The organism is Methylomonas sp. EFPC3, from assembly GCF_029643245.1.
GTDB classification, from domain to species: Bacteria; Pseudomonadota; Gammaproteobacteria; order Methylococcales; family Methylomonadaceae; genus Methylomonas; species Methylomonas koyamae_B.
In genome coordinates this window covers 3,572,505-3,800,319 of sequence record NZ_CP116398.1, presented here as the reverse complement: position 1 = coordinate 3,800,319, position 227,815 = coordinate 3,572,505, and the positions used below count along the sequence as shown (strand labels likewise).

The following is a 227,815-nucleotide window of genomic DNA, read 5'->3' as shown; positions in this document are numbered from 1 at the left end:
TCTCTACATTTGATCGGCCGTTACAGCGGCGTCAGCGCCGAAAACGCCCCCTTGCACAAACTGGGCACCGAGCAATGGAGCAAGGCCAAGCAAAAAGCCATGGAGCGGGCCCGCGACGTGGCCGCGGAATTGCTGGACATACACGCCAAACGCGCCGCGCGCGGCGGCTTTGCCTTTAGCGTCGACAATAGCGACTACAACGCCTTTGCCGGCGGCTTCCCGTTCGAGGAAACTCCGGATCAGCTCAGCGCCATCGAAGCGATTTTGCAAGACATGGCTGCGCCGCAACCGATGGACCGCGTAGTATGCGGCGACGTCGGCTTCGGCAAGACCGAAGTGGCGATGCGTGCGGCCTTTGTGGCGGTGCAAAGCGGCAAACAGGTGGCGGTGCTGGTGCCGACCACCCTGCTGGCGCAGCAACACTATCAAAACTTCCGCGACCGCTTTGCCGACTGGCCGGTGCGCATTGAAGTCACCTCCCGTTTCGTCACCGCCAAACAGCAAGCCGCCATCGCCGACGATCTGGCCGAGGGCAAGGTCGACATCGTCATCGGCACCCATAAACTGCTGTCCAAGGATATGAAATACAAGGCCTTGGGCTTGGTGATCATCGACGAGGAACACCGCTTCGGCGTCACTCAAAAAGAGCATTTCAAAAAGCTGCGCAGCGAACTGGACTTGCTGACACTGACCGCAACGCCAATCCCGAGAACCTTGAACATGGCCATGGCCGGCCTGCGCGATATTTCCATCATCGCCACGCCGCCGCCGAACCGCCATGCGATCAAAACCTTCGTCAGCGAATGGATCGATTCCCAAGTCCAGGAAGCCTGCCAGCGCGAAATCAAACGCGGCGGCCAGGTATTTTTCCTGCACAACGACGTCAAGACCATGGACAAAATGATGCGCGAACTGGCCGAACTGGTGCCGGAAGCGCGGATTCAAATCGCCCACGGCCAAATGGCCGAGCGCGAGCTGGAGCAAATCATGCTGGATTTTTATCACCAGCGTTTTAATGTGCTAATCGCCACCACCATTATCGAAAGCGGCATCGACATTCCCAGCGCGAATACCATCGTCATCAACCGGGCCGACAAGCTGGGTCTGGCCCAGTTGCACCAGTTACGCGGCCGGGTTGGCCGGTCCCACCACCGCGCCTATTGCTACTGCATCGTGCCGCCGAAAACCCTGATGACCAAGGACGCGATCAAGCGTCTGGAGGCCTTCGAAACCTCCGGCGAACTGGGCGCCGGCTTCATGTTGTCCTCGCACGACATGGAAATCCGTGGCGCCGGCGAGTTGCTGGGCGACGAACAAAGCGGCCAGATTCAGGAAATCGGCTTTACCCTGTACGCCGAGTTGCTGGAGCGCGCCGTTAAAGCCCTCAAATCCGGCAAACAACCGGAGCTGGACGCGCCTTTGGACTATGGCCCGGAAGTCGATCTGCAAGTAGCAGCCTTGATTCCGGAAGACTATTTGCCGGACATCCACGCCCGCCTTGTTTTGTACAAACGCATCGCCAGCGCCGAAACCGAAGACGATTTGCGCAAGTTAAAAATCGAAATGATCGACCGCTTCGGCCTATTGCCGGATCAGGTCAAAGCCTTGTTCGCGGTCACCGAACTGAAACAACAAGCTGCGCATCTGGGCATCCGCAAAATTGAAGCCCACGCCACCGGCGGCCGCATCGTGTTTACCGCCACGCCGCAAATCGATACCGGCGAGTTGATCTTGATGATCCAAAGCCAGTCGCAGGTGTATAAATTCGACGGCGCGGATAAATTGAGGTTTACCCAGACCTTTAAGGATATGGAGGATAAGGTGGCGTTTTTGGAGAAGTTGTTGGCGAGGCTGGGGACAAAAGGTAGCTCCGCGTAACCTGAATAACCAACCTCATGCAAACCGCCGGAAAAACCGGCTAGCCGCAAACTGATGCTGCGTATACCACCCGAAATCCATACGGCAGCGTTATTAGCCGCTAAAGCGAAAGGCAAAAGCCTGAATCAGTGGGCGACGGAAGTGTTAATGAAGCGTCGCCTGTTTAATATCGTTCAATCTTAGGTTTGACGTGCAAAAAACGTACAGATTAAGCAAAAACTCCCCGTGTTTGCTTTTAGAGAGATCAGTATTGGAAGCACGTTCATTGCCTAGCCCGGAATATGGGAGTTAATATGAAAGGAAAAATCAACCAGTGGAATGATGAAAAAGGTTTTGGCTTTATCGTTTCCGACGATGACGCTACAAAGGTGTTTTTTCATATTTCCAGCCTCAAAACCAGTAGCAGACGTCCTCAGGTTGGCGACAGTGTCGTCTATGAATCAACTGTGGATGCCAAGCAGCGTTTGCAAGCAAAGGCGGTAGTGATAATCCAAGCCAGTACGCAACGAGAATCACAGCAAATTCAGGTAACCCCGCCGCAAAAAAATGCACTGGATTATTTTCTAATTCTGATCTTGTTGGGCTGTTTGGGAAAAATAAGCTGGGATTTTTATCAGACGCAACTATTGACTGAAACTATGGCCCCTTTTGCCATTGCAGCGGTTGTCGCCTTCTTAATTTTAAATCGACAAAAAACACCGAAAGAGAAACAGTTTAGTTGTGCGAGATGTAAGGCTGTTGCCAATTTCGATGCGCGGACTATTCAAGCCTGGAATAACGGATTTTTGAAGCTGTATTGCAATCCTTGTCACCAGCGTTGGCTGCGGGAAAATCCTACTCACCCAATTCGTAGCTATGGCGTGGGGCGAGGTAGCGGGTGCTTAGTGCTCTTATGTGTATTTTCCACGATGCCTGTTTTAGCAGCGGTAGCCGTGTATCTATGGATGACATGAACACGATCAAAACGCTATTTGCCCGATGTGTTTAACCCGCATAAGGCGGAACCGGTTTACCTGGCTCCGCCAAAGGCCATACGATGGATTCTGAACATCCTGACGTCTACCATATCCCTTTTATAGATTGGCGATTCCGCAGTGCAAAGCCACTAACAATTCAACAACTTACTTCTTGATAAAGTGGTAAATATCCCCAAACTTGCCCTTCAACGTCATCGTTTTATCGTCCTTTTCGACCAAGGAAAAAACGTCGAATTTGTCTGACCTACCCAATAGCGAAATTTTCAACTTGCCGTTTTCCACTTCGTAATTGACCGGCGCTTGGTCGTAATAAGTGCCGTCGCGCGGAATGTGGGTGATCGTGACCTTGCCGGCGTTGAACGCCCAAGTATCCTCCCGCTTGAGAGTATCCTGAGCGCTGGCCGATTTCTTGGTGTACTCCAGTTTCCAGCTACCCTGAATTTCGTCGCCGGATTGCAGCGGCACGTCGGCATAACTCTGGCCGGCCATCGCCAATAAAAGCACTGCCCAATATTTTTTCATGTCGCTCCCCCCGTTTTTGATAAACATAGAGCGTCAGGATTGTACGCTCAGTTTTCCGGAAAGTATCCTTATTCCTTTAGGGGTTTGGTTGAAGCACGCGGTCGCAAAAACCGGCTCGGCCGACGCACTGCCGCTGGCGCCGAAGCAGACGAAACTCAACCCCCTTATCTACCGATCCGAGTTAGTCGGATAGCTGTAAATGGCTTGACCATGGGCTTTATCGACATAGACCATGTCTATCTCGGCGATCGGCACCGAAGGCACCAACATAGGGTAACTGTGTATTCCGCGGTTATAGGCAGGATCGTCGTAAAGGACCTGCACGGCCGTAGATTTGATATGCCCGGAGCCTATTCCTCGGTCGCCGTGAGCCCACGCCGCGCCAGAAAACAAGCCTATTGTGATCGCCATTATTTTGATGATTTGTGTGATTTTCATGATTGTTCTCCCGGTAATACTAGAATCGCCGGTTTTGCTCGAAGCTGAGCTTTCCGGCCTGGAAACATTCTGAACAAGCTCTAGAAATAAATAAAATCGATAGTTTTTATATCGACGATAGTCTTTTTGAATAGCCTCCCCGTCATCTGCAACAACGGCAGAAAGACACTGGAAACCGGATTCGGTTCGGCCGGACGAAGCGGATTCCGTTAAAATCGCGAGTCTGTTGGCGAATATTCCCGAAAAACATCGAACATGCTGCGCTACGACCGATCCCGATACATTGCCCTGGGCCTGCCTTGTCTGATTAATACCGCACTTATGATTTACGGGTTGGAACTGAAATTGGGGGAATTCCCGGTGGGACTGGCCGAATGCGGCTATTGGCTGTTGGCAGCCGTATCGGGACTTTTCGGCGCCACAGCGATGATCAAACGCGCCCGCGACATCGGCTCGTCGGCGTGGGGGATATTATTGGGGTTTTTATTCGCTCCGCCGCTGATGTTGCTGATCGGGCTCGTGTTGTGCTTCGTCCCGAGCAATCCTGATGCAGATCGCCTGGAACCGGCTCCCGCCGCCGCAAGCGCTAAAATTTGGCTGCTGGGAAGCGGTTTGTTGCTGATACCGTGGTTAGCCGTGTTGGTACTACGCCAATGGCCGGGGTATTTCTGAACTTAGACTCGGATTGACGCCGCCACGCCACCCACAACCTTGTGGCGGCAATGGCGACAAACAGCTTATTTGCCCAGCACTTCGCCTCTGACACTTTCCACCAGGGCGGCCGCTTCGGCGATCAGTTCCGGCGGAACGTTCAATTCGGTCATCGTCGCGCCCAGATGCTCCATGACGGCATCATAGTGCGAGTCATTCAATCCCATTTTTACCAGCCGGGCGTGACCGTCGCGCAAGGAACGGCCGGCGTAATTGTTGGGTCCGCCGAATGCCACCGTCATAAAGGCCTTCAAATGTTCGACCTGTTTTGGCATGTCGGTCTTATCGAAAAAACGGTTGATGCGGTAATCGTCCAACACTTTTCCGTAAAACAGATCAACTGCGGCATTGACTGCTGCCTCGCCGCCGATTCTTTCGTACAAAGATGGCCCTTGCACTTCGTTTGCTTCGCTCATGGTTACCCCTCCTCAATTTTATGATTGTTATCGAGGCCGGAGCTAACTCGGCAAGCCTTTGATTTTGCCTGGGTTACCGACCTCGGCGCGGATGATAACCCAGGATAGTTTCGCCTCCAAACTATTTTGCCGCCCTTAAAGACCGGACTAATCGTAAGTTATTGAATCTTTTCGAGACCGCCCAAGTAAGGTCGCAGGGCTTCCGGCACGGTGATCGAGCCGTCGGCATTCTGATAGTTTTCCATCACCGCAATCAGGGCGCGTCCGGCGGCCAGACCGGAACCGTTTAGCGTGTGTACCAACTCCGGCTTGCCGGTTTCCGGATTACGCCAGCGGGCTTGCAGGCGGCGGGCCTGGAAGTCCTTGAAATTGCTGCAAGACGAAATCTCCCGGTATTTTTGCTGACCGGGCAACCAAACTTCCAAATCGTAGGTTTTGGATGATGAGAAACCGGTATCGCCGGCGCAGAGCAATACTTTACGGTAGGGCAGATTCAATTTTTGCAGGATTTTTTCGGCGTGGGCGGTCAGTTCCTCATGGGCCTGAGCCGATTGTTCCGGCGTGGTGATTTGCACCAACTCCACTTTCTCGAACTGGTGCTGGCGGATCATGCCGCGCACGTCGCTGCCGTAAGCACCGGCTTCGCTGCGGAAACAGGGCGAATGACAGACGAATTTCAGCGGCATCTGCTTGGCGTCGACGATGACGTCGCGGACGATATTGGTGACCGGCACTTCGGCGGTCGGAATCAGGTAAAAGGTCGGATCGTTTTTGACGGTAAACAGGTCGGCTTCGAACTTCGGCAGCTGGCCGGTGCCGCGCAAACTGTCGGCATTAGCCATGAACGGTACATACGTTTCCTGGTAGCCGTGTTCGTTGACGTGGGTATCCAGCATCAGTTGAATGATGGCGCGTTGCAAGGTGGCCAGTTTGCCGGCCAACACGACGAAGCGGGCGCTGGCGATTTTGGCGCCCAATTCGAAATTCATACCCAACGGCTCGCCCAGATCGACATGGTCCTTAGGCGCGAAATCGAATTGGCGCGGCTCGCCCCAACGGCTGATCTCGACATTATCGGCATCGCTTTTGCCGGCCGGAACCGATTCGTCCAGGATGTTGGGAATACCTTCCAGCATGACATTCAGTTGATTCTGAATGTCGTTCAATTCCGACTCGGCAGCCTTGAGTTGATCGCCCAAATCGGCCACTTGGTCTAGCAAAGGTTGAATATCCTCGCCCTTCGCTTTGGCCTGGCCGATAGCTTTGGAACGGGTATTGCGTTCGTTTTGCAAATCCTGAGTTCTGACCTGTACGTCCTTGCGCCGGTCTTCCAAAGCTTGATAAGCCTGAGTATCGAATTGAAAACCGCGGCGTTGCAATTGCTGCACGACCAGGTCCAGGTCGCTTCTAAACAAACGGGGATCTAACATGGTTACAGCTTTCCTGAATTAATGATGAGAAAAAACGGCGGTTATACCTGCTTGCCCAGCCACAAGCCGAACCACAATGCGCCGCCGCAGAACACAAGGTTGCCGAGAAATACCGTTAGCATGGCGTCGATATGCGATTCGAACGAATGTCCGCTTTCCAGCAGATACAAAATCAAATACAAACCGGACAGAGTCAGGAATACGCCGATCAGCAGCGTTACCAAAATAGCCCGGTGTTCGATGGAAATTTCGAGCTTATGCAGCAATATCGTGGCGACGATACCGATCAGGAAGGCGCCGATGCCGTTCACCACAGTCAGCGCGTAGGGATAAGGCCAATCGCCGATGCGCACGGCACCCTGGCCGTAGAAAAATAAGCCCTTACCCAACGACAGGCCGGCCCAGACCGCCAGCAGGCAACCGATGACGCTGACGGCGATATTCAATCCGGCCTTGCCGATTTGGCCTTGCTCGAGCAAGTGGAAGGTTTCCAACGAAAAACTGGAAAACGTGGTTAACCCGCCCATCACGCCGGCCAAAATCGCCGTGCGGTATTCCAGTGCAATGGCCAAGCGTTGCAGAATCAAAGCTTCCGACATTAAGCCGATCAGAAACGACCCGATCAGATTGACCGTAAGCGTGCCGTAGGGAAATCCGCGGCCGAGCCACAGGTAAACGCCGCTGGACGCCAGATAACGCAACAAGGAACCGATGGCGCCGCCCAACGCGACGGCAAATAGTTGCAGCATCAGAACTTGAAGAAGGTTTCCCGGTAGTAACGCAGTTCATCGATCGACTCGATGATGTCCTCAAGCGCCTTGTGCGAAGCCTGCTTATTGAATCCGTCCTTGATCTGCGGCGCCCAACGCGCGGCCAGTTCCTTAACAGTGGAAACGTCCAGATTCCGGTAGTGGAAAAACGCCTCCAGCTTGGGCATGTAACGGTACAAAAACCGCCGGTCCTGGCAAATGCTGTTGCCGCACATCGGCGAGGTTCTGGCCGGCAGCCATTGCTGCAGGAAGTCCAGCGTACGTCGCTCGGCTTCGGCGGCGTCGATATCGGAATTCTGGACCCGCTGGATCAAACCGGACTGGCCGTGGTGCTGCTGGTTCCATTCGTCCATCGCCGCCAGCGTCGCATCGGACTGGTGCACCGCCATGACCGGGCCTTCGGCCAGGACATTCAGATTCTTGTCGGTGACCACGGTGGCGATTTCAATGATCAAATCGTTATCGGGATCCAAGCCGGTCATTTCCAAATCGATCCAGATCAGATTGTCCTTATCTTGAGTCATTGCGTTTCTATGTTATTAATAATGTTGCGGCGGATTGTAGCATTAGCTAATCTGTACCGCTAATTGTTAACCCCACCCCAATTGGCTTGATGAACACGTTTACCGGCATATTTTTAGCAGCTTTCGTCCTTTCCTACGGCACCCAATTCTGGCTTGCCAGACGCCAAAAACACCACGTCTTGCAACACCGGGACCAAGTTCCCGCAGCGTTCCAGGATCGTGTAACCCTAGCCGCCCATCAAAAAGCCGCCGACTACACCATTGAAAAGGGCAAGTTGCACGATGTCGACAGCGTGGTCGGCATGGTATTTCTGCTGGCCTTGACCCTGGGCGGTGGCATCAGCCTGGTGTTCGACTTCTGGTCCACCTTCGAACTGTCGCCGCTGGCCGCCGATTTGGCGGCGATGGCCAGCATCTTTTTACTGATGACGGTGGTCGAGATCCCGTTCAGTTTGTACCAAACCTTCGTCATCGAAGAAAAATTCGGTTTCAACAAAAACACCATTGCGCAATTCGCCAAAGACCAACTATTGTCCCTTGGCCTGACGCTGATTATCGGCCTGCCGATCCTGGCGCTGATCCTCTGGGTCATGGACAGCATCGGCAGCCTCTGGTGGCTGTATGCCTGGGCGATTCTGATGAGTTTTTCGTTGTTGATGAGCTGGCTGTTTCCGACCCTGATCGCGCCGCTGTTCAATAAATTCGAACCGATGCAGGAAGGCTCGTTAAAGCAAAGGATTCAAGGCTTGCTGGAACGTTGCGGCTTCAGCAGTAACGGCATTTTCATCATGGACGGTTCGCGCCGTTCCGGTCACGGCAATGCCTATTTCACCGGCTTGGGCAACAACAAGCGCATCGTCTTTTTCGATACCTTGGTCAATTCGCTGGACGAAGAAGAGTTGGAGGCGGTTTTGGCGCACGAACTGGGCCATTTCAAATGCAAGCACACCATCAAAATGTTGGCGGCCTCGTCGGTCATGACACTGGTCAGTTTTGCGGTGTTGGGCTGGCTGATTACCCAGGATTGGTTCTTCGACGGCTTGGGCGTCAGTACCCATTCCAACGCCGCGGCCTTGTTATTGTTCATGCTGGTGTCGCCGGTATTCACCACCTTCATGCAGCCGATCAGCGCCTACTTCCAGCGCAAGTTCGAATTCGAAGCCGACGATTTCGCCACCCGCAACGCCCAAGGTAAAAAGATGATCAGTGGCTTGGTCAAGCTTTACGAAGAGAATGCCAGCACCTTGACGCCCGATCCACTGTACTCGGCTTTTCATTACAGCCATCCACCGGCTGCGATCCGCATCGCCCACATCGAAGAAAAAATGCAGTCCGCTTGATGACCGAGCTGCAGCAAGGCTTGGTCGTTTCCCACCTCGGCAAGGGTATCGCCGTCGAGGTCGGGGAACAGACCGTGTTGTGCCAGACCCTGCGCAAACTGGACACCGTCGTCGTCGGCGACCAAGTCCTGCTGTCCTTATCCGGCCCGGAACAAGGCCGCATCGAGCAAATCCTGCCGCGCCGCTCGGTATTGCAACGCCCCAGCCGCGGCGACCAGGTTCGACCGGTGGCCGCCAATCTGGATACCATTTTTGTGGTATTTGCCGCCGAACCCGAGTGCGATTTCTTGTTGTTGGACCAATATCTGGCTATCTGTGAAAACTGCAATATCGACGCCGCACTGGTCTTCAACAAGGTCGACATTCCCTGTAGTGCGCCGATTCTGGAAGAGCTGAAAATTTATGAGGCGTTGAGCTACCGGCTGCATCGGGTCAGTGCCAAACAGCAATCCGGGCTTGACGAACTGAAACAGGTATTGCGCGGCCAAACTGCAATGTTCGCCGGCCAATCCGGCGTCGGCAAATCCTCCCTGACCAACGCTTTAATACCGGATAGAACGCTGCGGACCAATAGCGTGTCGGCAACGACGCGCCACGGCCGCCACACCACGACCGCGGCTACTTTGTACCATCTGCCCGCCGGCGGCGATTTGATCGACAGCCCAGGCGTTGCCATCTTCGGTTTGGCCGGCTTGTCAGAAGCGCAGCTGGCCTGGGGTTACCGGGAATTCCAGCCCTACATTGGTCAATGCAAATTCAACGATTGTCGCCATGCCGGCGACAAAGACTGTGCCGTCAGGGCCTCGGTCGAATCCGGCGCAATATCCGCCACCCGCTACCAGCGTTATTTGAAATTGCGGGAAAAAATGCCGCCAGGAAACCGCAGTTAACCCTGTTCGAAACCGAATGACCTCGATTAGCCTGGCGGCCAATGCATCGGCCGGCCGGCCAGCAGGTGCAGGTGCAGGTGAAACACGGTCTGGCCGCCGTCGGCGTTGCAATTAAATACGGTCCGATAGCCGCTGTCGGCGTAACCAAGGTCTTTGGCGATCTGCGCGGCGGTTTGCAGCAAGTGGCCGCCCAGTCCGGCATCGTCCAGTTCGTTTAGCGTGGCGATGTGCCGCTTCGGAATGACCAGCACGTGCAGCGGCGCCTGCGGGTGCAAGTCGCGAAACGCCAGAACTCGATCGTCTTCGAAAACCACATCCGGCTTGATTTCGCCGGCCACCATTTTGCAAAACAAACAATCGCTCATAGTCGCTCCTTAAAGTTCGCGCCGGCCGTTGAACGCGTGCGCCAAAGTACCGCTGTCGATAAACTCCAGTTCGCCGCCCATCGGGACGCCGTGAGCGATGCGGGTAGCCCGCACGCCGAATTTGGCGGCGACGTCGGCAATGAAATGGGCGGTAGCCTGGCCTTCCACCGTAGAATTGGTCGCCAGAATGATTTCCTTGATCTGGCCGGACGCCATACGCTGTTCGAGCAGATCGAAACCGAGCTGGTCCGGGCCAATTCCGTCCAGCGGCGACAGGCGGCCGTGCAACACGAAATATTTACCCTTGAACGTGGTCGCCTGATCCACCACCCAAACGTCGGCCGGGCTCTCGACCACGCATAAGGTTTCGGCGTCGCGTAGCGGGTTGGCGCAGACTTCGCACAACTCGGCTTCGGTCAAGGTCCGGCACTCGCGGCAATGGCCGATTTGCTTGATCGCCCGTTCCAGAATCTGGCCGAGTTGCAAACCGCCTTCGCGGTTACGCTGCAACAAATGGAAAGCCATCCGTTGCGCCGATTTGGGCCCGACGCCGGGTAAGCAACACAGGCTTTGGATCAACTCTTTCAGCAAGCCCTGGTTCTGCATGTTTTAAAACGGCATTTGGAAACCGGGCGGAATCGGAATCCCGGCCGTGACGTCGGCCATTTTCTCTTTCTTCATTTTGCCGACCTTGTGCACCGCGTCGTTGATCGCCGCAGCCACCAGATCTTCCAGCATGTCTTTATCGTCGCCGACCAGGGACGGATCGATGCTGACTTTACGGACCTCGCGCTTACCGGTCATGATGATCGTCACCAAGCCGCCGCCGGATTCGCCCTGAACTTCCATGGCTTCCAATTCTTCCTGGGCCTTTTTCAAATTTTCCTGCATTTTTTGGGCTTGCTGCATGATGCCCGCGAGTGCGTTTTTCATTTCCGTCTCCAACCTATCAATTCAGAGGTTCGATGCTGCCAGGCACAATTCTGGCGCCGAACGTTTCTTTTAAAGCCTGCACGTTAGGGTCGGCATTGATCGTATCGACCGCCGCCTGCTGCCGGTCTTCCCGGGCTTTTTGCATTTCCAGAGCCGGCGTCATCTGCGTTGCCGCCTGCTGGCTGATAACCAATTTCAACGGTTTACCGTAATAATTTTGCAACGCCAAGCGCAGATTGTCCTCGGCTCTGCTGCCGACTTGATGAAACCGTGGATCCAGCAATAAACGGCAACTGCTGTCGTCGATGCTGTCCAGCACGCAATTATTGGCTAACTCGCGGGTGCGGCCATTCAGGTTCAGCGCGGCGATAATATCGCGCCAGCTGCTGCCGGGCTCTGCGGCCGGAACCGGTTTCGGCGATGCCGGGGCTGTCTCCGCGACCGGCTCGGCGACTGCTTCGACTACCGGCGCCGACCTTGCAACCGAAGATTCGGCGCTGGCCGCCGTTTTCGGCGCGACCGGAGCTTGAACTGGCGCGGCCGTTACCGGCGTCGGCTTTTCCATCGCCGCCGGGCGAAAAGCCAGCATTCGCAATAGCGTCATTTCGAAACCGCTGCGCGGATCAGGCGCCAACACTAAGTCGCGTTGGCCGGTCAAGCCGATCTGATAGTACAACTGCACGTCCGCCGGGGTTAACCGGTTCGCCAGTTCGTCCAGCAACTGCTTGTCGAATTCGTGGTCGACGAAGCCGGGCACTTGTTGCAATACGGCAACGCGATGCAATACCCGCAACATTTGCTGCAAAATCTCGGCGAAGTCCGGCGTCAGTTGCGCCACGTCGGCGACCTTGGCCAACACTTGGCGGGCGTCGCCGGCTGCCAAGGCCAATAGAATGTCGTCGACCGGCTGCTGGGCGACGGCACCGAGCATGCCCAGCACAGCCTCGCCGGTTACCGTACCGCTACCGTAGACGATGGCCTGGTCCAGCAGGCTCAAGGCGTCGCGCAAACTGCCGTCGGCCGCTCGCGCCAGCATTTTCAGAGCCTGGGCTTCGAATCCAATATTTTCCTCGCCGAGGATGAATTGCATCTGCCGGTCGATTTGCTCCGGGGTTAGCCGTTTCAAGTTGAACTGCAGGCAGCGCGATAACACGGTGATCGGAATCTTGTGCGGATCGGTGGTCGCCAGCAGAAACTTGACGTGCGGCGGCGGCTCTTCCAGCGTTTTCAGCAACGCATTGAAGCTGTGTCCGGACAGCATGTGCACTTCGTCGATCAGATAGACCTTGTAGCGGCCCTGGTTCGGCGCGTATTGGGCGTTATCCAGCAGATCGCGGGTATCTTCGACCTTGGTACGGGAAGCGGCATCGACTTCGACCAAGTCCATAAACCGGCCTTGTTCAAAAGCCTGACAGACTGGGCAAGCGCCGCAAGGATTGAAGTTTTGCAGATTTTCGCAGTTGATCGCTTTGGCGAGGATTCTGGCGACCGTGGTTTTGCCGACGCCGCGGGTGCCGGTAAACAGATAGGCATGATGCAAGCGCTGATGTTGCAACGCATGAATCAGAGACTGGCTGACGTGCTCCTGGCCGACGAGCTGAGTGAAGTTGCTGGGACGCCATTTTCTGGCAAGAACCTGATAAGCCATTAGCAACGGAAGCGGCAGGAGATTGGGCGGCTACTGCGCCAGCCGCATCCCGGCACACGAATCCGCTGCTACCGTTGCTTCCTTCCGGACCTGGCGGGGTTTACAGCGTATCGTTGCGAGAGGACCGACACAGTAACCATAAAAACATCAGCGACTGGCTGAAGAGCTGGCTATTATCCTTAAATCGCCGCGATTAGGCAAGCGGCGAAACATAAACTTTGTCCTTAGTGAAGACCGCCAATGTTCAGAGCAGTAGCAATGCTGTGACCGAATGCGGCGCCGAAACGGCCGGCCAAGCGATCGATCAAGCGTTCGTGCGGCGTGAAATTGACCGTGTCCTCAGTGCCGAATTGCTCGCGCACGACCGAATCGATGCTGCCGAAGCCGTCCGCCAAACCCAATTTCACGCCTTCCTGCCCGGACCATACCAATCCGGAAAACATTTCCGGACTCTCTTTTAAGCGCTCACCGCGTCCGGCTCTGACTGCCTCGATAAACTGCTGGTGGACTTGGTTCAACAGGGATTGCATGTGCTTGCTTTCCTGCGCATTCACCGGCGAGAACGGATCGAGCATGGCTTTATGCTCCCCCGCAGTCAATAAGCGCCGCTCCACACCCAATTTCTCCAACACATTACTGAAACCAAAACCATTCATCACGACACCGATTGAGCCGATCAAGCTGGATTGGTTGACATAAATCTTGTCGCTGGCGGAAGCAATGTAATACCCGCCCGACGCGCAGATATCGCCAACCACGGAGTAAATCGGCAATTGCGGATGCTGGGCTTTCAAACGCCTGATTTCGTCATAGACGTAAGCCGATTGCACGGCGCTGCCGCCCGGCGAATTGATATTCAGAATGATGCCTTTGGTATTTTTATCCTTTGCCGCATCGCGCAGGCCTTCGATGATGGTATCGGCCGCCGCACCTTCGCCCTCGGCGATCTGGCCCAACACGTCGACGATCGCCACGTGCTGCGCCGACCCGGTCTCAACCTCTTGTTTCAGTTGCGGGTACAAAGCCACACCCATCGCCACCGACAAATAGGCGAAAGTCAGCAATTTGAAGAAAATACCCCAGCGCCGCGCCGCTTTCTGCTCGGCAATTGCGGCGAACGCCAGCTTCTCGAGTACCGCCTTTTCCCAGCCGGGAGCGTTCTGGTCTGAATTGTCGGGATGCTGTTGATTCGTATCCACCGTGACCTCCTAAAGTAATTCAAGCAAATCCGTCGGGTAATCCAGACAAACCAGCGGATTGTATTGCCGCAGTGTTTCTCTGGAGTGAGCACCGCATGTGACGGCCGCCGCCGCGACACCGGCATTCAGCGCCATTTGCATGTCGTGCGCGGAATCGCCGACCAGCAAGGCCCGCTGTTTGTCGATTCCAAGCTCCGCCAAAATTTCGGTCACCATCAACGGGTCGGGCTTCGAGGCGGTCTGGTCCGAGCTGCGGGTAGTGCAAAACAAATCCGCTACGCCGGTGCCGCGCATGGATTGATCCAGGCCGGCGCGTTTCTTGCCGGTAGCCACCGCCAAGCGCAAGCCATCGGTACGCAGGCGTTGCAACATGTTCGCAACGCCCGGAAACAAATCCGCCGGACCGATCTGCCGCGAGAAAAACGCCTCGCTGTAAACAGCGGCCAACCGTTGCCTTGTTTCGGCATCCGCATCGGGAAACAATTGCAGAGTCGCGTTATCGATGCTTAAACCGATAATATCCTTGATGGCCGGCGCCGACGGCACGTCGCAGCCGCAAGTCTCAGCCGCCTGTTGAATGCAGCGGACTATCCAGTCCACCGAATCCATCAATGTCCCGTCCCAATCGAAAATGATTAAATCAAAGCGGTTTTTCATGTTCGATCAATTGCTGCAAATCGCTGGGCAGCGGCGCAAAGAAATGTAAAGGTTTACCGGTCAGAGGATGGGCAAACTGCAGTTGTTCGGCATGTAAAAACAGCCGTTTGTAGCCGCGTTTTTTAAACATTTTGTTAGTCTCGTCTTCCCCGTAGCGGTCGTCGGCGACTATCGGATGCCCCAACCACGCCGCATGCACCCGAATCTGGTGGGTGCGGCCGGTCTTCGGCGCTGCATGCACCAGCGTGGCATCCTGGTATTGCTTCAGCCGGGTGAACAACGTTTCCGCAGCCTTACCCGCTTGGCTAACAACCACCATTCGCTCGCCGCCTTGGGCGACATTCTTCAACAACGGCACGTCTACTACCTGCTTTTTGCGCTGAAATTGCCCGACCAGCAAAGCCAGATAGGTCTTCTGAATGCCGTCGCCGCGAAAAAGTTCATGCAACACCTTTAGCACCGAGCGCTTCTTCGCGATCAACAAGCAGCCGGAAGTCTCCTTATCCAGCCGATGCACCAGCTCCAGAAACTTCTGCTGCGGCCGAATTTGGCGCAACCCCTCGATCACGCCGGAACTGACGCCGCTGCCGCCGTGTACGGCAAATCCGGCCGGCTTGTTCAGTACGATAAAGCCGTCGTCTTCGTAGAGAATGTGGTTTTCCAGGCTGAACTTCAAGGTGGGCTGGACGATGACTTCGTCTTTTTTGTCCGCAACCCTGACTGGGGGGATGCGCACGATGTCGCCAATCTGCAGTTTATAACTGACGTCGGTACGACCCTTGTTGACCCGTACTTCGCCCTTTCTGACCATCCGGTAAATTCGGGTTTTCGGTACGCCTTTGAGATAAAAGATCAGAAAATTATCGAGCCGTTGTTCGTTGTTCGCCTCGGTGATTTCCAGCCATTGGACTTGCGGGTTAGTCGGGTCTGATGCACTACTCATGCGGCAAATGATAGCAACATATGCACGAGCCATGTTTAAAATTGCTGGTCCGAATAAACATTGCTATATTAGGCTGGTTTATCTTTGGATAGACTTTAATTATAAAAATTTAAAACCATGGTTTTAGCGCTGTTCCGCCGCGCCAGACTTATAAAGAATTTTCTCGGGTTTTGTCGCTCAACCCATGATGAGCGAGCTGCATCCTTTGCGTAGAGTTCGGTACAACAGACCTCCCACTTTTCAAGCGCCACGCTCGGCATTGCCGACACCCACTGCGACAATAACTACAAGATATTGCAGTTTTCAGTCAGTCCGGCCGCTCAACTAAAAGTCATATTGGGAAACACGCCGCCTTTATCCGCGACAACCAAACCTGTTCACGCTCTAGTTAGGATACACAGAACAATAAGGATAATTAAATGAAAAGAATGCTTATCAACGCCACGCAGCCCGAAGAGCTGCGGGTGGCATTGGTAGATGGCCAGAAACTTTACGATTTCGACATCGAAGTTCCATCGAAAGAACAAAAAAAATCCAATATTTACAAAGGCATCATCACCCGGGTAGAACCCAGTCTCGAAGCCGCCTTCGTCAACTACGGCGCCGAAAAACACGGCTTTCTGCCGTTCAAGGAAATCGCCCCGGAATACCGCACCGGCGACGGTCAGGAAGGTAAAAGCTCCAGCAAAAGCAATATCCGCGAAGGCCAGGAAATCGTCGTTCAAATCGAAAAAGAAGAACGCGGCAACAAAGGCGCGGCGCTAACGACCTACATCAGTCTGGCCGGCACCTATCTGGTGCTGATGCCGAACAACCCCAAAGCCGGCGGCATCTCCCGCCGCATCGAAGGCGAAAACCGCAGCGAATTGCGCGAAACCATGGCCGCGCTGGAAATCCCGGACAGCATGGGCCTGATCATCCGCACCGCCGGTTCCGACAAAAACGTCGAAGAATTGCAGTGGGATTTGAACTACCTGATGCAACTATGGGAGGCGATAGACCGCTCCAGCCAGGAACAAACGGCACCATTCCTGATTTTCCAGGAAAGCAACGTCATCATCCGCGCGCTACGCGATCATTTGCGCGGCGACATCGACGAAATCCTGATCGACCAGGAAGGCGCCTACAAGCTGGTGCATAACTTCCTGAAACAAGTGATGCCGCACAACCTGCACAAGGCCAAACTGTACCAGGATAGCGTGCCGCTATTCAGCCGCTACCAGATCGAAACCCAGATCGAGATGGCCTACAAACGCGAAGTTTCACTGCCATCCGGCGGCTCGATCGTCATCGACCACACCGAAGCGTTGACCTCGATCGACATCAACTCGGCCCGCGCCACCAAAGGCAGCGACATCGAAGAAACCGCGCTCAATACCAACCTGGAAGCCGCCGACGAAATCGCCCGCCAACTGCGTTTGCGCGACTTGGGCGGCCTGTTCGTGATCGACTTCATCGACATGATGTCCAACAAAAACCAGCGCGAGGTGGAAAACCGGCTGCGCGACGCGCTGAAAATCGACCGCGCCCGCATCCAGACCGGCCGCATCTCCCGCTTCGGCTTGATGGAAATGTCGCGCCAACGCTTGCGGCCGTCTTTGGGCGACTCGACCCAGTTGACCTGCCCCCGCTGCAAAGGCCAAGGCACGATCCGTAACGTCGAATCGGTCACGCTGGCCGTACTGCGCTTGATCGAAGAAGAAGCGATGAAAAAAGGCACCGAGCGTGTCATCGCTCACTTGCCGATCGATTGCGCCACCTTCCTGCTCAACGAAAAACGCGCCTCGATTCAGGAAATCGAGTCCCGGCTGCAAGTCGGCATCATCGTGTTGCCGAGCAAACACCTGGAAACGCCGGCTTACGACATCGAGCGCATCAAAGCCACCGGCGACAGCGAAGAGAAGGCCAGCCATTTGCAGATCAAGGAAGAAGACATCACGGTTCCGGAGTTCGCCAAACAACTGGGTCCGAAAACCGAAAAAGCCGCAATCAAGGAATTTCTGCCTGACTCACCGGCCCCGGTTCAAAGTAAGAAAACTTCGGCCAGCCTGATCCAGCGTTTCTGGCAACGCCTGATCGGCGCCGGTAAAACCGTCGAAAACGCCGAAGCCGCCGAAAAAAGTGGTGAAGATAAAGCCAAACCCGGCCGCAACAATCGCCGCGACCGTGGTGAGCGCGGCGAACGTGGCGCCGGCCGCAACAACAATCGCCGTAACGGCAATCGCCGCCCGGCTCCAGCGGCAACAGCCGGCCAGGACACCGTCGCAAACCTAAGCGACGAAGCCAGACCGGCAGCGACCGGCGAGCTAGACTCGGGACTAGACAACGCTGCGAAAAAAGCCTCAGGCACGCCGGATCGGGAGCGCAGCCGCCGCAGCCGTAGTCGCCGCCGAGGACCGCGCAACGGCGCCGAAAAACGTAGCGAGCCGAATGGTATCGGCGCAAACGGCGAGCAACACACCGCCGAATCCGCTCCACCCGCGCCTGCCGACCGCGGAGAATTCCGCAACCCAAGCCGTAGCGCCGACAGCGACCATGCGGAACGGAGTCCGCGCCCGGCAGAAACCCCGCGCGATTACGAACCTGTCCGCACCGCGGCCGAAGACTGATGTCTAGGCGGGCGCCGTCGAACACGGCGCCCGCCTAGCCGAGGCTCAATCGATATAACGCCGCAACAAATCCTGGTACGCCTCAATGCGGCGGTCACGCAAAAACGGCCAAATCCGCCTAACATCTTCGCTACGCCACACATCAATCTCGGCAAACAACAACAAATCCTGTTTATCGTCGGCGCTGGCCAGGATTTCGCCCTGAGGGCCGGCGATAAAACTGTTTCCCCAAAACTGGATGCCTTGCGCCTGGTCCGGCGCCGCTTCGAAGCCGATACGGTTACAGGAAATCAGCGGCAGACCGTTGGCGACGGCATGCCCGCGCTGCACGGTCACCCAGGCATCGCGCTGGCGCGTTTGCTCGCCTGCGTCGTCGCTCGGATCCCAACCGATGGCGGTCGGATAAATCAGCACTTCGGCTCCGGCCAATGCCATTAGCCGCGCCGCCTCCGGGTACCACTGGTCCCAGCAGATCAATACCCCCAGTTTACCGATCGAGGTTTCAATCGGCCGAAAGCCGAGATCGCCCGGCGTAAAATAAAATTTCTCGTAAAACCCCGGATCGTCCGGAATATGCATCTTGCGGAACGTCCCGGCGATGCTCCCGTCTTTGTCGAACACCACGGCCGTATTGTGGTAGAGCCCCGGCGCCCGCCTTTCGAAGATCGTCGATACGATCACGACTTTATTGTCGGCCGCGACTTGCGCCAGCACCTCGCAGGTCGGCCCCGGCACCGGCTGCGCCAAGTCGAAGCAGGCAGTGTCTTCGCTTTGGCAAAAATAATGGTCCAGATGCAGCTCGGGCAGCACGACCAAATCGGCATTGCGCTTGGCAGCCGCTTCGATCTGATTAATGGAATAGGCCAGATTGGTTTCCCGGCCGCGATTGCACGGTTGCTGGACCGCACAAGCGGTAATGGTTCTTTTCATACTTATAACTGTTAACGATAGTCTGACGGCGCGAAAATCCGCGCCGGAAGGAGCTGAAGGAATGGAATGTTAAAAATTCAGTTTGACGACGGCCGGCACCTGCATGCTGGCGCAATGCAAGCTGCCGTATTGGTGCACCAGCGCTCGGCAAGGCACGGGGACAATTTCGCGCTCCGGGAAGCAAGCCGCCAAACGTTCCACTGCCACGGCATCGTTGGCATCGTCGTAGACCGGCACCAGCAGCGCACCGTTGATAATCAGAAAATTGGCGTAGTTGGCCGGCAAACGCTGTCCATGTTCGTCGAAGATCGGCTTCGGCAGCGGCAACGCCACCAGTTTATAAGCCGCGCCAGCCTCAGTGCGGAAAGCCTGTAACTGGGCCTCCATATTTTTCAAGCCGGCATAATGCGGATCTTCGCTATCCTCGCAAGCGGTATAGGCGATGGTATCGACACTGCAAAACCGCGCCAGCGTATCGATATGGGCATCGGTATCGTCGCCGGCCAGATTGCTTTGCTCGACCCACAGCACCCGCTTCGCCCCCAGATAATTCTGCAACTGGCCGGTAATCGCTTCCGCTGACAGGCCGGGGTTACGGTTCGGGTTGAACAAGCAGTTCTTGGTGCTCATCAAGGTGCCTTGGCCGTCGGATTCGATGCTGCCGCCTTCCAACACCAAATCCAGCGTCGCGGTCGGATGCCCCTTGAAAATCGGATGGGCGAACAATGCCAGATTCAGCGCATCGTCGGCGGCGTGCGGATATTTGTTGCCCCAACCGTTGAAACGGAAATTCAGCATCTGCACCGCGGCTTTCGGATGCTGCCACTCCAGGGTCAGAAATACCGTATCGCGCAGCCAGATGTCGTTGTAATCGGCTTGAACGTAATGAATCTGAGGATTGTGCGGCAGTTGCGTCTGAATATGTTGTTGATGTTCGCCGTCCTTACAGATCACCACCAACGGCTGAAACCGGCTGATCGCGGTAGCGGCGGCATGGTAGCAATCCTCGACCGCGGACAAATTGCTGAAATCGCCGCTGTGGTGCGGCCAGGCGATGATAACCGCCGCTTGTGGTTCCCATTCGGCTGGAAAGCGAATCATGAAGTACTCCCGGATAAATGACTGAAAAAACGGCGCATTGTACCAACAGGCGGCGCTGAAGACTTGTCCGGCATACGTTTATTCGCGCCGAGAGGGCTGACGCCGGCAACGGGAAACGGCAATAACCGGTGCAGCCCGGCAAGCAGCCGGCGATAACTCGCAGAAAACTAAGCCCTAAGCCTTGCTTTTTGAAAATTACCGCCATACTTAAACCGCCCCTGGCCCTTTACCAAGACCTTACAGGCAGCAACCCTTTGCCTTGACGACACCGACGCTCATTTGCCGCTAGCCACGTTAACCCGCCGCCCACCATGAAACCGCACCGACTACCGTTTCCCTGCCCGTTTGCACCGGCAATGTCCGGTTCGCGTAACATTTTTTTCGGCTTGGCCTTGAGCCTGAGTTGCGTCGCAGCGGCCGACGAGCCGCCGCCAACGCTGGAGGAGTTATCGATCAATGACCTGATGCAAATGGAAGTGTCGTCGGCCTCCCGCAAGACCCAAACCGTGTCGGACACGGCCGCCGCCGCATTTGTCATCAGCCAGGACGACATTCGCCGCTCGGGCGCGACCTCGATCCCCGATGCGTTGCGACTGGCACCCGGCATCGAAGTTGCACAAATCAACGCCAGCGTCTGGTCGGTGACCGCGCGCGGTTTCAACGGCCGCTATGCCAATAAACTGCTGGTATTGATGGACGGCCGCTCGGTTTACACCCCGCTGTTCTCCGGCGTGTTCTGGGACTTGCAGGACACAATGATGGAAGACATCGAGCGCATCGAAGTCATCCGCGGCCCCGGCGCCGTCATGTGGGGTGCCAACGCGGTGAACGGCGTGATCAACATCATCACCAAAAAAGCCAAGGATACCCAAGGCAACCTGTTTGTGGCCGGCGGCGGCAACCAGGAAACCGGATTCGCCGGCTACCGTCACGGCGGTCGGGTCGGCGACGACGGCAACTACCGGGTCTACGCCAGAACCTTCGAACGCAATACGTTCGTCAGCAACACCGGCGAACGCCTGCATGACGACTGGCGCTCGGTGCAGGGCGGTTTCCGGATCGACAACCGCATCTCCAACGACAATCGCTATACCGTACAAGGCGACGTCTACCGCAAGAATGTCGGCAATACGGTGCCGGCGCAAACGGTCGCTCCGCCGTTCAATTCGCCATTCAATACCGACGACCATGCCGAAGGCGCCAATTTGTTGGCGCGCTGGGAAGGCAATCTCAGCGACGGTTCCGAGTTTATGCTGCAAGGCTATTACGACCGGGTCAATTTCAGCGCGGCAGCCCTGTCCGACAGTCAGGACATGTTCGACATCGACTTTCAGCATCGCCTGCATCCGAATCCCGATCACGACTTGATGTGGGGCGCCAGCTACCGTTTCATTCACAGTGCAACCAACGGCAGCGCGGCAATCGCGTTCAACCCGACCAGCCTGGGCTACCACAACGGCAGCGCCTTCGTGCAGGACGACATCACGCTGATCGACGACACCTTACGCTTGACCTTGGGTACCAAACTGGAAGAAAGCCACTTCGGCAACACCCAGGTGCAACCCAACGCCCGACTGATGTGGACGCCAGACCCGAAACACTCGGTGTGGGCCTCGGTATCCAGGGCCGCGCGCACGCCGTCGCGCGGAGAGGCGCAGGCCAATATCGCCTTGGGGGGAATACCGACCGGCCTACCCGCACCTTTCGATCAGATTCAGATTATCGGCCGCCCCAATTCCGACTTACGAGCCGAGAAAGTGTTTAGCGCCGAAATCGGCTACCGGGCGCAATGGTCCGAGCATTTTTCCACCGATATCGCCGCTTTCAGCAACCACTATACCGACCTGATCATGTTCCGCCAGGGAACGTTGGACTTTGCCACGCTAACCCAGCCCTTGATCTGGTACAACAACAGCCGCGAAGTCACCACCCGCGGCATCGAAATCGCCAGCGAATGGCAAGCCCTGGACTGGATGCGCTTTACCGGCAATTACAGCCACCTGAAAATAGAGCGCCCCTACGACAGCAACAATCCGGATATCGCCGGCCTTAGCCCGCGTCACCGCGGCTCGCTACGCTGGCAAATGGACTTGCCGGAAAGAATCAAACTGGACCTGACCTTGCGTTATGTCGGCAAACTGGCCGCCCTCAGTCAGGAAGTACCCGCCTACACCACCTTCGACGCCCGTTTGGCTTACGAACCCATTGCCGGCCTGGAACTGGCATTCGTCGCCCAAAACCTGTTTTCGCCCAGACATCCCGAATTCCAAGATTCGGCCGCCATTTCGCTACCCGGCGCGGCGGCGGAAGTGCCGCGTTCGCTGTACGGCAAACTCAGTTGGCGTTTTTAATTTCTTTCCATTTGCGAGCGGTTAACATGCGAGACTTCTTAAAAAAATACTTACCCTGGATCATCGCCGGCATTGTGTTGCTGGTCGGCTGGCTGTTGCCGAACTGGCTACCCTGGCTATTGTTGGCTCTAACGCTGGCAGCCTGGTTATTCTTGCCGCGTCGCGGCCTGATCGGCCCGGTCGAACTACCGGCCGACGACGCGTTCTTACCGACCGAGCAGGTGCAATGGTGGTACTGGACCGGACATTTGCTCACCGACGACGGCCGCCGCTTCGGCTTCGAAGTGGTGTTTTTTTCTTTCGACAGTCTGGTAATTTTTCGCGACCAACTGGTACAGGCTGCGGTGACCGACATCGACGGCCAAAAATTCAGTTTCGAAGAATTCGTCGAATTTCATTTACCCCAACGCACGCCGAACGGTTTTAACCTGACCTCCGGCAAAGACGACAAAGTCACGGCAGTCGGCGGCGGCGGCAACGACCGCTTGCATGCCGAGGTCGACGGCTATGTCCTGGATCTGGAATTGAAATCGACCCAAGAACCGGCCTTGCATTACGGCGGCGATGCCCACCCCTACCGGTTCGGCGGCTACACCTACTACTATTCGCGGCCGAAAATGGCCACGACCGGCACCATCAGCTTCGGCGGTCAGACCTTTAAGGTCAGCGGCAACAGCTGGTTCGACCGCCAGTACGGAGAGCTCTACCAAGCCATTCAACAAGGTTGGCAATGGTTCGCGATTGAGCTCGACGACAACCGGCAAATCATGTTGTTCGATTTCAAAGGCAACGACAGCTCGGTGGAAAAATCCGGCTCGATCACCGACGCCGAAGGCCGCACGGTAACCCTGGCCGCCCACGAGTTCGAAGTGACGGTGCTGGGCGAATGGACCAGCCCTCATACCGGCTGTACGTATCCGTCCGGCTGGTCTGTGGAAGTACGCGGCGAGAAATTCACGGTGGAACCCCAAGTCAAAGATCAGGAATTGCGGGCGCAACACAAACTGTGGATCGGACCGATCTACTGGGAAGGCAGCTGCAGCGTGGCCGGAGCCAGCGCCGGCCAGGCCTACGTGGAATTGAACGGCTTTTGCCGCTGCCCGAGCAAAGGTCTGTTATAGACTGCGGCGCACAGCGGCGCCTAGTGCGCCGCGGAGTGGCGCGCCCGCCGATGCGCTCAGTAGCCACCGAGCGTAAAAGTCGAACCGCGTTTGGGGGCCTGGGGCATAATTTAACCGGCAACGCCGACAACCGCAGCCCAAGCCCGGATGCGCTTTGACCGAGTCAAGCCCGCCGCCAAACGATCCGCGTCTCACCACACGACCTATGACGACAACCGCCCCAGACGTAACATTAACCACGGCTGCAGCCCAATTGCGCGGCCGGGCATTGTCGCGTCCGTCGTTCGGCTCCAGCGTTGCGGCCTCAGCCTGGGTGGCACGATTGCTAAACCTTACCGGCTGCAGCCGCTCGCATCGGCCCAGTTTACTATCCATCCTGTGTTTGCTGGTACTGCTGGCGACCAGCGCTGGGCAAGCGCTGGCCGCCGAAGCGCTGTCCGAAGCCCAAATCAAAGCGGCGTACCTGTACAACTTCGCCAAATTCGTGGAATGGCCGGCAACCGGGGCGCCGGCTGGCGCCGAGATCAACCTGTGCGTGATCGGCAACAATGTGCTGGAAGGGGCCGTACAAGCTCTGGACGGGCGCAAAGCCGGCGAACGCGGTTTGAAAGTCAGCCAGCGCAACCACACCGACGCCTCCTTCGCCGACTGCCAGTTGCTGTATATCGGCAGTTCCGAGCAACCGCGGGTGGTACCGATTCTAAAAAACTTGGGTAACGCGCCGGTGCTGACACTATCCGACATCGGCGATTTTGCCGAAAAAGGCGGCGCCATCGCCCTGCTGTTCCGCGACAACAAGGTCGTGTTCGAAGTGAATCTGGAATCGATCCGCAACGCCGGCCTGCGGCTTCCCGGCCAACTGTTGAACATCGCCACCCATGTCTACGGGAGATAGAACGATGCGCGTTTTACCCGACTTCCCGAATTGGTCTTTACGCCGCAAACTGCTGACCATCATCATGCTGAGCTGTACGGTGTGTCTGCTGGTGAGCTTATCGGCGGTGGCGATCAGTTCCGCTATCAACCGTTACCGCAGCGCATTACAGGATATTTCCGGTCTGGCCGACGTGTTAGCGGAAAACGGCCAGGCCGCACTGGTATTCTCGGAACGCAACGAAGCCGCCCGCTTGCTCAATTCGCTGCAAGAGCACTCGGAAATCGCCGCCGCCTGGATGGTCGCCGCCGACGGTTCGGTACTGGCCGCCTGGAATCGCAGCGGTTCGCCGACCGCGCCGCCGCGCGATTCCCGCTCTCCGGCGCGGGAACTGCGCACCGATTTCTGGCGCCGTAGCGCCGAGCTGTACACGCCGGTGATCCGCAACACCGAATACATCGGCTATGTCCTGATGCAAGCCGATTTTACCGGCCACTGGAACAGCCAGCTCGCCGATCTCGGCACCGGCCTGGGTGCCGCAGCCCTGGCCTTGGTGGTGGTATCCCTGCTGGCCCTGCGCTTGCAGCGCATCATCTCCGGCCCGGTCGAAGAGTTGGCGGCCACCGCGCGTCTGATTGCCCACGAACAGAACTACACGCTGCGCGTACCGCAACGCCACCGCGACGAAATCGGCGAATTGGTCAAGGCCTTCAACACCATGCTGGAAGAAATTCAACGCCGCGACCAAACCCTGACCGGACACCGCGACCGCCTGGAACACGAAGTGGCGCAACGCACCGCCGAGCTGCTGCAAGCCAAGGAACAAGCGGAGGCGGCTTCCCGCTCCAAAGGCCTGTTCCTGGCCAACATGAGCCATGAAATCCGCACGCCGATGAACGCAATCATCGGCTTGTCGGATTTGGCCTTGAACAGCAACCCGCCGAGCAAGCTGCGCGATTATTTGCGCAAAATCCATACCTCTTCCCTGGCACTGCTGGCACTGACCAACGACATCCTGGACTACTCGAAAATCGAAGCCGGCCGCATGGAATTGGTGGTCGAAACCTTCAACTTGGAAGAAGCGCTGGAAAACGTGCTGAATTTGTTCATCGTCCGCGCCGAAGAAAAACAACTGGAAGTGGTGCTGGAAATCGACCCGACAATCCCACTGATGCTGGACGGCGACTCCTTGCGCCTGAGCCAAATCCTGAACAATCTGGTGGGCAACGCCGTCAAGTTCACCCAACGCGGCGAAATCCACATCAAAGTCGTCCTGCTCGCCAAACAAAACGGTATTGCCCATCTGCTGTTTTCGGTGCGGGACACCGGTATCGGCATGACCGCGGCACAAGTCGCCAATCTGTTCCAGGCCTTCACCCAAGCCGACGGCTCGATCACCCGCCGCTTCGGCGGCACCGGCCTGGGCCTGACCATCAGCAAACGCCTGCTGGAAATGATGGGCGGCGACTTGCGCGTCGAAAGCGAAATCGGCAAGGGCAGCCTGTTCGAATTCGGCTTGCGCTTGCCGTTCTCGGCCGAGAAGCAAAGCCGGCAACAACAGGAACAATTGGCAGGCATGCGGGTACTGGTGGTCGACGATCTGGATATCTCTCGCCAAATGCTGCGCGACATTCTGCAAAACTGGGGCTTCGAAGTCACCGAAGCCGCCAACGGCAGCGAGGCCCTGGCGCAGCTCGGTCAGGCCAACCAATCCGGCAAGGACTTCGAACTGGTATTGCTGGACTGGAAAATGCCGGGACTGGACGGCATACAAGTCACCCGGGCGATCAGAGACATGGTGCGGCAATCGAAAATCCGCCACGCGCCGGTGGTGATCATGGTCACCGCCTTCAGCCGCGAAGGCCTGCTGCACGCAGCCGGCGATACCCCACCCGACGATGTGCTGCTGAAACCGGTATTGCCGTCGATGTTGCTGGATTCGGTCACCCGCTTGCAGGGCGGCAAAACCGCCGCCGAACCGAACCGGCCGCAACTGGCGGAAATGGCGGCATCGATTCGCGGCGCGCGCATCCTGTTGGTGGAAGATAACGAGATCAACCAGATGGTAACCTGCGAATACCTGACCAACGCCGGCCTCAACGTCACCGTCGCGAACAACGGCCGCGAAGGCCTCGACGCGATGCGTCGCGAACGCTTCGACGCCGTATTGATGGACCTGCAAATGCCGGAAATGAGCGGCATCGAAGCGACGCGGCTGATCCGCGCCGAAAAGACCCGCGACGAATTGCCCATAATCGCCATGACCGCCGCGGTGCAGGAGCCCGAGCGCAGCGATTGTTACGCCGCCGGCATGAACGACCATGTCGGCAAACCGGTACTGCCGCAAACGCTGATCGCGGCCTTGCTGCGCTGCATCCGGCCACAGGCCTTGCTGCCGCAAGGCGGTTCGACCGCAGGCTTCGCCTTGACCACCCGGCGCACTGATTTGCCGGGTTTCGATTGGGATTACATCGCTGCCGCCATCGCCGACAGCCAAAAACTGAAATCGCTGCTGCAGCGTTTTGCCGAAAAATTCACCGATGCCGACGTCAAATTACGCCGCCATTTGTTGGCCGGCGAATTGTTGCCCGGCGCCCAATGGCTGCATTACCTGAAAGGAGCCGCCGGAGCGGTCGGCGCCACGGAATTGAGCAGCATCGCCGGCCGGCTGGAATCGGACTTGCAACAAGGCATTTGGTCGCCGGCGGATTTGGAAGCATTGAGCCAAAAGCTGGCGAAGACCCTGCATACCATCGCCGCCTACACGAATCCGGCAACCGAAAGCGGCGAAGAGGGCCGGGCCGATTGGCCGGCTGCCGGCCGGTTGGCCGCGCAGTTGGCGACACTGTTGGACGGTAACGACTATATTCCGCGAGAGACAACCGAACAGTTGCGCGAAACCGTGGCCGGAGCAGAGGCCTTGAGGCTGGTGCAATTGATCGAAAAAAACATCGGCGACATCAACTACAGCCAGGCGCGGGAGATCCTGCGCGAGCTGGAGACCACCATCAAACGTTACCTGCCGGAAGCCGCCCATGAATAACGACCGCCTGAAACCGCTGATATTGATCGTCGACGACACCCCCACCAACATTCAAGTGCTGGCGGAAAACCTGATCAAGGACTACCGGATAAAAGTCGCCGCCAGCGGTGCCGCGGCACTGGCGGCGATCGCCGCGCAAGGCGCGCCGGATTTGATCCTGCTGGACGTGATGATGCCGGAAATGGACGGCTACGAAGTCTGCCGCCACTTGAAAGCCAATCCGCAAACCAGCTCGATTCCGGTCATCTTCGTTACCGCGCTGAACGACGTCAGCGACGAAGAACGCGGCCTGAATCTAGGCGCATTGGATTACATCACCAAACCGTTCTACCTGCCGGTGGTCAAGGCTCGCATCCGCAACCACATCCGTTTGAAACAGGCCACGGACATGCTGGAAGCGATGGCCTGGATCGACGCCTTAACCGGCATTCCCAACCGGCGCCGCTTCGACCAAACCCTGGACAACGAGTGGAAGCGCGCGCAGCGCAACCAAACCCCGCTGGCGGCGATATTGATCGACATCGATTATTTCAAAGCTTACAACGACCACCACGGCCACGGCGCCGGCGACGACTGTCTGAAACAAGTTGCCGGCCATTTGGCGGCGGCGGTAAGCCGGCCCGGCGATTTGGTTGCCCGTTACGGCGGCGAGGAGTTCGTCATCCTGCTGCCCGAAACCGACACCGCAGGCGCCCTGCAAATCGCCGAAGAGCTGCGCATCCATCTCGCGGACCAACGCATCCCGCACCGAAACTCCCCGGTCTCGGACTCGATCACGGTCAGCCTCGGGGCTGCAGCCGTTATCCCGCAACCGGGCCAAGTGCCGACGTTGCTGGTCGACGCCGCCGACCAGCGCCTATACCAAGCCAAAGACGCCGGCCGCAACTGCGCCCGCTAAGCCTTCCCCGCCGCGACGGAATTTGCATTGGCATTTCCGCTGTGGTAGAAAATTTTTCGCAAACGGTTAAGTGCCGGCTTGCGTTTAAGGTTCGAGCGGTCGAAATTCCGATAACCGCGCGAACCCATCTCAGCGTCAATAACTACTACAACACCGAGGAGACCGAGAATGAAAAAATCCCTAGTAACCTTCACCGCTGCCATTACCGTGGCTCTGCTGCCATCCCTGTCGTCCGCAGGCGACGCCGACACCTGCAAAGGCTGCCATAACGGCTCGGTAGCCCCCAGCGTCGACACCCTGAAAGGCAAATTCAAAACCGTCGACGAGTTGGTGGCCGGCGCCAAAGCCTCCAAAAACGACATGATGAAACCGATGCAGGCCGACACGGCCAAATTAAAAGCGGCCGCCGCCGAAATCCTGAAATAAGCGAAAGCCGCCAACCCACGGTTCCGCAAACCAGTAGACGGGGTTGCGGATTCTCCCCGCCGCCGCAAAAACCCACTGCGGCGGCGTACCGACCCCTTACAAGCCCCTCACTGCCGGCATCCAGCCTGCCCTCAGACCTGGTTCAGACCACCCGCACACCATTCACTCCCGGTCTTTAGCACCCTCAAAAACAAGGCCATCGTAACGCTCCACCCGGCGTAATCGCGCCGACCGATTCCACCCAAACGGCATCCGCCGACCGCTTTCCGGTGCCGCGCCTGTCTCGCCAGCCCCCGCCTCCCCTCCGTGCGGAGGGCGAAACCGCACCGGGGATCCGGTATGTTTTTCGGCGTGCCGACATTGCCCCGGTAACGGGCTTGCGGCGCCAACAATGCGTATTACTCCACAATCAAAACGAGCACATACTATGAAAAACATCTCGCTAACCCAATGGCTGGGCTTCGCCGCCGCAGCCTCGATGCTGGCATTCGCCTCCCTGCCGGCGCAATCCGACGAAACCTGCGCCTCGCCGTATATGGCGAAAATCACCGGCCAGGAGGATTTCGTTTATGTTTGGACATTGGGCGCCGAAGGCATCGGCGACGAACAGGACAAGCTGGTCACCGTCGACGTCAATCCAAAATCCAAGCGCTACGGCAAAGTGGTAGCCAGCGTCTCGGTCGGCGGCCGCAACGAAGCCCATCATTCCGACTTTACCGACGACCGCCGCTACCTGTGGGCCGGAGGCTTGGATACCAACAAGATTTTCATCTTCGACGTCGCCAACAATCCCGCCAAACCCAAACTGGTCAAAGTCATCAGAAACTTTGTCGCCAAAAGCGGCGGCGTGGTCGGACCGCACAGCTTTTACGCCGTACCCGGCCGCATGCTGGTAACCGGCCTGTCCAACAACAAGGACCACGGCGGCCGCACCGCGGTGGTGGAATACAGCAATGCCGGACGCTATATCACCACCCACTGGATGCCGACCGACGGCAACCTGCGCGGCGCCGTCAAAACCGGCCAGTACGCGGACGGCTACAACTACGACTTGCGCGCCCTGCCCCGCAAAAATCTGATGCTGACATCCTCGTTCACCGGCTGGTCGAATTACATGATGGATTTCGGCAAGATGCTGGCCGACCCGGAAGCGATGAAGCGCTTCGGCAATACCGTCGTGCAATGGGATTTGCATAGCCGCAAACCGAAGAAAATATTCGACGTCCCCGGCGCCCCGTTGGAAATCCGTTGCGCCTGGCGCCCGGACCACGACTACTGCTTCACCGCCTCGGCGCTGACATCCAAGCTGTGGCTGATCCATGCCGACGCCAACGACGAATGGCAAGCCAAAGACGTCGCCGATATCGGCCAGCCGGCCGAGGTCCCGTTGCCGGTCGACATTTCCATTTCCAGCGACGACAAATACCTGTGGGCCACCACATTCATGGACGGGAAGGTCCGCCTGTTCGACATCGGCGACGCCCACAACCCGCAACAGGTCTTCGAACAAACCATAGGCTCTCAGGTGAACATGGTGTCGTCCAGCTGGGACGGCAAGCGCTTGTATTTCACCTCGTCGCTACTGGCAAACTGGGACAAGAAAGGGCCGGACAACGAGCAATACTTCAAAGCTTACGCCTGGGACGGCAAACAATTGACCGAGCGCTTTGCGATCGATTTCTATCAGGAAAAACTGGGGCGCGCCCACCAAATGCGCTTCGGTGCATACGCCTTGTACGGCAAGTGGCCGAAGTAGCCGGTTCCGCCAAACCGAGTCGAGCAGACTGGCGAACAGTCGTTTCCGGTTCGAAAATGTTAATTAGAAATTCCTAATCTTCCCCGCCGCGCGGTAAGATGTTCGCCCGAATCGGTCCGGGCGAACCTGCCGCCGGCCCCGTTATTTTCGGTTTCGGCGCCGATGCGCCACCTACTTCCGCGAGCCCGTGCCATGAGACTTTTCTGCTTTTTTCTGTTGTGGTCGATTCTGGCCAGCCCGGCTATCGCCGCCAACGACACCGCGCCGTTAGCGCCGGGACACTCCGCCTTGCCTTACCGCCCGGCCGCAGCGGGCAGTTACCGCTTACCGCCGATCGGCCCGGCCGCGGACGGCGAAGTCTTGTCCACTGCCGATAAAGCGCTGCGCCTGCACGATTTGATGGGCGACAAACTGGTCGTGCTCAGCTTCGTCTATGCCGCCTGCAGCGACGTCAACGGCTGTCCGCTGGCGACCCAGGTTCTGCACAAGATCGGCCGACAACTGCAAAAGCAACCGGAGCTGGCCAAAAACCTGCGGCTGCTGACGCTCAGCTTCAATCCGCTGGACACGCCGGAGACGATGCGCCATTACGGCGCGGCATTCCATCCCGGCGAGTTCGATTGGCAGTTTCTGACCACTCGCGATGACGCGGCGTTGCAGCCGATCCTGGACGGTTACCAGCAGAGCGTACAAAAAATTTACGACGACCAGGGCCGCTTCACCGGCACTTTTTCCCATTTGCTGCGGGTTTACCTGATCGACCGCAATAAAAACATCCGTAACATCTACAGCGTCGATTTTCTGCATGCCGACACCCTGATCAACGACATCAAAACCCTGCTGGCCGGAGACAGCGAAGCGGCCGAGCCGCCATCGGCCAGCGATGCGCAGTTGCTCCGCCCCGGCGACGACAAACAAGGCTACCAACAAACCGATTACCGAACCCGCTCCCTGGCCTTGACGCAACGTAAAGGCCAAGCGGCCCGGTTGATCGAATTTGCGCGCAAGCCGCCGCTGGGTCTGCCCAAACTGCCGCAGCCGGCGGACAACCCGCTGACGCCGGCCAAAATCGCCTTGGGCCGCAAACTGTTCTACGACCGCAGGCTGTCGCTGAACGATACCTTTTCCTGCGCCATGTGCCACATCCCGGAACAAGGGTTCAGCAACAACGAAATGGCGACCGCCGTCGGGATAGAAGGTCGCAGCGTGCGTCGTAACAGCCCGACTCTGTACAACGTGGCCTATGCCGGCTTGTTGTTCCACGACGGCCGCGAAAACAGCCTGGAACAGCAGGCCTGGGGCCCGCTGCTGGCGCATAATGAAATGGCGAATCCGTCCATCGGCTACGTCATCGATAAAATCAAAACAGACGCCGCCTACCGCACCCTGTTCGCCAAAGCCTTCGGCAAGGGCCCGACCATGGAAACCGTAGGCCAGGCGCTGGCCAGCTATCAACGCACCTTAAACGCCGCCGACTCGCCATTCGACCGCTGGTATTTCGGCAAACAGGCCAAGGCCATGCCTGACGAGGCCAAACGCGGTTTCGAGCTGTTCACCGGCAAAGCCGGTTGCAGCGCCTGCCATCGCATCGCCCCCGAATACGCGCTGTTTACCGACCAACGCCGCCATAACACCGGGATCGGCTACGCCGAAGCGATGCAAAAAACCCCGGAGAAACAACGCATCCAAGTCGCTCCCGGCACCTTCGTCGAGGTCGCCAGCGCCAACCTGCAAGGTGTGGCCGGCGAGAAAGCCAGCGACCTGGGCTATTACGAAATCAGCCAGAATCCGGCAGACCGTTGGTCTTACAAAACGCCGACCCTGCGCAACATCGCGTTGAGCGCGCCGTATATGCATAACGGCTCGCTGGCGAGCTTGGCGGACGTGGTCCGTTTCTACAACAACGGCGGCACGCCGAACGAGAATCTATCGCCGCTGATCAAGCCGCTAGGCCTGACGGAGAAGGAAATCGCCGACTTGGTTGCGTTTTTACAGGCGTTGACCGGCAGCAACGTCGAAACCCTGGTGTCCGACGCCTTTGCCGCACCGGTGGGAGACCAACAATAAGCCGACCGATTGCTGAACTTACAGCCTCGGATATTGCCGTCGAACTCCGGCATAGAGCGCACATCCCTGAGTTTCAGCTAATTGTCAACATTCAAGGTGATGGATTGCCTAAGGCGAATCCACCTTACGGGTTGCATTTCAGAAATCAAGGAAATCAAAAATTGAGAAATCGATATCTGGAAATTCAAGCCACGACAGGTCAATGTCAAACCACGATGAATCGGTAGAGGTGCTCACCGAAGACAGCATTTCAGCCTTCATCGCGGCATAGTTACAGCTTTCTCCGAGAGATTGATGGTAGGAATCAAAGTCGGAGTGGCTATTGAAAACAGCATGAGACCAACAACAAAAATCCAGCCCAATCCCTTGTCGCTGGTTTGCTTCCTTTACTTCTCGTACCGAATAGTACTTTTTCTTTCCATAATTTTTTACGAGATCATCGCCGACCAACTTGACCTGTCTGGCTCGGTCAATTGGTGTTAGGGGGCAAGCGCACATTTTTTTCTCCCATGATACCCACTCTTGAATTGAGCCTAGCCACAAAACGGCTTTGGCATGATGAATTGTCTGTCTGCATCTCAAATCTCCGCACGGCAGTGGGCGTAGGCTGGGTTGAATGATAATGAAACCCAGCTTATAACGGAAATGCTGATGCGTAGATACATTCGTAGTCATTTAAAAGGCAGCGCATATTTCTTTACCGTCAATCTTGCGCAAAGACACCAAAATGATTTACTGATTAGGTATATCAACGAATTACGCAATGCGTGTCGCTATACCAAGCAGCGTCATCCCACGTTTATTGAAGCTATGGTGGTACTGCCGGAACATTTGCATTGCATTTGGCGCTTACCCGAAGGTGACGACGATTATCCGATGCGTTGGCGCTTGCTTAAATCACATTTTTCCAGACAGATTCAAAAGAACGAATTCGTTTCCGACAGTCGATTACGGAAAAACGAACGTGGGGTATGGCAACGGCGATATTGGGAGCACCAAATCCGGGATGAAACGGATTATCAGCGACATTTGGATTATATTCATTACAATCCGGTGAAACATGGTTATGTCGATAAAGCAGTGGATTGGCGTGATTCTTCCATCCAACGCTGGATTAAATTAGGGGTTTACACCGAAATTTGGGCTGCTCTGCCGGACTTAATCGAACAAAACAGGGAATGATCGCTGGGTTTCACGTTGTTCAACCCAGCCTACGGCCCTTTTGAGGGGAAGGTAAAGAGAAATTAAGAAGTTCCTTTATAAAATTCAATATTGCCAAAATTAATATTAATATTAATTTCCATAGAATCCAACTCATTTAATATAAGATAATAATCTGTCTTAAGATCAAAATAGACTTTTGGGTCTCTGAGTTTTTCGCATACATTCCAAACATCATCTAGATCAAAGGGTATGTCGCTTGCCAAACGCCTGGGGGTATTAGATGGAGTAAAATGGGGATTTGGAAAACCTTTATGAACAAGTAGGTGGCGTATTTTTGAAAAAATCAATACTCGCTTCTTTCCCTCATTGCTCAGAGCAAAGCTTGAGAATAATAAATTTAAAAGCTCGCTATATGGCTTGTCAAAGACCGTGTGATCTTTTTCATTAAAGTAAATCAGCTCTTTGATTTTATAATATATGCTCTCCGATGAAATATATAGCCATGCAAAGTAGTTTGGGCATTCGGTTAAAATATTGTCGCACTCTCTTCTTGCTTCAACTTGATGTTCAAAGTACGAGATATAACCAGAGAGATGGTGAATATTTCCAGTAACGGCTAAGGTGTCTTGCAAATTAACAGTCATTTTGTTGTTAAATGAAATTTAATAAAACTCAATAGTTTGGCATGGTATTCTTCGGTCTCTGTCATAAAGTCGGGTAGCATCTTCCAAGACTTTAATACAATGTCGGCTAGATCATGTCTTGCGCAGAATTCAATTATAAAATCAAGCCAGCACTCATCTAAGAAGACAAAAAATTCTGACTCAAAATCTTCAGATGCATACCCCACACTTGTATCTGAACAGTAACGCTCCCAGCCTTCTCTAATAGCATCTAAAAAATCAACTCCTGGATTCAATCGTAGGCTAATCTCAGCTTCATTGCACCAATTTGTTTCAGTCAGAATTCTTTTTGCGCACAATTTTGGGTCTGTAAATCTGGTTTCAGCCTTGTCATATTTTGGGTTAAAATACTCATATAAATCATCGAAGCGCCCAAATTCTTCAGGAAGCTCGCATATGTGAATTTCTTTGATTATAGAGATACTGTTGTTGTCAATATCTAGTGAATAGATGACTTTATTTCCATTATCATCTATAAAGCCATTGACCTCCTGCAATAATTCATAGACGCGACTTAAATAATTCTTTGCCTCGTTCATGTTTGACTCAATTAAGAGCTCCTGCTCGGATCGCAATACATCATTTTGCTCTTTGAGTTTTAGAATATATTGCTTAGGATCAAAATCAGAAAAATATAACGTATCAGGAGGTGAATTGACATTATTAATGATTTCGTCAATCTTTGAAACAGCTGTCGTAATGTCTATTTCAAAAAACTCACGATTACTGGAAACCCTATGCTCCCTTAGGCTTGTGTGGATTTTTCTTTCAATCTCCTCGCAATTAGCAACATAAGCTTTGTATGCTACTCTAAAAGCCGATGGAACTCCTGTTGAGGTTAATTCAGCAGCTCTAACCTCAGGGCTACGGGTTGTATAGCCTATTTTCAAATAAGGCAATGAGTTATTGACTAAGACATATATATATCCAAATGACATTTCTACCTCTAATCAAAAAATTATCTATTAATAATAGATTAAAATCGTTCGGCTCGGGCATACTCGGGAGCGTAAGCGTTTTTTGGAGTGTCTTCGCGCCTGTCGTGTGACCGAAGCTTTCAAATTGTTCCATGCCCCAAACGAGATTTGGCATTGGAACTACTCACCGCCAAAGCCGCCTGAAGCGGAAAGGTTTAACCAACGGAGAACCCCAGTGAATTTATGCCCCTGCTGTTCCGGCCTGGATTTTCAGGCCTGCTGCGGCCCGATCATCGCCGGCGCGCCGGCCGCGACGGCCGAGGCACTGATGCGCTCGCGCTACAGCGCCTTTGCGACGCGGCAACTGGATTACATCGCCCAGACCCAAAGCCCGGAAATTAGCGCCAAATTCGGCCGCGCCGATATCGAACGGATGGCCGACGAATGCGAATGGACCGGTTTGCAGATCGTCGACCGGGCCGAACGCGGCGACTCTGCGGAGGTGGAATTCGTCGCCCGCTTCCGCCAGCACAATAGGGAGATGCTGCACGCCGAGCGATCCGAATTTCGCCGCGAAAACGGGCGCTGGCTATACGTCGGCGGCCATGCCGAATTACGCGATGCGCAACGCGTCTCCGCTAAAGTGGGGCGCAACGAGCCGTGCCCGTGCGGTTCCGGTAAAAAAGCCAAGAAATGCTGCGGTACCGGCGCGGCCTAACACCTGCAGCCTGCAAAAAAACGCCTGCTCAAAAAGAAAACCGTACGCCGGCATTAAAGGTATGCCGGCTTTCGTGCTGTAAGCTGAGCACGGTTTCGTATTGGATAAATGCCGAGCCGCCGTTAGGTAACGTGGCCGACACCGAACTGCGTAGATTCAGATAGTCGCGGTCCGGCCCACCGGTCCGTACCGAAAAGGTATTACCGGAACGGTCGTCGACGAAACTGGCCAGAATCCGCCGCGCATCCTTTTGATATTCGTGCTCCCATTCCAGATTGACTTGCGGCGTGAATACGCCGAACGGCGTGCTGGCGGCGTAGTTGACGATAAAGCCCAAGCCGCTGGTCGCCGACACGATCTCTTGCTCGGCAATGGCCAGATTCAACCCGGCGGCGCCGTGTTCGCGGTAGGCGCCGATCACCAGCTTGCTGTATTCGCCGCGCCCGCGCAAACCGAAGGTCCAGGCGCCCCAGGGATAGTCGTAGCCCAGCGTCGAACTGTAACGCTGCTGCGCGCCGTCGACGTCGGCCTTGGCTTGTTCGTTGACCGGGCCGAAAGCGTCGACGTAAGCGATATTGCGGACGTTTTTGTAGGCATTAAAAGTGCCGTTGGCGATGAAATCGACGAACATGTTGTCGCTAATCGAGTACGAACCGAAACCGGACACGGTGTAGGCGTCGATATCCAATTGGCTGGCGTTGGCGCTGAGTTTGGAATCGGTGTAACCGTAGCCGGCGGAAACGCCGAGCAAGAGCTTGCGGGTCAGCCAATAGTCGGCGCCGATACTGACGCCGTAGGTTCTGGAACGGTAGCCGGGGTCGAGCCGGGTCTCGCTGCGATCGCCGGTTTCGAACTGGCCGTTGGCAAACAGACCCAGGCGCTCGAACAACTCGCCGTCGCCGGCCGCGCCGCCTTTGGCCCGATACGGCGCCAAACCGGCCAAGGTCGAACCCGGCAAACTTTGCCCGTCCACGTTCAACGACAGCCCCTTCAGGCTGATGCCGGTCGCGCCGCCGCGCAGCTCGATCAGGCGTTGGTTGATGTTATTGACTTGAATCCGCGACAGGCGGCTGCCGCTCAGGGCCTGGGATACGGTTTCCTCGGGCGCCAGATTTTGCAGGGCCTCAGTGACTTTCTCCAGGCCGCCCGGTTGATTCAGCAGCAAGGCGATGCCCTCGGCCCGCTCCAGCAGGGCCGGCGACGCGCCGCCGCTGGAAACGATATTCTCGACCACTTCGATCAGGGTTTTGTCTTCCGGATCGGGGCCGGCGTCGCTCAAAACGCCGTCGGCCACGGTCACGGTCACGGTCGCGCTGGCCTGGACGTTATTGGTATTGCTGACGGTATAACTGAAACTGTCGGTACCGACGAAGCCCGGCGCCGGGGTATAGACCATGCCGTTCCGGCCGTTGCCGATGCTGCCGTGGGCCGGACTGCCGATGCTAACGAGTTGCGCCGCATTGAGGTCGTTCGCCAGCGGATTGATGGCCACCGGCAGATCCTTGGTCGTGGCGTAGCTGTCGTTGTTGGCCTGCGGGTCCGGTTCCGTTATCGTCAACGATGTGGAATAGCTGGGAAACTGGCCGTTAAAACTGCCGCCGGAAGCGACGACCTGGCCGCCGATCAGGATCGACATATTGCTGAATTCGCGGCCATTGATGCTGATATTCAACGGCGTAGCGTACGGCAATAGGAAATTCTCGGAAAAAGTGCCTGCAGTCGTAAAGTTACCGTAATCGCCGTAGGTCCGGGAAAAAATGGTTTGCGAGGTATTGACGTTGACGATGCTGAGAAAACCGAAAGCGGCGGCGTCGAAGGTGTGGTCGTAAATATGCACCCCGGCCCGCTGGCCGCCGGCTTCGAAACCAAGCCCGTAGAGTTGCAGGGAATAAAATTCGCTGGATACCGGAGCCGAGTCCGGCAATGCTGCCACGCCAGTCAGAGACCAGCTTAAGCCCAGCGCTGCGACTCCGACGCCAAAGCGCCGCCGAGCCAGCGCGTGCTGTTGCCGGGATAATTCGTTGATCAGGTCGAGCATACAATCCTTGGTGCTGCCAAATTCGGATTCGCCCCCGGTTAAGACTGACAGAGGGCGCCAAAATAAAATTTACCAGCCTGGAATTATAGATGCTCTCGCCGATTTATCGGGCCGCCGGACGCGGCCCGGATGCGAGCGATGTTAACAACAACCGCCAGCCGCTAGTGGATGTGCACTTCGCGGGATTTGGCCTTGTCGCTACGGCTCAGGGTGTAATCGTCCTGGTCGCCCGCCAACGGCTGGCCGTCTTTATTCAAATGCACCAAGGTGCCTTGGTCCTTGATCGCAAACAGGCGTTTTTCCGCGGATTTATTGGATACCAAAGTCAGAATCCGGCTGCTATCGTCCCAAGTGTATTTACCCTTGTCGTAATACTCGCGGGAGGACGCCTGCGCATATTGAGTAACCAGCAAGTAATTATTCTTTTGCTTTAAGGACAAGGTCATTTTAAAACCGTCGCAACCTTCCTTTTCGCAAGGCAGGTAGCCGTAAAACACGCCGCGAAAGCCGCCGGTCGGATCGGCTTCCTCCATCTCGGCATGCTTGGAGTGGTCCATGTTCTGCATTTCCCGCGCCTTCAGCGCTTTTTCCTGCAATTTCATGTCCGACTCCGCCCAGGCAGCGTGACCAAGCGGCAGTAATGCGCCGAAAACAATCATCGTCGCAGTCTTTGTTATTGTTTTAGTTAATGTTTGCATACCAGATTTTTCCGTTTTCAAGCGTGGTTAAAGACGAATTCGAATAGTGCCGCAACCAAGAATACCAGTTTATCGGCCGAGATCAATTTGACGGCTATCGCTCGATTCGGCGTTAATTTCCCAACCAATTCTGCGGTTTTAGATACTTTTCGTATAACTCGGCTTCGGCACTGCCCGGCGCGGGCTGCCAATTATATTGCCAGCGGGCCAGCGGCGGCATCGACATCAAAATCGATTCGGTACGGCCGCCGGTCTGCAATCCGAACAAGGTGCCGCGGTCGTATACCAGATTGAATTCCACGTAGCGACCGCGGCGATATAACTGAAAATCGCGCTCCCGCTCGCCGTAAGGGGTATTCCGCCGTTTTTGCACGATAGGCAAATAGGCCGGGATGTAATGATCGCCGACGCTTTGCATAAAGGCGAAGGCCTGGGCGAAATCCGGTTCGTTCAAATCGTCGAAGAACAGGCCGCCGACGCCGCGGGTTTCGTTGCGGTGTTTCAAATAGAAATATTCGTCGCACCACTTTTTATATTTGGGGTAAACCTCATCGCCGAACGGTTGGCAGGCGGCGCGGGCGGTGCGGTGCCAATGCTCGACATCTTCGCGAAACGGGTAAAACGGCGTCAGGTCAAAGCCGCCGCCAAACCACCAGATCGACGGCTCGCCGTCTTTTTTGGCGATGAAAAAGCGGACGTTGGCATGCGAGGTCGGCACGTACGGGTTGCGCGGGTGGATCACCAGCGATACGCCCATTGCTTCGAACTGCCGGTTGGCCAGCTCCGGCCGTTTCGCGGTCGCCGACGGCGGCAGGCTGTCGCCGAACACGTGGGAGAAATTGACGCCGCCCTGTTCGAATACCTGGCCGCCGGCTAACACCCGGCTGCGGCCGCCACCGCCCTCGGCCCGCTGCCAGGCGTCTTCGGTGAAGTGCGCATCCGCCTCTTCCGCCTCCAGCGCGGCGCAAATCCGGTCTTGCAAATCGAGTAAATACTGCTTTACCGCAGCTATTTCGGTGTCGTGGCTCATGCGGCAGGCTCCTGTGGTAACGAAACGAGCCGGCAAAATTAACACAAATTCGGCGCGGCGAAAGCAGGCAGACCGCTGCCGACCGCACGATTTTTCCGGCAGCCGCTAGCGGCTAGCGAGTTACGGCATATTGTACTGCTTACGAAATATCGTATCGAAATCGGCGATCATCTCAACGCCAGCAGTCGGCAAAATTCAAAATAATCCTTTTTTATCAAATATATAAAAAATCGCGCCCAATCCGGCACGGGCTTTGCGATGTAGTTAGCGACCGAAGCAATCGGCATTAACCCAACAAATTTCCGCCAAAAAGAGGACGCTATTATGAACATCAAATCCATTTTGACCGCCTGCTCATTCGCCGCCGCGATCGCCTTCGACGCCGGTGCCGCCACCGCCATCGACCACGCCGCCTATTCCCATGACAGTTACAACGGCGCCGTCAATCCCAAATGGCTGACTGCGCTGCCGGATACGCTGAGATTGAGCCAATTGTCGCTACCAGGAACTCACGATTCGATGGCTTTGTACGGCGGCGACATTCCCCAAACCCAGTCCATGGACCTGGAAACCCAATTGAATGCCGGCATCCGGGTGCTGGACATCCGTTGCTGGCATATCGCCAACAATTTCCAAATCGCCCACGGCATCGTGTTGCAAAACGCGACCTTCAGCGACGTGTTAGATACCGTCGACGCCTTTCTGGCGGCGAATCCGGGCGAAACCGTGGTGATGCGGGTCAAGGAGGAAAATACCGGCAAGAACAATACCCGCAGCTTTGAGGACACCTTCAACGCCATCGCCAGTAAATATCCCGGCCTGTTCTGGACACCGAACGGCACTAGTAATCCAACACTGGGTTCAGTCCGCGGCAAAGTGGTGATGCTGCAAAACTTCGCCGGCGTGCTACAGGGCATCTCGTATTCGTCGCTGGAAAACCAGGGCACGGTGCAGGACAACTACGAACTGAAAACCAACTGGGACTTGTACGGCAAATGGCAGCAGGTCAAAAGCCAAATCATGTCGGCATCGACCGGCGACAGCAATAAAATCTATCTGAATTACCTGAGCGGTGCGACCGGCGCCTTCCCGTATTTCGTCGCCAGCGGCCACAGTTCCCACGAGACCGGCGCGCCGCAATTGATGACCGGCCTGACCACGCTGACCAACCCGAATACCTATCCGGATTTCCCAAGGGTCAGTTGCTTGGGCAGCCTATGTTCGATCGCCTTCCTGGGAACCAACCAGCTCAGCAGTAAATTCATCGCCGATCTGCGCTTGAATTACGCCACTTTGAACGAGATGTACAAACGCTTGAATCTGAACATCCGCCTGACCAAACGGATGGGCATCATCATGGCCGACTTTCCCGGCATCAGCCTGATCAACAACGTGATTGCGATGAACAGGTAAACCGAATGCCAGTAAGTTAAGCCGTCATACCGGCAGGGATTGCCGGTATCCAGTCCACAGGGATGTGGCAGCCGGCATTCACTGCCGGGATGAAAGTTTTTCCAAACTGAACGGCATTGGTCCGAAATCTCCGCCGGACTGTCCGCCAACCCGCCGTTCAAAGCCCCGGAATCCCCACCTGTTGGATATGCACGGCGTTATCGCCCTCCTCGTAGGCCAATAACTTGCCGTCGTGCCGCCACAACTTGAACGCCAAGGCATAGGACAACACCCGGATCGGGTAATCCCGCGGCAGGGTTTGCAGATAAGGCTGCATCGTCGCGAAATCGCTGGCGCCGTATTGCTGCATGATGAAACGCAACCCGCCGTTGCGCGGGCCGATGTTATAAGCCAGCAAGCCCAGGAACAGATCATCGTTCATTTCTGCCAGGTAGTGCTTGAAAGTCGCCGCGGCGAGATAGGCGTTGTGGCGAGGGTCGGCGACCGAGGGCTCGGCCACGCCGAGTTCGCGGGCGGCTTCGCGGGTGATGGATTTGGGTACCGCGGTAATTTGAAACAAGCCCTTGCCGCCGTCGCGGCTGTCGCGCGGCATGAACGACGATTCGGTCGCGGCGATACCGTGCAGCAAATCGGCATCGACATCGAACGCCTTTGCCGCATCGGTAATCGCCGGATCGAACGCCGCCGCCCGCGCCAGCATTTTTTGCAGGCCGCCGGTGTCGTGCCGGCGATACGCGGCATAGACTTGGTGCGCCAGCGTCACCCGTTCGGCTTCCTGCTTGCCGCCGACCAGAGTCCGGAAATGGGTGAATACCGGCGTGTAACCGTCGTGCAGCACGAACCAAACCCAGCTAAGCGCCAACGCGACTGCCGTCGCGGCCGGCAAATAGCGCAAACGCTCGCTGAACCAGCGCCGCGCCTGCCACCAGACAATCAACAATAATGCCGCAGCCAACACCAGCAGCACGACGCCGCCGGCGAAGGGTAATAGATTGGAAAAAAAACCGGAGCCGGATAGCCAGTTGGCCGAAAAACCCAGTAGGAACATGGTCGCCAACACCGCGGCGACCGCCAGTGCCGCAATTTCCAGACCGAGCAGCCAACCGTTCCATTCCGCCCGAAACGGCGGTTTGCGTTTGGCTTTACGCGGCGGTTTGCCGCGGCCGGCGCGAGCCGGTGGCCGCGGCTTTGCCTGAGCTTTTTTTATCGGTACAGGCCGGGACATCGAACCATCGGAAATTCAGCGAAGGAAATAGGGGGATCGGATTTAGCTGCCGAAACCGCACCGGCTGGCATTTGCCGCGAGCGGCGGTATATTCTGCGGCTGGTATTCATACTCGGCTCAACTATAAAGCAGGCGCCAACCATGCACAACGCTTTCCGCCCGGCCTGGTGGCTGAACGGCCCCCATCTGCAAACCATTTATCCGGCCTTGCTGCGGCGGACCGCGCCACCGGCCGCGATTCGCCGCGAACGGCTGGAAACGCCGGACGGCGATTTTCTGGATATCGACTGGTGCGAAGACGAGACCAAACCGCTGGTGATTTTGCTGCACGGCCTGGCCGGCAGCAGCCGCTCGGGTTATATCGCCGGTCTACAACACAGCTTGCCAAGCCAGGGCTTTGCCAGCGTGGCCCTGAATTTTCGCGGCTGCAGCGGCGAAATGAACCGCTTGGCCCGCTGCTACCACTCCGGCGAAACCGAGGACATCGGCTTTTTGCACCGGGAACTGCGCCGGCGTTTTCCGCGCCGGCCGCTGGCGGCGATCGGCTTTTCTCTGGGCGGCAACGTATTGCTGAAGTGGCTGGGCGAGCAAGGCACCGATGCCGACCTATTCGCCGCCGCCGCAGTATCGGTACCGCTGGTGCTGAGCGAATGCGCCGACAAACTGGACCGGGGTTTTTCCAGAATCTACCGCGACTACCTGTTGCGGGAATTGAAGCAATACATGCAGATCAAGCAACGCCATCTGCTGGCTATCGGCCGCGACGACCAGGCCGAACGAATCCGCCAACTCGGCGATTTGCGGCCGATTCGCTCCTTCTGGCAATACGATGATCGGGTGGTAGCGCGGCTGCACGGTTTCGCCGACGCCGCCGACTATTACCGCCGCAGCAGCTCGCGCCAGTTTTTGCCGCTGATCCGGGTGCCGACCTTGTTGTTGCAAGCCAAGGACGATCCGTTCATGACGGAACGCGTGTTACCGAGTCCGGCGGAACTGTCGGCCGCAGTGCATTTGGAAATCAGCAACGGCGGCGGCCATGTCGGCTTCGTCGGCGGCTCGGGGTTCCGGTCCAGCTATTGGGTAGAAGAACGGGTTGGCAAATTTTTACAAAACATTCCTCCTGGATTTAATATCTAGGGGAACCTCTCCGCTCCTAAATCCGAAAAATGAAACTGATAAGGCTAGCGTTATTCCTGCTAGTGACACACACCCCCGATATTGTCTTCGCCCAACCGAACATTTCTCCCGAGCAAGTTTGCGAACAGGTGAAAGCCATCGAATTTCCGGTTCAGGACAAACCGGATATAAGCACCATTCAGGCCCTCTCCGGCTGTAATTCCGAGGATCTCTATTACGGAATAAATCAAGTCGCAGATTGGAAACATGCCCGGGCTTGCGCTTATGCGGAAATTAGCCGGGGCCCGGACGGCCCATTCGAAGGTCCGGCAATACTGATGATGATTTACGCCAACGGTAATGGTGTGAATCGAAACTACGATCTAGCCATTAAACTGGCTTGTGAAATCGGTGGCGCCACTGCTGAACTCCAAGGCCGACTCCGACACCTCCTGCAAATGAAACAACTGAACGCGGACGTGAAAGATTTGGACATTTGTGATCACGTCACCAGTGGCATGATGATGAATTTTTGTTCAATTCATCGGGAGATTATTCGTCAGCAAGAACGAGCCGCTCAACTGACTAAACTAACTAAGTCGTGGACAGAAAGCGAAAACAAGGCCTTCAGCCTGCTCACCCAATCGGCAAATGGCTTTTTCAACGCTCGCCGGGATAAGGAGGTTGACGGTAGTGGAACGGCTTACGGTGCAATGATGGTCGAGGAGGAGGCTTCGCTAAAGGACGATTTTCTCGCCGCACTACAGTCCTTCGATGCGGGCCGCACCCCGAGTTTTAACACCCAACAATGCGCGAAAGCTGATGCAAAGTTAAATACTGTTTATAAAAAGATTCTTGCTCGTAAAAACTTCTCCTGGGGTACCGTTTATCAAAACAGTATTAAGGAAACTCAGCGAGAATGGCTGAAATACCGTGATGCTTGGGTGAAGTTTGGCAGTATCAAATATCCCGATGTGACCGCCGACAGTTGGAAAACATACTGGACGCAAAAGCGGATCGAAATGCTGCAACAATTCTTAAATTGACAAATCTAAATTTACCTTTAACGACATTCAAGAACTGAAACACTCACAAATGCTGATTTATGTCGATTTCGCCCCACAACGTCCTGTTTCTTTGCACCGGCAATTACTACCGCAGCCGTTTCGCCGAGTACCTTTTTAACCACCACGCGCCGGCTTACCGCTTGCCCTGGCGCGCCGATTCGCGCGGTTTGGCGATCGAATTGCTGGAACGCGATGCCGGGCCGATTTCGCCGCATACCCTGCGCGGCCTGGCTTTGCGCCGAATCCCGGCCGAACCGGTAAGACCGCCGCTTGCGGTCGGCGAACCCGATTTGCAGCGCGCCCGCCTGATCGTGGCCTTGAAACGCAGCGAGCATCAGCCGATGTTGCTGCAACGATTTCCGGAGTGGGTCGAGCGTGTCGAGTATTGGCAAGTCGACGACATCGGCGATAGTCATCCGGATCAAGCCCTGCCGCAAATCGAAGCCGCGGTACTCGGGTTGTTGCAACGTTTGGCCGACGCCGGCCGCTAACCACCGAATCCGGAACTGCTCAGGAAACGCGCAATCTGAGCTTGAGCCGTTCTTACACTGGGCGGCAGCGTGTTACTATTTGTTTCCTTTCGTTTTCATTGTTCTGTAATGGCGCCGAATAAACCGTTGCAACTGATAGACCGCTTCGGCCGAGTGGTCAATTATCTGCGGGTCTCGATCACCGACCGCTGCGATTTCCGTTGCGTTTACTGCATGGCCGAAGACATGGAATTCCTGCCGCGCAGCCAAATTCTCAGCCTGGAGGAAATTCGCACGATCTGTCAGGCCTTTGTCGAACTCGGCGTGACAAAAATTCGGGTCACCGGCGGCGAACCCCTGGTACGCAAGGGCGCGCTCGGTCTGCTGCGCGAAATCGGCAGTATGCCCGGCTTGAACGAACTGGTACTGACCAGCAACGGCTCGCAGTTGGTCGAAATGGCCGGCGAGTTGCGCGCCGCCGGCGTCAAACGCCTGAATATCAGCCTGGATACCCTGCATCCGGACAAATTCCGGGAACTGACCCGCACCGGCAATTTACAACGGGTGTTGGACGGGCTCGCCGCCGCCCGCGCCGCCGGTTTCGAGCGCATCAAACTGAATGCGGTGATCATGAAACACCGCAACCACGACGAGGTCGTCGATCTGGTGCAGTTTGCATTGGATAACGGCCTGGACATCAGTTTCATCGAAGAAATGCCGCTCGGCGTGGTAGACCGCCACCACCGCGGCGAGAGTTTTTATCCCAGCGACGAAATCCGCCGCGACTTGAGCAGTCGTTTCAACTTACAAGCGATCGCCGACAACACCGGCGGTCCGTCGGCTTACTACCGCGTCGACGGCAGCGCCAGTCGGGTCGGTTTTATCTCGCCGCACAGCGCCAATTTCTGCGGCAGCTGCAACCGGGTCAGGCTGACAGCGGAAGGCCGCTTGCTGCTGTGTCTGGGTAACGAGCACTCGGTGGACTTGAAACGCGTGGTCAGGGAGCAGCCGGGCGATATGGCCGCGCTGAAACAAGCCATCGTCGCGGCGATGCAGATCAAACCCGAGAAGCACGAATTCAATATTCACGAACAGCCGGTGATTTTGCGGCACATGAACGCGACCGGCGGTTGAGAAACGGAGGACACCATGTCGGATAACAAAGCCTACCATATCGTTGCCGAAGCCCGGCGCTACAAAGAAGAGCGGGAAAAAGGCTACCGGGAACAGGCCTTGAAACTGTATCCGTGGATCTGCGGACGCTGCGCCAGAGAGTTCGACCATAAGAATCTACGCGAACTGACAGTACACCATATCAACCACGACCACGACCACAATCCGCCCGACGGCAGCAATTGGGAGCTGCTGTGTTTGTACTGCCACGATAACGAGCACCAGCGCTACGAAGAACAGGTGCGCTACGGCGGCAAAAGCAGCACGGACGGCAAATCGCCAACGGCGACTTTCAACCCGTTCGCCGATCTGAAAAAAATGATGAACAAAGACTGATGACGGCCAAATGCGTCTGGGCGCTGGCCAGCGCCAACGAGGAGCGCTACCACGACAGCGAGTGGGGCGAACCGCTCCACGACGACCGCGGCCTGTTCGAATTTCTGGTGCTGGAAGGCGCCCAGGCCGGCCTGAGTTGGCGCACGATCCTGGACAAACGCCCGGCCTACCGTAGCGCTTTCGATGGTTTCGACCCGCGGGCCGTCGCCGAGTACGGTCCGGCCAAACTCGAACAGTTATTAGCAAACCCCGGCATCGTCAGAAACCGCTTGAAAATCCAGTCCGCCGTCGCCAACGCCAGAGCATTTCTGGCGGTACAACAGCAGTTCGGCAGCTTCGACAGTTACATTTGGGGCTTTGTCGACGGCCGCACGCTGCAGAACCGCTGGCAAACCCATGCCGAAATACCCGCCTATTCGCTTGAATCCGAACGCATGAGCAAGGATCTGCAAAAACGCGGTTTCAAGTTCGTCGGCCGCACCATCTGCTACGCCTATATGCAGGCGGTGGGGATGGTCAACGACCACACCGTCGATTGCTTCCGCCACGCGGAATTGGCCCGGCCGTAAAGCGATGCAAGCCGCCGCTCCGGAAGCCGATTGTCTGCACCTGATCGCCGCGAGCGACGCCGCGACGATCGCCAGTTGCGCGGCCGACGGGGATGCCGAGGCCAGCTATGCGCCGGTGTTACAGCATGACGGCGTGTTTTACGTTTATGTCAGCGGCCTGGCCCGGCATACCGGCAACATGTTGCTGCGCCGGCAAGGTTCGTTACTGTTTTTAGGCGAGGCGGCCGGCAATCCGTTTGCCAGACCCAGAGCCAGCGTAAACTGCACGGTCGCCGAAATCGAGCCGGACCATCCGCATTACGTCGAATTACTTGATAGCCTAGAAGCCCGTTTCGGCAACGTCGTCGGTCTGCTGCGCACCTTGCCCGATTTCCGCTTGCTGGCCTTGACGCCGACTCGCTACCACTATGTTGCCGGCTTCGGCAAAGCCTATAACTTTAGCGCCAACCCACGCGACCCGGCCCAGTCAGGGTAAACTATTCCGGATCAGCACGCTCGACCGACCATGGAGCCCGCTTAACCGTCATGCCTGTTTTTCTTAAACCGCTACTGAGCAACAGTTTTTTCGCGTTGGCGTATTTCATCGGCGGCTTTCTGGGGCATTTGCTGGCTATTCCGCCCAGCGAAGCCAGTGCGATTTGGCCGCCGGCCGGTATCGCCCTGGCCGGCATGTTGCATTCCGGTCGAAAAATCCTGCCGGGTCTGGCAATCGGCGCTATCGCCGCCCAAACCTATGCGTTCTACGGGCTTACCGACGGCCAGTCGCCGGCGTTAGCCTATTGGGTGGGTTCCGCTGTCGCCGTTGCCGCCTGCGGCCAAGCCTGGCTCGGCGCATTTTTAATCAACCGCTGGATCGGGCCGCACAACCCGTTGCTGGAAGACCGCCACATCCTCCACTTCTATGTCTTGGCCATCGTCAGTTGCCTGCTGACACCGACGCTGGGCACCAGCTTGCTTTACTTGCTCGGATGCATCGAATTCTCCGGGATCGGCCTTAACTGGAGTACTTGGTGGGTAGGCGACTCGATCGGCACGGTGATCTTCACGCCCATCCTGCTGGCTTTCATCGGCGCCCCGCGCCACACTTGGCGCCAACGCCAACAGTTCGTGGTATATCCGCTGACGGCAACCCTGTTACTGGTTGTGGTCGCCGTAGCCTACAGCAGCAATCTGGAGAACCGCCGTATCCGCGAATTATTCGAGAGCCAGACCAATTTGCTGCACCAGAGCATTCAGCAGCATTTCGACAACGACGTATTGAACAACCAGTTGTTGAAGGCCTTGTTCGACAGCTCCGACAGCGTCGACCGCAACGAATTTCGCTTATTCGCCCACACCATATTCAGCCGCCATCCGGAACTGGAAGTTCTGGAATGGTTACCGAAAGTCGGACGCGCCCAGCGCCGCGAATTCGAAAACCGGGAAGGGATGCCAATTCTGGAACGCAATGCTCAAGGCGCCAATACCGCGGCGGCGGAGCGCGACTTTTATCTGCCGATAACTTACTGGTTCGGTAATGAACAAAACCTGGGCCTCGATGCACTGACTCAACCCGAACTGCGCGACGCCATGGAACAAGCCATCGCCTCCGGCAAAACCAGTGCCTCCGGCCCGTTGACGTTTAGTGATGGTGAATTCGGCTTTGCCGTATTTTCCCCGGTCTACGTCAAAGGCAAACCGCTGGGGTCGGTTGCGCAGAGCGAAGCACATTTGCTTGGCCTGGTGGCCAACGTCTTCCGCCTGGGCGGCGAAGTCGGTGAAATCGTCACCCGCCTCGAAGCCTACGAGTTGTCGTTGAGCATATATGACGGCGACCGGATGCTGTTTGGCGAAACCGCAGCGGAGTCTGCTGTCAGCCTGATGCAATTGCAGCGGCAATTGGAATTAAAAATAGCGGACCGTATCTGGAATATTCGTTACCGGCCGTCGGCCAAGTTCTACAGCGACCAACATTCCTGGACGGCATGGCGGTTATTGGCGGGCAGTTTTCTATTGTGCGGCCTGACCAGTTTCGGCCTGATGCTGATGACCGGCCGTACTGCCCGCATCGAAGACTTGGTGGCGCTGCGCACCCGCGACTTGCTGCGCAGCAACCAAGCCCTGAACAGCGAAATCGAACGCCGCAAGCGGCAAGAAAACGAATTGCGGATTGCCGCCGCGACGTTTCAGTCGCACGAAGCCATCATGGTGACCGACGCCAAAGGTACGGTTCTGCGCGTCAACGAAGCCTTTAGCCGCATTACCGGCTATAGCCCGGAAGACGTGATCGGCCGGCGGCCGGATCTGTTGACCAAAGTCCGCCAAACGCCGGGCTTGCTACACGGGCTGTTCCGCGCTTTGCTGCGCGACAACCAATGGCGCGGCGAGATCTGGAACCGGCGCAAAAACGGCGACGTGTTCCCGGAGCGGCTGACTGTGACCGGCGTCCGCGACGAGAGCGGCAAGCAACTGAACTATGTCGCGATTTTTTCCGACATCAGCGACCAAAAGGCCGCCGAGCGCGAGATCCACGAGCTGGCGTTTTACGATCCGCTGACCGGCTTGCCGAACCGGCGCCTGCTGTTGGACCGCTTGAAACAGGAAATTGCCGCCGCCAAGCGCCAACATTGCTACGGTGCGCTGTTTTTCCTGGATCTAGACCATTTCAAAACCCTAAACGATTCCCGCGGCCACCAGGTCGGCGACGAGCTGCTGACCCAGGTGGCTCAGCGTTTGCGCGCCATCATCCGGGAGGAGGATACCGCCTGCCGCCTCGGCGGCGACGAATTCATCGTCATGATACCGGGTCGTTACAACGAATTGGCCCGAGCCACGCACCACGCGGTGATGCTGGCCGAGAAGATTCTGCACACCATCAACCAGCCATTCACTGTACAAGGCAGCGAACACCATTTTTCCACCAGCATCGGCGTCACACTGTTCCCGGAGGCCGCCGAACAGCCGGAAGCGGTGATCCAGCAAGCCGACACGGCGATGTACCGTGCCAAGGAAGGCGGCCGCAACGGCATCAGCTTCTACCGGCCGTCGATGCAGGAAACCGCCGACCGCAGGCTGACGCTGGAAAAGGAAATTCGCGAGGCATTAAAGCAATGCCAATTCGTGTTGCATTACCAACCTCAGGTCGACGAAAGCGGCCGCGTGGTGAGCGCCGAGGCTTTGATTCGCTGGCAGCACCCGCAGCGCGGCATGATTTCTCCGGCCGAGTTCATCCCGATCGCCGAAGACACCCGCCTGATTTTGCCGCTCGGGGAATGGGTGATCCGCGAGACCTGCCGCCAGATCCGTGCCTGGGACCGCGAGAACCGGCCAATCGGCCACGTTGCCGTCAACGTCAGCTCGCGCCAATTCCGCCAGCCGGACTTCGTCGAACAAATCGAACGCATTCTGGCCGACGCCGGCCTGTCTGCCGATCGTCTGGTGATCGAATTGACTGAAGGTTCCGTGATCAGCAACATCGACGATACCGTCAGAAAAATGCGCGATTTACAGCGTTTGGGCGTCAAAACCTCGATCGACGATTTCGGCATCGGTTACTCGTCCCTGTCCTACCTGAAAACCTTACCGATCAGCCAGCTCAAAATCGACCAAAGCTTTGTCAGAGACCTACCTGAAGACCAAAACGACGCCGTTATCGTCGAGACGATTATCAACATGGCGAAAAGCCTGCGCCTGCACGTAATTGCGGAAGGCGTGGAAACCGAGGAACAAATCCTGTTTTTGCGGGAAAAAGGCTGTTTGTCCTACCAGGGCTACCACATTGGCCGGCCGGTTCCGGCCGCTCAGTTCCACAGTTGACCGCGGGTTTGGAAACGGCCGGGAGAAACGTTCTTACAATCGCCGCGGCTGCGTTAAAATCGCCAGCTCGACATTCAGCCAGGGATAATAAAGATGAACTTGAAAATCGGCCTGTTTACTGCGGCGGCACTGTTCGCTGCCATCGGCGACGCCGCCGAGAAAACCGCGATCAGAGTCGGCGCCATGGCCTCCGGCACATTGAGCTGGGAATTGGCGGCGATGCGTAACCAGGGCTTGTTGGATCAGGCCGGCTTCGCCGTGGAAAACGTCGCCGTCGCCAACCAGCAGGCCGGTAAAGTTGCGCTGCAAGCCGGCGCGGTCGATCTGATCGTCTCCGACTGGATCTGGACCTCGAGCATGCGCGGCGAAGGCATCAAGTTGAGTTTTTACCCGTTTTCCGATACCTCCGGTGCGTTGCTGGTCGCAAACGATAGCCCGATCAAAACGCTGGCCGATCTGAAAGGCAAAAAACTGGGGATCGCCGGCGGCGAGCTGGATAAAAACTGGCTGTTGCTGCAAACCTTGGGCCGGCAGCAGCAATTGGACCTGAATGCCGGCGTCGAAAAAATCTACGGCGCACCGCCCTTGCTCAGCCAGCAATTGCTGGATAAGCGCGTCGATGCGCTATTGACCTACTGGCAATTCGCCGTTCGCCTGGAAGCCAGGGGTTACCGCACCTTGCTCAGCGGCGAAGACATCGTCCGCCAATTAGGCATCGTGGAGACCGTGCCCAGCATCGGCTATGTTTTCAAACAGGAGTGGGCCGATCAGCATAAAGCCGCACTGAAGCAATTCTTCGAATTGAGCAGACAAGCCCGCGACAGCTTGTGCAGCAACGATGCGGAATGGACGAAAATCCTGCCGCTGACCGAAGCCGGCAACCCCACCGAGCAAGAAAAACTCCGCGCCGGTTACTGCAAAGGCCGTATCGAGCAATGGGCGCCAGCCCAACAAACCGCCGCCGAAAAGATTTACCGGATGCTGCATCAGGTCGATAGCAAACTGACCGGCGCTTCCGACCGGATACAGCCCGGCACGTTCTGGTCTGGCGATTGATGGTCTTCGGTATCACCGGACAGCGTAACGGCGTCGTTACGCTGTTATCGCTATTACTGTTGTTAGGCATCTGGCAAGCGGCGGCGATGTCGCTCAACGATCCCAGTCTGCCGCTGCCGGCAAAGGTGGCCGGAGTGTTCTGGCGCGCAACCGCTTCCGGCGAACTACCGCACCACCTGGGTGCCACGCTGTATCGGTTGGCCGTCAGTTTTTCGATTGCGATGCTGCTCGGTTGCGCGATCGGCCTGTTGTTAGGCAAAAACAAAAGCCTGGACGCGTTCTTCGACAATTGGCTGGTGATTTTTCTGAACATCCCGGCCCTGGTCACGATCATCCTGTGTTACATCTGGTTCGGCCTGGACGAATCGGCGGCAATTCTGGCGGTCGTGGTCAACAAATTGCCCAACGTGGTGGTCACGATCCGCGAGGGCGCGCGGGCGCTGGACAAGGATTTGCTGGAAATGGCGCAGAGTTATCGTTTCGACCGCAAAAAAACGCTACTGCACGTGATTTGGCCGCAACTGCACCCGTTCGTGATGGCCGCCACCCGCTCCGGACTGGCCCTGATTTGGAAGATCATTTTGCTGGTGGAATTGCTGGGCCGTAGCGACGGCATGGGTTACCAATTGCATTTGTTTTTCCAATTGTTCGACGTTGCCAGCCTATTGGCTTATACCTTTGCTTTCGTCGCGGTGATCCAGGCCATCGAATGGCTGGTGTTGCGCCCCATGGACCGGGCGGCGTTAAGGTGGCGGCGATGAACGCAATCAGTATCAGCATTCAAGACAAAACCTACCGCGACGGCCATGGCGGAAGTCAGCACAGGACGATCGCCGACTTGCAGTTCGAGGTCGACCCCAACGAATTCGTCTGTTTGCTGGGCCCGTCGGGCTGCGGCAAGACCACACTGCTGAACATGGTGGCCGGCCTGGACAGTCACTACCAAGGCCAAATTCGGATTGGCGGCCAAGCCGCCGTCGCTAAAATCGGTTACGTATTCCAGAGTCCGCGGCTGCTGCCGTGGCGGACCGTTCGCCAGAACATCGAATTAGTCTTCGCCGGCCCGCCGCCGGCCGCACTGATCGACGAACTACTGGCCGGCATGCAGCTTGATGCGGTGCAACACAGTTATCCCGAGCGCTTGTCGCTGGGCATGCAGCGCCGGGTGGCAATTATCCGCGCCTTTGCCGTGAATCCCGATATCCTGCTGATGGACGAGCCCTTCGTGTCGCTGGACGCGCCCAGTGCCCGGCAGGTGCGGACGCTGCTGTATGCGCTGTGGCAACAACGGCCGCATACGGTCTTGTTCGTCAGCCACGATTTGCGCGAGGCAATCGCGCTGGCCGACCGCCTGATCTTCTTGTCGCCGCCGCCGATGCGTATCGTCAGCGATATTACCGTCGATATACCGCGCGACGGCCGCCACGACGAAGCCCAAATCGAAGCCTTCCGCGAATATTTGTTGAGTCAGCATCCGGCTATCAACGGACTGTTGTAACGTGAAAATCGTCGTCGCGGCCTGCCAGGTCGAAGAAATCATCAAGAAATCCCGTTTCATCGGCATCATCAGCCCCTGCCGTTCCGAAGCCGAGGCGCTGGGGTTTTTAAACGACCTGCACCGACGGTATCCGGATGCCAGCCATATCGTTTACGCCTACCGGATTCAGTCGGCCGACGGTCTGGTCTGCCGCTTTCACGATGCCGGCGAACCCAGCGGCACCGCCGGCAAACCGATATTTCAACATTTGGAAGGGAAGCAACTGATCAATCTGCTGGTCGCCGTCGTGCGTTATTTCGGCGGCGTCAAACTCGGTGCCGGCGGCTTGACCCGGGCTTACGGCAATGTCGCCAAAGCGGTGATCGAAGCGGCGGACATTATCGATTACGTCGAATTTGCCGAAGTCAGCCTGACCTTGGACTACAACCAATTGCAGCCGCTGGAATACCAGTTAAAAAAATTGGACGGCTGCATTCTGGCGCAGGATTTCAGCGACAACGTGCGCCTGACGGTAAAACTGCCCAAGCACCATCTGGCTTCTCTCAACGCCTTTCTGGCATAAAGCCGGCTTATAGCAGCCCAATGTGACAGCTTTATTGCAGAATTGTTTCCCAATCAGAAACAAGATGTACACAATAGCCGGTATTGTAAATAAAAGGACTAGCTCATATAGTAGAACCGTCTTCATTGAATTGACTGTCATCAGTCAGGGAGAAAACATGAGCAAATCTAACAATCTTTACCGAGACATACTCACTGGTCTGTTTTTTACCTCCGGCGTGTTTGGCTTCATGTCGGGTGAGTTCATTATCTCCACCATGCTGTTCGGAGCCGCCACTATTTCCAGCAATCTGGACTTTAACGGCTCGTTCCGCGCTTAACCTGTTTGTTGTACCTCCTCACGCGATCAAGCAGTAGCTCTGTTTAGCTTAGCCCGCTCACCTGTCCCCAGGTGACGCGGGCATTTTTTTTAAAAGCCCCGGCTTTCTTTGATCGTTTCGTAAGCTTTCCTGATCTGCTGGGTTTTCTGTTTGGCCAACGCCATCATCTCTTCCGGCAAACCTTTCGCCACCAATTTATCCGGATGATGCTGACTCATCAGCCGGCGGTACGCTTTTTTGATTTCTGCCTCGCTGGCCGCCGACGATACCCCCAGCGCGGCATAAGCATCCGTCAATTGCGGCGCGGCCGGCTCCGCGGCGGAAGACCTGCCGCTCTGCTGGCGAAAACGCTGTTGCGCGGCAACCTGGCCTTTGATCAGCCGATATTCGAATTCCGACAAGCCGAGCTGCCGGCAAATATCCGCCAGCAAGGCTTCCTCGCTGGCATCGAACACGCCGTCGGCAAACGCCGCCTGCAATTGGATTTCGACGAACATCCGCAACAAATGGGTACGTCGGTGGCACTCGTTGCGAAATTGCTGCAGCACCTCCGCCAACGGAAAGCCGGCTTGCTTACCCTGGCGAAATAAGTGGATCGCCGCGTCGCGCAATTCCGGCGTCAGCTCCATATTGTCCATGACCCGGTTGGCCAAGCCGATTTCCTCGCTCGACACTCGGCCGTCGACCTTCGCCACATGCCCCATCACGGCAAAGGTCGCGGTAAAAAACGCGGTCTGTACCCGATGCTGCTCACCCGGATGCAAGATCTGATCCGCCATGCCTTGCATCCCGGCATCGAACTGGTGTCCGACCGCGGCACCGAAAATGGCGCCCAGCGGCCCGCCCATCAAGAAGCCGAAAGCGCCGCCAACCAATTTACCCAACCAACTCATGCGTTAACTATCCCTCTTTCGATTAATGATAAAATTTCGACCAATATCCACTGACTATCCGCCCCCGATATGAACGTCCCCGCCGCACTATACGAATCCTCTCTGCCGCATCTGAAACTGCTCGGCCGCGGCAAAGTCCGCGACATGTACGAGATCGACGACAGCCATCTGCTGATCGTCACCACCGACCGGATGTCGGCGTTCGACGTGATCATGCCCGATCCGATTCCGGGCAAAGGCCGGGTATTGACCAGCGTCTCCAACTTCTGGTTCGAAAAAATGCGCGACATCATTCCGAACCACTTAAGCGACGATTTAACGCTGGCCGACGTGATTCCCGATCCGGAGCTCAGAGCCCAGGTGGAAGGCCGTGCCATCATCGTAAAACGCCTGAAACCGTTGCCGGTGGAAGCCATCGTCCGCGGTTACCTGATCGGTTCCGGCTGGAAGGACTACCAGCGTTGCGGCGCGATCTGCGGCATCGAACTGCCGGCAGGCCTGCAACAGGCGCAGCAACTGCCGCAACCGATCTATACGCCGTCCAGCAAAGCCGAAGTCGGCGTGCACGACGAGAACATCAGCTTTGCCGACACCGTGGCGTTGATGGGCGAGGAAATCGCCGGCAAAGTTCGCGACGCCAGCTTGCAACTGTATACCACCGCTGCCGAATACGCCCGCCAGCGCGGCATCATTATCGCCGATACCAAGTTCGAATTCGGCCTGGACGCCGCCGGCACCCTGTTCCTGATCGACGAAGCGCTGACGCCGGACTCGTCGCGCTTCTGGCCGGTCGAACAATACCAAGTCGGCATCAGCCCGCCCAGCTTCGACAAGCAGTATTTGCGCGACTACCTGGAAACCTTGGATTGGAACAAAACCGCTCCCGGCCCGAAATTGCCGGAAGAAGTCAGCCGAAAGTGCGCCGAGAAATACCGCGAGGCGGAATTGAAACTTTTGGGCTGAGCGCTGCCGAATTCAGCCGCATTCGCCTTTATCGGGTTGACGCCGACACCGTTCAGCCCAGATCCGCATCCCGTTCGCCAGTACTGATCCGGCCGCCCGCCGCCGCCGCGACGATGTAGACCTTGCCGTCGCCGTGGTGGCCGCTACGAGCCACCTGCATGATGGTCTGAAAAATGGTCTCCACCAGATGCTCCGGGGCGAAGATCTCGATCCGCTTTTTGGCGAGAAACGGTTTGTAGTCCTGCACGTGCTCGGTGCGTTCGCGGCCGAAACCTTCGCAATCCATCACCGTCATCCCCGGAAAATCCGGAATTTCCATCAAGGCCATCGTCAGTTGGTTGAGTTTATACGGCTGAATATAAGCGCGGATTTCTTTCATGACCATCCTTTAAAGCTCGTCGGCTTCGGCAAAGTAACGATATAGCGCCGGCAGCAGGGTCAAGGTTAGCAAGGTCGCGCTAATCAGGCCGCCGATAATGACCACGGCAAACGGTTTGGCGGTCTCGGAGCCGACGCTGGTGGACAATGCCGCCGGGAACAAACCCAGCATCGCCATCAACGCCGTCATCACCACCGGCCTGAGCCGGCTGACCGAGCCATTGACGATCGCGTCGTGCAAGGATTGGCCCTCGCGGCGCAGTTTGTTCAACTGCGACACCAGAATCACGCCGTTCTGCACCGCAATCCCGAACAAGGCGATGAATCCTACCGCGGCGGAAACGCTGAGATTGATGCCGGTTGCCAGCAGGATCAATAAACCGCCGATCAACGCAAACGGCACGTTCATCACGATTAAAAGCGCATTTTTAACCGACATGAAGGTCCAGAACAACAATACGAAGATCAAACCCAGACTGATCGGCACGATAACCGCTAAACGCTTCATCGCTCGCTGTTGGTTTTCGAACTGGCCGCTCCAGACGATGCGGTAACCGGGCGGCAACGCCACTTGCGCCGCCACCTTGGCTTGGGCTTCGGCGACGAAACTGCCCTGGTCGCGGTCGATCAAATTGCATTTGATCGCGATCCGGCGCATGTTTTCTTCGCGGCTGATGCGGGATGCGCCTTGGTTGACCTTGATCGTCGCCAATTCTGACAATGGTATCAATTGCCCTGCCGGGGTTTGCACGGTCAGACTTTCCAGGCCGGATATCGAATCGCGGGCGTTTTCGGCATAACGCAGCGCGATATCGAAGCGGCGTTCGCCTTCCAGAAACTGGGATGCCGCTTTGCCGCCCATGCCGATTTCCAATACCTGTTCCACATCGGCCACATTGATGCCGTAGCGGGATATCTTAGCCCGATCGATGTCGACGATGACTTGGGCCAGACCGGCTTGCTGTTCGGCGGCGACGTCGCTGGCGCCGCGAATACCGGCCAGAATATGGGTAATCTGGTCTGCTTTATCCTGCAAGGTTTGCAGATCGCTACCGAATATTTTGATTGCGATCTCGCCTTTAACCCCGGATATGGCTTCTTCAACGTTATCCTGAATCACTTGGGAAAAGTTAGTCTGAATCCCCGGAAAAATCGATAGCGCCTTGTCCATGGCCTGCACCAGCTCGTCTTTTTTGGCGTAACGCCAGGTTTCCTTCGGCTTCAAGTCTATCAACACCTCCAGGTTGTTGAAGCCTTTGGGGTCGGTGCCGTCTTCGGGGCGGCCCAATTGGGTCAGGATGGTTTTGGCCTCGGCGAAGGTTTCCAACCGGTCGCGGACCTTGCGCTCGATATCTTTGGCGGTGGTCAACGATACCGGCGTCGGCAGCGTGATGGTCAGCCAGATATTGCCCTCGTCCAGTTTGGGCATGAATTCGGTGCCGATAAAGCGTACCGACAGGACGCTCAATGCCAAGGCGCCGACTGCCGCGAAAAACACCAATCGAGCATGTTTCAACACCCATTCCAAAATGTGGCGGTAATGGTGCTCCATCGCATGTACCAGCGGATTATGGCGTTCTGCCAGCTTGGGCCCGAGTAAATAGGTCAGCATCGACGGGATAAAGGTCAGGCTGAACAGCATCGAAGCCACCAAAGCAAAGCTCAGCGTGTAAGCCATCGGCGAGAAAATCTTGGCCTCGACCCGCTGAAAGGTAAAAATCGGCAGAAAGGCGATGATGATGATGATTTTGGAGAACAAAATCGGCCGCCCCATTTCGGTCGCGGTATTCAACAAGGATTGCCGCAAAACGCGGACGTCGGCGTTACGCTGCATATCCAACGTTACCTGCACCATGACCGCCTCCACCAGCACTACGGTGCTGTCGACGATGATGCCGAAATCGATCGCGCCGAGTGAAATCAGATTGGCGGAAATGCCGCCCAAATCGACCAAAATGAAGGCAAACAGCAACGACAACGGGATGATCAGCGTGACCAAAAACGCGGCCATGAAGCGTTGCAAAAACACCAGCAGAATGATCAGAATCAATACCGCGCCTTCCACCATATTGTGTTCTACGGTATGCACGGTGTGTCCGACCAATTCGGTACGGTCGTAAATCGGCGTGATTTTTACGCCCGGCGGCAATCCGAACGCATTCAATTCTTCGATTTTCTGCTTGACGCCGTCGAGTACGCCGACCGCGTCGCGGCCTTTGATCAGCAGCACGATGCCTTCGACGATATCGTCGCGCTGGTTTAGCGAGACGATTCCGGTCCGTGGTTGCGGGCCGACGCGAATGTCGGCGACGTCTTTGACCCGGATTGGCACGCCGTCGTTACTGGCGACGACGATTTCGCCGATCTCATCGGCCGATTTCAGTAAACCGATGCCTCTGACTACCAAGGCCTCATCGCCGTCCTCGATATAGCCGCCGCCGGTGTTGGTATTGTTCGCCGCAATGGCGCTATAAACCTGATTCAGATCCAGCCGGTAGTTTTTCAGACTATCCGGCCGGACTACAACTTTGTACTCCTTGACGCCGCCACCGTAAGACACCACGTCCGCCACCCCTTGCACCGTACGCAGGCGCGGCTCGATTACCCAATCCTGCAAGGCCCGTTGCTCGGTCAACGGCAGGTGTTTGGCGTCGATTACGTAACGGTAAATCTCGCCGACGCCGGTCGACAGCGGCCCGATTTGGGGTTTGACGTCGTCGGGTAGGTCGGCGCCGCGCAAACGTTCCAGGACTTGCTGACGGGAGAAATAATCTTCGGCGCTATCATCGAAGGTCAGCGTCACCACCGACAAACCGAAAATCGATACCGAGCGCATATTGATCAGATGCGGCAAGCCGTTCATCTCCCGTTCGATCGGCAACGAAATAACCTTTTCCACTTCCTCCGGCGCTTGGCCGGGAAATTGCGTCACCACCTGCACGAACACGTTTTGCACATCCGGAAACGCCTGCACCGGCAGATTCTCGAAGGCAACGATGCCGGAAACGGCGATAGCTAAGGTGGCGCCGATCACCATCAGGCGCTGTTGTAAACAAAAAGCGATAACGCGGGCAATCATCTCGGCGATCCTGGGCTAAGGGTTGGCATCGTTGACGTCTTCCTCGGCGCGCAACACCAAGGCCCCCTCGGTCACCAACTGCTCTCCGGCTTGCAAGCCCTCGGTAACTACCGCGCGGTCCTTCAACCGCAAACCCATTTTTACCGGCCGCTGCCGATAATGGTTTTCGTCGACGGCGACAAACACGTAGTCGGAGTCGTCTTCGGTGAATACCGCGGTTAAAGGCACGACGATGGCTTGGGCATCTGGCGGGCTCTCGACATCGATGGTCGCGTACATGCCGGGCAGCAAGCGGCCGTCCGGATTCGGTAACGCGCAGCGCACTTGTACGCTACGGGTGGTCTCGTTCAGAACTTGGCCAACGTACTCCACCGTTGCCGGAAAGGATTCGCCCGGATAAGCCGGTACCGAGATTTTCAGTTGCTGATCGGGTTTGATCTTGGCCAGATTGACTTCGAACACGTCCATGACCACGGTCAGCCGTTGAATATCGGAAATGACGAACAGCGGCTTGTCCAAACCCGGACCGACCTCCTGCCCTGGATTGACGTTTCGTTCCACCACCACGCCGTTAATTGGGGAGCGCAACGCAAAGCGGGCATTGTTTTGGCCCGACGCCAGTTGCAGATTTTTCAAGCGGTTTTGCGCGCGCTGCACTTCGCTGCGGGCCTGGCTCAGATCGTCCTCGGCCTGTTCCAGCTCTTTGCGCGAGACAACCTTGCCTTGATATAGCTCTTGTTGGCGCCGGAATGCTCGATCGGCCAAGGTCAGCTGCGCTTGCGCCTTGGTGTAGTCGGCCTGGGCGTCGGCAACCTCCGGGCTATGCAACTCAAGTAACGTGGTTCCGGCTTGCACTTGACTGCCCAGCGGCAACGGATTGGTCAGCACTCGGCCGGTTACCGGAGAACTGATTCGGGAGGTCGCACTGTCGTTATAGGCGATTTTGCCGGCCAGCGGTTCGAGCAACGGCGGCCGGGTCAAGGTCAATGCTCTGGTTTTGACGTAGGCTTTTTTCGGCGAATCGGGGGTCAGGTAAACTTCGCCGGGTAGCGCATGCACAACCGGCTGGGGCTGATTTTTATCGGCGGAGTCGGAACAGGCATTCAGCACTAACAATACCAGCAACCCAAACAGAGTGGGGCAACGGCGTAAACCGAAAATCACTTGCTTATTCATGAAGTAGGGTATGTGCATATGAAGTTACCGGCATTTACCGCGAGCCAACGCTTGCGGCAGCATTCTCAACACTGGGTTCTACGCCCAACGCTTTGCTTAAATCGAAGTAGGCATTCGTGCGATTGATCATGGCCGCGTAGTAGTCGCGCATCACGCTTTTATAGCTGCGTTGTGCTTCGATAAAATCCAGCACGCCGGTCGCGCCTTTTCTGAAAGCCAGTTCCGCACTGTCGCGTACGCTACGAGCATCGTCTAACAGACCGCCATCGAAGCGTTGCACGATCTTGTCGGCGCTGTTCCAGACTGCCAACGCGCTGACCACGTCGTTGCGGATACCGAGCTCGGTTTGTTCGACCGCCAATTGCGACTGGTTCAGACTGACTGTCGCCTTGTCCGCTTCGCCCTGATACTGGTAAAACAAGGGCAGTGGCACGCTGAAACCGACGAAAGCCGAATTTAATGCGTTGTTACTCGGGTCGCGGGCGTAGCCGGCGTTGACCGTGACATCCGGGTATTTCAAGCGCCGCGCCAGCTCCAGTTCCTTTTTGGCCTGTTCGGCGCGCTGTTTGTCGGCTTGCAGGTCGGGACGCTGTTGCAAGGCCCGGTCGATCAATTCGTTCTGGTCGCGGGTTTGGCCGATATCGGCCAATGCCGGCCAGGCGTCCTTCGCTTCGATACGCAAACTCTGTTCGGGCCAGCGCAGCAGCACTGCCAGCGCCGCTTGCGCCTGCTCCACAACGGCTTGGGCACTATCCAGATCGGACTGGGCGCGCAAACTTTCCATTTTCACCCGCAAATAATCGGCCTCGGCTATATCGCCGCTTTTCAGGCGCAAATCGTTGGCCTGACCTATCTGTTGGTAATGGTCGGCAATTTCCTGCGCCAGCCACCGGTTCTTTTGCGCTTGCAATAAATCGAAATACGCATCGCGCACCATATTGCTGAAGATGCGCACGGCATCGCGCAAATCGCTCTCGGCCGCCTGTGCCGCAAAACCGCTACTTTGCATCCGCAGCCCGCGTTTACCGGCAACTTCGATTAATTGGCTGAAGGAGAAATATTCGGCCGGTCCGCACGATACGCTGGGGCTATGGTTGCAGCCGGTGGCAGTGACCCCCATGTTGGGATTGTTGCTGATTTCGGAGACTTGGACGCCGAATACCGGATTCGGAATCGCCCCGGCCACCACTTGTTCGGCGCGCGCCTGATCGATGTTGTATTGCGCGGCAATCAGGTCCAAATTGCGCTGGTAAAACAGGGCGACGACTTCATCGACCGACAGTTGCGCTTCTTGAGCATTCGCCGAACCGTACCCAAGCCAGATCGAGCAGGCGAACGCAAACAAACGGAGGTAGACGTTTTTCATTCGTAATGAGCAGCTTCGATTAAGTGGCGTTAACCCTGAAAGAGCAACGTTCGGGCCAAAAAATTTGATCTGCCACTACTGGTCTCGGAATGCGCGCAAATCCGAACGATTGCAACAAACTAATACCGATGCACACTCAATATACGCCTGACGCTGCGCCCGTCCCTGAATGGCTAGCAGGACATTTTGCTGGAGTCCGGTTCAAATCAACCGAATCAGACCGGTTGAAATAACACGCAAACTTTCTCGCCAACAGTTACGCCCAAAAAAAAGCCGGCGCTAAGCCGGCTTCTCGCTGTATTTGATGGGTGCGTGGTTAACTTAACCGGCCGCGACAGCGGCAAGATGTTGATCGTAGTAAGCGCTACTGATTCTGTAGCCGCGCGATTTTAATTCTTTCGCCAACCCCGGGCTCATCTTTTCCGGGCTTATATGCGAAATGACTTTACCGAATTTTTTGATGTTATAGCGCATAGCAATCATCTCCAACCTCCAGTGATATCGACCTAAACCGAACGTTTTCGAACGCCGTTACGACAGGCTACCACGCGCAAAATTCCCTGCTTCCACCAATTAGCAAATTTTTACCGGCAATACTTCGGCATTAGCTCCTTGAGCCCAGTCTTCCGCAACCCACGAACGATTTGACAACAGGCATAAAAAAGCCGCTGTTTAAAGCGGCTTTCGATACCCCGGTTGAACCTATTCGCTATGAGTTATTGCTCCGTTTCGGCCGGCTCCGCAGGCATAATGTCTTCAGCACTAACATCCTCGGCGGCTTCAGGCTTTACCGAATCGCATTTGCCCTCGAGCAGATCGTAAGATCCAGCCCAGCAGCGGGCGGCGACGTAGTACTTGGCATAATCGATAAAGGCGACGCCGGAACAATCTTCGTATTTTATTGCGGGAGCCGCGCTGGCATCCTTATCGTCGAAAGTTCGCAAAACCTTGCAATAGCTGACTTCCCTGGCTTGAACCACGCTGCTAATCAGACCGAGCAGCAGGACTCCACAAATTTTGTTGACCGAACTCATTTTTAGCATCCCCGAAAATTGAAACGTTGCGCATGTTCAAACAGAGTGACGAATTTCGGCAAATTCGTCAACCGGAAACGGCACGATTCGATGCCAGCCAAATAATCGGTCAATGCGTTTCTGCGCTATGCCAGGCTTCAGCCATCAAATCTATAAATTCTTTGCCGACCACGCGTATCAATTGCAACGCCGCAATAACGACCAAACCACCGATTACCAAACCGGACAACATGACGACGACCATCTTCATATCCACCCCCGAAACTAACCGCAAAAATAAACTAGGGAGGGCGAGTATTCACACAAAACCGGCAAAAAGCAACTAGATTAAAGTTCAGTTAAAGCATTGATTATTCAGGACTTAAACATGTCAATCGCTTACATCTCAATGTTAATGTAAATTCGCAGATCAAGCGCACCGTCTCAGCCCCGAGCTACGACTCAGACACAAATCTGTGAACCGACTCACGAAACCAGCTATCGCTTGATTTATTGAAGCAATCCGCGCCGTCAAATACCGGTAATGACGTTATGCACTCCGGCCCGGATTTCTCAATCGTTCGCGGCGGGCCTTGAAGAAGTCGCCGAGCAAGTCGGCGCAAACGGTTTGCAATACCCCGCCGGTCCATTCCACCTTGTGATTTAAAAATTCCGTATCACTGAGTTGCAGCGCATGGCAGACCGCCCCGCGCTTCGGATCATAAGCGCCGAACACCAGGCGTTTGACGCGAGCGTGGGCGATGGCGCCCATGCACATCACGCAGGGTTCCAACGTTACATACAGCGTGGTATCGATCAGACGGTAGTTATCGAGGACTTGGCCGGCTTTGCGCAACGCGACGATCTCCGCGTGAGCGGTCGGGTCGTTGGTTTGGATCGGTTGGTTCCAGCCTTCGGCGATACAACGGTTACCGAGCACCAGCACCGCGCCTACCGGGACCTCGCCTTGGTCTTCGGCGCGCTGCGCCAGCCGGATGGCATGGCGCATCCATTCGTCATCGTTCATTTCAGACCGTGGCTTTGTTCAGGCGGTCGTTAACGGCGGCCCAGGCTTCGTGATCGGGCGGTTGCTCGATCAGAATCGTATCAAGTTGCAGATTGTCCAGAGCCCGAAGCGAGCTGTAGAGGGCCGGTTCGTATAGTTCGGCATCGGCCGGCAGCCGGAGAATATGCAGACAGGGAATTTCAGCAATCTCGGCGCTGAATGCCAGAATGCCGATGTGTTGGCCTTTGGCGCAGAGGTCGTCGGCCATCGCAATCAAGGTATCGGCCGGACAGAGCAAGGCCATTGTGTTTGGCGCATAGTGCACGGCCATCATGCCCGGCGCCCGAATCTTGGTTTGCGAAGAGAGCCGAATATCGGCATGCAATACGGCTTTGAGTTGGCTGCGGGTAATGCGGCCGGGGCGGAGGATGGTCGGGACCTGGTCGCTGAGGTCGATGATCGTCGATTCCACCCCCACCGCGCAGGGGCCGCCGTCCAGAATACAAGCCACACTGGCGTCCAACTCTTCGGCCACGTGCTGGGCTTCGGTCGGACTGATGCGGCCGAAACGGTTGGCCGATGGCGCGGCGACGCCGCCGCCAAACGCCTGCAGCAAGCGCAACGCCACCGGATTGGCCGGCACCCGCAACCCCACCGTATCCTGGCCGCCGGTCACCGCCAGCGGCACCGACTCGCGTTTTTTTAAAATCATCGTCAGCGGACCCGGCCAGAATTGTTCCGCCAGCCGCCAGGCAGCCTCCGGTACCTGGTCGGCCCAATCAGCCATTCGCTCGGCACCGGCAATATGCACGATCAAAGGATGGTCCGCCGGCCGGCCCTTGGCCGCAAAAATTTTCGCCACCGCCTCCGGATTGGACGCGTCAGCGCCCAGGCCGTAAACAGTTTCAGTCGGAAACGCGACTAGCTGACCATGGCGCAGTAAGTCGGCGGCGTGCTGGATGGATGCTTCGGTGACGGGGGTTGGTTTCACGGTAGAGCCGGACGAAAGGTCGAATACAAAAACAGCGGACTGGCCAATCGCTTCTTGGCCGGCGCGCTGCACACCTTGGCGGTAAAGTTTAGGCGATTAAGCAAAGCGCGTTATTTTACCTTTCGTCTTGCCGCTTTTCTCTCAATTTATTTCCACCAATACCTCGTTGGGGTTAACCGCGTCACCTTTAGCCACATAAATGGCTTTGACGCTGCCGGCAATCGGCGCGGTGATCTCGGTTTCCATCTTCATGGCTTCGGTGACCAATAAGGCCTGGCCGGCGTTGACTTTCTGGCCTTCCTTGACCAATACGTCGATGATGTTGCAAGGCATGCTGGTCACGACATCGCCCGGCTCGCTGGGCCGACGGCGCTTGCTGGCGATCGCGCTTTGCACCGCGCCTTGAGCGCCGCCGTCCAGCACGATTTCGTCCAGGGTTTCGATGACGATCTCTTCCGGCATGCCGTCCACGGTGAAATAAAAATGCCGCAAGCTCTGGTTCTTCGGGCCGGCGCCGGTGACTTTGACGTGATATTGCTCGCCGTGCAACGCGACATTAAATTCGGTCGGGGCTTTTTTAACTTCGCCCGGCTTAGCCGCTTCTTCCAGTTCCAGCGGTTCCGGCACCAGATTGTCGGTGGAACGCAATTCCAGAAACTGTTTGCCGATTTCCGGAAACATCGCGTAACTCAGCACGTCTTCATCGTTCAAAGCCAGATGAGCAATTTCGTTGCGCAGATGCTCGAATTCCGGTTTCAATAAATCCGCCGGCCGGCATTCGATGATTTCCTCTTTACCCACCGCCTTCGCCAGCAATTGCGGATTGACCGGCGCCGGTGCCTTGCCGTAGCCGCCGTGCAGATAACGTTTGACCTCGTTGCTGATGGTCTCGTAGCGCTTGCCGATCAACACGTTCAGCACCGCCTGGGTGCCGACGATTTGCGAGGTCGGCGTCACCAGCGGCGGATAGCCCAAGTCTTTGCGCACTTCCGGGATTTCTTTATACACCTCGTCGATCCGGTCCAGTGCGTTGCGTTCTTTCAATTGGTTGGCCAGGTTGGAGATCATGCCGCCCGGGACTTGGAAGATGTGGACGCGGGTGTCGATGCCGGTAAATTCGCTTTCGAAGCGGCGGTATTTTTTGCGGACTTCGGCGAAATAGTCGTTCACCGCTTGCAGCTTATCCAAATCCAGCCCAGTGTCGAAATCGGTGCCGCGTAGCGCGGTGACCAACGACTCTGTGGGCGGATGGCTGGTGCCGCCGGCCCAGGAGGATAAGGCCGTATCGACATGTTCGCAGCCGGCTTCGATGGCCTTGAGCTGACACATTTCCGCCAAGCCGGCGGTAGCATGGCAATGCAGGTGCAGCGGCAAATCGACGGCATCTTTCAAGGCTTTGATCAATTCGCCGGCAATATAGGGGGTCAGTAAACCGGCCATGTCTTTGATGGCAATCGAATCGCAGCCCAAATTGACCAAGCCTTTACCCAGTTTGATAAAGCTGGCGATGTCGTGCACCGGGCTGGTGGTATAGCAGATGGTGCCCTGGGCGTGCTTGCCGGCGGCTTTGGTGGCTTCGATCGCCGTTTCCAGGTTGCGGATGTCATTCAGCGCGTCGAAGATTCGAAACACGTCCATGCCATTGCGGGCGGCAGTCTCGACGAATTTACGCACCACGTCGTCGGAATAATGCCGATAGCCCAGCAGGTTTTGGCCGCGCAACAGCATTTGCAGGCGGGTATTGGGTAAAGCGGCTTTCAGTTTGCTCAGTCTTTCCCATGGGTCTTCCTTTAAGAAACGCAGACAGGCGTCGAAAGTCGCGCCCCCCCAGCATTCCAAAGACCAATAGCCGATATCGTCCAGCATGGCGCAGGCCGGTAGCATATCTTCGGTGCGCATCCGCGTGGCGATCAGGGATTGGTGGGCGTCGCGGAGGATAACGTCGGTTACATAAACTTTGCTCATCTTGGTGTCCTTGGCTTACAGGCCGGTATGGGAAGCGACAACCGCCGCCAGCACGCTCGCCAGAATTTCCGGTCGCGGCTTGTTGGAATAGTTGATTAGGTCAGGATTGGCTTCGACAAAGCCGGTGTTGAATCGACCGCGACGAAAATCCGGGTGACCGAGAATTTTTAGATAATAGGGAATGGTGGTTTTGATGCCGAACAAGCCCATGTCTTTCAAGGCGCGCTCACCACGATTGATCGCATCTTCCCAAGTCATCGAGCTGACGATGACCTTGGCCAGCATCGAATCGTAAAACGGCGGCACTTCATAGCCGGTATAGATGGCGGTGTCGGTGCGCACACCGGGCCCGCCGGGGGCATAGTAGCGGGTAATGTGGCCGAAGCTGGGCAGGAAATTATTTTTCGGGTCTTCGGCGTTGACCCGAAATTGAATGGCATAGCCGCGGCGCACGATTTCTTCCTGCTTGAAGCGCAGCGGTAAACCGGCAGCAACCCGAATTTGCTCTTCAACGATATCGACGCCGGTGATGGTCTCGGTGATGGTGTGCTCGACTTGTACCCTGGTGTTCATTTCCATGAAATAGAAGCGACCGTTGGCATCGAGCAGAAACTCCACGGTGCCGGCGTTGGTATAGCCGACTGCTTTGGCTGCCATCACCGCCAAGCCGCCCAGGTACTGGCGTTGCGCTTCATCCAATTGTGGCGACGGCGCAATTTCGATCAATTTTTGGTTGCGGCGCTGCACCGAGCAATCGCGCTCGTAAAGATGGATGGTGTTGCCGAAGTGGTCGGCCAACACTTGCACTTCGATGTGAATCGGGTTGACCACGCACTTTTCCAGAAACACGTCGGCGCTGCCAAAGGCTTTGGTCGCTTCGGAAATCACCCGCTGGAAGTTTTGGCGGAGTTCGTCGGGATTGTCGCAACGCCTGATGCCGCGGCCGCCTCCGCCCGAGGTGGCTTTCAGCATGATCGGGTAACCGATCTGTTCGGCGACTTGCAAGGCATGATCGACATTGTCCAGATTGCCGTCCGAACCCGGCGTAACCGGCAGGCCGGCGGCCTTCATGGCCGCCCTAGCCTCAGTCTTGTCGCCCATCCGGTGAATCACGTCGGCCGACGGGCCAATGAACACCAGGCCGCGCTCCTGGCAGGCTTTGGCAAACTGGGCGTTTTCGGACAAAAAGCCGTAACCGGGATGGACTGCGTCACAGCCGGTGCGCAAGGCCAAATCGACCAGACCGTAAATATTCAGGTAACCGGCCAGCGGGTCGCTACCGATATAGTGCGACTCGTCCGCCTTTTTGACGTGTAGGGCAAACCGGTCTGCCTCGGAGTAAATCGCCGCCGAACGGATGCCCATCTCGGCGCAGGCGCGAATAATGCGGACGGCGATCTCGCCGCGATTGGCGATCAGGATTTTGCGTAGCATGATTTTTCCATTGCGGTTCGGGGACGCTTACTACTCTAACAAGTTATCGATATCTTTCAACCTTAAGACCGGTGGGTATCCAACTTGACGGCGCTCCGGCAGGCAAGTCGAAAGCTGCCGGAAACTGTCGCTCTGTAATGCCTCTGAAACCGGCATCACCGATCAGACAACTTGCTGCGTTAGCCACAATTTGTGGGTTTCCCATGTCGCAATCCGCACACAGTCTCCGGGTAAGTCCGCACAATCCCTGCTAACCAGCCCTATTGAAATTGGCACATATGATGCTATCCTGATAATGCACAGGAAGCCTGAGCCAAGGTTCAGGGTTGTCACCTCCAAAGTAATCAATGATTTTCGAGGTTCATTATGGAAAAAAACAAAGCTCTACTTCTGGTTTTACTGTTGTTCTGCCTACCACTCGCGGCTGCCCTGGTACCAATAACGGCAAGGGCTGTTCCAGACTGGTCACAGGCAGTGTTCCTCAATCCGCCCCAACAATTCGCCACAGCTTTATCTTGGAGCGACACCGCACTCAGCTTTGCCGAACAAGCGGAGCGCGACGCTAGCTCAGCAGTCCGCGAAACTGTAACCGATCTGCAACACTGGCTGGATTTCGGCATGCAAGCCGCATTTTTCGGCTGGCTCGGTACGCCCTCGTTGCTTGAAGCGTTACCGCTGCAAAATCTGAAAGCCGCCCTCCCTGGTACGGTTTGGTTTCTGCTCGGCAGCCTTTTGGCTATTTTAAGCCGTAAAAAACGCAGTATCGTATCCTGACGCCTGCCGGCTTGCGTTACCGGACCGGCGTTGCCGCTCCGGTAACGCCTGTTTTGATTGCTTCCAAAGCAAATCTAACATCACAAGTGCGGCGACCAGCCGCGCGACAACTTCGCCGCTCTGTCATTAGCGGCAGCCTATTTGGCAGCGGCCGAGATTTGGCTAATAATTGCCACAGGCTATTGCAGCCGGTTGGTACTTTGAACAGCTTGTTAGCCATGAACTTTAGGAATCGCCGATGCCTCACTCCGTACCCGATACGGCAGACCAATTTCAGTTCCGTACACTTCAGCCGGAAGATATCGGCGCATGCATTCGGATTGCGATAGCTAATTTCGACGAATTCCGCGACCATCCGGAATACATACACCGATGGTTCGAGCAACGGATCACGCATAACCCCTGGCAAAACGCACTGCCGGGCCCCGGCGTTGGCGTTTGGCTAGACTCGCGTCTGGTAGGCTTCAGGGCCATGTTTGCTCAACCTTGGTGGTTGAACGGGCAGTCTAGGATAATCGCCTTCGGCGCAAATACATGCATCGACTCGGAATTCAGAGGCCAGGGCCTGGCGACCCGGCTGATTCGATTCAGCTGTGGTTTGTCCGACATCAACGGCAGCGTCACGGCCGGCGTCATCACGCAGAAATCCTTCGGAGCTTGCGGCTTCCTCAAAATCGGCGGCGAATCCAACGATTTTTTTCGGCTAAGGATCGGTTACCGCGGTTCTTGGGAGAAGCGGGTCGGCAACCGATTAGGGCAAATTCTGGGCAGCTTTTGCGACCTCAGTTTACGTTGGCGCGACAGAAAATTGTCCCAACCCGACTTCACTATGGCGGAAATCAGCCATTGCGGCTCCGAGTTCGATTCACTGTGGGAGCGCGCCAAAACGGCCTACCCGTCGTGCGCGGAGCGTAGCAGCCGCTATTTGAATTGGCGCTTGTTCGAATTCCCGACCTGCCCGTTGCAAATGCTGGCGCTGCGCGACCGCTCGGGGACATTGCGCGCGTACGCCATCTGGCACCGGCAGCAACTTGCCGAGTCGATCGACATGGCCGTACTGCGCGATGTGTTCTACCCGCCGCAGGACGAACCGGCTATACGCGGTTTGCTTTACCACTTATTCGCTTACTGGCGGAAACTCGGTATCAGTTGGGGCAACCTGGAAGTGGCTTCACCACGATTGACTGCCTTATTCCGGGAACTGGGGTACGAGGCCTTGAGCTCGCACGGCAACCGCTACCAGATCTACAGCAACCCGGCGCTAGCAGAGAATGTTTTAACCGATTGGTACCGGAGCGGCATCGACGGCGATTATTTCGACCATCCGCTCTGACAAATAGCCAATATCAGCCAATGTATATTAAGCTTTTGCAATAACTAGACTTGCTCGCGCCTGTGACCATGCCCAATCAAACCGTAGCTATCATTTCCACCGTACTTAACGAGCGCGAAAGCATCAGACAGTTGCTGGACGCGTTTTTCCGCCAAACCCGCCAAGCGGACGAAATCGTTATCGTCGATGGCGGTTCCACGGACGGGACACTGGAAGTGTTGCAGGATTACGCCGCCCAGAACCCCAAATTGAAATTTTTGGTCGAGAACGGCGTGAATATTGCCGCCGGCCGCAACATTGCCATCGCCCACGCGAACTCCAGCATCATAGCCGTCACCGACGGCGGCTGCCGCCCGGAAGACAACTGGCTGGCGGAACTGGTCGCCCCCTTGTTGGCTGATCCTAGCTACGGCGCAGTTACCGGCGTACGCAATGTCGAGCACAAAAACGATTTCGAATTTTTCGCCGGCAAATTGTCAACCTCCGGCAATGCCGCCAACGAAGCCGACCGCGTATTTCACGGCCGTAATTCGGCATTCCGCAAAAGCGTCTGGCTGAATGTGGGCGGTTATCCGGAATGGCTGTATACCGCCGAAGATACCTTGTTTGCGCAACGGGCCAAAGCGCTCGGCTGCCGGGTTGCGGTGGCGCCGAACGCAATCGTATCCTGGCGGCCACGGCCTAATCTGAAAAAACTCGCGAAGCAATATTATCTGTACGGCAAGGGTACCGGCCGGATTGGTCAAGCCGATTTAAAAGCGGTGCTTTACCATCTGCGAAACCATGCGGTGTGGATGGCCTCACTATTGTTCGGGTTTTGGCTCAACGGGTTTTGGCTGATTACCTTGACCGTGCTCGGCTTCCTGTACTTCACCTTGGTAAATCCGGTAATCGCCAACCTGGCAGCCAACCACAATTTGAGGCCGGGATATTGGCTTTATGTGCCGACGATTATTCTGGTCCGCAGCTTTTACAACAATCTAGGCCAACTCTACGGCTACTGGGAGTGTCGGGAAGGCAGCCCGTTTCGGGAAAATCTGGCCCGCTACCGGTCCGGCTCCTGGAAATCCCCGGCAATCCAAGCATGACACAGCAGAAGTCCGATCACTTCAACTGAAACTGCAAGTGCTTCCAGATTTTGTCGGCCAGGATCTGTTGCGCCAAGGCATTGGGATGGATGCCGTCTTGTTGCATCAACTCCGGCCGCAACACGATGTCTTCCAGAATAAACGGTACGTAAGATATCTTGAACTCCTGCGCCAGTTCCGGGTAAATATCGTAAAACATCTCCACATAGCGCTTACCGTAGTTGGGCGGAATTTTCATCGCCAGCAAGGTCACTTTTGCCCCGGCTTGTAACGACCGGCCTATGATCGCGGCCAAATTGGCTTCCATTTCCTCCGGCGACAACCCGCGCAAACCATCGTTGGCGCCCAATTCCAAAAACAGAATATCCGGTTTGTGTTTGACCAAAATCGTCGGCAACCGGGCCAAACCGCCGGCAGTAGTATCGCCGCTGATACTTTCGTTATAGACCGTATAGTCGAAACCGCGCGCGGTAATTTTTTTTTGCAACAAAGCCACCCAGCCCTGCTGAACTTCGATACCGTAACCGGCACTAATACTGTCTCCAAGCACGACAATCGATTTGGCGGACGCGCAAACAGGCAAAATACTCAATACTAAGGCAAGGACCACGCTATACATGACAAACACTCGTTCCGATCACTCCGCTTCCACCATCATCAGCGCCCATAAACTTGGCAAAGCGGTTCCAACATCCGAAGGCACCTTGCATATCTTGGCATCGGTCGATCTAATCATCAAGCGCGGCGAAACTGTCGCCATCGTCGGCGAGTCCGGTTCAGGCAAATCGACCCTGCTCAGCCTGCTGGCCGGCCTTGACACTCCGAGCAGCGGCTCGGTCGAAATCGACGGCCGCGACTTGGCCAGTTTGAACGAAGACGGGCGGGCATTGCTGCGCAACGAATTGGTCGGCTTCGTCTTCCAGTCATTTCAATTGCTGCCCGGTTTAACAGCGCTGGAGAACGTGATGCTGCCACTGGAACTGAGCGGCGCGGCCGACGCCGAGCAATCGGCGCGGGCCCTGTTACAACGCGTCGGCCTGGCTCAACGCCTAAAGCACACGCCGCGGCAACTTTCCGGCGGCGAACAACAGCGCGTGGCCCTGGCCCGCGCCTTCGTTACCCGGCCGGCAATATTGTTCGCCGACGAACCGACCGGCAACCTGGACCGAATTACCGGTGCCAAGATCGTCGAGCTGTTGTTCGAATTGAACCAGGAACAACACACCACTCTGATTCTGGTGACCCACGACATGTCTTTGGCGGCCCGCTGCCAACGCACCATCCATCTGGAAGCCGGGAGCATCGTATGACGCGCTTTCGCCTGGCCTTAAAGCTGCTGTGGCGCGACGCCCGCTCCGGCGAACTGACGCTACTGGCCCTGGCATTGTTAATTGCAGTAGGCGGCACCACGTCGATTTCTTTGTTCGCCGACCGGCTGCAACGCACAATGAATTTGCAAGCCGCCGAATTCCTGGCCGGCGATTTGGTGTTGGCCGGACCGGCCCCGGCCAGTCCGCAATGGCTGGCAAAGGCTGACGAACTGGCGCTGAGCGGATCGCAAACGGTCGAGTTTCCCAGCATGTTGCTGGAGAACGGCGAAATGCAGCTGGCATCGGTCAAAGCGGTCAGCGCCAGCTATCCGTTGCGCGGCCGCCTGAAGACTCGCGACGCCGATCTACAAGACGAATCCGTCGCCGATCACGGCCCGGCAGCCGGCGAGGCCTGGATCGACAAACGCTTGCTGCCCGCCCTGAAATTGCAGCTGAACGATACGCTGACCGTCGGCGAAAAAGCGCTGAAAGTGACCAGACTGATCAGTTACGAGCCGGACAAACGCGGCGATTTTTACAGCTTCTCGCCGCGCGTGATGGTGCATCTGGACGATTTGGCCGCCACCGGCGCGGTCCAGCCCGGCAGTAGAGTCCATTACGCTCACCAGTTCATCGGCAGCGAACAGGCTTTGGCCGAATTCAAGGCCTGGTTGCAACCGAACTTGAATCCTTCGCAAAAAATCTTGGATATTCGGCGGGACCGGCCCGAGCTGGGCTCTGCGTTGCAGCGCGCCGAGCGCTATCTGGGCTTGTCCAGCGTTGTCGTGACCTTGATCTCCGGCGTTGCGATCGCGATGACCACCCGTCGCTACAGCGAACGCCATTTCAACACCACGGCCTTACTGCGCTGCCTAGGCTGCACGCAAGCGGAAATCGTAAGACTCTACGCCGTCCAATTTTTGGTATTAGGCTTGGCCACCAGTTTAGCCGGTTGCGCTTTGGGTTGGCTGGCCCAGTACGGCTTGTTTCAATTACTGAAAAATCTGTTGCCGGAAACACTGGCCGATCCCGGGGAATTGGCGATCGTCTACGGCATTGCCACCGGCTTGATCATCTTATGGGGTTTTGCCTTGCCGCCGTTGTTGCGCTTACAAGCAGTCCCGCCGCTACGCGTGCTAAGGCGGGAGCTGGAACCTTTACCCGGCAGCGGCTGGCTGGTCTACGGCTTGGCTGCCAGCGTCGTGGCCGGTTTGATCTGGCGTTATACGGGCGATCCGAAACTCACTTTCGCGATTATCGGCACCGGTTTTGCCGTTTTGCTGATCTTGGGGTTGGCGATTCAGGGCATCTTGCATTTATCGCGACGGCTGCTGCCGCGGCTGGGCTTGGTTTGGCGCTTCGGCTTACGCGGATTGTTGCGCGACGGCCGGGCCAGCATCGGCCAGATTTTGGCATTCGGCATCACGCTGACCGCAATGGCCTTAAGTTTCAACGTGCGCAGCCACCTTTTGGACGATTGGCGCCGGCAACTTCCCGATCAGGCTCCCAACCATTTTGCGATCAACATCCTGCCGTCGTCTCTGGCCGATTTTCAGGACGACCTGAGTCGCAATCAGGTTCCGGACAGCCATTTTTATCCGGTGGTCCGCGGTCGTTTGGTGACCATTAACGGCGAAGCCGTGCAAGGTCGAGTCAGCAAAGACAGCCAAGGCGAAGCTGCCACGCAGCGCGAATTGAGCCTGACCTGGGCCGACCGGTTTCCGGAGGATAATCAAATCACCGACGGCGCAGCTTGGCAGGCGGACCGCCCCGGCCAGGTATCGGTGGAGAAAAAACTGGCGGACAATTTGGGTATCCGCCCCGGCGACCAGCTCGGTTTTACGGTGGGAGACGCCCAACTCACCGCCACGGTGGCAAATCTGCGCAGCGTGCAATGGGACACCATGCGCCCCAATTTTTACATGATTTTTTCGCCGGGCACTCTGACCGGTTTTCCGGCGACATACATGACCAGTTTTCATCTGACCGAAGCGCAAAAAAATCTGCTGCCGCCACTGTTAAAAAAATATCCGGCGGTGACGGTTCTGGAGGTGGAGCAAATTCTGCAGCAATTCAGAACCATACTGGCCCAATTAACCCAAGCGATTAATCTGATTTTATATTTTGCGCTGGCAGCAGGATTTAGCGTGTTGTTCGCCGCAGTCTATTCCACCTTGGACCAACGGATTTACGAAGGGGCGTTGCTACGTACCTTGGGGGCGCGGCGCAGCTTTTTAAGGAGCAGTCATTTGATCGAATTTTGCGTTTTGGGGCTGTCCGCAGGATTGCTGGCAACGCTGGCCACCGAGTCGATACTGTATATGCTGTATACCCGCGTCATGCAAATCCAGTTCCAGGCCCATGTTTATCTATGGCTGGCGTTACCGGCCGTCGGCGTTACCGGAGTCACCCTGGCCGGGTATTGGGGAGTACGCCACGTGGTCAGACAAGCGCCGTTACGAGTATTGCGGCGTTAATATCTATCTGTTTTACAGCCGAAACAGGCTCAAAAGGAAATCAGCGACAGGTTTAAGACGATGCAAACCGCATTCGATAACACACCGTAGATTGCCAGAGCACTATTGAACTTGGTATTGACCAGCGCAAATGCTGCCACGCCCAAGCCGCCGATATCCAAGGCCAAAAACACAGTGACGAAAATCATCACGCCGTCGAACACATTGGGCCCGGGCGCCGCAGTTGCTAAGGTGGCGGGCATTAAAACCGTTAGCCAGGCCGCGCAACTCGACGCCGAGATAATCAGTGAAGCCCGCGCAAATCCCTGGCTGCGGTAACGGCTTTTGCGGCGGTCGCTGCCCGACCATGGCGATGCTTCCTGATTCAATCCGAACTCCCCGTGTCAGAAAATGTGCCGACCTGTCCCAACAAGATTCCCGCCGCCGTTAGCTTTGCCGGGTACAAATGCTGGCGAGCCCGGCGGAAAAGATTTATATCTCCCGGAACCGATAACCGCCAGCGGTTTGCCAAGACAAATAAATACGGTCGCCATCGCTCAGTAAAAAAGCATCGTCTGCCGCATCCGGCGTTGCTTCCGCGATCTCGGGCTGAGTCCAGCGGTTGCCGCCGTCGTCGGACTTGATCAATTTGACCAAATTTTTACTGCCGTCAAACTCCGACCAGACTACCGCCAGCCGCTGGCCCAACGCCAATACTTGAGGGTGTTTGGCGCCCGGATTGCCGAGCCGGTAGGGCTGGGAGAACTCGGCCGCACCCTGTAGCGAATGTGCGTAAAACAAGCCCTGATTGTCGGGGGCCCCGCTAAACCAAACGGCGTGTATCGTGCCATCGTCGGTAATCGACAACCCTGGACCATGGTGCGGACAGGCATCGATTTTCCAGTTCTCGTGGCTGACTCGCTGCACCGGCCCCGGCGTATGCCAATCGCTGAACCTGGACAAGACATGGTCGCGGATATTGCCGTCATAGACATGCCGCCACAGTACTAGCGGGCGGTTGTCGGGAGCGATTTCCACGCCCAAACGGCAACATTCGCAGCTATGCGGCGCGACGATTTTATTCGGGTAAAAGCTTGCTCCGCCATTGTCGGACCAAGCGTAATAGACCGCGGTACCGTTGAATTCCTGCTTGGCAGCCTTAGCCTTTTCCTTGTCCCGAGCGTCTAGCCAAGCGATAAACACTTCGCCGTTTTTGCCCAGCGCCAACGCATCGAAACGATGACTGATAACGTCAAGATTGTCGTTGACCGTTACCGGCTTGGAAAAGGTTCTACCGCCGTCGGTAGAACGGCTGAAACGGATATGGCCGGTGTGGCGTTTTTCCAGACTCTGCGTCCACGTCAAATAAACGTTGCCTTCGGGGCCGATTTTGATTTTCGGCCGATATTCGCCGTGCGCGGCAATCGCCTCCGCGTCGGCATTGACCCGAACCGGTTTGGAAAAACTACGACCGCCGTCATCCGAGGTTTGCAGATAAATATGCTGTTGCTGCACCCATGCGATCCAGAGTGTGCCGTTTGAGTCGAAGCTGGCCGTCACGGTATCGGAACACCCACGCTGCGGCAATGCTTGCGCTTTGGTGCAGTCGGCTTGGTTTACCGCACCTTGCTGCGCGGCAGCCGGATTTTGATCGACGGGTACGGCATCGGTCGCACAAGCCGAAACCACAAACGGTGTGATTAAGGCTAGGAATAGTTTGGATATTTTCATGTGTCATTCGGCGTGTTGAAACGTTGCAGCCGGGTTGCCGCAACAAATTGATTATATTTTTCGCAGATTATCGCCGTCCGGGCAGCCGCGCGCCACTCCGCTTGCATGATGCCGAAAAATCCGGCTCACCGACCCCGGTTTTAACCTTGCGCAGCTTCGCAAAAAAAAGCCCCGGCCGTTACCGGCCGAGGCTGGGTGTCCCGTAAGCTAAACCCCGCTATTCGGTATCCAATTCGTCGGCCGACAGTTTTTTACCCGGAAAATAATTCGGCGCGACACTGATCAGAATCGTAATAAAAGTGGCGATATACGGTACCGATTGCACCGCCAGTACCGCGACCCATAACCGGCCGCTCAAGTTGTCGAAATGCTCGACGGAGCGCATCGCCACAATGCCGGCGACCAACAGCAGTAGCAGTAACAGCTCTTGCCAGATGATCAACAGACCGGCGACCAGAGGCCCCTGCTGTTCGTATTTAGGCGTACGCATGAAGGGCTTGCCGGACGTGAACAAACCCTGCAAGGTGCCGCGCGCCACAGTGTGCGTCAACGACAGGCCGGCCAGCGCCGCACCCAAGGCCTGCAACATCGAACACGCCACCCGCGCCTTGTACAACCATAAACCGCGCACGATCTTGAAGGCAAACAAGCCTATCGTCGGCAACAGGAAGGCATTTACCGGCAATTCGCTGTGCTTGGGATCGGCGACGATCAGCGCCGTCAAAATCAAACTGGTGCCGGTAAACAGCAAGGCCAACGCATCGGAAAACCACGGCAACCAGCCGGCGACAAAGTAATAGCGTTGCGCCGAGGTCAGCGAAGACTTCTTGTTGGGCAGGAAATGCCGCCAATGCTTTTTGATGATTTGCATCGCACCGTACACCCAACGGAAGCGTTGCGTCATATAGCCGGAGAAGGTATCCGGCATCAAGCCGCGGCCGAACGATTCTTTGCAATACACCGAATCGTAACCGGCCTCGTACAAACGCAGACCCAGTTCGCTGTCTTCGCAAATACACCATTCGCCCCAGGAGCCAACTTTTTCGAACGCCGATTTGCGCACCATCGTCATCGTGCCGTGCTGGATGATGGCGTTGTATTCGTTACGCTGTACCATGCCGATGTTGAAGAAACCGGCATATTCCCAGTAACACATGTTTTTGAATGAACCTTGGTGGGCGTCGCGGTAGTCTTGGGGCGACTGGACGAAACCGACATTTTCCTGGTCGAAGTACGGCACCATGGCGTTCAACCAATCAGGCGACAAAATGTAATCGCTATCGATCACCGCGATAATTTCGGCATCGTCTGCGGTATTTTCCAGCGCATAGTTGATCGCGCCGGCTTTATAACCGGGCCAGTTGTCCAAATGGAAGAAGCGGAATTTCTCGCCCAAACGGTCGCAATCGTCGCGCACCGGTTGCCATACTGTCGGATCCTTGGTGTTGTTATCCATCACCAACACTTCGTAATTCGGATAATCGACCTTGGCCAGAGCATTCAAAGTCTTGCGTACCATTTCCGGCGGCTCGTTATGAATCGGCAGATGGATCGAGACTTTCGGGTAACGGAAACCGGCCGGCGGCGTCAGCGGCTGGAAGGTACGACGGCCTTTTCGATGCCAAATCACTTCCGCTATTTCCAAGCTTTCGGTCAACAGCACCAGGATTGCCATGGCCTGCATCATCAATAGAATCGCCCAAAACACGACCGAGAAACCGGTTTGGTATTGGGCTGCCGCTATCGAAGCCGACCAGAACAACACCGATGCCGCCAAGTTGGCGACGATGCCGAAGAAGAATTTACCGGGCAGTTTCAAGCTTTTCCGGGTAAACAAGAAGGCCGCCATCAGGATGATACTGAGTATTGCCGCACCGCTGGCCCAATTACGCCAAGTCGGATTGGCCAATACGTCGCCCTCCATCGGGAATTTGGGCTGGCGATCGGCATTGAACAGGCCCCAGTAAGCGCCGGCGGTACCTTCCAGCTTGATTTTCCACGGCTGGTCGAAGGCCTCGACCACGTAGTAAATCACGTTCTCGGCGGTGGCGCGGTTCAGGAATTCGCGTAAAAACTTGGCCTGATTCGCCAACGAAGCCGTAGCGGCTTTTTGCGGCGGACCATCGGAAGGCCAACCTACCTCGGTAATGACGATGGTTTTATCAGGGTAAAGCTTTTGCAGTTCATAGTAGCGCTTGAACACGTATTCGACGGCATTATCGCCTTCCGCGCCTTGGGGCAATTCGACCGGAATGCCCTCCCAATACGGCAGGATATGCACCGCGATGTAATCGACTTCTGCCGCCAATTCCGGATGGTCGACCCATATATCCCAGGTCTCGGCGGTACTGACCGGCTTCCAGGTGCGTTTTTTGACTTCGCGGATATATTCGATCAGTTCATTGGCTTTGTTGGTAACTTCAAGATTGATCTCGGCTTTGATTTTATCCTGCAGTTCCTGCTCCGCCATCTGACCGCCAAACTCGTCGCGCACGCGCTTTGCGACCGGTTCGCTGATCTTGTTTCTGACCCGCAACAGCGATTCGTTTCCAACCAGCGTCCGAATGATCGTTTTCGGATATTGATTGGCTAGGTTGATTAAACTCTCGACTTCGCGCTGGTTCTTGTCCAACCGTTTTTGCCGGTTCTCCTCGCTTTCTTCGTCCTCGACCAAATCCACCCAGCAGCCCATCGCCAGATTCAACGCGCTTTTCGCGGTCAATTCCGGCACGACCTCCATACCCTCCAATGCGGTATAGGTCCTGATCGAATGCGCCTTGCCCGACAATAGCTCGACATCGGCCTGGATTTGTTCGCGGGTCGGAAAGACACCATCCTGCGGATTGAAATCGCGCTGCTTGGGGTTAAAAGTTACCCCCATCATCGTGTCGCTCCAAGACGGAAGCTGTAACGGGTTATTGATGTAGGACCAGATACCGATGTTGATCAAAACCAACAGGACTAGGGTGAGAAATGTGGCTATTTTGGCTTTCATTCGACAGAAAGACTCCGCATTATTGGAAAATTTATTAAACGGTACTTTTGTAATTCTTACGGCGCTACCCGCGCCAATCCGTCGGCGGATCAATCAGACTTAGGCAAGATCTTTTCGACGTAACGCCGAACGCCAGCCATATGCGGGCCGCAATTCCAGTCAGGCAACAGGCTACCTAAAAACCTCGCGGCATTGAGAATACCCGCCTCAGACCGAAAAGCTCGACAAACTGATCACCGGACACATTGCCAGTATTGAAAGCTGCCTCGCTTAGCCCTGTCTTAAGCGGGTATGCGGAAAACTGTTACTTCAACGAAAGGGTCTCGACGCGTCCTTTCATCTCGATATTCAGCTTGTCTTCTTTAGCCAACCAGCCGATGGCCCGTTGCACTTCGTTTTTGCCCAAGCCGGTTTCGGTGGTGATCTTATTCACGCTGGCTTCGCCATTCGCGTTCAGAAATTGCCAGACTGCACCAGCTGCTTCGCCAATTGTATCTACCATTTCAACTCCTCATCATTTGCACAACAAAAAAATCGGCTGCTTGCTCCGGCACAACACCGGAAAAAGCCTTGTCAAACAAGCAAACGCAACTAACGCTCGTCAGGTAACACGATATTCAGTTCGAGTGTTTCCTGATTGCCATCCTGTTCGAAATTAACGGTGATAGCATCCTGCCCGACATTTACATATTTACGAATTACTGCCAATAGTTCTTTTTGTAGTTCTGGCAAATAAGAAGGCTGGTTGCGCGAGGCCCGTTCGTGCGCCACCAGAATTTGCAGCCGCTCCTTGGCTAAAGACGCCGTATTGGTCTTCGACGATCTGAAGTAATCTAAGAGACTCATCACTTGCTCCCGAACAGCTTGCTAAACAAGCCCTTCTTCTCTTCCTCGATAAAACGGTGTGGTCTGTTTTCGCCTAAATAACGGGCAACGATATCAGCATACGCCTGACCGGCATCGCTTTGCTCGTCCAAGATAACCGGGGTGCCGGAGTTCGAAGCGTTCAATACCGACTTCGATTCCGGAATCACGCCCAACAGGTGGAGGGATAAAATTTCCTGGACGTCTTCGACACTCAACATTTCGCCCAACTTAACCCTATCCGGTGCGTAACGGGTCAACAGCAGGTATTCCTTGATCGGCTCTTCGCCTTTTTCCGCCCGCCGCGACTTGCTGGCAAGAATGCCCAACATACGATCCGAATCCCTAACCGACGATACTTCCGGATTGGTCACGACGAAAGCGTCATCGGCAAAGTACATGGCAAGTGTAGCACCGCGCTCGATTCCCGCCGGCGAGTCGCAAACGATGTATTTAAAGTCCTTGGACAACTCTTCCAAAATCTTGCCGACGCCTTCGGTCGTCAACGCATCTTTGTCGCGGGTTTGCGAGGCGGGCAGTATGTACAGTTGCTCGCAGCGTTTGTCCTTGATCAAGGCTTGATTCAGAGTCGCTTCATTGTTGATCACGTTAACCAAATCGTAAACCACGCGGCGTTCACACCCCATGATCAAATCGAGGTTGCGCAGCCCCACATCGAAATCGATCACGGCAGTCTTGTGCCCCCGCTTCGCCAAACCCATCGCGATCGCGGCACTGGTCGTGGTTTTGCCCACACCACCTTTTCCCGATGTTACTACGATTATTCTGGCCAAAATTATTCCTCCAAGAAAAGCTTAAAACTCTTTAATAATCAGGGCTTGATTATCCAGACTGATCTGTAACGGCTTATGCGCCGGATATTTGCTCAAATCTTCGCTCAGCTGGTAAATCCCGGCGATTGAAATCAATTCGGCTTGCAGGTCCGAGCAGAAAATACGGGCGGCAGTATCGCCCAACACGCCAGCCAAAGCTCTGCCACGGAGCGAACCGTAGATGTGAATATTGCCCTCGGCCATGATTTCGGCGCCGGCGCTCACCGTTGCGGTAACGATCAAATCCCCTTTCGCATAGACCCGTTGCCCGGAACGGACCGGTTGCACGACCAGTTTGTTTTCCACAAGCTGAGTTTGCTGCTTCGGCTCTTCAGCAACTGGCGGCGGCAATGTTTTTGCGGCAGGTTTGTTGGCAGCGAGCGGCGCATTGGCGCCATGCAGGGAATAATGCGGCAAATTAATTGCCAGAGCATCGTCGGTTTGTTTTTGGTTGCCACCGCGAATACCGATCGGCATGAACCCGTGTTTGCGGACCAAAGCGACGATTTCGGTAAAATCCAGTTCGAGATTTTGAGCGTTAAGCTTTTGCAAATCGATCAAGAGCGGCGAATTTTTAAAAAACTCGGGCGCTTGCGCGACTTTTTCCTGCAATTGTTGATCGATCAGGACCACGTCGTTACCGGCTAGCAGCAATACCGGCACTGTCAGCGACGTGCTTTTGAACTCCAAAGCTGTTTTTTGCGTAATTGGTGCGCCGGTAGACATTTATTTTGGAAAATAAGCTGCTGTACGTCCGGAATACTACCATTTTCCGTAACAAAAAGCACAAACCCTTAAAGGAGAAACAAGGTCGCCAAACCCAAAAAGGCTGTAAAACCAACCACATCGGTGACTGTAGTCAATAACACCCCGCCGGCCAGGGCCGGATCAATCCCCATCTTGTTCAGCAAAACCGGTATCGCCACACCGGACAAAGCGGCACAGACCAGATTGATCAACATCGCCACACCCAGCAATATTCCGACATCCGGGCGGTGAAACCACATACCAGCCACCAGGGCTACCACACAGGCCCACACCAAACCGTTCAACAAGCCGACCGAAATCTCCTTAAACAATAAGCGCCCGGCATTGCTACCAGTGACTTGGCGTAAGGCCAGACCTCTGACCACCAAGGTTAAAGTCTGACTGCCGGCAATACCGCCCATGCTGGCCACAATCGGCATCAGCACGGCCAGCGCCACAATCTGTTGGATAGCGTCTTCGAACAAATCGATCACCGAGGCCGCCAGAAAAGCCGTCAGCAGATTTACGCCTAGCCAGAGAGCCCGACGCTTGGCGCTGCTGACCACCGGTGCAAACATGTCCTGCTCTTCGCTCAAACCGGCCATGCTCATCAGCGAATGGTCCGCTTCGTCCCTGATTAAACCGATAACGTCGTCGACTGCTATCCGCCCGACCACTCTGCCGTCATCCGCCAACACCGGAACAGACAGCAATTTGCGCCGCTCAAATACTCCGGCAACGTCACGACTTGGCATCCGGTAAGAAATGCCGGCAATTCGGGTATCCATCACAGCGGCAACCTTGGTATGCGGGTCATGGCTCAGTAACTGGCTGAGCGGCAATACCCCCTGAAAGTGTTCCTTACGATCGACAACGATCAGACTATCAGTATTGGCTGGAATGTTGCCGCGCAAGCGCAAGTATCGCGAAACAACATCCAATGTGACGTCGCCGCGTATCGTCAGCACGTCGTCGGACATAATGCCGCCAGCAGTATGCTCCCCGTAACTCAAAGCCTTTTCGATCCGGTTACGGTTATGCACCCCAATCGATTCCATGATTTGCGACAACAACGGCTCAGGCAGCACATGCAATAGATCAACCATGCCGTCGGCACCCATCGACTCGGTCGCGGCAATCAGGTCTTTGCGGTCGGTGATTTTCAGCAGACCGGCACCGACTTCGACGTTAACCTCCACCAGGATTTCGCCAATCACTCCGGGTGGAATCAACGCCCAGAGTTTTGCGCGCTGTTCGGGATCCAAGGCTTCGAGAATATGCGCCGCTTCCGCCGGATAAAGGGACCGCACCAAGTTTCTGATTTCGATTTGCGAGCCGTTGGCCAAAACTTCCAGCGTCCGATCCAATAGAGATTCCGCGTTTTCGAGCTTCACTGCTGATGTCATAGGTACAAAACCAAAAAGAGGGCCGGCGGCCCGGGGTTACCGCAACTCCCGATGCCTGACGATGACGTTGGCGGTAATCGTTTGAAAATGTTTGCTTAAAGCTTCGACCAGATAAACCGAACGGTGCTGGCCGCCGGTACAACCGATCGCAATAGTCAAATAACTGCGGTTATCCGATTCGAACCGCGGCGCCCAACGGCCGATGAAGTAACCGATATCGTGTAGAAACTCCTTTACGGCCGGATCGTTCTGCAAAAAATCGGCAACCGCGGGATTTCTGCCGGTTAAGCCCCTTAGCTCAGGCGCCCAATAAGGGTTGGGCAGACTACGGGCATCGAACACAAAGTCGGCGTCCAGCGGAATTCCGTATTTGAAACCGAACGACTGGAACAGAATCGACAGCGAGTTTTTGCCTTTCTCACCCAGCCGGTTTTTCAATAAATCCCGTAATTGATGGTAATGCGTATAGCTGGTGTCGATGACGATATCGGCTCTCAAGGCCAGCGGACGCAACATCTCCCGCTCGATTTCCAAGGCTTCGCGCAAAGGCCGGCTCTCGGTGCTGAGCGGGTGGCGGCGACGGGTTTCGCTGTAGCGCTTCAGGATGATGTTCTCATCCGCTTCCATGTACACCAGTTCGCAGTCGATACCCTTGTTACGAATTGAAGTCAGACTGTCCGGAAACTCGGCCAAATTGTCGGACCGATTGCGAGCATCGATGCCGATCGCGGTTTTGCTGTAAGTGGCTTGGTTTTTCAGCATCACGTGATCGACAAAGTCGGCCAGCAATGCGACCGGCAGGTTATCGATGCAGTAATAGCCGCAATCTTCCAGAGTATCCAACGCGATACTCTTGCCCGACCCCGATAAACCGCTGACGATAACAAGCTTCATGGTTGACTGGACACGAGACGAAAGCCGTTTTCATCCCGTGTCGCCGAATATCCGATTAACGATGGTTTTGAGATTTTTCTTTGTGCTTGACGATTTGGCGGTCGAGCTTGTCGACCATATTGTCGATCGCTGCATACATGTCTTCTTGCACGTCTTCCGCATAAAGCTTGGCACCGCTGACCTGTACTGCCGCTTCGGCTTTTTGCTCCAGTTTTTCAACGGTCAAAATGACATGGACATCAACGACGTTGTCGAAATGGCGTTTGATTTTGCCGATTTTTTCTTCGACATAAGCTTTCAACGCCTCGGTAACTTCTACGTGATGGCCTGTGATACTAACTTGCATGGAATACTCCTGTTTTTAAAAATTGTGCTTCCCGATCGATTAAATGTGCCTTTTCCGCTGGCTGGTTGAAGGGATGGACATCGCTTCCCGGTATTTGGCGATGGTACGGCGCGCGACGTTAATGCCCTTCTCGTTCAATAAATCCGATATTTTACTATCGCTTAACGGCTTGGCCGGATTTTCGTTGCCGACCAACTCTTTTATCAGCGCCCGGATTGCCGTTGCCGAGCACTCGCCTCCGCCATCGGTACTGACGTGGCTGGAGAAAAAGTATTTGAATTCGATCACCCCATGGGGAGTGTGCATGTATTTCTGCGTGGTCACCCGCGAGATCGTCGATTCGTGCAACTCCAGTTCCTCGGCGATATCCCGCAACACCATCGGCTTCATTGCGATCGCCCCATGCTCGAAAAAATCGCCTTGTTTTTCGACGATACTTTTTGCGACCCGCAACAAAGTGTCGTTACGGCTATGCAGACTTTTGATAAACCAGCGCGCTTCCTGCAAATGGTTTTTCATGCTGACATTGTCTGAACTGTTGTCCGCGCGCTTGATCATGCCGGAATAGAAGGGGTTGATGCGCAATTTCGGCGCGATGTCCGGGTTCAAGCTGACCAGCCATTGGCCGTTAACTTTGACCACGAACACGTCGGGCACGACATATTCGACATCGACTTCCTGCAAGCTGGCTCCCGGCTTGGGGTCCAAGGTCCGAATCAAGGCCAATATACCTTTCAATTCGTCTTCGCTGAGCCCGACCCGTTTCATCAAGCGGACCTGATCGCAACTGGTCAGCAAATCCAGATGCCGGTGCACAAAATCCAAGGCTTCAGCCTTGTAGCGGGTGTTATCCGGCAATTGCTGCAATTGCAACCGCAGGCAGTCGGCCAAATCCAGCGCCGCAACACCGACCGGATCGAAATTCTGAATCCGATGCAGCACGGCCTGAACCTCGTCGAATTCCAAGCCCTCCAACTGCTCCAGCAAACCTTGAAAAATGTCCTGCAGATCGCTGGCGACATAACCGTCGTCGTTGATTGCGTCGATAATCGCTACCGCAATTGCATAATCGCGATCCGAGATTGGAATCAGATCCAATTGCCACAGTAAGTGGTCGTGCAAGGTTTCGGATTTACCGCGAAAGGTTTCGAATTCGGGCGTGTCGCCGTCATCGCCGCTGCTCGGCAACGAACTTTCGTAAACATCGTCCCAACTGACATCGACCGGCAACTCGTCCGGCATATCGGTTTGGGAGCCTTCGCTGGTGACTTGGTCGGTGTTGTCGAGCTTTTTATCGCGAAACTCCAAAGCCGGCAGCTCTTCTTCGTCCAATTCCAGCATCATATTGGATTCCAGCGCCTGCTGAATTTCCTGCTGCAAATCCAAAGTCGACATTTGCAGCAGTTTTATTGCCTGCTGCAACTGCGGCGTCATGGTCAAACTTTGACCGATGCGGAGCTGTAAGGATTGCTTCATGACTACTCGGATTTTATAAACTGAATTTTTCGCCCAGATACACTCTGCGCACCTCGTCGTTCTCGACAAGTTGGCGGGATTGCCCTTCGGCGATAACCTTGCCTTCGTTCAAGATGTAGGCGCGATCGCATATTTCCAATGTTTCCCTAACTTTATGCTCGGTGATCAGGATACCGATACCGCGCTGCTTCAGATGCGCGATAATTTTTTGCAATTCCAAAACCGAGATCGGATCGACGCCGGCAAACGGTTCGTCCAACAAAATAAACTGCGGTTCGCTGGCCAAAGCCCGGGCAATCTCGACCCGCCGCCGCTCGCCGCCCGACAGCCCCAATGCCAACTGGTTGCGCAAGTGGCCGATACCGAACTCCCCCAACAATTCGTCGATGACCAGTTCGATCTGGCCATCGGTCAAATCGTCACGAATCTGCAGTACCGCGCGCAAGTTGTCGGCGACACTGAGCTTACGAAATACCGATGCTTCCTGGGCTAGATAGCCTATCCCCAATCTTGCCCGCCGATGCATCGGATGCAGCGTAATCCGTTGGTCGTCGAGAAAAATATCGCCTCTGTCCGCCTTCACCAGCCCCACCATCATGTAGAAGCTAGTGGTTTTACCGGCGCCGTTAGGGCCGAGCAAGCCCACCACCTCGCCGGTATCGACCTGCAAACTGACGCCATCGACGACGTTGCGTGAGCTGTACCGCTTGTACAACTCGGTTGCCACCAAGCGCGCCACTATTGGGCCTTCTTGGTTTTGGGCTGAATCACCGAGTGCACCCGCTTGCCATCGGAATTGGACTCACCGGCTTTCAACAACGAGTTTTTGGTATCGTACTCTATGTACTCGCTGGATTGTTTGGCATCACCCTGCCAAACCGAAGCATTTTTCATAAAGATCAACAAATTCTTGTCCGGATAAAACTCGTTGATCAAACCCTCGCCGTGCATTTCTTCCTTACCCACGGCCGGCAATTGTTTGAAACGGGACGGCTTACCCGTCGCCACCAGTTTGGTGATAGCGCCGTCTTTCAGATGCACCACCAACTGGTCGGCGTCGATTCTGATACTGCCCTGGGTCGCCACCACATTACCGGTGTAGGTACTGATCTGGCTTTTTTCATCGTAAACGGCGTTATTGGAATCGATATAAACAGGCTGCTCGGAATCCGACTCCAAACCGAACGCAAGCCCCGCCGACAAAAACAGGCCTACCCCCACTATTCTACTTAATTTCATAGCGACCTTTCACTTTGGACAACAATTTCAGGTGAATCGGACTGACGAAAGTCGCCTCCATTCCTATCCCTTCCGTTCTATTGGGGGGACTGATGATTTCCGCCCAAGCTTGGGTCTCTGCAAAATGACTGGCGAGTTTAACTCGCAAATCCGATGTGTTAATGGTTAAAGCCGAATTGGTTTTCGATGCATCACGATTGATATAAGCTTTGCCGTTCAACTGCAAACTATCACCGTCCGCCGCCATGATTCCGGTTTCGGATTTGATCGACCATGGCTTTTGATTGGGATTGAACAGCGTCATGACCGGCTGCTGCAGATGCGTGCTGCCGTCGGCCTTGTAATGCTCCATTCTGTCAGCCGACAATTCGCTTTTCGGCAAGCCGTCCAAATCCATCTCTTTTTTGTAATAACCGACGCTGAAAAAATCCGGGCTATTTTCGGCAATTTTTATTTCGGCGTCACGCTGTTCGTTAAGCTGCACCAGCCACCACGACAACAAAGCGGCCAAGCCGACGTAGACAAAAATCTGAAAATTCCGCTGCGATGTCATAAATAGTTGTGCAACACCCCATCCAGCGTCCCTTGAGCATGCATGATCAAATCGCACACCTCGCGCACGGCACCCAAGCCGCCGGGGACTTTGGTTTGCCAATGCGCATGTGCCAACACCGCAAAATTGGCATCCTGCACCGCCACGGCAAACCCGACCTGGCGCATGACCGGCAAATCCAAAACGTCATCGCCGACATAAGCCACTTGCCGCGACTGCAAATTCAATCGCTGCAACACGTCGGCGAAAGCCGCTCGCTTGTTTTCATGCCCCTGATAGACATGCTCGACGCCAAGCCCCTGCATCCGCAACGTCACCGAATTGGATTTTCGGCCGGAAATGACCGCGACTTCGACACCGGTTTGACGCAGCAACTTGATACCGTGGCCGTCGCGGGCGTGAAAGCATTTGTACTCTCTGCCGCCATCGTCGAAAAACAGACGGCCGTCGGTCAGCACGCCGTCGACATCCAACACCAACAATTTGAGCTCGCGGACGATGGCGAGTTGTTCAGGACTTAATTCAAACATTTCCGCTCACGCTTCAAACAATCCCGGCCCGCAACAAATCATGCATATTCAATGCGCCGAGCAACTTATTATTTTCGTCGACCACCAACAAGGCATTAATTTTTTTGGCCTCCATGATCTGCATCGCCTCGGCCGCCAACATGCGTTCGTCGACGGACTTGCAATTCCGGGTCATGACTTCCGCAATCCGGGTCAGGTGCACATCCAGGTTTTTCTCCAGCATCCGCCGCAAATCGCCGTCGGTAAACACTCCAGCCACGCGACCGTCGCCATCCACCACCGCAGTCATTCCCAGTTTTTTGCCGGTCATTTCCAGCAAAGCCTCGCCGACCAACACCATATCGGATACCACCGGCACTTCGCCGCCACGATGCATGATGTCGCCGACCTGCAACAGCAATCGCTTACCCAAACTGCCGCCCGGATGCGATAGCGCGAAATCGTCCCGAGTAAATCCGCGAGTTTCCAGTAAAGAGACGGCCAAGGCATCCCCCATCACCAATGCCGCGGTAGTGCTGGCGGTGGGCGCCAAACCCAACGGGCAAGCCTCTTGTTCAACTGCAACATCGATGTGCGCCGTTGCAAACTTTGCCAACGTCGAGCCGGGATTGCCGGTCAACGCAATCAAGGGCACGCCCAGGCGCTTAATGATAGGCAAAATCGTCAGAATTTCTCCGGTTTCGCCGGAATTAGACAGGGCCAAGACCACGTCCTGACGGGTGATCATGCCCAAGTCGCCGTGACTGGCTTCACCCGGATGCACGAAAAACGCCGGCGTGCCGGTGCTGGCCAAAGTTGCGGCGATTTTACCGGCGATATGTCCGGATTTGCCCATGCCAGTAACCACTACTCGGCCTTTGCAAGCCAGTAACAGACGGCAAGCAGCAACGAACTGGTGGTCGATACGCGCGGCCAACGCTGCCACGGCTTGCATTTCGGTTTGAATCACCGCCAACGCCAACGCCTGAATGTTCTGATCGCCGCCCACCGAAAACCGACTCCGCACACTTGAGTAAAAAGGAATCATTATTGCATGTTCTTGATCGACTTTTCACCCCAAGTCATTGACTTATTCGCGACCAGTCATAGAAAATAACCTGTTACCAAACCAGATACTCCTGTAATCACAGCAGATGGCCACTAGCGCAAGCCCGGAAAGCAACATCGTTTCAATCAGCAACTTGAGCTTTTCCAGGGGCGCCAGAAAGATATTCGACGGCATCGATCTCGAAATCCAACGCGGCAAAATCACCGCCATCATGGGCCCCAGCGGCACCGGCAAAACCACACTGCTGAAACTGATCGGCGGCCAACTGACTCCCGAACGCGGCCAAATCAATGTCGACGGTTTGAATGTTCATCGTTTGCCGACCCGCGACTTGTACAATTTACGCAAACGGATGGGCATGCTGTTCCAAAGCGGCGCCCTGCTCACCGACATGAACGTTTACGACAATGTGGCGTTTCCGCTGCGGGAGCACACCCACCTGCCGGAATCGATGATCCGCACCCTGGTGTTGATGAAACTCCATGCCGTCGGTTTGCGCGGTGCTCACCGCCTGATGCCGAACGAACTGTCCGGCGGCATGGCGCGCCGGGTCGCTCTGGCCCGGGCCATCGCGTTGGACCCGATGATGATCATGTACGACGAACCGTTTACCGGCCAGGACCCGATCTCGATGGGCGCGTTGGTGCATTTGATCAAAGCCTTGAACACCACGCTCGGCCTGACCAGCATCATCGTCTCCCACGACGTCCAGGAAACCGCGGCGATTGCCGATTACATCTACGTTCTGTCTGGCGGAAAAGTGATTGGCCAAGGGACTCCACAACAATTGGCAGCCTCCGATTCGGAGTGGGTGGAACAGTTCATGAACGGTTACGCCGACGGCCCGGTACATTTCCACTACCCCGCTCCAGATTATCTGGACGACTTGTTGTCCGGCAAATAAGCCCTATTTGAGAACGCGATGCTCGAATTACTGCAAACCCTGGGAAAAACCACGCGCAGCGCTTTTGCCAAATTGGGGCGCGGCACTTTCTTTCTGCTGCATACGCTGACCGGCATCGGGGAAGTAATGCCGCGCCCGAATTTGCTGCTGAAGCAGATGTATTCGGTCGGCGTGCTGTCGTTTCTGATCATCACCATTTCCGGCCTGTTCGTCGGCATGGTGCTCGGTTTGCAAGGCTTCAACATCCTGTCGGACTTCGGCGCCGAAGAATCGTTGGGCGTAATGGTCGCCGCTTCGCTGGTCCGGGAACTGGGGCCGGTGGTTTCCGCCTTATTGTTCGCCGGCCGGGCGGGATCTGCGCTGACCGCCGAGATTGGCCTGATGAAAGCCACCGAACAACTGTCCGGTATGGAGATGATGGCGGTCGACCCGATCAACCGCATCATCTCCCCGCGCTTTCTGGCCGGCTTTTTGGCCATGCCGTTACTGGCCGCACTGTTCAGCGCGATCGGCATCATGGGCGGCCATCTGGTCGGCGTCGGCATGCTCGGCGTCGACGACGGCGCATTTTGGGCGCAAATGCAGGCCAGCATCGATTTTCGCGAAGACATCGTTAATGGCGTAATCAAAAGCGTCGTGTTCGGCTTCGTCGTATCCTGGATCGCCCTGTTCGAAGGCTACGACGCCATCCCAACCTCGGAAGGGGTCAGCCGAGCCACCACTCGCACCGTGGTCAACTCGGCGTTTTCGGTATTGGCACTGGATTTCATCTTAACCGCACTCATGTTTGGAGACATTTAACATGCCGCATTCCAAGACCCAGGATACTCTGGTCGGATTTTTTGTCGCCTCCGGCATTGCCGCGTTGTTCTACATGGCTTTACAAGTCAGTAATCTGGGAACCTACACCGGTGACGACAGTTACACGGTGATTGCCCATTTTCAAAACTCCGGCGGCCTGAAAGTCAAATCGCCGGTATCGATCGCCGGCGTCCGCATTGGCCGGGTATCGTCGATCCGGCTGGATCGCAACAGCCACGAATCCATCGTCGAAATGCGCATCGAATCCAAGTACGACAACATCCCGATGGATTCGGGCGCCAGCATTTATACTGCCGGCCTGTTGGGCGAGCAGTACATCAGTATCGACCCCGGCTCGTCGGAAGAATACCTGCACGATAAGAGCCAGCTCGACATCACCAGCTCGGCCATCGTTCTGGAAGAAATGATCGGCAAATTCATGCTGAACAAGGCGGAAGGCAAATAGATGCCGAAACTGAGCGTCACCGAACAGGCCCCAGGGCATTACACCGTGGAAGGCAACCTGACTTTTGCCAGCATCGACAAGCAATCGCTGAAGTCCTTCAACTTTCTGAAAGGCATGGACAGCATCTGCATCGACCTGTCGCTAGTCGGCATGACCGACAGCGCCGGTCTGGCGTTGATGATCGAATGGATCAAGCAGGCCCGTAGCAACCGCGTCAAATTGTCTTTCAAGAACGTTCCAGCCCAATTACTGGCATTGGCCAAACTCAGCGGCTTCGACGAAACCGAATATTTTGCAAACCGCGCGCCTTGAGCCGCGTTCTGCCCCACTTACCCGAGACCATTCATGGATAAATTACTGATTACCGGCGGCAAACCCTTACACGGCGAACTGCGGATTTCCGGCGCCAAAAACGCCGCCCTGCCGATTCTGGCCGCGACGCTACTGTCCGAAGTACCGGTCAGCGTCGGCAACATTCCACACCTGCACGACATCACCACCACGATGGAATTGCTGGGCCAAATGGGCGTGGGCCTGACCGTCGACGAGAAAATGAACATCGAAGTCGACACCAGCACCATCCACAAATACGAAGCGCCTTACGAACTGGTGAAAACCATGCGCGCTTCGATCCTGGTGCTGGGGCCGTTGCTGGCCCGTTTCGGGGAAGCTTACGTGTCGCTGCCCGGCGGCTGCGCGATCGGCACCCGGCCGGTGGATATCCACATCGACTCGCTGATCAAGATGGGAGCGGACATCACCGTGGAAGCCGGTTACATCCACGCCAAGGCCACGCGTCTGAAAGGCTGCCGCTTGGTGTTGGATAAAATCACCGTGACCGGCACCGAAAACATCCTGATGGCCGCCACGCTGGCGGACGGCATCACCATCATCGAAAATGCCGCGAAAGAGCCGGAAGTCACCGATCTGGCGCATTTTCTGAACAAAATGGGCGCCAAGATCAGCGGCGTCGGCACCGATATCCTGACCGTCGAAGGCGTCGAAAAGCTCGGCGTTCCCGGCCTGCATTACGATATTCTGCCGGACAGGATCGAAACCGGTACCTATCTGGTCGCCGGCGCGATCACCCGCGGCCATGTCCGTTTGAAAAATACCGACCCGAACACGTTGGACGCCGTGCTGGCTAAGCTGAAGGAAGCCGGCGCCGACATCACCTGCGGCGAAAACTGGATCGAATTGAACATGCACGGCAAACGGCCGAAAGCGGTCACAGTGCGCACCGCGCCCTATCCGGCTTTCCCGACCGACATGCAGGCCCAATTTACGGCGTTGAACTCGGTCGCCGAAGGCGTCGGCCTGATTACCGAAACCGTATTCGAAAACCGCTTCATGCACGTGCAGGAATTGCAACGCATGGGCGCCCAGATCAAACTCGAATCCAACACCGCGATCTGCACCGGCAACGAAGGTCTGAAAGCGGCGCCGGTGATGGCTACCGACTTGCGCGCATCCGCCAGTTTGGTGCTGGCCGGCCTGATTGCAGAAGGCGAAACCTTGGTGGACCGGATCTACCATATCGACCGCGGTTACGACCATATCGAGGAAAAATTGTCGCAACTGGGCGCCACGATCCGCCGCGTTCCCAACTAAAACCCATCCCGAGCCATGTTAACCATCGCCGTATCCAAAGGCCGAATTTACGAAGAAGCCCTGCCGTTTTTGCAACAGGCCGGCATCACGCCGATCGACGATCCGGATAAAAGCCGGAAATTGATCCTGCAAACCACCCGCGACGACGTGCAATTGGTGATTATCCGTGCCACCGACGTACCGACCTTCGTCGAGTACGGCGCCGCCGACCTCGGCATCGCCGGCAAAGACGTCTTGCTGGAGCACGGCGCGGAAAGCTTGTACGAACCGTTGGACTTGGGCATCGCCGGCTGTCGCTTGATGACGGCCGGCCCGGTCGGCGCGCCGCCGGTCAAAGGCCGCTTACGCGTCGCGACCAAATACGTCAAAACCGCGCAACGCTATTTTGCCGACCTGGGCGTGCAGGCCGAGATCATCAAGCTGTACGGCTCGATGGAACTGGCGCCGCTGGTTGGCCTGGCCGATTGCATCGTCGACTTGGTGGACACCGGCAATACGTTAAAAGCCAACGGCCTGGAGCCGCGCGAACTGATCGCCAACATCACCTCCAGGCTGGTGGTCAATAAAGCGGCGATGAAAATGAAACACCAAGCCATTCAAGCCTTGATAGACCAATTCGAAACCACGCTGGCGCAGAGGTAAGCCCCATGGCTGCGATCAAAATGTTACGCCTGGACAGTTCGTCCGCCGATTTCGCCAAACAATTGCAGGCGCGCCTGGAGTGGGACGCCAGCGACGATTTGGAAATCCATAAACGGGTGTTGGACATCATCGCCGATGTCAAAAAACGCGGCGACCAGGCCTTGCTGGAATACACCAACCGTTTCGACCGCACCGCATTCAAGGCCGGCAAAGAACTGGAACTGAGCCAGGAGGCACTGAAGCAAGCCTGGGACACGCTACCCAGCACACAAGCGATTGCCTTGCAAACCGCCGCGGACCGGGTACGGGCCTACGCGGAACATCAAAAATTGCAGTCGTGGCAATACACCGAACTGGACGGCACCCTGCTCGGACAGAAAGTGACGCCGCTGGACAAAGCCGGCCTCTACGTGCCGGGCGGCAAGGCCGCTTACCCTTCGTCGGTGCTGATGAACGCGATTCCGGCCAAAGTCGCCGGCGTCGGCGAATTGGTCATGGTAGTGCCAACACCTGGCGGCGAAACCAATCCGCTGGTGCTAGCGGCGGCCTACGTCGCCGGCGTGGACCGGGTATTCACGATCGGCGGCGCTCAAGCCGTTGCGGCACTCGCCTACGGCACCGAAACCGTGCCGGCCGTCGATAAAATCGTCGGCCCCGGCAACATCTATGTCGCCACGGCGAAAAAACTGGTGTTCGGTCAGGTCGGCATCGATATGATCGCCGGTCCGTCCGAAATCCTGATCATCTGCGACGGCCAAACCGATCCGGACTGGATCGCAATGGATTTGTTCTCGCAAGCCGAACACGACGAAAACGCCCAGGCAATCCTGATCAGCCCGGACGCCGACTTCCTGAAAAAAGTCGAAGCCAGCATCAATAAACTGCTGCCGGAAATGGAGCGCGCCGCCATCATCAAAGCCTCATTGACCGGCCGCGGCGCCTTTATCAAAGTCGCCGACCTGGACCAAGCCGCACAAGTAGCGAACCGTATCGCGCCGGAACATCTGGAGCTGTCGGTCGCCGATCCGGAAGCCTTAGCCGAGCAAATCCGCAACGCCGGTGCCATCTTCATGGGCCGTTACACCGCCGAAGCCCTGGGCGACTACTGCGCCGGCCCCAACCACGTGCTACCCACCTCGAGTACTGCTCGTTATTCATCGCCGCTGGGCGTCTACGACTTTCAAAAACGCAGCAGTCTGATCAACTGCTCCGCAACGGGAGCACAGAATTTAGGAAAAATCGCTTCGGTGTTGGCGCGGGGCGAGAGTTTGACTGCGCACGCCCGGTCGGCGGAATTCAGAATTTAGCGGAGCAGGTTCGGTGCCGTCGATCGTGACGATGCCGAACGAGTGGAATAAACTTCTACCACAAAGCGCCGCCCCGTTTACTCCAGAGCGGAAATAAACGGGGCGGCAACTTGGCCGGTTTTACAGCAACAGCCGGCGAATATCGGCCAGATTGGCTTTCAAGGCTTCCATGAATCGGGCGCCTTCGGCACCGTCGATGACGCGATGGTCGTAGGTGATGTCCAGTGGCAACATCAGTTTCGGCTCGAATTCCTTACCGTTCCACACCGGCTGCACTTTGGAGCGGGTCACACCCAAGATCGCGACTTCCGGCGCGTTGACGATAGGCGTGAACGCCGTGCCGCCGATGCCACCGAGGCTGGAGATGGTCATGCAACCGCCTTGCATGTCGGACGGTTTCAGTTTGCCTTGGCGAGCCAATTCGCTGAGCTCGGCCAATTCTTGCGACAACTGAAAAATGCCTTTTTTATCGACATCGCGGATGACCGGCACGACCAGGCCATTTGGCGTATCGACCGCAATACCGAGATGGTAATACTTTTTCAGGAACAGCTTGTCGCCTTCCGGAGATAGCGAGCTGTTAAAAGATGGGAATTTCTGCAGTGCCGCGACCAGCGCTTTCATGATGAACACCAGGCCGGTAACTTTGATGCCGTCTTTGCCTTGACCGGCGTTGACTGCCTTGCGGAATTCTTCCATCTCGTCGATCGCGACTTCGTCGTGGTAGGTTACCAACGGCAGGTTCAACCAAACCCGGGTCAAATTTTGCCCAGTCAGGCGTTTGATTTTGCTTAACGGCTTTTCTTCGATTTCGCCGAATTGAGTGAAATCGACCGCCGGGATGGCCGGAATGCCGGCGCCGCCACCGCTTACCGCGGCGCCGGACGTCATAATTTGCTTGACGAATTTTTTCACGTCTTCCTGCAAGATCCGCCCTTTGCGGCCGCTGCCGGCCGGGATCTTGCTCAGCTCGACGCCCAATTCGCGGGCGAACAAGCGTACGCTCGGCGTCGCATGCGGCTTATAACCTTCGGTGCTGGCAACAACCGGCGCTACCGGGGCAGCCACGGCTTTAGCCGGTTCGGCTTTCGGCGCTTCCGCAACCGGCGCCGGAGGCGGCTCGGCGGCGGCAGGCACCGGCGCGACTTCGGCAGCTGGCTCTGCAACGGCGGCGCCGACTTCGACCGTGACGATCAAGGTACCTTCCGCGACTTTATCGCCCGGTTTGATATGGACCGACTTAACGATACCGGCCGCGCTGGACGGCAGGTCCATTGTGGCCTTGTCGGTTTCCATCACCGCCAGAGTTTGTTCGATCGCAACCACGTCGCCGGGTTGCACCAAGACTTCGACAATATCGATTTCCGGCACGTTGCCGACGTCGGGGACTTTTACTTCAACTAAAGAGCTCATCTACGCATTCCGTTAATTCAGCCGTTAAACCAACCAGGGGGCGCTGGCATCAGGGTTTATGCCATATTTCGCAATCGCCACGTCAACTTTGGCAGCATCGAACTCACCAGCTCGCGCCAGAGCTTGCAGCGCAGCAACGGTAACGTGGTAACGATCCACCTCGAAGAATTTACGCAGATTGGCGCGGGTATCGGAGCGGCCGAAACCGTCGGTACCCAGAACAGTGTAGGGATTTTTTACCCAGGGCCGAATCTGTTCGGCAAAGGCGCGCATATAGTCGGTTGCAGCGATCACCGGACCTTTGGCATCGTCCAGGCAGCGTTCGACGTGGGTCACGCGCGATTTCTCGGTCGGATGCAAACGATTCCAACGCTCGCAGCTTTGGCCGTCGCGCGCCAACTCGGTAAAGCTGGGGCAACTCCACAGATCGGCGTCGACACCCCAGTCGTCGTGCAGCAATTGGGCGGCGAAAATCACTTCGATGAAAATGGTGCCTGACCCCAACAACTGGACTCTGGGCTTGTTGCCCTTGTGGCCCTTTTTGAACAGATACATGCCTTTCAAAATGTCGGCTTCGGCGCCTTCGACCAATGGCGGCTGGTCGTAATTTTCATTCATCAAGGTGATGTAATAGAAGATATCCTCCTGCTCGACGTACATCCGGCGCAAGCCGTCGTGGATGATTACCGCCAGCTCACAGGCAAAGGTCGGATCGTAGGAATAGCAGTTCGGGACCGTCGCCGACATCAAATGGCTATGGCCGTCTTCGTGCTGCAAGCCTTCGCCGTTCAGCGTGGTTCTGCCGGCGGTGCCGCCTAACAGGAAGCCGCGGGTACGTTGGTCGGCCGCGGCCCAAATCAAGTCGGCGACGCGCTGGAAGCCGAACATCGAGTAGTAGATGAAGAACGGAATCATCGGCGTGCCGTGAGTCGAATAGGCCGTACCCGCCGCGATCCAGTCGCACAGGCCGCCGGCTTCGTTGATGCCTTCCTGCAACACCTGGCCGTGCTTGTCTTCCTTGTAAAACATTAACTGTTCAGCATCTTGCGGCGTGTACAACTGGCCAACCTGCGACCAGATTCCCAATTGGCGGAACATGCCTTCCATACCGAAGGTGCGCGATTCGTCCGGCACGATAGGTACCACGCGTTTGCCGATCTGTTTGTCCTTGACCAGGATATTCAGGATGCGGACGAAAGCCATCGTCGTCGAGATTTCATGGCCTTCGCCGGTGCCATCCAGCAAAGCCTTGAACGCGGACAGCGCGGGGATTTCCAACGAATAGGATTTTGCCCGCCGCGCCGGCAGATAACCGCCCAGATCGGCGCGGCGCTGGCGTAGGTATTTGAGTTCTTCGGAATCTTCCGCCAAACGGATGTAAGGCAGATTCGGCAGGTCTTCGTCGCTGATCGGCAGTTGGTAGCGGTCGCGGATACCCTTGATCGACTCCAGGCTCATCTTCTTTTGCTGATGACTGGTGTTTTGGGCCTGGCCGGAATCGCCCATGCCGTAGCCTTTGATGGTCTTGGCCAGAATGACCGTCGGCTGGCCTTGGTGGTTGGCTGCCGCATTGTAAGCGGCAAACACCTTGATCGGATCGTGGCCGCCGCGGTTCAATTCCCAGATATCGCGGTCGGTGTAATCCTTGACCAGTTCTTTCAGTTCCGGCTTGTTGAAGAAGTGCTCACGCACATAAGCGCCGTCCTTGGATTTGAAGGTTTGGTAGTCGCCGTCGACGCATTCCATCATGCGTTTGACGATCAACCCGTGTTTGTCGCGCGCCAGAATCGCATCCCAACGCCGACCCCAGATCACCTTGATTACGTTCCAGTTGGCGCCGCGGAAATTGCTTTCCAGTTCTTGAATGATTTTGCCGTTGCCGCGCACCGGGCCGTCCAGGCGCTGCAGGTTGCAATTGATGACAAAGATCAGGTTGTCCAGCTTCTCACGGCCGGCCATACCGATGGCACCCAGAGTTTCCGGCTCGTCGCATTCGCCGTCGCCGAGGAAGGCCCAAACTTTGCGGCCCTCGGTATTGGCCATGCCGCGGTCCTGCATATAGCGCATGAAACGGGCTTGGTAAATCGCCATGATCGGCCCCAAGCCCATCGATACGGTCGGGAATTGCCAGAAATCCGGCATCAACCACGGATGCGGGTAAGACGACAAACCGTTACCACCGACTTCCTGACGGAAATTATCCATTTGTTCTTCGCTCAAACGACCGAGTAAGAAGGCCTGAGCATAGGTTCCGGGAGCCGAGTGGCCTTGCGAGAAAATCAAATCGCCGCCGTGTTTGTCGGATGCGGCATTCCAGAAATGGTTTTGCCCTACATCGTACAAAGTGATTGCCGACGCGAAACTGGCGATATGACCACCGACATTGGTATGCTTGTTTGCCCGCAACACCATCATCATCGCATTCCAACGAACGTATGACCGGATGGTCCGTTCGATATCGGTATTACCCGGAAATTTGGGCTGCTTATCGACCGGAATCGAATTGATATAGGGCGTGTTGGCGGAGAAAGGGATGTCCAGACCGGCTTGTCTGGCGGTGCTGAGCAGGGTTTCGATCAGGTAACTGGCGCGTTCGCTGCCTTCCTTTTCGATCACCGCTTGCAGGGCTTCCATCCATTCTTGAGTCTCTGCGGGATCAATATCGTATTTGGCGGCAATGTCGGTATTGTTGGTCATTACGGAACCTAGGAAACATGGAAATAGCCGGAAAAGGATACCCGAAAAGGCCGGTGTCAGCATGTTTTTTTGGCAGCTTATCCGCCGACGCGGCCTTATATTCGGTGACTTGCGCCGGTTTCGGCTTTGTTGGCAACGAGGCCGAAACGGAGTCGGTAGCATCTTGAGCGCTGCCGTACTGTTCACCAGCCCAAAAGTACAAGTGGCTTTGCAGTACGACATCGCTTAGAATTTGCGTTAGTTCTAAATTTTACAAGGAGAATCCGATGCGTAGCCGAGTTTTACTCACTTTAGCCGCACTGTTTCTGACCGCGACCAGCGCGCAAGCAAATACGGTTACATTTACTTCGCAAACGTTTCAGCAAACCGCCGACGGACAACGCTTCGAATTTATAATCGATAACGCCCCACTCGCAGCGTTGACCGAGGGCTCGCTTTGGATTCACGCCCGCGGCGACTACAGCGAGAACTCCGATCTGGAAAACATCGCGTTCAGCATTGACGGCGTCGCGTTTCCGGATAATGCGTCCCCTTATTTCGGCGGCATCGTCTCCAATTCGCACCACCAAGACGTCGTCGAATGGAGCCAAGAATTTGTACTGGATGGCGCCGATCTGGTGAACTGGACCAGCGACAACAAAATTGTCATTTGGTTGAATTTATCGAGCGACGTTGAATTTAACTTGCATGCTGACGGTTTCACCGCCCAGTTCCCGCCGTTCGTTAAAGCGACACTGACCTATAACACGCCAGCCGTACCTCTGCCGGCCGCCGCTTGGCTGTTTGCCGGCGGCTTGTTGGGCGTATTCGGTACCGGCAAATATCGTAAATCCTGCTGACTTAGCTAACCCGACCTCAAAAAAAACCGGCTTAAGCCGGTTTTTTTTATGTGGGGTGGTTAGCCAGATTAATGAACGTGGCTATCGGCGTGTTGTAGCTCAGGTAATGTCGTCGTAACACCCGTCGTGAGTAGTTTACCGGCATTTACGCTGAAGCTGCCGCTAACACTATCCCCATCACCATCTGTGGCAGTGAAACCGAAATTCAATTGCAGCGTTTGCGAACTTGCCGCCTGATATTTCAACCCACCCAGTTCAAACTTGCCCGCAGTGATATCGATCTTCAGGGCATCGAAACCACCATTGACGTTAATGGCCGGGGTAAAGCCGCCGGAAGGCATTGTCACATTATTTCGGCTACCAACGATGGCTCCGTCTTTGTAAGCAGTCCAACTAAATCGATCCGGACCGGCGAGATCGGCATTGATATCGTTCATTTGCACTGCATTGACCACCCCACCGAACTTAAAGGTCAAGGTTTCACCACGATCCAAAGCATTGTCGTTGACGCCGATATGATTGGCAGGACTCAACACCAGGTTGCTCCCCTGCACCACTAGCGAGCTTCCGAAGGCGATCTGCGATGCGGAAACGCTCGTGGCGTTCTCAAAAGTCAGCGTTGTCGACGTTGGAGCCGGTATATCCAATACATCGTACAGAACCAACTTGTAAGCCCCGTCAACTGACCCGGGCTCCGTAGGCTCAAGAGAAAACACAGCACGATCGATTGACTTTTGATCAAGATAATTGGCCTCGGTGGTAAGACCACCTTTATCAACAAAAGCGTAAATCTCCTGCAAATTATCGCCGTTGCTATCGAAAACCAAATAAGAAATACTGTCTCCGCGCGAGGTTAATGCACCGTTGTTATTCACTAAAGTTACGCCGCCGGAAGCTCCGAAACCGTCGAATCCCAAATCATAATCAATCAAGCCGGACAAGACTTGGTCGGGCTGAGCAACATTCTGTACCTGGCCATTGCTGTTGGCTACCCTTGGCCCGTCGTCGTAAACATCAACCCGGAAAACGGCATTCGCGACTTCCCCGTTCGTTCCGGTCAATACCGCGGAAATATCGTATTGGATTGGCGCCGAAGCGGCGTCTGCCGCCCCGGGATGGGACAATGCGCCCTTCAACGCAAACTCGTAGCTACCGTCGGCATTCACCGTGATCCGATAGGTACTGGTATCCAACGTTTTGCTGGCAGCGTCCCAGGTTGCTCCCGCCGCCGCCAAAGTTACCGAAACAGGGGGCTGACCGTCGATCAACAAAGATCCGGAGCCGGTCGGCTCGACTAATACAGCGCCACCTGTCTGATCCAAATTGCCGTTAGTCTCGTCGACTACCGCGTTAGTCGCTACCACGGTTGGAATATAGTCGACGGTGACGGTGGCCGGGTTCGAGACCAGGCCCAGGTTGTCGGCCACGGTGTAGCTGATCGGGGTCGGGTCGCCAGTGAAGCCGGCGGCGGGGGTAAAGGTGATGGCGCCGGTCGCCGGGTTGACGCTCCAGGTGCCTTGGCCCGCTACGACCAGCGGTTGGCCGGGGCCGCCGCTGCCGACGATCGTCACGCTAGCGGGGTTCAGGCTGCCGTCCGGGTCGTTGTCGTTGCCCAGCACGTCGAGCGTGACCGGGGTGCCGGCGGCGATGCCGCTGGCGCTGTCATTCCCGGCTACCGGCGGCCGGTTGTAGTCGACCGTCACCGTGGCCGGGTTCGAGACCAGGCCCAGGTTGTCGGCTACGGTGTAGCTGATCGGGGTCGGGTCGCCAGTGAAGCCGGCGGCGGGGGTAAAGGTGATGGCGCCGGTCGCCGGGTTGACGCTCCAGGTGCCTTGGCCCGCTACGACCAGCGGTTGGCCGGGGCCGCCGCTGCCGACGATCGTCACGCTGGCCGGATTCAGGCTGCCGTCCGGGTCGTTGTCGTTGCCCAGCACGTCAAGTGTGACCGGGGTGCCAGCGGCGATGCCGCTGGCGCTGTCATTCCCGGCCACCGGCGGCCGGTTGTAGTCGACCGTCACCGTGGCCGGGTTCGAGACCAGGCCCAGGTTGTCGGCTACGGTGTAGCTGATCGGGGTCGGGTCGCCGGTGAAGCCGGCGTCCGGGGTGAAGGTGATGGCGCCGGTCGCCGGGTTGACCGTCCAGGTGCCTTGGCCCGCTACGACCAACGGTTGGCCGGGGCCGCCGCTGCCGACGATCGTCACGCTGGCCGGATTCAGGCTGCCGTCCGGGTCGTTGTCGTTGCCCAGCACGTCGAGCGTGACCGGGGTGCCGGCGGCGATGCCGCTGGCGCTGTCATTCCCGGCTACCGGCGGCCGGTTGTAGTCGACCGTCACCGTGGCCGGGTTCGAGACCAGGCCCAGGTTGTCGGCTACGGTGTAGCTGATCGGGGTCGGGTCGCCAGTGAAGCCGGCGGCGGGGGTAAAGGTGATGGCGCCGGTCGCCGGGTTGACGCTCCAGGTGCCTTGGCCCGCTACGACCAGCGGTTGGCCGGGGCCGCCGCTGCCGACGATCGTCACGCTAGCGGGGTTCAGGCTGCCGTCCGGGTCGTTGTCGTTGCCCAGCACGTCGAGCGTGACCGGGGTGCCGGCGGCGATGCCGCTGGCGCTGTCATTCCCGGCTACCGGCGGCCGGTTGTAGTCGACCGTCACCGTGGCCGGGTTCGAGACCAGGCCCAGGTTGTCGGCTACGGTGTAGCTGATCGGGGTCGGGTCGCCAGTGAAGCCGGCGGCGGGGGTAAAGGTGATGGCGCCGGTCGCCGGGTTGACGCTCCAGGTGCCTTGGCCCGCTACGACCAGCGGTTGGCCGGGGCCGCCGCTGCCGACGATCGTCACGCTGGCCGGATTCAGGCTGCCGTCCGGGTCGTTGTCGTTGCCCAGCACGTCGAGCGTGACCGGGGTGCCGGCGGCGATGCCGCTGGCACTGTCATTCGCGGCTACCGGCGGCCGGTTGTAGTCGACCGTCACCGTGGCCGGGTTCGAGACCAGGCCCAGGTTGTCGGCTACGGTGTAGCTGATCGGGGTCGGGTCGCCAGTGAAGCCGGCGGCGGGGGTAAAGGTGATGGCGCCGGTCGCCGGGTTGACGCTCCAGGTGCCTTGGCCCGCTACGACCAGCGGTTGGCCGGGGCCGCCGCTGCCGACGATCGTCACGCTGGCCGGATTCAGGCTGCCGTCCGGGTCGTTGTCGTTGCCCAGCACGTCAAGTGTGACCGGGGTACCGACAGGAATGCCGCTGACGCTGTCGTTAGCCGCGACCGGCGGCAGATTTCCGCCGGTAATCTGCGCCCCCGACAATGTGTCAGGGTTTAGTAACAGCACTTCCGGGACGATATTGTTGAATGCCACACTTGGGCCGGTGGTATCGAAACCGTTGGTCACCGGCGCCACCGGATTCAGATAGTCGACGCTGACCGGCACATGGCCTTCGTTACCGGCAACGCCGCCGCCTGCGGCGCCAGCAGCCGGAGCCCCTGCCGCAGTCGGATCGGCAATTTGGGTCGGATCGGCACCCGCTAGCAAGGCTGCTTGAATATCTTCAACAGAGGGACCAGCCGGCGGCGGATTCTGCGCAACAACCGCCTCCTCCCGTTCTTGCTCCTGCAACACCGCGCCGAGTTGCATCCGGTCATTGCCCCCCATATCCACGGTGGAGCCATCGGCCAGCTGAATCACGATGGCGCTGCCGGCAGCGGTAGCAAGTATGTCGGTATCGAACACCTTGTCGCCGGTTTGCAATACACGGGTACTGCCGTCGGCCGCCGTGGCGCTGACCGATCCGCTCACTAGTTTTACAATGCCGAGTTCTTGAGCCATGCTCTGCTCCGAGTTAGTTCAGCCAAAAAGGGTAATAGTAGGCCAGCCGGGCAACTCAGTACAGTAGCAGGGCGAAAAAATCGCCCGTTCCACTGTCAAGAGCTGCAAGACAGCATTGAACAGCCCGCCCGTTGCTTCGCCCAATCCGGCCGTTTTTCGGCGAATCGCTCGCGGCCCGGCTGTTCGGCGTAGGGGTTTCGCAAAACCTCTAACAATTCACCGACCAAATCGAAATCTCCCTGCTCCGCCTGGTCTATCGCCAGCTGTGCCAGATAATTCCTCAACACGTATTTCGGATTTACCGCATTCATCCGCGCCCGCCGGACATCGCGATCGCTAGCATCCTGCCGGCTACGTTCGCAGTATCGCTGGAACCACGCCACCGCCCGATTGCGCTGCTCTTCTGCGATGGCCGCATAGCTGTTGTTTTCCAACATCGTTAGAAAACCGGCAACGGCAATGGCCGGGTCGCACGGATCGAGCGCTGCCAATTGCCGATAAAACAGGGTCATATCAACTTCGGCGGCTTGTAGCAGTTGTAACAAATCGCTAACCAGTTCCTGGTCATTGTCCGTATCGAAACGGCTCAAGCCCAATTTGGCGGCCATCGTGGCGCGCCATTCCGCTTCGAAGGTTTCGCTAAACGTCAACAACGCCTGCTCCAGCGCTTCCACACGCATCACTAACGGATAAATCGCGTTTGCCAGTTGCACCAGATTCCAGTAGGCAATCTTCGGCTGATTGCCGAAACGGTAGCGCCTCCCTTGGGCGTCGGTGGTATTCGGGGTCCAATCCGGATCGTAGTTTTCCAACCAGCCGTAAGGACCGTAGTCGATGGTCAAACCCAGAATGGACATGTTGTCGGTGTTCATCACGCCGTGCACGAAACCGACCCGCTGCCAATGCACCACCATTTCGGCGGTGAGCCGGCAGACTTCCTCGAACCAACGCAGATACACCTTAGGACTCGGCTCGCCCAAGTCCGGAAAGTCGCTGCGGATCGTATAGTCGGCCAATTTCTTCAACGACTCCAAATCGTCGCGGGCGGTAAAAATCTGGAAATTGCCGAAGCGGGTAAAAGACGGCGCCACCCGACACACCACGGCACCCGGCTCCAATTGCGGATTGCCGTCATAGAACATGTCGCGCACCACGTTCTCGCCGGTCAGAGCCACACTCAACGCACGAGTGGTCGGCACGCCCAAATGGTGCATTGCCTCGCTGCACAGAAACTCGCGAACAGAGGAACGCAACACGGCCAAACCGTCGGCGCTGCGCGAATACGGCGTCCGGCCGGCCCCTTTCAATTGCAGGGTTCGGCGGCGTCCGTCGGGACAGACGGCTTCGCCGAGATTGATCGCCCGGCCGTCGCCGAGCTGGCCGGCCCAATGGCCGAATTGGTGGCCGCCGTAACACATCGCGAAAGGCTGCATTCCGGCCGCCAGGCGGTTGCCGGCAAACACTTGGCAGAAGTCTTCGGACAGGCAATCCTGGTCCGAAAGACCCAATTCGGCAGCCACTTCGGCCGAATAAGCCACCAATCGCGGGCTTTTCACTGGCGTCGGCTGCACCAATGAGTAACAGGCGCCGTAAACCTGGCGGCGAAAATTATCGGGTTCGGTGTCGCCCGGCAGTTCGCGGACGAAACGGTTATCGAATCTGAGGCAATCGAGAGAGTAACTATCGGCGTGGGTGAGCATCTGGGCATCCGGGTTTTGGCTAAAAAGTTTACGGGTGGCAACCGGAAACAGCTAAGATAAACCGTTAAACGCTAGTTTAAGACCATCAATTTTCCTGAAGGCAATGCTTATGAAAAACCATTTCGTCAAACTCAATCCGCGCACTTTAACGTTAACGTCACTATTGCTGGTTAGCGCCTTATCGACAACACAATTGACCGGTTGTTTCACGGTCGGCCAGGAGTTTGCAGCAAATCACGTGCCGGAAATCAAAATCGGCCAAACCCGCAAGCAGGACATTACCGAAATGTTCGGTACACCTTGGCGCACCGGTATGGAAGACGGTAAACCGACCTGGACCTACGGCATTTACAAGTACGCTTTGTTCGGCGGCACCGACTCGCAAGACTTGCTGATCCGTTTCGACCCGCAAGGCATCGTCCGTTCCTACACCTTCAGCACCACCCGCAAGTAGATGCCACCAGCATAGGCGTCACGCCTTGGCAGATCGCGCGTTACTTCGCCGGCCTTTGAACGGCCGGCGATCAACCTGCCGTAGCGGGTTAACAGCCCTAGCGGTCGGCAATCCGCCGCATAAACAACATCGCCAGAGACAACAGGCTAAAGCCAGCCCCCGCATAAAATGTCGTCTCCGCGCCCAGCCGATCCCACAATAAACCGGCCAGCACGCTAGCCAGCAACATCGCCACTCCGCTGACCAAATTGAAGAACCCGAACCCGGTCCCGCGCAAATCCTCGGGCGCGGTGTCGGCGACCATTTTCGCCAACAAGCCTTGAGTCATCCCCATGTGCAGACCCCACAAGCCCACTCCGGCCAAAGTCACCTCCCATCGGGCGCTGAATGCCAAGGTCAAATCGGCGCCGATCAGCACGAGCAAGCCCCATACCAGCAAGGTCCGGTGCGACATTCGGTCCGACAATCGCCCGAACGGATATGCGGTCGCCGAATAAACCACGTTCATTGCCACCATAACCAACGGTACCAGCGCGATCGCCATGCCGCCCTGTTGCGCACGCAAAACTAAAAACGCTTCGCTGAACCTGGCCAAGGTAAACACCGCGCCAATCGCCACAACCCACCAATATTCCGGCCCCAATCGCTTAAGATTACTGCGATGAATCGGATTGCCGCGCTTGGCACGCTTGACGTTGGTCGGCTCTTTGACGCCGAACGCCAACATGGCTACCGACAGTGCACCGGGCACGACAGCTACCCAAAACACCGCCCGAAAATCGTCGGCCCATGCCAACATTAAACCAACCGCCAGCAGCGGCCCGAGGAAAGAGCCGACGGTATCCAGCGACTGCCTGAGCCCGAAAGCCGCACCGCGAATTTCGGTCGGCGTCACGTCGGCCACCAGCGCATCCCGCGGTGCGCCGCGCATCCCCTTGCCGACCCGGTCCAACAAGCGCGCGCTCAACACCATATCGGCGCTGGCGGCCAGCGCAAATAACGGCTTGGTCAGTGCGCCGAGGCCGTAACCCAGCAGCGCCAAGCTCTTGCGCTTGCCCAGATAGTCGCTGAGCGTGCCGGAAAACACCTTAACGATCAGCGCGGTCGCCTCGGCCGCGCCTTCGATCAAGCCGATACTGAGGCTGCTGGCATGCAAAACCGAAACCATGAACAGCGGCAACAAGCTATGAATCATCTCCGACGAGATATCCATCAGCAGGCTGACGCAGCCCAAGGCCCAAACGCTGGCCGGAATTTGCCGCCACACTGGGCGGGAACCGCTCTGTTTCATACGCTCGCCTTATACGGTTTTGTTACAGGCCGAAGGCAGCAACGCCATTCCCCAGCCGATTGACAATATCCGTTAGCGGTGTAACCGTAAGCCTTTTTACGCTAACAGGAGAGCTACATGATATCCCGCTTATTGTTTTTGGCATTATTCTTCAGTTCCGGGCTGCAAGCTGCATTGCACGAACAAAGTGTCAGCTACCAGGCCGGCGGCACCACGTTCAAAGCTTATTTGGCGTGGGACGACGCCAAAGGCGAGAAGCAGCCTGGGGTATTGGTCGTACACGAATGGTGGGGCCTGAACGATTACGCCAAGCAGCGGGCGAAAATGTTGGCGGAACTGGGCTATACCGCGCTGGCGGTGGATATGTACGGCGACGGCAAATTCAGCGAACATGCGGCAGAGGCGTCGGCATTCATGACCAGCGTGGTCGAGCGGGCCGGCGTCTCCGAACAACGTTTCGCCGCCGCCGAGGAATTTCTGAAACAACAACCAAGCGTCGATCCGGGCAAAATTGCCGCAATAGGCTACTGCTTCGGCGGCGCCACGGTGTTAAACATGGCCAGACAGGGCGGCGACTTGGCCGCCGTGGTCAGTTTCCACGGCAATCTGGCGACCAAAACCCCGGCCCAGCCCGGCAAAGTCAAAGCCAAAATCCTGGTGCTGAACGGCGCCGCCGACGAGTTCGTTACTGCAGACAGCATTACCGCGTTTCAGGCGGAAATGGCTAGAGCCGGTGCCGATTACCGCTTCGTCAACTATCCCGGTGTCCGTCACGGCTTCAGTAATCCGGACGCCGACCGGCTGGGCAAGGCCAATAACCTGCCGATCGCTTACGACGCCGATGCCGACCGGCAATCGTGGGCGGCGATGCAGGAGCTATTTCAAACGGTTTTCGGGAAATAAGAAACGGCGAACCGCTGGCGCGGCCCGCCTCGCCGTCAACGTGCAGTTGGCGGCGCCGGGATACGGAAGCGCGCATCCCGTGCGGGGCGCAAACGCCCCGCCCAATGATCTTGTCCTAGCGGGTACCGAACACGACGATGGTTTTACCGTGAGCGGTGATCAAGCCTTTGTCCTCCAACTCCTTCAACACCCGTCCGGCCATCTCCCGCGAGCATCCGACGATGCGGCCGATTTCCTGGCGGGTAATATGCAATTGCATGCCGTCGGGATGGGTAATCGCATCCGGCTCCTTGCACAGATCCAATAATGTGCGGGCAATACGGCCCTCGACGTCCATGAACGCCAAATCGCGATATTTGCGGCTGGTGATCAACAGCCGGGTGGAGAGCTGCTCGCCCAATACCGTCAAAATTTCCACGGCATGGTCGCGCAAATCGGTGTTGAGCAGAAGTTTGAAGCGCTCGTAACCGATCTCAGCCATCTGGCATTTGGTCCTAGTCTTAACCGACACGCTACGGGTTTCGGCGTTTTTGAACACGCCGATCTCGCCGACGAAATCGTGCTTATTCAAATACGCCAAAATCAGTTCGCGGCCTTCTTCATCCTCGACACTTACGCTCACCGAACCGTCGACAACGAACAACAACTTATCGCCGACGTCACCCGGACGAACAATGGTTATTTTGGCCGGATAACTTCTAACGTGACAGAAACGCAGAAAGGCATCCAGGGCGGCTGGAGATATTTTGTTTTGTTTAACAAAGCTCATAAGTTGTAATAATTTTGTGAACTAGTTTGTGTACTCTACCAAGGTGCAGTAGTTTTAGAAAAAAATCAAGACATTTGACAGGTTCGTTGTAAAATCCGCGCCAATTTTCGTTTTTGGTTGGGATTATTTATGCAGGCAACGATTAAATGGGTCGACGGCCGGCTGTTTGTCGGAGAATCCGGCAGCGGTCACACCGTCGTGATGGACGGACCGCCGGATCACGGCGGCCGCAATCTCGGCGTGCGGCCGATGGAAATGTTGTTGCTGGGCGTGGGCGGCTGCTCCTCGTTCGATGTGATCGATATTCTGCAAAAAGGCCGGCACGACATCGTCGATTGCACGACAGAACTGACCGCGGAACGGGCCGACAGCGTACCCGCGGTCTTCACCAAAATCCATCTGCATTTCAAAGTGACCGGCAGGAACCTGCCCGCTGCTGCAGTGGAACGGGCGGTGAAATTGTCGGCCGAGAAATACTGTTCCGCGTCGATCATGCTCGGCAAAGCGGGCGTGGAAATGAGTCATGATTTTGAAGTTATAGAGGGCTGACCGGTTGAGCAAGTTACAATTACACGGGTTTAACAACCTGACCAAATCACTGAGTTTCAATATTTACGATGTGTGCTATGCCCCCAAAGAGCAGGAGAAAGCCTATATCGAGTACATCGACGAAGCCTACAACGCCAAGCGTCTGACCCAGATTTTGAAGGACGTCGCCAACATCATCGGCGCCCAGATCCTGAACATCGCCCACCAGGATTACGATCCGCAGGGCGCCAGCGTGACGATGCTGATTTCGGAAGGCGCGGTGATTCCGGCCGGCATGAACTCCGAATCGCCCGGCCCGCTACCCGATACCATTTTGGCCCATCTGGACAAAAGCCACATCACCGTGCATACCTATCCGGAAAGCCATCCGGACACCGACATTTGCACCTTCCGTGCCGACATCGACGTCTCGACCTGCGGTCAGATTTCGCCGTTGAAAGCCCTGAATTACCTGATCCACAGCTTTGAGTCCGACATCGTGATCATGGACTATCGGGTGCGCGGCTTTACTCGCGATATTTCCGGCCAAAAGCATTACATCGACCACAAGATCAACTCGATCCAGAACTACATCGCCGAGAGCACCAAAGAGCTGTATCAAATGATCGACGTCAACGTCTATCAGGAGAACATCTTCCACACCAAGATGATGTTGAAGGAAACCGAGCTGGAAAATTACCTGTTCGAAAAGGAAAGCAACTTCAGCGAAGACGAAAAGCAGGAAATCCAGGAAATGTTGCAGGACGAGATGGCAGAAATCTTCTACGGCCGCAATTTCTCCTAATCTGGCTTGCACTAAAAACGGCCGCTACGGTCTTCACCGTAGCGGCCGTTTTTTTATTTAGCGGACCGACTTTTGCGCGTCTTCCTGCATCCGTTCCTTGTGTTGCTGACGCAATTCATCCATTTTGCGCATCTGTTCCGGATTCAATACGTCTTTGATACGGCTGTGCGATTCTTCATGGATGGCCCGGAATTTCTCGTGCTGCTCCTTGAAGATCGCTTCCAATTTGGTTTTTTGTTCCGGGGTCAATTGCAGTAATTGTGTCAAACTTTCCAGTTTGTGGTCGACCGGTTGGCCGTAATCGTGTTCGCCGGTGTAAGCGAACACCGTCAGCGGCATGGCCAAAAATATTGGGTACAGCCATTTTGTTTGCATTGGGTTATTTCCTGTAAGTTGGATTGAAAGGACGGGGACGGCCAAAGAAAACCGCGGCAGTTGGGACGACGCTCAGTCCGCCAGCGGGTCCTGCGCCGGGCAACAGTCGATGCTGAAACGTTGCGGCGCTTCGCCCAATTGCAACGCCGTCAATTGGCCGCCCCACAGGCAACCGGTATCGATCGAATAACAGTTGTGGCCTTCGTAATAGCCCAAGGTCGACCAATGGCCGAAAATGATCCGCATGTCCCGACTTTTCCGGCCCGGCACCTGGAACCACGGCAGCAAATGTGCGGGCTGTGTACCCGGCGCGCCCTTCTGGCCGAAATCCAACTCGCCGGCGAGCGTGCAATAACGCAAGCGGGTAAAACAGTTAACCGCAAAACGCAGTTTTTCGATCTTGGGCAAATCTTCCCGCCACAGCGCAGGCTTGTTGCCGTACATCGAGCGGAAAAACCGTTCGTAATCGGCGCCCTGCATGGCTTGTTCGGTTTCGCGCGCCATCTGCTCGGTCGTGGCCAAATCCCATTGCGGCGGCAGGCCGGCGTGCAGCATGCAGAAATCGCCGTCGCGGTAAAACAAACGCTGGTGGCGCAGCCAGTGAATCAGCTCGTCGCAATCCTCGGCCCGCAAAATAGCGCCCAAGGTATCTTTTTTGCCGGCCTTGCTCAGCGACACCACGGTCGCAATCAAATGCAGATCGTGGTTGCCCAGCACAGTGATCGCCGCATCGCCGAGGCCTTTAACGAAACGCAGCGTCTCCAGCGACTTGGGCCCGCGGTTGACCAGATCGCCGGCCAGCCACAACCTGTCTCGGCCCGGATCGAATGCTATCTGGTCTAGTAGCCGGCGGAATTCGTCGTAGCAGCCCTGAATATCACCAATCGCATAATCTGCCATCAGTGCAGGGTTCTGGGAATCGACAAGGTAAATTTAGGAATGGCTGCGTTGAAATTTTCGCCGGTATCGGCCTGCATCTGGTATTTGCCCTGCATCACGCCGACCGGCGTTTCGATCATCGCCGCACTGGTATAACGGAACGAATCGCCCGGATTCAGATGCGGATGCTCGCCAACCACGCCTTCACCGTTGACTTCCTGGACCTTGCCGTTGGCATCGGTGATCAGCCAGTGCCGGGTCAGCAATTTGGCCGGCGTGGAACCGACGTTGGTAATCGTGACGGTGTAAGCGAACACGTAACGGTTCTGTTCCGGCGAGGATTGCGCCTCGACGTAGTAAGGTTGCGCTTCAACTAAAACTTTGTTTTTTTCGCTCATTGATGGATCATGTAAAACGGACTTTCGGTTATTTCAACCCAACTGGTAACCAAACGCAAGCAATCCCATGAACATCCGCAGATTTTGGGGCGCGGCCCTGCTGGCCCTGCCCTTGGCGGCGTTTGCCGAAGACGCCAAAGACCTGTTCGCCGCCGCGGCCGCCGGCAAAATCGAACGGGTCGAATCATTGCTGGCACAAGGTCTGGATGCCAACGGCAAGATCGACCAAGACCGTACCGCATTGATGGCGGCCAGCTTCAACGGCAATATCAGAATCGTCAAAACCTTGCTGGCTTACGGCGCCGATGTCAATCTGGCCGATAAACTCGGCGCCACGGCGCTAACGGATGCGGTAATGTTCGGCAACCCGGATCTGGTCGGCGTGTTGATCGCCGCCGGCGCCAACGTCAACGCCGCCGACGCCCAAGGCGTGAAAGTCCTCGACAAAGCCAAAAAGCTCGGCCGCGACAACATCGTCAAATTATTGGAAGCAGCCGGCGCCAAAGCCCAAGAGGCGAAAGCCGAGGAAGTCACACCGTCCGAACCTCAAGCCGAAGCCAACTCCGAAGCAAAACCCGAAGAACCGAAAAAATGACTCCACCCAAACCTGTGCATATCCATATCCTCGGCATTTGCGGCACCTTCATGGGCGGCCTGGCCCTGATCGCCCGCGAACTCGGCTACACCGTCAGCGGCTCCGACCAGAACGTTTATCCGCCGATGAGCACTCAGCTCGAACAACAAGGCATCAAGTTGATGAACGGCTACAAGGCCGAGAATCTGGACATCAAACCCGACTTGGTCGTGATCGGCAACGCCATGTCGCGCGGCAATTCGGAAGTCGAAGCGGTATTGAATCTGGGCCTGCCCTATATCTCCGGTCCGCAATGGCTGGCCGAACATGTGCTGCAACACAAATGGGTGTTGGCGGTCGCCGGTACCCACGGCAAAACCACCACGACCAGCATGCTGAGCTGGATTCTGGAACACAACGGTTTCAAACCCGGCTTTCTGATTGGCGGCATACCTTTGAACTTCGGCATTTCCGCCCGGCTGGGGGAATCGGATTTCTTCGTCATCGAGGCCGACGAATACGACTGCGCCTTTTTCGACAAGCGCTCGAAATTCGTGCATTACCGGCCTCGCACTGCGATTTTGAACAACCTGGAATACGACCACGCCGACATCTTCGAAAACCTGGATGCCATCAAAAAGCAGTTCCACCATTTGGTCAGAACCATCCCCGGTCAAGGCTTGATCATCGCCCCCGACTGCGAAAAACACGTCGCCGAAGTATTGGCGATGGGCTGCTGGAGCCCGGTGCAACTGACCGCGATCGATGCCCCGGCGCCGTGGCAAGCGCAATTGCTGGCCGCCGACGGCAGCCGTTTTGCGATCCATTTCGAAGGCCACAACCAAGGCACCGTGGCATGGGCGCTGACCGGCCGTCACAACGTCTACAACGCCTTGTCCGCCATCGCCGCCGCCCGCCATGTCGGCGTGGCCCCGGCCGACGCCATCGCCGCGTTGGCACAATTCCAGAACGTAAAACGCCGGATGGAAGTCATCGTCAAGAAAGCCGGCGTCACCGTTTACGACGACTTCGCCCACCACCCGACCGCGATCCAAACCACGCTGGACGGTTTGCGCAAACAAGTCGGTAACGAAAAAATCCTGGCTATCGTCGAACCGCGCTCGAATACGATGCGCCTGGGTGTGCATACCCAATCCCTGGCCGAATCGCTGGGCCAGGCCGACCGCGCCATCATCTTTCAGCCGGACGGATTGGGCTGGGATTTGAGCCAATTGCTGAAATACGCCAATAACATCGAGATTTGCAACAGCCTGGATTCGATCGTGAACGCGATCCAAGCCGAGGCCGGCGGCGTCTGTCACGTCCTATTGATGAGCAACGGCAGCTTCGGCGGCATCTACCAACGCCTCCGCGACAGTCTATGAGCCACCGCGTCGAAATCCGTTACTGCACCCAATGCCGCTGGCTGCTGCGCGCGGCCTGGATGGCGCAAGAGCTGTTGACGACCTTCGATAGCGAATTGAACGAACTGGCGCTGCAACCGGGCACCGGCGGCATTTTCGAAGTGCATGCCGACGGCGCGTTGGTCTGGTCGCGCAAGGCTGAAGGTCGCTTCCCCGAAATTACCGAATTGAAACAATTGGTCAGAGACGTGATCGCGCCGGAGCGGGATTTGGGCCATATCGACCGCAAGCCCGCGCCGCAGTCTTGAGAGGGCTCGGCTATCTTGTTGATCGGCACAAAATCGCTGGGACAAATTCCTAGTCCGCGCAGATACCGACAGAGCCAACGTCCGTCAATACCAAACCTTAAACATTAGAGTTTTACAGCCAACGAGCGAAGGCGCTTGGAATCGGCAAAAGCTCTACCACCCGCCCAACGCAAAAATTTTTCAGTTCCGCAGTGAAAATCTTCTGACTCCAAAAATACCGAGTAGCCCGGTCGCCATCAGCGGCAATGCGGGCGGTACGGGAACCGGCCGAATGTTTAAAGAGACCGTATAACCGCGTTGAATAAAACTATCGTTTTCCAATGCGAGATAAGCTTCCCATAAAAGAGGATCGTTGCCGATTTCATCTGTAAGCTCGGGCAAGATACAGGCGGAGCAAGCCCCTCCGATGGCCATTGAATAAACGCCTTTCGGAAGGAAAATATTATCAAGTGAGACTGTCCTGCTGCCGCTGTCCACCTCGCCTGCGTGCATCAAGTATTTAACGGTACCGATATCACCATCATCGTTGGCCATGGTGACGTCTCCCAATGCATTCCAACGCCCTTCTTTGCCTTCAGGCGGCGGCAGGACTTCCGATGAGTCATGTGCTAATTCGGGTAGCAAGCCGCTGTAAAGGGTGAAGGCAGGCGTTAAATCCAATTTGCCGTCTTGAATTTTCGGCCTTACATCTTGGACCGCCTCATCCCATTCCAAAACATAGCCGGATATTCCTCCCGAGATACTGATGCTGACATATGCTCCTCCGGCACTATCGACTTCGAATTTTTCCCATGGCAAAACACTGTGGCTGTCCCCCCAATTTTCGTCAGCTGCATCCGCCCAAGCAGCGTTTCCAGCAACGGAGCCGCGAAAATTATAAGTAATTGAGCCGTCAGTTTCGGTAACCGCATTACCAAATGCGTTGTGCACAGGATCCGTCACCATTAAATTCGTGTAGCTAATATGGGCAAATGTTCGCGGTGCGAAACAAGACAATATCAGTGGGAATAACAGCACTTTAAATCGAAAAGTCATGTGAATATCCATAGCATTGTGGCTGGGTAATTGAGGGAAAGAGACGAGAAATGATCAACTATCTCAAAAAATCGATTCAGCACGGAGTATGCCAAACCGCCAACCTTATTCCGAATAATCATTTCAAACTATAACCCCCGCATGTCAAAACGGGCTTTGGCGGCAGGTTTTACTAAGAACAACCAATAACACCAGACGCTTAACTAAGCACAGGCGACATCAATAACCCCGCCGGCCCCTAGCTTAACTTCCGATCTGGGGATACTCTGACAGCCGCATTAGCAGATCAATTTTTGCGCATATCATTTAAACTGTGTTATTTAATACTGTTTAAGCGATATACCACAGAACCATGAAAAAATTCTTGACAGGAGTTATTAGAAAATATCGCCCACCTGTTTCAAAATAACGCTGACTTTATAGAGGAGTCGTTTTGCTGAAGACATATCTTTTACCGAATTATTTTCAAATTTCGGACACCATGCCGCATCGACGCTCATTCACCTCATTTTTAAGCGTATTGAAAGGCGCCTCATCTGCGGCAATTGCTTGTCGTCCAAATCAAAAAGATAATCTGCCGTGCCGCTCCGATCGCGCCAAGCAAGGTCGGCCAGAAATTCGATCAGTAAACCGGGTTCTCGGAGCGAATGATGAGTCAGGCACTTCTTAAACGCAGCCTACCGGAGCCTCGATCGATAGCGCCTGGCGCCACACACCGATGCTTGGCAAAGCAACAGGAAGCAACGGGTCGAATAAATTAAACAAGTGAAGGGCCGTCTTCCGCCCGGCACAATCAACCAAGGGGGTAATCATGAATTTTCAAGATCAAGGCCGTCCGTTAAGCGGCGAGGGTATCGAACAAGTGTGCAACACTTTGGGCGTTACCCAGCCCGAGGTGTGGGCGGTGCTCAGCGTGGAAACGCGCGGCTTCGGTTTTTTGAAAGACCGGCGGCCGCAGATTCTGTTTGAACGGCATATTTTCCATAATCAAACCGATGGCCGGTTCGACACTAGCGCCCCTGACATCAGCGACAGCAAAGCCGGCGGCTACATCGGCGGTGCGGCGGAATACGACCGCCTGGACAAAGCGCTCGGACTGGACCAGGCGGCAGCGCTGAAAAGCGCTTCCTGGGGCATTGGCCAGGTGATGGGTTTTAACTTTGCAGACGCCAGGTTTGCCACTGTGGACGCCATGGTGGCCGCATTGGTTGCAGACGAGAACGCCCAGTTGCTGGCGATGGCCAATTTCATCAAAGCCAATGGCTTGGCCGGTGCGATGCAAAAGGGCAAATGGGATGCGTTTGCCCGCGGCTACAACGGCCCGAGCTTCGAAAAAAACCAGTACGACACCCGGCTGGCCGCAGCCCACGCCCAATACAAGGTGATGCTGCCGGATTTGGGATTGCGCACGGCGCAAGCAGCACTGCTGTATCTCGGGTTCGACCCCGGCACAATCGACGGCGTCACCGGCAAACGCACCCGCTCGGCAATCACCGCATATCAAGAAAAAGCCGGCCTGCCGAAAACCGGCGAACTGGACACCACAACGGAAAGCACGCTGCTGAGCCAGGCGTTTCCATCGGCGTAGGCCCCGCCGCGCATGACGCACGGAAGCCTCTATAAATTCTCGGCTTGTACTGAGCCAGGCAAAGCGTTAGCGGGTAATGCCTTGATTTATAGAGGGCTTCCATCCGCACCGAACTTATCGCAGTGCAATTTTTAGCGGCTCCCTTATCCATTCAAACCTGCCAAATCGCGCTGAAGATGAATACGCCCCAGCCGAACCGATACCGCATCTTATGGCGGCTTTTTCTGCTAGCAGCGGTACTGCCGAACCTATTGGAAATGCTGCTGATTTTCGGCGCGCCGCTACCATTCGGTTTTGTCGTTCTGGTGATGCTGTCGTTTTACTACCTACCGGTTGCGGCGATTTTCGGCGACACCCTGTTTTTGACCGAAACGGTAGTAGCTCCGCACGGTGTACCGGGCCTGATTGCATCTTTTGCGGTGTACTCGGCTCCGTTTTTGGTTTGGCTGCTAATACTGTCGCGGAAACGCTAACCCGGACCGTAGGGCGTTTTCGCGATAGCAAAACGCGGGTGGTTTTAAAGTTTTGGCGGATTGTTGCTACCGCTCCGAATCCGCCTTACGAACACGCACCTTGCAATTCATCCGCCTTACGGCCATCAGGATGCTCTAGACCTGACCCTGTTCTGCTTCTGTTCTACTCCATCACCTAGCGACTTCGTGCCAATACCAACAGTTGCAGGATTAACTGATACCCGCTTAGCAATCGATACGCTTTAACCAGGAAAAAACCGGTATTTCGACACCGCTCGCCTGTCATTCGGCACTTGCCGCAGACATATACAGGATTTTGTTCAATGATTAACCCGACATGATTTATTAGCGATCAATCCAAACACCTTGATAGTGGATGATTAGTGCATTTGAAGCGTAACAATGGAGGAAGAATGGTGAATTTTTGGGGTTATCAAATTGACAGCAGATTACTGTTTTGGACGTTACTCGGTTTGACTGTTGCTATTATCATTAAAATCAGTCTAAAAAAATCAAGACAATTGGAATACATCAAAAATTACGAGTTTAATCCGAATATTAAGAATCGGCTAAGTAAAAAATATCCAGACCTTACTGATAACCAGATAAGTCAGGTTTTACAAGGATTACAAAACTATTTCGCAATCTATCATAAAACCAGACGCAAAATTGTAGTAATACCTTCTCTGATTGCAGATGATGCTTGGTGCGAGTTTACCTTGCTCACTCGCTCTTACTGGCAATTTTGCCGAAATGCATTCGGCCGTTTTTTGCACCATACGCCTATCAAAATCATGATCGCGACCAATCATGCGAATATTGGAATAAAAGATGCCTGGCGATTGGCTTGCATACAAGAACAAATCAATCCCCAAAATCCGGTTGCATTGCCATCGTTGTTTCAGCTCGACGTACAACTCGGCATTCAGGACGGCTTTGTCTATCGCCTCAGTAGCCCCTTGGACAAGAAGGCTCGCTGCAATTGTGAGAACAGCTTTATCTACAACTTGTATTGCGAATATGCAGACAAACAATACTGCATTGAAGATATAGGGCGTGCATGTAAAGGCGAATGCATTGGCTGTTAAGCTAAAGTTGGGCCAAACAGGGTGCAGTCAGCGAGGCGGCTTAATTAAATTGCCAGAAATGATTCCGGGCTTAAAAAATTCAATTCAAGATTGTGACCATGTCTCGAATAAATCGTAGGTATTTGATTTTGCCATGCATAGTGTTTCTACCCGCTTGCACCATCAAAGGTTATCGCGGCCCGGAGTTAACCGATAATCAAGTCGCTACTATCGCACTTAAAGCACCCGCTATCTCTCGAGTGCCATTGTTTTGGATATTTCCGTTGAATATGTTGACTTGGTTTTCCGAAGACTGGTTTGCTACCTCATGGGGTCCAAATATTTCTGTTGAAAATATTAGTAGGGATAATTCGTGGTGGAAGCCAACAACTGCATTATTGGATCGCTTTACAAGTATTAAGGTATTGCCTGGAGAGCAGAGTCTAAAAACCACGCAGTCCGCTATTCTTCATAAAGAACAAAACGGCAACACCAGCTATTCATATGGTTACTGCTCCTGTACAGAGAAAGAGGTAGATAAAAAGAAAAAGACTGTCTGTGAACAAACGAATACTAGCACGACACCGTATCGAGTGACGGCGCAAGACCGTGTATGCAGGCTGAGCTTCACCGCTTCGGCCGGTCGACAATATGAAGCTTATATCAGAGATAACCTTATAATGCTGCAAAACTCCGTAGACCAGCACATCGATAAATCGGACTGCTATTGGGGTACGCCCTATACCTACGAAACCACCGAAAGCATTAGTAGTACTAGCAGTTGCTCCAAATAAAAAAATATTCCATTTATGAAGCCAAACATCAAAGCTAAATTTTCAATTGATAAGGATTTGGAGGCGACTGTCGGTAGTAAATATCTCTCCGGCAAGGCCGGGGGCTTTATGAAGTGATCCCGACGAAAAGGTGTCAGGTCTGGAAATATAGCAAAACCTTTCAAGGACGCTTAATTTCTAGACCTGAGCCCGCTCTGTTGTACGCCGTAGGCCGTAAGTCAAGTAAATAACTCAATTTACTCGCGATTTAAACTAATACCGTCAAACCGAAAACCGGATTGAAAACCATTATTCAGATTGCCTAACCATCGACTTGGACGAAGCCGCATTACAACCATCATCACCGCACCACCATTGATCACCGCAACCGCTAACTAAAAATGCAACTAACACCAATAAAATAGTTTTGCTTGATTTCATGACAACACTCCGCTGCTTCAAATTATGTTTTTGGTTTACAAACGAAATAATAAGTTTCCATGCTAAACGTCAAAGTCAAGCATTCAAACAGTGATAACAAATACATCAGCCATAGCACGGATACTCGTGACTGAAAAATCCGGTCGGTAAAACATCAAACACGTTTGATGAACTCATCGCGGTTGGCCGGAAGGCAATAGCTACTGCTTCGATCAATAGGCATATAAGTTTTAAACTAAAAAAGATCGACAGCAGGAGAGCGAAATCAGCCACAACTTTGATTGTAAAAAGGGGGGCATAAAAAGGGAGTCAGATCTAGAAATACTAGACCTAATGGAATGGTCCGCCCCACTTCACCAACCGGCTCAAGTGGGCCAAGATAGTCATTTTAAAATGACAGTTGAATTAGCGCCGATCATGAAAGAAACAAAAAATAAAGAGATCAAGGTATTAGGCATCGACTTGGCCAAGCAAAGCTTCCATGTATACGGTGTAGATGAAGCCGGCCGGAAGGTCATCAGCAAGAAGCTCAATCGCGCGCAACTGACCGCTTTTGTTGCTAACTTGGAGCCTTGTCTAATCGGGCTCGAAGCCTGCGGTGGTGCGCATCATTGGGTAAGAGTATTCACCCAATACGGTCATCAGGTGCGCATGATGGCACCTCAGTTCGTCAAACCGTATGTGAAATCGAACAAAAACGACGCGGTCGATGCGGAAGCCATCTGCGAGGCCGTGCAAAGACCGAACATGCGCTTCGTGCCGGTCAAACAGATCGAACAACAAGATATCCAAAGCCTCCATCGGGTTCGCAGCCAATTGGTCGACAGACGAACCGCGCAAGCCAATCAGATTCGGGGCCTGTTGCTGGAGTATGGTTTGGTGATAGCCAAAGGAATTGGCCAGGTTAGAAAAGCGATACCCGTGATTCTCGAAGATGCCGATCAGACGTTAACGCCGCTGTTTCGGGAGTTGCTCAACGAGCTATACCAAGAGCTAATCCATTTGGATGAAAAAATCGCTTCGATTGAACGCAAACTGGCTGCGATCTGTACACAAAACGAAGATTGTCAGCGGTTATTGAGCATTCCGGGTATAGGCGTGTTAACGGCAACGGCGTTGATTGCCGCCATTGGCGACATCAAGGTATTCAAAAGCGGGCGCGAGTTAGCGGCCTGGTTAGGCCTAGCAGGTTGGTGAAAAACCATATTTCAGACGCTAATTTTGGCCAGCTTAATCAATATATAGTGTCTGAAGCATCATGCTTCAACTAAATACAGACTGAGTTAGGGTCAAAAATGAGTTTTTCACCAACCTGCTAGTGCCGAAGCAATATTCCACCGGCGGCAAATCGACCCTGTTAGGCATTAGTAAGCGCGGCGACAGCTATCTAGGTACGTTGCTGATTCACGGCGGACGTTCGGTCTCGCGAATAGCACACCGGCATCAGGATACGCGCAACCGTTGGATCGGTAGTATCAAGCAGCGACGCGGCGAGAACATTTCGAACGTGGCAGTCGCCAACAAGAATGCGCGAATTGCTTGGGCATTGTTGACCAACAAAGAAGGCTACCGGGTAGCCGCATGAGGGAACAAGCTATGAATTTATTTGAAGCACTCAAGCGGGGCGCCGCCCCGCGCCGTGCGGCTTACCCCGCCCTCGCCGGGAGGCAGGGTACGAAAGGCTTCGCACCCTGCACCAAGGGTAGAGCCGGTTTCGAGTGGATCAAGGACTACTCGGCGCGAGCGCCTGCGTTCCTCCTTGATCCATTCGAAACCGGCAAGAACAGCAAGTTATCAGTAACGACTATGTAAAGCAGGCAAAATAGGCAACCGTTTCAACGAATTGCGGAGATAAAGTTCAAGTGATGGCATAAAAGGTAACCCCTGCATTCCATAGAACCTGACGGGGTCTAGCAGGTTGGTGAAAAACTCTTTTTTGGCTTTGAATGACTCTATATTTAGTGATGATGAAGCCGATTTCCTACTAAACGTTGGTTCGATTGAGCAAAATTAGCGTCTCAAATATAGTTTTTCACCAACCTGCTAGGGCTCTTTAGAAGCCGAAGATCTGATGAGGTCGGAATGCGCGAAGTCCATCAGGGCCCGAGGTCGTTTAATCCTCAATTACAGGCCGGATATATGGGCGCAATATTTTCTTTATGTTACTGGTGAATTTTTTCTGGCAATACGGGGCGGACCATATATGACCCTGTTTTCCTCGTGGCGTTCCTGCCTCTTTTTCTTTGCTCCATATTTGTTGCTCTTGTTCTAATGTTAGCTTTATATGAGAGGGAACTGGATCAGTTTCTAAATTTGACAGTCCCCACCAATATACGAGCATTGGCGATAACAGTATCACTATAAAGAGCCCTATAAATATGAAACCCAACTTCCTAATCATGATTTACACATAACGTTTGAATTCACCGGACTGGCGCGGCTTGCCGCGACAGGTCCGGTGGAATGATTGGTTGGGCGTCACTGCACTGCCACCCATTCAGTGGGCAGTTGATGCCGCGGTTGCTGGGGAAAACGCGCGGCCAAATCTTGCTTCTTTAGCCGCTCACGCCGAATACTGCCGCCCACCGCCCATGCCTCTACTGATTCGCAAAAGTCGGCTCGTAGTCTCGAAGGCACGTGAAACGTAGCGTCGTAGGCAGCGATGATCTCCAAGTCTTGAATCTCCGGATCATGCACAAGGGTTGTTCCCAGGACGTTGCGACCCTTCCAAAGGGTAACGGTAAGCGTTCCAACAGGCCATTGAACCAGCACCGGTTCTTCAAGCAATTCAGGTCGCAGCTCTTGCCGTCCGAGATTGAGCCACTTTCCTGCGCGAAGTGCGGTACCAATTGAGGGGTGGATGACGCAGAATCTGGACATGAGCGGAGCTGCCAAAGCTTCCTGAACATGGACTTCCCGACTACGAAATTTGAAGAACCCCATCTGTTTGTTTGGTGCAACTTGGCCGTAGTAGAGATAAGAGTCGTCACCATCGATGGCGTACATCACGCCGGACTTCAGGTCGGCCCGAGCCTTCGGTGAGGGTGGGAACGGCGGGACAAGATTCATGTGAGGGTTTGTGACGCCCAACGCAGAGCTAACCGGCGCGAGCGGTAGCGAGCGTCACGGTTGAGCGTCTGGTTAGCCGTGCAGATAAATTACTTTTTATATGTTACTGTCAACGTTCCGGTTGCCAGGTTTTTGGCAATTTCGTAATCAGGGTCCCATGTTGCCAGATTGTGAATGCCAATTCCAATAGCGGAAGCCCAACCTCCTATTACGGTTGGTGAAATTGGAATCGCTGCTGCAGCAACCGTAGCAGAACGGCCTTTTGTATATACCCTACATTTTAGGCCTTTTGATTCTATTTCTTTTTCAATGGCCTTGACTGCTTCGCCAAAATGTATCCTGGGAATATCCTCAAGCACAAAAGACTTCCTTTCATTAATCAGGCTGTCGATCTTTTCGTCAGAAATTGATTTAATCGAGAAAACGCCAGTATCCATTTTTGCTCCTCTTCTTGTCTCAGGTTTTGCGGTTAAATAATGGCTAACGAATAGAGTTAACCTGCCAAAATGGAGCGAAGCGGAGTTTTGGTCAGGTTGAACGACTGGTTAAATGCCGTAGCGACATTTCGAAACAACAATTCTGATTCAAGCAAAGAAACTCGACTGACGCTGAAAATCATGGCTTAACCTGGAGGGAAAAACCTTGTCTGGTTGAACGCATGTTAACCTGCAAGGTTTTTCCCTCCAGGTAGTAGCATATTTTCATGATTTCTTCAGCTATTATTTGCCGTTTCTTCGCAATCATCTTTTATTGTTTTCTAAGCCTTTTGAGATTGGCCCGCATTTAACGAATAGAGTTAACCTGCCAAAATGGAGCGAAGCGGAGTTTTGGTCAGGTTGAACGACTGGTTAAATGCCGTAGCGACATTTCGAAACAACAATTCTGATTCAAGCAAAGAAACTCGACTGACGCTGAAAATCATGGCTTAACCTGGAGGGAAAAACCTTGTCTGGTTGAACGCATGTTAACCTGCAAGGTTTTTCCCTCCAGGTAATAGCATATTTTCATGATTTCTTCAGCTATTATTTGCCGTTTCTTCGCAATCATCTTTTATTGTTTTCTAAGCCTTTTGAGATTGGCCCGCATTTAACTATTGATTATCAGGCAAATCTGCCCGACAAGTTGATATTGCCGGCCATTTCGGGCACTTTTGCCCTGATAACCGCCAAATTGGGCACATCTGCCTTGATAACCGGATATTTGCCATAAATTCTGGCACATTTGCCTCTACAGAAACAACAGAAAGGGGTCATATATGGTCCGCCCCGTATTGCCAGAAAAAAATTCACCAGTAACATAAAGAAAATATTGCGCCCATATATCCGGCCTGTAATTGAGGATTAAACGACCTCGGGCCCTGATGGACTTCGCGCATTCCGACCTCATCAGGTCTTCGGCTTCTAAAGAGCCCTAGACCCCGTCAGGTTCTATGGAATGCAGGGGTTACCTTTTATGCCATCACTTGAACTTTATCTCCGCAATTCGTTGAAACGGTTGCCTATTTTGCCTGCTTTACATAGTCGTTACTGATAACTTGCTGTTCTTGCCGGTTTCGAATGGATCAAGGAGGAACGCAGGCGCTCGCGCCGAGTAGTCCTTGATCCACTCGAAACCGGCTCTACCCTTGGTGCAGGGTGCGAAGCCTTTCGTACCCTGCCTCCCGGCGAGGGCGGGGTAAGCCGCACGGCGCGGGGCGGCGCCCCGCTTGAGTGCTTCAAATAAATTCATAGCTTGTTCCCTCATGCGGCTGCCCGGTAGCCTTCTTTGTTGGTCAACAATGCCCAAGCAATTCGCGCATTCTTGTTGGCGACTGCCACGTTCGAAATGTTCTCGCCGCGTCGCTGCTTGATACTACCGATCCAACGGTTGCGCGTATCCTGATGCCGGTGTGCTATTCGCGAGACCGAACGTCCGCCGTGAATCAGCAACGTACCTAGATAGCTGTCGCCGCGCTTACTAATGCCTAACAGGGTCGATTTGCCGCCGGTGGAATATTGCTTCGGCACTAGGCCTAACCAGGCCGCTAACTCGCGCCCGCTTTTGAATACCTTGATGTCGCCAATGGCGGCAATCAACGCCGTTGCCGTTAACACGCCTATACCCGGAATGCTCAATAACCGCTGACAATCTTCATTTTGTGTACAGATCGCAGCCAGTTTGCGTTCAATCGAAGCGATTTTTTCATCCAAATGGATTAGCTCTTGGTATAGCTCGTTGAGCAACTCCCGAAACAGCGGCGTTAACGTCTGATCGGCATCTTCGAGAATCACGGGTATCGCTTTTCTAACCTGGCCAATTCCTTTGGCTATCACCAAACCATACTCCAGCAACAGGCCCCGAATCTGATTGGCTTGCGCGGTTCGTCTGTCGACCAATTGGCTGCGAACCCGATGGAGGCTTTGGATATCTTGTTGTTCGATCTGTTTGACCGGCACGAAGCGCATGTTCGGTCTTTGCACGGCCTCGCAGATGGCTTCCGCATCGACCGCGTCGTTTTTGTTCGATTTCACATACGGTTTGACGAACTGAGGTGCCATCATGCGCACCTGATGACCGTATTGGGTGAATACTCTTACCCAATGATGCGCACCACCGCAGGCTTCGAGCCCGATTAGACAAGGCTCCAAGTTAGCAACAAAAGCGGTCAGTTGCGCGCGATTGAGCTTCTTGCTGATGACCTTCCGGCCGGCTTCATCTACACCGTATACATGGAAGCTTTGCTTGGCCAAGTCGATGCCTAATACCTTGATCTCTTTATTTTTTGTTTCTTTCATGATCGGCGCTAATTCAACTGTCATTTTAAAATGACTATCTTGGCCCACTTGAGCCGGTTGGTGAAGTGGGGCGGACCATTCCATTAGGTCTAGAAACATAGCAAAACCTTTCAAGGATGCTTAATTGCTAGACCTGACCCCGTTCTGCAATACGCCGGGTGGTTTCGAGGTTTTGGCGGATTGTCGCTATCGCTCCGAATCCGCCTTACGGCCTTTGACATTTCAATCTCCGCTTAGGTGAAGTTCTGCTTTTTATCGCCCCCTACACAATCGCGATCTAAACCAGTCCGCCGACAAAGCCAAATCCGCCGCATAAGCCAGCAAAAATCCGCATTTTGCCGACCATTACGAAACGCGGCAAATCCGGCCGCCTATACTTGGCAAGTCCTAATTTTGCGAAGCGCAACCATGGCTCCGGAAGACGATATTACCCGTATGCTGCCGCTGGACGACGTCACGATCATCAAGTCGCGTCCGCAGCGCCGGACCTCGGACGACGTTCCGGAGGCTGAAGATCATTACGGCGGCGATTATGCGTTGCGCGGCGCGGTCGGTGCCGGCGGCGTCGGCCGGGTGTTGCTGGGCTTCGATCAGCGCATCGGCCGGGAAGTGGCGATCAAGGAAATGCTGGATCAGGCCGCCAACGAAGACATGGCCTTGAATGCGCGCTTTCTGCGCGAAGCCCGTATTACCGGCCGGCTGGAGCATCCGAGCATCGTCCCGGTCTACGACCTGGGCGTCAAACAAAGCGGCGCGCCGTATTACGTGATGCGGCTGGTGCGTGGCGATACGCTGGCCAAGGCCCTGAAAGAATGCAACAACGAGCCGTTGGCCGAACATGCCTTATCCAAACGCCTGGCCCTGCTCGACCGGGTGATCGACGTCTGCGAGGCCCTGGCCTACGCCCATTCCAAAGGCGTCGTGCACCGCGACCTCAAACCCGGCAATATCGTGTTGGGGCCGTTCGGCGAGACCATCGTGCTGGACTGGGGCCTGGCTAAAGTCGAAAACGAAGCGGAAACGCCGCTGCCGGCGTCGCACCCGCAACACCACGACGCCGATCTGACCCAATTTGGCGACATCCTCGGCACGCCGGCCTATATGGCGCCGGAGCAGGCCGATCCGGAGTTTGGCGAGATCGATGCCCGCTCCGACGTCTTCGCCCTCGGCTGCATCCTTTACTACCTGCTGAACGGCCGGCCGCCGCTGCAAGGCAATGCCGACCAGATCATGTCGCAATTGGTCTCGGCGGCGTCGATGCCGGACGCCCGCAATCCCAAGCTGGCCGCCCCGGCCGAATTGATCGCGATCTGCAACAAGGCGCTGTCCAAACGCCAAAGCCTGCGCTTTAAAGACGCCGGCGCGCTGGCCGAAGAGTTGCGAGCCTTCCGCGACGGCCGTCTGGTCAATACCTATGCCTATACCCGCGGCGAATTGCTGCGCCGCTTCATCGCCCGCAACAAACTCGCGCTGTCGGCCAGCGCCGCGGTGTTGATTTCGATCCTGGCCGGCGCCGGATTGGCGTTCAAGTTCGGTGTCGAAGCGCATCAAGCCCGGCAAGTAGCTGAAGCCGAGGGCGAGCTTGCCAAACAACAGCAGCAACGCGCCGAGCAAGCGCTGGCCGACGTGACCCGCATTTCCAACGCCAACCTGAGCAGCGCCGACGCGATTGCCGCCAAAATCGGCGCCGAATTGGAAAACACTCAGGCCGGCTTGGTGCAAACCGCCGCGCAGTTCAAATCCGCCGCCGAACTGACCGGCGCGGGGCCGTTACTCGAAAGCTTGTTGGCGCAATTGCCGCGCCTGACCAGCGTAGCCGCAACCCGCGCACCGGGTACCATTGTCGCGGTAGCGCCGGCCAAATATCGGCAAGCGATCGGCAGCGACACTTCGCAACTGGAGCACAACCGGCAGGTATTGCAAACCGGCGAACCGGCCCTCAGTCGAGTCTATCCGGCACCGGAAGGCTATCAGGCCATCACCTTGGTGGCCCCTGTCAGAATCGGCAACACGCTAGCCGGCTTCGTTTCCGGACGCTTTAAAGCCGCCGAGTTATTGGGTGAGTTATTGGCACCGGAACTGCAACTGCCGGGCCGAACCATCTGGGTGATACAGGACGACGGCTTGATTTTGTTCGATACCGACCGCGACGAAATCGGTTTGAATCTGTTCCGCGAGGAACGCTACGCCGCGTTGCCGGAATTGCGCGAACTGGCCAGACATATCGCCGCCCAGGATGCCGGCGTCGGTTATTACCAGAATCCGGCTGCATACAGCGGCCGCCGTATTGGCTCATGGGTCAGCCTGAGACCGGTTGCCAACCGGGAATGGAAAGTCGTGGTGCTGGAAGCGTGGTAAGCCAAACCAGAATCGGCGAGCGCACCGCGTCCGGACCCACTATACTAAGCGCGATTCGCCTACGTTGTTGATACTGCCGATGTTCAAATCTTGTTCGGATTTTCGGATTTGCCGTTCCGCCGGCCCGTGGCTGCTGGCCCTAGCGCTTGGTCAATTGGCCGGTTGCGCCAGCACCGAAAAGGCGCCGCCGCCGATTAACCTGCCGCAAACCGAAGGCGGCAACCGGATGGCCGTGGCCGAAGCGCTGCAATTGCAGGGCGCGCCCTATGTTTACGGCGGCGAGTCGCCCAGCGAAGGTTTCGATTGCAGCGGCCTGGTGTATTACGTGTACTACCGCCAAGGTTTGCGCCTGCCGCGCGATACCCAATCGTTGGCGCGGCAACTGCCGGCCGTGGCGCCGGAACAGCGCCTGCCCGGCGACCTGTTGTTTTTCAATACCGAACGGCCCTACTCCCACGTCGGCATTTATATCGGCGGCGAACAATTCGTCCATGCGCCGAGCGCCCGCAGCGGCCGGGTCATGGTCTCCGACCTGCGCCAGCCGTATTGGCGCGAGCGCTTCATCGGCGTGCGCCGGCCGCTCAACCGCCAAGCCTTGTCCTTCAACGACCTTGGCGCCGGCTGCGGCTTCAATTAACCCCGGTCGCTCGTTCTGCCAATCAACGCCGAAAACTCGTCGGCAGGCATTGGTTTACCGAACAGATAGCCTTGCGCCTGCTTGCAATGGTTTTGCTGCAAATACTTTGCCTGTTCGGCAGTTTCCACACCCTCGGCGATAACCTCGAATTTTAAAATCCCGGCGATCGAAATGATCACTCGCACGATCGCCGCGGCATCGTCGTCGTGCATGATGTTGGCGACAAAGGATTTGTCGATCTTCAGTTTGTCGAATACAAACTGTTTCAGTTGGTTCAAACTGGAATAGCCGGTGCCGAAATCGTCTATGGATATCTGCATCCCCGCGGCCTTCAACCGCGCCAGAATTTCACGCTTTTGTTCCGGATGGCGGATGAACAGGCTTTCGGTCAATTCCAATTCCAGATACTCGGCCGCCAGCCCGGATTCGCGCAAAATCGCGATCACTTGTTCGGCAAAGTCGCCTCGGTCCAACTGCTTGGCCGAGACGTTGACCGCGACCACGAACGGCGGATGGCCGCTTTGTTGCCACTGCCGGTTCTGCCGGCAAGCCTCGCGCAGCACCCAGGCGCCGATCTCTTCGATCAAGCCAATCTCCTCCGCCACCGGAATAAACTGGTCGGGGGATATCATACCCAGCTCCGGATGCCGCCAACGAATCAAGGCCTCGGCGCCTATGACGCGGCCGGAGTCCAAATCGATCTGCGGCTGGTAATGCAGAAAGAATTCGCGGCGCTGCAAGGCCCGGCGCAAATCGCTTTCCAGGCGCAATTTGCTGGAAACCGCAAACTCCATGCTCTGTTCGTAGAAGCAAAAGGTATTGCCCTGCTCCTTGGCCCGGTACATCGCGGTGTCGGCGTGCTTAACCAGCAGGCCGCTGTCCTTGCCATCGTAAGGGGACAAGGAAATGCCGATACTGGAGCTGATATAAAACTCCTGCCCCATCAACCCGAACGGCTTGGCGATGGCGTTACAGATTTTTTGCGCCACCGCCGCGGCATCCTGCGGATTGCCGATATGCTCCAGCAACAGGATGAATTCGTCGCCGCCGAAGCGCGACACCATATCCTCGCGGCGGACGCAGGCCTGTATCCGTTCGGCGGCGGCCTTCAGCATCAGGTCGCCGACATCGTGGCCCATCGTGTCGTTGGTGAGTTTGAACCGGTCCAGATCCAGAAACAGCACCGCGTGCTGGGCCGGCACCGCCGCCGGTTTGGCCAGCACCCGGTTCAAGCGTTCCATAAACTGCACCCGGTTGGGCAGATTGGTCAACGGATCGTGGTAGGCCAGCCGGTTCAAACTGCGCTGGCTTTGGCTGGCTTTCAGCAAATGGGCGATACGCTTGCGCAACACCGTGAAATGAATCGGCTTGGGAATGAAATCGTTCGCGCCGGTGGAGAAGGCCAATTCGACCGAATGTTCGTTCTCCAGCGCAGTGATCATCAGAATCGGCACCTCCGCGCCGTGCGGTAATGCGCGGATGGCTTTGCAAGCGGCGAATCCGTCCATTTCCGGCATCATCGCGTCCATCAAAATCAGATCGGCCATTTGCCGTGCGCACAAAGCCACGGCCTGCCGGCCGGTGACGGCCACATCGACGGTATAGCCGTCCTGTTGCAAGATGTCCTGCAAAGCCACGCGCAAAACCCGGTCGTCGTCGGCCACCAGCACCCGCGGCCCGATCTGCGCCAGCGCTTGCTCGCCGGTCGGCTCGGCGTCGATTTCCGCCAGCAGCAGCCGTTCCAGCGCGCGGAACTCGGTCAGCAAGCTCTCGGCCATGCGCTCGGCGCCCGCGGCCAAGGCACCGTTTTCGGCCGCCAATTCCAATTGGCGGGCCGTTGCCGCCAGTCTTTCCCCGCCCAAACTACCGGCAGCGCCTTTCAAGGCGTGCGCCAGTTCCCGCAACCGGCCCAAGTCCGCGTCCCGCACAGCCTGACCGATTTGCGCGATCTGCAGCGGTGCATCCTCCACAAAAAAGCGGATCATTTTGGGGTATGCGCCGCCGACTTCCTCCCGTAGTTGTGCCAAGGTTTCGCGGTCCAGGGTCGCAGGTTCGGCTCCGGCAGATGCCGCCGCGGCGTCGCTTGCCTCGGCCAGCGGCAGCCGCCGATTTTCGCTGTGGTTAAGCAATTTTTGCCGCAAGGCCTTCAGCTTGATCGGTTTAGCAAGGAAATCGTCCATGCCGGCGGAACGGCACTGCTCTTCGTCGCCGCGCAGGGCGTTGGCTGTCATCGCGATGATCGGCACCCGACCCGGCGCCCCCGGTAACGCCCGGATACGGCGCGTGGCTTCAAAGCCATCGATGCCGGGCATGTGGCAGTCCATCAGTACCACGTCGAACGTTGCGGATTCCACCCTCTCCAAGGCTTCCGCCCCGGAGGCCGCGATTTGGTAACGGCAGCCCAAGCGTTCCAGCATGCCGGCCGCCACCATTTGCCCGGCCCGGTTGTCCTCCACCACTAAGACGTTCAAGGCCAATGCCGATCTGTCGAAGGCTGCTTGCGCTTCTTCACCGCCGGTTAGGACCTGCGAACAATCGGCAGTCAATAAGTCATGTAGATCGGCCGCCGTTACTTCCCCAGGAAAACAGGCCGCTAAATACGGTAAATCGGGCAGCCCTTCTACGGAGGCGGCATGATTCAACACGATGAACCTGGTCTCCTCCCAGCCGCCGCCAATCCGCTCCAGCCATTGGTGTGCCGAAGCGCTTGCCATATCGACCACTGCAAAACGGTAGGCTTGACCCTGGTCGCGGCCGACCTGCAATAGTTCGGCCGCATGACAGTCGAAACCGCTAAGGTGGTAACGAACCTGCCATTCTGCGAGATTGCCCGTCAGGAAACGGCCGGTTTGCTCGTTATCGGTCACTACCAGAATGTTCAGGTGAGCAAAACAATCCCGCCGCGCATTGGACAAGATTACACTTCCGCCCGGAGCCCGGAACGGTAAACTAAACCAAAACCGACTCCCAAGGCCAAGCCGGCTGTCGACTCCGATGTTCCCGCCCATCAGCTGTACCAGCTGTCGGCAAATTGCCAGCCCCAGGCCCGCACCTTCGTAATGGCGGGTAGTGGAGCCGTCGGCTTGCACGAAAGCGTCGAAAATCCGGTCTTGCGCCTCTGCCGGAATCCCCATGCCGGTATCGGTAACGCTAAAGGTCAGCAACAGTTGAGCGTCACCGGCCGACGCTGCCTCCACGCCGATTTCGATCTCGCCTTGATCGGTGAATTTCAGTGCATTACCGACCAAATTGAGCAAAACTTGGCGAACTCGGCTCGCTTCGCCAGTTAGCTGTTCCGGCACACCGTCGGCAATTTCGTAGCGCAGCTGCAGGTTCTTGCGCCTGGCCTGGGCCGCCATCAGTTCAACCACCTCCTGCACGATTTCCTGCAACACGAAATCGCTGGACTGCGGCTTTAACATGCCGGACTCGATCCGCGAAAAATCCAGAATGTCCTCGATCAATTTCAGCAGCGCCTCGCCGGCGTTACGAGCGACTGTCGAGTATTCCAATTGCTTGGGCGTCAGTCCCATGTCTTGCAACAACTCCAGCATGCCCAACACCGCATTCAACGGCGTCCGCAACTCGTGGCTGACATTGGCTGCGAATTCGCCTTTCAAGCGGGCCGATTCCAAGGCTTTGTCGCGTGCGCGCTCCAATAACTCTTCGCGGGTCTCCAAGACCTGCATCATGGCATTGAACGCCGCCCCCATGTCGGTAATATCGCGCGGCCCGGACAATTTTGCTCTGACATGCTTCTCGCCGGCAGATGCCTTGCCCATCCGCTTCGCCAATTGCTGGATCGGCAAGGTCAGGCGGCGGGCCATGGTCAGCAAAAACACGAAAGACACCAGGGCGGCGGCGGCGGAAACCGCCAGGGTGACGAATTGAATCTGCCGTTTCATGGCCAGCAACGAGCGTTTGCCGACCGCCAACCGCACATAGCCGATCAGTTCCTGCGCCGGGCTCTGCGCCTCGAACGGCGACGCCGTTTCGCCGCCACGTCTGGCAAAGACCGGCGCAGCAAAATACCAAGCGCGTTCTGTTTCCGCCACCAATTGTAAGGTCTCGGGCCATACTGATTCGTTGTCACCCGCCGGTAAAGTCGACTCGCCCATTTCCAGCAAAGCCTGACGATCCGTGTTGTAAATCGCCACACCCCTGACATCCGGCGAAGACAAAAACCGTTTGGCCGGTTCTTCGGCATTTTCGCGGCTGGCATAGAGCAGAGCCACCGTGCTTTGGGCGGCGAAGGCTTCCGTAGACTGCCGGCCTTGCGCCAGCCATTTGTCGCGGACCACGCCGTACGACAGCTCAGAGATACCGAACGAGGACAACAACGAAACCACTAAAAGGCCGCAAGTAAAGGCTACTGCCAGTTGCTGCAGAAAACTCGACCGGCGAAAACTGAACCCCAATCTTGGCGGCATCGGGCTTAAGGCGTCGGAAAAACCATCGCGAACTCGCGCCGCGTCTGATTGGAAAACTGTAAACCCAGGTGCTCGGCAGTGCGTAAGTTGACGGCCACCAGCAAATCCTGCAGCAACTTGACCGGCTCGAGTCTGCCGCCCGGTTGGGCTTGTTGGATCGCCATACTAGCCAGACTGCGGCCCATGCCGAAATTGTCCGGATATAAGGAGAACAGTGCGCCTTTACGGACGTGGTCCAGGTTGCTCGAAAACACTACGAAATTCTTTTCCCAGGCCTCGCGTAGCACTTCCGGAAACAGCGATTGCTCGTCCAATACCGCATTTTCCCGCGGCAACCACAAAGCAATCGAATTATCCTTGACGTCTACCACTATCTGGCGGAAAGAGTCGGATGCATCGCGCACACTGGCAGTCGGCTGGGCCTGCAACACCAGCCCGCGTTCTTGGGCGGCTTTTTCGGCGTGCCGAATCTCCCAGGCGGTTTGGCGAGGATCGTAAATCACCGTAATTTTCTTGACATTCGGTACCAATTTTTTCAACTGGTCGAACATCGCTTCCGGTGCCGGCGTCAGGCTGATACCGGTCAATCCCTGCGGCGCTTCTTCCGGCCGGACAACGGTGGCGCCGATCACCACCGGCAGTACGCCGACCAGGACCTTGGCCATGGTTAGCCCGGCCCGGCCCAGCGTGACCACCACGTCAATGCGGTCGTTCTTCAAGTCGGCAATCAGCCTTTCGGGCGAGGTATCGCGCTCGCTCAGCAAGTAATGGGCAACCGGCCGGCCCAGCTCCTGTTCCATGCCGCGAGCGATTTCCAAAAACACCGAACGGTAGGGTTCGCGCACGTCCGGGTAGACGATCGCCACCGCGGGCGCTTGCGCCAACGCATTCGCACAGCTGCACGCCAAAACCAGCATCAGCCAAATCGGTAACATTATTCGGTCGAACAAATTCACTCCTGGGTTATGCTTTCGCAGTGAAGACGGGGCGGCCGGCGCCTCAAAATTTCACGCTGATTTCGCCGTAGAAACTGCGCGGCGCCAACGGCAAGTCGTTGGGAATGCCGGGCTGCGGACTGCCGGCCAAACTCGGTTCGCGGGCGCTGACGTCGAATAAATTGCGCACCGAGAAGGCTACTTCCACATGCTTGGCTAAGTTTTGCCGGCGCAGGGTCAAATCGACCCAGGTGTAGTCGGCAACCGGCTCACGGCTGTCGCCGAAACTGCGGCTGCGGCCGACGATCCATTTAGCCTGCGGGCTGAAGCTCCAGTCGGGTAAAAACTGCCAATTCATCCTAAGATAAAGCTGATGCTGCGGCCCGTAACCGGCATCGTGGTGCAAGGTTTCGTCGCGGCTGCGCTGGTAGGCGTAGTTGCCGACCAATTTCAGGGTATCGGCCGCCTGCCATTCCGCTTCGAATTCGCCGCCGTAACCCTGTTGCGCACCGCGGTTTTGAGCGGTGGCGGTGGTGGCATTGCTATCCGGCACGAAGCGGATGATGTCTTTCCACCAGTAGCCGAAAAAATTCAGGCCCAGACGTAAACCGTCGGCCGGGCGGTAATCGAAGCCCAATTCCAGATTCTCCATGGTCTCCGGCTTGAGTTGCGGATTGCCGATCTGGGCCGGATTGTTCAGGATGTACATTTCCTGGAACGACGGCGCCCGAAAGGCCGAACCGTACATCAATTTTGCGGTCAGGTCGTAATCGGCCTCCCAGATCAAGGCCGCCCTGGGGTTGAAGGTATTGCCGAAATCGGAATAGCGGTCGTAGCGGGCGCCGGCGGTCAGAGTCCAGTCGTTGGCGAAATTCCACTGGTCCTGAAAAAACAGGTAGGCGATTTTACGGTCCACTTCCGGAATGAAGGTCGACGCAGTCCCGGACACGTCGATTAGCGGAATGCCCGGTAACGACGGTATCGGCAGCCCCGAACCCGGATCGATGCCGAAATTCTGACTGACGCGGGCCTGGAACAGGCTGTCGTAATTGAAGCCGATCCCGCTACGGATCTGGTGCCGGCGAAAACCGCTGTAGGCCAGCATCTGGCTGATTCGGACGTGGCGCTCCCACACTTCCGGATTGCCGATATAGCCGTTCGGAAACGTGACCGGGGCACCGGCGCCGATTTGGCCGTTAGGGCCGATCGGCAACCGGGTACCGGGCGGAAACAAGGTCAGATTGCGTTCTATTTCCTGGCTGGTTTCGAAATAGCTGGCCTGGCTGGTCCATTCCCAATTTTCGATATCAGTATTTTGGTAGGTGATATCGGCGTTCCAGCGGTCGCTGCCGTAGCGGGCCGTCGAATCCAGCGCCTGGGCCACGCCGGAACCGACCCCGAAATTGCCGCGGTGTTGCAGGCCGCCGCGAAAACGCCAATGGCCGCGCGCCAAATCGATACGGGCGTCCAGGTTCTCCCGCGACAGGCTCAGCGGCCCCGGCGCCAGCGAGGCGCTAGTACCGAACAGCCGGTCGAACTGGGTTTGCAAATCGGCATCGACCACCGCATTTTGTCCGGCGGTATTATGGTATTCCACCGCCAAAGCCACGTCGAAGCCGGCCCACTCGGCGCCGTGCAAGGCCCAACCGTCGTAGCTATCGAAACTGCCGACGCGGCCGCCGATTTCGCTACCGTCGATGTCCTGGCGGGTTTTGGTGATGACGTTGATTACCCCGGCGAAGGCGTCGGCGCCGTACACTGCGGAGCCCGGCCCACGCACCACTTCGATCCGGGCGATATCGCGGATCGGCATGCCGCCCCAAACTTCGCTGCGGCTGCCGGTGTAGGAATTGGTGATCGGGATGCCGTTGACCATCATCAGCACCTGTTGATTGAACTGCGAGAAAATCCCGCGGAAGGTGTAGATCGGGTTGTAACCGATGGTATTGCGCTGCACATGCAAACCGGGCACGGTTTCCAGGACTTCGTCGATATCGGTGGCGCCGATGGCTTTGATATCGTTGGCGGTAATCACCGTGGCGATCGACGGCGCTTGCGAAATCGGCTGTTTGTAGCCGGAGGCGATACTGACCATTTCCTCGCCGCCGTAGATCTGCGACAGCGCCCGCTCCTCCTCTTCGGTCGACACCGGTTGCGCCGTAGCGGCCGTGCCAAAGCAAGCGGCGCAGACGGCGAGAAACAGAAAGCGGGGCATGGTTAACTCCTGGGTGAAATCTTTTTTGGATTAATTGTTATCGATCACCACAGCCAGCGAGCATACAACAAAGATCCCGCCGAGTGTCACTAGGGGCAATTTTAGACTAAATCGACCGAGCCCGATGCCAACGGCATCGCTGGCCGGATACCGGCCGGCCGCTACTGGAGAACCGGCGGATTTGCCGGGTGCGCCGCCATCGGTGGCACTGGAGGGGAGTTAAACGCCCGGCGCGGATTGGCCGCCGAGCGGGAAAGCAAGGCGTTCGGCTAGCTCAAACTACGCCAGCCATTCAACCACTTGCTCCAGGCTTTGCCGGGTTTTCGGCCGCGGCGGCGGATTTTTCCGGTAACCGAAAGCCACCATATACGCCGCCGCCCACTGCGCGAGATCGACACCGGCCTGTTCGGCCAGAATCCGCTCGACTTCGGCACGCTCGAAGCCTTCGATCGGACAGGAGTCGATACCGATTAGCGCCGCCGCCGTCATCATGTTAGCCAACGGCAGATAGGTTTGGCGGGTGGCCCAATCGGTCAACGTGCGCTCCGATCCCAGCAGATCGAAATCGCTGCGCTGGAATTTTTCGATCAGGCCGCTACGCAATTGGATGATATCTTCCGGATAGCGCTGGACTTCGCGCATCATGTATTGCAGATAAGCGCTGTCGTAACGCATGAAGTGGCTCTTGCGCACCAGGGTCAGTACCACGTGGCTGGCCGTGGGCAATTGCTTTTGCCCGCCCCAGGTAAATTCGCGTAGCGTTTCGCGCAATTGCGGCTTTTGCACCACCAGAAACCGCCACGGCTCCAGCCCGAACGAACTCGGCGACAGCCGGGCCGTTTCCAGGATAAAGTCGAAATCGGCGCCGGGGATTTTGCGTTCGGCGTCGAACTCCTTGCAGGCGTGACGGAATTGAAAGGCGTCGAGAATGTCCTGTTTGCTGATCGCCATGAGTTACAAGCTATCGCCCACTTCGCGTTGATAAAACGGCCATTTGGTGACGTGCAAATGTTTGCGGATCGGTGTCTTGATTACCGACACGCACAACGCAATCGAAAACAGGCACCAGACCGCGCAATACTCGTTGGGATCGTCGGTGGTAATGTCGGAAATCCACGGCCCGATCAAATAATGGAAGGCAACGAAACGCCAGGAACCGTAAATGATCGGCAAATAAAACGCCGCCAGGATATAGGCAAAGGCATGCAAGCCCCAGTTGAAGCCGAGCAACCATTCCACCGGCTGCGACATCAACCCGTTCAACGGCATTTGCCAGGCGATGTGCCAGGCGCCGGATACGGAGCAGGTCTGGGTGCCGCAAAAGCCTTCGGTGCCCGGTACGCAATCGCCGGCCCAGGCGAACGGGTACATTTTGATCAGCATCGCCAACGAGCTGATCGCGCACAGGGTATATACTGTGGTTCTGATCTTTAACTTGACGCTTTCCGGCACAAAGTACATCGCCACCATATTCACGAAGAACGGCTGAAACGCGATATGCAGATAGCCGAGCAGCGTCAACACCTGGTTGTTCGGGTTATCGCATAAATCGATATAAACGTATGTCGCCGCCTGCAACAGCTCCATCAATGCAAAATAAGTCAACGGAATCCACAGCTCCTTGGATTCGCCCTTGTACGCCACGTAAACGGCGGTTGCCAAACCCGCGGCAGCCAAAACGCCTGACGCCTCTCCACTCCAGCACATCGGAAAATACCCCTTTGTTATATTTTTAGTTATTAGGTATGGATACCTTTTCCGACTCGACGCCGGAACGGCAAAGATAACCATGGTTCTTATTGTGAACCAGTCACAAAGGGGCGAAATTATTACATAAAACCGTAGCCCTTAAGCCGGATTTTGCCGGCGGCTCAGTACAAGTCCAGCGGGTCGACATCCAAAGACCAACGGACTTTTTTTGCGTCCGGGAGCTGGTAAAGCCTGGGTAGCAGAGCGTCCAACAAGCGGTGCAAATCTTTGCGCTGCAGACTTTGCAACAACAATTGGTAACGGTAGGCGCCGGCGCGCCTTGCCATCGGTGCCGCAACCGGCCCCAAGACTTGGGTACTGCCGGCACCCAGCTCGGCGATTGCGCTGCAGACGGCCTGCAAAAATCGGCGCGGCGCATCGCTGCCGGCCGCTTGCGCCCGCAACAGGGCCTGGTGGCTGAACGGTGGCAAGCCGGCTTGGCGCCGCTCCTGCAATGCACCCTCGGCAAAGGCTCGATAGCCTTGTTTCAACAATGTATTCAACAGCGGATGTTGCGGCTGGCGGGTCTGCAAAATCACCCGGCCCGGCCGCTCGGCCCGCCCGGCCCGGCCGGCCACCTGCACGATCAATTGCGCCAGGCGCTCCGCACCGTGAAAGTCGATGCTGAACAGGCCGCTATCGATGTCCAGAATCGCCACAAGTGTCACGCCCGGAAAATGGTGGCCCTTGGCTAACATCTGGGTGCCGAGGATGATTTCGGCCCGGCCGGCGTGGATTTGCTCCAGATAGCCCTCCAGTGCGCCTTTGCGTTGCGTCGTGTCCTTGTCCAGCCGCACCACGCTGCGTTCCGGAAACACTTCGGCCAGCGTCTGCTCGATGCGTTCGGTGCCGAGCCCCAGCGCCTGCAATTCGCCGGTGTTACAGGCCGGGCAAAGCTTAATCAGCGGATGCTCGGCGCCGCAATGGTGACAGCGCAACAGTCGCTCGCCGGCATGAATCACCAGATTGGCGTCGCAGCGGCGGCAGCGCGATACCCAGCCGCAGCCGTGGCAGATTTGTACCGGGGCGAAACCGCGCCGATTCAGAAACAGCAATACCTGCTGCCCGTCGTCCAATGCCGTACGCATTTCCGCCAACAACGGTTCGGACAGGCCGGATTGCAGCCGCTTGTTGCGGATATCCAGCAACTGAAAGCTGGGCGCCACCGCCGCGCCGGCCCGGTTCGGCAAATGCAGCAAGCGGTAGCGGCCGTCGGCGACGTTGGCCAGACTTTCCAGCGACGGCGTGGCCGAACCCAGCAATACCGGAATATTCAGCATTTTGGCGCGGGCCACGGCCACGTCGCGGGCGGAGAAGCGGAAGCCCTCCTGCTGCTTGAACGAGCTGTCGTGTTCTTCGTCGAGAATGATCAGGCCCGGCCGTTGCAACGGCGTGAACAATGCGGAACGGGTACCGAGCATGATCGCCGCCCGCCCCTGCTGCATACTCAACCAGGCCTGCAAGCGCTGACTGTCGGTGAGTTTGGAGTGGGTCGCCACCATAGCCACGGCGAAACGGCGACGAAAGCGTTGTTCGAGTTGCGGCGTCAGGCTGATTTCCGGCAACAGCACCAAGACCTGCTTGCCCTGCGCCAATACGCTGGCAATGATCTGCATATAGACTTCGGTCTTGCCGCTGCCGGTGACGCCCTCCAGTACTGCAACCGAAAACCGCCCCAATCCACCAACCACATTGTCTATCGCCGCTTGTTGCTCGGGATTGGCAAGCAACGGCAACTCGGCGACCGGATCTGCCGCGGCCGGCGTCAAATCCAGGCGCTCGACCAAGCCTTTATCCAGCAAAGCCTTCAATGCCGCCCGCGCGTCGGTAAGCGCGGCATCCGGCAACGGCCCGGTCTGCAAGCGTTGCAACAGGGCCAGTTGCTTCGGCGCTCGGCGCAGTTGCTGCAAATCGGTTTGCCGGCCCAAACGGCTGAGGCCGTATCCGTATGGTAATTCCAACACGGCCGGCCGCCCCTGGCGCAGTGCGACCGGAAACGCGGCGGCCATTACTTCGCCGAGCGGGTGATGGTAATAGCGGGCGGCCCAGTGCAGCAGTTTCATATCGGCCTCGGACAACAGCGGCACCGAATCTAAAACCGCGATTGCCGGCTTCAGACGCTCGACGGCTACGGCCGACTCGGTCGTCACGGCCAGCAAAACTCCAACTTGCGAACGCCTGCCGAACGGTACCAGAACTCTGCTGCCCGGACGCAACTCGGCCCCGTCATATCCTGCCGGCGGCAAGTAATCGAAGATGCGATCTAATGGTACGGGCGCCGCAACTTTCAAAATTAGTTTGTTGGAGGCGTCACAGTTGGACATATTTGATGAGGCGTTTTTGATATAGCGCCGCTAAGTGTTTAACGGCATTGAAAAAACTCGAGTTACCCACAAAATCTGTGGATAACTCTGTGGATTAGCTTTAAGCCCTGCCGCTTAGTGTCGGTTTTTATTACAATTTTTTTAAATTGGGCAAATTTCAGCCAGACAACTAATCCAATTAAAATCAACAAGTTACCAGAAAAACTAATCTGTGTTATTTGTCGACAGGCACCGAAATAGGTCGACAGCGGGCGCGCCCCGTTTTTGTGCATAACCTGTTGAGCGACTGTGTCGATACGACGCAATCGCGCAAAGCTTGCCACCCGGCACCGGCTTCATTCGCTGACCGGGCGATCGCCGCCGTTAACGAATTGAAATCCACCCCAGGCCGCCAGCAACAGAAACGCCAACAAGGTCCAGGCCGGAATACTGAAACCCAACAGAGTCCAATCCACTTTCGCACATTCGCCGGTACCGCTCAGCATCAATTTGACGGTATCGGCCAGCGGAAAATGCTGAAACATGTATTCCAGACCCGGACTGCATTCCGGCACCTCTTCCGGCGGCAAATGCTGCAGCCAAACGTGGCGAGCCGAAACACTGGCGCCGCTCAAGGCAGCAACGGCGCTCACCACCGCATAAACCTTACGGCCGCGATTATGCAGGCCGGCCAGCAAGAACACGACGCCGGTCGCCAAGATTGCCAAACGCTGGGATATGCATAGCGGGCAAGGCTCCAGCTCTTCGACGAATTGCAAATACGCGCCGACGCCCAACAGCGCGGCGCAAGCCGCAAAACCCAATAAGAAAGCAATGCGGGGGCTCAGTTTTATAAAATTCATACGCAAAAATTAGCCAAGTAAAGTGAACGAATCGGTTAAGGTACGGCCTGCCGGACTGGCACCCTGAGGCCCAATGCCGTTTGGTTGCGCCGCTCGCGCCGCCCGGATGGGTGCGCAGTTTGAGGTAAGCGGGCGGTTTAAGCGTTCGCTGCCGGACCAGGCTGAAGACGAACCGTTAAGCCTTCGCTTACTAAACCATCTCCGCCCGAGCCGGGAAATCCCCCCCGCAGCGGAATTGCGGATAACATTACCACCTTTAACCACCGGTTTAATTGCCGCATTTTTCCAGCGTCGCAGCCAAAATACAGGATACCACCGATGCCGTCAGTTGAATTAGCCAGCCTGATTGGAGCCAGCCTGCTGTTGATCAGCGTTTTTTCCAGTAAGTTCGCGGCCAAGGTCGGCATTCCGTCCTTGCTATTCTTTCTGTTGACCGGCTGGCTGATCGGCGAATTCGGCGGTCCGGAATTGCGCAGCCCGGAAATTGCCAAGTTTATCGGCGATTTCGCGCTGATATTCATTCTATTCACCGGCGGCCTGGATTCGCATTGGCCCAACATCCGGCCGGTGTTGTGGCAGGGACTGTGTCTGTCGACGTTCGGCGTCTTGATCACGATGCTGTTGCTGGGCAGTTTCGCCTGGTTTATTTTGGGCTCGTTCAGCACCTTTTCGCTGGGCGTGCACGGCATCAGCCTGCAACAGGGCTTGTTACTGGCGGCGATCGTCTCGTCCACCGACGCGGCGGCGGTGTTTTCGGTGCTGCGCTCCAGCCACATTGCCTTGAAAGGCAAATTGCAACCGCTGCTGGAACTGGAATCCAGCAGCAACGACCCGATGGCGGTATTGCTGACGGCCAGCCTGCTGAATTACTCGGCCGGCGGCGAGGCTGCGTTTCTGCAGGGCGGCAGCTTTCTGGCGATCCAATTGACGATAGGCGTCGGCATCGGCTACGCCGCCGGCCGCTTCATGGTCTGGCTGCTCAATCGCCTGGGTCTGAGTTCGGCCGGCCTGTATGCCATCGCCTCGATTGCGTTGGTGTTGTTGACGTACGCAGTCGCCACCTTCACGCACGGCAACGGTTTTTTGGCGGTGTACGTGGCCGGCATCGTCGCCGGTAACCGCAAGGTGATTCACCAGCAGTACATCAACGCCTTTCACGACAGCTTCGCCTGGCTGATGCAAATCATCATGTTTTTGACACTGGGCATGCTGTCGGTGCCTTACGGCGCCGAGCTGCCGGCCCTGGCCAGCGTCGCCGTGGCCATCAGCTTGTTCCTGATGTTCGTGGCGCGCCCGGTCAGCGTCTTCGTCAGCCTGTGCTGGGCCGACATCGGCTTCAAGGAAAAACTGCTGGTGTCCTGGGTCGGCCTGCGCGGCTCGGTGCCGATCGTGCTGGCGACATTTCCGTTGGCGGCCGGTGTGAATGAAGCGGGCGAAATTTTCATGCTGGTCAGCTTTATCGTGGTGATGTCGGTGTTGCTCCAGGGCTTTTCACTGGCCGTATTTGCGCGCTGGCTGGGCTTGGCCGAGAAACGCTAGCCGGCGGCGCGTCGCCTATTTGGGACCAACATGGCAATACTCGTTTTCGACGTCTTGTTTGAACGCCCTGATTTCCCGAGACGGGCCCAAAATGACCAAAATATCGCCGACGTTGAGCCGACGGTCGATTTCCTCACCGACGAAGTGCAAGCGGTCGCTGACCTTTTTATTGACGATGCCGATCAGCAGTAAGTTGTATTGCGATCCCAGTTCCAGTTGACTGGCATGTATGTTTTCCAGAAAGCTGTGCTCCGGAATCGCCACTTCGGCCAGATGCAAATCGTGGCGGCCGAACACGGTGTGGTCGAAAATTTCGGTGATATCCGGCCTTTTCAACATGTCGTGAATCTTGCGGCCGCAGATTTCATAAGGGTCGATAATTTTATTGGCGCCGGCCGCAATCAGCTTCTCGGCCGATTCCGGGCTATCGACGATGGCGACGATGTTCAGATTCGGGTCCAGCGCCCGCGCCGACAGGGTCAGGAACACGTTTTCCGAATCGGTATCAAAAAAGCAGAACAATGTATCGATGTGGCCGCCGACGCCGGCCAGCCGTAAATCGTCGTCGCTACGGAAATCGATGTTGGCGGTCTCGAAGCCGTTTTCCCGCGCCAAGGCGGCTTTGACCGGGTCGTGGTCGATCACCACGATCCGGTAAAACTCCTTATCCAAGCGGCTGATGGCCTCGAACGACAGCCGGTTATAGCCGAACACGGCGATCTGTTTCATATCGACTTCCTGGCAAACAGGCGGCGCTGCTCGACCTGATCGCGAAAGTGGTCGATGCCGTACTTACGTCCCAACAGCACCAGGATGTCGCCGCGACGCAAAATGAACTGACGGGCCGGATTGAAATAAAAATGCTGCTGGTTCACCGGGTACTTGTTCTTGTGTTTCAAATGAATCGGATTAGCGCTGATCACGCCGAGCAAAGTTAATTTACGCTGCTCCAGATCGAGCTGGCCGATATTTTGGTCCTCCAACGGCGATTTCTCGCTAACCAACACCGACTCCATCACAATGTCGCTCTGGCTTTGCAGAATGCCGGAAATCGCTTCGAAGGCCACCGGCTGGCCGACGAACTCCGCAGCCAACATCCCGGCGATTTCGAACGGCCGGATCACCTGGTTGGCGCCGGCCTGATACAACTTGTTAACGTTATCGTGGCGGTTGGCGCGGGAAATGATGCGCAACTCCTTATTCAAATGCCGGCTGGTCAGCGTGATGTAGACGTTGACCACATCGTCGCCGGTAATGCACAAAATCGCCGTCGCCCCGTGACAAATGCCGGCATTCAGTAATACCTCGTTATTGCTGGCATCGTTTTCGATGGCTAAATACCCGCGCGATTTTGCGGCCTGCACCTTGAACGGCGATTTGTCGATGATGACGAATTTCTTTTGTTCTTCGTGCAAATGGCGGGCGATTTCCTGCCCCACCCGACCGAAACCGCAAATAATGATGAAGTTATCGTAATGCGCCAACTCGGCGTAGGTGCGGCTTTCCCGAACCGACAGCATTTTTTCGCTGAAGGCGGCAATCAGAATCGAGGTAAAGAACGACAACACGCCCAGACTGGCCAGAATCAGAAAAATCGTCACCCACCGCCCGCCGGTAGTCTGCGGGGTAATATCGCCGAAACCGACGGTCGCCAGCGTGACGACGGTCCAATAAAACGCATCGAACAAGGTGTTGACGCCGGCATTATTCTGGTATTCGAACATGTAAATCGACACGCTGGCGATGAAGACCAGAAAGCAGGTAAAGATCAACAGTGTGGTCAATTCGAAACGCTTGCTGGCCAGCGCGTCGGCAAACAACTTGGCGCTATCCGAGTATCGGAACAGCTTGAATAAGCGGAAAATAATGAAAATCCGCAAAATGTCCAACGGCCGGTAACTGGGTAGAATTGCCAGTACGTCGATCACGGCAAACACCGAGGTAACGTATTCCAGATCCTTGGCGACCAGTTTTTTGTAGATCCCTGACAGCTTGAACGGCAGATTCAGGTACAGGGCTTTTTCGTATTCTTCGATCACGATTTTGTAGGTGTCGGAATAAATCCAGCCCCTGAGCAGATATTCGACGATGAACACCATCAGAATCGCCAGCTCGAAATAACCGCCCATCTTGCTGTCGGTGTGCTCGATGTCGTAGATCAAAAAGATCACGCTCGACACCAGCAACAGGATCATCGTCGCATCGAAATACTTTTTGCGCCGGCTTTGCCGATTTTCCAGCAAATCGAAAAAGAACGCCTTGCTGCACTTGTACCAGTGCGCCGCTTTCAGGTAGTACGCGCAATAAACGACGAGTTTGGCGAACATGCTTATTTCTTGAATTCGATGACTTTACTGGCAGGATTAAGATTGATTTCGTCGATCACGCAGTGCGGTCCGGCCTGCAAAATATACATTACCGCATCGACCACGTCGTCGACGTGCAACGCTTGGCCGGCCTGCTTGCCGGGCATAAATCCCAACGACTCGAAAAATTCGGTATCGACCATGCCGGGGTTGACCAGCGAGACCCGCACCGGGCTTTTACCGCATTCGTCGCGCAAAGCCTGGCTGAAACCGCGTACGGCGAATTTGCTCGCGCAATAAATGCTGCCGTTACGGCTGCCTTTCAACGCGGCTTCGGAACCGATGTAAACCAAATTGGCGAAGGGACGCTGCTTCAGCTTGGGTAGCAACAAACGGGTCAGACAGGCTTGGGCGGTAAAGTTGACCGTCATCAGCCGTTCGATCTGCGCCGCGGAAAATTGCTCCAAGCCGCCGAACTGGCCGTAGCCGGCGGCAAACACCGCCGTATCCAGTTCCGGCGCCAGTTGCTGTATTTGTCTAGCGGCGGCCGGTAAGCGTTCCAGTTCGGCCAAATCCATCTCCACCGCGGCAAAACCGGGATGCTCGGTCTGGAATCGCCGGCCATCGCGCGACACGCCGACCACGCGATGGCCCTGGGCCAACAAACGCCGGGCTATCGCCCGGCCGATACCGGAGCTGGCGCCGGTGACCAGCACGTTGCGTTTTACAGCGTGCATGGAAAAAACGCATCTTGCGGGATGTATTCCAGCAGCATCCGGCTGCAGTCCGCCATCATGACCTGCTCCAGCTCGGCCCGGTAGCTCACCATGCCCGCCGCGGTTTGAAACGGGCTGGCAAACAATTTTTCGTCCGGGTACAGCTTGTGGATTTTCTTGAAATACTGCTCAGGCAAGCGAAACACCCCCAGGCTGGCCGAATGCAGTTTGAACGGATCGATCTTAGCGAACACCTGCTCGAATAGCTCGCGGTAAATCTGCCGGTAGTCGTGCTGGTAGATCACCGGATCGAAACGTAACCCGATCGGCCAGCCCTGCCGCTGCAGTTTGGCTGCCGCTTCGATACGTTTGGCGACGGGAGGCGCCTTGGCTTCGACTTTGCCGGCCACGGCGTCCGGCGCCAGACTGAACGCCACCACGCAGCGCGCCAGCGGCTGCCGGTTCAGCAAGGTTCTGATTTGAGTACTCTTGGTGCGCAGTTCCAACCAGGCGTTCGGCACATCGGCGAACAGCGGCAAGAACTGTTCGGCAAAACCGGTGACCGGCTCGAAAGCCAGGCTGTCGCAATCGTAGCCGGAGAAAAAATACACGTCGTCTGCCGGCGTCTCGGCGCAAATCTCGCGAATCCGGGCCTGAAAATCCTCGTAATTGACGAATAACACGTAATTGGCCGACTGGTACATGCCTTGCAGGAAGCAATAGCGGCAGTCGTACAGGCAGTTCAGCATGTGGGAGAAGTAGTAATTGCGCTGACCGCCGATGCCGTAGCCGGCAGGCGCCGGTAATACGAATTTCTGGAATTTCTCGGCCAAAATCAGTGCCGGGCGTTGCTTTTGCAGGCGAAAATTCTGCGCCTTGGGATTGAACACTTCGCCGAAGCGCTCGCAAAACACGGTCCGCGCCTTCGGAAAACGCTCCCGAATCGCCTGAGCACGCGGGTGAGATTCGACAGCGGATTCGATGTACAAGGTATCTATCATCGGCAGCGGCACGGAGGCGGAATTGGCCCGGCATTATAAAGGATGGCGGGCCTTAGGGAGCGGAACATGCCGTCTGCCCCCAAGGGCGGGAGACTGTCGACCGCTTAGGTGTCGTCTTTCGCCGGCACGGCCGACAAATCGGTTGTAGCCGACTTGGCAGCCGCTTGCTTGCGGAACCGGCGTTTTTGCCATTGCGCGAGGAAGTAGGCGCTGCCCGACAGCGTACCGGCGGCAGTCGCCAACCAACCGAAGATCGGCGCCAGCGTGACGATCAACGGCTCGTCCACCAAACCCAGCCAAACTCCGAATGCGCTCAGTCCGGTTGGTTGCACCGCCGCGGCGGCAGCGGCGGACAAGCCGGCAACAATGCCGGTGGCCATAGAGACATGTTCAATGCGGGCGGCGATTCGTTCGTGATCCATGAGCGACAAACCAATAACTAACAACGGACTGCTTGCATTTCAGTGCGGATTGAAATTGGCCCGCATCCAAATGCCGATTACAAATTATTCAATCTTACTCGAAAACGGCCAATCCGCAATCCCAGAATTATTTACTTAAAAGAAATAATAAATGAATTTATGGCGCCATTGTAAACCCGTAAAACAAAGCATAAAGTTAACCCAACGCCGCCACTCGCCGATCCCCGATCGAAGGAGCAAAAAAATGAACACCCCGACTTTTTACCGCGACATCACCACCGGCCTGTTTTTCGTTGCCGGCATTCTAAGTTTCGTATCCGGACAATTCATTCTATCCACCATGCTGTTCGGTACCGCGTCTCTAACAGCCAATTTGCAAACAGCCAAACCGGTGCGCGTCTGATTTTGTTGTGCCTCCTCGTTGTGAAGAAGTAACCTCGACGGCCCCCACTTTTGCTCAAGGTGGGGGCTCTTTTTGTCGCCCCCCAACCTTGCCGAAACGGCCTCGCCTTGCACCGCGTCACGGCTTCTGCCGATACAACAACCGATTGAAATGCTCGGCGTCCAGCGGCGGACTGAATAAATAGCCTTGTACTTCGTCGCAGGCCAAATCCTTTAGAAACGCCAATTGCTCGTCGGTTTCCACCCCTTCCGCCAACACCGTAAGCCGCAGACTATGGCCCAAAGCCAATATGGAACGGGTAATCGCGCTGTCGTTGGCATCCTGGGGGATATCCATCACGAAGGAGCGATCGATCTTCAATTTGTCTACCGGTAAACGCTTCAAATAACTCAGCGAAGACTGGCCGGTACCGAAATCGTCGATCGCCAATGCCACGCCCAAGCCGCGCAACGCCTCCATGACCCGGATGTTGCGCTGCGCCTGACGCATGATGTAAGTCTCGGTAATCTCCAGCTCCAGATAGTGGGGCGATAAGCCGGTTTCCGCCAACACCCGGCCCACCATTTCCAACACATCGCTGCGTTCGATTTGCGCACCCGACAAATTGACCGCCATCCGCTTGAAGCTAGTGCCGCCCTCGATCCAGGTCCGGGCTTGGCGGCAGGCTGTGCGCAACACAAACTCCCCGATCGGGACGATTAAATCGGAATCTTCCGCAATGACGATAAACTTGTCCGGCGGGATCATGCCGCGCTCCCGATGCCGCCAGCGCACCAAAGCTTCCGCCCCGATCAGCGCGCCGTTCGCCAGCGCATACTGCGGCTGGTAGTGCACCTCCAGTTCGCCGCGTTCCAAGGCATCGCGCAATTCGCCCTCCAGAAACAAGCGCTCTTTGGCCCGCTCCGTCAAATGCGATTCGAAAAACTGAAAATTGCCGCGCCCGCGTTCTTTCGCTTGGTACATGGCCAGATCGGCATGCTTGACCAAGGTGATGTAGTCATCGCCGTGGCCCGGAAACAGGCTGATGCCGATCGAGGTGCCGATTTCCAACTTATGGCCTTGTACCAAAAACGGTTGCGCCAACGCCTGCAACACCTTGCCGGCGACAATTTCGGTATCGCCCAAGCCGGGATTGTTATCCAACAGAATGATGAACTCGTCGCCGCCCAAACGCGCCACGGTGTCGCCTTGACGCAAACTATCCTTCAAACGCTGGCCGGCCATCCGCAGCACCTCGTCGCCGACCGGATGCCCCAGGCTGTCGTTGACGTGTTTGAATCGGTCCAAATCCAGGAACAACAATGCCAGGGATTGTTTGCTGCGGCGGGCGACCGCCAAGCCATGTTCGCAACGCTCGCGAAAAAACTGGCGGTTGGGTAAATCGGTCAACGCGTCGTAATAGGCCAGATAATGGATGTGTTCCGCGTTCTGCTTTTGTTCGCTGAGATCGTAAAACACACTGATGTAACGAATCACCCGGCCGTCGCTATCGCGTACCGAAGAAATGTTCTGCCACAGCGGGATCAACGCGCCGTCCTTGCGCCTGTCCCAAATCTCGCCTTGCCATTTCCCTTCCCGCCGCAACGAAGTCCATAGATTTTGGTAAAACTGCTTGGTATGGCGGCCGGACTTCAGCACATTCAGCTTGCGACCGATCACCTCCTCCGGCGCATAACCCATAACGCTACTGAAGACTTGGTTGATCTTCAGAATCTGGGCCTTGGCATCGGTAATCAGAATTGCATTCAGACTGTTATCGAACACGCTGGCCGCCAGACGCAATTGCTCGTCGACCAATTGTTGATCGGTAATGTCCTGCACGGTACCGACCGAACGCAACGGCCGGCCCTCGGCGGAGTAATAATTCTGGGCGCGAACGTGCACCCATTTGACGCGGCCGTCGCCAAACCGTAAGCGGTACTCGATATCGTAGGGCACCAGGTTGTCGACGGATGCTTTAAAAACCCGGTCGACTTGCTCGCGGTCGTCCGGATGCACCAAGGCCAAAAACGCCTCATAACTCGGCGGAGGCTCCGCCGGTTCCACTTCGAAAATCGGAAAAACCTCTTCCGACCATGCTAAGCGGCCACTGGCCAAATCGAGTTCCCAATGGCCCAGCTGCGCAATGTGCTGCGCTTCTTTCAACAAGCTCTCGCTGCGGCGCAGACGCTCTTCCTGTTGCTTCAATTCGGTAACGTCGGTGGCGCAAATCACCGCCCCCTCTTCCTTGCCTTGCGGGTTGTGTAGCAAAACCCCTTTCAACCAGTAGTGGCGAAAACTTCCGTCGCCGCTGCGCAAGCGGTGTTCCGCGGCATAAACGCCGCGGCTGCGCACCATCTCGTACAACGGCGAGTAAATCGGCCAGGGCACCTGCCCAAGCTCGGCCTGCAAATGTTGCACCTCGGCCGGATGCAGCCAACCGTCGGCCGCGCCTTGATGCAAAACCTGTTCCGACTCCGCCAATTCCTGGGCGCAGAGCTGGTTGATCTGACGCACCTTTCCCTCCGGGCCGAGAACGATCATCAGCGCTCCGGTACTATCCATTACCCGCTCGATAAAATCGCTTTGGTGGCGGTATAGCCGATTGGCTTCGCGCAAGGCATTACTTTGCGACTCCAAGGCTTTTAACATCGCGTCGGTATGCTCGGCATCCTGGCTCATCTGCTGCTCCAACGCCGCATTGGCCAGCCTTAAAGCGGTTACTTCGGTCCGTAACCGTTCCAACTCCTGCTTCAGCTCCGCCTCAGTCATGTCGATTCGATCTCGAAATACCCGCGTAGCAAGTCCACCGTCCGCTCGACCGCCAGGGCGACCGGCGCCGACAAACCAGGCCGGAACGAGACCACGCTGGCGGCTTCGGCAGTAACGACGCGTAAGGCGGGAGGCGCCTCGGGCAATGCTGCGAGAGCTCGCAACAGAAAGCCGACACCGTGGCCGTGGCCGACCGCTGTCGGTTCCGTAGCGATTGCTGACGCCGGCAATTCACGCAGCTTGCCGGGTTGGCCGGCCGGAGCCGAAGCGTCGACAATCACCGCTTCGCAGCAATCCTGAAACAGGACCAGCGCGGAAAGGCCCGGCGTACCGGCATCGAACAAGCGCAGATCGCCGGGCTGCGGCAACTCGGCCAAGCGGCGATAGACGGCCGGCCCGAAGCCGTCGTCGCCATGCAGGGGATTTCCGAAACACAGAATATGCCGCACGCCGCCGGAGCCCCGCTTGATCAAGGCGCAAAATGGCGCTTTTTGCCGGTATCCAGCATATGCACGGTACAGACTAGGCAGGGATCGTGAGAACGAATGATGTGGCCGATTTCTATCGGGTCCTCCGGATCCTGTACTGCGACGCCGACCAAACTTTGCTCCCAATGGCCCGGCAGGCCGTTACTGTCGCGCGGCGACGCGTTCCACGCGGTGGGCGTGACGATTTGATAGCGTGCAATCGCACCATCCTTGATCTTTACCCAGTGCCCCAAGGCACCACGCGCGGCCATGATCAGACCAAAACCCTCGCCGTCGACCTCGGCCGACTTGCCCGGGTTGAAGATATGCGGTTGGGAAAAATCGACGCTCAATTCGTCCAGCATCCGCCGAGCGCAAACCAGTTCGTAGGCGATACGCCGTACCCTGGCGAATTGCCTGAGCCAGGCATTGCCGCCTTCCAACGCGTGCAAAGACTCGATCAAGGCATCGCCCCCAATCAATAATTCGGCCAACGGTCCGGTCTGAACCGCCCTATCGCCGTAACGCGGTGCCTTCGCCCAGGTGTAGCGGTCGCTATTGGGTTGGAAATCGGGAATGGTTTCGCCGTTTGACGGATGCAATCCGCCCGGGTAAGGCTTGAACCAGGAGTGTCGCACATGTTCGTTAATCATCCGCTGATCCAACGGCGCAATCTGGCCGCTATCGCCGTCGAAAAACCCTCCCGGCACCAGCCGGTCCTGCGGCTGCTCCGGATCGCACCAGGCGCCGTAACTCAGCATATGCGGCGTGCCGGCCGCCATGCGTTGCAAGCCGAGCCCACGCGCACTGCGGCTCAGCAAGCCGAGCGCACTGGCAGCATGGGCCGGGGTTTCCAGCCAGCTGAAATAAGCATCGGCACTGTCCAGCGCCAACCAATCGTCGAGGCCAGCGCCGATAACGGTCTGCTCGTACCAACGCTGAATCTCATCCAATACCGCCCGGCAGGCAATAATTCGGCGCAGGTCTGGCGGAGTGGTGACGCCGCCCGGCAACATGTAAGAAGAATGCGGCCATTGCCCGCCGAATTGGGCGACGATCTCGACCGCCTTGCGGCTCAGCGCCAGCGTCTGCCGGTAAACCGAGCCGCGAAACGGCTCGAAGGCATCCATCAGCTCGGCAAACCAAGGCCGGTCAATGTAGCGGGGGTTGCAGAAGTCCGGGGTAAAGAATAGAAAGGTCTGACGCAGATCGTTCTGTATGCCTTCCGCGATCAGGCATAGATTGCGGATGCGTACCGCGTTGGGCGGCACCGGCAACTGCCAGGCCTGTTCCAGCGCCAAAACCGCCGAATACAGATGCGCCGTGCCGCAAATACCGCACACGCGGGGAGTGATGACCAAACCGTCGCGCGGCGCCCGACCCAACATGATCTGCTCGAAGCCGCGGTAAAGAGTGCCAACCGTGCGCGCCTGGCTGACGACGCCATCCTCCAACTCGACAGCGATTTCCAGATCGCCCTCGACTCGATTCAAACTCAGGTTCAGTTCAATCTTGGCCATCAGACATCCATTTCTTTGTTGCGCACCCGCGCCGGTGCCGCGGCTCGGGCCAGATTCTTATAGGCCATATAGCGGGAACGCTCGACCCCCAACGGCAATTGGACCGGGATCTCCCCGACTTTCGGCGTGGCGAACAGATCGGCGTCGCGCGGAAAATTCGGCGAGGTACAGCCGAAACAAGGCACACCGGCCCGCGTTTTACTGCTCACCCCATTCCACAGATCGCTATTGCATACCGCCTGCGTCATCGGCCCCTGGCAACCCAGATTGAAAAACAGACAGGCGCGACCGCCCGGCTCCAGTTCTTCAATGTCGTATTCGTGGTATTCGTTACGGGTACAGCCCTGATGCACCACGGTATTGAAGAAGGCCTGCGGCCGATTCAACTCGTCCAACGGTAACGACCAGCCGGCCGCCAAGCCGGCCAGGGTCTGCGTCATCGTGTGCGGATGCGCCGGACATCCGGCGACATTGACGACCGGCAGGCCGCGTCGCGACCGCCATTCCGGCGGCAGCAAACCGCCCGGCCGGTCGCGGTCGAACTGCAGGCCGACGCAGTCGCCGGGATTGGGCGCGGCGGCATGGACGCCGCCAAACGCGGCGCAGGTTCCCATCGCCACCACAACCCCGGCCCGCTGCGCCAACTCGCGCACCATGTCCATTTTCGCCGTGCCGCGGTAACTGTCGTACAAGCCGGTGCCGCGCGGGGCTGTGACGATGCTGCCTTCCACGCATAAAATATCCAGCGCTTGCTCACCGACGACGATGCTCCGATAGAGCTCGTCGTGCTGGCGCATCGGCTGATGGGACAGCGAGGGATGCCAAAGCATGTCGATGCCGCAGTCTGACAGCAAGTGCTCCAAACTTGGCGCCTCTGCCGACAGAATAGTTAAAGATTCACCGCCGCAGGCGCCGGTTTGTAGCCAGAATAAGGTAGCCATAGGTGTTCCTCGAGCCCGGGTTTCAAGACTTAATCTTAATCAAACAATAATTTGAGCGCCAATCGAAACGCAAAACCGGCCGTCAAAACTTGGCGATGCGGCAAACGGGTTTGGGCTTAAGCCTTTTCCGCCGGGACTAACCTTTCAACACCCAGGGAAAATACGTCAGCACCAATTCGGCGATGGTTTTGTTCAACTCGGCATTCTGGGCGTTGACGTATTCCACTTTCTCGTAGAGTTTCAACGAATCGCCAACCGCCGGCATGCTGAATTCGCACATCGTGAACAGCGAATAACACCAGGCGTAAATCACCGGGATATTGGATTTCAGGTGTTTTTGGGTTTCTTGTTGCAACCATTTAATCTGGTCGGTTTTGCTTTGCTGGGTATCGATGATTTCGATGGTAATGTCGGTGAACTCTTTCAGGGCTCTGGCCTTGATGGCTTTGTCTTCTGCAATGTGCTTGTTGTCGAACACATTCAGCGTCATACCCTTTCTATCGACGATATTCGGGATGTCGCCGTGGCGTCCGGAACACACCTTGAAATTCTTGTGGCCTTGGGAGCGCAACAACGCGACCAGCGGCAACCAGGAGTTTTCGCCGGTTATCGTCACCGACAGATAAAGCTGACCGACCTGGACCCAGGGACAATCTTCGTCTTTGACCTCGCCCGATAACAGATTCTTACTGACCACGCTCGGCTTTGCGGTCGAGTTGTGGTTGTACAAGGTATTGGTCGGTTTAGTCGCCATCCGGAAGTCCGTAGCAAGATCGATTTGGATTTTTCAAGTGTAGTCGGACAAATCCGAAAATCCATCCGCGACCGAGTCCAGACAGGGTTGACCAGGGCCTTGCAGCGGGGATACCGAAAGTAGCCGAATAGATAAAACCAAGCCAGCTTTGAAGCGCTCCATAGCTTGAACGTCCGATATTTGACCGCGCGCACCCAATATGGGCTCAGGCTGCCTATACTGGGTGCAGTTTCCGCAGCCGCGTATTGTCAGACCGGCGATGCCGCGCGCTCCGGAACCGGTGCCTGTAGGCCTGTGTCTGCGCATACTGGTAGAATTGGCGTTTTTAACTCGTTTGCGATCATGCGTCTAATCCGAGGTCTAAATCATCTGGAGCCGTTACGCAACGGCTGCGTATTGACGATCGGCAACTTCGACGGCCTGCATCTGGGCCACCAACTGGTCATCACCAAACTGGCCGAACACGGCCGCCGGCTGAATTTGCCGTCCGTGGCGATGGTGTTCGAACCGCAACCGCTGGAATATTTTTTGGCGGATCACGCGCCGTCGCGTCTGACTCGCTTGCGCGAAAAAGCCATTCAATTCGCCAAGTTGCCGATCGACGAATTGCTGGTGATGCCGTTCAACCGCAGCCTGGCCGATTACGACGCCGAGCAATTCATCGCCGACATCCTGGTACGGCGCCTGAACGTCAAACACTTGGTAATCGGCGACGATTTTCATTTCGGCAAGGCCCGGCGCGGCAACTTCGCGCTATTACAGCACCGCGGCGAAACTTACGGATTCAGCGTGGAGGATAGCCACTCCTTCGAATTGGCGGGGTCACGGGTCAGCAGCACTTTAATCCGCGACGCGTTGGGGGAAGGCGATCTGGCTCAGGCCAAATCGATGCTGGGCCGGGATTACTCGGTCTGCGGCCGGGTCGCTCACGGCGACAAACGCGGCCGCGAGCTGGGGTTCCCGACCGCCAATGTGCGGATGCAACGCAAGAACACGCCGATTGTCGGCGTCTACGCGGTGACGATGACCGGGCTGGACAACGCCGAATATCGGGGAGTCGCTAACGTCGGCTCGCGGCCGACCGTCGATGGCGGCTCCAAAGTGGTACTGGAGACACATTTATTCGATTTCAACCAGGATATTTACGGCCAATACGTCGAAGTGCATTTCAAGCACAAACTGCGCGACGAAACCCGCTTTGCTTCGCTCGATCAACTAAAGCAGCAGATCGGTCTCGACGTGACAGCAGCCAAACAGTTTTTCGAAAACACCGATAATAGATGACCGACGATTCGTTTGTCCGCTCGCCCTGTATCCGCAATTGTTGCCTGGACGACAACGATATTTGCCTGGGCTGCTTTCGCTCGCTGGATGAAATCCGTTCGTGGAGCAGTTCCGACAACCCTACCCGCGAACAAATTTTGCGCAGCGCCGAACAGCGGCGCCAATCGTATCCGCAAGCATCTTTTTTTCGGCCTAAGGACCGGTAACCATGACAAATACTACCGAAGACGAATTGGTCCGTAAGGCCTTAAAAAACATCAAAATCCCTCCGGCCCCGCACGTGCTGGACAAACTGCATAAAGAACTGCAGAAAGACGATCCGGAACTGGACGCCATCGCCGAGATTCTGGCTCAGGATGTCGGTTTGTCGGCGCTGGTACTGCGTAGTGTGAATTCGCCGTATTTCGGTTTGCGCACCAAAGCGGTATCGATTCAGCATGCTACCTCGTTGCTCGGCCTGCGCAATATCGTCAATATCGTCGCCGGTCTGGCTTTGCGACGGGTGTTCGAAGAAAACGAAGGCGCCAATCCGCCGAATTTTTGGGATTCGCCGCTAAACGTGGCAATGGCTGCGACCGCCATCGCCCGCGCCGTGTTTTATCCGCGCCCGGACGAAGCCTATATGCTGGGCTTGTTCCACAACGCCGGCCACCCGCTGTTGACCCAGCATTTCGCCGGGTATGCCGAGTTCATGTCGCAGCACATCAATACGCCGGAACAGTCGATTTGCACTGCGGAAGACCGCCAATACCAGGTTGAACATGCCGTGCTGGGCTATTTTCTGGCGCGTGCCTGGGGCTTGGAGAAGCGCATCGCCAATGTGATTCGCGACCACCACCAAGTTAAGTCGCGCTTCTCCGCGCGCGATCGCGGCGACGCCAGCGAGCTCAGTTTGCTGGCCATCCTGAAAATGGCCGAACATATCGATAAATTGTTTTGGGGCTATCAACCGGATTACGAATGGCTGGAAATCCAGGACTTGGTGTTGAATTTTGTCGGCTTAAGCGAGAAAGACTTCGCCGATCTGCACCAGGACATTGCCGACAACGTGCTGGGCGGCTTCACCCGTTAATCCGACGCTTGCCCAGCACCGGCCGCAGGTCCAGCCAGTACGCCAGCGCCAGATAAATCAGCATACCCAAACTGCCGCAAAGCCAAACATCCCATTGGTATTGCGCCACCGCGTAACGGTCGGCGCCATACAGGCCCAGACCCAGTGCAAAGTAAAACCCGATCTTGAGCAACGGGTAATCGACCGGATAATAAATCCGGCCCAAGCCCCAGGACAACGACACCATAAATCCATAACAAACCAGCGTGGCCCAGGCGGCACCAACGTAGCCGTACTCCGGAATCAGCAGGATATTCAACGCCACTGTGACGCCGGCACCGGCCAGCGCCACCCAGGCGCCGAGGCCGGTGCGGTCGCTCAGTTTGTACCAGACCGACAAGTTGACGTAGATGCCGAGCAGCAAATTCGCGATCAACAAGATCGGCACCACGGCCAGCCCCTGGCGAAATTCGGCGCCGATGAAATATTGGAACAGGTCGATGAACAAGGCCACCAACAAAAAGATCGACACGCCGGCAATCACGAAATATTTCATCACCAAGGCATAGGCGCGTTTAGCGTCGTCCCGGCCGGCATAAGAAAAGAAAAACGGCTCGCCGGCATAACGAAAGGCCTGCACGAACAAGGTCATCAAAATCGATAATTTGTAACAGGCGCCGTAAATGCCCAACTGTTGCAGATTGGTTTGCAGATCGTAGGGCAACAGCAGCTTCAAAATCGCCCGGTCCAGCATTTCGTTGACCATACCGGCCAGACCGATCACGATCATCGGCAGCGAGTAGCGCAGCACCGGCGCCAATACCGCCCGCTCCAAAACAAACGGCACGGCGCGGAACTGCGGCAGCAGCAGCAGCAATTTAGCGGCGCTGGCCACCAGATTGGCGATAAAGATGTAACCGACGCCGACTTGCGGATCGTAGTAACGGCCGATCATGCTATCCGGCCAAATTGCCGCCAGTTTCGGCCAGAGCAGTAACAGCAATAAATTCAAACCGATGGCGATCAGAATCTCGGCCATTTTGATGCCGGCAAAGCGCCAGGCCCGATTCTCGGCCCGCAGCTTGGCGAACGGCAAAGCCGACAAGGCATCCAGCGCCAGTATCCAGGCAAACCAGAGTGGATATTCCGGGTGCTGCGGGTATTGCAACCAGGCCGCCAAATCCTCCTGCCATAACCAGACGCCGCCGGCAAAAGCCAAATTGGCGAGCAGCAACAGGCTCAGCGCGTTGCGGTAAACCCGTTCGTCGGCGAATTCCGGCCGCTGCCGAAAGCGGAAATAGCCGGTTTCCAGGCCCAATACCAGCAGCACTGCAACAAAGCCGGCATAGGCGTAGAACTCCGAGACGACGCCGTATTCGCCGGTGCTGAAGGTGTAGGTATAAAGCGGCACCAGCAGGTAATTCAGGAAGCGACCGAGGATACTGCTCAGGCCGTAGACGGCGGTTTGGGATACGAGTTGGCGTAATGACATGGATCGATAGTGTCGACGAAAGCCGGGGTGCGGCCGGTGGAGCTATTGTATGCGGTTAAGCCGGTGCGGCGGGACCGGACTGCGCGCAGGCATGTTCGATCAAGATCTCGGCGGCTTCGCGAGCGGCGCGCATCGGCGCCGAACCGCGCTGCATCTGTTCCCGCACCAGTGCACCGGCAATCAGCATCGATAAATGTTTGGACAAATTATCCGGATCGCGAGCGCCGGCCTCGGCGGCCAGCCTCGCCAGCAAGCGGCGAAAACCTTCGGAGAACTCAGCCGCCGCCTGCTGTACCGGGCTGCCAATCTCGGCGAATTCGGCCGAGGCATTGATGAACGGGCAGCCGCGAAAGGCCGGGCTGGCTTGCAGCCGTTCAAACACGTCGAATACAGCCAGCAGCTTTCGCTGCGGATCGTCGCCGGCTTGGGCCAGTTCCGCTTCGATAACGTCCTGTAATTTGGCCCGGCTTTTACTCAAATGCGCGACCACCAAGTCGTCCTTGGACGGAAAATATTTATACAGGCTCATCTTGGTGGTGCCGGCGGCCTTGACGATGGCATCGACGCCGGTGGTTTTTATCCCTTGGCTGTAAAACAGTTCCGAAGCGACGTCGAGGATATGTTGCTGAAGATTACGGGCCATACGCAGATATTTGCAAAAACGGAGTTGCAACTATACCGACCGGTCTGTATTATTGCAACAGACTGACCGGTCTGTTCTGAAAACACTTTTACTTGATGGAGATCATTCGATGATTACTTTATACGGCATAGCAATCAGCAACTATTACAACAAAGTCAAACTGGCGTTGATGGAAAAGGAAATCGCCTTCGTCGAGGAAGCCTTACGCCCGAGCCAAACCGAAGCGGTGTTGAAACGCTCGCCGCTGGGCAAGGTTCCGTTCATCAAAACCGCAGAGGGCTATTTGTCGGAATCGCAGGCGATTTTGGAATACCTGGAAGACGCGTTTCCGCAACATCCGCTGTATCCGGCAAACGGATTCGAACGCGCTAAATGCCGCGAGTTTATCCAGCACATCGAGCTGAACGTGGAACTGATTGCCCGCCGTCTGTATGCGGAAGCGCTATTCGGCGGCAGCGTCTCGCAGGAGACCAAGGATGAAGTCCGGCTGAAACTCGACACCGGTTTGGCCGGCTTGGCCAAAATGTTGAAACTCGCACCTTACGCGCTGGGCGATTCGTTCACCGCCGCCGACGTCGTCGCCTGGCCGCATCTGCAACTGGTCGGCTTCGCCACCCAAAAGATTTACGGCGAAAACCTGGTCAACAGCCACATTCCGGGCATCGAGAGCTATATGCAACTGATCGAAAGCCGGCCTCACGCGCAAATCGTAGCCGCCGACCGCGCTGCAGCGCTGGCGGCGTTTTTCGGCAATCAGTAACCGGCCTTTAGCCGCCGGCTTCGAGCGCTTCGAATCCGGCGGCGCAAGCCAGCTGCGCTGTTTTGCGTAGCGTTCTCCAGTCAAATTCCACTAAAAATCGCAATTGTGAATTGCGATGGCAAGCATGCAACCGCTAGCGGAGGTAATGAACTACGTTGAAAAGAAAAGCTCGCTCAGCACACGCGACTTTTTCTGTATCATCATCCGGACCACAACCCACCAAATCGCCAGTATGCAGTATGTTTTGATTATTCACGAGGTCGAGTCTTATCCGGCATGGAAGACCATTTTCGACCAAGCGGCGGGCATCAGAAAAAGTGCCGGCGAAATCAGTTACCAATTGCTACGCTATGACGAGGCGGCGAACAACATCGTCCATTTTTCGCAGTGGTCTTGTTTGGAAAAGGCCCGCCGCTTTTTCGAATCGGCGGAACTGCTGGAAATCCGCAAGCGCGCCGGAGTGAAAGCGCCCAATTTTATTTATTTGCACGAGCTAGAACGTTGTACGCTGTAGCACTGTACCAACGCTTTACCGCCGCGATTCGCTTTTGGAGTTCGTATGCTTGAAGTGGCCATTCTCGATATTATTCCGGGCAAAGAGACCGATTTCGAGGCGGCATTTGCGCTCGCATCGGCCATCATTGCCAATAGCCCGGGCTATATCTCGCACCAACTGCAACGCTGCGTGGAAAATGAGAGCCGCTATCTTCTGTTGGTGAACTGGCAAACCCTGGAAGCGCATACCATCGGCTTTCGTTCGTCGCCCGAATATCGGGAATGGGCAAGCTTACTACACCATTTTTACAGCCCATTTCCAACAGTGGAGCACTACCAGCTGGTTCTCGAACCAGGAAGCTGACCTAGCGTCCAATGCTCCCTTCACTCACTCCAGGCAACCCAGCCTCCAACCCAGATGCAGATACGAGAAGCCTTAATATCCGATGCCGCAACCCTGTTGCGCCTGTTCAACCAGCTTGATGCCGAAACCGATTTCATGCTGTTCGAACCCGGCGAACGCCAAACCACCGAGTCCGAACAACAGGCGATCATCGCGGCGTTTGCCCAAAGCGAGAGGCGTTTCATGTACGTCGCCGAAACGGTAGGCGACATAATCGGTTTTTGCGTGCTGGTGGGCAATCAACAGCGGCGGAACGCACATACGGCATCGCTGGTGATCGGCGTGGTCAAGTCGCATTGGCGGCACGGCGCCGGCGCGAAGCTGTTGGAAGCTGTGATCGGCAAAGCCGATACCGCCGGAATCGAACGCATAGAACTAACCGTGCGCACCGACAACCAGGCGGCGCTGGCGCTGTATCAAAAGTTCGGGTTCGCGATCGAGGGCGAAAGAATCGGTTCGCTTAACATCGGCGGCAACAGGTTTAACGAATTCTATATGGCCAGGGTTTAACGATGCGTTGCTTAGGATCATCGGCGGACACCGACCGGAACCACAGGAATTGCGTTTGGAATGGGCGAAATAGCCTACGCGCCAAGAACCCGACCTTATCCCGTATAGCAGCAGATTGAGCCGGCGCCGAATTCGGGCCGGCCAAAACAGTATCGATCGCCGCTAGCCGGGCACTGTATCCGACGGGCGTCAAGTCAGCTTTCGTCCGGACCGGATCAATAAACCGACCCGGCATCCATTTTCTCGCGTAACGCGTCCAGATATTCCGGACCCACCGCGAGTTCGTGCCCGGAATCCTTCAGCGCGACCTTGTAGACTTCGTTCTCGCCCGGCCGCGGCCGCAAGCTGCGGATCTGGCGGATATTCACCAAGTGGCTGCGGTGAATCTGCACCAAGCCCAGTCCGGGGTATTTGTGCTCCCACTCCTTTAGCGCGCCGTAAACGCCGTCCAGAGCCGTGCCGTTACTGAGCTGGATGCGTAAACTGTTGGCGGCGTTATTTTTGGCGACAAATACGATTTCCTGCGGATCGACGTATTCCACATGGGTTTCGCGCTCGTCGAAGCGGTTGACGATGCGGTGGCGGATTTTGATTCGCTGCGGCAAGGCTGCGCCAGCGACTGCGGTCTGCACCGCCTGGCGCCGAATCCAGTTCAAGGCTTCGTCGACCTTGGCATCGTCCAGCGGTTTCAACAAATAATGGGCCGGATGCAGCCGGTGCGCCTCCACCGCGGTCTGCGGATGACCGGTGATGAAGACGATCCACGGCGCGTCCGGCAAACTGTTGATGGCGTAAGCCAGATCCAGCCCGGCGCGCTCGCCTTCGGTCTGAATGTGGATATCCAAAAACACGCCACTGATATTCCGGTCGGCTTGCAAAGCCGCCCAGGCGTCGCGTGCGCCGGCCGCTTCGGCCACCGGCTCGAAATCCGGATGTCGGCGGCGCAAAATATCTTTCAGTTCGTCGCGGGCCAGATATTCGTCGTCGACGAGCAATATGCGTTGTTTGGCTACCATGTTGTGGTCCTCTTCGGAATGGTCAAAACGACTTCGGTACCGTGACCCGGCCAACTATTGATGACCAGACAGGATTGGCGCGGAAAGGCCAGCTTCAGGCTGCGCTTCAGTTGGTACAGGCCGCTACCGTTGCCGGCCGCGGATTCCACCGGCCGGTTGCCCAATTCTTTCAAGCGCGGGTCAGCAATGCCGCAACCGGTATCGCTGACCCGCAAGGTCAGGGTTGCGCCGTGGTCGACGCCGATGATGTCGATTTTCAACGGCCGGTTTTGGCCTTGCATCCCGTGCAACAGTGCATTCTCGGCCAGGGTTTGCAGGCAACGCGGCGGCAATTGGCACGGCAACAGTTGCGGCGAGATATTGCGTTGGAATTGAAACGCGTCCGGAAAGCGCAGACGCTGGAAATCCAGGTAACGTTCGACTTGGGTAATTTCCTGTTGCAGCGAGATCGAATTGGCGCCGGTGTTGGTGCGGGTGTCGTCCAGAAACCGTGCCAGCTTGACGACGTACTGCGCCGCGGCGTCGGGATCGCGCCGAATCAAGGCCTTGATCGCATTCAACGTGTTGTTCATGAAATGCGGTTCGATTTGCGCGTTCAAGGCCCGCAGTTCGGCTTGGCGGGCCTGATTGACCAAGCGGTCGCGCTCCAGATCCTGCATCACAAACAAGAACGACAACAAGCCGAAGGTATTGACCACCGCCACCGGCAGCGCGGTCTCCACCACCAGCGCCAGCGCGTCGGCCATCGGCGTCACCAGCGCCAACAAAACCGCTTTTTGCATCAGAGTACCGATCAAGGCGATGAACGCCGCACCGCGCAAGCGTTTGGCCAGGATCGGCCACCAGCGTACCGCCAACCCGGCCCAAACGCCCTGCAGCAGTGTCGCCACGGCGCTGGCCTCGCCGGCGAAACCGCCTAACAGGTAACGCTCGCCGCCCGCGGCGAGACCGGCGCCGAAGCCGATCCAGGGTCCGCCGGTGATGCCGGCCGCCAGCACCATCAAATCGCGAAACCCGATCACGGCCTGCGAATGTTTCAATGCATCCGACAAGTCCGCCGGCCAGGCGATGCGCTTGCCCAATTGGTGAATGTCCAACAAAAACCCGCTATGGGTGCCGATCATCGCGAAGATACCGAAAAACGCCGAACACACCAAACGGTTGCGCCACAGGTAACTGTCGCCGCGCAAGGCCTGCCTGAGCCAATCGATCCGAATCGATACGTGGGCTGCAATCAACACCACGCACACCCGTTGCGACAGTTGCGCGGTATTGTCCAGCCAGTGGAACAGCATCTCGTTAGCGATGGGGTAGTGCATGGTGTGTCCTTGTTTTGCTTATTTCCGACTATTCCGTTCCGGCCATCCGCTAACGTAGCGGCAGTCGGCCAAAATCGGGTACGACTTCAACAAACCCGGCTTAACGCCAGATTAAAACCGGACTGACATTTATCTTCCGCCGCCGGCAAGGCCATTGCCGGATTTCGCCACCGTTTCCCGGCGTTTGAACATCGATTGCCGCCTTTTCGTTCAGCCGCGCTGGCGCTTGGCTGCCGATGCTAAATACTGCCGGCGCGGCTGAAGCAAAACACCGGGTACTCGACAACACCGGCAAACCCAGGTTGAAAACCGACGAACCATCCGCCGCTCGCGGCAACCGCGGCCGTAACATAACAACCCATATCGGAGGCACCATGAAACGCTCATTAGTTTTGTTGCTCTTGCAACTGTTTCTCGCCGACTACGCGCAAGCCCAGGCTTCCCAGCCGCCGCCGGAGCAAGTGCAATTCGGCCGAGAGACACTGCAATGCGCTGCGTTCAGCCCTTACGTCGGCAGCCTGACGCCGGAGCACGGTCCACCGCCGTCCCGGCAATTGATAGACGGTCTGCTCGACCAGCTTATCGAGCAAACCCCATTTCGCTGCATCATGACTTACGGCGTCATCAATGGCCTCGGCGAAGTATTCGCCTCGGCCCAAACCCGGCATCTTAAAGTCATCGCCATCGTCTGGCTGGACAAGGATATAGCGATGAATACCCGCTCCATCGCCGCCGGCATCGAAACGGCCAAATCCTACCCGGAGACGATTATCGCTATGAGCTGCGGCTCGGAAGTCCGCACCCGCCACGGCAACCGTTTCGACGGCGAAATCTTGCGCTGCATAGACAGTTTGCGCCGGGCCGGGGTCCGCCAGCCGCTCACAACCATCGACACCTGGTGGGAATGGTGCGACCGCAGCCTGACCTGCCGGCCAACCTTGTTTGCCGACAAGGTGGACTGGATAGGCACCAATATTTTTCCGTGGTGGGAGAATAAATTTTCGCCGATCCATTCCTGCACGACCGCGGAACAAGCCGCCGATTTCCATATCGCCCGGGTTGAAGATCTACGCCGGACCTATCCCGGCAAAGACGTGGTGATTACCGAATTCGGCTGGCCGAACGGCCCGGAAGGCGGCTCGGAAACCAATCGCCACACCGGCCAACGTTGCGGGATCGCCAACTCGGAAAATCAGGCCTTGGTGGTGCGTTCCACCTTCGAAAAACTGGCGGAACGGGGGTGGTCCGGCGTCGTGTTCGAAGCCTTCTCCGAAAACTGGAAACCGGGCAGCGAAGGGATTTTCGGTAGCTTTTGGGGGCTATGCCAAGGCCTGGAACCTTATTCCTGCCTGCAACCGTTCGCCGGCAACGAACATTGAAGCAACAGGCTACTCAAGCAACGGTGGGGAGCAAACCCCACCGTTGCCGGCAAACTCGATGGGCTTGCGTACAGATCAGCAACGAAACTCCGGCAAAAATACCGATTTTGCTTTCCAATTATCGCTCCAGCGTTTGTAAGCCTCCTTGGCGGAATGGCCGGCGCCGATCGCCAGCGGGCAAGAACAAACCCAGATATGTTTGATCAACTTCATCTTCGGTTTAGTCATGAGCGGATACTCCGTGTTGTTTGCAATTGGTTCGGGCGGCATTCTGGCCGCGCTGCCTTACAAATTGCTTAACGAACCGACGCTTCAACGTGACCCAGGTCCGTTACCGGCACCGATGTCAAGCCACTTTCACAGTCACGCGACATGCAATATTTTTTGTTTTACTTCCGCTGGATAGCAAAAATTTGACGGACTTATAACGCTAGAGTAGATTGCAAAAGCCTTCAACTCAAAAGTTTACGCTGTGTCGCTCAGAGGCTCTCAACTCTACAGGAGGTTTTATGCATTGCTTTGCCCGACTGCGCACTATCGCCGCCACACTCGCCTTGATTTTAATGACTCAACCGACGCTGGCCGGCACCATCCTGTCGCCGGTGGCGGTGATCAACAATACGATAGGCAATTACAAAGGCATCGCGGGGTTTCCGGCCAATACCGACGAGACGCCGATGTTCAACCAATCAGGCCTTTCGTTGAGCTTCACCAGCGGTGCCACGGATTTCGCCGCATACATCGCCTCGAATCCAACCCATATCGGCGGCACCCCGGAAATCGGCAACGGCTGGATCAGCCCGGCTTATTGCCCGTGCACTGGCATTCTGGATTTCGACTTAGGCGCCAACTACAGCGTCAAACAGATGGCGTTGTGGAACATGGCTGCCAACAGCGGCGCCAATGTGGCGGAAATCAGCCTGTATAGCTCGACGACCGCCGATTTCGCCAACCCCACTGCTGTAGGTTCATTTACCAATCCGGAAATGCCGGACGATAACCGGCCGCGCGCGCCCTATCCGGCAACGGTATTCGACCTGGACGACTCGGTCGGTCGCTACGTCAGATTGCAGATCCATACCTATTACGACGCTTACCTGGTTTCGGAAATCGGCGAAATCGCATTCGACGTCAGCGCCGTACCGCTACCGCCGATGCTATGGCTGTTTGCCGCCGCCTGCTTCGGCATCCTTAGCGCTGGCAGGCCACAGCGAACCGCGCTACCGAGTTAGCTCGCTACGAAATCCGGCGCCCTGAATCGCTCGAAGCGGCGCCGGTACCCGAGGAAATGCCCGCTGACGGTTCCCCTCATTAAAAACTGCCTGTAAAATCCGCCGACTTCATTACCGCGATTACCGGGAGCAGCGCAGTCATGGGCAGAGCCTATCAAAACCGAAAAGTATCGATGGCCAAAACGGCCGACGCCAAAACCAAGGTCTACAGCAAATACGGCCGCGAAATCTATGTGGTCGCCAAGTCCGGCGGCGTCGACCCGGCCGGCAATCTGACCTTGCGCGGTTTGATCGACCGAGCCAAGAAGGACCAAGTACCGTCCCACGTGATTGATAAGGCGCTGGACAAGGCCAAGGGCGCCGGCGGCGAGGATTTCGCCCCGGCGCGTTACGAAGGCTTCGGCCCCGGCGGCTGCATGGTCATCGTCGACTGCCTGACCGATAATCCGAACCGCACTTTTAACGACGTCCGCCTGTGTTTCACCAAAACCAAGGCCAAGATCGGTACGCCGGGTACGGTCGGCCACATGTTCGACCACTCGGCGATTCTGGCTTTCAAACACGACGACGAAGACGCGGTGTTGGAGGCTTTGCTGAATGCCGACGTCGACATCACTGACATGGAAAACGACAACGGCAAGCTCACCGTTTTCACGCCGCATTCGGATTATTTCAAGGCTAAACAAGCCCTGTTGGACCTGCTGGGAGAGATCGACTTCGAAGCCGACGAGATTCAGTTTTTACCGAAAGGATCGACGCCGATCAGCGGAGATGACGTAGCGATGTTCGAAAAATTTCTGGATATGTTGAACGATCTGGACGACGTCCAAAACGTCTACCACGACGCCGAGTACTAAAGCTCAAGTCTGACTGCGATCCAGCCAATGCTCGACCGCCGGCGCCCGGTAGCCGGCGTAGCGATCCAGCAGAGCCGCCGGCTCGGATTCCACCATTAACATCGCCCGCTGCTGCGGCGTGACGAATTGTTCGGCAGTAACATGATCCAGGAATCGAATCAACGTATCGTAATAACCGCCGATATTCAGCACGCCGCAGGGTTTGTCGTGGAAGCCGAGCTGAGCCCAGGTCCAGATTTCGAACAGTTCTTCCAGGGTACCGATACCGCCGGGCAACGCGATAAAACCGTCGGCCAACTCGGCCATCCGCATTTTGCGTTCGTGCATTGATGCGGTGACGTGCAACTCGGTCAAATCGGGGTGAGCCACTTCCTTGGTCGCCAGGGCCTGCGGAATTACGCCAACCACACGGCCGCCAAGTTCTAGTACCCGATCCGCGACCACGCCCATCACGCCGATACCGGCGCCACCGTAAACCAAACGCAAATCGCGCTCGACCAAGGCTTCGGCCAGTCGCCGGGCGCCGGCGGCGTAAATTTCGCTACGGCCCGGACTCGAACCGCAGTAAACACAGATACTGCGTATGGCAGCCATTTTTCAAATCCCAAAAGATTGTTCGGTGCAAAAAGGCAGCGATTGCCGATAGATTGCGTCCGCCCCGCCTGGCCGGCTGTTGGGCTGAAAGCGTTCAGTCGCCGCGGTCGGAATCCGCCGACGAATCGCCGTCAGACTTATCGCCGTCGCGGTTTTCCTTGGCCAAAACCTTGGTCGCAAAAAACAAACCGCCGACCAAGGCCAGCACCATTACCACCTCTAGCAACATTCTCATCATAACGGCGACCTCTTGGCTGAAGTTGGCGTAACGGCATCCGGGCGGATGCTGCAGCCGACGTTTTAGACCTCGGTCAGGCCGCTGTCAACCATGCCGCCGTCAGGGTTAAGCGCCGGTTTTGCCTTGCTTCAAGTCATTTTCCAATTGTTCGTGGGCCCGCTCCAGCTTGGCGAATACCCGCAAAATGTCGGTGGCGGAGAGGATGCCGACCAATTTGTCTTTTTCGACGACGGGCAATGCGCCGATGCGGTGGTCGGCCATCATCGCCGCCGCGGCCGAAGCCGGCGTTTCCGGCGTCACAGTGTAGACACCGCGGTGCATGATGTGCACGACTTTCTGCGAGACCACGTGCAACTGGGTATTGTCCTTGCTGGCTTCGACGGCGTTGGAATTGCTTTTCGGGCCCAAGGCCTTATACAAATCGCGGTCAGAGACGATACCGACCAGTTTGCCTTTCTCGACCACCGGCAGATGGCGGATTTTTTCGTAGTGGATCAGAAAAAACACCCGGTCGATTAGGTCGTGGGGTTCTACGGTAAACACCTTGGTGGTCATCAATTCCGAAACTAGCATGTCGTTCTCCGCTACAGGTTCAATCCTTTAAAAAGGATCCGGTTATTGGCTAATGGTCCGAGCATCGGCGGCAAAAATCAAGCGCCGCATTCCGGCAAGTACAACGGGCCGATTACATCCAGATGTGTCAGATACAAACGCATATCGAACTCCATCTGCCGGTGACCCGGCTGCATATGTTCGCACAGCTGGTAAAACGCTTTGTTGTGTTGTTTTTCGCGCAAATGGGCTAATTCGTGGACGACGACCGTATCCAGCACCGGCAGCGGCGCAGTTTTAAATACCGACCCGATGCGGATCTCTGTTTTGGATTTCAATCGTCCGCCCTGTACCCGCGAAACAGTGGCGTGCAAGCCCAAAGCTTGGTGTTCGATATCGATTTTGTCGTCGTATACGATCTTGCCGAGGGGCGCGGATTGGCGCAGGAAGCGGTTTTTCAAATCCATCACATACGCATACAGCGCTTTGTCGGATTTGATGTCGTGGGCCAGCGGATATTTTTGCAACAGAATTGCAGTCATGCGACCGCTATCGAGCAAGCGACCGACTTGATCCAGGACGTCGGTCGGATAGCCGGCCAAGTATTTCAACGGCGGCATAAGCTTGTAGCCGCCGGTATTGGAATCCACACCGGTCAGTCCCAGGGCGGTTCATCACCGTCGTAAGCGACGAAGTTGCTATCGGCCGGTTGGGTGATATTTGGCGCCAGTGCCGAAACGGGCGCGACGGAACCGGTCTCGGCAGCGCCAGCTTGCGCGGATGCCAACCACTGACCAAACGGTTCCAGGTCCTTACCGGCCGGGACGTACCATTTTTTGTTAGCAGCGTCCCAACGCGCCCCAAGCGCTTTCGCGGCGTCCTTTTGCGCGTAAGGCACATTCAAATAGGTTTTTGCGGCCGTGGTCATACGATGCGCGGCGAAGTCGAAGTCTCAATCATGCCGGCATTGTAAATGATTGGCCGCACCAGCCAAACCGTCAATCGTCGGCTAAACGCAATCCTTTCCGTGCGCGGCCGGCGCCGGAGGCAAGCAATCAGTTTTCCCGATTCTTCCGGTTTATGTTGATGTTGCTGGCAAAGGTGGTCGTGGCGAACAATAGCGACGAAATAATAAACTCGCCGGATAAGAAGCCGACGATTCCGGTGATGAAGGCCAAACCGTTCAAAATATCTTTTTGTGCGTTAGTCATGGTCTACTCCAATAGTCAAACCCATGGCTAGACTATAGGGGCGCCCAATTTAATTAACAATGCCACAAATAACACACACATTGTTTCTCAAAATAGCACAAACGCCAACAAGCGAGCTCCAAGGCCCCAGCGCTCACTACCGGGGCCGCTTGGGATTTCGCATCTTCGGGGCTTGGCCGCTGATCTCAAAGGGGGGCGGCAAAAACGACTGCCGGGCATTTAGCCTGGTGCCTATGCACCCGGTTGCCGGCACTAGCCTATCGCTGCGATTGGCCTGGCCTGGATCGGCTCGACTAGGACCGGGCTGCCCCATAAGGCCGAAACCACCGAACTGGCGTTGCTGCCCGCCGCGCTGGACAGGAAACGGGTGCGCGCCGGCTCCGGGCGCAATGCCGAGGCTCGTTGATTGCCCAGACGCCGAGCCAATTCCTTGGCCACCGCGGTGGCCGGATCGATGATGACCCGCTCGGGGCCGATGATTTCTCTGACCAGCGGCAGTAAAAACGGATAATGGGTACAGCCCAACACAATGGTATCGGCTCCGGCCGCCAGTAGCGGCGCCAGATAGGTTTCCAGCAAGGCCCGGCTGGCAGGACTATCCAACTCGGCTTTTTCCACCTGCTCCACCAGGCCGGGGCAAGGTTGCAACAGGATATTGACGTCCTGGCCATATGCCGCGCACAGCCGGGCCACGTTGGCGCTAGCCAGCGTCTGGCGAGTCGCCAACACGCCGATCACGCCGGATTGGGTGATGCCGGCGGCCGGCTTGATCGCCGGCTCGATCGCCACCACCGGCAACGGGCACCAGGCGCGCAGTTTTTCGATCGCCACGACGGTAGCGGTATTGCAAGCGACGACAATGGCCTTAGCGCCCTCGTCGATTAAAAATCCGGCAATGGCAGCCGACCGGTCTTCGATGAAACCGGCATCGCGGTCGCCGTAAGGCGCGTAACCGGAATCGGCCACGTACAGCAAATCTTCATTGGGCAACTCGGCGCGGATCGCCCGCAACACGGACAATCCGCCCACGCCCGAATCAAATACGCCGATCGGCGCGTCGGCGGCAGGCATTTTCATGATAGAACTGATGACGAACTTGGTTTGGTAAACGCTATTGGCCGGTAACTATATCAGCATCGGCACCAGATCGGGGGCGTGCGCTCGAAACCGATGTATATGACAATCGGCAACTGTTTACGCCGCAACCGGCTCGAGCATAAGCAAGCCACCCCGGTTCATGCTAACGTAGCCGCAGATACCAGGAACAGAATTAACGACAGCCATGCCCCCCGATCAATTTCAACGCAAACTACTGGCCTGGTTCGATAGCCACGGCCGCAAGGATTTGCCCTGGCAACGCGATATCAACCCTTACCGGGTCTGGATTTCCGAGATCATGCTGCAACAAACTCAGGTCGCCAGCGTGATCGGCTATTACGAACGCTTCATGGCGCGCTTCCCGTCGGTGCAAAGCCTAGCCGCCGCCGAACTGGACGAAGTTCTGCAATACTGGTCGGGGCTGGGCTACTACGCCCGCGCCCGCAACCTGCATAAAGCTGCGCAAATCGTCGCGGCCGGTGGCGGCGAATTTCCGCAAACATTGGCCGGCATGTGCGAACTACCCGGTATCGGCCGCTCGACGGCCGGCGCCATTCTCAGCATCGCCTGCGGCCAGAGCCAGCCGATTCTGGACGGCAACGTCAAACGGGTGCTGGCTCGCTACCACGCCGTGTCCGGCTGGCCGGGGAAGCCCGCGTCAGCGAGCAGCTATGGCAAATCGCCGCCGAATACACACCGCCGCAGCGCACCGCCGCCTACACTCAAGCCATGATGGACCTGGGCGCCACGCTGTGTACCCGCAACAAACCGTTGTGCGAAATCTGTCCGGTCGCAGCCAGCTGCCAGGCCCGGCAGCAAGGTTTGACCCGGCAATTGCCGCAAGCCAAACCGCGCAAGGCTTTGCCGATCAAACAGACTTACTGGCTACTGCTGCAAGACGCGGACGACCGCATCTTGCTGGAAAAGCGGCCGCCAACCGGTATTTGGGGCGGCTTGTGGAGCCTGCCGGAATTCGACGACATGGCCGCCGCCGGCAACTGGTGTCGGCAGCAGGGCCGGACCGAACAAACTCCGCAAGTGCTGCCGACCAGGCGCCACACTTTTTCCCATTACCACTTGGATTACACGCCACTGCTGGCCAGACTGGAAAACCCCAGAAACAATGTGATGGAAGCGGATCGGACGGTTTGGTATAAAGCCGCCGACTTTGCGTTACTTGGCTTGCCGACACCGGTCAAGCGCCTGCTGCAACAACATTATCCCGAGGATTATTATGACGAGAATGGTTAAATGCGTGAAACTGGGCATCGAAGCGGAAGGGCTGGATGCACCGCCGTTTCCTGGCCCGAACGGCCAACGCATTTTCGAGCACGTCTCGAAACAGGCCTGGAAAGACTGGCTGGCAATGCAGACGATGATCATCAACGAGCGCCGCCTGGCCAGTTTCGACCCATCGGCAAAAAAGGTATTGGAAGCGGAGCGCGAGAAATTCCTGTTCGCCGGCGGCTTCGAAATGCCGGAAGGTTACGTACCGAAAAAGGATTGAACCGCTGGGCGGCGCGGCCGGTTTCAGGCCCACCGCCCCGCACAACTTTTGTCCGTCCGATATCTGAGCGTAAATTTGACAAGCGGGGCTTCACTGGCAGACTGGCGAGCGTTATCAACCGTGCCAGGAGACAGCCATGAGCGCAACCGTAGCCCCGCAAATTCAATCGATGCGCACCGCTCTCAGCGATGCCAATTGGGTCGGCCGCATCGTCGACGTGTTTTACGCCAAGATGCTCGACGACTACCGCATCAACCGCTTCTTTTTCAGCAAACCGGCATCCGAACAAACCGCGGCGCTAAAGACTTACCTCAAGGCTTATTTCAGCAGCTTCAATAGCAAAGACGAAGCGGTTCTGGAAGCGCTGGACCAGTATTTCACGGTGGCTTTTGCCCGCACCAACGCCAAGCCGAGCCTGGTCACCGGCAACGATTTCGCATTTTTGCTGGACATTATCGGCGGTCAGGAAATCAGAACCATCACACTGCTATGTCCCGCGCACAGCTTCCTGATCAAGCTGGGACCGGATGACTTCCATTACGACATTGTGATGGAACATCTGAACGCAACCCTGCAGCAATTGAACGTCGCCGACGATCTGGCTTACCAAATTTTGGCTTTGGCCGAAAAAGGCCGTAACGGATTGCTGGCGCGCGGCAGCGAAGCCAAAAAAGCCGCCTGACGCACCAATCGTCGGTACGGCAACCTCAGCGCAAAATATCGTCGCCTGAGGTTCTGGCGTAATCTTCCGGGAAAGCGGTCTGGATATGAATTTCTTCGCGACTGCTACCCGGCAGTTTGCAAACCAGGATAAACAACTGCACGATAAAGCCGTCGCCCTTGTGGGTGGATAGCCAGTCGAACGACGTTTGGGCGCCCTTGGTTTTCGGACGATACACAGTGAAGATGTCGAAATCGCGCCCTTTGCGTAATACGACGCCGCGAATTTCGACCTTTTTGCATTGCGGATTGTTGAGCTTGACCAACTCAATCTGGCCCGGCACCGAATTCAACACCTCGTGTACGGCCTGGATCAGGTGTTTGCGCGAACCGAGTAGAATCGAATCTTTCGCCGGTAACTTGGCGCCGCCGCGCGAAAAAAATCCTCGCGCGCCTCGGTGTGTAGCGAGATGGCGTGACCTGGCTTGGCGACAGCGGCGGCCAAGTCGGGCCGCGGCCGGCCCTCGCTGTCGCACAATATCCGGTGAACTTCGTCCAGGCCGTAGGGACGGTTATAAGCCATCGCTTGATTCCTTTCCGAAAACCGGCCGGCCCGAACTTTACTTCTTCACGTACAAGTCGGTGATCGTGCCTTCGATCATCTCCGCCGCGAAGGCAAAGGTTTCCGACAGGGTCGGATGCGGATGGATGCTGAGGCTGATGTCGGCGGCATCGGCGCCCATTTCCAACGCCAATACGGCTTCGGCCACCAATTCGCCGGCGCCGGGACCGGTAAAACCGGCACCGAGAATGCGGCCTGTGGCTTTATCGGTCAGGATTTTGGTCAAGCCTTCGCTGCGGCCCAAGGCCAGCGAACGGCCGGACGCGGCCCAGGGGAAGGTGGCTTTGTCATATTCGACGCCTTGTTGTTGGGCCTGGGTTTCGGTTAAACCCATCCAGGCCACTTCCGGGTCGGTGTAAGCCACCGACGGAATGGTCAATGCATCGAAACCGGCTTTGTGGCCGGCGATGGTTTCGGCGGCGATTTTGCCTTCGTGAGTGGCTTTGTGCGCCAGCATCGGGTTGCCGACGATGTCGCCGATCGCAAAAATATGACTAACGTTGGTGCGGCCTTGTTTGTCGACCGGAATGAAACCACGTTCGTCGACATTGACGCCGGCCTTGTCGGCATCGATCAGCTTACCGTTGGGGCGGCGACCGACCGCGACCAATACCGCGTCGAAGGTTTCGCTTTCCGGCGCGTCTTTGCCTTCCATCGCCACCTTAATGCCGGCATCGGTGGCTTCCATCGCCTTGACGCTGGTTTTTAGCCACAGGTTGTCGTACTGCTTTTTGATCTTGCGTTGCAGCGGCGTGACCAAATCCTTGTCGCAGCCGGGGATGATCTGGTCCATCAACTCCACCACGCTGATTTTCGAACCCAATGCATGGTAAACCGTCGCCATTTCCAGGCCGATGATGCCGCCGCCGACGATCAGCAGTTTCTCCGGCACGCTGCTCAGACTCAAGGCGTCGGTGGAGTCCCAAACCCGCGGATCGTCGTGCGGGAAGCCGGGAATTTTGGTCGGCTGCGAGCCGGCGGCGATGATCGCGTTGTCGAAAGTCATGGTCTGGATACCGGACTCGTTGGTCACCGTCAGGCTATTGGCGCCGGCGAATTTACCCTCGCCGTGAATCACTGTCACCTTGCGTTGTTTGGCCAATTTGGCCAGGCCGCCGTTCAGGGTTTCGGTCACGCTCTGCTTCCAGCTTCTGACTTTGTCCAGATCGATTTGCGGCTTGCCGAAACTGACGCCGTGCGCGGCCATGTCCTCGGCTTCGTGGATGATTTGCGCGACGTGCAACAATGCCTTGGACGGAATGCAGCCGACGTTCAGACAAACGCCGCCCAATACCGGATGGCGTTCGACCAAGACCACTTGCTTGCCCAAATCTGCGGCGCGAAACGCCGCGGTATACCCGCCCGGGCCACCGCCCAAAACCAGAACTTCGGCGTGAGTTTGTGTATTGCTCATGAAATGGAACTCCCTGAATGGTGAAATCGGTTACCGCCGCCTTCGGCAAGCTGGTGCATAGCGTATGCGACGATTTTACCGGTTACCGCGCAGGATAGAAAATTAATCGGCCCCGGCCAAGAATCCGCTGATTCGGCAGGGGCGATTGGACGGGAACTCGGGACGCTAGCCGCAGCTCGGTCGACCTGCGGCGCGTACTGCCAAAGACCCTATTTATTCATCGCGATGATGTTATTAATCAAGCTCTTGCCCGGAAAATCCATCATCACCATACCGACCCGCTTGCTGACCCGGATATTGAGACTCAGGGTTTGGTAAACCTGATTCAATGCGGCGTAATTGGTACGCAGATTGCGCAAAAATTGGCTGCTCAGCGGATTGGTACCGAGAAAGGCGATCGAACACAGCTTGCCCAGGCAATTCACCCGCGGAAAATCCGGATAGGTGTTGGGATTGGTCAACGTGGTCAAGCCGGTCATCAACTGCGGCGCATCGGTTTGCGGCGAACTTTTGCCGCTGGCGGCGAAGTACGGAAAACCGCCGGTGGAACCGGTCAGACAGCGGTTAATATAGATTTTGTCCTGGTCGCCACTGGCTGCCGCCATGAATTGGGTCCTGGCCTTTTCCCAAACCCCGTACAAGTCCCAATTGCTATTTAAAGGGCAGTCGTCTGGCGCAGTACCCTGCCGCTCCAGCTCCCTAAAGTTGATACCCTGCCGGGTCGATTCCGCGAAGTTTTGCAGCAGTACGACCTTGCCGCGTACCGTGCCCAGCGCCGGATTGAAGTTGCCGCCGGGTTGCCAGAACAGGCCGGGATATTTGGCGGTAATCGCGTCGTAGGTCTGACGAAATTCGCGGGTATTACCGGTCGGAGTCGATTCTTCCTTGACCCGCATCACCACAGTTTCGCCGGGGTGTTGCGTCAAAAACGCCTGCACCGCGTCGAGTACGTCGGTAAAACTGGCTTTCTGGTAAACCGTTCCGTGGTAAATCAAAAAGTTGTTGTTGACGTGGCGGCAACGAATATCCAATACCCGGATGCCGGCTTCGAGTTGCTCTCGCAGATCCATGGATTGGGTTTGCGGAATATCGCCGCCGTACAAAGACATCGTGTCGTGAGTACCGGGTAGGGATAGCTGGCTTAGTTTCAGCGTATCCGGCAGTTCGGCCAGCCAGTCCGGGTTGTAGGCGCCGTTGTCGGCGTCGTGGGAATAGGCTTCGCGGTCGATCACGGTGGCGGCTTCGGCGTTGACAGCGATCAGGCCGGCGATGGCGAATGCGGTTAACGTGGCGGTGAATTTCATGGCTATCTCCTGGTTTTGGTTATCGGGTGCCGAAGTTCAACTTCGGTTAACCGATAACAGTCAAACCGCGTGCCAATACAGCAAGCACAACCCAGGATATTGATTTATATCGCTTATTTTAGATTCAGCGCGAAATTTTCCGCAGCAGACGTATTCCATGCTGCACGAAATACCGTAGATCTACCTTATGTCGTGCGACTCCTTTCCAGAAATAGTCGCAATCAATCGGCTTGCCGAAGCGGGGAAAGGGCGCTATTGGCTCATGCTTTTCGACCCCAGCGTTGCAGATCAATTCTTTCCGCCTAGCGCTAGCGTTTCAGGCGGGCGGACCGCCAAAAACCGCAGAGCCCCCATCCAAATAGCCAGAAAGCCCCCGGCAACGGCACAGTTTGCAACACCACATTATCCAATCCGGCGGTTTCGACAATACCGTTGGTAAATTCACCGTGGATGTATAGCCCGCTCAAATTGGATAGCACATTGCGGAAGTCGTTTTCACTGGCAAAGCCGCCGGTCGAGGTACCCAACCTCCATTCGGACGACGGCGTAAAGCTCAAACCAATGTGCGTCCAACCACTATTGGGTACGATGTCTGGATTGCGCTTCCAAAGCAAGCGCAGGCCATTCCCGACCAACATGACGTCGGTAGTCTGCCAATTTACGTCGCCGTTGCGGTAGGTCAAATCATAGGACAGACCGGTGGCCGCCGACTGAGCCCCCAGAAATGCGCCCGGCGCGGAAAAGGTAAAGTCGCCGGCATCCGGGTCGTTTGCGGCAAGATAGTTGCCAGGGTTGCCGCCGCCGGTCATGAAACTGGGCTGGTATTGACCGACAATCCTGTAGTCGTTCTGGCTAAAATCGGCAAAGCTGACGATTTGCCAGTTCTCGCTGTCGACGTCGAACGAACTGGTCACACTGGCTTGCGCCGGTTGCAAAATCAGCGCGAACACAACGTTAAAATAGAATAGACGGGCTAGTTTCATCTTCACTTCTCCCAGGGCAAACAACCCGGTATTTTCGTTAGCGTTAATCCACGCCCCAGCGCAGGCTAACAGCCGCAGTCAGGCACGCTCTCGTGAAATATTAGCAGGCTGTCGAAATTAGTTGGCATCGATTCCAAATAAATACCAATGCCGAAAGCGTCCACGGGCGACCATTTTCAAACCATCCTTTCGCCGCCTACGGTCCCGCCCTTAAGCGCGCATGTCTCGTAAAAAATTACATGTCGGTTTTAACGGTCTTTGTTAAAATATTCGACGTTACGGAGTGTAGCTCAGCTTGGTAGAGCACTGCCTTCGGGAGGCAGGGGCCGGAGGTTCGAATCCTCTCACTCCGACCAAATTTTCCGCAGCTTCAGCCTCGGTTTCGTTTGCCATGAAACCGGACCCCGCCCTTCGGCCTCACCAGACATTGATAAGGCTTTCAGCCTTCGCTGAGCATCATGATCGAATACAGGCGCCCTATCTATTGGGCATCCGGTTTTTCGATTAACCAAGTCGTTTCTCGCGCTGGCACCTTACCTTTCAAGCCGCCTTCAACTACAGTGCAGGCCAACGGCGTCAAGCGGTAATTGCCGGCATAAAGGTCGCGCACTTCGTCGGCAGCCACAGAAAACGGCGGGCCTTCCGCCAGCAGTTGGTCGTATTCGTATGCCACCAACAACTGCGGCGCGGCGCCAGTCAAGCCAGTCAGATGGGCTGCGTATTTTTGCCGGATTTCGGCGGGCAGCGCGACTAAAGCGGCACGGTCGTAAACCGCGTCTACCGGACCGAGCAGGTCGGCCGACAGCTCGAAAATATCACCTACGAACAGGTCGATGTTATCCGCCCGATAATGCCATAGCGGGCCGGCCAATTGAGTTTGCGGCGCCAGTTCCAGTTCGTCGAACAATTCTTCAACCGCGATCTTGCTCAATTCCGCGCCGGCGACGCGGAAACCGGATGCCAGCAACCAGGCAATATCGCGGGTTTTACCGCACAAAGGCAGCATTACCCGGCTGCCGATCGCCAAATTCAATTTACCGAAATGGGCCACCAATAACGGGTTGGCCTGTTGCTGATGAAAGCCGATTTCGCGGCGCTCCCATTTTTGGTGCCAAAAAGTCGCATCCATGTTTTCTCCTCACGGGTTCGGGGTCATTGCCATGCCGCCGCGTTGCATCGGGCATTGCGGCGCATGGGGTTCCGGCTCAGAATACGAGCTCAAGCCGACTTTAAGTCAAGTATTAATTTCGAGAAGAAAACGGATGGATATTGCCGAAGTTGCACGGATTTCCGGATTGCCGGCGTCCACGTTGCGGTATTACGAGGAAAAAGGCCTGATCCGCTCCAGCGGCCGGGTCGGCCTGCGGCGGCAGTTCGATAACGCAACGTTGCAAAGGCTGGGGCTGATCGCTTTGGGCAGGCGCGCCGGGCTGTCGCTGGACCAGATTGCCACGATGTTCTCGGCCGACGGGATGAACATCGACCGCGATTTGTTGCGCGCGCAGGCTCGGGAGCTGGATCGCAGAATCCAGGAGTTGGCGGCGATGCGCGACGGCCTGCTTCATGCCGCCGACTGCAACGCGGCCAGCCATTTCGAGTGCCCGAAGTTTTTACGCTTGCTGAAAATTTCTACGCGGAAGCCAAGAACCGGCCGAATCGGGAAAAACTTCAAGCACGGCGACTAGCGCAGCACGAAATTTTCCCGACCCGCCGGAATCAATGCCCGGACAGCAATTCGCCGATTTTGGCGTCCAATTGCTCCGGCGTGGTGTTGCTGGGGAAAGCCGCGATTAATTCGCCGTTACGGCCGATCAGATATTTATGAAAGTTCCATTGCGGCGCCTGGCCGCTGGCCTCGGCCAGTTTCCGGAAGAAGGGGTTGGCATTGGCGCCGGTCACCGCGCTTTTCTCCAGCATCGGGAAGGTCACGCCGTAATTGATGTAACACACTTTCGCGGTTTTTTCGGCCTCGTCGAATTCCTGATTGAAGTCGTTGGACGGAAAGCCCACCACTGCCAAGCCGCGATCCTTGTATTTTTGATATAGCGCTTCCAGACCTTTGAATTGCGGGGTGTAGCCGCAATTACTGGCGGTGTTGACCGCCAGAACCAGTTTGCCCCGGAAGGCTTGGCAAAAGTCGATTTGTTCGGTGGATCGCAACCGGGCCATTTTAAAGTTCAGCAAGTCCGCGCAGGTTTCGGCGCCGAACGCCGGCAGCGCCACGCCGCAAATACTTAGCAATAACATCAAGGTTTTCATAGTCGTGCTCCGCTGTAACCAGGCAGCCCAGTTTACCGGGCTGCCCGGCAAGTCAAGCGCCGATCTTGAACTGGTTAATCAAACCGTTCAGATTTTCCGCCAGCCGATTCAGATGGCTGGCGGCTTGCGTGGTTTGTTCGGCGCCGGTTGCGGTTTGTTCCGACAGGCTGGTGATGTGGATGATATTGCGGTTGATTTCCTCGGTGACCGCGCTTTGCTGCTCCGAAGCGCTGGCGATCTGCAAATTCATCGCGTCGATCGTCGCTACCGAGCGGCTAATCGATTCCAACATCTGCATGGCATCTTGCGAGCGCTCGACGCCGATCTGGGCTTGATTACAGCTCTGTTGCATCACCCTGACCGCCTCGCGCGTACCGCTTTGCAATTGGGCGATCATGTTTTCTATCGTTGCAGTGGATTCTTGGGTCCGGCTGGCCAGGCTGCGCACCTCGTCGGCCACGACCGCGAAACCGCGGCCGTGCTCGCCGGCTCTGGCCGCTTCGATTGCCGCATTCAATGCCAGCAGATTGGTCTGTTCGGCGATGCTTTTGATCACATCCAACAACGCGCCGATCGATTCGCTGCTCTTTTCCAGATTTCGAATCACGTTAGCGGCCGCTTCGACATCTCGCGCCAGTTGACTGATGGCCTGGGTAGTGCCTTGCACCACATTTTTGCCGTTTTTGGCTTGTTCGTTGGCGCTGCTCGCCGCTTGCGCCGCATTGTTGGTAGTAGACGCCACTTCGTGGATCGTCGCGCTCATTTCGGTGACCGCCGTCGCCACCGAAGCGGTTTCCTGGCGCTGGCGATCGATGTGGGCAGCACTTTGGTTGGCAACGCTATAGACTTGCTCAGAAGACACACGCAAGTCGGTACTGGTGAGCATGATCTCACGCAGCAGGGCCGAGCTGGTTTCGACCATCGCATTGAAGTTTTTGCCGATTTCGCGCATTTCGTCTGCGGAATCGATAGCCAGACGTACCGTCAAATCGTTTTTGGCGATGCGCTGGGTTGCACTATTAATCAGCGCGATATTCCGGTTAACCGAACGGGTCAACCCGGCCAGCAGCAGCACCACGACGAACAGCACGCCGGCCACGCCAGCCACGGTAAACTGCAAAGATTGGTTAGCCGCGTCAGCACGGGCTGCGAACAGCGCGCTCAGTTCGTGAATCAGACCGTCGTAAAGTCGGTAAGACTGGGTGATGGCTTCGGTAGCAGTCTGAAACACGCTGTCGCTACCGACGTTGACGGTCTCGCTTTCCAGCAATTCGCGGCGGATTAAATCCTGCATCGCTGTCAAGGCCTGGTTATGGTTTTGGATCAAGCTCTGCAGCTTGGCGCCGACCGCGGGATTTTCGGCAGCCGCCACCCGTAGGCCGCTATCCAGCTTATGGGCATAGGTGCCGATATTGGCCATCGAAAGCAGCAGCTTATTTTTCGCTTCGGGGCTGAGTTGGCCTTTCGCCGCAACACCGGAAGCCAGCGCTCGGGTTTGGCCCATGAATTCGATCAGTTGCGGTAAATCCGCCGTCAGCGCGAAACCCAGATGAAAGCTGTCCAGCTTCGGATCGAGGATGATGCCGGACGTATTGGCGATATGGGTGATCAAATCCAGACCATCGGCAATCAAATTATTGTGGGCTCCTATCACTGCGCTCAGTTCCTGATCCATCGCGTTGGTTTGGACTGTTTCCCATTGCTGCTTGAGTTTGTCCAACCGCTCCGCGGTTTTCAGGAGGGAAGTTGCCGTTTGATCCAGCCGCGCCAACTCGGTGAAATCGGCGTTGATCTCCTGGCGCTTGCCGACGATGCGTTCCTTGAACTGTCCGGCGCCGTTGCGGTAAGCGTTAGTCATGCCCCGGTGCTGTTGAATATGCTCGATCGGCAATCTCAGCAGCTTGATATAGTCCAAGCCCAGTCGTTCGCCTTGCAGATATTCGGCTTCGCCGACAAACTGCTTGACCAAAATACTGCCCATCGCCAGCATCGGGATCAAGACTATCAAGAACAACAACGTGAATTTGGCCGGATAACTCAGTCTATTCATCAGCGTCACGGCCGGAGCAATCAAAAAATCCATAAATTAAGCCCATGTAATTAATTGCTGCCAAGTATAGGCAAGGATTGTTCCGAACGTATTCGCAGCCGACAAATTTAGATGCTAACCCAACGCTGAGCAGCCGGCCGCCAATCCCGCATAATTAGACTGGTTTTATCGCTTCGGCAGCCCATCGACCGAAACGCGCAAAGTCAGTCGACTCAAGACCAGCCGACATGGCCCGGCACCGAGCCATCCGGCTTCTTTCCGCAGGAAGCGATGGGGTATGGCAAGATACGCATCGGGCAATTGATTTCTGCCGGCAAACCACGTAATTTTCAGCTCCGGCGACGGCCGAATCCCAATCGAAAAAAATAATAAGAGGGTAAAACATGTCAAACCCCTGCCGGACCCTGCCGGGTTACCGCCCATTAAAACGCTTGCGTACTGCACTGGCGATTGCCCAGGGCACCAGCTTGCTGTCCACGCTATTGAACGAATTGGAAACTACGGTTTCTCACGATCAGACCAAACGGGTCACCTACATGACCGGTTTATATTCGCGGATTCACCGCGAAATGTTCAGCGACTGGAAAGAACAGCCCACGGTCCCGCACCGCCCCGGCACGATGCCGGAGGCCGATAAGCGCAAGCAATTCCGGATCGCCATCGAGCGCTTGGTGCTCGACGGCGACAGCAATCGCGACAGTGCGATTTTCGACAACAACGGTTTTGTTATTTACAGCGAAGACATCGCCGAGCGGCTGGCGAGCTTTTACCACTCGTTAAGGGTAATCAGGCCATTTGCTTACGGCAACCGGATCACGCTGGACTTCTTTATCACCGCATTGGGCAATCTGCCGGCCTTCAAAGCGGTTTACGACCAAGGCATCGATTTCCGCCGCCTGACCGCGGAAGACGCTCGGGTGTTACACAACCACGCCAGCCAGCACCGGGCATTGAGCCGAGCCTTCCAACACGCGCTGGATTGTACCCGGACCAAACACCTGCGCAATCACGCCAACCGCTACGGCAGATGGCCGGAGAACAAGCGCTTTTTGCTCGGCATTCCATTTCTGTCCCACACCACACCGGACGGCATCGAATGCCTGCTCACCGTCACAGGCGGCCTGGTGCCGTTATCGAGTATTTCAGCCGAGCAGCTGATCGCCGGCCAGCATTTCGCGGACAACCCGCTCAGTGTGTCGGAACACGTGATCGGCTATCTGCCCGGCACCGAGGACTTGCGCGCGCCGGGCAAGACCGAGGTCGACGCGATTCCGGTCCGTAGCGATGGGATTGCGCCTTTGTTTTGCCTGGACGTCAACATGTTGACCGGTTTGCGCTCGCCGAGTCAGGCCGAACTGCTCGACCTGTTGCGACAGTGCGGCGGAGAACAGGCTAACTTGTTCTTATTGGCGGACAACCCGTCTTTAAAAGACAAGATGCTGACCGCCGCCCAGCGGGAGACAAGGCTGCGGCGCACGGTGGAAATCGCTTACGACCGGCTTGGCAAAATCAACCGCATCCTGCTGGCGGCTTGCGATGCGATCTTTACCGGTAAAACGCCGGCGGCGGAACCGCAGTTTTTAATGAGTATGGGCGGAGCCGGGGCCGGCAAAACCGCGGTTGAGGAAATTGCCGGCGCAATTTGCGGCGACAATTTCGTCATCGCATCGCTGGACGAATTCCGCAAACTCAGCGATTTATATCGTTTACTGACCGCCGCCAATCATCACAGCGACGATTACATTTACATCGAACCCTTCGCCAACCGGCTACGCGACCTGGTCGCGCAAAGGGCTCGCGAACAACGTATCAACATTTTGTACGACGGCACCGGTATTCCTTACCATCCGCGTTATTCGACGATTATCGGCCAATTCCGGGCGGCCGGTTTTCGCACGCAGATTACCGCAGTAGACGCTTTCTTGGTGAAGCCGGCCGGCCGGGAGTTGGAGCTATCGCGCTCCGGTGTGGTAGGCAGCGTCAAAACCCGGTTTCACGCGAGCGGCCGCGCCTTGCCTTGGGTTGTGACCATCGACAAGCACATACGCTCGCCGCAAGAGTTTTTGCACGCACTGGAAGACACGGCAGTGTCGAAAATATCGCTGTTCGCCAACGACGGCGAGCGCGACCGGCACTATCTGGTTGCGGAAAGCTTTCTGTTGGACGACGGCGAATTGGATCACCTGCAACAACAGCAGCTGAATGGCAACCTGGCATCACATTTACTCGACTTGACCCGGGCGCATCCGGATTCCACCTTGAAAAGCCTGGCCGGCACTGACGAGCAACGCTTGGCCGGTTTACTGGCACGCAACAGCGACATCGGCGAAGACAACGTCGGCTATTTGGTATACAAGGGCGCCGAAACCAACCGGGTATTGGCGATCTACCATTTGCGCCGGCTAATCGATTTCGTCGAGAAACGCCAACTCAATCCAAACGCATCCGGCGAAGAGGGCTTGCTGCATAAACCGGCCGCATCGGCATTTCACATCGATCCTTACGCAAAAGATTCCTGGGTGACCCGATTGCAAGGCAGCCTCGAATGAAGCCTATTGTCCTTTGGTTCAGTCACAGTTAAGTTTTAGCCCAGTATGATTGTCTGCAACACTTTTTTACTCCTTGGAGACAATCTATGAATGTGACAGCCATTTTCAAAAGCGCGGCGATGGCCGGCATCTTAATGTTATCGTCGGCATCCGCGCTGGCCGCGCCGACCAGCTTTAATTTCACCCGCATCACCAGCAACGGCACCGAAGATGTCGGTAGCCAGTTGCAAATGGACGTTTACAACAATACCGACGCCGCGGCATTTTTGAATCAATCCCTGACCAACAAAATCCTGTTTACTTTTGCCAACAGTGCCCAGATCGCTGCCAACATCGCCGAAGTTTATTTCGACGATAGTGGCTTGCTGGCTTCGCAAACCTCGATCTTCAATAGCCTGAGCGGTTTTACCTCTTTCAGCCCGGTAAGCTGGACCAAACCCAACGGAACCTTGAAAAACGTAGTATTGCCGGGCGGCAATAACGCAGTTCCCGGTTTCGCGCCTACGCCTTATTTCGGTGCCAATGTCGACCCGGGCAATCCGAATCTCGGCGTGAATACCAGTTCCGATCTACTAGGAATCCTGGTCTCGCTAAATAGCGGCTACAGTTTCGACGACGTCACGACCGCGCTGACTAGCGGTGCGTTGCGGATCGGTTTGCACGTCAGATCAATCGGCGCGGCGGGCAACAGCGATTCTTTTATCAATAATTTGGCGCCTACCGACACCGTTACCGGCGTGCCGTTGCCGGCAAGCGCCTGGATGTTCTTGAGCGGCGTGGTGGGATTTTTGGGCTGGCAACGCCGCAGAACCCTCGCTTAATTTTCCGCACTCCAGGCATTGAACGGCCCGCTTCTGCGGGCCGTTTTCATTCCCCTTCCCGAATTTCGGCAAACCTTTCTGTTTGAATTTGCGCTTGGCTTTTTCCTGATTTCCTGCCGACAGCTACCGCACAACTCCCGCTAGCGGTACAGCCAGATCAATGCGCATTTTTTCATTGCCGGAAACTCCCGTTTCAGCCCGCGAGATTGCAAATAACCGGCTCCGTGCTATACATTGGTGCGTTAGGCAGAAATTGCCGATTCAGATTTCATTCAACACGGGCGGGACCATGGAAATTCAATCGAAGTTATTAGGCAACCAGGAAATCAATCCGGAAACCATCATCAATTTTCCGCGCGGCCTGCCCGGTTTTGAAGATCAAACCCGTTTCAAACTGTTCCATCAGGAAGGTAGCGAAATCGTATATTGGCTGCAATCGGTGGACAATGAAGACCTGACCTTCTCGGTCGCACATCCTGCTCATTTCAACATCAACTACAACTTTACCGTGACCGATCCCGAGGAAGACTTGCTGCAAGTTGCCCCCGGTGACGAATTGGTAATTCTGATCCTGCTGCATAAGGACAACGAGCAGGAGAACGGCAAACACACTATCAAGGGTTCGATTAAATCGCCGATCTTGATTAATGCCAACAAACGGATCGGCATGCAAAAGATACTGGTGGCGATAGAGCAGAGCATTACACTGACCGAGAAAGTCAGCGAAATAGACGTATCTGAAGCCTAAAAAGGCTATCGGCCGCCGCATCAACCGCGGCGGCCGATCGAATCAGGCGGCCTGAACAGGAATGGAATGACTGGAATGAGTGATTTTGTTGTTGCCGTCGAAGTAAACCAAAGTCGGCTTGTAGTTTTTCAGTTCCTTCTCGTCGAGACTGGCGAAGGCGCAGACGATAATTAAATCGCCGGGGCATGCCAAACGGGCGGCCGCGCCGTTAATCGAGAAAATGCCCGAGCCCTCTTCGGCACGGATAGCGTAAGTAGTAAAACGATGGCCGTTGTTGATGTTATAGATATGGATTTGCTCGTATTCCCGGATCCCTGAAAAATCCAAAATCTTGCCGTCGATCGCGCATGAACCCTCGTAGTCCAATTCCGAATTGGTCACGCGGGCGCGATGCAGCTTGGCTTTAAGCATGTTTATGTTCATGGTAAGCAAGTTCCAATACTAGGGCAGGCGATTATGCCTGAAATCGGATTGGCTATCAAATTTAAGCATTAGCATTTTTGCGCGAAAACCCTGCATCTTCAAGCGCTTGGCATACAAAAATACACGTTGTCTATCAGGCGGGTAGAACCCAATTTGGCGGCGGCCAACACCACCAGCTCCGTATCGCCGGGTCCGGCCGGCTGTAAGTCGGCGATCCGGCAGACCGAAAAATAATCCACGTTAAATCCGGCCGCTCGCAACGCTTGTTTACCGCCGTCCTCCACCGCTCGATAATCGGCCGCTCCGGCCAGCAAGGCATCTCGGGCTTCAATTAGAGCCCGGTACAAAGCCGGCGCGGTTTGCCGCTGCAGCTCGGTCAAATAACCATTGCGCGAACTCATCGCCAAGCCGTCGGCTTCCCGCACTGTCGCTACACCCTGCACCGTAACCGGAATATTCAAATCGGCCACCATCTGCCGAATCAGAGCCAACTGCTGAAAATCCTTTTCCCCCATCAACAGCCAATCCGGTTGAACCATGTTCAACAACTTGCAAACCACCAGGGCGACGCCGTCGAAATGGCCGGGCCGGCTGGCACCGCAATGCAACGCAGATAGCCCCGCAACCGACACCCGGGTTTGCGAAGCCCGCGGATATATTTCGGCGACACCGGGCAAAAACAATAAGTCGGCGCCGCAGGCGGCCAATTTTTCCGTATCCTGGGTTTCGGTGCGCGGGTAGCTGTCGAAGTCTTCGTTCGGGCCGAATTGGGTCGGATTAACGAAAATACTGGCGACAACCCTGTCCGCTTGCGTCTTGGCGGTTTCGACCAAATGAATATGGCCGGCGTGCAGATTGCCCATGGTCGGCACGAAGCCGATGCTCTGGCCGGCTTGCCGCCATTGCCGAATGATTTGCCTTAACTCGGCGACGTTATCAACCGTTTGCATGAATTAGTAGCTGTGTTCCAAATCGGGGAATTGCGCGGCTTTAACCGCCTGATGGTAACGGCCGACAGCGTCTTCTATGCTGGCCGCACCGGCCATGAAGTTGCGGGAGAAGCGGGGCCGATTGCCGGCACCGATGTTGAGCATATCGTACAACACCAGTACCTGACCGTCGCAGTCGACGCCGGCGCCGATACCGATCACCGGAATGCCCAGGGTTTGGCTGATTGTTTTAGCCAGCGCAGCCGGCACGCATTCCAGCACCAACAGCCCGGCCCCGGCTTGTTCCAGTTGCTGCGCCTCTCGCAAGATAGCTTCGGCCTGAGCGGCGTCGCGGCCTTGCACCCGATATCCGCCCAAGCGGTTGACCGATTGCGGCAGTAAACCCAGATGGCCGCAAACCGGCACACCCTGGTCCACCAGAAAACGCACCACGTCGATTTTTGCGCCCTCCAGCTTGACCATCTGCGCCATGCCTTGCTGCATCAAGCGCGCAGCATTGGCCAAGGCTTGGGCTGGTTCGGCGTAGCTGGCAAACGGCAAATCGGCGACGATGAAAGCCCGTTGCGCCGCGCCTGCCACGCACCGGCAATGGTAAGCCATGTCGTCGACCGTGACCGGCACGGTGCTGTTGGCACCTTGGATCACCATGCCCAACGAATCGCCGACCAACAGCACGTCGATTCCGACCTGATCCAACAGCGCCGAGAAACTGGCATCGTAAGCGGTCAGGCAACTGATTTTCTCGCCGTTGCGCTTCATCGCGGCCAAATCGCTGATGGTCAGACTTTTTGCGGTATCGGCGTAAAGTTTCACGGCTCCAGCCTCTGTAAACCAGCCTGAGGGCAAGCAGCCAGCAAGTCCGCCAGCGGCCCGAACCCTGGGATAGGCAAATCGGCCGGCGCGATGTCGGCCAACGGATACAGCACAAATCCCCGTTTCGCCATTTCCGGGTGCGGTACGACCAACTGTGCTTCGGTGATTATGCTTGCCCCGTAAAGCAGAATATCCAGGTCCAGCGTCCTTGCCCCCCAGCGAACCAAGCGCAAACGGCCATGGGCGGTTTCGATAGCCTGTAATTGGCTCAGCAACTCGGCTGCCGCCAGACTCGTGGATATTTTCATCACCGCGTTGACAAAGTCGGGCTGATCCTGCGGGCCAACCGGCGTGCTAAGGTACAGCGACGAGAAGGCCAATTCGGCGACGCCGGCTAGCGTCGCGATCTCGGTCCGCGCTTGCTTGAGTTGTTCGACCGGATTGTCCAGATTGCTTCCCAGGCCGATATAGGCTTCGACGCCGGGATTCAGCGCCGTCATTGCGGATTGGCGACCGGCTTGGTTCGAGAGCGGTAGCGGCCGGATTTGCGGTTGCGCGGTTTACCGCCGCCGGATTTGCCGGGCGCAGTCATTTGTTTGCGCAATTCCTCGTCGGCCTCCTGGAACTGCGCCCACCATTCCACCAGTTGCGGATCGGCGCCGCCGGTTTCCGCCCGCAACTGAAAGAAATCGTAAGCCGCCCTGAATTTAGGCTGCTCCAGCAAGCGATACGGCCGGGTGCCGACGGTGCGGGCAAACTTGGGCTGCATGAACCAGACGTCGCGCATCGACTGCGTGATGTGTCTGGGCATTGCGGTGATTTTGATTTGGCGCGCCAAAACTTCGTTGGCGGCGTTTTGGTAAGCCAGCGTCTCGTTTTCGCCGTTGCCGATGCGCTTTTGCGCGGCGACTTGCAGCGGCTCCCACAGCAGTGCGGCCAGCAGAAAATAAGGCGTCAGCGTCTTGCCGTCGTTATAGCGCCGGTCGGAGTTTTCCAGCGCTCGAATCAAAAACAGACGCGGAAAGTCCTGTTCCTGGGTAGTCAGACAGCGCTCGGTCTCCGGGAACAAAATTCCGAACAAGCCGTAATGCCGGAGCATTTCGAAGGTTTGCAAACCGTAACCGGCCAAAAACAGCTTTAATACCTCATCGTAAAGCCGGGCGGAGGGAATGCTTTTCAGCAAGTCGGCCTGGGCGTGAATCGGTTTCTCGGTGTCGGGATGCAGCGTAAAGCCCAATTTGACGGCAAAGCGAATGGCTCTGATCATCCGCACCGGATCTTCCCGGTAACGGACTTCCGGATCGCCGATCAGGCGCAACACCCCGGCCGCGTGGTCCTGCATACCGCCGGTGTAATCGACCACCGAAAAATCCCGGATGTTGTAATACAGGGCGTTGACCGTGAAATCGCGACGCCAGACGTCTTCTTCCAACGTTCCGAACACGTTGTCGCGCAGCAAGCGGCCGTCTTCGTGCACCACTTGGCGGTCGGATTCCTCGTTATCGGAGCCGCCGCGAAAGGTGGCGACTTCGATGATTTCCCGGCCGAAGAAGACATGGGCCAAGCGGAAGCGGCGGCCAATAATGCGGCAATTGCGGAATATTTGTTTCACCTGCTCCGGGCTGGCGTTGGTCGCCACATCGAAATCCTTGGGCTCCCGTCCCAGCAGCAAGTCCCGCACGCAACCGCCGACCAGATAGGCTTCGAAATCGGCTTTTTTCAAGCGCGTCAATACCTTGAGTGCGTTCTCGCTGATTTGGGTGCGGGAGATGCAGTGCTCGGAACGCGGATAAATCTTCGCTCTATCGGCAACGACCGGCTCACTGACCGATGGTGCGGCCAAACTCACGGGTGCAAAGATCTTTTTGATGAAGCTAAAAATAATTGTATTCCTTTAATTGATTGAAACCTGCCAAACCGTGTGGCTGCAGCACGCGCAGCTATCAGGCTTTATCATAACACCTCGCCAGAATTAAGCTCAATCGAGCACTTTCTTTTACATTCCCTTGTGTTGAATGTAGAATTCGACCATGCGCCGCGTACCGGCGTAATACCTTGAATACCAGTCAAGCCCGCACCCATTCGTCAGGCCGCGGGCACTTTACTTCGGAGTGTGGAGCGTATGTTTAAAAAGATGTTGCTGGGCTTTGTCGACCGCCCATTGTTCACCAGCCTGTTTGTTGCCGATTTCGCGATCTTGCTGTTCCATCGGCCGCCTTTCGTGTTTTCCATCGCCATGGTCGGCGCATTGGTCGGAATGAGCATGTACATGGGACAAAAACTGGCCCTGTTCGAACAATAATTGCGCAGAGCAAATCCACCGAGCCAACCTGAACCCGGCGCCGCTGCCATAGCGAGGCCGGGTTTTTTACGCCGCATGGGAGCCGTCATATACGACGCACTGCTTTTGTTGGCTGTGCTGTTCCTGGCTACTGCACTGGCGCTACCCTTTAACGGCGGCGAGGCTTTCGCGGCAAGCCAAGTGTTGTACCCTATCTATCTACTGGCCGTGAGCTTTGCGTTTTACGGCTGGTTTTGGACCCATGGTGGCCAAACCCTGGGCTTAAAGGCCTGGAAAATCAAAGTCGTCTCCGCCAACGCTCAACCTGTCGGCTGGCCGCAAGCCATCCTGCGTTTTTTCAGCGCGCTGTTATCCTGGGCCTGTTTGGGCCTGGGTTTTCTCTGGTGCTTGTTCGACAAGGACCGCCAAGGCTGGCACGACCGCCTGTCCAAAACCCGCGTGGTTTACTGCGAAGAAAAGCGCTGAAGCCAAAATCGGATGTGCTATATTCCCGGCTCCATCTTCTTCATGAGCCGGGAGCACACAATGAAAACAATAACAATAGCCCTATCCCTGTTTGCCGCATTGACCGCCGCCAATGCCGTTGCCGACGTGAAGTTGGCGGACAACGCCAAGCTGTTGGGTAAATGGCAGGTCACTGCCGAATCCCTCGCCCTGGATAGAGAGAAAAAACCGCTCCGAGTAACCTGGGAATTTCAAAAAGACGGCACATTGGTCACCACCGGCGAAGATGCCCGTAGCGGCATCGGCGAAATGACCATTCCGATTAAATACAGCGTGGCCGACGGCTTGATCAAAAAACAAGTCACTCCGGGCCGGGAAAAATACGAAGACTGCGCCGTCGTGGAACTGGACGAAAAAGATATGGTATTGAAATGTAAATTTCTCTATCTGTTCATGACCCGCAAATAAAACCCGCTTTCGCTCGAGCCGGTTGCCGCAGAGCAACCGGCGCCTTCGGCCAGATTCCACTCACTATGCACCTGCCTTAGCTGGCCCGTTTCACCGCGTACAACGCGCAACAAAACACCAAGGTACTCGGCAACATTGCCATCAACATCGGATTCATGTCGTAAACCAAACCGACATGGCCGGCAATCCGGTCGAAAATATTGAAGGTCATGCCGATCACAATACCCATCATGATCCGCGCTCCGGTACTGACGCCGCGGCCGATGCCGATCACGAACGGCGCCGAGACCATCAACATCACGAAGGTGACGAACGGATTAATCAACCGGCTCCAAAACGCCAGCTCGTAACTTTGCGACTTCTGATTGTTCTGCTTCAGAAAATCGATATACATGAACAGATCGTACAGCGACAGGTTGTCGGAATTGACCACGGCCACTTTCAGCAGATCGGAGTCTATCCCAGAACGCCAAGCCTGCTGCTCCTGAGCGCCGGCGAGTATTTGCTGCGGCGTGACTTCCGAATGTTTGACCCCCTCCAACCGCCATTGCTTGTCGCCGAGAAACTGGGCGTGCTCGGCCTGAGTCACGCGCTGCAGATGTTTATCCTCGCCGACATCGTAAATCCGCACGTCAGCCAATGACCCGTCGTCCAGAATTTTGCGGACATTGATAAAACTGTCGCCTTCCCGCAGCCACATACCGTATTGGGACCGCATCACCACGCCGTCGTGCAACGCCGTCGTTTTCAGCAACTGCGCGGCGCGTTCGCAAGGCGGTGCGACGAATTCGCCGACCAGGACCGCAACCACCACCAACACCAGCCCGGCCAGCATAATGGTGCGGATGATCCAGGCCACCGACAGTCCGGCACCGCGCATCGCGACGATTTCCCGGTTGTTAGCCATCGCCCCGACCACAAACAGGCTACCCAACAGTGCCGAAGACGGCACCAATTCGTAAAATACCCGCGGCGAAGTCAAGGTCAGAAACCACAAAATGGTCTGCAAATTGTAGCCACCCTGACCCAAGTCCTTTAATTCGTCGCTGAAGCTGAACAGATTGAACAAGGTCAGCAACAAAATCACCGCCACCAGCGATCCTTTCACGACTTCCTTGACGATATAAAGCGTTAACACATTCATCCGGCAACCTTTCCTGTCAGACTTTGCAAGCACCAGCGCCAACCGTACAGGCGGATCAGCATCGCTATCCCCAGTAACAATAACGCCGTATCCACCCAAAAATAACCGACCCAAGCCGGCAACGCGCCGCTGATGACCCAACTATGATTGACCCGCTGCAGGTTGCCGTAGACGAAGTAAATGCCGAAGGCGACCAGCATGCTGCCGTAGATGCCGCCGCGCGGCGACAGTTTGGCCAGCGGCACTGCCAGAATCGCCAGCAACACCACCCCCAGCGGCGTATTCAAGCGGTCTTGAACTTCCGCAATGTCGCGCAATTCCGGCGACACCCACAAGGCCCGGGTCGGGATCGCCTCCCGGCCCAGACTCAACACCGTGACTTTCTTTTCGATCAATACCGAATATTCCTGGAAGGCTTCGATCACGAAATCCTTATTGCCGGGTACGCCCATCACCCGCTGGCCGTTTTCCAACACTAAATACAAACCGCCCGGCAGATTTTTCAGCCAACCCGATTCGGCATTGACCACGCCGAGCTTGCCGCCCTGCTTGTTTTGCACAAACACATGGTGCATGCGGCCTTCGTCGTCCACCGTTTCGGTATAGAAAATCAATTCGCCGTCGCTGTATTCGCTGAAACGGCCAGCGGAAATACCGCGGATATCGGCGTTTTGCTTGTCCTGGTGCATCAATTGTTCGGTCCGCGCCTCGGCCCACGGCGCCGCAAACATCGACAGCCCCACGCCAACCAGACTGAGCGGAACCACCAGCAAGAATACCGACCGGTAAATCGTGAACGCCCCGCCGCCGGCCGAGGAAATGGCCGACATTTCCTGTTCGCGGTACATTCGTCCCAATACCATCAACACCGCCATGAACAAGGCGGCCGGTAAAAAGGCCGTGGTGGCAATCACGATTTTCATGCCCAGCAAGGTCATCACCGTCTCATTGGCGATATTACCCTCAATGGCCTGTGCCAGCACCCGAATGAATTTGCGGCTGACGATAATCACCACCAGCACGGTCAGCACCGCCGTGACCGTGAAAAACAACTCCTTGATGATCATTTTATCCAGCACGGTCAACAGCCGAAACGGCCGGCCGGAACTGGGCATTGTGCGCTCGACGCTCAAAGACTCTCTCCCGATATTCTCATGTATAATCGGTCGCAATACCGCTGCAACCGGCAGAAACCCTCAATCCAAGACACTTGATAGTGGATGTATCAAATGGACTATTCTATAGAAAGCGCCCCCTTAGACAAACTGCAAAGCGATTGCCTGCTGCTGGGTATCTACGAAAACCAGCAACTCAGCCCGGCGGCCGCGGCCATGGATGCGGCGCAGGGCGGCCTGATCGGCAAACTGATCGCGCGGGGCGACATCAAGGGCAAAAACGCCGAAACCCTGTTGGTCAACAACCTGGCGGACGCTAATATCGCCCGCATCGTCCTGGTCGGCTTCGGCGAGCGCGGCAAAGTCAGCCGCAAACAATACCGTAAGGCGTTGGCCGCCGCGGCCAAAACCGTTAAAGACAGCAAAGTACAAAACGCCTGTAGCGCGTTGCTGGATATCGATGTCGACGCTGCCGACAACCAATGGCAAGCCCGGCAAATCGTCGAAGTCTTCAACGACGGCCTGTACCAGTACAGCGCCACTAAAAAAATCGACGATAAAATCCCGCTGCAACAACTAAGCATTCTCGCCAACGACAGCCAAAAAGCCGCCGCAACAACCGGATTGCAGCAAGGCGTCGCGATCGCCCTGGGCGTGGAGCTGACCAAGCAATTGGCCGACCTGCCAGGCAACATCTGCACCCCGACCTATCTGGCCGAACAAGCCTTGGCGCTGGCCGGCCAGCACGAACTGTTGAGCTGCGAAATTCTGGAAGAAAGCGACATGGAAGCGCTGGGCATGGGCTCGTTCCTGTCGGTGACCCGCGGCAGCCGCCAGCCGGCCAAACTGATCTGCCTGGAGTACCGGGGCGGCGACAAAAACGCCAAACCCATCGTGCTGGTCGGCAAAGGCCTGACCTTCGACGCCGGCGGCATTTCCTTGAAACCCGGCCAGGGCATGGACGAAATGAAATACGACATGTGCGGCGGCGCCAGCGTGCTGGGTATCATCCGCGCCGCCAGCCTGTTGAATTTGAAACTGAACATCGTCGGCCTGGTGCCGTCCTCGGAAAACCTGCCGGACGGCGCCGCCAACAAACCGGGCGACATCTGGACCAGCATGTCCGGCAAGACCATCGAAATCTTGAACACCGATGCCGAAGGCCGCCTGATCCTGTGCGACACGCTGACCTATGCCAAAAAATACAACCCGGACGTGATCATAGACATGGCGACCTTGACCGGCGCCTGCATCGTCGCCTTAGGCCGGGTGCCGAGCGGCTTGTTCGGCAACGACGACAAACTCTGCAACGAACTGATCGGCGCCGGCGAAACCGCCTGCGATTTGCTGTGGCGGATGCCGATCTGGGAAGAATACCAGGAACAACTGAAATCCAATTTCGCCGACTTGGCCAACATCGGCGGCCCGGACGGCGGCAGCATCACCGCAGCGGTGTTCCTGTCCAAATTCGCCGAGGAATACCGTTGGGCCCACATCGACATCGCCGGCACCGCCTGGCGCACCGGCGCCAACAAGGGCGCCACCGGCCGGCCGGTGCCGTTGTTGGTGCAATACCTGCTGAACCGGGCTCAGGCCTGATTCACCTCAACCGGGAGCGGCGGCCGCGCCGCTCCGCCTAAACCGCCATGACCGCCGCCACCGACAGCGCACTGCCTGAAGTCAGTTTCTACGTGCTCGGCACGCACGACCAGCAGCAACGCCAGGAATTCGCCTGCAAATTGATCGAGAAAATCTACCGTAGCGGCTTTTTCTGCTACGTGCTGGCCGAATCGGCCGAGCAGGCGGAGCAAATCGACAAAGCCTTGTGGACCTTCCGCGCCGGCAGCTTCGTACCGCATCAAATCTACCGCGGCTTGCCGCCGCAATTTCCCGGCACGGTTTTGATCGGCGGCAGCGAGATCCCGGACGCCTGGCGCGGCGTAATCGTCAACCTGTCGTCGGCGTTCCCGCCCGCCGAACCGCCAACCGAACGGATTCTGGAAATATTGGACAACAGCGAGGAGTCCAAACAAGCCGGCCGCCAGCGTTACCGGCATTACCAACAGTTGGGTTTATCGATCAACACTCACAAAATGTAGGGTGGGTCGCTAGTGCCCACGCGTTAAAGCCTTGAAAGTGGCGGACAAAGCTTTTCTGTCCACGGATAAGAGGAATAGTCCCAATGCCGCGTGGGCACAAAAACCGTGCCCACCCTACGAAACTAATCGTACCTACGAGTTCTAATCGTACCTACGAGTTCTACGGGCAACCGAAATCGGGATGGTTTTATTCCCGTATGCTGCGCCGAGCACCGGAGCTTTTGAACGGTTCAGCCCGCAGGGGCGCCGCAGGGATGCGGCGCGTTGCCGAAGGGGCAGGAAGCCCCTTTCGGCAACCCCATTCAAAAGCGAGGAGCGCAGGGAACAAGCAGCATCCGGGTCGCCTTTTCTTTGGATACTTTCTTTTGGCGACGCAAAAGAAAGTATCTCGGCCGTCGGGCCGAGACCCGACTTTAAAACCAACCGTCGCGTTAGCGACACCACAAATGAAAGCTTATTGACCCCGTGTTGGGTACAAAAACCGTGCCCACCCTGCATCATGACTGACATAACTCATTCTGGCGCGGGCTCAAGCATGAGGTTCCAGGGACGAAGGCCTTCTAACTTTGCAGCCTCTGCAAGCTCTTTGTCACCGGTAACAAGAACGGTTGCCGATTCATTTACGAGTACGGAGAAGTATCCCTTCTTGACGCTCAATATTTGAAATGCATCTGAAAGATCTAGCTTATTCCTCTCAGCGACTGCTTTAGCATCCATAAAGGTCAATGGATCAGTGAAGTCTAGATCTTTGATCCTTGAGGACGATGCTCCGTACCAGGCTGTAAGTCGAAATGCAGCTTCAAGGTATTGATCTAGGGTGAGCAAGCCTTTGTGCTTCCATTTTCCTTTAAGAACGTTCATCGCCTCATAGAAGCAAAATGGTGTGGTGTATTTTGTAGGGCGAGTATGGAAGTACGCTCTTACAACACTCGACCCCGGCTCATCGGAGTACACCTTTACGAGCGCCGATGCGTCAAAGAAATCGGCTCGTGCCGTGTGACTGTTCATAGACTATGTCTGACAATTAGCTATGTAGTTTCAGTATTCTCCAGATATACGGAAAAGTATCATCACCCCGCCCTCTCAATCATCCCCTCAACCTGCTTGGCGAACGCTTTCAAATCGCCTTTCTTGACCGTGGCGCGCGGAATGACGATGGCCGCGTCGATATCGACGTAGATGTAGACGTAATCCTTGTGCTTTTCGACCCGCAGCATGTCTTTCCACGGGGTTTTGCTTTTGCCGCCGGGGGCGCGTTCCTGCAGGAATTCCGGTTCGATCGTCAAATGGTGTTTGCCGAACAGGGCTTTCTTTTCCGCTTCGGTGTATTTGTTGAAAAACTGCCGGCGCATGTCGATCTTCATGATAAACGGCGAGGCAATTGCCCAGGCCAGCGCCAACACCGTGATGTAGGCGGTGGTTTTCATGTCCACGTAATACACGTAGTAAAACAGCGCAATCGCCATCATCACGCCCGGCGCGAAGATGCGGTTCTGGCGGATTTTTTTCTGCATTTCCGGGTCGCTTTTCAGGCGCAGTTCGTTGAAATGGACCAGATCTTCTTCGCGGAATTCGTATTCGATATCTAACATGGATAAGCTCGGTTAAGGGATTAATGCATTTTCATTTTGGCATGGGTACTGCGCCGGAACAGGTTCGACAAGGTCAGCATCGCGGTGCGGAAATAGCCGTGGATCGCTACCTGGTGCATTTTGTACAAGGACAGATACACCATGTAGGCGATGAAGCCGCCGACGCTGACGGTGCCCATCAAACTGCCCATCAGGCTGCCGACGGTGCTGAATTTGCCCAGCGACACCAGCGAGCCGTAATCGCGGTAGACGAATTTGACACCCGGTTTGCCTTTCAGACGGTTCACAATGGACTTGGCGACGGCAGATGCCATTTGATGGGCGGATTGGGCGCGCGGCGGCACGTTGCCGCCATGGCCGACCCATTCACAGGCGGCGCAATCGCCGATCGCAAAGATATCCGGATCGCTGGTCTGCAGGGTTTGGTCAACCACCAATTGATTGATGTGGTTGGTTTCCAGGCCGTCCAGGTTTTTCATCCAGTCCGGCGCCTTGATGCCGGCCGCCCAGACTTTTAAATCCGCTTCGAATACTTCGCCGTCGTAGGTGTGCACTTCGGTTTCGGTCACTTCGGTAACTTTACGGCCCAGTTTCAGCTGAATACCGAGTTTGATCAGTTGCTCCTGGGTAGCCTGCGACAAGCGCGGCGGCAATGCCGGCAACAACTGGGTGGCGGCTTCGATGATGGTGATGTTGACGTCTATCGACCCCTCTAAGCCGTAAGTGGCCAGTAATTTGGTCACGTGGTGCAGCTCGGCGGACAATTCCACCCCCGTCGCCCCGGCGCCAATAATCACGATAGACAACGGCTTGTCACGCTGACGACTCTGGTTGGCGTAGGACTGAACGTAGTAGGTTTCCACCAACTGTTTCTGGAAACGGAAAGCTTCCTTGGTGGTATCGATGAATCGACAATATTTATCGACGCCCTTAATGCCGAATGTATTGCTGACGCTGCCGACCGCCATTACCAGCGTGTCGTACTTGAACCGGCGTTGCGGAATGATCTCTTCGCCTTGCTTATTGGTAATCGAGCTGACGATGATTTCCTTGTTTGCCCGATTTAACGCCTCCATTTTGCCGAACAGAAAACGGAAATGATTGCTGTGCGCCTGAGCCATGTACTCGATTTCTTCGGCCTCGGCCAGCGTACCGGAGGCCACTTCGTGCAATAAAGGCTTCCAGATATGAGTCGATGCGGCGTCAAGTAAGGTAATTTCGGCCTTGCCGGCTTTACCGAGCTTCTGCCCCAGTTCCGTGGCCAATTCCAGACCGGCCGCGCCACCGCCGACGATCAATATCTTGTGTTTTTCCGCCATGCTGTTCCCCCCACGAGTGATGCCCGGCCTAATCAGGCACAGAATGCGCCGTCCCTGCGTTGTTTTGAATTCCCTTGCTCGCGGCATTATAACCAATCGCATCCCGGCTGGCCGATTTTGACGGGCTGCGCCGCGCGCCGACGCCGGAGTAGCGTTCCAGTCGATGCGGACGGCACAAGTTTTTAATAAACCGTTAAGTTTGGCAAACGACCATGCCGCCGAGTCCTTTGGAAAAGGACCGACTATGTTCAACCACTTAAATTACGACATGGCTTCGAAATATCTGCCGCTGAGGCTACTGGCTTCGATAATGTTACTGGCCGGATGCGCCTCCGAACCGCCGCTGCCGCCTTCGGATTCGCAGGCACAATTACCGTCTTACCGCGATCAGGCGCTGTATAACCAGCCTTACACGGTAAAAGGCAAAACTTATTTTCCGTTGCTGAGCCGGCACGGTTACCGGGAAGTCGGGCTGGCGTCCTGGTACGGCGCCGAATCGGGCGATCGCACCGCCAACGGCAACCGTTTCAAACCCAACGGCCTGACCGCCGCCCACAAGACGCTGCCGATACCGTCCAAAGTCAGGGTCACCAATCTGGCAAACGGCCGCCATATCGATGTCACGGTCAACGACCGCGGCCCGTTCGTCGCCGATCGCTTGATCGACTTATCGCACGGTGCCGCCAAACGCATCGGCGTTAACGGCTTGGCGCAAGTGTCGGTGGAAATTCTGGATGCCTCGCCCGGCTCGCGCTGAGCGGGGCGAAGCCGAAACATAACCGCGCGGTAGCGGTTAAAGAAGGCGGTTAGCGGAACGCGCGTCGCCGGGCTGCGACAAAACCGGCAAGCGCCGAACCGAATAGCCAGACCGCTCCCGGCAGCGGCACGACCTGCACCGCGGCATTCACGCTATCCGGCGCGAAATCGGAAATCTGGCCGAAACCGGCCGGTTGCGAACCGTCCCGCGGCCACAGGTTCCAGGTATATCCGGACTTACTGAAACCGGCGGACGGCAGCCAACTGCCCAAGATGTCCAGACTCAATTTAGCGCCGTCGATTACGGCCGTACCTGCTGCGAACGGCGTCGAAACGACCGGTTGCGGCACTAACAGATTCACCGCGCCGCTGCCGTTGGTATTGATCACGACTACCGAGTCGAACAATACATTCGGCAGACCGCTCGCCGCAAAGCGGCCGGTGCCGGCGCCGCGGTCGAAACCCAGTACGTAAAGGCCGCCGAGGGAGGTGCCGATTGCGGCGGCAAAGGTGCTTTCGAAATGAAACACATCGGTTTGCGGGTTGTAAGTGACCGATGCGCTAACCACATCCAAATCGCCGGCCTTACTGCCGGCATATCCGGCCAGATAGTCGCCGGTGGCATCGTTCACTACACTGGCTTGTGCCTGTACCGAAGCGCTGAACATCGCTGCGGCCACTAGTCGTTTTACAGTTGTCAATCTCATATCTCCGTCCTCTTTGGTGAATATCAATCGAATGCGGCGACCGACGCTAACCCGCGAATCGCCCATAGGTCTGACTGGTTTATCGGTTTCGGCATGAAGTTGCCGGGAGGGAGCGCGCCGTTCTGAATTCGCAAGGCAATGGAAACCAAACCCGGCGTCGCTCTAACGTTAATTCCCGGCAAGAGCCGGAAGTTCAAACCGGCGACAAATCAACGGTAGACAAACGTACCCCGGTACCAATAACTAAGACCCCACCACGGATGGCGGATTTCGAAGTCCAGATAAAATCGGTCGGTTGCGGCGCATGCTCCCTGATCGTTGCCGAGCCCAATAATAACCAGTCAGGGATCGGCACGACCCAATTGCCGCATTGCCAGAAGTGGCCTTGACTACGGTAGACCAAATCGCCGTTTTCGACCGTGACCCTTAAGCGCAGGCCGAAACCGAAGCCGATGTATTCGGCCAATTCGTTTTCGGCGACGTAGACCATCCGCGAATTGAAGCAATCGCTGCGGCCGTCCGGGTAATCCAGCCTGCGCCGCCAGCTTAGCCCAGCGGCATCGGCGGTTTTATCCACTTCGGCATGCGCCGCCGGCGCCCGCCACAACAATAAGCCGCCGAACAGATGGATTAGCCAGATTAACGGAAACAGGTAAGCCGGATAGCCGATCTGCATCGTGCCGGCCAATCCGCTACGTTCGCCGTCACCGATCCGGTAATGGCGTTGAATCGGTTCCGGCAATTGTTGCCAATCGTCACCTAACACCTGTTGCATCAATAGTTTGGACATGGCTCAACTCCACAGCGAATTGTGAAACACCATCAACGTGGTGATGCCGATCATGCCGAAAAACGCCGGCACTCCCAGCCATAACCAGATTTTGGCGTAATAGTGGTAAATCGACGGCAACGGCCGGCCTTGAGCCAGCGAATCGGCGGCGATATCGCGCATCCGGATTTGCAACACCACGACCGGCAGCCAGCACAAGCCGGTGAGCAGATACAGCAACACCGTCCACCACAACCAACCTTCGCCGAACGAGGCCGATAACTGCTCGGCCAGCAACACGCCGGTCAGCGGCTGAATGATGACGGTCGGCGTGGTGAACCACCAGTCCGCCAGCACCACGTGCTTGCTGGTAACGGCAATCGCCGCATGATCGCCGGTTTTGTCGGCCATCACTTTATAGAACACCGTGCCGGAACCCAGGCCAAACAACACGATTGCGCTCAAGATATGAATCAATTTCAAGGTCAAATAAGTCATGGCCGCTCTCCTTCCAAGATCCGGTAAACCAACAAACACATTAAAAACGGTAGATTTTTCAATAACGGCCCGAACGGGTGAAACACGAACTCCGGTAGCCGCCAGGCCACCACCAGGCTATATCCCAGCACGATATAAAACTGGCACAGCATTAGTGCGGGTAAGCGTATCCGCGCCAGGGTCATCAAACCCATTGCGATGTCCAGCGCCGCCAAACCGTATAGCGTCAGCGGCGCGGCGATGCCGCTGATGCCGGTAGCCGCCAACAAGGCGTAGCTGGCCTGATGCGGATAGAAAAATAGCGAGGTGATGCCGCTCCACAACCAGACCAAGGCAATGCTCCAGCCCAGCAATGGCCGCAAAAAGTACAAATTGGCATGCCAGCGTTCAGCTTGAGACGCAGCCTCGGCGAACATCCGCTTTGCACTCCGCGGCGGCCGGCCCAATAGCTCAATCAACGGCGCCGGATCGGCTGTGCTGCCGCGTTGCAACATCGCCAGGTTGTCCCGGCTCAGTATCGGTTCGGCCAATGCGCGGCCAAAGCCGGCAGCAATCGCCGCGTAGCGTTGCGGCAGACGCCATGCGCCGGCTCGGGATTTCCCCAGACGCAGTCTGAGGGCTTGCAGCCAATCGGCATAACTGATGGGCTCCGAACCGACCAACGCGATCGTTCGCCGCCCGCCGCAGCCCGGTTGCAGGCAGCGACATACCGCGGCGGCGACATCGTCGACGTGTATCGGTTGCAGCATCTGCGTGCCACCATCCGGTAACAGATGCACCGGCAGGGCCGCCAAGGCCTGAAACAAGGCATGGCTGCGGCCGCCGGGGCCGTAGACCAGCGACGGTTGCAAAACGAACCAATCCAAGGGCAGTTCGCGCAATGCATCGTCGGCGACTTTCTTGCTCAAGTGGTACGCCGAGGCGGCCTGATCGTCGGCACCTAAGGCCGAGAGTTGCACGATCTTGCTAACGCCGGCCATGGCGCCGGCCCGAAATAGTGCAATCGGACTTTGGCTATGCAATTGCTGAAAACTTTGCCGCGGACCGGGGGCGATGATGCCGACACAATTGACGATCGCATCGATGCCTTGCAAATGCGGTAACCAGTTTTCGATTTGGTCAGCCTCGGCAAAATCCAGCGCCAGCGGCGTCAGCAGCGGACTTTCAATCCGCAAACGCTGCGGCTGCCGGATGCACGCCGTCACGCGGTGCCCCTGCTCCAATAACGCCAGCGCAATCGCACGGCCGATAAAGCCGGTGGCGCCGGTTAACAGGATGTTCATAACCGCCTCCCGCGCGTCGGTTCGGAAATTGGCGGACAGGCCAGCCGCAGGCGAGGTAAGCACCAATTGATCAGTGAAAAATTCATGGCTTTGCTCCAAAAGTTGAGGGAGGGCTCAGCTTAAGCCGAACCAAAGGCCGTAACTTCCGGAGTGATAGGACTGGAATAAAAAATTCCGCGCTAAAATTAAACCTATCAATTACAACAGGTTATATTTTTACAAAATGATAAAACCGGAGTTCTTGCCGGATTCAGGAAGGCGGTGGCGCGTGGATTTTCCGGTATTGTCCCGGCGCCATGCCGACAATTTCCCGAAATGCGGCATAAAAATTAGATTGGGTGCTAAACCCCACCGTCAGCCCGATCGACAATACCGACGCCTCCGGTTCGGTAACGAGCAGCTGTTTGGCGTCTTCGATGCGTTGTTCGCGGATATAGCGGGAAAAGCCCTGGCGACATTCGGTATTGATCAGTTCCGACAATTGGTGCTGGCTCAACGTCAATTGCTCGGCCAGCAAGGCCAGATTCAAGGTATCCAGCCGGTAAAGTTTGTCTTGCCGCATCAAGCGCTCCAGCTCGGCCAGCTTCTTCGGTTTATCCACGTTTTTCAAGGTCGATTCGGCGTACGCCGCCTGCACGGCCTCCGCCACGTCGGCGGTAATCGCCGGGAAACGCAACAAGGTCAGCGTCACGGCAAAAAACGCCAGGCCGACCAATATGCTGTAGGCCTGGATGAAATCGGCCGTCACTAACAGCGGCCAGATGAATCCCAACACCAATACGGCAACCGCGATCGCGAACAAGGTTGCGAGCGCGACCAGTTCCAGCCGAAACCGCCGGCGTTCCGCACGCAAGCGGTACACGGCATGTGCCAGCCAGATCAAATACGCGCTGCCGAGCAAAAATGCGCCGGGCACTGCGAGCGGTTGCGGCAATAAGGGGCAGAGCGGCAGTGGCGCGGCGTGCAACAGGTCTCGCCAACGGTATTGCACGTCGGCCTGCAGCAGATGCCGGCTGAAGAAATAAAAACTGGGAGCGACCAGATAAAGCGCTACCCAATAAGCTGCCACATGCAAAACATCGAAAGCCTGAGTCAGCCAAGCCAGGTGCGCAGTTTGGATCGCGACCAAACCGGCAATCAGCACAAACCCGGCACATCGCGCAGGCCAAAATAGAGACTCACGGCTTTGCAATAAATTGTCGGCAACCAGCAGCAGGGCGGCGCCGAACGAGAATCCGATACTTAACAGGGCTGCAATCTGCATCAAAACCGCCGAAATCGCAAAATCCAGAGTTTAGCGGCTATCGGCCGATCCGCCATTTTGCAGATCGGTCCGGACTACCGCCGGCCGGTATTAGCCGCTACAATCGCTCAATCCAATCCAGCGGAAACGGCTATGGCTTTAGCGGAAAAATTACACCTGAGCGTTGCGGACTACCTGCAAGGCGAGTTGCTCAGCGAAATCAAATACGAATATATCAACGGCGAAGTTTATGCGATGGTTGGCGTTAAACGCGCTCACGATACCGTTGCGACGAATCTGATTGCCTTTTTGCATCACCATTTACGCGGTACACCTTGCCGTGTGCATTCCGGAGAAATGAAAGTCCGCGTCCAAACCGCCAGCGACGACTGTTTCTTCTACCCGGATCTGCACGTGACCTGTTCGGCGGCGGATACGGCAGAACATTACAACGGCCGGCCGAAACTGATCATCGAAGTCTTGTCCGACGCGACCGAACGCTACGACCGGGCCGAAAAATTCCACCATTACCGCAAGCTGGAAAACCTGGAAGAATACGTCCTGGTCGCCCAAGACACGCAACGCGTCGAATGTTACCGCCGTAGCGAACAATGGGATTTGCAGCTTTACCAAGCTGGCGAGCAGGTCAGGTTCGAATCGGTCGGGTTCGAATTGCCGGTTGCCGAGATATACGAGGGGGTCGAATTTGGCGAACCGGCAACGTCGGCCGCCTCGATTTAAACCCGGACCGATCTTACAGGCGCTAAGCGACGCCCTCGAACCGGTGAGCAATCCCCTGCATCACCAGAATCAATACGACGCCGGCCAGAATAAAACCGATCTGCTGCAGCGAGGTTTTGATGTCGGTCTTTTGATGTAAAGACGGAATCAGATCGGCCACGGCGATGTAGATAAAGCTCGACGCCGCCAGCGTCAGGAAATAAGGCAGGACATCGTGCAAATCGCCGAGGCTGAAATAGGCCAGCACACCGCCGATCACCGTGGCCAGACTGGCCAGGATGTTGTAAAACAAGGCCTCGCCGCGACGGTAGCCGCTGTGCAGCAGAATCGCGAAATCGCCGACTTCCTGCGGAATTTCGTGGGCGGCCACGGCCAGGCTGGTGACAATGCCGAGCTGAACGTCGGTCAGAAACGCTGCGCCGATCAACACGCCGTCGACGAAATTATGAATGCCGTCGCCGAGGATGATGAACATGCCGGCCGGCCGGTGACCGGCTTGAGCGCCGTGGCTGTGGCCATGGTGGTGATCGTCGTGAGAATCTTCGCCGTGCGCCTCGCAGGCGTTGGAATGGCAGTGGCGCCAGACCAGCAGTTTTTCCAACACGAAAAAACCGAGAATGCCGGCCAGGATGGTCGCCGACAGCGTCGATAATTGTTGCGGCTGTACTTCCTCGAAGGCATGCGGGATCAAGCCGCAAAATGCCCCGGTCAACAACGCGCCGATGGCGAAGCTGATGCCGTGCGGTAACACGTTTTTTTGCTGAGCTTCCGGCAACAGCAAAAACACGGCTGCCGCCAGTACGCTCAAAACCCCGCCCAATGCGGTAAACAAAACGATAAACAGCAATACGCTCAAGAAACTCTCCAGATCAAACTGGCCATGCGGCCGGTGGCGGCACCGTCGCGGCGGTAGGAGTAAAATCGGGCCGGATCGGCCACGGTGCAATAATTGCCGCCGAACACCCGCTCCACGCCCAGCCCGGCCAGTTGCCGGCGCGCCAGTTGGTAAATATCGGCCAGCCATTTGCCGGGGCCATGGGCGGTGAACGCTGACGCGTGGCGGGCGTCGTCGGCCAAAAACGCCTCGCGCACCTCGGCGCCGACTTCGAAATGCTGCGGGCCGATCGCCGGCCCCAGCCAGACCGAGACCTCGCGGCAAGCCATGCCGTGCAGGGTCCGGCCGATCACGCCGGCCCGCAAGCCGCGCCAACCGGCATGCGCCGCGGCGATTTTTTCGCCGCCGTCGCCGCAAAACAATACCGGCAGGCAATCGGCGGTCAACACCGCGCAGACCACTCCGCTTTGGTCGGTATAGCTGGCATCGGCGGTCGCTAGGCCCTGCACTTGGTCGGCTTTGACCACATCGATGCCGTGCACCTGTTGCAGCCAGACCGGTTCGGCCGGCAAATCCAGCAGCTCGCGGATGATCTGCCGGTTACGCTGCACATGTTGCGGATCGTCGTTGACGTGGCCGGCCGGATTCAGGCTGGCGTAGCCGCCGATGCTGACGCCGCCGCTACGCAACGTGACTGCCGCCCGCACATTGGCCGGCAACGGCCAATCAGGCTTGATCCAGTTCATTTTCGCCCAGTAACTTGATCAGATTGGCCATGTCCTCCGGCAGCTCTTGCTCCCATTCGCAATAGTCGCCGGTCTCCGGGTGTTCCAAACCCAGTTTGGCGGCATGCAGGGCCTGGCGCTTGAAATTGCGCAACGCTTCGGCCAGGGCCGGGCCGCAATCGGCCGGCATTTGAAAGCGGCCGCCATAGACCGGATCGCCAACCAGCGGATAATTGATATGGGCCATATGCACCCGGATCTGGTGGGTACGGCCGGTTTCCAGTTTGCAGCGGATCAAGGTATGGCGCTTAAAGCGTTGTTCCAACCGATAATGGGTAATCGCTTCCTTGCCGTCGCGCCGCACTGCGTTGCGTTTGCGGTCTACCGGATGGCGGCCGATCGGCGCGTTGACCGTGCCGCCGGCGGTCATCCAGCCTTTGACCAAGGCCAGGTATTCGCGATGAATGGTGCGTTCCTGCAGTTGTTCGACCAGGCTGTTGTGCGCTTGCAAGGTCTTGGCCACCATCAGCAAGCCGCTGGTGTCCTTGTCGATCCGATGCACGATGCCGGCGCGGGGTAGAGTTTCCAGTTGCGGCGCATGGTTCAGCAAGGCATTGACCAGCGTGCCGTCCCAATTGCCCACCGCCGGGTGCACGACCAGGCCGGCCGGCTTGTTGACGATCAGCAGCGAGGCGTCTTCGTATTTAATATCTAACGGAATTTCCTGGGCGGCATATTCGATAACCCGCTCGGCTTCCGCGTCGAGTTCGATCTCCTCGCCGCCGTCCAGCTTTTCGCGGCCCTTCATGACCTCGCCGTCCACCAGCACCCGGCCGGCCTTGATCCAGGTTTGCAATTTACTGCGCGAATAATCGGGGAACACCTCGGCCAAACACTGGTCCAGCCGCATACCCGCCAGTTCCTCGGGAACCCTTGCCGTCAATATCGTCATAGTCGTTTTTAAGTTATACTCGCGGCCCAAATGCTGCCAAATGCCGCAAAAAACCAACAATATTACAACGTGTTGATAAACGTATGCGATTAGTTTTAGTAAAAACCGTTTTCGCCGCCAGCCTGATTGTGCTGCTGCCGGCGTGCGAAACCTTGGAAGCATTTTCCGGCAAGGGCTCGTCCAGCGAGAAGGAAGAGGAATACGCCGGCTGGGACGACAAAACCTTCCATGAAAAAGCCAAGGAAGCGCTGGACAACAAAAACTACTCGAAGGCGGTGACGCTTTACGAAGCGCTGGAATCGCGCTACCCCTTCGGCGACTACGCCGCCCAAGCCCAACTCAACGTCGCTTACGCTTACTACAAGAACGACGATCCGGAAGCCGCGATTGCCGCCGCCGACCGCTTCATCAAGATCCATCCGCGTAATCCGAAAGTGGATTACGCCTATTATCTGAAAGGCTTGATCAACTATAACCGCGGCATCGGCTTTATAGACCGCTTTTTGCCGACCGACTCCTCGCAACGCGATCCCGGCCCGGCCAAAGACGCTTACGACAACTTCCAGGAACTGATCCGCCGCTATCCGAATAGCGAATACGCCGCCGACGCCAAGCTGCGCATGGTCGCGTTGCGCAACAACATGGCGATGTACGAAGTCCACGTCGCCGATTACTACATGCGGCGCAAAGCCTACATCGCCGCCGTCAACCGCGCCAATTACATCGTCAAGGAATATCAGCGTACCCCGGCAGTACCGTTCGCGCTGCAAATCATGCAGGACGGCTATCGCCAATTGGGCATGGAGGAACTGGCCACCGACGCCGAACGCGTGTTCAAACTGAACTACCCGAACGGTGCGCCGCAAGGCAACTACAAGGACGAAGGTGCAATTCAAAAACTTTGGGATGCGATGGGCCTGGACCAATAAGCGGTTGAGCGCTTTATCCGTTTTAATCCGATGCGGCGGGCTGGGCTTGGTTCTCGGTTACGCTGCCGGCGCCGGCGCAACGCCGCCGCCGTTGTTTCAAAACCGCTTCTTCACGCTGTCGCAAACCAACGACCTGTTGTGCGCGACCAGCCAACAGCAATACACCCCAACCGCGGCGCTGGCCGACATCATCCGGTTCTACGAAGCCGAACACCCCGGCCTGCGCAGCCAGGCCATCGCAGTATTGACCGACCATAAAAACCAGGACCACCTGGACGACCTGACCGATTACCGCGAAGACTGCACCGGTAACGCCGCCGGCGATCTGTGCGTGTTGGAAAAATACTGGGGCGACCGCGAAGCCGCCTGGCGGGCGCTGGCCTTGTTTTACGATACCAAGACCGTGGTCAAGCACAGCGACGACTATCGCTACGAAGTGAAGCGCTTCTCCGTCGACCATTTACGCATCTTCGAAAAAGCCATCCGCAAGATTCCGGCCTTTCTGCGGCAAAACATCAGCAAGGCCAAGCCGGTGGACAAACTGGAACAGGAAATCGCCGACAAGCCCACGGCGATGCAGCAACTGATCCGCGACGCGTTCCAGGAAGATTACAAAAACAGTATCTGGCAGGACCACACCCATCCGTTGACGCTGGTGCCCGGCATCGGTTTTCGCTCGCAGACCGTGGCCCAGGTGTTCAGCGGCCAGAATCTGATCGTGTTTACCGTCAAGGCCTTCGACAAGGGCAAGGAAGGCGGCAGCTACCGCGACATCGGCGTGGAGTACCTGGTCGATTTCCGGCTGCCCATCGTGGTCCACGAGATCGCCCATACCATCGACAATTTTCATTTCTGGAACGGCGAGGACGATCTCTACTTCTTTTACAAGTACCACAAGATTTCCAACGACGCCGAGATCATGAAAATCATCGCCGAGGCCCAGTTGGCGCTGTGGCCGTCGAAATGGTTCGAAGCGTTCGAATATCTGGGTGAAGTCAATCAGGGCCGTTACGACGGCAACACCCAGGAAAAGCTGGCGGAACTGGTGGCGCAATACGTGTTGATTCCGGAACGCCTGCAACAAAGCGCGCCGGCCGCTTACCGCTGGCTGCGCGACGATATTTTCCGCGGCATCGAATACCAGGGCTACGACCGCTGCGATCGGCCGCTGACCAAGCCGCTGAATTGGTGGCAATACGCCACCGGCAAGATGCTGGGCCAATAAGCGCTTTGTGCTATGCTGCCGGCGTTTTTCCAGTCCATTTCCGCCCGTTAGCCATGAAAAAACCGCAAACCTTGTCGCTGCAAGAACAACTGTTGAAATCCGGCCTGTCCAACGACGCCAAACTAAAGCAGGTCAAAGCCGAAAAGCGCAAGCAAACCAAACTGGAACGCAATAACGGCGTCGAGATTGTCGACGAAGTGAAACTGAGCGCGGAACAATTGCGCCAGCAACAGGCCGAACGCGACCGGGAATTGAACCGGCAACGCAAGCTGGCGGAAGAACAGAAAGCGTTGGTGGCGCAGATCAAGCAAATCGTCGATTTGAACCGCATTGCCCAGGATGCCAACGGCGTGGCCTATAACTTTACCGACGTCAACAAAGTCAAAACCATGTATGTTTCCGAAAAAGTCCGCGACGCCTTGAGCAGCGGCCGGGCCGGCATTGCCAAAACGGAAAACCGTTACGAAATCGTCCCGGCCGAAGTGGCGCGAAAAATCCAGCAACGCGATGCGGCCAGCGTGGTGGTGTTGAATGACGCCAACCACGACATTGCCGTGGAAGACGACCCTTACGCGGCGTATCAGATTCCGGACGATTTGATGTGGTAGCCCGCTAGCCGAGAAGCGATCATCGCCCGCCTCCAGCGGTCGCTATAACTGAGCCGCTCTCAGTCGCTGCTTTCGCCCTGCATCGCCAATGCCGCCTGATATAGCGGCTTCTTGCGCTGGCCGGTGATCTCCACCGCCAGCGCCACAGCAGTTTTGATCGAACATTCCTGCAGCAACAACGCCAATATTCGCCGCTCTTCGTCGCTGATCAAATCGGATTTTTCCGCCGGCGGGCTGCCGGCAACCACAACGACAAACTCGCCTTTGCGCATGTTTTCGTCGGCTTGCACTCGCGCCAACACCTCGCTCAAGCTACCGTCGGCGATGGTTTCGTGCAGTTTGGTAATTTCGCGCGCCACGACAATGCGATGGTCTGCCGGAAATACGCTCAACATGTCCTCCAGCGCCGCCTGAATCCGGTGGCTGGACTCGTAAAAGGCCCAGGTCGATTCGTCGGCCAGCTTGTCTCGAAAAAATTCGCGTCGGGCCGAGCCGGTGCGCGGCAGAAAACCCTCGAAACTGAAGCGACTGGTCGGCAACCCGGCCACCGACAATGCGGCGATCAAAGCGCAGGCGCCGGGTATCGGCGTAACCTCGATGCCGTGCTGGCGGGCCAGTTTGACCAGCGGCAGCCCCGGATCGCTGATGATCGGCGTGCCGGCGTCGGAAACCAGCGCGACAGATTGGCCCTGCTGCATGCGCTCCACCAGCCCTTGCGAGGCTTTGTCCTCGTTGTGTTGGTGCAAGGAGGTCAGCGGCTTGTTGACACCGTAATGCGAAAGCAACATCTTGACGTGCCGGGTGTCTTCGGCGGCGATCAGATCCACTTGTTTTAATACTTCCAAGGCCCGGAAGCTGAAATCGGCCAGATTACCTATCGGCGTGGCAACCACGTATAATTTTCCGTACATTTGTTTTTCCAGGCCCTCTCATGTCCGCATCTAAACTGGGCGCCATTATGCCGCGTCGCTTGCCGAGCTGCTGTTTTTTCGGCCTGCTACTGCTCAGCGCCTGTGCCGGCGAACCGCCGGCCCGCAAACCGCAATTCGAAGTCAAGCCGCCGGCCAGCGCCAAACGGCCGAAACCGGCGGAAGCCTCCGCGGCCGCGCGCAGCTACCGCTTGCAAGACAGCCGCAGCGGAGTGCGATTGCTGGATGCCGATACCCGCCTGCAAGCCGGCGACAGTGCCGGCGCCCGCCAGGCCCTGGACGCAGTCAACCCGGCCGAACTCAATCCGGAACAAACCAGTAAATACAAACTGATCGACGGCCAGATTGCGCTGAGCATGGGCGATGCCGAAACCGCGGTGCGCAAATTGGAAGGGGTAAGGCCGGCGGTGCTGGCGGAAGCGGACCAGATCGCCTATTACCAGTCGATGGCTTTTGCCCAGTCCTTGCTCGGCGATGTGCTGGCCGGCGTGCGGATGCGGTTGAAGCTGGGCCGGCTGTTGACCGACCGCGACCGGCAAAAGCAGAACATCATCGCCATTCTCGACGCCCTCAGCGTATTGCCGAGCGAAACCCTGAGCACGACCGCCTCGGTCGCCGACGAATTGAGCGGCTGGATGGCGCTGGCCAAAATTCTGAAACAGCGCAATATGCCGGGCTTCGATAGCGCCGGCCAAATCCAGCAATGGAAGCAAACCTTTCCCGGCCATCCGGCCAATGCCGACTACCTGCAAGCCTATCTGAACGGCGCGCCGGCCGTCGCCGCAGAAGCCGCGCCCGAGCCGGACCAGCAAACGCCGCAACCGGCGGCGACTGCGGCCAGCGGCCCGCTGATCGCGGTGCTGCTGCCCAATTCCGGCCAGTATGCGGCGGCCGGCAAGGCGATCAGAAACGGCCTGGCCACCGCCTATCGCCTGGCGGCCAGTGCCGCGCCGCAACCGGCCTTGAAATATTACGACAGCGACAGCGGCGACATCGTCGCGCTCTACAAACAAGCCGTCGCCGACGGCGCCAAACAGGTGATCGGCCCGTTGGTGAAGGAGCAGATTCAGACCCTGGCCGACAGCGGCGACCTGAGCGTGCCGGTACTGGCCTTGAACCATGTCGAGAACCTGAGCAAAGCCAACCTCTACCAATTCGGCCTGAGCCCGATCGACGACGCCGAACAGTTGGTATTGAAAGCTCGCCGCGACGGTTTGCAGAACGCCGTGCTGTTGACCCCGGAAACGCCGCAAGGCCAACGTATCCGCCATTATCTGATGTCGGCCTGGCAAGCGGCCGGTGGCGCCGTGCTTGGGGTACAGAGTTACGACCCGAAATCGCGCGACTTCAGTGCCGTGGTCAAAGCCCTGCTGGCGCCGAGCGTGAATACCACCGGCGCGAAACAGACTTTGGCCGTATTCATCAGCGCCGGGCCGGAACAGGCGCGGGAGATTGCGCCGCAATTGCGCTATAGCCAAAGCAGCGAGCTTGCGGTTTACGCGATGCCCAACATCTACAGCGGCCGCCCCAATCCGGCCAAAGATACCGATTTGGGCAAAATCACGTTTTGCGATGTACCCTGGCTGTTCGGCGAGGTCTACGGCGGACCGCTCAGCCAACAAGCGTTGCAAAGCGCCTGGCAAGGCCTGAGCGACAGCCAGATCAAACTGGTGGCGCTGGGCGTCGATGCCTTCAACGTATTGGGTCAATTAGGCCAGCTGGGCACCGCATCTTATGCCGGCGCCACCGGCCGTTTAGCGTCGAACGGCGAAAACCGCATCACCCGCAAATTGGCCTGCGCCGAATTCAAGGCCGGAGTACCCGCTGCGGCCGCTTACCTCGAATAATGCTGTTCGGCAAACCCAAACCGGCCCATCTGCAAAAAGGCGCCGGCGCCGAACAAAGGGCGGCCGCCCACCTGCAACAACAAGGCCTGCAACTGGTCTGCAGCAATTTCCGCTGCAAGCACGGCGAGCTGGATCTGGTGATGCGCGACGGCGCCGTGCTGGTCATCGTCGAAGTCCGCTACCGTAAATCGGAGCAATTTGGCGGCGCGTTGGCCAGTATTACCGCGCAAAAGCAGGCGCGCATCGTCGCGGCCACGCAACACTATGTCATAATCAACAACCTGAGCCATTGCGCGATCCGTTTCGATGTCGTGGCAATCTCCGGCGATAACCGCCTCAATTGGATCAAAAACGCGTTTCAAACCTGAACTATGAGCTTACAAGACCGCATCATCGCCCATTTTTCCGACAGTATTCAAACCAAGCAAAATGCGATGGCCAGCTTGTGCGAACTGATCGAATTCGCCTCGCAGAAAATCGTCGAAGCCTTGGTCAACGACCGGAAAGTGCTGACCTGCGGTAACGGCGGCTCGGCCGGCGACGCCCAGCACTTTTCCTCGGAAATGCTGAACCGCTTCGAACGCGAACGGCCGGCGCTACCGGCGATCGCCTTGACCACCGACACTTCGACCATCACTTCCATCGCCAACGATTACCACTACGACGAAGTGTTCGCCAAACAATTGCGGGCGCTGGGTCAGGCCGGCGACATCCTGCTGGTCTACACCAGCAGCGGCAATTCCGGCAATATCGTCAAGGCCGTCAAAGTCGCCCATGATCGCGACATGACCGTCATCGCCTTGAGCGGGAAGGACGGCGGCGCTCTGGCCGGCGTGTTGAACGAGACCGATATCGAGATCCGGGTGCCGTCCGATTCGACGGCCAGGATTCAGGAAGTGCATTTACTGATCTCGCACTGCCTGTGCGATTTGATCGACCACCAATTATTCGGCGGCTAAGCCGCAGGACCCGACTGGCGAACACGTTATGGAATCACCCTGGGAAAATCTGCTGCTGGGTCTGTTGGCCCTGCTGATCCTGTTCTGGATGCGACCCGGCGTCAAAGCCGCGATAGAGCGCAGCGAAAACAGTCCGTCCGATTGGCCGGGGGTGATCGTGCCGCTACTTGCGGTGGCAATGTTCGTCCTGTTTTTAATATCGATGGTTTGACATGAAACACGAAGATTACGACGACGCAGAATTCGAAGACGAAGACGATTTCGAGGACGACGGCTACGACGACCGCACCCAATTTGCCTACGACGACGAAGTCGAGGAAGAGGACGAAGTCGAATATTACGCGGTCCGCCCCAACAAGACCCGCATCAAAAAAGAGATTGCGGCGATTTTCGCCATGGCGGAAGAAATCAGCGCGTTGGCACCGGCCCACATCGCCGAGTTCGAATTGCCGGAGAACATCGAGAAAGCGCTATGCGACGCCGGCAAGATGGGCCGCAATGCGGCGAAAAAGCGCCTGTTAAAGTACATCACCGGTCAGATGCGCGAATTGGATGTCGACGCGATCCGGGAAAAGCTGGCGCGCTTGAAAAACCGCAGCGCCCACGGTGTGCGCGAACACCATCAGGCCGAGCGCTGGCGCGACCAACTGTTGAGCGAAGCCGGCAACGCCGCGTTGACGCAGTTAGTGTCCGAATTTCCGGAGGCCGATACCCAGCATCTGCGCCAACTGCAACGCAACGCGCTGAAAGAAGCCAAGGACGCCAAACCGCCGAAGTCGGCGCGCCTGCTCTACAAATACCTGAAACAATTAATCAGCGACACCGGCCATTCCACCGCAGCCGACGCGGCAGAGCCGGAAGACGATTCGGACTGATCCAGCGATCTCTCAGTCGGTCAAGTTTCGCATCTGGCCGAGAATCCAGCTCTGCCGTTTCAGCACATAAGCGCTGGGTTGGTCGGCCTTGAGCAAGATCGGATTCGGCAGCGTGGCAGCAAGCAATGCCGCTTGCGCCGCCGACAACTGCCGGGCCGGAATACCGAAGTAATGCCGGCTGGCGGCCTCGATACCGAACAGGTGATCGCCGAATTCGGCGATGTTCAGATACACCTCCAAAATCCGCTGTTTGTCCCACAGCGCCTCTATCAGTACGGTAAACCAGATCTCCAAGCCCTTGCGCACGAAGTGTTTCGCTGGGCTCAGAAACAGGTTTTTCGCCACTTGCTGGCTAATCGTGCTGGCGCCGCGCAATTTGCCGCCCCGTAAATATTGCTGAAAGGCTTTGCCGATCGCATCGACGTCGAAGCCGTTATGCTGGTAGAACAACTGGTCCTCAGAGGCGATCACCGCATGAAAGGCATGCGCCGAAATCCGCTCGCGGCCGACCCAATTCTGATTGATCGGCCGGTAAGCCCTGCCTTCGGCCAGATCGTCGATATGCTGGTGCAGCATGAAGGCCGAAGTCGGCGCCGGCAAAACCCTTAGCGCCGCGACCAGCAACAGGGAACTGGCCAAAAAGCACCACACTGCGACACTTGCCAGACGTTTCAAGCGCCTGGGCCAACTGAGAGTCGGCTTGGACCGGCGAGGAGACGGAAAGCGATAGCGTGCCGGATGACGAAAGTGGTTCACAAGCGATGCCAGATAATCAACAGGCTGGTTATTATCCACGATTCAGTGGCATAGCGAATCCCGGTCGGCATAGCGCACAGCCGCTTTCCCTTCCGACAATCCGAAACAGCGCACCGGCACCAAAAAAGTGCAACAAATTCGATCGCCGTTGCGGCGATCCGCAGCCGCTAGGGTGCGACCAAGCAGACCGAGCGCAGAGAAGTGTGGCAAATCGCCTGAATTTTGGCGTTATTTACGGCATTTAACATAGATTAGATTGATTTACGCGCTTCCGATCCGCCGGCCACACAGAAAATCAAGCACAAACAAAATTGGCACGAATAGTGTTATATAAATTGCGGCATCAAGGATGTTAAGTTCTCTCCCCCGTGAACATGGAAAACAACGACGCCAGGGAATACCTGGATAGAAGCGTGGACGAAACACTTCTATCCAGGCAAGGATGGTCTCTTTTCTGATTCATTCGGCCCCAAGCCGAGCCAAATTTGGTTTTCACTCTGGTGCAAACCGCACCGAAAAACACCTCCGCGGTCCAATCCCATTGTCAGCCCGCTAAGCAGCGTCAGGCCTTGCGCCGGCGTGTTGCAGGCTTACAGCCGTGGCGCGGAAAAAAGTGCCGCCCCCGCCACTACGGAAACGGCAATGAGGAAGGCTGGGAACGACTTAGTATTCCAGCTTCAATGAGCCCATCGCCGAAATCGGCGCGCCGACGTTGGCCGTCGGTATCCATGAGGTCGAGCCGGTGAAATATTCCTTGTCCAGCAAGTTATAGACATTGACTTGTGCGGTCAGGCGGGTTTTACCGATCGGCTGCACATAAGCCGCCATCGCGTCCAGCCGGGTGTAACCGGGCAACTGAAAGCTATTGGCGGTGTCGCCCTCGCGTTTGCCGACCACTACCCCGCCCAGGCCGGCCTTGAAATGCTCGGTAAATTGGTAGCTTCCCCACAGGCTGGCTTGATGCTCTGGCACGTTCAACAGACGATTGCCTTCCGTGCCGTTGTTGTCTTTGGTAACCCGGCCGTCGGTATAGGCATAGGTCGTGACCAGACTGAAGTTATCGCTGAGTTGGCCTTTGATATCGACCTCGATGCCCTGGCTGCGCGCTTCGCCGATCGCCACCTGGTCCAATGGATCGGGCGTGCTGAGGTCGGCGGTCAGCATATTGGTTTTTTTCAGGTGGTAGTAAGCCACGGTGGACGACAAGCGTTTATCGAACAGCTCGGTCTTGAAGCCGATTTCGTACTGCTCGGCCGATTGCGGCTGAAAGCTACCGCCGGTCAAGCCATTGCGACCGTTGTTGCTGCCGAAAGATTCGACGTAATTGCCGTAGACCGACAACCAGTCCCACGGCTGGTAGAGGATGCCGACCCGCGGCGTGAATTTGTCCTCGTGGCGCATGCTGAAGCCGTCCTTGGTGGCTTCCCAGGACGTGCCGCCGAAGCCGCCGTAACCGGCCATGTCGTAGCGGCCGCCGCCCATGATGTGCAATTTATCCCAGAGCGTGATCTGATCCTGAAAATAGACGCCGTACCAATCGTCGCGCTCGCGCCAGAACCAGTTGGGCCGGATTGCGTTGACTGCGGCGACATCGATCGTGTCATAGCGCGGGTTGTCGATATCGAAGGTCGAATTGATCGGATCGCCCCAATCGCTGGACGCGAACATATTGTCCGGTGCGTCCTGATTGAAGAAAAACCAGTCGCCGCCGACCAACACATTGTGTTTCAGGCCGTAGGTCTCGAATTTGCCGGTCAAATCCAGACTGGTCGAATACGAGCGCCGCTCGGAGGTCCCGGTAATGACCCAGCGCCCCAAGGTGCGGCCGTCCGCATTCAGCTTGCCATTCGGTCCCGGCCCGCCGAAGACGATATCGGTTTCGTCCCACTGGAATTTATGCTTGATCGCCCAATCGTCGTTGAATTTGAAGCTCCAGTCGGCGTAAACCAGGGTATTGTCCTGGCGCGGCCGAAACGCCGGATCGCCGGTGAACAAATTGCGCCGGCCCACCACCGGCCTGTTGTCCAGCACCGGCACGCCGTAATCGTCCATATAGTTGTCGTGACGCTTTTCGATATCCAGGTTGGCCTCGAAGCGGTCGTTCGGCCGCCAAGTCAGCGAAGGGGCGATGAATATGCGTTCGTGATCGACGATGTCGCGAAACGACTCGCCACTATCGTAGGCGCCGTTAAAGCGGTAGAGCAGGGTTTTTGCACTATCCAGCGGCCCGGTGGCATCGACGGTGGTCCGGAATTCACTGAACGAGCCGAATTGCTGCTGCAGCGCGTAATACGGCGTGGCTAACGGCTTTTTGGTCACGTAATTAACCATGCCGCCGGGCTGCAAGCGGCCGTACAGCACCGCCGCCGGACCTTTCAGCACTTCGATTTGCTCCATGTTCGATACGTCGAATTTACCCATCGAGCGCCGAAAGCCGTTCCGGTAGTTTTGTTCGCCGGAGTCGAAACCGCGGACGATAAAGCTTTCGTACATATCGGCGGTACCGTAGGCGCGTTGCACGCCGCTGACGTTATTGATCACGGCATCCTCGAACCGGACCGCCTGCTGGTCGTTCAATATGGAACGAGGCACGACTTGAATCGACACCGGCGTATCCATGACAGCAATATTGGTCTTGGTCGCGGTGGACGCGTTCGGCACCGCATATAGCTGGTTGAACGGATTGTTCGGATCGTAAGCTCTGTTACCGACCACGTTGACCGCCGGCAATGCGGCCGGGTCCGGCCGGTAATTCAAAGCCTGTTTTTCGATCACCACGTTGCCGTTTTCGGCAATGCGGTAACTCAACCCACTATCTCGCAGCAAGAGCTGCAGCGCCGCTTCCGGTGTGTAACTGCCGCGTAGCGGCCGGCTGCTCAGGCCTGCGGCGATCGAGGCATCATAAACCAGTTGCAGGCCGGCGCTTTCGGCCAGCCGGTTCAAGGCCGTTGCCAAGGCGCCTGCCGGTATGTCGAACGGCCGGGCGGCACTGTCGGCGTGGGCCAGCGAAGCCGCAAGGCCAACCCCCAGCGCCCAAGCCGCAACCTGGTTTTTCAATCCGCGGCCGGCGCATCTCTTCGTGGTTCTAACGATCATGCATTTCCCTCTAAGGTTGTTATCGGATGACTGATACTGCTTTTGACGCACTAGCAGCCGAAAACAGGAGGTGAGGAAACGCAAAAACCGCAATCCGCCGCAGAAAACGCCGCCGGTTACCGGTGTAGCAAAATCAAATAGTCGCCGAGGCGGGAGGAACGAATGTGTAGAGAAGATTCCAGTGCGGCCAGTACTGCCAGCGGCTGGTCGGTACGAAATACGCCGCTGACCCGGCGTTCGGCGAGCGCCGCATCGCCGATCAGCAACAAACCGCGGTGGTAGCGGTTCAACTCGGCGACGACATCGCCGAGCGGCCGGTTTTCGAATACCAGCTTGCCGCGGCGCCAGGCCGTGGCGGCCAGCTGGTCGACGGCGATCGCCGGGCCTATCCCGTCTTCCCGGCTAAACATCGCCTGCTCGCCCTCCGCCAGCACGCCGTGCTGGCGGCCCGAGCCGCGTTGCACGTCGAGGGCGACACTGTGCTCGGTGACGCCAACCTCGACATTGTCGCCGTCGACACGCACATTGAATGCGGTGCCCAACGCGGTGATCAGGCCGTCGCCGGCCTGCACTTGAAACGCTCTGGCCGGGTCGGGACTGACTTCGAACAGCGCTTCGCCGCGCAGCAGCGTCAATCGGCGCTGGCCGGCGCCGAATTGAACCAGCAGCGCGCTGTTGCCGTTCAAATGCACGGTGGAACCGTCGCTGAGGGCAATATCGCGCACTTCGCCGAAACCGGTATGAAAGTCGGCGCGCAAACCCAGGGACAAAGGGCTCAACCACCACAGTGCCAAACTCGCCGCCAACGCCAACGGTAACCAGGCTCGCTGCCGGATTTTCGCCGAAACCGGTTTTGGCGGCTGGAGAGGCAAATCGGCCGCCACCGGAACCAAGCCCGGCTCGACTTCCGCCAGATCGCTCCACAACTGCTGCAACCGGCGATAGGCTTCCGCGTGGGCGGCGTCGGCGGCCAGCCAGCGCTCGAATTCGGCCAACAGCGAGGGATCGTCACTACCGCCGTCCAATTTGACCCACCAGGCGCGAGCCTCGGCCTTGACCGATGCCGGGATTTTCATCGCGCAGTCTCGCGCCGGGATTGCAGGAGGCGGTCGCGCACTAGCGGTTGGGGAGCGGATATGTTCATCGGCGGCATCATGGTGGAAGCGTTGCCATTATAGGACGCGCGATGGCGCAAAAACAGGAAGGCCGCTAGTCGTCGCAGTCCTGCAATGCCGCCAATGCGTTGCGCAGATGTTTTTCGACCATATTGCGCGAGATCCCCAAACGCTCGGCGATCTCGGCATGGCTCAGGCCGTCGTATTTACGCATGACGAACACCGTGCGGCATTTCGGCGGCAGCCGTTCTACCGCAGAAATCAGCCGGTGCAAACGTTCGCGGGCGGCGTTGATTTGTTCCGGATCGGCCGTACTGTCGACGCCGGAATCGGCCTCTGCGCCGTCTTCGTAATGCGCATACTGCTCGCGCACCTGGCGGCGGCGTTCGTAATCGGTCGCCAGATTGGCGGCGATTCGGTGCAGCAAGGCGCGCGGATTCTCCGCCTGGCGCCACAAGTCGCCGGCCAGCATGCGCTGATAGGTTTCCTGGACGATGTCGCCCGCCGTGTCCAAACAGCCGCAACGCCTGAACATGACTCGGCGCAATTCGTCGTCGTAGGTTTTGATCAGATCGGAAATATCAAGAATAGTGCTCATGGTCCCGGCCAAGCGAAGCGATGGCCGGAAGCAACCAAAACTCGTGCCAGATCGGTATCAACACCTGTCCGAACAAGGCCTTAGTAATCTTGGGAAAATTTCTCGGCCGATTCGGCCCGAAAAAATAAGCGATATGCCGCAGCGGAATGAATTGCTTAACATAGTTTAATAAAGTCGGCCGGAGCGCGCTCGCTTCAAGCCCGCCCGGCTTCAGCCGATTTCCCCGCGCACTGCGCGGGCCGGGAACTCAAGGCTCTGCGGGCGTCGCCGGTGCCGGCTCGACTGCGCTGGCCTTGGCGCCAAGCACATTGCGGTCTATCTCCAAGGTAACGGTGTTGTTTTGGTGCAAGACCAACGGCGCCAACGCCCGCCATTGCGCGTCATCCAGTTTGCGGAAAGCCGCGAAGAAGCCGAGCTTGCGCGTGTCTGCGGCGGGCTCGATCGGCAGCGTTTTCTGTTCGCCGGGCTTGATCAGCAATTCCTGCTTGCGCAGCAAGTCGCCGCCCAAAGCCAGCTGCTCCTTATCGAACAAGGTAAAGAAATCCGCCGCGGCGAAACCGCTCTGTTCGCGCAGTTCGTAAATCCGCAGCAATACCGGCGAGGCTTTGCCGGCCGCATCGGGATTCAATTGCTTGCCGGCATTGATTTGCAAGGTCAACTGTGTCGGCGGGACCGGTGGCGGCAGCTCCGGCGTCTCGGCGCAAGATGCCAGCATAAGGCTGCATAAAATCGGTAGGAGTCTGGATAGCGGCATAAAAATACTCTCTAGGGAAAATCGCGATATCGGCATTCTGCCATAGACTCGGTAGATTGCGTGCACCGCCAGCGCGGCAGTAAACGCCTAGCCGGTCAGCGTGCGTTCCGGCTCGGTGCGCCCGACGCCACTTTGCAAACTACGCAGAAACTCGTTGGCAGGCAGCGGCCGACTGTAGAGATAGCCTTGAAACAAGGCGCAGTGCTGTTGCTTCAGAAAATCCACCTGTTGCTGGTTTTCGACGCCCTCGGCAATGGTCTCCATCCCCAAACCATCGGCCAGGGCCAAAATCGCCCGGACGATAGCCTCGCTGCTGTCGTCGGTATCGAGCTGGCGGACGAAGGACTGGTCGATTTTCAACACGTCCAGCGGCAATTGCTTCAGATAAGACAAAGACGAAAAGCCAGTACCGAAATCGTCCATCGACAGAGTCAAGCCCAGGTCTTTCAATTGCTGCATTCTCGCGACGCAGCTTGCCACATCGCCGATCACGACCGACTCGGTCAATTCCAACTCCAGCCAACACGGATCGATGCCGGTCGAGTGCAAAACCGCCGCCACCTTTTCCACCAGGTCGGACCGTTTGAAATCGATAGCGGAAAGGTTGACGGAAACCCGCAATGGCTCGAAGCCTTGCTGATGGCAGAATTTGACCCACAGGCAGGCCTGTTCCAGCACCCAATCGCTGATTTCGACAATCAAGCCGGTCTGCTCCGCCAATGGAATGAATTTGGCCGGCGAGACCATGCCCAATTCGGCATGCTGCCAACGAATCAAGGCTTCGGCGCCGACGATGCGGCCGTTCCAGTCGACCTTGGGCTGGTAGTAAACCAGTAATTCCTGGCGGGAAACGGCCTCGCGCAACTCGTGTTCGAGTTTGATATTTTCCAACGCGGCGGCATTGAGTTCCGGCGAGTAAAACCGGAACACGCCGCGGCCCTCGCTTTTGGCGTGGTACATTGCGGCGTCGGCATTTTTCAGCAAGTCTTCGACATTGTCGGCGTCGCCGGGGAACATGGCGATGCCGAGACTGGTGCCGATCTTGACCGGCAATCCGGCGACGACCAGGGTACGCTGTATCGCAGCCAGTATTTTCTCGGCGATGGTCGTGACGAAGCCGGCCGGGTTGCCGTGCTGATGCAAATCGGACAGCACGATCACAAATTCGTCGCCGCCCATCCTGACGACCAAATCGGTTTTGCGCACGCATTGCAAAAAAATCCGCGCCGCCTGCGCCAACAGCTCGTCGCCGGCCGTGTGGCCGAGCGAATCGTTGATATTCTTGAACCGGTCCAGATCAAGGAAAAACACCGCAACCTGCGAATCGTCGCGCCGGGCTCTATCTAACTCCTGTTGCAGTCGGTCGTGCAACACCAGTCGATTGGGCAAATCGGTCAAAGGATCGTAATGCGCCTGCCGGTAAAGCTTTTCTTCCCAGGCCGCATTCGACAACGCCACGGCGATGCGGTCGGCAAAATCGGCCGCGGCTTGTCTGGCCTCGGCCGAAATAGTGTTCGGCGCCTTGTATCCCAAGCAAAGCAAGGCCGCCAGAGCGCCGTTGATCGCCACCGGCACGATCAGATATTGCCAAGCCCCCTCGCCGCGCAAACGTTGCAGATAGGCCGACGGCGCCGGCCGGTTCGGTTCGAGCGCCAGGAGCTGGATGCCGGCTTCGAGCAATCCGGTAAAATCCTGCTGCTCCAGAAACAAAGGCTCTTGCGGCAGCTCGACCGCTTGACCGCCGCTACGGACGCGGATATTGCCGAGCGCCAAGTGTACCGGGTCGATATCGGCTATCGCGATCATCTCGCAGCCGAGAATGCCGGGCAGGCGGTTCAATACGATTTCGATAATGTCCCCGGCGTTCAAGGCCGACAGAATGGTGCGGTCGATTTCGGCCATGGCCTCGAGCAGATCGAATTGCCCGCGCAAGCGTTGGGTCATGGCATTGAACGAATCGGCCAGGGTTTCGAACTCGTCCCGGCTATCGATCAGGACCCTGGTGTCGAAATTGCCCGCGGCAATGTCCTGTGTGGCGGCTTTCAGGCTGGCCAGCGGCGTCAGGTACTTGCCGATCATACGCATACTTAAATAAATGACCACCAGCAACGCCAGCGCCGTCACCGGCGGGTAAATCTCTCTGAATTGGCGCATGCCGGCGAAGGCCACCGCAGCCGGCTGGCTTTGGACGATGACCAGATCGGAACCGGCAAACAAATTGCCGACCGGCAACTTCCAGGAGGCGGTCAAATAGGTTTCGTTACCGATTTGCCAATCGAATTGGTCGCTGTTGAGCTGTGCCAGCCGGTCTCTGGCGTCGGCCGGCAGCCCGTACTCCGGCTCCGATGCGAACAATAGCTGGCGGCTGGCGGCATCCATGATCCATAACAGATTGTTCGGATCGATGTTTTCCGCTTCCCACAATTGTTCCGGCTTTAATTCCACCATCAAGATCCCAGCTTCCGGGCGGTTCTCGACCAGATTGACGGCCATCCACAAGCTGTAGCTGCCGCTCCGGTTCGCGGCCGCTCTGATGAAAGTCTTGCCGGCCCCGACCGACTTCAGCTCTTGCTCGCCGAGTTCCGGAACCTCGCCGGCGTCGGCAGCGGGGGAAAGCGTTGCCCCGTTCGGGCCTAGCAACACCGCTTCGGCAAACTGGCCTTGTAACCATTGTCGATGTTCCTCGCCGATTGCCGCGCCGCCGCCATTATCGCCGGCTTGCTCCAGCCGCATGGCGGCCATGCGTAGCGACTTGTCCAAAAAGATCAAGCGGCCGATCAGGCCGTAAGCGTAATCCTTACAACTGCGCTGCAAGGCTTTGCCGGTTTGGCCGCGCAGCTGGGTTTCGACCTGGCGGTAGGATAGTCCGCCCAACAGCAGGATTGGTATCAGCGCCGCCAGGACGAACGACAGTAAAATCCGCCGCGCCACCTTGCTATTGAAAATCGGCAGCGTCCAGTTCATCGCCGCTAACTCAAAAATCGGCCGCCAAACCGACAAATGCGCCGTCGCGGGCAATAATGATGTCGTCCAGACTGTCTTTCTGGCTGATTTGTTTTTTGGTCACACCGTCTTTGCCCATGCTGTACAAATCGTAGTTGGTATTGATCGGATTCAAGGCGTGGTCTTTGCGGACATCGCCTTTCACGCCCGGATCGCCGTTGGCGATATTCAGATAAACATAGGCGTTGCCCCAGGGATCGATGCCGCCGCTGGGCAAGGCGGCGCCTAAAGCTGCCAGCGAGTCCGGATAGCGGAATTCGCGGGTGTAATAGCGCTCAATCTCGGTCTGGATGGCCATGATCTCGCTGATCGCCAACGAATTTCGGGTCCGGTCGATATAGCCGTTATAAGCCGGAACGGCAATCGCCGTCAGGATGCCGACGATCGCGGTGGCAATCAGTGCCTCTATCAAGGTAAAGCCGGATCGTTGGAGTTTGCGGTTGAACATAGGTACGAATATTTCTCGGGAAGTAACAGTAGTGTTAAAAGAAAGCCGGTTAAGGCAGCCAAACGGCTTCAGAGTACCGTAAAAAAACGCTGGCTCTAAACCGACAATCGAAAATACCCGTATCCCTCACAAAACGGACACGGTCAGCCGACCGGAAGTATAGCGAGGCATCGGCGTTTGTGGGATTGGCCCCAGGGTTTAGCTCGCCGGCATTAGCAATGGGCCGACGATCGAAGCCGCCTGCCGGAAGGAATACAACGCTTACGGTTTCAGCGTCCACCGGTATTCGGCATCGCCCGCTTGCAATGCCAAGGGCACCCCCTGTAACCAATACGGCTGCTGGTCCATATAAAACTCGGACAGCGGATGACCGGACTGGCCGCCTGGCATATGCAGAATGCCGTCTTGCCAATGCCCCGGCGAGACCACCAAGCGCTCGCTGGCGGCAAAATTGGCGCCGGCCACCCGGACGCAATATCCGGTGCAACCGGCCAGCGTCTGCTCCGGCATGTTCAAAAACGCCGCCAGAAACGGCATCGCCTTACTGAACGGATGCGCATACGCGGCCCTGTTCTGCGAACCCCAGGTCAGATCGGCCAATTTTTTGCCGGGATTGCGCGCCAACAATTTGCCGGCAGCGGCTTGCAGTTGGGCTGCGACAAAGTCATCCCAATCCCGATACCGAGCGGCGTCCGGCAACAGGGCCGGATCGGCAGCGCTCAGCAAGGCCTGCAGCGGCGTATCGACGTAATTCCAGGCGTAGCTGAACTCGGGATCGGCTTGTTTGCAAGCGGCCAGAAACGGCGGAATTACCGCTTCGATCAGTTGTTTGCGAAACTCGACCAATAACGGCAACCCCAAACTGTCGGCATCGGCACGGCCGTTCCAGGCCAGCAAATAAGCGCGAATCGCCGCCGTTTCGGCTTGCGCGGCCGGATCGATACCATTAAGCGCGTGCAAGGCCAGTTGCCGGTAGTAACCGAAAAACTCGGATTCGGTATCCAATTGCAGATTGAACAGCGACCATTCGTCATGCAATGCCGTCTGCCGCAGTTTTTGCGAAATCCGGAACGCCCGGTAACCGTTGGCGAACTGATGGCCGATCACGACAGGATAGTCGGCACCGAACCGGCGCTCGTTGGCCGAGGCCAGAAAGCCCTGCGTCGGGTCCAGGTTGCGCGGCATCCGTTCCGGCGGCAAATAGCCGCTCCAACCGGTATTGCCGTCGGCCCAGGAGGTACTGACCGAACCGTCGCCGCCGAAGCGCAACGGAATTTTGCCGGTCAAAGTCCAGGCGATCCGGCCGCTGTTATCGGCAAACAGCACGTTCAGCTGCGGCACACCGGCGCGGTTGGCGATGGCCAAGGCCTGCTCGAGGTTTTGGCTCTGCTCCAATTCCAGCCATTCGGTATTGACCGCTTCCGTGTCCAGCGCCGCCCAGCGAATCGCGACCGGCCGGCCCAGCAAAGGCTTGTCCGCGACCGGGCCCCAGCGGGTTTCGCGGACCACCAATTCGCGTTCGCCGCCGCCTTTGATTCGAATCGTCTCCCGGCGTTGCTCGAAAGCGCGCCAGCCGTCGCCGTCGCGGTACTGTCCGGCATGCTCCGGATCGGTTTCGAGTTGGACCAAATCCAGAAAATCGCCGCCGAGATTGGTCACCCCCCAGGCCAAATAGCGGTTGCTGCCGGCGATCAGAAACGGCGTACCGGGCAAGTTGACGCCGACCGCTTCCACGCCCGGATACGCCAGCTCGATCCGGTACCAGATATTGGGGACGTTGATGCTCAAATGCATGTCATTGGCCAAAATTGCCCGACCATCCGCGGTTTTGCGGCCGCTGACCGCCCAGGCATTGGAGCCGGCCAGGCTTTCGCCGGCAGCGGCGTCGGCCAATTGCGGCCCAACGCTTCCAGTCTGCGCCAACAGCGGCTGCAAGATTGCGGCGGGCACCGGCTGCGATGGCCGCAAAGAGGCTCCCGCTTGCAATAGTTGATCGGTATAGCGGTCGGTATCCGGCGTGAAAAAAGCGACGGCGGCCGCAGGCAAGCTGCGTTGCATCACGCTCAACATCCGCTCGCTCTGCTCGGCGCGCGCGGTCAGCGTTTCGAACATGCCGAACATCATCAGCAAGCAATCCTCGGCCTGCCAGAGTTCCGGACTGTAACCGAGGGCGCCGAACTCGAACGGTAACACCCTGGCTTGCATCAGATAGCTGTTGACCCCGTCGGCGTAAGCTTGCAAATACTCGCGGTGCGTGACCGGCAATGCCGCAAAAACACGGCCGGCGCGGAGCTTAAAACCGTAAATCCGGGCCTGCTTGTCGCTGTCGAAGGCCTTGTCGCCGAAGACTTCGGCCAAACGACCGGCATTCTTACGCCGCATCAAATCCATTTGAAACAAACGGTCGCGGGCGGTGACATAACCCAGCACCCGCACCGCGTCGGTCCGACTAGCGGCATGAATCGAAGGAATACCGTGCAGGTCGGTTGCGACCGCCGCCGGCGCCGCCAACTGCGGCAAGCGGCGCTCCCCATCCAGCGCCGGCAACGAACTATGCAACCAGGCGTAGCCCAGGCCGCTAATCCCCAACAACAATGCCGCCCCTGCACTGGCCAAATTGACCCAGATTTTTTTAGCTTTAGCCATGCCTAACCGCTCCCGTCGAAATCGCAGAGGGTTTTACCCGAGATTCGGACAAACGGCAACGGCCGCTGCAGTTACGGCAATTTCGGACGGGCTGCCGCTAAGGAATCCGTATTACGCCACTACTCCCACTCAATCGTCGCCGGCGGCTTACCCGAAATATCGTAAGTCACCCGCGAAATCCCCGGCACTTCGTTGATGATGCGACGGGAAACCAAGTCCAGGAAGTCGTACGGCAGATGCGCCCAGCGGGCGGTCATGAAGTCGATGGTTTCCACGGCACGCAGGGCGACGACGTAGTCGTATTTGCGGCCGTCGCCCATCACGCCGACCGATTTGACCGGCAGAAAGACCGCGAAGGCTTGGCTGACTTTGTCGTACAGGCCGTGATTGCGCAGTTCGGCAATGAAGATGTCGTCGGCGCGGCGCAGCAGGTCGGCGTAGGATTTTTTGACTTCGCCGAGGATGCGCACGCCCAGGCCGGGACCGGGGAAGGGGTGGCGGTGGATCATGTCGGCGGGTAGGCCCAGTTCCAAGCCGAGTTTGCGCACTTCGTCCTTGAACAGTTCGCGCAGCGGTTCGACCAGTTTCAAGGTCATGTTTTCCGGCAGGCCGCCGACGTTGTGATGCGATTTAATCAAATGCGCCTTGCCGCTCTTGGCGCCGGCCGACTCGATCACGTCCGGATAGATGGTGCCTTGCGCCAGCCATTTGGCGTCGGTCAGTTTGCCGGCTTCCTGGTCGAAGATTTCCACGAACAGGCCGCCGATGATTTTGCGTTTTTGTTCCGGATCGTTGACGCCGGATAGCGCGCTCATATAGCGGGCTTCGGCATCGACCCGGATCACTTTGATGCCCATATGCTGAGCGAACATCGCCATCA

At 56.6% G+C, this 227,815-nt stretch carries 224 protein-coding genes, 1 tRNA gene, 1 other RNA gene and 1 pseudogene (2 of these 227 only partly in view); 96 read left to right on the top strand and 131 right to left on the bottom strand.

The features are described from left to right. The 3 genes from mfd to PL263_RS17160 all read left to right on the top strand — a co-directional run. Positions 1-1,878: the 3' portion of a transcription-repair coupling factor gene (gene mfd, locus PL263_RS17170; protein ID WP_278210513.1), read on the top strand. Its footprint begins 1,578 nt before the window's first position; only the last 1,878 of its 3,456 coding nucleotides appear in the window; the start codon falls outside the window, past its left edge; its stop codon occupies positions 1,876-1,878. A gap of 54 nt (positions 1,879-1,932) precedes the next feature. Continuing rightward, a complete protein-coding gene (locus PL263_RS17165; RefSeq protein ID WP_278210512.1) occupies positions 1,933-2,061 on the top strand; it encodes a toxin-antitoxin system HicB family antitoxin in 129 nt (42 codons plus the stop codon). A gap of 110 nt (positions 2,062-2,171) precedes the next feature. Next, on the top strand, positions 2,172-2,831 hold the full coding sequence (locus tag PL263_RS17160) for a cold shock domain-containing protein (protein WP_278210511.1): 660 nt from the start codon (positions 2,172-2,174) through the stop codon (positions 2,829-2,831). 168 nt (positions 2,832-2,999) lie between these two features. On the opposite strand, the gene PL263_RS17155 is transcribed toward PL263_RS17160, so the two are convergent. Both PL263_RS17155 and PL263_RS17150 read right to left on the bottom strand, forming a co-directional pair. Continuing rightward, positions 3,000-3,377, bottom strand: a complete 378-nt coding sequence (locus PL263_RS17155; protein WP_278210510.1) for a lipocalin family protein — start codon at positions 3,375-3,377, stop codon at positions 3,000-3,002. A 168-nt stretch (positions 3,378-3,545) separates the two neighbouring features. After that, positions 3,546-3,815, bottom strand: coding sequence for a hypothetical protein (locus PL263_RS17150; RefSeq protein WP_278210509.1), 270 nt, complete (start codon positions 3,813-3,815; stop codon positions 3,546-3,548). A gap of 255 nt (positions 3,816-4,070) precedes the next feature. Between PL263_RS17150 and PL263_RS17145 the strand changes: the two genes are divergently transcribed. Then, positions 4,071-4,487: a DUF805 domain-containing protein gene (locus PL263_RS17145; RefSeq protein WP_278210508.1), complete on the top strand. Its 417-nt coding sequence runs from the start codon at positions 4,071-4,073 to the stop codon at positions 4,485-4,487. Positions 4,488-4,552: 65 nt separating this feature from the next. Here the strand turns inward: PL263_RS17145 and PL263_RS17140 are convergent, their stop codons facing one another. From PL263_RS17140 to orn, 4 genes are all read right to left on the bottom strand, one after another. Next, positions 4,553-4,942 carry a group 1 truncated hemoglobin gene (locus PL263_RS17140; protein WP_140911399.1) on the bottom strand — a complete coding sequence of 130 codons (390 nt, stop codon included), beginning with the start codon at positions 4,940-4,942 and terminating at the stop codon, positions 4,553-4,555. Between the two features lie 158 nt (positions 4,943-5,100). Further along, the gene (gene serS / locus PL263_RS17135) at positions 5,101-6,372 is read right to left on the bottom strand and encodes a serine--tRNA ligase (protein ID WP_278210507.1); all 1,272 of its coding nucleotides are present in this window, start codon (positions 6,370-6,372) and stop codon (positions 5,101-5,103) included. Between the two features lie 41 nt (positions 6,373-6,413). Beyond that, the gene (gene crcB, locus PL263_RS17130; protein WP_278210506.1) at positions 6,414-7,121 is read right to left on the bottom strand and encodes a fluoride efflux transporter CrcB; all 708 of its coding nucleotides are present in this window, start codon (positions 7,119-7,121) and stop codon (positions 6,414-6,416) included. Continuing rightward, positions 7,121-7,666 carry an oligoribonuclease gene (gene orn / locus PL263_RS17125; protein ID WP_278210505.1) on the bottom strand — a complete coding sequence of 182 codons (546 nt, stop codon included), beginning with the start codon at positions 7,664-7,666 and terminating at the stop codon, positions 7,121-7,123. Before orn ends, crcB begins: the two co-directional genes overlap by 1 nt. 89 nt (positions 7,667-7,755) lie before the next feature. Here orn and PL263_RS17120 point away from each other — a divergent pair, with 89 nt between their 5' ends. Together PL263_RS17120 and rsgA are read left to right on the top strand one after the other, a co-directional pair. Continuing rightward, the gene (locus PL263_RS17120) at positions 7,756-9,006 is read left to right on the top strand and encodes a M48 family metallopeptidase (protein WP_278210504.1); all 1,251 of its coding nucleotides are present in this window, start codon (positions 7,756-7,758) and stop codon (positions 9,004-9,006) included. Beyond that, a complete protein-coding gene (gene rsgA / locus PL263_RS17115; RefSeq protein WP_278210503.1) occupies positions 9,006-9,896 on the top strand; it encodes a ribosome small subunit-dependent GTPase A in 891 nt (296 codons plus the stop codon). Before PL263_RS17120 ends, rsgA begins: the two co-directional genes overlap by 1 nt. A 26-nt stretch (positions 9,897-9,922) precedes the next feature. On the opposite strand, the gene PL263_RS17110 is transcribed toward rsgA, so the two are convergent. The 8 genes from PL263_RS17110 to rluC all read right to left on the bottom strand — a co-directional run bounded on the left by PL263_RS17110 (position 9,923) and on the right by rluC (position 15,641). Beyond that, entirely contained in the window at positions 9,923-10,261 is a 339-nt protein-coding gene (locus PL263_RS17110) for a histidine triad nucleotide-binding protein (protein ID WP_140911405.1), read from the bottom strand. Positions 10,262-10,270: 9 nt separating this feature from the next. Beyond that, on the bottom strand, positions 10,271-10,867 hold the full coding sequence (gene recR / locus PL263_RS17105; protein WP_278210502.1) for a recombination mediator RecR: 597 nt from the start codon (positions 10,865-10,867) through the stop codon (positions 10,271-10,273). A 3-nt stretch (positions 10,868-10,870) separates the two neighbouring features. After that, positions 10,871-11,194, bottom strand: a complete 324-nt coding sequence (locus PL263_RS17100) for a YbaB/EbfC family nucleoid-associated protein (RefSeq protein ID WP_140911407.1) — start codon at positions 11,192-11,194, stop codon at positions 10,871-10,873. Between the two features lie 16 nt (positions 11,195-11,210). Continuing rightward, complete coding sequence (gene dnaX / locus PL263_RS17095) at positions 11,211-12,842, bottom strand: DNA polymerase III subunit gamma/tau (protein ID WP_278210501.1); 1,632 nt, start codon at positions 12,840-12,842, stop codon at positions 11,211-11,213. Positions 12,843-12,875: 33 nt separating this feature from the next. Continuing rightward, an RNA gene (ffs, locus tag PL263_RS17090) (signal recognition particle sRNA small type) lies at positions 12,876-12,972 on the bottom strand. Positions 12,973-13,066: 94 nt separating this feature from the next. After that, positions 13,067-14,041 (bottom strand): signal peptide peptidase SppA, encoded by a 975-nt coding sequence (sppA, locus tag PL263_RS17085; RefSeq protein ID WP_278210500.1) that lies wholly within the window; start codon positions 14,039-14,041, stop codon positions 13,067-13,069. A gap of 9 nt (positions 14,042-14,050) precedes the next feature. Further along, positions 14,051-14,698 (bottom strand): HAD-IA family hydrolase, encoded by a 648-nt coding sequence (locus tag PL263_RS17080; protein WP_278210499.1) that lies wholly within the window; start codon positions 14,696-14,698, stop codon positions 14,051-14,053. Next, on the bottom strand, positions 14,682-15,641 hold the full coding sequence (gene rluC, locus PL263_RS17075) for a 23S rRNA pseudouridine(955/2504/2580) synthase RluC (protein ID WP_278210498.1): 960 nt from the start codon (positions 15,639-15,641) through the stop codon (positions 14,682-14,684). Before rluC ends, PL263_RS17080 begins: the two co-directional genes overlap by 17 nt. A 419-nt stretch (positions 15,642-16,060) precedes the next feature. Between rluC and PL263_RS17070 the strand changes: the two genes are divergently transcribed. Further along, positions 16,061-18,250 (top strand): Rne/Rng family ribonuclease, encoded by a 2,190-nt coding sequence (locus PL263_RS17070; RefSeq protein ID WP_278210497.1) that lies wholly within the window; start codon positions 16,061-16,063, stop codon positions 18,248-18,250. A gap of 45 nt (positions 18,251-18,295) precedes the next feature. Here the strand turns inward: PL263_RS17070 and PL263_RS17065 are convergent, their stop codons facing one another. Both PL263_RS17065 and PL263_RS17060 read right to left on the bottom strand, forming a co-directional pair. Then, positions 18,296-19,180, bottom strand: coding sequence for a carbon-nitrogen hydrolase (locus tag PL263_RS17065; RefSeq protein ID WP_140911413.1), 885 nt, complete (start codon positions 19,178-19,180; stop codon positions 18,296-18,298). A gap of 69 nt (positions 19,181-19,249) precedes the next feature. Continuing rightward, positions 19,250-20,281 (bottom strand): agmatine deiminase family protein, encoded by a 1,032-nt coding sequence (locus PL263_RS17060; protein ID WP_278210496.1) that lies wholly within the window; start codon positions 20,279-20,281, stop codon positions 19,250-19,252. Positions 20,282-20,592: 311 nt separating this feature from the next. Between PL263_RS17060 and PL263_RS17055 the strand changes: the two genes are divergently transcribed. The 8 genes from PL263_RS17055 to PL263_RS17020 all read left to right on the top strand — a co-directional run bounded on the left by PL263_RS17055 (position 20,593) and on the right by PL263_RS17020 (position 32,817). Further along, the gene (locus PL263_RS17055; RefSeq protein ID WP_278210495.1) at positions 20,593-22,632 is read left to right on the top strand and encodes a TonB-dependent receptor; all 2,040 of its coding nucleotides are present in this window, start codon (positions 20,593-20,595) and stop codon (positions 22,630-22,632) included. Positions 22,633-22,658: 26 nt separating this feature from the next. Continuing rightward, positions 22,659-23,753, top strand: a complete 1,095-nt coding sequence (locus PL263_RS17050) for a lipocalin family protein (RefSeq protein ID WP_278210494.1) — start codon at positions 22,659-22,661, stop codon at positions 23,751-23,753. 205 nt (positions 23,754-23,958) lie between these two features. Continuing rightward, positions 23,959-24,648, top strand: coding sequence for a YfiR family protein (locus tag PL263_RS17045; RefSeq protein WP_278210493.1), 690 nt, complete (start codon positions 23,959-23,961; stop codon positions 24,646-24,648). 4 nt (positions 24,649-24,652) lie between these two features. Then, a complete protein-coding gene (locus PL263_RS17040; protein ID WP_278210492.1) occupies positions 24,653-27,670 on the top strand; it encodes a response regulator in 3,018 nt (1,005 codons plus the stop codon). Beyond that, entirely contained in the window at positions 27,663-28,568 is a 906-nt protein-coding gene (locus tag PL263_RS17035) for a diguanylate cyclase (protein WP_278210491.1), read from the top strand. The genes PL263_RS17040 and PL263_RS17035 overlap by 8 nt, the downstream gene beginning before the upstream one ends. A 168-nt stretch (positions 28,569-28,736) precedes the next feature. Continuing rightward, positions 28,737-28,994 (top strand): hypothetical protein, encoded by a 258-nt coding sequence (locus tag PL263_RS17030; RefSeq protein ID WP_278210490.1) that lies wholly within the window; start codon positions 28,737-28,739, stop codon positions 28,992-28,994. A gap of 427 nt (positions 28,995-29,421) precedes the next feature. After that, on the top strand, positions 29,422-30,750 hold the full coding sequence (locus tag PL263_RS17025) for a selenium-binding protein SBP56-related protein (protein ID WP_278210489.1): 1,329 nt from the start codon (positions 29,422-29,424) through the stop codon (positions 30,748-30,750). A gap of 192 nt (positions 30,751-30,942) precedes the next feature. Continuing rightward, entirely contained in the window at positions 30,943-32,817 is a 1,875-nt protein-coding gene (locus tag PL263_RS17020) for a cytochrome c peroxidase (protein WP_278210488.1), read from the top strand. A 138-nt stretch (positions 32,818-32,955) separates the two neighbouring features. Here PL263_RS17020 and PL263_RS17015 read toward each other — a convergent pair whose 3' ends face one another. Further along, entirely contained in the window at positions 32,956-33,315 is a 360-nt protein-coding gene (locus tag PL263_RS17015; protein ID WP_278210487.1) for a DUF6559 family protein, read from the bottom strand. 153 nt (positions 33,316-33,468) lie between these two features. On the opposite strand from PL263_RS17015, the gene PL263_RS17010 reads away from it, so the two are divergent. After that, on the top strand, positions 33,469-33,999 hold the full coding sequence (locus PL263_RS17010) for a transposase (RefSeq protein ID WP_278210486.1): 531 nt from the start codon (positions 33,469-33,471) through the stop codon (positions 33,997-33,999). Positions 34,000-34,061: 62 nt separating this feature from the next. On the opposite strand, the gene PL263_RS17005 is transcribed toward PL263_RS17010, so the two are convergent. Next, on the bottom strand, positions 34,062-34,613 hold the full coding sequence (locus tag PL263_RS17005) for a hypothetical protein (RefSeq protein ID WP_278210485.1): 552 nt from the start codon (positions 34,611-34,613) through the stop codon (positions 34,062-34,064). 8 nt (positions 34,614-34,621) lie between these two features. Then, positions 34,622-35,602 carry a GIY-YIG nuclease family protein gene (locus PL263_RS17000; protein ID WP_278210484.1) on the bottom strand — a complete coding sequence of 327 codons (981 nt, stop codon included), beginning with the start codon at positions 35,600-35,602 and terminating at the stop codon, positions 34,622-34,624. A 214-nt stretch (positions 35,603-35,816) separates the two neighbouring features. Here PL263_RS17000 and PL263_RS16995 point away from each other — a divergent pair, with 214 nt between their 5' ends. Further along, complete coding sequence (locus PL263_RS16995; RefSeq protein ID WP_278210483.1) at positions 35,817-36,299, top strand: YchJ family metal-binding protein; 483 nt, start codon at positions 35,817-35,819, stop codon at positions 36,297-36,299. A 28-nt stretch (positions 36,300-36,327) separates the two neighbouring features. On the opposite strand, the gene PL263_RS16990 is transcribed toward PL263_RS16995, so the two are convergent. The 3 genes from PL263_RS16990 to hemF form a co-directional block, all read right to left on the bottom strand. Next, on the bottom strand, positions 36,328-38,337 hold the full coding sequence (locus PL263_RS16990) for an autotransporter domain-containing protein (protein WP_278210482.1): 2,010 nt from the start codon (positions 38,335-38,337) through the stop codon (positions 36,328-36,330). 161 nt (positions 38,338-38,498) lie between these two features. Next, complete coding sequence (locus tag PL263_RS16985; RefSeq protein WP_278210481.1) at positions 38,499-38,939, bottom strand: copper resistance protein NlpE; 441 nt, start codon at positions 38,937-38,939, stop codon at positions 38,499-38,501. Between the two features lie 208 nt (positions 38,940-39,147). After that, a complete protein-coding gene (hemF, locus tag PL263_RS16980; protein WP_278210480.1) occupies positions 39,148-40,065 on the bottom strand; it encodes an oxygen-dependent coproporphyrinogen oxidase in 918 nt (305 codons plus the stop codon). Between the two features lie 324 nt (positions 40,066-40,389). Between hemF and PL263_RS16975 the strand changes: the two genes are divergently transcribed. Then, positions 40,390-41,478: a phosphatidylinositol-specific phospholipase C gene (locus PL263_RS16975; RefSeq protein WP_278210479.1), complete on the top strand. Its 1,089-nt coding sequence runs from the start codon at positions 40,390-40,392 to the stop codon at positions 41,476-41,478. Between the two features lie 157 nt (positions 41,479-41,635). Here the strand turns inward: PL263_RS16975 and PL263_RS16970 are convergent, their stop codons facing one another. Further along, entirely contained in the window at positions 41,636-42,703 is a 1,068-nt protein-coding gene (locus PL263_RS16970; RefSeq protein ID WP_278210478.1) for a transglycosylase SLT domain-containing protein, read from the bottom strand. Between the two features lie 141 nt (positions 42,704-42,844). Here PL263_RS16970 and PL263_RS16965 point away from each other — a divergent pair, with 141 nt between their 5' ends. From PL263_RS16965 to PL263_RS16905, 13 genes are all read left to right on the top strand, one after another. Continuing rightward, on the top strand, positions 42,845-43,840 hold the full coding sequence (locus tag PL263_RS16965) for a hydrolase (protein ID WP_278210477.1): 996 nt from the start codon (positions 42,845-42,847) through the stop codon (positions 43,838-43,840). 29 nt (positions 43,841-43,869) lie between these two features. Then, positions 43,870-44,865: a lysozyme inhibitor LprI family protein gene (locus PL263_RS16960; protein ID WP_278210476.1), complete on the top strand. Its 996-nt coding sequence runs from the start codon at positions 43,870-43,872 to the stop codon at positions 44,863-44,865. 59 nt (positions 44,866-44,924) lie between these two features. Continuing rightward, positions 44,925-45,377, top strand: coding sequence for a low molecular weight phosphatase family protein (locus PL263_RS16955; protein WP_278210475.1), 453 nt, complete (start codon positions 44,925-44,927; stop codon positions 45,375-45,377). A 108-nt stretch (positions 45,378-45,485) separates the two neighbouring features. Continuing rightward, positions 45,486-46,490, top strand: coding sequence for a GTP 3',8-cyclase MoaA (gene moaA, locus PL263_RS16950; protein WP_278210474.1), 1,005 nt, complete (start codon positions 45,486-45,488; stop codon positions 46,488-46,490). 15 nt (positions 46,491-46,505) lie between these two features. Then, a complete protein-coding gene (locus tag PL263_RS16945; protein ID WP_140911434.1) occupies positions 46,506-46,865 on the top strand; it encodes a YajD family HNH nuclease in 360 nt (119 codons plus the stop codon). Then, the gene (locus tag PL263_RS16940) at positions 46,865-47,434 is read left to right on the top strand and encodes a DNA-3-methyladenine glycosylase I (RefSeq protein WP_278210473.1); all 570 of its coding nucleotides are present in this window, start codon (positions 46,865-46,867) and stop codon (positions 47,432-47,434) included. The genes PL263_RS16945 and PL263_RS16940 overlap by 1 nt, the downstream gene beginning before the upstream one ends. Positions 47,435-47,438: 4 nt before the next feature. Continuing rightward, the gene (locus PL263_RS16935) at positions 47,439-47,909 is read left to right on the top strand and encodes a pyridoxamine 5'-phosphate oxidase family protein (RefSeq protein WP_278210472.1); all 471 of its coding nucleotides are present in this window, start codon (positions 47,439-47,441) and stop codon (positions 47,907-47,909) included. 50 nt (positions 47,910-47,959) lie between these two features. Continuing rightward, positions 47,960-51,229, top strand: a complete 3,270-nt coding sequence (locus tag PL263_RS16930) for an EAL domain-containing protein (RefSeq protein WP_278210471.1) — start codon at positions 47,960-47,962, stop codon at positions 51,227-51,229. Between the two features lie 93 nt (positions 51,230-51,322). Continuing rightward, positions 51,323-52,285 (top strand): ABC transporter substrate-binding protein, encoded by a 963-nt coding sequence (locus PL263_RS16925; RefSeq protein ID WP_278210470.1) that lies wholly within the window; start codon positions 51,323-51,325, stop codon positions 52,283-52,285. Then, positions 52,285-53,046, top strand: a complete 762-nt coding sequence (locus tag PL263_RS16920; protein ID WP_278210469.1) for an ABC transporter permease — start codon at positions 52,285-52,287, stop codon at positions 53,044-53,046. Before PL263_RS16925 ends, PL263_RS16920 begins: the two co-directional genes overlap by 1 nt. Next, positions 53,043-53,783: an ATP-binding cassette domain-containing protein gene (locus PL263_RS16915; RefSeq protein ID WP_278210468.1), complete on the top strand. Its 741-nt coding sequence runs from the start codon at positions 53,043-53,045 to the stop codon at positions 53,781-53,783. The genes PL263_RS16920 and PL263_RS16915 overlap by 4 nt, the downstream gene beginning before the upstream one ends. Before the next feature lies 1 nt (position 53,784). Next, a complete protein-coding gene (locus tag PL263_RS16910) occupies positions 53,785-54,345 on the top strand; it encodes a YigZ family protein (protein ID WP_278210467.1) in 561 nt (186 codons plus the stop codon). Positions 54,346-54,502: 157 nt separating this feature from the next. Continuing rightward, complete coding sequence (locus PL263_RS16905; RefSeq protein ID WP_186289501.1) at positions 54,503-54,664, top strand: hypothetical protein; 162 nt, start codon at positions 54,503-54,505, stop codon at positions 54,662-54,664. 89 nt (positions 54,665-54,753) lie between these two features. On the opposite strand, the gene djlA is transcribed toward PL263_RS16905, so the two are convergent. Next, positions 54,754-55,557 carry a co-chaperone DjlA gene (gene djlA, locus PL263_RS16900; protein WP_278210466.1) on the bottom strand — a complete coding sequence of 268 codons (804 nt, stop codon included), beginning with the start codon at positions 55,555-55,557 and terminating at the stop codon, positions 54,754-54,756. A 69-nt stretch (positions 55,558-55,626) separates the two neighbouring features. Between djlA and PL263_RS16895 the strand changes: the two genes are divergently transcribed. Next, positions 55,627-56,520 carry a phosphoribosylaminoimidazolesuccinocarboxamide synthase gene (locus PL263_RS16895; RefSeq protein WP_278210465.1) on the top strand — a complete coding sequence of 298 codons (894 nt, stop codon included), beginning with the start codon at positions 55,627-55,629 and terminating at the stop codon, positions 56,518-56,520. A gap of 52 nt (positions 56,521-56,572) precedes the next feature. Here PL263_RS16895 and PL263_RS16890 read toward each other — a convergent pair whose 3' ends face one another. The 11 genes from PL263_RS16890 to PL263_RS16840 form a co-directional block, all read right to left on the bottom strand. Then, positions 56,573-56,899 (bottom strand): P-II family nitrogen regulator, encoded by a 327-nt coding sequence (locus PL263_RS16890; RefSeq protein ID WP_278210464.1) that lies wholly within the window; start codon positions 56,897-56,899, stop codon positions 56,573-56,575. Positions 56,900-56,908: 9 nt separating this feature from the next. Continuing rightward, the gene (locus PL263_RS16885; RefSeq protein WP_278210463.1) at positions 56,909-59,977 is read right to left on the bottom strand and encodes a CusA/CzcA family heavy metal efflux RND transporter; all 3,069 of its coding nucleotides are present in this window, start codon (positions 59,975-59,977) and stop codon (positions 56,909-56,911) included. A 15-nt stretch (positions 59,978-59,992) separates the two neighbouring features. Continuing rightward, entirely contained in the window at positions 59,993-61,171 is a 1,179-nt protein-coding gene (locus PL263_RS16880; protein ID WP_278210462.1) for an efflux RND transporter periplasmic adaptor subunit, read from the bottom strand. 16 nt (positions 61,172-61,187) lie between these two features. Then, positions 61,188-62,519 (bottom strand): TolC family protein, encoded by a 1,332-nt coding sequence (locus PL263_RS16875; RefSeq protein ID WP_278210461.1) that lies wholly within the window; start codon positions 62,517-62,519, stop codon positions 61,188-61,190. Between the two features lie 321 nt (positions 62,520-62,840). Further along, the gene (locus PL263_RS16870; RefSeq protein WP_186289502.1) at positions 62,841-63,002 is read right to left on the bottom strand and encodes a hypothetical protein; all 162 of its coding nucleotides are present in this window, start codon (positions 63,000-63,002) and stop codon (positions 62,841-62,843) included. Positions 63,003-63,235: 233 nt separating this feature from the next. Further along, positions 63,236-63,553, bottom strand: coding sequence for a hypothetical protein (locus tag PL263_RS16865; RefSeq protein WP_278210460.1), 318 nt, complete (start codon positions 63,551-63,553; stop codon positions 63,236-63,238). A 109-nt stretch (positions 63,554-63,662) separates the two neighbouring features. Continuing rightward, positions 63,663-63,803 carry a hypothetical protein gene (locus PL263_RS16860; protein WP_186289503.1) on the bottom strand — a complete coding sequence of 47 codons (141 nt, stop codon included), beginning with the start codon at positions 63,801-63,803 and terminating at the stop codon, positions 63,663-63,665. A gap of 279 nt (positions 63,804-64,082) precedes the next feature. Continuing rightward, a complete protein-coding gene (gene tadA, locus PL263_RS16855) occupies positions 64,083-64,559 on the bottom strand; it encodes a tRNA adenosine(34) deaminase TadA (RefSeq protein WP_278210459.1) in 477 nt (158 codons plus the stop codon). A 1-nt stretch (position 64,560) separates the two neighbouring features. Beyond that, positions 64,561-65,529, bottom strand: a complete 969-nt coding sequence (locus PL263_RS16850) for an L-threonylcarbamoyladenylate synthase (protein ID WP_278210458.1) — start codon at positions 65,527-65,529, stop codon at positions 64,561-64,563. Between the two features lie 141 nt (positions 65,530-65,670). Next, on the bottom strand, positions 65,671-67,494 hold the full coding sequence (oadA, locus tag PL263_RS16845; protein WP_278210457.1) for a sodium-extruding oxaloacetate decarboxylase subunit alpha: 1,824 nt from the start codon (positions 67,492-67,494) through the stop codon (positions 65,671-65,673). A 15-nt stretch (positions 67,495-67,509) separates the two neighbouring features. Then, complete coding sequence (locus PL263_RS16840; protein ID WP_140911450.1) at positions 67,510-68,928, bottom strand: acetyl-CoA carboxylase biotin carboxylase subunit; 1,419 nt, start codon at positions 68,926-68,928, stop codon at positions 67,510-67,512. 366 nt (positions 68,929-69,294) lie between these two features. Between PL263_RS16840 and PL263_RS16835 the strand changes: the two genes are divergently transcribed. The 3 genes from PL263_RS16835 (at position 69,295) to PL263_RS16825 (ending at position 72,123) form a co-directional block, all read left to right on the top strand. Next, positions 69,295-69,702: a hypothetical protein gene (locus PL263_RS16835; protein WP_278210456.1), complete on the top strand. Its 408-nt coding sequence runs from the start codon at positions 69,295-69,297 to the stop codon at positions 69,700-69,702. A gap of 238 nt (positions 69,703-69,940) precedes the next feature. Beyond that, positions 69,941-71,035, top strand: coding sequence for a GNAT family N-acetyltransferase (locus tag PL263_RS16830; RefSeq protein WP_278210455.1), 1,095 nt, complete (start codon positions 69,941-69,943; stop codon positions 71,033-71,035). 68 nt (positions 71,036-71,103) lie between these two features. After that, positions 71,104-72,123: a glycosyltransferase gene (locus PL263_RS16825; RefSeq protein WP_278210454.1), complete on the top strand. Its 1,020-nt coding sequence runs from the start codon at positions 71,104-71,106 to the stop codon at positions 72,121-72,123. Positions 72,124-72,139: 16 nt separating this feature from the next. On the opposite strand, the gene PL263_RS16820 is transcribed toward PL263_RS16825, so the two are convergent. After that, complete coding sequence (locus PL263_RS16820; protein ID WP_278210453.1) at positions 72,140-72,742, bottom strand: arylesterase; 603 nt, start codon at positions 72,740-72,742, stop codon at positions 72,140-72,142. Between PL263_RS16820 and PL263_RS16815 the strand changes: the two genes are divergently transcribed. Beyond that, on the top strand, positions 72,741-73,433 hold the full coding sequence (locus tag PL263_RS16815) for an ABC transporter ATP-binding protein (protein ID WP_278210452.1): 693 nt from the start codon (positions 72,741-72,743) through the stop codon (positions 73,431-73,433). The genes PL263_RS16820 and PL263_RS16815 overlap by 2 nt on opposite strands. Next, on the top strand, positions 73,430-75,910 hold the full coding sequence (locus tag PL263_RS16810) for an FtsX-like permease family protein (protein ID WP_278210451.1): 2,481 nt from the start codon (positions 73,430-73,432) through the stop codon (positions 75,908-75,910). The genes PL263_RS16815 and PL263_RS16810 overlap by 4 nt, the downstream gene beginning before the upstream one ends. Before the next feature lie 29 nt (positions 75,911-75,939). Here PL263_RS16810 and PL263_RS16805 read toward each other — a convergent pair whose 3' ends face one another. The 16 genes from PL263_RS16805 to PL263_RS16730 all read right to left on the bottom strand — a co-directional run bounded on the left by PL263_RS16805 (position 75,940) and on the right by PL263_RS16730 (position 90,530). After that, on the bottom strand, positions 75,940-76,278 hold the full coding sequence (locus tag PL263_RS16805) for a hypothetical protein (protein WP_278210450.1): 339 nt from the start codon (positions 76,276-76,278) through the stop codon (positions 75,940-75,942). Positions 76,279-76,381: 103 nt separating this feature from the next. Continuing rightward, on the bottom strand, positions 76,382-77,620 hold the full coding sequence (locus PL263_RS16800; RefSeq protein WP_278210449.1) for a sialidase family protein: 1,239 nt from the start codon (positions 77,618-77,620) through the stop codon (positions 76,382-76,384). A gap of 217 nt (positions 77,621-77,837) precedes the next feature. Beyond that, positions 77,838-80,615, bottom strand: a complete 2,778-nt coding sequence (locus tag PL263_RS16795; protein WP_278210448.1) for a glycosyltransferase — start codon at positions 80,613-80,615, stop codon at positions 77,838-77,840. A 304-nt stretch (positions 80,616-80,919) separates the two neighbouring features. After that, entirely contained in the window at positions 80,920-81,117 is a 198-nt protein-coding gene (locus tag PL263_RS16790) for a winged helix-turn-helix domain-containing protein (RefSeq protein WP_140911460.1), read from the bottom strand. Between the two features lie 89 nt (positions 81,118-81,206). Next, positions 81,207-81,461, bottom strand: a complete 255-nt coding sequence (gene minE, locus PL263_RS16785; RefSeq protein ID WP_140911461.1) for a cell division topological specificity factor MinE — start codon at positions 81,459-81,461, stop codon at positions 81,207-81,209. Continuing rightward, positions 81,461-82,273, bottom strand: coding sequence for a septum site-determining protein MinD (gene minD, locus PL263_RS16780; RefSeq protein ID WP_140911462.1), 813 nt, complete (start codon positions 82,271-82,273; stop codon positions 81,461-81,463). Before minD ends, minE begins: the two co-directional genes overlap by 1 nt. A 21-nt stretch (positions 82,274-82,294) precedes the next feature. Further along, positions 82,295-83,038 (bottom strand): septum site-determining protein MinC, encoded by a 744-nt coding sequence (gene minC / locus PL263_RS16775; RefSeq protein ID WP_278210447.1) that lies wholly within the window; start codon positions 83,036-83,038, stop codon positions 82,295-82,297. 68 nt (positions 83,039-83,106) lie between these two features. Beyond that, positions 83,107-84,465, bottom strand: a complete 1,359-nt coding sequence (gene mgtE, locus PL263_RS16770) for a magnesium transporter (RefSeq protein ID WP_278210446.1) — start codon at positions 84,463-84,465, stop codon at positions 83,107-83,109. Between the two features lie 36 nt (positions 84,466-84,501). Continuing rightward, the gene (gene rapZ, locus PL263_RS16765) at positions 84,502-85,359 is read right to left on the bottom strand and encodes an RNase adapter RapZ (protein WP_278210445.1); all 858 of its coding nucleotides are present in this window, start codon (positions 85,357-85,359) and stop codon (positions 84,502-84,504) included. Positions 85,360-85,414: 55 nt separating this feature from the next. Further along, positions 85,415-85,705: a ribosome-associated translation inhibitor RaiA gene (gene raiA, locus PL263_RS16760; protein ID WP_054761376.1), complete on the bottom strand. Its 291-nt coding sequence runs from the start codon at positions 85,703-85,705 to the stop codon at positions 85,415-85,417. Between the two features lie 39 nt (positions 85,706-85,744). Continuing rightward, entirely contained in the window at positions 85,745-87,181 is a 1,437-nt protein-coding gene (locus tag PL263_RS16755; RefSeq protein ID WP_140911466.1) for an RNA polymerase factor sigma-54, read from the bottom strand. A gap of 13 nt (positions 87,182-87,194) precedes the next feature. Continuing rightward, a complete protein-coding gene (lptB, locus tag PL263_RS16750) occupies positions 87,195-87,920 on the bottom strand; it encodes an LPS export ABC transporter ATP-binding protein (protein WP_140911467.1) in 726 nt (241 codons plus the stop codon). Next, positions 87,920-88,420 carry a lipopolysaccharide transport periplasmic protein LptA gene (gene lptA, locus PL263_RS16745; protein ID WP_278210444.1) on the bottom strand — a complete coding sequence of 167 codons (501 nt, stop codon included), beginning with the start codon at positions 88,418-88,420 and terminating at the stop codon, positions 87,920-87,922. The genes lptB and lptA overlap by 1 nt, the downstream gene beginning before the upstream one ends. Further along, positions 88,407-88,973 carry an LPS export ABC transporter periplasmic protein LptC gene (gene lptC / locus PL263_RS16740; RefSeq protein ID WP_140911469.1) on the bottom strand — a complete coding sequence of 189 codons (567 nt, stop codon included), beginning with the start codon at positions 88,971-88,973 and terminating at the stop codon, positions 88,407-88,409. Before lptC ends, lptA begins: the two co-directional genes overlap by 14 nt. Beyond that, positions 88,970-89,503 carry a 3-deoxy-manno-octulosonate-8-phosphatase KdsC gene (gene kdsC, locus PL263_RS16735; RefSeq protein ID WP_278210443.1) on the bottom strand — a complete coding sequence of 178 codons (534 nt, stop codon included), beginning with the start codon at positions 89,501-89,503 and terminating at the stop codon, positions 88,970-88,972. The genes lptC and kdsC overlap by 4 nt, the downstream gene beginning before the upstream one ends. A gap of 13 nt (positions 89,504-89,516) precedes the next feature. Beyond that, the gene (locus PL263_RS16730) at positions 89,517-90,530 is read right to left on the bottom strand and encodes a KpsF/GutQ family sugar-phosphate isomerase (protein ID WP_278210442.1); all 1,014 of its coding nucleotides are present in this window, start codon (positions 90,528-90,530) and stop codon (positions 89,517-89,519) included. Between the two features lie 106 nt (positions 90,531-90,636). Between PL263_RS16730 and PL263_RS16725 the strand changes: the two genes are divergently transcribed. Genes PL263_RS16725 through hisD form a run of 7 tightly spaced genes read left to right on the top strand, consistent with a single transcriptional unit; the run spans position 90,637 to position 96,282 of the window. Then, positions 90,637-91,455 carry an ATP-binding cassette domain-containing protein gene (locus PL263_RS16725; RefSeq protein WP_140911472.1) on the top strand — a complete coding sequence of 273 codons (819 nt, stop codon included), beginning with the start codon at positions 90,637-90,639 and terminating at the stop codon, positions 91,453-91,455. An 18-nt stretch (positions 91,456-91,473) separates the two neighbouring features. Next, complete coding sequence (gene mlaE, locus PL263_RS16720) at positions 91,474-92,256, top strand: lipid asymmetry maintenance ABC transporter permease subunit MlaE (protein WP_140911473.1); 783 nt, start codon at positions 91,474-91,476, stop codon at positions 92,254-92,256. A gap of 1 nt (position 92,257) precedes the next feature. After that, positions 92,258-92,722, top strand: a complete 465-nt coding sequence (gene mlaD, locus PL263_RS16715; RefSeq protein ID WP_140911474.1) for an outer membrane lipid asymmetry maintenance protein MlaD — start codon at positions 92,258-92,260, stop codon at positions 92,720-92,722. Further along, positions 92,723-93,034: an STAS domain-containing protein gene (locus tag PL263_RS16710; RefSeq protein WP_140911475.1), complete on the top strand. Its 312-nt coding sequence runs from the start codon at positions 92,723-92,725 to the stop codon at positions 93,032-93,034. Between the two features lie 33 nt (positions 93,035-93,067). After that, entirely contained in the window at positions 93,068-94,333 is a 1,266-nt protein-coding gene (murA, locus tag PL263_RS16705) for a UDP-N-acetylglucosamine 1-carboxyvinyltransferase (protein WP_140911476.1), read from the top strand. A 15-nt stretch (positions 94,334-94,348) separates the two neighbouring features. Then, entirely contained in the window at positions 94,349-94,975 is a 627-nt protein-coding gene (gene hisG, locus PL263_RS16700; protein ID WP_140911477.1) for an ATP phosphoribosyltransferase, read from the top strand. A gap of 5 nt (positions 94,976-94,980) precedes the next feature. Next, positions 94,981-96,282, top strand: coding sequence for a histidinol dehydrogenase (hisD, locus tag PL263_RS16695; RefSeq protein ID WP_278210441.1), 1,302 nt, complete (start codon positions 94,981-94,983; stop codon positions 96,280-96,282). A 120-nt stretch (positions 96,283-96,402) separates the two neighbouring features. Here hisD and aceF read toward each other — a convergent pair whose 3' ends face one another. Then, positions 96,403-97,695 carry a dihydrolipoyllysine-residue acetyltransferase gene (gene aceF, locus PL263_RS16690; RefSeq protein ID WP_278210440.1) on the bottom strand — a complete coding sequence of 431 codons (1,293 nt, stop codon included), beginning with the start codon at positions 97,693-97,695 and terminating at the stop codon, positions 96,403-96,405. Positions 97,696-97,719: 24 nt separating this feature from the next. Next, positions 97,720-100,392 (bottom strand): pyruvate dehydrogenase (acetyl-transferring), homodimeric type, encoded by a 2,673-nt coding sequence (gene aceE / locus PL263_RS16685; RefSeq protein WP_278210439.1) that lies wholly within the window; start codon positions 100,390-100,392, stop codon positions 97,720-97,722. A 266-nt stretch (positions 100,393-100,658) separates the two neighbouring features. On the opposite strand from aceE, the gene PL263_RS16680 reads away from it, so the two are divergent. After that, a complete protein-coding gene (locus tag PL263_RS16680; RefSeq protein ID WP_278210438.1) occupies positions 100,659-101,231 on the top strand; it encodes a VPLPA-CTERM sorting domain-containing protein in 573 nt (190 codons plus the stop codon). Between the two features lie 68 nt (positions 101,232-101,299). On the opposite strand, the gene PL263_RS16675 is transcribed toward PL263_RS16680, so the two are convergent. Both PL263_RS16675 and PL263_RS16670 read right to left on the bottom strand, forming a co-directional pair. Beyond that, a complete protein-coding gene (locus tag PL263_RS16675) occupies positions 101,300-105,040 on the bottom strand; it encodes a retention module-containing protein (protein WP_278210437.1) in 3,741 nt (1,246 codons plus the stop codon). Between the two features lie 95 nt (positions 105,041-105,135). Further along, positions 105,136-106,740 (bottom strand): protein adenylyltransferase SelO, encoded by a 1,605-nt coding sequence (locus PL263_RS16670; protein ID WP_278210436.1) that lies wholly within the window; start codon positions 106,738-106,740, stop codon positions 105,136-105,138. 109 nt (positions 106,741-106,849) lie between these two features. On the opposite strand from PL263_RS16670, the gene PL263_RS16665 reads away from it, so the two are divergent. Beyond that, complete coding sequence (locus PL263_RS16665; protein WP_278210435.1) at positions 106,850-107,194, top strand: outer membrane protein assembly factor BamE; 345 nt, start codon at positions 106,850-106,852, stop codon at positions 107,192-107,194. A 97-nt stretch (positions 107,195-107,291) separates the two neighbouring features. On the opposite strand, the gene PL263_RS16660 is transcribed toward PL263_RS16665, so the two are convergent. Then, positions 107,292-108,485, bottom strand: coding sequence for an MFS transporter (locus PL263_RS16660; RefSeq protein ID WP_278210434.1), 1,194 nt, complete (start codon positions 108,483-108,485; stop codon positions 107,292-107,294). A 117-nt stretch (positions 108,486-108,602) separates the two neighbouring features. Between PL263_RS16660 and PL263_RS16655 the strand changes: the two genes are divergently transcribed. Next, positions 108,603-109,388 carry a dienelactone hydrolase family protein gene (locus tag PL263_RS16655; protein ID WP_278210433.1) on the top strand — a complete coding sequence of 262 codons (786 nt, stop codon included), beginning with the start codon at positions 108,603-108,605 and terminating at the stop codon, positions 109,386-109,388. Between the two features lie 115 nt (positions 109,389-109,503). On the opposite strand, the gene crp is transcribed toward PL263_RS16655, so the two are convergent. Beyond that, on the bottom strand, positions 109,504-110,157 hold the full coding sequence (gene crp / locus PL263_RS16650) for a cAMP-activated global transcriptional regulator CRP (RefSeq protein WP_140914360.1): 654 nt from the start codon (positions 110,155-110,157) through the stop codon (positions 109,504-109,506). A gap of 129 nt (positions 110,158-110,286) precedes the next feature. On the opposite strand from crp, the gene PL263_RS16645 reads away from it, so the two are divergent. Both PL263_RS16645 and speD read left to right on the top strand, forming a co-directional pair. Next, complete coding sequence (locus tag PL263_RS16645; RefSeq protein WP_278210432.1) at positions 110,287-110,706, top strand: OsmC family protein; 420 nt, start codon at positions 110,287-110,289, stop codon at positions 110,704-110,706. Positions 110,707-110,710: 4 nt separating this feature from the next. Beyond that, positions 110,711-111,490: an adenosylmethionine decarboxylase gene (gene speD / locus PL263_RS16640; RefSeq protein ID WP_140914358.1), complete on the top strand. Its 780-nt coding sequence runs from the start codon at positions 110,711-110,713 to the stop codon at positions 111,488-111,490. 57 nt (positions 111,491-111,547) lie between these two features. On the opposite strand, the gene PL263_RS16635 is transcribed toward speD, so the two are convergent. From PL263_RS16635 to apaG, 3 genes are all read right to left on the bottom strand, one after another. Then, positions 111,548-111,865 carry a hypothetical protein gene (locus tag PL263_RS16635; RefSeq protein ID WP_278210431.1) on the bottom strand — a complete coding sequence of 106 codons (318 nt, stop codon included), beginning with the start codon at positions 111,863-111,865 and terminating at the stop codon, positions 111,548-111,550. Positions 111,866-111,937: 72 nt separating this feature from the next. Next, the gene (locus PL263_RS16630; RefSeq protein ID WP_278210430.1) at positions 111,938-112,765 is read right to left on the bottom strand and encodes a symmetrical bis(5'-nucleosyl)-tetraphosphatase; all 828 of its coding nucleotides are present in this window, start codon (positions 112,763-112,765) and stop codon (positions 111,938-111,940) included. Next, on the bottom strand, positions 112,765-113,142 hold the full coding sequence (gene apaG, locus PL263_RS16625; RefSeq protein ID WP_140914355.1) for a Co2+/Mg2+ efflux protein ApaG: 378 nt from the start codon (positions 113,140-113,142) through the stop codon (positions 112,765-112,767). The genes PL263_RS16630 and apaG overlap by 1 nt, the downstream gene beginning before the upstream one ends. A gap of 67 nt (positions 113,143-113,209) precedes the next feature. On the opposite strand from apaG, the gene PL263_RS16620 reads away from it, so the two are divergent. From PL263_RS16620 to PL263_RS16610, 3 genes are read left to right on the top strand one after another with little or no spacing between them, the layout of a single operon-like run. Further along, positions 113,210-113,737 (top strand): ankyrin repeat domain-containing protein, encoded by a 528-nt coding sequence (locus PL263_RS16620; protein WP_140914354.1) that lies wholly within the window; start codon positions 113,210-113,212, stop codon positions 113,735-113,737. A gap of 14 nt (positions 113,738-113,751) precedes the next feature. Further along, positions 113,752-115,101: a UDP-N-acetylmuramate:L-alanyl-gamma-D-glutamyl-meso-diaminopimelate ligase gene (mpl, locus tag PL263_RS16615; protein ID WP_278212889.1), complete on the top strand. Its 1,350-nt coding sequence runs from the start codon at positions 113,752-113,754 to the stop codon at positions 115,099-115,101. Beyond that, positions 115,098-115,388 carry a SelT/SelW/SelH family protein gene (locus PL263_RS16610; protein ID WP_278210429.1) on the top strand — a complete coding sequence of 97 codons (291 nt, stop codon included), beginning with the start codon at positions 115,098-115,100 and terminating at the stop codon, positions 115,386-115,388. The genes mpl and PL263_RS16610 overlap by 4 nt, the downstream gene beginning before the upstream one ends. 180 nt (positions 115,389-115,568) lie before the next feature. Here PL263_RS16610 and PL263_RS16605 read toward each other — a convergent pair whose 3' ends face one another. Beyond that, positions 115,569-116,423, bottom strand: coding sequence for a hypothetical protein (locus tag PL263_RS16605; RefSeq protein ID WP_278210428.1), 855 nt, complete (start codon positions 116,421-116,423; stop codon positions 115,569-115,571). An 811-nt stretch (positions 116,424-117,234) separates the two neighbouring features. Between PL263_RS16605 and PL263_RS16600 the strand changes: the two genes are divergently transcribed. From PL263_RS16600 to PL263_RS16585, 4 genes are all read left to right on the top strand, one after another. Beyond that, entirely contained in the window at positions 117,235-118,011 is a 777-nt protein-coding gene (locus PL263_RS16600) for an N-acetylmuramidase domain-containing protein (RefSeq protein WP_278210427.1), read from the top strand. Between the two features lie 176 nt (positions 118,012-118,187). Further along, positions 118,188-118,484 (top strand): hypothetical protein, encoded by a 297-nt coding sequence (locus PL263_RS16595; RefSeq protein WP_278210426.1) that lies wholly within the window; start codon positions 118,188-118,190, stop codon positions 118,482-118,484. Between the two features lie 413 nt (positions 118,485-118,897). Beyond that, complete coding sequence (locus tag PL263_RS16590; protein ID WP_278210425.1) at positions 118,898-119,572, top strand: hypothetical protein; 675 nt, start codon at positions 118,898-118,900, stop codon at positions 119,570-119,572. Positions 119,573-119,835: 263 nt separating this feature from the next. Beyond that, on the top strand, positions 119,836-120,345 hold the full coding sequence (locus PL263_RS16585; protein ID WP_278210424.1) for a hypothetical protein: 510 nt from the start codon (positions 119,836-119,838) through the stop codon (positions 120,343-120,345). Positions 120,346-120,633: 288 nt separating this feature from the next. Here the strand turns inward: PL263_RS16585 and PL263_RS16580 are convergent, their stop codons facing one another. Then, positions 120,634-120,765: a hypothetical protein gene (locus PL263_RS16580; RefSeq protein WP_278210423.1), complete on the bottom strand. Its 132-nt coding sequence runs from the start codon at positions 120,763-120,765 to the stop codon at positions 120,634-120,636. A 417-nt stretch (positions 120,766-121,182) separates the two neighbouring features. Between PL263_RS16580 and PL263_RS16575 the strand changes: the two genes are divergently transcribed. Continuing rightward, positions 121,183-121,962: an IS110 family transposase gene (locus PL263_RS16575; RefSeq protein WP_278210422.1), complete on the top strand. Its 780-nt coding sequence runs from the start codon at positions 121,183-121,185 to the stop codon at positions 121,960-121,962. Positions 121,963-122,080: 118 nt separating this feature from the next. Beyond that, positions 122,081-122,350, top strand: a pseudogene (locus PL263_RS16570) (transposase); the annotation flags it as partial. Positions 122,351-123,243: 893 nt separating this feature from the next. Here PL263_RS16570 and PL263_RS16565 read toward each other — a convergent pair. The 3 genes from PL263_RS16565 to PL263_RS16555 form a co-directional block, all read right to left on the bottom strand. After that, entirely contained in the window at positions 123,244-123,834 is a 591-nt protein-coding gene (locus PL263_RS16565; RefSeq protein ID WP_278210420.1) for a hypothetical protein, read from the bottom strand. An 89-nt stretch (positions 123,835-123,923) separates the two neighbouring features. Beyond that, positions 123,924-124,271 carry a hypothetical protein gene (locus PL263_RS16560; protein ID WP_278210419.1) on the bottom strand — a complete coding sequence of 116 codons (348 nt, stop codon included), beginning with the start codon at positions 124,269-124,271 and terminating at the stop codon, positions 123,924-123,926. A 1,302-nt stretch (positions 124,272-125,573) separates the two neighbouring features. Next, positions 125,574-126,608, bottom strand: a complete 1,035-nt coding sequence (locus tag PL263_RS16555) for an IS110 family transposase (protein WP_278210418.1) — start codon at positions 126,606-126,608, stop codon at positions 125,574-125,576. A 408-nt stretch (positions 126,609-127,016) separates the two neighbouring features. Between PL263_RS16555 and PL263_RS16550 the strand changes: the two genes are divergently transcribed. Further along, on the top strand, positions 127,017-128,966 hold the full coding sequence (locus PL263_RS16550) for a serine/threonine protein kinase (protein ID WP_278210416.1): 1,950 nt from the start codon (positions 127,017-127,019) through the stop codon (positions 128,964-128,966). A 79-nt stretch (positions 128,967-129,045) separates the two neighbouring features. Beyond that, positions 129,046-129,603 (top strand): C40 family peptidase, encoded by a 558-nt coding sequence (locus PL263_RS16545; protein ID WP_278210414.1) that lies wholly within the window; start codon positions 129,046-129,048, stop codon positions 129,601-129,603. Here the strand turns inward: PL263_RS16545 and PL263_RS16540 are convergent. From PL263_RS16540 to PL263_RS16510, 7 genes are all read right to left on the bottom strand, one after another. Beyond that, complete coding sequence (locus PL263_RS16540; RefSeq protein WP_278210413.1) at positions 129,600-134,033, bottom strand: EAL domain-containing protein; 4,434 nt, start codon at positions 134,031-134,033, stop codon at positions 129,600-129,602. The genes PL263_RS16545 and PL263_RS16540 overlap by 4 nt on opposite strands. A gap of 5 nt (positions 134,034-134,038) precedes the next feature. Beyond that, complete coding sequence (locus PL263_RS16535) at positions 134,039-134,968, bottom strand: ABC transporter substrate binding protein (RefSeq protein ID WP_278210412.1); 930 nt, start codon at positions 134,966-134,968, stop codon at positions 134,039-134,041. A gap of 64 nt (positions 134,969-135,032) precedes the next feature. Further along, positions 135,033-137,183, bottom strand: a complete 2,151-nt coding sequence (locus PL263_RS16530) for a TonB-dependent receptor (RefSeq protein ID WP_278210411.1) — start codon at positions 137,181-137,183, stop codon at positions 135,033-135,035. A gap of 279 nt (positions 137,184-137,462) precedes the next feature. Then, positions 137,463-138,134, bottom strand: a complete 672-nt coding sequence (locus PL263_RS16525) for an NAD(P)H-dependent oxidoreductase (RefSeq protein ID WP_278210410.1) — start codon at positions 138,132-138,134, stop codon at positions 137,463-137,465. A 3-nt stretch (positions 138,135-138,137) separates the two neighbouring features. Beyond that, complete coding sequence (locus tag PL263_RS16520) at positions 138,138-138,890, bottom strand: DUF5765 domain-containing protein (protein WP_278210408.1); 753 nt, start codon at positions 138,888-138,890, stop codon at positions 138,138-138,140. A gap of 164 nt (positions 138,891-139,054) precedes the next feature. Beyond that, positions 139,055-141,256, bottom strand: a complete 2,202-nt coding sequence (locus tag PL263_RS16515; RefSeq protein ID WP_278210407.1) for a primosomal protein N' — start codon at positions 141,254-141,256, stop codon at positions 139,055-139,057. 335 nt (positions 141,257-141,591) lie between these two features. Next, positions 141,592-142,098 (bottom strand): disulfide bond formation protein B, encoded by a 507-nt coding sequence (locus tag PL263_RS16510; protein ID WP_278210406.1) that lies wholly within the window; start codon positions 142,096-142,098, stop codon positions 141,592-141,594. A 318-nt stretch (positions 142,099-142,416) separates the two neighbouring features. Between PL263_RS16510 and PL263_RS16505 the strand changes: the two genes are divergently transcribed. Beyond that, positions 142,417-143,637, top strand: coding sequence for a potassium/proton antiporter (locus PL263_RS16505; protein ID WP_278210404.1), 1,221 nt, complete (start codon positions 142,417-142,419; stop codon positions 143,635-143,637). A 15-nt stretch (positions 143,638-143,652) separates the two neighbouring features. On the opposite strand, the gene PL263_RS16500 is transcribed toward PL263_RS16505, so the two are convergent. From PL263_RS16500 to PL263_RS16480, 5 genes are all read right to left on the bottom strand, one after another. Further along, a complete protein-coding gene (locus PL263_RS16500) occupies positions 143,653-144,366 on the bottom strand; it encodes an NAD-binding protein (RefSeq protein WP_278210403.1) in 714 nt (237 codons plus the stop codon). Then, on the bottom strand, positions 144,363-145,964 hold the full coding sequence (locus PL263_RS16495; RefSeq protein ID WP_278210402.1) for an NAD-binding protein: 1,602 nt from the start codon (positions 145,962-145,964) through the stop codon (positions 144,363-144,365). The genes PL263_RS16500 and PL263_RS16495 overlap by 4 nt, the downstream gene beginning before the upstream one ends. Before the next feature lie 2 nt (positions 145,965-145,966). Further along, the gene (locus tag PL263_RS16490) at positions 145,967-146,680 is read right to left on the bottom strand and encodes an SDR family oxidoreductase (protein ID WP_278210401.1); all 714 of its coding nucleotides are present in this window, start codon (positions 146,678-146,680) and stop codon (positions 145,967-145,969) included. Further along, positions 146,668-147,660 (bottom strand): spore photoproduct lyase family protein, encoded by a 993-nt coding sequence (locus PL263_RS16485; protein ID WP_278210399.1) that lies wholly within the window; start codon positions 147,658-147,660, stop codon positions 146,668-146,670. Before PL263_RS16485 ends, PL263_RS16490 begins: the two co-directional genes overlap by 13 nt. A 104-nt stretch (positions 147,661-147,764) precedes the next feature. After that, a complete protein-coding gene (locus tag PL263_RS16480) occupies positions 147,765-148,082 on the bottom strand; it encodes a hypothetical protein (RefSeq protein WP_278210397.1) in 318 nt (105 codons plus the stop codon). Positions 148,083-148,326: 244 nt separating this feature from the next. Between PL263_RS16480 and PL263_RS16475 the strand changes: the two genes are divergently transcribed. Beyond that, complete coding sequence (locus PL263_RS16475) at positions 148,327-148,485, top strand: hypothetical protein (protein ID WP_186289590.1); 159 nt, start codon at positions 148,327-148,329, stop codon at positions 148,483-148,485. A 117-nt stretch (positions 148,486-148,602) separates the two neighbouring features. Here the strand turns inward: PL263_RS16475 and PL263_RS16470 are convergent, their stop codons facing one another. From PL263_RS16470 to PL263_RS16450, 5 genes are all read right to left on the bottom strand, one after another. Beyond that, positions 148,603-151,236 (bottom strand): EAL domain-containing protein, encoded by a 2,634-nt coding sequence (locus PL263_RS16470; RefSeq protein ID WP_278210396.1) that lies wholly within the window; start codon positions 151,234-151,236, stop codon positions 148,603-148,605. Then, positions 151,233-151,709, bottom strand: coding sequence for a hydrogenase maturation protease (locus PL263_RS16465; protein ID WP_278210394.1), 477 nt, complete (start codon positions 151,707-151,709; stop codon positions 151,233-151,235). The genes PL263_RS16470 and PL263_RS16465 overlap by 4 nt, the downstream gene beginning before the upstream one ends. After that, positions 151,706-153,223 (bottom strand): nickel-dependent hydrogenase large subunit, encoded by a 1,518-nt coding sequence (locus PL263_RS16460; protein WP_278210393.1) that lies wholly within the window; start codon positions 153,221-153,223, stop codon positions 151,706-151,708. Before PL263_RS16460 ends, PL263_RS16465 begins: the two co-directional genes overlap by 4 nt. Further along, complete coding sequence (locus PL263_RS16455; RefSeq protein WP_278210391.1) at positions 153,223-154,164, bottom strand: NADH:ubiquinone oxidoreductase; 942 nt, start codon at positions 154,162-154,164, stop codon at positions 153,223-153,225. The genes PL263_RS16460 and PL263_RS16455 overlap by 1 nt, the downstream gene beginning before the upstream one ends. Positions 154,165-154,300: 136 nt before the next feature. Next, positions 154,301-154,918: a hypothetical protein gene (locus PL263_RS16450; protein WP_278210390.1), complete on the bottom strand. Its 618-nt coding sequence runs from the start codon at positions 154,916-154,918 to the stop codon at positions 154,301-154,303. 342 nt (positions 154,919-155,260) lie between these two features. Between PL263_RS16450 and ribF the strand changes: the two genes are divergently transcribed. The 3 genes from ribF to PL263_RS16435 are packed head-to-tail and all read left to right on the top strand — an operon-like array spanning position 155,261 to position 157,274. Beyond that, entirely contained in the window at positions 155,261-156,202 is a 942-nt protein-coding gene (ribF, locus tag PL263_RS16445; protein ID WP_278210388.1) for a bifunctional riboflavin kinase/FAD synthetase, read from the top strand. Beyond that, on the top strand, positions 156,199-156,408 hold the full coding sequence (locus PL263_RS16440) for a DUF1289 domain-containing protein (protein ID WP_278210387.1): 210 nt from the start codon (positions 156,199-156,201) through the stop codon (positions 156,406-156,408). The genes ribF and PL263_RS16440 overlap by 4 nt, the downstream gene beginning before the upstream one ends. Positions 156,409-156,410: 2 nt before the next feature. After that, positions 156,411-157,274 (top strand): HDOD domain-containing protein, encoded by an 864-nt coding sequence (locus PL263_RS16435; RefSeq protein WP_140912734.1) that lies wholly within the window; start codon positions 156,411-156,413, stop codon positions 157,272-157,274. Here PL263_RS16435 and PL263_RS16430 read toward each other — a convergent pair. Beyond that, entirely contained in the window at positions 157,264-158,745 is a 1,482-nt protein-coding gene (locus PL263_RS16430; protein WP_278210385.1) for a polysaccharide biosynthesis C-terminal domain-containing protein, read from the bottom strand. The two genes, PL263_RS16435 and PL263_RS16430, sit on opposite strands and share 11 nt — an antisense overlap. 55 nt (positions 158,746-158,800) lie before the next feature. Beyond that, the gene (locus PL263_RS16425; RefSeq protein ID WP_278210384.1) at positions 158,801-159,388 is read right to left on the bottom strand and encodes a TetR/AcrR family transcriptional regulator; all 588 of its coding nucleotides are present in this window, start codon (positions 159,386-159,388) and stop codon (positions 158,801-158,803) included. Positions 159,389-159,497: 109 nt separating this feature from the next. Here PL263_RS16425 and PL263_RS16420 point away from each other — a divergent pair, with 109 nt between their 5' ends. The 4 genes from PL263_RS16420 to PL263_RS16405 all read left to right on the top strand — a co-directional run bounded on the left by PL263_RS16420 (position 159,498) and on the right by PL263_RS16405 (position 161,556). Continuing rightward, positions 159,498-160,148: a glutathione S-transferase gene (locus PL263_RS16420; protein ID WP_278210383.1), complete on the top strand. Its 651-nt coding sequence runs from the start codon at positions 159,498-159,500 to the stop codon at positions 160,146-160,148. Between the two features lie 145 nt (positions 160,149-160,293). Continuing rightward, complete coding sequence (locus PL263_RS16415; protein ID WP_278210382.1) at positions 160,294-160,662, top strand: antibiotic biosynthesis monooxygenase; 369 nt, start codon at positions 160,294-160,296, stop codon at positions 160,660-160,662. Positions 160,663-160,707: 45 nt separating this feature from the next. Beyond that, positions 160,708-161,007, top strand: a complete 300-nt coding sequence (locus PL263_RS16410) for an antibiotic biosynthesis monooxygenase (RefSeq protein WP_278210381.1) — start codon at positions 160,708-160,710, stop codon at positions 161,005-161,007. A 54-nt stretch (positions 161,008-161,061) separates the two neighbouring features. Then, positions 161,062-161,556: a GNAT family N-acetyltransferase gene (locus PL263_RS16405; protein WP_278210380.1), complete on the top strand. Its 495-nt coding sequence runs from the start codon at positions 161,062-161,064 to the stop codon at positions 161,554-161,556. 215 nt (positions 161,557-161,771) lie between these two features. Here the strand turns inward: PL263_RS16405 and PL263_RS16400 are convergent, their stop codons facing one another. Both PL263_RS16400 and PL263_RS16395 read right to left on the bottom strand, forming a co-directional pair. Then, complete coding sequence (locus PL263_RS16400) at positions 161,772-162,572, bottom strand: LytTR family DNA-binding domain-containing protein (protein ID WP_278210378.1); 801 nt, start codon at positions 162,570-162,572, stop codon at positions 161,772-161,774. Beyond that, entirely contained in the window at positions 162,566-163,891 is a 1,326-nt protein-coding gene (locus tag PL263_RS16395; protein WP_278210376.1) for a LytS/YhcK type 5TM receptor domain-containing protein, read from the bottom strand. The genes PL263_RS16400 and PL263_RS16395 overlap by 7 nt, the downstream gene beginning before the upstream one ends. A gap of 374 nt (positions 163,892-164,265) precedes the next feature. On the opposite strand from PL263_RS16395, the gene PL263_RS16390 reads away from it, so the two are divergent. After that, positions 164,266-165,270: an exo-beta-1,3-glucanase gene (locus PL263_RS16390; protein ID WP_186289591.1), complete on the top strand. Its 1,005-nt coding sequence runs from the start codon at positions 164,266-164,268 to the stop codon at positions 165,268-165,270. A 75-nt stretch (positions 165,271-165,345) separates the two neighbouring features. Here the strand turns inward: PL263_RS16390 and PL263_RS16385 are convergent, their stop codons facing one another. Next, positions 165,346-165,498 carry a hypothetical protein gene (locus PL263_RS16385; RefSeq protein ID WP_186289592.1) on the bottom strand — a complete coding sequence of 51 codons (153 nt, stop codon included), beginning with the start codon at positions 165,496-165,498 and terminating at the stop codon, positions 165,346-165,348. A gap of 281 nt (positions 165,499-165,779) precedes the next feature. Here PL263_RS16385 and PL263_RS16380 point away from each other — a divergent pair, with 281 nt between their 5' ends. Together PL263_RS16380 and PL263_RS16375 are read left to right on the top strand one after the other, a co-directional pair. Continuing rightward, the gene (locus PL263_RS16380) at positions 165,780-166,502 is read left to right on the top strand and encodes a hypothetical protein (RefSeq protein ID WP_278210375.1); all 723 of its coding nucleotides are present in this window, start codon (positions 165,780-165,782) and stop codon (positions 166,500-166,502) included. A 140-nt stretch (positions 166,503-166,642) separates the two neighbouring features. Then, entirely contained in the window at positions 166,643-167,359 is a 717-nt protein-coding gene (locus PL263_RS16375; RefSeq protein WP_278210374.1) for a YebC/PmpR family DNA-binding transcriptional regulator, read from the top strand. A gap of 3 nt (positions 167,360-167,362) precedes the next feature. Here the strand turns inward: PL263_RS16375 and PL263_RS16370 are convergent, their stop codons facing one another. The 7 genes from PL263_RS16370 to murI form a co-directional block, all read right to left on the bottom strand. After that, positions 167,363-167,953, bottom strand: a complete 591-nt coding sequence (locus PL263_RS16370) for a TIGR00730 family Rossman fold protein (protein ID WP_278210373.1) — start codon at positions 167,951-167,953, stop codon at positions 167,363-167,365. Positions 167,954-168,047: 94 nt separating this feature from the next. Beyond that, on the bottom strand, positions 168,048-168,191 hold the full coding sequence (locus tag PL263_RS16365; RefSeq protein ID WP_186289593.1) for a hypothetical protein: 144 nt from the start codon (positions 168,189-168,191) through the stop codon (positions 168,048-168,050). 105 nt (positions 168,192-168,296) lie between these two features. Then, a complete protein-coding gene (locus PL263_RS16360; RefSeq protein ID WP_278210372.1) occupies positions 168,297-168,764 on the bottom strand; it encodes a CBS domain-containing protein in 468 nt (155 codons plus the stop codon). 77 nt (positions 168,765-168,841) lie between these two features. Continuing rightward, entirely contained in the window at positions 168,842-169,363 is a 522-nt protein-coding gene (locus PL263_RS16355; RefSeq protein WP_278210370.1) for a M48 family metallopeptidase, read from the bottom strand. 35 nt (positions 169,364-169,398) lie between these two features. Further along, positions 169,399-169,671: a DUF5710 domain-containing protein gene (locus tag PL263_RS16350; RefSeq protein ID WP_140912747.1), complete on the bottom strand. Its 273-nt coding sequence runs from the start codon at positions 169,669-169,671 to the stop codon at positions 169,399-169,401. A 127-nt stretch (positions 169,672-169,798) separates the two neighbouring features. Next, positions 169,799-169,954: a hypothetical protein gene (locus PL263_RS16345; protein ID WP_278210368.1), complete on the bottom strand. Its 156-nt coding sequence runs from the start codon at positions 169,952-169,954 to the stop codon at positions 169,799-169,801. 252 nt (positions 169,955-170,206) lie between these two features. Then, complete coding sequence (murI, locus tag PL263_RS16340) at positions 170,207-171,031, bottom strand: glutamate racemase (RefSeq protein ID WP_278210366.1); 825 nt, start codon at positions 171,029-171,031, stop codon at positions 170,207-170,209. Between the two features lie 205 nt (positions 171,032-171,236). On the opposite strand from murI, the gene PL263_RS20365 reads away from it, so the two are divergent. From PL263_RS20365 to PL263_RS16325, 4 genes are all read left to right on the top strand, one after another. Further along, positions 171,237-171,785, top strand: coding sequence for a hypothetical protein (locus PL263_RS20365; protein WP_347568921.1), 549 nt, complete (start codon positions 171,237-171,239; stop codon positions 171,783-171,785). Continuing rightward, positions 171,782-172,303, top strand: a complete 522-nt coding sequence (locus PL263_RS20360) for an NUDIX domain-containing protein (RefSeq protein ID WP_347568920.1) — start codon at positions 171,782-171,784, stop codon at positions 172,301-172,303. Before PL263_RS20365 ends, PL263_RS20360 begins: the two co-directional genes overlap by 4 nt. Beyond that, complete coding sequence (locus PL263_RS16330; protein ID WP_140912750.1) at positions 172,287-172,559, top strand: oxidative damage protection protein; 273 nt, start codon at positions 172,287-172,289, stop codon at positions 172,557-172,559. Before PL263_RS20360 ends, PL263_RS16330 begins: the two co-directional genes overlap by 17 nt. A gap of 136 nt (positions 172,560-172,695) precedes the next feature. Beyond that, positions 172,696-173,241, top strand: coding sequence for a hypothetical protein (locus PL263_RS16325; RefSeq protein ID WP_278210365.1), 546 nt, complete (start codon positions 172,696-172,698; stop codon positions 173,239-173,241). A gap of 25 nt (positions 173,242-173,266) precedes the next feature. Here PL263_RS16325 and PL263_RS16320 read toward each other — a convergent pair whose 3' ends face one another. From PL263_RS16320 to PL263_RS16300, 5 genes are all read right to left on the bottom strand, one after another. Next, positions 173,267-173,563, bottom strand: coding sequence for a hypothetical protein (locus PL263_RS16320; RefSeq protein WP_278210364.1), 297 nt, complete (start codon positions 173,561-173,563; stop codon positions 173,267-173,269). A 29-nt stretch (positions 173,564-173,592) separates the two neighbouring features. Further along, on the bottom strand, positions 173,593-173,802 hold the full coding sequence (locus PL263_RS16315; RefSeq protein WP_278210362.1) for a hypothetical protein: 210 nt from the start codon (positions 173,800-173,802) through the stop codon (positions 173,593-173,595). 37 nt (positions 173,803-173,839) lie between these two features. Continuing rightward, entirely contained in the window at positions 173,840-175,255 is a 1,416-nt protein-coding gene (lpdA, locus tag PL263_RS16310) for a dihydrolipoyl dehydrogenase (RefSeq protein ID WP_278210361.1), read from the bottom strand. 209 nt (positions 175,256-175,464) lie between these two features. Continuing rightward, positions 175,465-176,559 (bottom strand): phosphatidylinositol-specific phospholipase C, encoded by a 1,095-nt coding sequence (locus PL263_RS16305; protein ID WP_278210359.1) that lies wholly within the window; start codon positions 176,557-176,559, stop codon positions 175,465-175,467. Positions 176,560-176,867: 308 nt separating this feature from the next. Continuing rightward, entirely contained in the window at positions 176,868-177,542 is a 675-nt protein-coding gene (locus PL263_RS16300) for a laminin B domain-containing protein (protein ID WP_278210358.1), read from the bottom strand. A gap of 279 nt (positions 177,543-177,821) precedes the next feature. On the opposite strand from PL263_RS16300, the gene PL263_RS16295 reads away from it, so the two are divergent. After that, a tRNA-Pro gene (locus PL263_RS16295) sits at positions 177,822-177,898 on the top strand. A gap of 125 nt (positions 177,899-178,023) precedes the next feature. Here PL263_RS16295 and tmpT read toward each other — a convergent pair. Continuing rightward, complete coding sequence (tmpT, locus tag PL263_RS16290; protein ID WP_278210357.1) at positions 178,024-178,671, bottom strand: thiopurine S-methyltransferase; 648 nt, start codon at positions 178,669-178,671, stop codon at positions 178,024-178,026. Between the two features lie 133 nt (positions 178,672-178,804). Here tmpT and PL263_RS16285 point away from each other — a divergent pair, with 133 nt between their 5' ends. Beyond that, positions 178,805-179,227, top strand: coding sequence for a helix-turn-helix domain-containing protein (locus PL263_RS16285; RefSeq protein WP_278210356.1), 423 nt, complete (start codon positions 178,805-178,807; stop codon positions 179,225-179,227). A 31-nt stretch (positions 179,228-179,258) separates the two neighbouring features. Here PL263_RS16285 and PL263_RS16280 read toward each other — a convergent pair whose 3' ends face one another. Both PL263_RS16280 and PL263_RS16275 read right to left on the bottom strand, forming a co-directional pair. Further along, positions 179,259-179,801 carry a glutathione peroxidase gene (locus PL263_RS16280; RefSeq protein WP_278210355.1) on the bottom strand — a complete coding sequence of 181 codons (543 nt, stop codon included), beginning with the start codon at positions 179,799-179,801 and terminating at the stop codon, positions 179,259-179,261. Positions 179,802-179,853: 52 nt separating this feature from the next. Beyond that, positions 179,854-181,884 carry a methyl-accepting chemotaxis protein gene (locus PL263_RS16275; RefSeq protein ID WP_278210354.1) on the bottom strand — a complete coding sequence of 677 codons (2,031 nt, stop codon included), beginning with the start codon at positions 181,882-181,884 and terminating at the stop codon, positions 179,854-179,856. Between the two features lie 350 nt (positions 181,885-182,234). Between PL263_RS16275 and PL263_RS16270 the strand changes: the two genes are divergently transcribed. The 3 genes from PL263_RS16270 to fliW all read left to right on the top strand — a co-directional run bounded on the left by PL263_RS16270 (position 182,235) and on the right by fliW (position 185,969). Continuing rightward, on the top strand, positions 182,235-184,400 hold the full coding sequence (locus PL263_RS16270; protein WP_278210353.1) for a zeta toxin family protein: 2,166 nt from the start codon (positions 182,235-182,237) through the stop codon (positions 184,398-184,400). An 86-nt stretch (positions 184,401-184,486) separates the two neighbouring features. Further along, entirely contained in the window at positions 184,487-185,221 is a 735-nt protein-coding gene (locus PL263_RS16265) for a VPLPA-CTERM sorting domain-containing protein (RefSeq protein WP_278210352.1), read from the top strand. A 289-nt stretch (positions 185,222-185,510) separates the two neighbouring features. After that, on the top strand, positions 185,511-185,969 hold the full coding sequence (gene fliW / locus PL263_RS16260) for a flagellar assembly protein FliW (RefSeq protein ID WP_278210350.1): 459 nt from the start codon (positions 185,511-185,513) through the stop codon (positions 185,967-185,969). Between the two features lie 42 nt (positions 185,970-186,011). Here the strand turns inward: fliW and panD are convergent, their stop codons facing one another. The 5 genes from panD to pcnB form a co-directional block, all read right to left on the bottom strand. Next, positions 186,012-186,392, bottom strand: coding sequence for an aspartate 1-decarboxylase (panD, locus tag PL263_RS16255; protein ID WP_278210349.1), 381 nt, complete (start codon positions 186,390-186,392; stop codon positions 186,012-186,014). 98 nt (positions 186,393-186,490) lie between these two features. Next, a complete protein-coding gene (gene panC / locus PL263_RS16250) occupies positions 186,491-187,342 on the bottom strand; it encodes a pantoate--beta-alanine ligase (RefSeq protein WP_278210348.1) in 852 nt (283 codons plus the stop codon). Positions 187,343-187,345: 3 nt separating this feature from the next. Next, positions 187,346-188,101 (bottom strand): 3-methyl-2-oxobutanoate hydroxymethyltransferase, encoded by a 756-nt coding sequence (gene panB / locus PL263_RS16245; protein WP_347568953.1) that lies wholly within the window; start codon positions 188,099-188,101, stop codon positions 187,346-187,348. 50 nt (positions 188,102-188,151) lie between these two features. Further along, on the bottom strand, positions 188,152-188,655 hold the full coding sequence (gene folK / locus PL263_RS16240; protein WP_278210346.1) for a 2-amino-4-hydroxy-6-hydroxymethyldihydropteridine diphosphokinase: 504 nt from the start codon (positions 188,653-188,655) through the stop codon (positions 188,152-188,154). Beyond that, on the bottom strand, positions 188,652-190,004 hold the full coding sequence (gene pcnB / locus PL263_RS16235; protein WP_278210345.1) for a polynucleotide adenylyltransferase PcnB: 1,353 nt from the start codon (positions 190,002-190,004) through the stop codon (positions 188,652-188,654). Before pcnB ends, folK begins: the two co-directional genes overlap by 4 nt. Before the next feature lie 273 nt (positions 190,005-190,277). Between pcnB and PL263_RS16230 the strand changes: the two genes are divergently transcribed. The 3 genes from PL263_RS16230 to PL263_RS16220 all read left to right on the top strand — a co-directional run bounded on the left by PL263_RS16230 (position 190,278) and on the right by PL263_RS16220 (position 191,369). Next, complete coding sequence (locus tag PL263_RS16230) at positions 190,278-190,457, top strand: hypothetical protein (RefSeq protein WP_140912768.1); 180 nt, start codon at positions 190,278-190,280, stop codon at positions 190,455-190,457. Between the two features lie 75 nt (positions 190,458-190,532). Next, a complete protein-coding gene (locus PL263_RS16225) occupies positions 190,533-190,922 on the top strand; it encodes an RDD family protein (protein ID WP_278210344.1) in 390 nt (129 codons plus the stop codon). A gap of 60 nt (positions 190,923-190,982) precedes the next feature. Continuing rightward, on the top strand, positions 190,983-191,369 hold the full coding sequence (locus PL263_RS16220; RefSeq protein WP_140912770.1) for a hypothetical protein: 387 nt from the start codon (positions 190,983-190,985) through the stop codon (positions 191,367-191,369). A 76-nt stretch (positions 191,370-191,445) separates the two neighbouring features. Here PL263_RS16220 and lptG read toward each other — a convergent pair whose 3' ends face one another. Continuing rightward, on the bottom strand, positions 191,446-192,513 hold the full coding sequence (gene lptG, locus PL263_RS16215) for an LPS export ABC transporter permease LptG (RefSeq protein WP_140912771.1): 1,068 nt from the start codon (positions 192,511-192,513) through the stop codon (positions 191,446-191,448). Further along, complete coding sequence (lptF, locus tag PL263_RS16210) at positions 192,510-193,646, bottom strand: LPS export ABC transporter permease LptF (protein ID WP_278210343.1); 1,137 nt, start codon at positions 193,644-193,646, stop codon at positions 192,510-192,512. Before lptF ends, lptG begins: the two co-directional genes overlap by 4 nt. Positions 193,647-193,742: 96 nt before the next feature. Here lptF and PL263_RS16205 point away from each other — a divergent pair, with 96 nt between their 5' ends. Both PL263_RS16205 and PL263_RS16200 read left to right on the top strand, forming a co-directional pair. Continuing rightward, positions 193,743-195,227, top strand: coding sequence for a leucyl aminopeptidase (locus PL263_RS16205; RefSeq protein ID WP_278210341.1), 1,485 nt, complete (start codon positions 193,743-193,745; stop codon positions 195,225-195,227). Positions 195,228-195,274: 47 nt separating this feature from the next. Then, positions 195,275-195,727 (top strand): DNA polymerase III subunit chi, encoded by a 453-nt coding sequence (locus PL263_RS16200; protein ID WP_278210340.1) that lies wholly within the window; start codon positions 195,275-195,277, stop codon positions 195,725-195,727. A 513-nt stretch (positions 195,728-196,240) separates the two neighbouring features. On the opposite strand, the gene PL263_RS16195 is transcribed toward PL263_RS16200, so the two are convergent. The 3 genes from PL263_RS16195 to PL263_RS16185 all read right to left on the bottom strand — a co-directional run bounded on the left by PL263_RS16195 (position 196,241) and on the right by PL263_RS16185 (position 198,638). Beyond that, positions 196,241-196,735: a type II toxin-antitoxin system VapC family toxin gene (locus tag PL263_RS16195; protein ID WP_278210339.1), complete on the bottom strand. Its 495-nt coding sequence runs from the start codon at positions 196,733-196,735 to the stop codon at positions 196,241-196,243. Between the two features lie 62 nt (positions 196,736-196,797). After that, positions 196,798-197,319 carry a YcxB family protein gene (locus PL263_RS16190; RefSeq protein ID WP_278210337.1) on the bottom strand — a complete coding sequence of 174 codons (522 nt, stop codon included), beginning with the start codon at positions 197,317-197,319 and terminating at the stop codon, positions 196,798-196,800. 20 nt (positions 197,320-197,339) lie between these two features. Next, a complete protein-coding gene (locus PL263_RS16185; protein ID WP_278210336.1) occupies positions 197,340-198,638 on the bottom strand; it encodes an NAD(P)/FAD-dependent oxidoreductase in 1,299 nt (432 codons plus the stop codon). A 244-nt stretch (positions 198,639-198,882) separates the two neighbouring features. Between PL263_RS16185 and PL263_RS16180 the strand changes: the two genes are divergently transcribed. Continuing rightward, entirely contained in the window at positions 198,883-199,395 is a 513-nt protein-coding gene (locus tag PL263_RS16180) for a septal ring lytic transglycosylase RlpA family protein (protein ID WP_278210335.1), read from the top strand. A 49-nt stretch (positions 199,396-199,444) separates the two neighbouring features. On the opposite strand, the gene PL263_RS16175 is transcribed toward PL263_RS16180, so the two are convergent. From PL263_RS16175 to PL263_RS16155, 5 genes are all read right to left on the bottom strand, one after another. Then, on the bottom strand, positions 199,445-200,101 hold the full coding sequence (locus tag PL263_RS16175; protein ID WP_278210334.1) for a PEP-CTERM sorting domain-containing protein: 657 nt from the start codon (positions 200,099-200,101) through the stop codon (positions 199,445-199,447). 193 nt (positions 200,102-200,294) lie between these two features. Then, positions 200,295-200,891, bottom strand: coding sequence for a DUF4166 domain-containing protein (locus tag PL263_RS16170; RefSeq protein WP_278210333.1), 597 nt, complete (start codon positions 200,889-200,891; stop codon positions 200,295-200,297). 3 nt (positions 200,892-200,894) lie between these two features. After that, on the bottom strand, positions 200,895-201,368 hold the full coding sequence (locus PL263_RS16165; protein ID WP_278210332.1) for a DUF2269 domain-containing protein: 474 nt from the start codon (positions 201,366-201,368) through the stop codon (positions 200,895-200,897). Further along, the gene (locus tag PL263_RS16160) at positions 201,365-202,651 is read right to left on the bottom strand and encodes an NAD(P)H-binding protein (protein ID WP_278210331.1); all 1,287 of its coding nucleotides are present in this window, start codon (positions 202,649-202,651) and stop codon (positions 201,365-201,367) included. The genes PL263_RS16165 and PL263_RS16160 overlap by 4 nt, the downstream gene beginning before the upstream one ends. Positions 202,652-202,901: 250 nt before the next feature. After that, entirely contained in the window at positions 202,902-203,915 is a 1,014-nt protein-coding gene (locus tag PL263_RS16155) for a helix-turn-helix domain-containing protein (protein WP_278210330.1), read from the bottom strand. Positions 203,916-204,047: 132 nt separating this feature from the next. Here PL263_RS16155 and PL263_RS16150 point away from each other — a divergent pair, with 132 nt between their 5' ends. Beyond that, on the top strand, positions 204,048-204,635 hold the full coding sequence (locus PL263_RS16150) for a Uma2 family endonuclease (RefSeq protein WP_278210328.1): 588 nt from the start codon (positions 204,048-204,050) through the stop codon (positions 204,633-204,635). A gap of 22 nt (positions 204,636-204,657) precedes the next feature. Here the strand turns inward: PL263_RS16150 and PL263_RS16145 are convergent, their stop codons facing one another. From PL263_RS16145 to rluD, 3 genes are read right to left on the bottom strand one after another with little or no spacing between them, the layout of a single operon-like run. Continuing rightward, positions 204,658-205,491, bottom strand: coding sequence for a ZIP family metal transporter (locus tag PL263_RS16145; protein WP_278210327.1), 834 nt, complete (start codon positions 205,489-205,491; stop codon positions 204,658-204,660). After that, the gene (gene pgeF, locus PL263_RS16140; protein ID WP_278210326.1) at positions 205,488-206,216 is read right to left on the bottom strand and encodes a peptidoglycan editing factor PgeF; all 729 of its coding nucleotides are present in this window, start codon (positions 206,214-206,216) and stop codon (positions 205,488-205,490) included. Before pgeF ends, PL263_RS16145 begins: the two co-directional genes overlap by 4 nt. Next, entirely contained in the window at positions 206,197-207,147 is a 951-nt protein-coding gene (rluD, locus tag PL263_RS16135; protein ID WP_140913489.1) for a 23S rRNA pseudouridine(1911/1915/1917) synthase RluD, read from the bottom strand. Before rluD ends, pgeF begins: the two co-directional genes overlap by 20 nt. Positions 207,148-207,230: 83 nt before the next feature. On the opposite strand from rluD, the gene PL263_RS16130 reads away from it, so the two are divergent. The 3 genes from PL263_RS16130 to PL263_RS16120 are packed head-to-tail and all read left to right on the top strand — an operon-like array spanning position 207,231 to position 209,909. Then, a complete protein-coding gene (locus PL263_RS16130) occupies positions 207,231-208,076 on the top strand; it encodes an outer membrane protein assembly factor BamD (protein ID WP_278210325.1) in 846 nt (281 codons plus the stop codon). Positions 208,077-208,122: 46 nt separating this feature from the next. Continuing rightward, positions 208,123-209,301, top strand: coding sequence for a hypothetical protein (locus tag PL263_RS16125; protein WP_278210324.1), 1,179 nt, complete (start codon positions 208,123-208,125; stop codon positions 209,299-209,301). Between the two features lie 53 nt (positions 209,302-209,354). Continuing rightward, positions 209,355-209,909 (top strand): DUF2058 domain-containing protein, encoded by a 555-nt coding sequence (locus PL263_RS16120; RefSeq protein ID WP_278210323.1) that lies wholly within the window; start codon positions 209,355-209,357, stop codon positions 209,907-209,909. 59 nt (positions 209,910-209,968) lie between these two features. Here the strand turns inward: PL263_RS16120 and rsmI are convergent, their stop codons facing one another. After that, positions 209,969-210,820: a 16S rRNA (cytidine(1402)-2'-O)-methyltransferase gene (rsmI, locus tag PL263_RS16115; RefSeq protein ID WP_278210322.1), complete on the bottom strand. Its 852-nt coding sequence runs from the start codon at positions 210,818-210,820 to the stop codon at positions 209,969-209,971. 20 nt (positions 210,821-210,840) lie between these two features. On the opposite strand from rsmI, the gene PL263_RS16110 reads away from it, so the two are divergent. The 5 genes from PL263_RS16110 to yjgA are packed head-to-tail and all read left to right on the top strand — an operon-like array spanning position 210,841 to position 214,519. After that, a complete protein-coding gene (locus tag PL263_RS16110; protein ID WP_278210321.1) occupies positions 210,841-212,685 on the top strand; it encodes a penicillin-binding protein activator in 1,845 nt (614 codons plus the stop codon). Then, complete coding sequence (locus PL263_RS16105) at positions 212,685-213,053, top strand: YraN family protein (RefSeq protein ID WP_278210320.1); 369 nt, start codon at positions 212,685-212,687, stop codon at positions 213,051-213,053. Before PL263_RS16110 ends, PL263_RS16105 begins: the two co-directional genes overlap by 1 nt. 3 nt (positions 213,054-213,056) lie before the next feature. Continuing rightward, positions 213,057-213,644, top strand: coding sequence for a phosphoheptose isomerase (locus tag PL263_RS16100; protein ID WP_054763367.1), 588 nt, complete (start codon positions 213,057-213,059; stop codon positions 213,642-213,644). A 28-nt stretch (positions 213,645-213,672) separates the two neighbouring features. Continuing rightward, a complete protein-coding gene (locus PL263_RS16095) occupies positions 213,673-213,855 on the top strand; it encodes a hypothetical protein (protein ID WP_278210319.1) in 183 nt (60 codons plus the stop codon). A 1-nt stretch (position 213,856) separates the two neighbouring features. Next, positions 213,857-214,519: a ribosome biogenesis factor YjgA gene (gene yjgA / locus PL263_RS16090; RefSeq protein WP_278210318.1), complete on the top strand. Its 663-nt coding sequence runs from the start codon at positions 213,857-213,859 to the stop codon at positions 214,517-214,519. Between the two features lie 12 nt (positions 214,520-214,531). Here yjgA and mtgA read toward each other — a convergent pair whose 3' ends face one another. The 9 genes from mtgA to guaA form a co-directional block, all read right to left on the bottom strand. Next, positions 214,532-215,194: a monofunctional biosynthetic peptidoglycan transglycosylase gene (mtgA, locus tag PL263_RS16085; protein WP_278210317.1), complete on the bottom strand. Its 663-nt coding sequence runs from the start codon at positions 215,192-215,194 to the stop codon at positions 214,532-214,534. 744 nt (positions 215,195-215,938) lie between these two features. Then, on the bottom strand, positions 215,939-218,371 hold the full coding sequence (locus PL263_RS16080; RefSeq protein WP_278210316.1) for a TonB-dependent receptor: 2,433 nt from the start codon (positions 218,369-218,371) through the stop codon (positions 215,939-215,941). Between the two features lie 116 nt (positions 218,372-218,487). Continuing rightward, a complete protein-coding gene (locus tag PL263_RS16075; RefSeq protein WP_278210315.1) occupies positions 218,488-219,447 on the bottom strand; it encodes a FecR family protein in 960 nt (319 codons plus the stop codon). Between the two features lie 133 nt (positions 219,448-219,580). After that, positions 219,581-220,084, bottom strand: coding sequence for an RNA polymerase sigma factor (locus tag PL263_RS16070; protein ID WP_140913478.1), 504 nt, complete (start codon positions 220,082-220,084; stop codon positions 219,581-219,583). A 247-nt stretch (positions 220,085-220,331) separates the two neighbouring features. After that, positions 220,332-220,799 carry a type VI secretion system lipoprotein TssJ gene (gene tssJ, locus PL263_RS16065; protein WP_278210314.1) on the bottom strand — a complete coding sequence of 156 codons (468 nt, stop codon included), beginning with the start codon at positions 220,797-220,799 and terminating at the stop codon, positions 220,332-220,334. 126 nt (positions 220,800-220,925) lie between these two features. Beyond that, a complete protein-coding gene (locus PL263_RS16060; RefSeq protein ID WP_278210313.1) occupies positions 220,926-223,802 on the bottom strand; it encodes an EAL domain-containing protein in 2,877 nt (958 codons plus the stop codon). A gap of 10 nt (positions 223,803-223,812) precedes the next feature. Next, positions 223,813-224,289, bottom strand: a complete 477-nt coding sequence (locus tag PL263_RS16055) for a prepilin-type N-terminal cleavage/methylation domain-containing protein (RefSeq protein ID WP_278210311.1) — start codon at positions 224,287-224,289, stop codon at positions 223,813-223,815. 261 nt (positions 224,290-224,550) lie between these two features. Then, positions 224,551-226,935 carry a penicillin acylase family protein gene (locus PL263_RS16050; protein WP_278210310.1) on the bottom strand — a complete coding sequence of 795 codons (2,385 nt, stop codon included), beginning with the start codon at positions 226,933-226,935 and terminating at the stop codon, positions 224,551-224,553. 119 nt (positions 226,936-227,054) lie between these two features. Then, positions 227,055-227,815 carry the final stretch of a glutamine-hydrolyzing GMP synthase gene (guaA, locus tag PL263_RS16045; RefSeq protein ID WP_278210308.1) on the bottom strand. Its footprint extends 829 nt past the window's final position, so only the last 761 of its 1,590 coding nucleotides appear in the window; the start codon falls outside the window, past its right edge; it ends in the stop codon at positions 227,055-227,057.

What these genes read in the sequence shown, in the direction of transcription:
- PL263_RS17165 (WP_278210512.1), top strand. Translation starts at nt 1,933, where the DNA reads ATGCTGCGTATACCACCCGAAATCCATACGGCAGCGTTATTAGCCGCT.
- PL263_RS17160 (WP_278210511.1), top strand. Translation starts at nt 2,172, where the DNA reads ATGAAAGGAAAAATCAACCAGTGGAATGATGAAAAAGGTTTTGGCTTT.
- PL263_RS17155 (WP_278210510.1), bottom strand. Translation starts at nt 3,377, where the DNA reads ATGAAAAAATATTGGGCAGTGCTTTTATTGGCGATGGCCGGCCAGAGT.
- PL263_RS17150 (WP_278210509.1), bottom strand. Translation starts at nt 3,815, where the DNA reads ATGAAAATCACACAAATCATCAAAATAATGGCGATCACAATAGGCTTG.
- PL263_RS17145 (WP_278210508.1), top strand. Translation starts at nt 4,071, where the DNA reads ATGCTGCGCTACGACCGATCCCGATACATTGCCCTGGGCCTGCCTTGT.
- PL263_RS17140 (WP_140911399.1), bottom strand. Translation starts at nt 4,942, where the DNA reads ATGAGCGAAGCAAACGAAGTGCAAGGGCCATCTTTGTACGAAAGAATC.
- serS (WP_278210507.1), bottom strand. Translation starts at nt 6,372, where the DNA reads ATGTTAGATCCCCGTTTGTTTAGAAGCGACCTGGACCTGGTCGTGCAG.
- crcB (WP_278210506.1), bottom strand. Translation starts at nt 7,121, where the DNA reads ATGCTGCAACTATTTGCCGTCGCGTTGGGCGGCGCCATCGGTTCCTTG.
- orn (WP_278210505.1), bottom strand. Translation starts at nt 7,666, where the DNA reads ATGACTCAAGATAAGGACAATCTGATCTGGATCGATTTGGAAATGACC.
- PL263_RS17120 (WP_278210504.1), top strand. Translation starts at nt 7,756, where the DNA reads ATGAACACGTTTACCGGCATATTTTTAGCAGCTTTCGTCCTTTCCTAC.
- rsgA (WP_278210503.1), top strand. Translation starts at nt 9,006, where the DNA reads ATGACCGAGCTGCAGCAAGGCTTGGTCGTTTCCCACCTCGGCAAGGGT.
- PL263_RS17110 (WP_140911405.1), bottom strand. Translation starts at nt 10,261, where the DNA reads ATGAGCGATTGTTTGTTTTGCAAAATGGTGGCCGGCGAAATCAAGCCG.
- recR (WP_278210502.1), bottom strand. Translation starts at nt 10,867, where the DNA reads ATGCAGAACCAGGGCTTGCTGAAAGAGTTGATCCAAAGCCTGTGTTGC.
- PL263_RS17100 (WP_140911407.1), bottom strand. Translation starts at nt 11,194, where the DNA reads ATGAAAAACGCACTCGCGGGCATCATGCAGCAAGCCCAAAAAATGCAG.
- dnaX (WP_278210501.1), bottom strand. Translation starts at nt 12,842, where the DNA reads ATGGCTTATCAGGTTCTTGCCAGAAAATGGCGTCCCAGCAACTTCACT.
- PL263_RS17080 (WP_278210499.1), bottom strand. Translation starts at nt 14,698, where the DNA reads ATGAAAAACCGCTTTGATTTAATCATTTTCGATTGGGACGGGACATTG.
- rluC (WP_278210498.1), bottom strand. Translation starts at nt 15,641, where the DNA reads ATGAGTAGTGCATCAGACCCGACTAACCCGCAAGTCCAATGGCTGGAA.
- PL263_RS17070 (WP_278210497.1), top strand. Translation starts at nt 16,061, where the DNA reads ATGAAAAGAATGCTTATCAACGCCACGCAGCCCGAAGAGCTGCGGGTG.
- PL263_RS17065 (WP_140911413.1), bottom strand. Translation starts at nt 19,180, where the DNA reads ATGAAAAGAACCATTACCGCTTGTGCGGTCCAGCAACCGTGCAATCGC.
- PL263_RS17060 (WP_278210496.1), bottom strand. Translation starts at nt 20,281, where the DNA reads ATGATTCGCTTTCCAGCCGAATGGGAACCACAAGCGGCGGTTATCATC.
- PL263_RS17055 (WP_278210495.1), top strand. Translation starts at nt 20,593, where the DNA reads ATGAAACCGCACCGACTACCGTTTCCCTGCCCGTTTGCACCGGCAATG.
- PL263_RS17050 (WP_278210494.1), top strand. Translation starts at nt 22,659, where the DNA reads ATGCGAGACTTCTTAAAAAAATACTTACCCTGGATCATCGCCGGCATT.
- PL263_RS17045 (WP_278210493.1), top strand. Translation starts at nt 23,959, where the DNA reads ATGACGACAACCGCCCCAGACGTAACATTAACCACGGCTGCAGCCCAA.
- PL263_RS17040 (WP_278210492.1), top strand. Translation starts at nt 24,653, where the DNA reads ATGCGCGTTTTACCCGACTTCCCGAATTGGTCTTTACGCCGCAAACTG.
- PL263_RS17035 (WP_278210491.1), top strand. Translation starts at nt 27,663, where the DNA reads ATGAATAACGACCGCCTGAAACCGCTGATATTGATCGTCGACGACACC.
- PL263_RS17030 (WP_278210490.1), top strand. Translation starts at nt 28,737, where the DNA reads ATGAAAAAATCCCTAGTAACCTTCACCGCTGCCATTACCGTGGCTCTG.
- PL263_RS17025 (WP_278210489.1), top strand. Translation starts at nt 29,422, where the DNA reads ATGAAAAACATCTCGCTAACCCAATGGCTGGGCTTCGCCGCCGCAGCC.
- PL263_RS17020 (WP_278210488.1), top strand. Translation starts at nt 30,943, where the DNA reads ATGAGACTTTTCTGCTTTTTTCTGTTGTGGTCGATTCTGGCCAGCCCG.
- PL263_RS17015 (WP_278210487.1), bottom strand. Translation starts at nt 33,315, where the DNA reads ATGTGCGCTTGCCCCCTAACACCAATTGACCGAGCCAGACAGGTCAAG.
- PL263_RS17010 (WP_278210486.1), top strand. Translation starts at nt 33,469, where the DNA reads ATGCGTAGATACATTCGTAGTCATTTAAAAGGCAGCGCATATTTCTTT.
- PL263_RS17000 (WP_278210484.1), bottom strand. Translation starts at nt 35,602, where the DNA reads ATGTCATTTGGATATATATATGTCTTAGTCAATAACTCATTGCCTTAT.
- PL263_RS16990 (WP_278210482.1), bottom strand. Translation starts at nt 38,337, where the DNA reads ATGCTCGACCTGATCAACGAATTATCCCGGCAACAGCACGCGCTGGCT.
- PL263_RS16985 (WP_278210481.1), bottom strand. Translation starts at nt 38,939, where the DNA reads ATGAAATTGCAGGAAAAAGCGCTGAAGGCGCGGGAAATGCAGAACATG.
- hemF (WP_278210480.1), bottom strand. Translation starts at nt 40,065, where the DNA reads ATGAGCCACGACACCGAAATAGCTGCGGTAAAGCAGTATTTACTCGAT.
- PL263_RS16975 (WP_278210479.1), top strand. Translation starts at nt 40,390, where the DNA reads ATGAACATCAAATCCATTTTGACCGCCTGCTCATTCGCCGCCGCGATC.
- PL263_RS16970 (WP_278210478.1), bottom strand. Translation starts at nt 42,703, where the DNA reads ATGTCCCGGCCTGTACCGATAAAAAAAGCTCAGGCAAAGCCGCGGCCA.
- PL263_RS16965 (WP_278210477.1), top strand. Translation starts at nt 42,845, where the DNA reads ATGCACAACGCTTTCCGCCCGGCCTGGTGGCTGAACGGCCCCCATCTG.
- PL263_RS16960 (WP_278210476.1), top strand. Translation starts at nt 43,870, where the DNA reads ATGAAACTGATAAGGCTAGCGTTATTCCTGCTAGTGACACACACCCCC.
- PL263_RS16955 (WP_278210475.1), top strand. Translation starts at nt 44,925, where the DNA reads ATGTCGATTTCGCCCCACAACGTCCTGTTTCTTTGCACCGGCAATTAC.
- moaA (WP_278210474.1), top strand. Translation starts at nt 45,486, where the DNA reads ATGGCGCCGAATAAACCGTTGCAACTGATAGACCGCTTCGGCCGAGTG.
- PL263_RS16945 (WP_140911434.1), top strand. Translation starts at nt 46,506, where the DNA reads ATGTCGGATAACAAAGCCTACCATATCGTTGCCGAAGCCCGGCGCTAC.
- PL263_RS16940 (WP_278210473.1), top strand. Translation starts at nt 46,865, where the DNA reads ATGACGGCCAAATGCGTCTGGGCGCTGGCCAGCGCCAACGAGGAGCGC.
- PL263_RS16935 (WP_278210472.1), top strand. Translation starts at nt 47,439, where the DNA reads ATGCAAGCCGCCGCTCCGGAAGCCGATTGTCTGCACCTGATCGCCGCG.
- PL263_RS16930 (WP_278210471.1), top strand. Translation starts at nt 47,960, where the DNA reads ATGCCTGTTTTTCTTAAACCGCTACTGAGCAACAGTTTTTTCGCGTTG.
- PL263_RS16925 (WP_278210470.1), top strand. Translation starts at nt 51,323, where the DNA reads ATGAACTTGAAAATCGGCCTGTTTACTGCGGCGGCACTGTTCGCTGCC.
- PL263_RS16920 (WP_278210469.1), top strand. Translation starts at nt 52,285, where the DNA reads ATGGTCTTCGGTATCACCGGACAGCGTAACGGCGTCGTTACGCTGTTA.
- PL263_RS16915 (WP_278210468.1), top strand. Translation starts at nt 53,043, where the DNA reads ATGAACGCAATCAGTATCAGCATTCAAGACAAAACCTACCGCGACGGC.
- PL263_RS16905 (WP_186289501.1), top strand. Translation starts at nt 54,503, where the DNA reads ATGAGCAAATCTAACAATCTTTACCGAGACATACTCACTGGTCTGTTT.
- djlA (WP_278210466.1), bottom strand. Translation starts at nt 55,557, where the DNA reads ATGAGTTGGTTGGGTAAATTGGTTGGCGGCGCTTTCGGCTTCTTGATG.
- PL263_RS16895 (WP_278210465.1), top strand. Translation starts at nt 55,627, where the DNA reads ATGAACGTCCCCGCCGCACTATACGAATCCTCTCTGCCGCATCTGAAA.
- PL263_RS16890 (WP_278210464.1), bottom strand. Translation starts at nt 56,899, where the DNA reads ATGAAAGAAATCCGCGCTTATATTCAGCCGTATAAACTCAACCAACTG.
- PL263_RS16885 (WP_278210463.1), bottom strand. Translation starts at nt 59,977, where the DNA reads ATGATTGCCCGCGTTATCGCTTTTTGTTTACAACAGCGCCTGATGGTG.
- PL263_RS16880 (WP_278210462.1), bottom strand. Translation starts at nt 61,171, where the DNA reads ATGCACATACCCTACTTCATGAATAAGCAAGTGATTTTCGGTTTACGC.
- PL263_RS16875 (WP_278210461.1), bottom strand. Translation starts at nt 62,519, where the DNA reads ATGAAAAACGTCTACCTCCGTTTGTTTGCGTTCGCCTGCTCGATCTGG.
- PL263_RS16870 (WP_186289502.1), bottom strand. Translation starts at nt 63,002, where the DNA reads ATGATTGCTATGCGCTATAACATCAAAAAATTCGGTAAAGTCATTTCG.
- PL263_RS16865 (WP_278210460.1), bottom strand. Translation starts at nt 63,553, where the DNA reads ATGAGTTCGGTCAACAAAATTTGTGGAGTCCTGCTGCTCGGTCTGATT.
- PL263_RS16860 (WP_186289503.1), bottom strand. Translation starts at nt 63,803, where the DNA reads ATGAAGATGGTCGTCGTCATGTTGTCCGGTTTGGTAATCGGTGGTTTG.
- tadA (WP_278210459.1), bottom strand. Translation starts at nt 64,559, where the DNA reads ATGAACGATGACGAATGGATGCGCCATGCCATCCGGCTGGCGCAGCGC.
- oadA (WP_278210457.1), bottom strand. Translation starts at nt 67,494, where the DNA reads ATGAGCAAAGTTTATGTAACCGACGTTATCCTCCGCGACGCCCACCAA.
- PL263_RS16840 (WP_140911450.1), bottom strand. Translation starts at nt 68,928, where the DNA reads ATGCTACGCAAAATCCTGATCGCCAATCGCGGCGAGATCGCCGTCCGC.
- PL263_RS16835 (WP_278210456.1), top strand. Translation starts at nt 69,295, where the DNA reads ATGGAAAAAAACAAAGCTCTACTTCTGGTTTTACTGTTGTTCTGCCTA.
- PL263_RS16830 (WP_278210455.1), top strand. Translation starts at nt 69,941, where the DNA reads ATGCCTCACTCCGTACCCGATACGGCAGACCAATTTCAGTTCCGTACA.
- PL263_RS16825 (WP_278210454.1), top strand. Translation starts at nt 71,104, where the DNA reads ATGCCCAATCAAACCGTAGCTATCATTTCCACCGTACTTAACGAGCGC.
- PL263_RS16815 (WP_278210452.1), top strand. Translation starts at nt 72,741, where the DNA reads ATGACAAACACTCGTTCCGATCACTCCGCTTCCACCATCATCAGCGCC.
- PL263_RS16820 (WP_278210453.1), bottom strand. Translation starts at nt 72,742, where the DNA reads ATGTATAGCGTGGTCCTTGCCTTAGTATTGAGTATTTTGCCTGTTTGC.
- PL263_RS16810 (WP_278210451.1), top strand. Translation starts at nt 73,430, where the DNA reads ATGACGCGCTTTCGCCTGGCCTTAAAGCTGCTGTGGCGCGACGCCCGC.
- PL263_RS16800 (WP_278210449.1), bottom strand. Translation starts at nt 77,620, where the DNA reads ATGAAAATATCCAAACTATTCCTAGCCTTAATCACACCGTTTGTGGTT.
- PL263_RS16795 (WP_278210448.1), bottom strand. Translation starts at nt 80,615, where the DNA reads ATGAAAGCCAAAATAGCCACATTTCTCACCCTAGTCCTGTTGGTTTTG.
- PL263_RS16790 (WP_140911460.1), bottom strand. Translation starts at nt 81,117, where the DNA reads ATGGTAGATACAATTGGCGAAGCAGCTGGTGCAGTCTGGCAATTTCTG.
- minE (WP_140911461.1), bottom strand. Translation starts at nt 81,461, where the DNA reads ATGAGTCTCTTAGATTACTTCAGATCGTCGAAGACCAATACGGCGTCT.
- minC (WP_278210447.1), bottom strand. Translation starts at nt 83,038, where the DNA reads ATGTCTACCGGCGCACCAATTACGCAAAAAACAGCTTTGGAGTTCAAA.
- mgtE (WP_278210446.1), bottom strand. Translation starts at nt 84,465, where the DNA reads ATGACATCAGCAGTGAAGCTCGAAAACGCGGAATCTCTATTGGATCGG.
- rapZ (WP_278210445.1), bottom strand. Translation starts at nt 85,359, where the DNA reads ATGAAGCTTGTTATCGTCAGCGGTTTATCGGGGTCGGGCAAGAGTATC.
- raiA (WP_054761376.1), bottom strand. Translation starts at nt 85,705, where the DNA reads ATGCAAGTTAGTATCACAGGCCATCACGTAGAAGTTACCGAGGCGTTG.
- PL263_RS16755 (WP_140911466.1), bottom strand. Translation starts at nt 87,181, where the DNA reads ATGAAGCAATCCTTACAGCTCCGCATCGGTCAAAGTTTGACCATGACG.
- lptA (WP_278210444.1), bottom strand. Translation starts at nt 88,420, where the DNA reads ATGAAATTAAGTAGAATAGTGGGGGTAGGCCTGTTTTTGTCGGCGGGG.
- lptC (WP_140911469.1), bottom strand. Translation starts at nt 88,973, where the DNA reads ATGACATCGCAGCGGAATTTTCAGATTTTTGTCTACGTCGGCTTGGCC.
- kdsC (WP_278210443.1), bottom strand. Translation starts at nt 89,503, where the DNA reads ATGTTTGAATTAAGTCCTGAACAACTCGCCATCGTCCGCGAGCTCAAA.
- PL263_RS16730 (WP_278210442.1), bottom strand. Translation starts at nt 90,530, where the DNA reads ATGATTCCTTTTTACTCAAGTGTGCGGAGTCGGTTTTCGGTGGGCGGC.
- PL263_RS16725 (WP_140911472.1), top strand. Translation starts at nt 90,637, where the DNA reads ATGGCCACTAGCGCAAGCCCGGAAAGCAACATCGTTTCAATCAGCAAC.
- mlaE (WP_140911473.1), top strand. Translation starts at nt 91,474, where the DNA reads ATGCTCGAATTACTGCAAACCCTGGGAAAAACCACGCGCAGCGCTTTT.
- mlaD (WP_140911474.1), top strand. Translation starts at nt 92,258, where the DNA reads ATGCCGCATTCCAAGACCCAGGATACTCTGGTCGGATTTTTTGTCGCC.
- PL263_RS16710 (WP_140911475.1), top strand. Translation starts at nt 92,723, where the DNA reads ATGCCGAAACTGAGCGTCACCGAACAGGCCCCAGGGCATTACACCGTG.
- murA (WP_140911476.1), top strand. Translation starts at nt 93,068, where the DNA reads ATGGATAAATTACTGATTACCGGCGGCAAACCCTTACACGGCGAACTG.
- hisG (WP_140911477.1), top strand. Translation starts at nt 94,349, where the DNA reads ATGTTAACCATCGCCGTATCCAAAGGCCGAATTTACGAAGAAGCCCTG.
- hisD (WP_278210441.1), top strand. Translation starts at nt 94,981, where the DNA reads ATGGCTGCGATCAAAATGTTACGCCTGGACAGTTCGTCCGCCGATTTC.
- aceF (WP_278210440.1), bottom strand. Translation starts at nt 97,695, where the DNA reads ATGAGCTCTTTAGTTGAAGTAAAAGTCCCCGACGTCGGCAACGTGCCG.
- aceE (WP_278210439.1), bottom strand. Translation starts at nt 100,392, where the DNA reads ATGACCAACAATACCGACATTGCCGCCAAATACGATATTGATCCCGCA.
- PL263_RS16680 (WP_278210438.1), top strand. Translation starts at nt 100,659, where the DNA reads ATGCGTAGCCGAGTTTTACTCACTTTAGCCGCACTGTTTCTGACCGCG.
- PL263_RS16675 (WP_278210437.1), bottom strand. Translation starts at nt 105,040, where the DNA reads ATGGCTCAAGAACTCGGCATTGTAAAACTAGTGAGCGGATCGGTCAGC.
- PL263_RS16670 (WP_278210436.1), bottom strand. Translation starts at nt 106,740, where the DNA reads ATGCTCACCCACGCCGATAGTTACTCTCTCGATTGCCTCAGATTCGAT.
- PL263_RS16665 (WP_278210435.1), top strand. Translation starts at nt 106,850, where the DNA reads ATGAAAAACCATTTCGTCAAACTCAATCCGCGCACTTTAACGTTAACG.
- PL263_RS16660 (WP_278210434.1), bottom strand. Translation starts at nt 108,485, where the DNA reads ATGAAACAGAGCGGTTCCCGCCCAGTGTGGCGGCAAATTCCGGCCAGC.
- PL263_RS16655 (WP_278210433.1), top strand. Translation starts at nt 108,603, where the DNA reads ATGATATCCCGCTTATTGTTTTTGGCATTATTCTTCAGTTCCGGGCTG.
- crp (WP_140914360.1), bottom strand. Translation starts at nt 110,157, where the DNA reads ATGAGCTTTGTTAAACAAAACAAAATATCTCCAGCCGCCCTGGATGCC.
- PL263_RS16645 (WP_278210432.1), top strand. Translation starts at nt 110,287, where the DNA reads ATGCAGGCAACGATTAAATGGGTCGACGGCCGGCTGTTTGTCGGAGAA.
- PL263_RS16635 (WP_278210431.1), bottom strand. Translation starts at nt 111,865, where the DNA reads ATGCAAACAAAATGGCTGTACCCAATATTTTTGGCCATGCCGCTGACG.
- PL263_RS16630 (WP_278210430.1), bottom strand. Translation starts at nt 112,765, where the DNA reads ATGGCAGATTATGCGATTGGTGATATTCAGGGCTGCTACGACGAATTC.
- apaG (WP_140914355.1), bottom strand. Translation starts at nt 113,142, where the DNA reads ATGAGCGAAAAAAACAAAGTTTTAGTTGAAGCGCAACCTTACTACGTC.
- PL263_RS16620 (WP_140914354.1), top strand. Translation starts at nt 113,210, where the DNA reads ATGAACATCCGCAGATTTTGGGGCGCGGCCCTGCTGGCCCTGCCCTTG.
- PL263_RS16610 (WP_278210429.1), top strand. Translation starts at nt 115,098, where the DNA reads ATGAGCCACCGCGTCGAAATCCGTTACTGCACCCAATGCCGCTGGCTG.
- PL263_RS16605 (WP_278210428.1), bottom strand. Translation starts at nt 116,423, where the DNA reads ATGACTTTTCGATTTAAAGTGCTGTTATTCCCACTGATATTGTCTTGT.
- PL263_RS16600 (WP_278210427.1), top strand. Translation starts at nt 117,235, where the DNA reads ATGAATTTTCAAGATCAAGGCCGTCCGTTAAGCGGCGAGGGTATCGAA.
- PL263_RS16595 (WP_278210426.1), top strand. Translation starts at nt 118,188, where the DNA reads ATGAATACGCCCCAGCCGAACCGATACCGCATCTTATGGCGGCTTTTT.
- PL263_RS16590 (WP_278210425.1), top strand. Translation starts at nt 118,898, where the DNA reads ATGGTGAATTTTTGGGGTTATCAAATTGACAGCAGATTACTGTTTTGG.
- PL263_RS16580 (WP_278210423.1), bottom strand. Translation starts at nt 120,765, where the DNA reads ATGAAATCAAGCAAAACTATTTTATTGGTGTTAGTTGCATTTTTAGTT.
- PL263_RS16575 (WP_278210422.1), top strand. Translation starts at nt 121,183, where the DNA reads ATGAAAGAAACAAAAAATAAAGAGATCAAGGTATTAGGCATCGACTTG.
- PL263_RS16565 (WP_278210420.1), bottom strand. Translation starts at nt 123,834, where the DNA reads ATGAATCTTGTCCCGCCGTTCCCACCCTCACCGAAGGCTCGGGCCGAC.
- PL263_RS16560 (WP_278210419.1), bottom strand. Translation starts at nt 124,271, where the DNA reads ATGGATACTGGCGTTTTCTCGATTAAATCAATTTCTGACGAAAAGATC.
- PL263_RS16555 (WP_278210418.1), bottom strand. Translation starts at nt 126,608, where the DNA reads ATGAAAGAAACAAAAAATAAAGAGATCAAGGTATTAGGCATCGACTTG.
- PL263_RS16550 (WP_278210416.1), top strand. Translation starts at nt 127,017, where the DNA reads ATGGCTCCGGAAGACGATATTACCCGTATGCTGCCGCTGGACGACGTC.
- PL263_RS16545 (WP_278210414.1), top strand. Translation starts at nt 129,046, where the DNA reads ATGTTCAAATCTTGTTCGGATTTTCGGATTTGCCGTTCCGCCGGCCCG.
- PL263_RS16540 (WP_278210413.1), bottom strand. Translation starts at nt 134,033, where the DNA reads ATGCCGCCAAGATTGGGGTTCAGTTTTCGCCGGTCGAGTTTTCTGCAG.
- PL263_RS16535 (WP_278210412.1), bottom strand. Translation starts at nt 134,968, where the DNA reads ATGTTACCGATTTGGCTGATGCTGGTTTTGGCGTGCAGCTGTGCGAAT.
- PL263_RS16530 (WP_278210411.1), bottom strand. Translation starts at nt 137,183, where the DNA reads ATGCCCCGCTTTCTGTTTCTCGCCGTCTGCGCCGCTTGCTTTGGCACG.
- PL263_RS16525 (WP_278210410.1), bottom strand. Translation starts at nt 138,134, where the DNA reads ATGGCGATCAGCAAACAGGACATTCTCGACGCCTTTCAATTCCGTCAC.
- PL263_RS16520 (WP_278210408.1), bottom strand. Translation starts at nt 138,890, where the DNA reads ATGTGCTGGAGTGGAGAGGCGTCAGGCGTTTTGGCTGCCGCGGGTTTG.
- PL263_RS16515 (WP_278210407.1), bottom strand. Translation starts at nt 141,256, where the DNA reads ATGTCCAACTGTGACGCCTCCAACAAACTAATTTTGAAAGTTGCGGCG.
- PL263_RS16510 (WP_278210406.1), bottom strand. Translation starts at nt 142,098, where the DNA reads ATGAATTTTATAAAACTGAGCCCCCGCATTGCTTTCTTATTGGGTTTT.
- PL263_RS16505 (WP_278210404.1), top strand. Translation starts at nt 142,417, where the DNA reads ATGCCGTCAGTTGAATTAGCCAGCCTGATTGGAGCCAGCCTGCTGTTG.
- PL263_RS16500 (WP_278210403.1), bottom strand. Translation starts at nt 144,366, where the DNA reads ATGAAACAGATCGCCGTGTTCGGCTATAACCGGCTGTCGTTCGAGGCC.
- PL263_RS16495 (WP_278210402.1), bottom strand. Translation starts at nt 145,964, where the DNA reads ATGTTCGCCAAACTCGTCGTTTATTGCGCGTACTACCTGAAAGCGGCG.
- PL263_RS16490 (WP_278210401.1), bottom strand. Translation starts at nt 146,680, where the DNA reads ATGCACGCTGTAAAACGCAACGTGCTGGTCACCGGCGCCAGCTCCGGT.
- PL263_RS16485 (WP_278210399.1), bottom strand. Translation starts at nt 147,660, where the DNA reads ATGATAGATACCTTGTACATCGAATCCGCTGTCGAATCTCACCCGCGT.
- PL263_RS16480 (WP_278210397.1), bottom strand. Translation starts at nt 148,082, where the DNA reads ATGGATCACGAACGAATCGCCGCCCGCATTGAACATGTCTCTATGGCC.
- PL263_RS16475 (WP_186289590.1), top strand. Translation starts at nt 148,327, where the DNA reads ATGAACACCCCGACTTTTTACCGCGACATCACCACCGGCCTGTTTTTC.
- PL263_RS16470 (WP_278210396.1), bottom strand. Translation starts at nt 151,236, where the DNA reads ATGACTGAGGCGGAGCTGAAGCAGGAGTTGGAACGGTTACGGACCGAA.
- PL263_RS16460 (WP_278210393.1), bottom strand. Translation starts at nt 153,223, where the DNA reads ATGGCCAAGATTGAACTGAACCTGAGTTTGAATCGAGTCGAGGGCGAT.
- PL263_RS16455 (WP_278210391.1), bottom strand. Translation starts at nt 154,164, where the DNA reads ATGGCTACCTTATTCTGGCTACAAACCGGCGCCTGCGGCGGTGAATCT.
- PL263_RS16450 (WP_278210390.1), bottom strand. Translation starts at nt 154,918, where the DNA reads ATGGCGACTAAACCGACCAATACCTTGTACAACCACAACTCGACCGCA.
- ribF (WP_278210388.1), top strand. Translation starts at nt 155,261, where the DNA reads ATGCGTCTAATCCGAGGTCTAAATCATCTGGAGCCGTTACGCAACGGC.
- PL263_RS16440 (WP_278210387.1), top strand. Translation starts at nt 156,199, where the DNA reads ATGACCGACGATTCGTTTGTCCGCTCGCCCTGTATCCGCAATTGTTGC.
- PL263_RS16435 (WP_140912734.1), top strand. Translation starts at nt 156,411, where the DNA reads ATGACAAATACTACCGAAGACGAATTGGTCCGTAAGGCCTTAAAAAAC.
- PL263_RS16430 (WP_278210385.1), bottom strand. Translation starts at nt 158,745, where the DNA reads ATGTCATTACGCCAACTCGTATCCCAAACCGCCGTCTACGGCCTGAGC.
- PL263_RS16425 (WP_278210384.1), bottom strand. Translation starts at nt 159,388, where the DNA reads ATGGCCCGTAATCTTCAGCAACATATCCTCGACGTCGCTTCGGAACTG.
- PL263_RS16420 (WP_278210383.1), top strand. Translation starts at nt 159,498, where the DNA reads ATGATTACTTTATACGGCATAGCAATCAGCAACTATTACAACAAAGTC.
- PL263_RS16415 (WP_278210382.1), top strand. Translation starts at nt 160,294, where the DNA reads ATGAACTACGTTGAAAAGAAAAGCTCGCTCAGCACACGCGACTTTTTC.
- PL263_RS16410 (WP_278210381.1), top strand. Translation starts at nt 160,708, where the DNA reads ATGCTTGAAGTGGCCATTCTCGATATTATTCCGGGCAAAGAGACCGAT.
- PL263_RS16405 (WP_278210380.1), top strand. Translation starts at nt 161,062, where the DNA reads ATGCAGATACGAGAAGCCTTAATATCCGATGCCGCAACCCTGTTGCGC.
- PL263_RS16400 (WP_278210378.1), bottom strand. Translation starts at nt 162,572, where the DNA reads ATGGTAGCCAAACAACGCATATTGCTCGTCGACGACGAATATCTGGCC.
- PL263_RS16395 (WP_278210376.1), bottom strand. Translation starts at nt 163,891, where the DNA reads ATGCACTACCCCATCGCTAACGAGATGCTGTTCCACTGGCTGGACAAT.
- PL263_RS16390 (WP_186289591.1), top strand. Translation starts at nt 164,266, where the DNA reads ATGAAACGCTCATTAGTTTTGTTGCTCTTGCAACTGTTTCTCGCCGAC.
- PL263_RS16385 (WP_186289592.1), bottom strand. Translation starts at nt 165,498, where the DNA reads ATGACTAAACCGAAGATGAAGTTGATCAAACATATCTGGGTTTGTTCT.
- PL263_RS16380 (WP_278210375.1), top strand. Translation starts at nt 165,780, where the DNA reads ATGCATTGCTTTGCCCGACTGCGCACTATCGCCGCCACACTCGCCTTG.
- PL263_RS16375 (WP_278210374.1), top strand. Translation starts at nt 166,643, where the DNA reads ATGGGCAGAGCCTATCAAAACCGAAAAGTATCGATGGCCAAAACGGCC.
- PL263_RS16370 (WP_278210373.1), bottom strand. Translation starts at nt 167,953, where the DNA reads ATGGCTGCCATACGCAGTATCTGTGTTTACTGCGGTTCGAGTCCGGGC.
- PL263_RS16365 (WP_186289593.1), bottom strand. Translation starts at nt 168,191, where the DNA reads ATGATGAGAATGTTGCTAGAGGTGGTAATGGTGCTGGCCTTGGTCGGC.
- PL263_RS16360 (WP_278210372.1), bottom strand. Translation starts at nt 168,764, where the DNA reads ATGCTAGTTTCGGAATTGATGACCACCAAGGTGTTTACCGTAGAACCC.
- PL263_RS16355 (WP_278210370.1), bottom strand. Translation starts at nt 169,363, where the DNA reads ATGCCGCCGTTGAAATACTTGGCCGGCTATCCGACCGACGTCCTGGAT.
- PL263_RS16350 (WP_140912747.1), bottom strand. Translation starts at nt 169,671, where the DNA reads ATGACCACGGCCGCAAAAACCTATTTGAATGTGCCTTACGCGCAAAAG.
- PL263_RS16345 (WP_278210368.1), bottom strand. Translation starts at nt 169,954, where the DNA reads ATGACTAACGCACAAAAAGATATTTTGAACGGTTTGGCCTTCATCACC.
- murI (WP_278210366.1), bottom strand. Translation starts at nt 171,031, where the DNA reads ATGAAAATGCCTGCCGCCGACGCGCCGATCGGCGTATTTGATTCGGGC.
- PL263_RS20365 (WP_347568921.1), top strand. Translation starts at nt 171,237, where the DNA reads ATGCCCCCCGATCAATTTCAACGCAAACTACTGGCCTGGTTCGATAGC.
- PL263_RS20360 (WP_347568920.1), top strand. Translation starts at nt 171,782, where the DNA reads ATGATGGACCTGGGCGCCACGCTGTGTACCCGCAACAAACCGTTGTGC.
- PL263_RS16330 (WP_140912750.1), top strand. Translation starts at nt 172,287, where the DNA reads ATGACGAGAATGGTTAAATGCGTGAAACTGGGCATCGAAGCGGAAGGG.
- PL263_RS16325 (WP_278210365.1), top strand. Translation starts at nt 172,696, where the DNA reads ATGAGCGCAACCGTAGCCCCGCAAATTCAATCGATGCGCACCGCTCTC.
- PL263_RS16315 (WP_278210362.1), bottom strand. Translation starts at nt 173,802, where the DNA reads ATGGCTTATAACCGTCCCTACGGCCTGGACGAAGTTCACCGGATATTG.
- lpdA (WP_278210361.1), bottom strand. Translation starts at nt 175,255, where the DNA reads ATGAGCAATACACAAACTCACGCCGAAGTTCTGGTTTTGGGCGGTGGC.
- PL263_RS16305 (WP_278210359.1), bottom strand. Translation starts at nt 176,559, where the DNA reads ATGAAATTCACCGCCACGTTAACCGCATTCGCCATCGCCGGCCTGATC.
- PL263_RS16300 (WP_278210358.1), bottom strand. Translation starts at nt 177,542, where the DNA reads ATGAAACTAGCCCGTCTATTCTATTTTAACGTTGTGTTCGCGCTGATT.
- tmpT (WP_278210357.1), bottom strand. Translation starts at nt 178,671, where the DNA reads ATGGATGCGACTTTTTGGCACCAAAAATGGGAGCGCCGCGAAATCGGC.
- PL263_RS16285 (WP_278210356.1), top strand. Translation starts at nt 178,805, where the DNA reads ATGGATATTGCCGAAGTTGCACGGATTTCCGGATTGCCGGCGTCCACG.
- PL263_RS16280 (WP_278210355.1), bottom strand. Translation starts at nt 179,801, where the DNA reads ATGAAAACCTTGATGTTATTGCTAAGTATTTGCGGCGTGGCGCTGCCG.
- PL263_RS16275 (WP_278210354.1), bottom strand. Translation starts at nt 181,884, where the DNA reads ATGGATTTTTTGATTGCTCCGGCCGTGACGCTGATGAATAGACTGAGT.
- PL263_RS16270 (WP_278210353.1), top strand. Translation starts at nt 182,235, where the DNA reads ATGTCAAACCCCTGCCGGACCCTGCCGGGTTACCGCCCATTAAAACGC.
- PL263_RS16265 (WP_278210352.1), top strand. Translation starts at nt 184,487, where the DNA reads ATGAATGTGACAGCCATTTTCAAAAGCGCGGCGATGGCCGGCATCTTA.
- fliW (WP_278210350.1), top strand. Translation starts at nt 185,511, where the DNA reads ATGGAAATTCAATCGAAGTTATTAGGCAACCAGGAAATCAATCCGGAA.
- panD (WP_278210349.1), bottom strand. Translation starts at nt 186,392, where the DNA reads ATGAACATAAACATGCTTAAAGCCAAGCTGCATCGCGCCCGCGTGACC.
- panC (WP_278210348.1), bottom strand. Translation starts at nt 187,342, where the DNA reads ATGCAAACGGTTGATAACGTCGCCGAGTTAAGGCAAATCATTCGGCAA.
- panB (WP_347568953.1), bottom strand. Translation starts at nt 188,101, where the DNA reads ATGAAGCGCAACGGCGAGAAAATCAGTTGCCTGACCGCTTACGATGCC.
- folK (WP_278210346.1), bottom strand. Translation starts at nt 188,655, where the DNA reads ATGACGGCGCTGAATCCCGGCGTCGAAGCCTATATCGGCCTGGGAAGC.
- PL263_RS16230 (WP_140912768.1), top strand. Translation starts at nt 190,278, where the DNA reads ATGTTTAAAAAGATGTTGCTGGGCTTTGTCGACCGCCCATTGTTCACC.
- PL263_RS16225 (WP_278210344.1), top strand. Translation starts at nt 190,533, where the DNA reads ATGGGAGCCGTCATATACGACGCACTGCTTTTGTTGGCTGTGCTGTTC.
- PL263_RS16220 (WP_140912770.1), top strand. Translation starts at nt 190,983, where the DNA reads ATGAAAACAATAACAATAGCCCTATCCCTGTTTGCCGCATTGACCGCC.
- lptG (WP_140912771.1), bottom strand. Translation starts at nt 192,513, where the DNA reads ATGAATGTGTTAACGCTTTATATCGTCAAGGAAGTCGTGAAAGGATCG.
- PL263_RS16205 (WP_278210341.1), top strand. Translation starts at nt 193,743, where the DNA reads ATGGACTATTCTATAGAAAGCGCCCCCTTAGACAAACTGCAAAGCGAT.
- PL263_RS16200 (WP_278210340.1), top strand. Translation starts at nt 195,275, where the DNA reads ATGACCGCCGCCACCGACAGCGCACTGCCTGAAGTCAGTTTCTACGTG.
- PL263_RS16195 (WP_278210339.1), bottom strand. Translation starts at nt 196,735, where the DNA reads ATGAACAGTCACACGGCACGAGCCGATTTCTTTGACGCATCGGCGCTC.
- PL263_RS16190 (WP_278210337.1), bottom strand. Translation starts at nt 197,319, where the DNA reads ATGTTAGATATCGAATACGAATTCCGCGAAGAAGATCTGGTCCATTTC.
- PL263_RS16185 (WP_278210336.1), bottom strand. Translation starts at nt 198,638, where the DNA reads ATGGCGGAAAAACACAAGATATTGATCGTCGGCGGTGGCGCGGCCGGT.
- PL263_RS16180 (WP_278210335.1), top strand. Translation starts at nt 198,883, where the DNA reads ATGTTCAACCACTTAAATTACGACATGGCTTCGAAATATCTGCCGCTG.
- PL263_RS16175 (WP_278210334.1), bottom strand. Translation starts at nt 200,101, where the DNA reads ATGAGATTGACAACTGTAAAACGACTAGTGGCCGCAGCGATGTTCAGC.
- PL263_RS16170 (WP_278210333.1), bottom strand. Translation starts at nt 200,891, where the DNA reads ATGTCCAAACTATTGATGCAACAGGTGTTAGGTGACGATTGGCAACAA.
- PL263_RS16165 (WP_278210332.1), bottom strand. Translation starts at nt 201,368, where the DNA reads ATGACTTATTTGACCTTGAAATTGATTCATATCTTGAGCGCAATCGTG.
- PL263_RS16160 (WP_278210331.1), bottom strand. Translation starts at nt 202,651, where the DNA reads ATGAACATCCTGTTAACCGGCGCCACCGGCTTTATCGGCCGTGCGATT.
- PL263_RS16155 (WP_278210330.1), bottom strand. Translation starts at nt 203,915, where the DNA reads ATGCAGATTGCAGCCCTGTTAAGTATCGGATTCTCGTTCGGCGCCGCC.
- PL263_RS16150 (WP_278210328.1), top strand. Translation starts at nt 204,048, where the DNA reads ATGGCTTTAGCGGAAAAATTACACCTGAGCGTTGCGGACTACCTGCAA.
- pgeF (WP_278210326.1), bottom strand. Translation starts at nt 206,216, where the DNA reads ATGAACTGGATCAAGCCTGATTGGCCGTTGCCGGCCAATGTGCGGGCG.
- rluD (WP_140913489.1), bottom strand. Translation starts at nt 207,147, where the DNA reads ATGACGATATTGACGGCAAGGGTTCCCGAGGAACTGGCGGGTATGCGG.
- PL263_RS16130 (WP_278210325.1), top strand. Translation starts at nt 207,231, where the DNA reads ATGCGATTAGTTTTAGTAAAAACCGTTTTCGCCGCCAGCCTGATTGTG.
- PL263_RS16120 (WP_278210323.1), top strand. Translation starts at nt 209,355, where the DNA reads ATGAAAAAACCGCAAACCTTGTCGCTGCAAGAACAACTGTTGAAATCC.
- rsmI (WP_278210322.1), bottom strand. Translation starts at nt 210,820, where the DNA reads ATGTACGGAAAATTATACGTGGTTGCCACGCCGATAGGTAATCTGGCC.
- PL263_RS16110 (WP_278210321.1), top strand. Translation starts at nt 210,841, where the DNA reads ATGTCCGCATCTAAACTGGGCGCCATTATGCCGCGTCGCTTGCCGAGC.
- PL263_RS16105 (WP_278210320.1), top strand. Translation starts at nt 212,685, where the DNA reads ATGCTGTTCGGCAAACCCAAACCGGCCCATCTGCAAAAAGGCGCCGGC.
- PL263_RS16100 (WP_054763367.1), top strand. Translation starts at nt 213,057, where the DNA reads ATGAGCTTACAAGACCGCATCATCGCCCATTTTTCCGACAGTATTCAA.
- PL263_RS16095 (WP_278210319.1), top strand. Translation starts at nt 213,673, where the DNA reads ATGGAATCACCCTGGGAAAATCTGCTGCTGGGTCTGTTGGCCCTGCTG.
- yjgA (WP_278210318.1), top strand. Translation starts at nt 213,857, where the DNA reads ATGAAACACGAAGATTACGACGACGCAGAATTCGAAGACGAAGACGAT.
- PL263_RS16080 (WP_278210316.1), bottom strand. Translation starts at nt 218,371, where the DNA reads ATGATCGTTAGAACCACGAAGAGATGCGCCGGCCGCGGATTGAAAAAC.
- PL263_RS16075 (WP_278210315.1), bottom strand. Translation starts at nt 219,447, where the DNA reads ATGAAAATCCCGGCATCGGTCAAGGCCGAGGCTCGCGCCTGGTGGGTC.
- PL263_RS16070 (WP_140913478.1), bottom strand. Translation starts at nt 220,084, where the DNA reads ATGAGCACTATTCTTGATATTTCCGATCTGATCAAAACCTACGACGAC.
- tssJ (WP_278210314.1), bottom strand. Translation starts at nt 220,799, where the DNA reads ATGCTGGCATCTTGCGCCGAGACGCCGGAGCTGCCGCCACCGGTCCCG.
- PL263_RS16060 (WP_278210313.1), bottom strand. Translation starts at nt 223,802, where the DNA reads ATGAACTGGACGCTGCCGATTTTCAATAGCAAGGTGGCGCGGCGGATT.
- PL263_RS16055 (WP_278210311.1), bottom strand. Translation starts at nt 224,289, where the DNA reads ATGTTCAACCGCAAACTCCAACGATCCGGCTTTACCTTGATAGAGGCA.
- PL263_RS16050 (WP_278210310.1), bottom strand. Translation starts at nt 226,935, where the DNA reads ATGGCTAAAGCTAAAAAAATCTGGGTCAATTTGGCCAGTGCAGGGGCG.